At 39.6% G+C, this 230686-nt stretch carries 243 protein-coding genes, 1 pseudogene, 2 riboswitches and 2 other annotated features (2 of these 248 running past the window's edge); of the genes and pseudogenes, 200 read left to right on the top strand and 44 right to left on the bottom strand.

Features of this window, described 5'->3' with window-relative positions:
* On the bottom strand, positions 1-194 hold the start of the coding sequence (locus F7732_RS07490) for a Na/Pi symporter (protein WP_151573284.1). The gene continues 739 nt to the left of window position 1, outside the view; 194 of the gene's 933 nt are visible here — the first part of the coding sequence; the start codon lies at positions 192-194; its stop codon lies off the left edge, out of view.
* Between the two features lie 210 nt (positions 195-404).
* Here F7732_RS07490 and rpsU point away from each other — a divergent pair, with 210 nt between their 5' ends.
* From rpsU to F7732_RS07355, 27 genes are all read left to right on the top strand, one after another.
* Positions 405-578, top strand: a complete 174-nt coding sequence (gene rpsU / locus F7732_RS07485) for a 30S ribosomal protein S21 (protein ID WP_066201342.1) — start codon at positions 405-407, stop codon at positions 576-578.
* A gap of 15 nt (positions 579-593) precedes the next feature.
* Positions 594-1037: a GatB/YqeY domain-containing protein gene (locus tag F7732_RS07480; RefSeq protein ID WP_066443472.1), complete on the top strand. Its 444-nt coding sequence runs from the start codon at positions 594-596 to the stop codon at positions 1035-1037.
* A 173-nt stretch (positions 1038-1210) separates the two neighbouring features.
* A complete protein-coding gene (locus F7732_RS07475; protein ID WP_151573283.1) occupies positions 1211-2542 on the top strand; it encodes an NfeD family protein in 1332 nt (443 codons plus the stop codon).
* Between the two features lie 26 nt (positions 2543-2568).
* Positions 2569-3564: a flotillin-like protein FloA gene (gene floA / locus F7732_RS07470; RefSeq protein WP_151573685.1), complete on the top strand. Its 996-nt coding sequence runs from the start codon at positions 2569-2571 to the stop codon at positions 3562-3564.
* Positions 3565-3637: 73 nt separating this feature from the next.
* On the top strand, positions 3638-4108 hold the full coding sequence (locus tag F7732_RS07465) for a hypothetical protein (protein WP_151573282.1): 471 nt from the start codon (positions 3638-3640) through the stop codon (positions 4106-4108).
* A 76-nt stretch (positions 4109-4184) separates the two neighbouring features.
* The gene (gene yqfC, locus F7732_RS07460; RefSeq protein WP_066443482.1) at positions 4185-4469 is read left to right on the top strand and encodes a sporulation protein YqfC; all 285 of its coding nucleotides are present in this window, start codon (positions 4185-4187) and stop codon (positions 4467-4469) included.
* A 54-nt stretch (positions 4470-4523) separates the two neighbouring features.
* Positions 4524-5717, top strand: coding sequence for a sporulation protein YqfD (yqfD, locus tag F7732_RS07455; protein ID WP_151573281.1), 1194 nt, complete (start codon positions 4524-4526; stop codon positions 5715-5717).
* Positions 5714-6673: a PhoH family protein gene (locus F7732_RS07450; RefSeq protein WP_151573280.1), complete on the top strand. Its 960-nt coding sequence runs from the start codon at positions 5714-5716 to the stop codon at positions 6671-6673. The genes yqfD and F7732_RS07450 overlap by 4 nt, the downstream gene beginning before the upstream one ends.
* Before the next feature lie 285 nt (positions 6674-6958).
* A complete protein-coding gene (locus tag F7732_RS07445) occupies positions 6959-9154 on the top strand; it encodes an HD family phosphohydrolase (RefSeq protein WP_151573279.1) in 2196 nt (731 codons plus the stop codon).
* Positions 9151-9621, top strand: a complete 471-nt coding sequence (ybeY, locus tag F7732_RS07440; RefSeq protein WP_151573278.1) for an rRNA maturation RNase YbeY — start codon at positions 9151-9153, stop codon at positions 9619-9621. The genes F7732_RS07445 and ybeY overlap by 4 nt, the downstream gene beginning before the upstream one ends.
* Positions 9599-9997, top strand: coding sequence for a diacylglycerol kinase family protein (locus F7732_RS07435; protein ID WP_151573277.1), 399 nt, complete (start codon positions 9599-9601; stop codon positions 9995-9997). The genes ybeY and F7732_RS07435 overlap by 23 nt, the downstream gene beginning before the upstream one ends.
* 556 nt (positions 9998-10553) lie before the next feature.
* Positions 10554-10952: a cytidine deaminase gene (locus tag F7732_RS07430; protein WP_151573276.1), complete on the top strand. Its 399-nt coding sequence runs from the start codon at positions 10554-10556 to the stop codon at positions 10950-10952.
* Positions 10945-11856: a GTPase Era gene (gene era, locus F7732_RS07425; RefSeq protein WP_151573275.1), complete on the top strand. Its 912-nt coding sequence runs from the start codon at positions 10945-10947 to the stop codon at positions 11854-11856. Before F7732_RS07430 ends, era begins: the two co-directional genes overlap by 8 nt.
* Before the next feature lie 152 nt (positions 11857-12008).
* Complete coding sequence (locus tag F7732_RS07420) at positions 12009-12152, top strand: YqzL family protein (RefSeq protein WP_151573274.1); 144 nt, start codon at positions 12009-12011, stop codon at positions 12150-12152.
* A 30-nt stretch (positions 12153-12182) separates the two neighbouring features.
* Positions 12183-12938: a DNA repair protein RecO gene (gene recO / locus F7732_RS07415; RefSeq protein WP_151573273.1), complete on the top strand. Its 756-nt coding sequence runs from the start codon at positions 12183-12185 to the stop codon at positions 12936-12938.
* A gap of 317 nt (positions 12939-13255) precedes the next feature.
* Positions 13256-14137, top strand: a complete 882-nt coding sequence (gene glyQ / locus F7732_RS07410) for a glycine--tRNA ligase subunit alpha (protein WP_151573272.1) — start codon at positions 13256-13258, stop codon at positions 14135-14137.
* A 1-nt stretch (position 14138) separates the two neighbouring features.
* The gene (glyS, locus tag F7732_RS07405; protein ID WP_151573271.1) at positions 14139-16211 is read left to right on the top strand and encodes a glycine--tRNA ligase subunit beta; all 2073 of its coding nucleotides are present in this window, start codon (positions 14139-14141) and stop codon (positions 16209-16211) included.
* Positions 16212-16506: 295 nt separating this feature from the next.
* Positions 16507-17139: a transcriptional regulator CcpN gene (gene ccpN / locus F7732_RS07400; protein WP_192913003.1), complete on the top strand. Its 633-nt coding sequence runs from the start codon at positions 16507-16509 to the stop codon at positions 17137-17139.
* A 28-nt stretch (positions 17140-17167) separates the two neighbouring features.
* Positions 17168-17986 (top strand): pyruvate, water dikinase regulatory protein, encoded by an 819-nt coding sequence (locus F7732_RS07395; RefSeq protein WP_066443529.1) that lies wholly within the window; start codon positions 17168-17170, stop codon positions 17984-17986.
* A 329-nt stretch (positions 17987-18315) separates the two neighbouring features.
* Positions 18316-18753 (top strand): YaiI/YqxD family protein, encoded by a 438-nt coding sequence (locus F7732_RS07390; RefSeq protein ID WP_151573269.1) that lies wholly within the window; start codon positions 18316-18318, stop codon positions 18751-18753.
* Positions 18754-18794: 41 nt separating this feature from the next.
* Positions 18795-20618, top strand: coding sequence for a DNA primase (gene dnaG / locus F7732_RS07385; protein WP_151573268.1), 1824 nt, complete (start codon positions 18795-18797; stop codon positions 20616-20618).
* A 146-nt stretch (positions 20619-20764) separates the two neighbouring features.
* A complete protein-coding gene (gene rpoD / locus F7732_RS07380; RefSeq protein ID WP_080845016.1) occupies positions 20765-21889 on the top strand; it encodes an RNA polymerase sigma factor RpoD in 1125 nt (374 codons plus the stop codon).
* A gap of 131 nt (positions 21890-22020) precedes the next feature.
* Positions 22021-22548, top strand: coding sequence for a hypothetical protein (locus F7732_RS07375; RefSeq protein ID WP_151573267.1), 528 nt, complete (start codon positions 22021-22023; stop codon positions 22546-22548).
* 96 nt (positions 22549-22644) lie between these two features.
* On the top strand, positions 22645-23784 hold the full coding sequence (locus F7732_RS07370) for an acyl-CoA dehydrogenase family protein (protein WP_151573266.1): 1140 nt from the start codon (positions 22645-22647) through the stop codon (positions 23782-23784).
* A gap of 320 nt (positions 23785-24104) precedes the next feature.
* A complete protein-coding gene (cccA, locus tag F7732_RS07365) occupies positions 24105-24470 on the top strand; it encodes a cytochrome c550 (RefSeq protein ID WP_066443545.1) in 366 nt (121 codons plus the stop codon).
* A 217-nt stretch (positions 24471-24687) separates the two neighbouring features.
* Complete coding sequence (locus tag F7732_RS07360; RefSeq protein ID WP_151573265.1) at positions 24688-25395, top strand: tRNA (adenine(22)-N(1))-methyltransferase; 708 nt, start codon at positions 24688-24690, stop codon at positions 25393-25395.
* Positions 25392-26507: a Nif3-like dinuclear metal center hexameric protein gene (locus F7732_RS07355; RefSeq protein ID WP_151573264.1), complete on the top strand. Its 1116-nt coding sequence runs from the start codon at positions 25392-25394 to the stop codon at positions 26505-26507. Before F7732_RS07360 ends, F7732_RS07355 begins: the two co-directional genes overlap by 4 nt.
* Before the next feature lie 33 nt (positions 26508-26540).
* On the opposite strand, the gene F7732_RS07350 is transcribed toward F7732_RS07355, so the two are convergent.
* The gene (locus F7732_RS07350) at positions 26541-27485 is read right to left on the bottom strand and encodes a 4-hydroxy-3-methylbut-2-enyl diphosphate reductase (RefSeq protein WP_151573263.1); all 945 of its coding nucleotides are present in this window, start codon (positions 27483-27485) and stop codon (positions 26541-26543) included.
* Between the two features lie 190 nt (positions 27486-27675).
* A complete protein-coding gene (gene vrrA / locus F7732_RS07345) occupies positions 27676-28242 on the bottom strand; it encodes a VrrA/YqfQ family protein (protein WP_151573262.1) in 567 nt (188 codons plus the stop codon).
* Positions 28243-28710: 468 nt separating this feature from the next.
* On the opposite strand from vrrA, the gene F7732_RS07340 reads away from it, so the two are divergent.
* Positions 28711-30021 carry a DEAD/DEAH box helicase gene (locus F7732_RS07340; RefSeq protein WP_151573261.1) on the top strand — a complete coding sequence of 437 codons (1311 nt, stop codon included), beginning with the start codon at positions 28711-28713 and terminating at the stop codon, positions 30019-30021.
* Positions 30022-30038: 17 nt separating this feature from the next.
* Positions 30039-30932: a deoxyribonuclease IV gene (locus F7732_RS07335; RefSeq protein ID WP_151573260.1), complete on the top strand. Its 894-nt coding sequence runs from the start codon at positions 30039-30041 to the stop codon at positions 30930-30932.
* Between the two features lie 161 nt (positions 30933-31093).
* On the opposite strand, the gene F7732_RS07330 is transcribed toward F7732_RS07335, so the two are convergent.
* Positions 31094-31348 carry a DUF2624 domain-containing protein gene (locus F7732_RS07330; RefSeq protein ID WP_066443564.1) on the bottom strand — a complete coding sequence of 85 codons (255 nt, stop codon included), beginning with the start codon at positions 31346-31348 and terminating at the stop codon, positions 31094-31096.
* Between the two features lie 114 nt (positions 31349-31462).
* Here F7732_RS07330 and F7732_RS23220 point away from each other — a divergent pair, with 114 nt between their 5' ends.
* The 4 genes from F7732_RS23220 to F7732_RS07315 are packed head-to-tail and all read left to right on the top strand — an operon-like array spanning position 31463 to position 33702.
* Positions 31463-31594 carry a hypothetical protein gene (locus F7732_RS23220; RefSeq protein ID WP_275670915.1) on the top strand — a complete coding sequence of 44 codons (132 nt, stop codon included), beginning with the start codon at positions 31463-31465 and terminating at the stop codon, positions 31592-31594.
* Between the two features lie 12 nt (positions 31595-31606).
* Positions 31607-32404, top strand: a complete 798-nt coding sequence (locus F7732_RS07325; RefSeq protein ID WP_151573259.1) for a metal ABC transporter ATP-binding protein — start codon at positions 31607-31609, stop codon at positions 32402-32404.
* The gene (locus tag F7732_RS07320) at positions 32401-33243 is read left to right on the top strand and encodes a metal ABC transporter permease (protein ID WP_151573258.1); all 843 of its coding nucleotides are present in this window, start codon (positions 32401-32403) and stop codon (positions 33241-33243) included. Before F7732_RS07325 ends, F7732_RS07320 begins: the two co-directional genes overlap by 4 nt.
* Positions 33244-33291: 48 nt before the next feature.
* Complete coding sequence (locus F7732_RS07315) at positions 33292-33702, top strand: Fur family transcriptional regulator (RefSeq protein WP_151573257.1); 411 nt, start codon at positions 33292-33294, stop codon at positions 33700-33702.
* A 39-nt stretch (positions 33703-33741) separates the two neighbouring features.
* Here F7732_RS07315 and F7732_RS07310 read toward each other — a convergent pair whose 3' ends face one another.
* Entirely contained in the window at positions 33742-34323 is a 582-nt protein-coding gene (locus F7732_RS07310) for a 5' nucleotidase, NT5C type (RefSeq protein ID WP_151573256.1), read from the bottom strand.
* Positions 34324-34577: 254 nt separating this feature from the next.
* Here F7732_RS07310 and F7732_RS07305 point away from each other — a divergent pair, with 254 nt between their 5' ends.
* Positions 34578-34973 carry a hypothetical protein gene (locus F7732_RS07305; RefSeq protein WP_151573255.1) on the top strand — a complete coding sequence of 132 codons (396 nt, stop codon included), beginning with the start codon at positions 34578-34580 and terminating at the stop codon, positions 34971-34973.
* Positions 34974-35023: 50 nt separating this feature from the next.
* Here the strand turns inward: F7732_RS07305 and ispG are convergent, their stop codons facing one another.
* The 3 genes from ispG to F7732_RS07290 form a co-directional block, all read right to left on the bottom strand.
* The gene (gene ispG, locus F7732_RS07300; RefSeq protein ID WP_192913013.1) at positions 35024-36145 is read right to left on the bottom strand and encodes a flavodoxin-dependent (E)-4-hydroxy-3-methylbut-2-enyl-diphosphate synthase; all 1122 of its coding nucleotides are present in this window, start codon (positions 36143-36145) and stop codon (positions 35024-35026) included.
* A gap of 151 nt (positions 36146-36296) precedes the next feature.
* Entirely contained in the window at positions 36297-36620 is a 324-nt protein-coding gene (locus F7732_RS07295) for a hypothetical protein (RefSeq protein WP_151573253.1), read from the bottom strand.
* Positions 36621-36743: 123 nt separating this feature from the next.
* Positions 36744-37520: a DUF1189 domain-containing protein gene (locus tag F7732_RS07290; RefSeq protein WP_338024078.1), complete on the bottom strand. Its 777-nt coding sequence runs from the start codon at positions 37518-37520 to the stop codon at positions 36744-36746.
* Between the two features lie 245 nt (positions 37521-37765).
* Here F7732_RS07290 and F7732_RS07285 point away from each other — a divergent pair, with 245 nt between their 5' ends.
* Together F7732_RS07285 and F7732_RS07280 are read left to right on the top strand one after the other, a co-directional pair.
* Entirely contained in the window at positions 37766-39397 is a 1632-nt protein-coding gene (locus tag F7732_RS07285) for a Na/Pi cotransporter family protein (RefSeq protein ID WP_192913002.1), read from the top strand.
* A gap of 148 nt (positions 39398-39545) precedes the next feature.
* Positions 39546-40028: a DUF456 domain-containing protein gene (locus F7732_RS07280; protein WP_151573252.1), complete on the top strand. Its 483-nt coding sequence runs from the start codon at positions 39546-39548 to the stop codon at positions 40026-40028.
* A gap of 65 nt (positions 40029-40093) precedes the next feature.
* On the opposite strand, the gene F7732_RS07275 is transcribed toward F7732_RS07280, so the two are convergent.
* The gene (locus F7732_RS07275) at positions 40094-40789 is read right to left on the bottom strand and encodes a Crp/Fnr family transcriptional regulator (protein ID WP_151573251.1); all 696 of its coding nucleotides are present in this window, start codon (positions 40787-40789) and stop codon (positions 40094-40096) included.
* A 343-nt stretch (positions 40790-41132) separates the two neighbouring features.
* Here F7732_RS07275 and F7732_RS07270 point away from each other — a divergent pair, with 343 nt between their 5' ends.
* The 9 genes from F7732_RS07270 to phoU all read left to right on the top strand — a co-directional run bounded on the left by F7732_RS07270 (position 41133) and on the right by phoU (position 52220).
* Entirely contained in the window at positions 41133-41741 is a 609-nt protein-coding gene (locus tag F7732_RS07270) for a superoxide dismutase (RefSeq protein WP_151573250.1), read from the top strand.
* Between the two features lie 121 nt (positions 41742-41862).
* Positions 41863-43077: an MFS transporter gene (locus F7732_RS07265; protein ID WP_151573249.1), complete on the top strand. Its 1215-nt coding sequence runs from the start codon at positions 41863-41865 to the stop codon at positions 43075-43077.
* Between the two features lie 101 nt (positions 43078-43178).
* Positions 43179-45314, top strand: a complete 2136-nt coding sequence (locus F7732_RS07260) for a peptidoglycan D,D-transpeptidase FtsI family protein (protein WP_151573248.1) — start codon at positions 43179-43181, stop codon at positions 45312-45314.
* 249 nt (positions 45315-45563) lie between these two features.
* A complete protein-coding gene (locus F7732_RS07255; RefSeq protein ID WP_420837679.1) occupies positions 45564-47249 on the top strand; it encodes a methyl-accepting chemotaxis protein in 1686 nt (561 codons plus the stop codon).
* Between the two features lie 490 nt (positions 47250-47739).
* The gene (locus F7732_RS07250; RefSeq protein ID WP_151573246.1) at positions 47740-48756 is read left to right on the top strand and encodes a PstS family phosphate ABC transporter substrate-binding protein; all 1017 of its coding nucleotides are present in this window, start codon (positions 47740-47742) and stop codon (positions 48754-48756) included.
* Between the two features lie 159 nt (positions 48757-48915).
* Positions 48916-49821 (top strand): phosphate ABC transporter permease subunit PstC, encoded by a 906-nt coding sequence (gene pstC, locus F7732_RS07245; protein ID WP_151573682.1) that lies wholly within the window; start codon positions 48916-48918, stop codon positions 49819-49821.
* Position 49822: 1 nt separating this feature from the next.
* Positions 49823-50707, top strand: coding sequence for a phosphate ABC transporter permease PstA (gene pstA / locus F7732_RS07240; RefSeq protein ID WP_151573245.1), 885 nt, complete (start codon positions 49823-49825; stop codon positions 50705-50707).
* A gap of 19 nt (positions 50708-50726) precedes the next feature.
* A complete protein-coding gene (gene pstB, locus F7732_RS07235) occupies positions 50727-51548 on the top strand; it encodes a phosphate ABC transporter ATP-binding protein PstB (RefSeq protein ID WP_151573244.1) in 822 nt (273 codons plus the stop codon).
* 12 nt (positions 51549-51560) lie between these two features.
* Positions 51561-52220, top strand: a complete 660-nt coding sequence (phoU, locus tag F7732_RS07230; protein WP_151573243.1) for a phosphate signaling complex protein PhoU — start codon at positions 51561-51563, stop codon at positions 52218-52220.
* 26 nt (positions 52221-52246) lie between these two features.
* Here the strand turns inward: phoU and F7732_RS07225 are convergent, their stop codons facing one another.
* Together F7732_RS07225 and F7732_RS07220 are read right to left on the bottom strand one after the other, a co-directional pair.
* On the bottom strand, positions 52247-52753 hold the full coding sequence (locus F7732_RS07225; RefSeq protein WP_151573242.1) for an endolytic transglycosylase MltG: 507 nt from the start codon (positions 52751-52753) through the stop codon (positions 52247-52249).
* Positions 52746-53147: a hypothetical protein gene (locus F7732_RS07220; RefSeq protein ID WP_151573241.1), complete on the bottom strand. Its 402-nt coding sequence runs from the start codon at positions 53145-53147 to the stop codon at positions 52746-52748. Before F7732_RS07220 ends, F7732_RS07225 begins: the two co-directional genes overlap by 8 nt.
* A gap of 342 nt (positions 53148-53489) precedes the next feature.
* On the opposite strand from F7732_RS07220, the gene F7732_RS07215 reads away from it, so the two are divergent.
* The 7 genes from F7732_RS07215 to F7732_RS07185 all read left to right on the top strand — a co-directional run bounded on the left by F7732_RS07215 (position 53490) and on the right by F7732_RS07185 (position 59693).
* A complete protein-coding gene (locus tag F7732_RS07215; protein WP_151573240.1) occupies positions 53490-54125 on the top strand; it encodes a DUF4912 domain-containing protein in 636 nt (211 codons plus the stop codon).
* A 3-nt stretch (positions 54126-54128) separates the two neighbouring features.
* Positions 54129-56387, top strand: coding sequence for a glycosyltransferase (locus F7732_RS23000; RefSeq protein ID WP_240056559.1), 2259 nt, complete (start codon positions 54129-54131; stop codon positions 56385-56387).
* 19 nt (positions 56388-56406) lie between these two features.
* Positions 56407-57039, top strand: a complete 633-nt coding sequence (locus F7732_RS07205) for a hypothetical protein (RefSeq protein ID WP_151573238.1) — start codon at positions 56407-56409, stop codon at positions 57037-57039.
* 56 nt (positions 57040-57095) lie between these two features.
* Positions 57096-57245 carry a 50S ribosomal protein L33 gene (gene rpmG, locus F7732_RS07200; protein WP_066443624.1) on the top strand — a complete coding sequence of 50 codons (150 nt, stop codon included), beginning with the start codon at positions 57096-57098 and terminating at the stop codon, positions 57243-57245.
* Positions 57246-57333: 88 nt separating this feature from the next.
* On the top strand, positions 57334-57912 hold the full coding sequence (locus F7732_RS07195; RefSeq protein WP_240056558.1) for a 5-formyltetrahydrofolate cyclo-ligase: 579 nt from the start codon (positions 57334-57336) through the stop codon (positions 57910-57912).
* Positions 57905-58696, top strand: coding sequence for a DUF92 domain-containing protein (locus F7732_RS07190; protein ID WP_151573237.1), 792 nt, complete (start codon positions 57905-57907; stop codon positions 58694-58696). The genes F7732_RS07195 and F7732_RS07190 overlap by 8 nt, the downstream gene beginning before the upstream one ends.
* Before the next feature lie 43 nt (positions 58697-58739).
* A complete protein-coding gene (locus F7732_RS07185; protein WP_151573236.1) occupies positions 58740-59693 on the top strand; it encodes an L-lactate dehydrogenase in 954 nt (317 codons plus the stop codon).
* Positions 59694-59750: 57 nt separating this feature from the next.
* Here the strand turns inward: F7732_RS07185 and F7732_RS22825 are convergent, their stop codons facing one another.
* On the bottom strand, positions 59751-59927 hold the full coding sequence (locus F7732_RS22825) for a hypothetical protein (RefSeq protein WP_192913001.1): 177 nt from the start codon (positions 59925-59927) through the stop codon (positions 59751-59753).
* 310 nt (positions 59928-60237) lie between these two features.
* Between F7732_RS22825 and F7732_RS07180 the strand changes: the two genes are divergently transcribed.
* The 8 genes from F7732_RS07180 (at position 60238) to F7732_RS07145 (ending at position 69986) form a co-directional block, all read left to right on the top strand.
* Positions 60238-61779, top strand: coding sequence for a rhomboid family intramembrane serine protease (locus F7732_RS07180; protein ID WP_151573235.1), 1542 nt, complete (start codon positions 60238-60240; stop codon positions 61777-61779).
* 98 nt (positions 61780-61877) lie between these two features.
* Complete coding sequence (locus F7732_RS07175) at positions 61878-63368, top strand: spore germination protein (protein WP_420837678.1); 1491 nt, start codon at positions 61878-61880, stop codon at positions 63366-63368.
* 294 nt (positions 63369-63662) lie between these two features.
* Positions 63663-63875 (top strand): YqgQ family protein, encoded by a 213-nt coding sequence (locus F7732_RS07170; RefSeq protein WP_151573233.1) that lies wholly within the window; start codon positions 63663-63665, stop codon positions 63873-63875.
* 4 nt (positions 63876-63879) lie between these two features.
* Positions 63880-64845 carry an ROK family glucokinase gene (locus F7732_RS07165; protein WP_151573232.1) on the top strand — a complete coding sequence of 322 codons (966 nt, stop codon included), beginning with the start codon at positions 63880-63882 and terminating at the stop codon, positions 64843-64845.
* A gap of 257 nt (positions 64846-65102) precedes the next feature.
* Positions 65103-66959, top strand: coding sequence for an LTA synthase family protein (locus F7732_RS07160; protein ID WP_151573231.1), 1857 nt, complete (start codon positions 65103-65105; stop codon positions 66957-66959).
* A 116-nt stretch (positions 66960-67075) separates the two neighbouring features.
* Positions 67076-68263 (top strand): M14 family metallopeptidase, encoded by a 1188-nt coding sequence (locus tag F7732_RS07155; protein ID WP_151573230.1) that lies wholly within the window; start codon positions 67076-67078, stop codon positions 68261-68263.
* Positions 68264-68492: 229 nt separating this feature from the next.
* Positions 68493-69653, top strand: a complete 1161-nt coding sequence (locus tag F7732_RS07150) for a YqgU-like beta propeller domain-containing protein (protein WP_151573229.1) — start codon at positions 68493-68495, stop codon at positions 69651-69653.
* Positions 69654-69671: 18 nt separating this feature from the next.
* Positions 69672-69986: an MTH1187 family thiamine-binding protein gene (locus tag F7732_RS07145; protein WP_151573228.1), complete on the top strand. Its 315-nt coding sequence runs from the start codon at positions 69672-69674 to the stop codon at positions 69984-69986.
* Positions 69987-70031: 45 nt separating this feature from the next.
* On the opposite strand, the gene F7732_RS07140 is transcribed toward F7732_RS07145, so the two are convergent.
* Positions 70032-70205 (bottom strand): DUF2759 domain-containing protein, encoded by a 174-nt coding sequence (locus F7732_RS07140; protein ID WP_066443657.1) that lies wholly within the window; start codon positions 70203-70205, stop codon positions 70032-70034.
* Between the two features lie 415 nt (positions 70206-70620).
* Between F7732_RS07140 and F7732_RS07135 the strand changes: the two genes are divergently transcribed.
* Positions 70621-71256 carry an MBL fold metallo-hydrolase gene (locus F7732_RS07135; protein ID WP_151573227.1) on the top strand — a complete coding sequence of 212 codons (636 nt, stop codon included), beginning with the start codon at positions 70621-70623 and terminating at the stop codon, positions 71254-71256.
* A gap of 164 nt (positions 71257-71420) precedes the next feature.
* Here the strand turns inward: F7732_RS07135 and F7732_RS07130 are convergent, their stop codons facing one another.
* A complete protein-coding gene (locus F7732_RS07130) occupies positions 71421-71666 on the bottom strand; it encodes a DUF2626 domain-containing protein (protein WP_066443663.1) in 246 nt (81 codons plus the stop codon).
* Between the two features lie 82 nt (positions 71667-71748).
* Entirely contained in the window at positions 71749-72450 is a 702-nt protein-coding gene (locus tag F7732_RS07125) for a helix-turn-helix transcriptional regulator (protein ID WP_151573226.1), read from the bottom strand.
* A 203-nt stretch (positions 72451-72653) separates the two neighbouring features.
* On the opposite strand from F7732_RS07125, the gene comGA reads away from it, so the two are divergent.
* The 8 genes from comGA (at position 72654) to F7732_RS07090 (ending at position 76900) form a co-directional block, all read left to right on the top strand.
* The gene (comGA, locus tag F7732_RS07120; RefSeq protein WP_151573225.1) at positions 72654-73724 is read left to right on the top strand and encodes a competence type IV pilus ATPase ComGA; all 1071 of its coding nucleotides are present in this window, start codon (positions 72654-72656) and stop codon (positions 73722-73724) included.
* On the top strand, positions 73708-74742 hold the full coding sequence (gene comGB, locus F7732_RS07115; protein ID WP_240056557.1) for a competence type IV pilus assembly protein ComGB: 1035 nt from the start codon (positions 73708-73710) through the stop codon (positions 74740-74742). Before comGA ends, comGB begins: the two co-directional genes overlap by 17 nt.
* Positions 74742-75059, top strand: coding sequence for a competence type IV pilus major pilin ComGC (gene comGC / locus F7732_RS07110; protein ID WP_151573224.1), 318 nt, complete (start codon positions 74742-74744; stop codon positions 75057-75059). The genes comGB and comGC overlap by 1 nt, the downstream gene beginning before the upstream one ends.
* Positions 75056-75496 carry a competence type IV pilus minor pilin ComGD gene (gene comGD / locus F7732_RS07105; RefSeq protein WP_151573223.1) on the top strand — a complete coding sequence of 147 codons (441 nt, stop codon included), beginning with the start codon at positions 75056-75058 and terminating at the stop codon, positions 75494-75496. Before comGC ends, comGD begins: the two co-directional genes overlap by 4 nt.
* Complete coding sequence (locus F7732_RS22555) at positions 75480-75800, top strand: hypothetical protein (RefSeq protein ID WP_161598842.1); 321 nt, start codon at positions 75480-75482, stop codon at positions 75798-75800. Before comGD ends, F7732_RS22555 begins: the two co-directional genes overlap by 17 nt.
* Positions 75748-76224, top strand: a complete 477-nt coding sequence (comGF, locus tag F7732_RS07100; protein WP_240056582.1) for a competence type IV pilus minor pilin ComGF — start codon at positions 75748-75750, stop codon at positions 76222-76224. Before F7732_RS22555 ends, comGF begins: the two co-directional genes overlap by 53 nt.
* On the top strand, positions 76221-76601 hold the full coding sequence (comGG, locus tag F7732_RS07095) for a competence type IV pilus minor pilin ComGG (protein WP_151573221.1): 381 nt from the start codon (positions 76221-76223) through the stop codon (positions 76599-76601). The genes comGF and comGG overlap by 4 nt, the downstream gene beginning before the upstream one ends.
* Positions 76602-76714: 113 nt before the next feature.
* Positions 76715-76900 carry a YqzE family protein gene (locus F7732_RS07090; RefSeq protein WP_151573679.1) on the top strand — a complete coding sequence of 62 codons (186 nt, stop codon included), beginning with the start codon at positions 76715-76717 and terminating at the stop codon, positions 76898-76900.
* Between the two features lie 60 nt (positions 76901-76960).
* On the opposite strand, the gene F7732_RS07085 is transcribed toward F7732_RS07090, so the two are convergent.
* Complete coding sequence (locus F7732_RS07085) at positions 76961-77758, bottom strand: YqhG family protein (RefSeq protein WP_151573220.1); 798 nt, start codon at positions 77756-77758, stop codon at positions 76961-76963.
* Complete coding sequence (locus F7732_RS07080; protein WP_151573219.1) at positions 77745-79421, bottom strand: DEAD/DEAH box helicase; 1677 nt, start codon at positions 79419-79421, stop codon at positions 77745-77747. Before F7732_RS07080 ends, F7732_RS07085 begins: the two co-directional genes overlap by 14 nt.
* A 427-nt stretch (positions 79422-79848) precedes the next feature.
* Positions 79849-79941, top strand: a riboswitch (glycine riboswitch).
* A gap of 184 nt (positions 79942-80125) precedes the next feature.
* Here F7732_RS07080 and gcvT point away from each other — a divergent pair.
* Genes gcvT through gcvPB form a run of 3 tightly spaced genes read left to right on the top strand, consistent with a single transcriptional unit; the run spans position 80126 to position 84044 of the window.
* Entirely contained in the window at positions 80126-81229 is a 1104-nt protein-coding gene (gene gcvT / locus F7732_RS07075) for a glycine cleavage system aminomethyltransferase GcvT (RefSeq protein WP_151573218.1), read from the top strand.
* A 15-nt stretch (positions 81230-81244) separates the two neighbouring features.
* Positions 81245-82591 carry an aminomethyl-transferring glycine dehydrogenase subunit GcvPA gene (gene gcvPA, locus F7732_RS07070; protein WP_151573217.1) on the top strand — a complete coding sequence of 449 codons (1347 nt, stop codon included), beginning with the start codon at positions 81245-81247 and terminating at the stop codon, positions 82589-82591.
* Positions 82584-84044: an aminomethyl-transferring glycine dehydrogenase subunit GcvPB gene (gene gcvPB, locus F7732_RS07065; protein WP_151573216.1), complete on the top strand. Its 1461-nt coding sequence runs from the start codon at positions 82584-82586 to the stop codon at positions 84042-84044. The genes gcvPA and gcvPB overlap by 8 nt, the downstream gene beginning before the upstream one ends.
* 54 nt (positions 84045-84098) lie before the next feature.
* Here the strand turns inward: gcvPB and F7732_RS07060 are convergent, their stop codons facing one another.
* The gene (locus F7732_RS07060) at positions 84099-84536 is read right to left on the bottom strand and encodes a cell wall hydrolase (protein ID WP_151573215.1); all 438 of its coding nucleotides are present in this window, start codon (positions 84534-84536) and stop codon (positions 84099-84101) included.
* 181 nt (positions 84537-84717) lie between these two features.
* Positions 84718-85836 carry an acyltransferase gene (locus F7732_RS07055; protein WP_161598841.1) on the bottom strand — a complete coding sequence of 373 codons (1119 nt, stop codon included), beginning with the start codon at positions 85834-85836 and terminating at the stop codon, positions 84718-84720.
* A 310-nt stretch (positions 85837-86146) separates the two neighbouring features.
* On the opposite strand from F7732_RS07055, the gene F7732_RS07050 reads away from it, so the two are divergent.
* A complete protein-coding gene (locus tag F7732_RS07050) occupies positions 86147-86752 on the top strand; it encodes a YdcF family protein (RefSeq protein WP_151573213.1) in 606 nt (201 codons plus the stop codon).
* Between the two features lie 146 nt (positions 86753-86898).
* Positions 86899-87093 (top strand): hypothetical protein, encoded by a 195-nt coding sequence (locus F7732_RS07045; protein ID WP_151573212.1) that lies wholly within the window; start codon positions 86899-86901, stop codon positions 87091-87093.
* Here the strand turns inward: F7732_RS07045 and F7732_RS07040 are convergent.
* Together F7732_RS07040 and F7732_RS07035 are read right to left on the bottom strand one after the other, a co-directional pair.
* Entirely contained in the window at positions 87090-87866 is a 777-nt protein-coding gene (locus F7732_RS07040; protein WP_338024077.1) for a serine/threonine protein kinase, read from the bottom strand. The genes F7732_RS07045 and F7732_RS07040 overlap by 4 nt on opposite strands.
* A 197-nt stretch (positions 87867-88063) precedes the next feature.
* Entirely contained in the window at positions 88064-88444 is a 381-nt protein-coding gene (locus tag F7732_RS07035) for a rhodanese-like domain-containing protein (RefSeq protein ID WP_066443721.1), read from the bottom strand.
* A gap of 180 nt (positions 88445-88624) precedes the next feature.
* Between F7732_RS07035 and F7732_RS07030 the strand changes: the two genes are divergently transcribed.
* Both F7732_RS07030 and F7732_RS07025 read left to right on the top strand, forming a co-directional pair.
* Entirely contained in the window at positions 88625-89461 is an 837-nt protein-coding gene (locus tag F7732_RS07030) for a lipoate--protein ligase family protein (protein ID WP_151573210.1), read from the top strand.
* 200 nt (positions 89462-89661) lie between these two features.
* Entirely contained in the window at positions 89662-90546 is an 885-nt protein-coding gene (locus tag F7732_RS07025; RefSeq protein ID WP_151573209.1) for a patatin-like phospholipase family protein, read from the top strand.
* A 20-nt stretch (positions 90547-90566) separates the two neighbouring features.
* Here the strand turns inward: F7732_RS07025 and F7732_RS07020 are convergent, their stop codons facing one another.
* Complete coding sequence (locus tag F7732_RS07020; RefSeq protein ID WP_240056556.1) at positions 90567-90953, bottom strand: SA1362 family protein; 387 nt, start codon at positions 90951-90953, stop codon at positions 90567-90569.
* Positions 90954-91261: 308 nt separating this feature from the next.
* Here F7732_RS07020 and F7732_RS07015 point away from each other — a divergent pair, with 308 nt between their 5' ends.
* The 4 genes from F7732_RS07015 to efp all read left to right on the top strand — a co-directional run bounded on the left by F7732_RS07015 (position 91262) and on the right by efp (position 94139).
* Positions 91262-91786: a YqhR family membrane protein gene (locus F7732_RS07015; protein ID WP_151573207.1), complete on the top strand. Its 525-nt coding sequence runs from the start codon at positions 91262-91264 to the stop codon at positions 91784-91786.
* Between the two features lie 263 nt (positions 91787-92049).
* Positions 92050-92481 (top strand): type II 3-dehydroquinate dehydratase, encoded by a 432-nt coding sequence (gene aroQ, locus F7732_RS07010; RefSeq protein WP_151573206.1) that lies wholly within the window; start codon positions 92050-92052, stop codon positions 92479-92481.
* A 13-nt stretch (positions 92482-92494) separates the two neighbouring features.
* The gene (locus F7732_RS07005) at positions 92495-93559 is read left to right on the top strand and encodes a M24 family metallopeptidase (protein WP_151573205.1); all 1065 of its coding nucleotides are present in this window, start codon (positions 92495-92497) and stop codon (positions 93557-93559) included.
* A 22-nt stretch (positions 93560-93581) separates the two neighbouring features.
* On the top strand, positions 93582-94139 hold the full coding sequence (efp, locus tag F7732_RS07000; protein WP_151573204.1) for an elongation factor P: 558 nt from the start codon (positions 93582-93584) through the stop codon (positions 94137-94139).
* A 54-nt stretch (positions 94140-94193) separates the two neighbouring features.
* Here efp and F7732_RS06995 read toward each other — a convergent pair whose 3' ends face one another.
* Positions 94194-94862 carry an SIMPL domain-containing protein gene (locus F7732_RS06995; RefSeq protein ID WP_161598840.1) on the bottom strand — a complete coding sequence of 223 codons (669 nt, stop codon included), beginning with the start codon at positions 94860-94862 and terminating at the stop codon, positions 94194-94196.
* Between the two features lie 292 nt (positions 94863-95154).
* On the opposite strand from F7732_RS06995, the gene spoIIIAA reads away from it, so the two are divergent.
* The 21 genes and pseudogenes from spoIIIAA to spo0A all read left to right on the top strand — a co-directional run bounded on the left by spoIIIAA (position 95155) and on the right by spo0A (position 114244).
* On the top strand, positions 95155-96087 hold the full coding sequence (gene spoIIIAA / locus F7732_RS06990) for a stage III sporulation protein AA (RefSeq protein ID WP_151573202.1): 933 nt from the start codon (positions 95155-95157) through the stop codon (positions 96085-96087).
* Positions 96081-96596, top strand: coding sequence for a stage III sporulation protein SpoIIIAB (gene spoIIIAB, locus F7732_RS06985; RefSeq protein WP_066443755.1), 516 nt, complete (start codon positions 96081-96083; stop codon positions 96594-96596). Before spoIIIAA ends, spoIIIAB begins: the two co-directional genes overlap by 7 nt.
* A gap of 57 nt (positions 96597-96653) precedes the next feature.
* Positions 96654-96860 (top strand): stage III sporulation protein AC, encoded by a 207-nt coding sequence (gene spoIIIAC, locus F7732_RS06980; protein WP_009332905.1) that lies wholly within the window; start codon positions 96654-96656, stop codon positions 96858-96860.
* Between the two features lie 14 nt (positions 96861-96874).
* Positions 96875-97264 (top strand): stage III sporulation protein AD, encoded by a 390-nt coding sequence (gene spoIIIAD, locus F7732_RS06975; RefSeq protein WP_240056581.1) that lies wholly within the window; start codon positions 96875-96877, stop codon positions 97262-97264.
* Positions 97265-97324: 60 nt separating this feature from the next.
* Positions 97325-98524, top strand: a complete 1200-nt coding sequence (gene spoIIIAE, locus F7732_RS06970; RefSeq protein ID WP_151573201.1) for a stage III sporulation protein AE — start codon at positions 97325-97327, stop codon at positions 98522-98524.
* Positions 98525-98535: 11 nt separating this feature from the next.
* Positions 98536-99147: a stage III sporulation protein AF gene (spoIIIAF, locus tag F7732_RS06965; RefSeq protein ID WP_151573200.1), complete on the top strand. Its 612-nt coding sequence runs from the start codon at positions 98536-98538 to the stop codon at positions 99145-99147.
* Between the two features lie 6 nt (positions 99148-99153).
* Positions 99154-99810 (top strand): stage III sporulation protein AG, encoded by a 657-nt coding sequence (gene spoIIIAG, locus F7732_RS06960; protein ID WP_151573199.1) that lies wholly within the window; start codon positions 99154-99156, stop codon positions 99808-99810.
* Positions 99811-99825: 15 nt separating this feature from the next.
* Complete coding sequence (locus tag F7732_RS06955) at positions 99826-100395, top strand: SpoIIIAH-like family protein (protein WP_151573198.1); 570 nt, start codon at positions 99826-99828, stop codon at positions 100393-100395.
* Positions 100396-100663: 268 nt separating this feature from the next.
* Positions 100664-101167 carry an acetyl-CoA carboxylase biotin carboxyl carrier protein gene (accB, locus tag F7732_RS06950; RefSeq protein WP_151573197.1) on the top strand — a complete coding sequence of 168 codons (504 nt, stop codon included), beginning with the start codon at positions 100664-100666 and terminating at the stop codon, positions 101165-101167.
* 23 nt (positions 101168-101190) lie between these two features.
* Positions 101191-102549 (top strand): acetyl-CoA carboxylase biotin carboxylase subunit, encoded by a 1359-nt coding sequence (accC, locus tag F7732_RS06945; RefSeq protein ID WP_151573678.1) that lies wholly within the window; start codon positions 101191-101193, stop codon positions 102547-102549.
* Between the two features lie 16 nt (positions 102550-102565).
* The gene (locus tag F7732_RS06940; RefSeq protein WP_151573196.1) at positions 102566-102973 is read left to right on the top strand and encodes an Asp23/Gls24 family envelope stress response protein; all 408 of its coding nucleotides are present in this window, start codon (positions 102566-102568) and stop codon (positions 102971-102973) included.
* Positions 102974-103169: 196 nt separating this feature from the next.
* Positions 103170-103562: a transcription antitermination factor NusB gene (nusB, locus tag F7732_RS06935; RefSeq protein ID WP_151573195.1), complete on the top strand. Its 393-nt coding sequence runs from the start codon at positions 103170-103172 to the stop codon at positions 103560-103562.
* 116 nt (positions 103563-103678) lie between these two features.
* Positions 103679-105028 (top strand): exodeoxyribonuclease VII large subunit, encoded by a 1350-nt coding sequence (xseA, locus tag F7732_RS06930; protein WP_151573194.1) that lies wholly within the window; start codon positions 103679-103681, stop codon positions 105026-105028.
* The gene (locus F7732_RS06925; protein WP_066443781.1) at positions 105025-105258 is read left to right on the top strand and encodes an exodeoxyribonuclease VII small subunit; all 234 of its coding nucleotides are present in this window, start codon (positions 105025-105027) and stop codon (positions 105256-105258) included. Before xseA ends, F7732_RS06925 begins: the two co-directional genes overlap by 4 nt.
* A 4-nt stretch (positions 105259-105262) precedes the next feature.
* On the top strand, positions 105263-106153 hold the full coding sequence (locus tag F7732_RS06920) for a polyprenyl synthetase family protein (protein ID WP_151573193.1): 891 nt from the start codon (positions 105263-105265) through the stop codon (positions 106151-106153).
* A 163-nt stretch (positions 106154-106316) separates the two neighbouring features.
* Positions 106317-108216 (top strand): annotated as a pseudogene (gene dxs, locus F7732_RS06915) (1-deoxy-D-xylulose-5-phosphate synthase).
* Positions 108213-109058 (top strand): TlyA family RNA methyltransferase, encoded by an 846-nt coding sequence (locus F7732_RS06910; protein WP_151573192.1) that lies wholly within the window; start codon positions 108213-108215, stop codon positions 109056-109058. The pseudogene dxs and the gene F7732_RS06910 overlap by 4 nt, the downstream one beginning before the upstream one ends.
* Before the next feature lie 284 nt (positions 109059-109342).
* A complete protein-coding gene (ahrC, locus tag F7732_RS06905) occupies positions 109343-109792 on the top strand; it encodes a transcriptional regulator AhrC/ArgR (protein WP_066443788.1) in 450 nt (149 codons plus the stop codon).
* A gap of 16 nt (positions 109793-109808) precedes the next feature.
* Entirely contained in the window at positions 109809-111497 is a 1689-nt protein-coding gene (gene recN / locus F7732_RS06900; RefSeq protein WP_151573191.1) for a DNA repair protein RecN, read from the top strand.
* A gap of 122 nt (positions 111498-111619) precedes the next feature.
* Positions 111620-112909, top strand: coding sequence for a SpoIVB peptidase (gene spoIVB / locus F7732_RS06895; protein ID WP_151573190.1), 1290 nt, complete (start codon positions 111620-111622; stop codon positions 112907-112909).
* Between the two features lie 537 nt (positions 112910-113446).
* Positions 113447-114244: a sporulation transcription factor Spo0A gene (gene spo0A / locus F7732_RS06890; RefSeq protein WP_066443796.1), complete on the top strand. Its 798-nt coding sequence runs from the start codon at positions 113447-113449 to the stop codon at positions 114242-114244.
* Between the two features lie 137 nt (positions 114245-114381).
* Here spo0A and F7732_RS06885 read toward each other — a convergent pair whose 3' ends face one another.
* Positions 114382-114540 carry a YycC family protein gene (locus tag F7732_RS06885; RefSeq protein ID WP_066443799.1) on the bottom strand — a complete coding sequence of 53 codons (159 nt, stop codon included), beginning with the start codon at positions 114538-114540 and terminating at the stop codon, positions 114382-114384.
* On the bottom strand, positions 114537-114794 hold the full coding sequence (locus F7732_RS06880) for a DUF2627 domain-containing protein (protein WP_066443801.1): 258 nt from the start codon (positions 114792-114794) through the stop codon (positions 114537-114539). Before F7732_RS06880 ends, F7732_RS06885 begins: the two co-directional genes overlap by 4 nt.
* 159 nt (positions 114795-114953) lie before the next feature.
* On the opposite strand from F7732_RS06880, the gene F7732_RS06875 reads away from it, so the two are divergent.
* The 14 genes from F7732_RS06875 (at position 114954) to F7732_RS06810 (ending at position 130556) form a co-directional block, all read left to right on the top strand.
* Complete coding sequence (locus F7732_RS06875) at positions 114954-117023, top strand: sigma-54 interaction domain-containing protein (protein WP_066451518.1); 2070 nt, start codon at positions 114954-114956, stop codon at positions 117021-117023.
* 178 nt (positions 117024-117201) lie between these two features.
* Complete coding sequence (yqiS, locus tag F7732_RS06870; RefSeq protein ID WP_151573189.1) at positions 117202-118107, top strand: phosphate butyryltransferase; 906 nt, start codon at positions 117202-117204, stop codon at positions 118105-118107.
* An 88-nt stretch (positions 118108-118195) separates the two neighbouring features.
* The gene (bcd, locus tag F7732_RS06865; protein WP_151573188.1) at positions 118196-119290 is read left to right on the top strand and encodes a branched-chain amino acid dehydrogenase; all 1095 of its coding nucleotides are present in this window, start codon (positions 118196-118198) and stop codon (positions 119288-119290) included.
* A gap of 72 nt (positions 119291-119362) precedes the next feature.
* Positions 119363-120511, top strand: a complete 1149-nt coding sequence (buk, locus tag F7732_RS06860; protein WP_151573187.1) for a butyrate kinase — start codon at positions 119363-119365, stop codon at positions 120509-120511.
* Between the two features lie 11 nt (positions 120512-120522).
* The gene (gene lpdA / locus F7732_RS06855; RefSeq protein WP_151573186.1) at positions 120523-121941 is read left to right on the top strand and encodes a dihydrolipoyl dehydrogenase; all 1419 of its coding nucleotides are present in this window, start codon (positions 120523-120525) and stop codon (positions 121939-121941) included.
* A 33-nt stretch (positions 121942-121974) separates the two neighbouring features.
* On the top strand, positions 121975-122967 hold the full coding sequence (locus F7732_RS06850; RefSeq protein WP_151573185.1) for a thiamine pyrophosphate-dependent dehydrogenase E1 component subunit alpha: 993 nt from the start codon (positions 121975-121977) through the stop codon (positions 122965-122967).
* Between the two features lie 15 nt (positions 122968-122982).
* Positions 122983-123966, top strand: coding sequence for an alpha-ketoacid dehydrogenase subunit beta (locus tag F7732_RS06845; RefSeq protein WP_151573184.1), 984 nt, complete (start codon positions 122983-122985; stop codon positions 123964-123966).
* A 47-nt stretch (positions 123967-124013) separates the two neighbouring features.
* On the top strand, positions 124014-125330 hold the full coding sequence (locus F7732_RS06840; protein ID WP_151573183.1) for a dihydrolipoamide acetyltransferase family protein: 1317 nt from the start codon (positions 124014-124016) through the stop codon (positions 125328-125330).
* A 304-nt stretch (positions 125331-125634) separates the two neighbouring features.
* Positions 125635-126072: a BrxA/BrxB family bacilliredoxin gene (locus F7732_RS06835; protein ID WP_066443826.1), complete on the top strand. Its 438-nt coding sequence runs from the start codon at positions 125635-125637 to the stop codon at positions 126070-126072.
* A 366-nt stretch (positions 126073-126438) separates the two neighbouring features.
* A complete protein-coding gene (locus tag F7732_RS06830; RefSeq protein WP_151573182.1) occupies positions 126439-127227 on the top strand; it encodes a transporter substrate-binding domain-containing protein in 789 nt (262 codons plus the stop codon).
* A 190-nt stretch (positions 127228-127417) separates the two neighbouring features.
* Complete coding sequence (locus tag F7732_RS06825) at positions 127418-128077, top strand: amino acid ABC transporter permease (protein ID WP_066443831.1); 660 nt, start codon at positions 127418-127420, stop codon at positions 128075-128077.
* Positions 128070-128792: an amino acid ABC transporter ATP-binding protein gene (locus tag F7732_RS06820; RefSeq protein WP_151573181.1), complete on the top strand. Its 723-nt coding sequence runs from the start codon at positions 128070-128072 to the stop codon at positions 128790-128792. The genes F7732_RS06825 and F7732_RS06820 overlap by 8 nt, the downstream gene beginning before the upstream one ends.
* Positions 128793-129021: 229 nt before the next feature.
* The gene (locus tag F7732_RS06815) at positions 129022-130017 is read left to right on the top strand and encodes an aromatic acid exporter family protein (protein ID WP_151573180.1); all 996 of its coding nucleotides are present in this window, start codon (positions 129022-129024) and stop codon (positions 130015-130017) included.
* A gap of 26 nt (positions 130018-130043) precedes the next feature.
* Complete coding sequence (locus F7732_RS06810; RefSeq protein WP_066443837.1) at positions 130044-130556, top strand: L,D-transpeptidase; 513 nt, start codon at positions 130044-130046, stop codon at positions 130554-130556.
* Positions 130557-130653: 97 nt separating this feature from the next.
* Here the strand turns inward: F7732_RS06810 and F7732_RS06805 are convergent, their stop codons facing one another.
* From F7732_RS06805 to prli42, 3 genes are all read right to left on the bottom strand, one after another.
* Positions 130654-131046, bottom strand: coding sequence for a hypothetical protein (locus tag F7732_RS06805; protein WP_151573179.1), 393 nt, complete (start codon positions 131044-131046; stop codon positions 130654-130656).
* A 60-nt stretch (positions 131047-131106) separates the two neighbouring features.
* Positions 131107-131592, bottom strand: coding sequence for a hypothetical protein (locus F7732_RS06800; RefSeq protein WP_151573676.1), 486 nt, complete (start codon positions 131590-131592; stop codon positions 131107-131109).
* A gap of 110 nt (positions 131593-131702) precedes the next feature.
* The gene (gene prli42, locus F7732_RS06795; RefSeq protein ID WP_139785591.1) at positions 131703-131795 is read right to left on the bottom strand and encodes a stressosome-associated protein Prli42; all 93 of its coding nucleotides are present in this window, start codon (positions 131793-131795) and stop codon (positions 131703-131705) included.
* A 176-nt stretch (positions 131796-131971) separates the two neighbouring features.
* Between prli42 and mce the strand changes: the two genes are divergently transcribed.
* From mce to gndA, 7 genes are all read left to right on the top strand, one after another.
* Entirely contained in the window at positions 131972-132376 is a 405-nt protein-coding gene (gene mce / locus F7732_RS06790) for a methylmalonyl-CoA epimerase (RefSeq protein ID WP_151573178.1), read from the top strand.
* 9 nt (positions 132377-132385) lie between these two features.
* The gene (locus tag F7732_RS06785; RefSeq protein WP_151573177.1) at positions 132386-133936 is read left to right on the top strand and encodes an acyl-CoA carboxylase subunit beta; all 1551 of its coding nucleotides are present in this window, start codon (positions 132386-132388) and stop codon (positions 133934-133936) included.
* Between the two features lie 177 nt (positions 133937-134113).
* Positions 134114-135232 (top strand): M20/M25/M40 family metallo-hydrolase, encoded by a 1119-nt coding sequence (locus tag F7732_RS06780; protein WP_151573176.1) that lies wholly within the window; start codon positions 134114-134116, stop codon positions 135230-135232.
* 302 nt (positions 135233-135534) lie between these two features.
* The gene (locus F7732_RS06775; RefSeq protein ID WP_151573175.1) at positions 135535-136011 is read left to right on the top strand and encodes a chemotaxis protein CheW; all 477 of its coding nucleotides are present in this window, start codon (positions 135535-135537) and stop codon (positions 136009-136011) included.
* A 120-nt stretch (positions 136012-136131) separates the two neighbouring features.
* Positions 136132-137397: a DNA polymerase IV gene (locus F7732_RS06770; RefSeq protein ID WP_151573174.1), complete on the top strand. Its 1266-nt coding sequence runs from the start codon at positions 136132-136134 to the stop codon at positions 137395-137397.
* 143 nt (positions 137398-137540) lie between these two features.
* The gene (locus tag F7732_RS06765; RefSeq protein WP_151573173.1) at positions 137541-141374 is read left to right on the top strand and encodes a beta strand repeat-containing protein; all 3834 of its coding nucleotides are present in this window, start codon (positions 137541-137543) and stop codon (positions 141372-141374) included.
* A gap of 330 nt (positions 141375-141704) precedes the next feature.
* Complete coding sequence (gene gndA / locus F7732_RS06760; RefSeq protein ID WP_151573172.1) at positions 141705-143114, top strand: NADP-dependent phosphogluconate dehydrogenase; 1410 nt, start codon at positions 141705-141707, stop codon at positions 143112-143114.
* 133 nt (positions 143115-143247) lie between these two features.
* Here gndA and F7732_RS06755 read toward each other — a convergent pair whose 3' ends face one another.
* Both F7732_RS06755 and zwf read right to left on the bottom strand, forming a co-directional pair.
* On the bottom strand, positions 143248-143757 hold the full coding sequence (locus F7732_RS06755; RefSeq protein WP_151573171.1) for a type 1 glutamine amidotransferase domain-containing protein: 510 nt from the start codon (positions 143755-143757) through the stop codon (positions 143248-143250).
* Between the two features lie 153 nt (positions 143758-143910).
* Positions 143911-145413, bottom strand: a complete 1503-nt coding sequence (gene zwf / locus F7732_RS06750) for a glucose-6-phosphate dehydrogenase (RefSeq protein ID WP_151573170.1) — start codon at positions 145411-145413, stop codon at positions 143911-143913.
* 231 nt (positions 145414-145644) lie between these two features.
* Here zwf and rnz point away from each other — a divergent pair, with 231 nt between their 5' ends.
* From rnz to F7732_RS06720, 6 genes are all read left to right on the top strand, one after another.
* Positions 145645-146583 carry a ribonuclease Z gene (rnz, locus tag F7732_RS06745; RefSeq protein ID WP_151573169.1) on the top strand — a complete coding sequence of 313 codons (939 nt, stop codon included), beginning with the start codon at positions 145645-145647 and terminating at the stop codon, positions 146581-146583.
* Positions 146580-147128 carry a histidine phosphatase family protein gene (locus F7732_RS06740; RefSeq protein WP_151573168.1) on the top strand — a complete coding sequence of 183 codons (549 nt, stop codon included), beginning with the start codon at positions 146580-146582 and terminating at the stop codon, positions 147126-147128. Before rnz ends, F7732_RS06740 begins: the two co-directional genes overlap by 4 nt.
* A 51-nt stretch (positions 147129-147179) precedes the next feature.
* Complete coding sequence (locus tag F7732_RS06735; RefSeq protein ID WP_151573167.1) at positions 147180-147545, top strand: PH domain-containing protein; 366 nt, start codon at positions 147180-147182, stop codon at positions 147543-147545.
* 160 nt (positions 147546-147705) lie between these two features.
* Positions 147706-147932: a binding site (T-box leader), on the top strand.
* A 125-nt stretch (positions 147933-148057) separates the two neighbouring features.
* Entirely contained in the window at positions 148058-149401 is a 1344-nt protein-coding gene (locus F7732_RS06730) for a sodium-dependent transporter (protein WP_151573166.1), read from the top strand.
* A 185-nt stretch (positions 149402-149586) separates the two neighbouring features.
* Positions 149587-149892 (top strand): putative quinol monooxygenase, encoded by a 306-nt coding sequence (locus F7732_RS06725; protein ID WP_151573165.1) that lies wholly within the window; start codon positions 149587-149589, stop codon positions 149890-149892.
* Between the two features lie 104 nt (positions 149893-149996).
* The gene (locus F7732_RS06720) at positions 149997-150857 is read left to right on the top strand and encodes an aminoglycoside phosphotransferase family protein (RefSeq protein ID WP_151573164.1); all 861 of its coding nucleotides are present in this window, start codon (positions 149997-149999) and stop codon (positions 150855-150857) included.
* An 87-nt stretch (positions 150858-150944) separates the two neighbouring features.
* Here the strand turns inward: F7732_RS06720 and namA are convergent, their stop codons facing one another.
* Positions 150945-151964: an NADPH dehydrogenase NamA gene (namA, locus tag F7732_RS06715; RefSeq protein WP_151573163.1), complete on the bottom strand. Its 1020-nt coding sequence runs from the start codon at positions 151962-151964 to the stop codon at positions 150945-150947.
* 77 nt (positions 151965-152041) lie between these two features.
* Positions 152042-152872, bottom strand: a complete 831-nt coding sequence (gene proC / locus F7732_RS06710) for a pyrroline-5-carboxylate reductase (RefSeq protein WP_151573162.1) — start codon at positions 152870-152872, stop codon at positions 152042-152044.
* Positions 152873-152923: 51 nt separating this feature from the next.
* Positions 152924-153148: a binding site (T-box leader), on the bottom strand.
* A 365-nt stretch (positions 153149-153513) separates the two neighbouring features.
* Between proC and F7732_RS06705 the strand changes: the two genes are divergently transcribed.
* The 5 genes from F7732_RS06705 (at position 153514) to F7732_RS06685 (ending at position 157096) form a co-directional block, all read left to right on the top strand.
* On the top strand, positions 153514-154482 hold the full coding sequence (locus tag F7732_RS06705; RefSeq protein WP_151573161.1) for an MBL fold metallo-hydrolase: 969 nt from the start codon (positions 153514-153516) through the stop codon (positions 154480-154482).
* Positions 154483-154564: 82 nt separating this feature from the next.
* A complete protein-coding gene (locus tag F7732_RS06700; RefSeq protein WP_151573160.1) occupies positions 154565-155353 on the top strand; it encodes an SDR family NAD(P)-dependent oxidoreductase in 789 nt (262 codons plus the stop codon).
* A gap of 66 nt (positions 155354-155419) precedes the next feature.
* Entirely contained in the window at positions 155420-155539 is a 120-nt protein-coding gene (locus tag F7732_RS06695) for a DUF4023 domain-containing protein (RefSeq protein WP_151573159.1), read from the top strand.
* 153 nt (positions 155540-155692) lie between these two features.
* Positions 155693-156406, top strand: a complete 714-nt coding sequence (locus tag F7732_RS06690; protein ID WP_151573158.1) for a hypothetical protein — start codon at positions 155693-155695, stop codon at positions 156404-156406.
* 207 nt (positions 156407-156613) lie between these two features.
* A complete protein-coding gene (locus F7732_RS06685; RefSeq protein ID WP_240056554.1) occupies positions 156614-157096 on the top strand; it encodes a hypothetical protein in 483 nt (160 codons plus the stop codon).
* 80 nt (positions 157097-157176) lie between these two features.
* On the opposite strand, the gene F7732_RS06680 is transcribed toward F7732_RS06685, so the two are convergent.
* Positions 157177-157383 carry a YqzH family protein gene (locus tag F7732_RS06680; protein ID WP_151573157.1) on the bottom strand — a complete coding sequence of 69 codons (207 nt, stop codon included), beginning with the start codon at positions 157381-157383 and terminating at the stop codon, positions 157177-157179.
* 186 nt (positions 157384-157569) lie between these two features.
* Between F7732_RS06680 and F7732_RS06675 the strand changes: the two genes are divergently transcribed.
* Positions 157570-158829 carry a Y-family DNA polymerase gene (locus F7732_RS06675; RefSeq protein ID WP_151573156.1) on the top strand — a complete coding sequence of 420 codons (1260 nt, stop codon included), beginning with the start codon at positions 157570-157572 and terminating at the stop codon, positions 158827-158829.
* Between the two features lie 21 nt (positions 158830-158850).
* Positions 158851-159186 carry a YolD-like family protein gene (locus F7732_RS06670; RefSeq protein WP_151573155.1) on the top strand — a complete coding sequence of 112 codons (336 nt, stop codon included), beginning with the start codon at positions 158851-158853 and terminating at the stop codon, positions 159184-159186.
* A gap of 373 nt (positions 159187-159559) precedes the next feature.
* On the opposite strand, the gene F7732_RS06665 is transcribed toward F7732_RS06670, so the two are convergent.
* On the bottom strand, positions 159560-159778 hold the full coding sequence (locus F7732_RS06665) for a CDGSH iron-sulfur domain-containing protein (RefSeq protein WP_151573154.1): 219 nt from the start codon (positions 159776-159778) through the stop codon (positions 159560-159562).
* A 133-nt stretch (positions 159779-159911) separates the two neighbouring features.
* On the opposite strand from F7732_RS06665, the gene F7732_RS06660 reads away from it, so the two are divergent.
* Positions 159912-160250, top strand: a complete 339-nt coding sequence (locus F7732_RS06660) for an iron-sulfur cluster biosynthesis family protein (protein WP_151573153.1) — start codon at positions 159912-159914, stop codon at positions 160248-160250.
* Positions 160251-160391: 141 nt separating this feature from the next.
* Here the strand turns inward: F7732_RS06660 and F7732_RS06655 are convergent, their stop codons facing one another.
* From F7732_RS06655 to F7732_RS06650, 3 genes are all read right to left on the bottom strand, one after another.
* The gene (locus F7732_RS06655) at positions 160392-161339 is read right to left on the bottom strand and encodes an alpha/beta hydrolase (protein WP_151573152.1); all 948 of its coding nucleotides are present in this window, start codon (positions 161337-161339) and stop codon (positions 160392-160394) included.
* Positions 161340-161718: 379 nt separating this feature from the next.
* Complete coding sequence (locus tag F7732_RS23215) at positions 161719-161850, bottom strand: hypothetical protein (RefSeq protein WP_257297433.1); 132 nt, start codon at positions 161848-161850, stop codon at positions 161719-161721.
* 76 nt (positions 161851-161926) lie between these two features.
* Positions 161927-162826, bottom strand: coding sequence for a hydroxymethylglutaryl-CoA lyase (locus F7732_RS06650; RefSeq protein WP_151573151.1), 900 nt, complete (start codon positions 162824-162826; stop codon positions 161927-161929).
* Between the two features lie 250 nt (positions 162827-163076).
* Here F7732_RS06650 and F7732_RS06645 point away from each other — a divergent pair, with 250 nt between their 5' ends.
* The 3 genes from F7732_RS06645 (at position 163077) to F7732_RS06635 (ending at position 164770) form a co-directional block, all read left to right on the top strand.
* A complete protein-coding gene (locus tag F7732_RS06645) occupies positions 163077-163766 on the top strand; it encodes a CoA transferase subunit A (protein ID WP_151573150.1) in 690 nt (229 codons plus the stop codon).
* A gap of 19 nt (positions 163767-163785) precedes the next feature.
* The gene (locus F7732_RS06640; RefSeq protein ID WP_151573149.1) at positions 163786-164454 is read left to right on the top strand and encodes a CoA transferase subunit B; all 669 of its coding nucleotides are present in this window, start codon (positions 163786-163788) and stop codon (positions 164452-164454) included.
* 73 nt (positions 164455-164527) lie between these two features.
* Positions 164528-164770, top strand: coding sequence for a YqkE family protein (locus F7732_RS06635; RefSeq protein WP_151573148.1), 243 nt, complete (start codon positions 164528-164530; stop codon positions 164768-164770).
* A gap of 50 nt (positions 164771-164820) precedes the next feature.
* On the opposite strand, the gene F7732_RS06630 is transcribed toward F7732_RS06635, so the two are convergent.
* The gene (locus F7732_RS06630; protein WP_151573147.1) at positions 164821-165726 is read right to left on the bottom strand and encodes an aldo/keto reductase; all 906 of its coding nucleotides are present in this window, start codon (positions 165724-165726) and stop codon (positions 164821-164823) included.
* Positions 165727-166271: 545 nt separating this feature from the next.
* Here F7732_RS06630 and F7732_RS06625 point away from each other — a divergent pair.
* Both F7732_RS06625 and F7732_RS06620 read left to right on the top strand, forming a co-directional pair.
* Complete coding sequence (locus F7732_RS06625) at positions 166272-166829, top strand: NUDIX domain-containing protein (RefSeq protein WP_151573146.1); 558 nt, start codon at positions 166272-166274, stop codon at positions 166827-166829.
* On the top strand, positions 166826-167989 hold the full coding sequence (locus tag F7732_RS06620) for an endonuclease Q family protein (RefSeq protein WP_151573145.1): 1164 nt from the start codon (positions 166826-166828) through the stop codon (positions 167987-167989). The genes F7732_RS06625 and F7732_RS06620 overlap by 4 nt, the downstream gene beginning before the upstream one ends.
* 73 nt (positions 167990-168062) lie before the next feature.
* Here the strand turns inward: F7732_RS06620 and F7732_RS06615 are convergent, their stop codons facing one another.
* Positions 168063-168626: a GNAT family N-acetyltransferase gene (locus F7732_RS06615; protein ID WP_151573144.1), complete on the bottom strand. Its 564-nt coding sequence runs from the start codon at positions 168624-168626 to the stop codon at positions 168063-168065.
* 146 nt (positions 168627-168772) lie between these two features.
* On the opposite strand from F7732_RS06615, the gene spoIIM reads away from it, so the two are divergent.
* The 17 genes from spoIIM to F7732_RS06530 all read left to right on the top strand — a co-directional run bounded on the left by spoIIM (position 168773) and on the right by F7732_RS06530 (position 184809).
* Positions 168773-169414: a stage II sporulation protein M gene (spoIIM, locus tag F7732_RS06610; RefSeq protein WP_151573143.1), complete on the top strand. Its 642-nt coding sequence runs from the start codon at positions 168773-168775 to the stop codon at positions 169412-169414.
* Between the two features lie 215 nt (positions 169415-169629).
* Positions 169630-170100, top strand: a complete 471-nt coding sequence (gene fur, locus F7732_RS06605) for a ferric iron uptake transcriptional regulator (RefSeq protein WP_151573142.1) — start codon at positions 169630-169632, stop codon at positions 170098-170100.
* Positions 170101-170280: 180 nt separating this feature from the next.
* Positions 170281-170508 (top strand): YqzK family protein, encoded by a 228-nt coding sequence (locus tag F7732_RS06600; protein ID WP_066443968.1) that lies wholly within the window; start codon positions 170281-170283, stop codon positions 170506-170508.
* Between the two features lie 7 nt (positions 170509-170515).
* Complete coding sequence (gene xerD / locus F7732_RS06595; RefSeq protein WP_151573141.1) at positions 170516-171409, top strand: site-specific tyrosine recombinase XerD; 894 nt, start codon at positions 170516-170518, stop codon at positions 171407-171409.
* Between the two features lie 197 nt (positions 171410-171606).
* Entirely contained in the window at positions 171607-172791 is a 1185-nt protein-coding gene (gene deoB, locus F7732_RS06590) for a phosphopentomutase (RefSeq protein WP_151573140.1), read from the top strand.
* An 86-nt stretch (positions 172792-172877) separates the two neighbouring features.
* On the top strand, positions 172878-173696 hold the full coding sequence (locus tag F7732_RS06585; RefSeq protein WP_066443976.1) for a purine-nucleoside phosphorylase: 819 nt from the start codon (positions 172878-172880) through the stop codon (positions 173694-173696).
* Positions 173697-173774: 78 nt separating this feature from the next.
* On the top strand, positions 173775-175079 hold the full coding sequence (locus tag F7732_RS06580) for a pyrimidine-nucleoside phosphorylase (protein WP_151573139.1): 1305 nt from the start codon (positions 173775-173777) through the stop codon (positions 175077-175079).
* 871 nt (positions 175080-175950) lie between these two features.
* A complete protein-coding gene (locus F7732_RS06575; RefSeq protein WP_151573674.1) occupies positions 175951-177117 on the top strand; it encodes a D-alanyl-D-alanine carboxypeptidase family protein in 1167 nt (388 codons plus the stop codon).
* 214 nt (positions 177118-177331) lie between these two features.
* Positions 177332-177682 carry an anti-sigma F factor antagonist gene (gene spoIIAA, locus F7732_RS06570; protein ID WP_151573138.1) on the top strand — a complete coding sequence of 117 codons (351 nt, stop codon included), beginning with the start codon at positions 177332-177334 and terminating at the stop codon, positions 177680-177682.
* A gap of 2 nt (positions 177683-177684) precedes the next feature.
* On the top strand, positions 177685-178125 hold the full coding sequence (gene spoIIAB / locus F7732_RS06565; RefSeq protein ID WP_151573137.1) for an anti-sigma F factor: 441 nt from the start codon (positions 177685-177687) through the stop codon (positions 178123-178125).
* Between the two features lie 12 nt (positions 178126-178137).
* Positions 178138-178896 (top strand): RNA polymerase sporulation sigma factor SigF, encoded by a 759-nt coding sequence (gene sigF / locus F7732_RS06560; RefSeq protein WP_066443987.1) that lies wholly within the window; start codon positions 178138-178140, stop codon positions 178894-178896.
* Positions 178897-179299: 403 nt separating this feature from the next.
* Positions 179300-179920 (top strand): stage V sporulation protein AA, encoded by a 621-nt coding sequence (locus F7732_RS06555; protein ID WP_151573136.1) that lies wholly within the window; start codon positions 179300-179302, stop codon positions 179918-179920.
* Positions 179910-180332 (top strand): stage V sporulation protein AB, encoded by a 423-nt coding sequence (locus tag F7732_RS06550; RefSeq protein WP_066443990.1) that lies wholly within the window; start codon positions 179910-179912, stop codon positions 180330-180332. Before F7732_RS06555 ends, F7732_RS06550 begins: the two co-directional genes overlap by 11 nt.
* A 39-nt stretch (positions 180333-180371) precedes the next feature.
* Positions 180372-180956, top strand: coding sequence for a stage V sporulation protein SpoVABEA (gene spoVAEA / locus F7732_RS06545; RefSeq protein WP_151573673.1), 585 nt, complete (start codon positions 180372-180374; stop codon positions 180954-180956).
* Entirely contained in the window at positions 180934-182415 is a 1482-nt protein-coding gene (locus F7732_RS06540) for a spore germination protein (RefSeq protein WP_151573135.1), read from the top strand. Before spoVAEA ends, F7732_RS06540 begins: the two co-directional genes overlap by 23 nt.
* A 235-nt stretch (positions 182416-182650) precedes the next feature.
* A complete protein-coding gene (lysA, locus tag F7732_RS06535) occupies positions 182651-183970 on the top strand; it encodes a diaminopimelate decarboxylase (protein ID WP_151573134.1) in 1320 nt (439 codons plus the stop codon).
* 470 nt (positions 183971-184440) lie between these two features.
* Entirely contained in the window at positions 184441-184809 is a 369-nt protein-coding gene (locus F7732_RS06530; protein ID WP_151573133.1) for a GNAT family N-acetyltransferase, read from the top strand.
* A 79-nt stretch (positions 184810-184888) separates the two neighbouring features.
* Here F7732_RS06530 and F7732_RS06525 read toward each other — a convergent pair whose 3' ends face one another.
* Entirely contained in the window at positions 184889-185401 is a 513-nt protein-coding gene (locus F7732_RS06525; protein WP_151573132.1) for a DUF309 domain-containing protein, read from the bottom strand.
* 297 nt (positions 185402-185698) lie between these two features.
* On the opposite strand from F7732_RS06525, the gene F7732_RS06520 reads away from it, so the two are divergent.
* The 17 genes from F7732_RS06520 (at position 185699) to F7732_RS06440 (ending at position 202643) form a co-directional block, all read left to right on the top strand.
* Positions 185699-186466 (top strand): segregation/condensation protein A, encoded by a 768-nt coding sequence (locus tag F7732_RS06520; protein ID WP_151573672.1) that lies wholly within the window; start codon positions 185699-185701, stop codon positions 186464-186466.
* Positions 186453-187040, top strand: coding sequence for an SMC-Scp complex subunit ScpB (gene scpB, locus F7732_RS06515; protein ID WP_066444006.1), 588 nt, complete (start codon positions 186453-186455; stop codon positions 187038-187040). The genes F7732_RS06520 and scpB overlap by 14 nt, the downstream gene beginning before the upstream one ends.
* Positions 187041-187264: 224 nt before the next feature.
* The gene (locus tag F7732_RS06510) at positions 187265-187753 is read left to right on the top strand and encodes a YpuI family protein (RefSeq protein ID WP_151573131.1); all 489 of its coding nucleotides are present in this window, start codon (positions 187265-187267) and stop codon (positions 187751-187753) included.
* A gap of 301 nt (positions 187754-188054) precedes the next feature.
* Positions 188055-188948: a superoxide dismutase gene (locus F7732_RS06505; protein WP_151573130.1), complete on the top strand. Its 894-nt coding sequence runs from the start codon at positions 188055-188057 to the stop codon at positions 188946-188948.
* Positions 188949-189102: 154 nt separating this feature from the next.
* On the top strand, positions 189103-190254 hold the full coding sequence (locus F7732_RS06500; protein WP_151573129.1) for a D-alanyl-D-alanine carboxypeptidase family protein: 1152 nt from the start codon (positions 189103-189105) through the stop codon (positions 190252-190254).
* Positions 190247-190834: a nucleoside recognition domain-containing protein gene (locus F7732_RS06495; protein WP_151573128.1), complete on the top strand. Its 588-nt coding sequence runs from the start codon at positions 190247-190249 to the stop codon at positions 190832-190834. Before F7732_RS06500 ends, F7732_RS06495 begins: the two co-directional genes overlap by 8 nt.
* Positions 190835-190840: 6 nt before the next feature.
* Positions 190841-191371, top strand: coding sequence for a spore maturation protein (locus tag F7732_RS06490; RefSeq protein ID WP_151573127.1), 531 nt, complete (start codon positions 190841-190843; stop codon positions 191369-191371).
* 262 nt (positions 191372-191633) lie between these two features.
* Positions 191634-192362 (top strand): 23S rRNA pseudouridine(2605) synthase RluB, encoded by a 729-nt coding sequence (rluB, locus tag F7732_RS06485; protein ID WP_151573126.1) that lies wholly within the window; start codon positions 191634-191636, stop codon positions 192360-192362.
* Between the two features lie 173 nt (positions 192363-192535).
* Positions 192536-193057, top strand: coding sequence for a thiol-disulfide oxidoreductase ResA (gene resA, locus F7732_RS06480; protein ID WP_151573125.1), 522 nt, complete (start codon positions 192536-192538; stop codon positions 193055-193057).
* Positions 193058-193079: 22 nt separating this feature from the next.
* Positions 193080-194699: a cytochrome c biogenesis protein ResB gene (gene resB / locus F7732_RS06475; protein WP_151573124.1), complete on the top strand. Its 1620-nt coding sequence runs from the start codon at positions 193080-193082 to the stop codon at positions 194697-194699.
* An 18-nt stretch (positions 194700-194717) separates the two neighbouring features.
* Complete coding sequence (gene ccsB / locus F7732_RS06470) at positions 194718-195917, top strand: c-type cytochrome biogenesis protein CcsB (protein WP_151573123.1); 1200 nt, start codon at positions 194718-194720, stop codon at positions 195915-195917.
* A gap of 118 nt (positions 195918-196035) precedes the next feature.
* The gene (locus tag F7732_RS06465; protein WP_151573122.1) at positions 196036-196752 is read left to right on the top strand and encodes a response regulator transcription factor; all 717 of its coding nucleotides are present in this window, start codon (positions 196036-196038) and stop codon (positions 196750-196752) included.
* Positions 196749-198530, top strand: a complete 1782-nt coding sequence (locus F7732_RS06460; RefSeq protein WP_151573121.1) for an ATP-binding protein — start codon at positions 196749-196751, stop codon at positions 198528-198530. The genes F7732_RS06465 and F7732_RS06460 overlap by 4 nt, the downstream gene beginning before the upstream one ends.
* Before the next feature lie 176 nt (positions 198531-198706).
* The gene (sigX, locus tag F7732_RS06455) at positions 198707-199246 is read left to right on the top strand and encodes an RNA polymerase sigma factor SigX (RefSeq protein ID WP_151573120.1); all 540 of its coding nucleotides are present in this window, start codon (positions 198707-198709) and stop codon (positions 199244-199246) included.
* Positions 199233-200480 (top strand): hypothetical protein, encoded by a 1248-nt coding sequence (locus F7732_RS06450; RefSeq protein ID WP_151573119.1) that lies wholly within the window; start codon positions 199233-199235, stop codon positions 200478-200480. The genes sigX and F7732_RS06450 overlap by 14 nt, the downstream gene beginning before the upstream one ends.
* A gap of 265 nt (positions 200481-200745) precedes the next feature.
* Complete coding sequence (locus tag F7732_RS06445) at positions 200746-201702, top strand: M23 family metallopeptidase (RefSeq protein ID WP_151573118.1); 957 nt, start codon at positions 200746-200748, stop codon at positions 201700-201702.
* Between the two features lie 128 nt (positions 201703-201830).
* Positions 201831-202643, top strand: a complete 813-nt coding sequence (locus F7732_RS06440; protein ID WP_151573117.1) for a histidinol-phosphatase — start codon at positions 201831-201833, stop codon at positions 202641-202643.
* A gap of 93 nt (positions 202644-202736) precedes the next feature.
* On the opposite strand, the gene serA is transcribed toward F7732_RS06440, so the two are convergent.
* Positions 202737-204311 (bottom strand): phosphoglycerate dehydrogenase, encoded by a 1575-nt coding sequence (gene serA, locus F7732_RS06435; protein WP_151573116.1) that lies wholly within the window; start codon positions 204309-204311, stop codon positions 202737-202739.
* A 185-nt stretch (positions 204312-204496) separates the two neighbouring features.
* Positions 204497-204674, top strand: a riboswitch (FMN riboswitch).
* 154 nt (positions 204675-204828) lie between these two features.
* Between serA and F7732_RS06430 the strand changes: the two genes are divergently transcribed.
* A complete protein-coding gene (locus tag F7732_RS06430) occupies positions 204829-205419 on the top strand; it encodes an ECF transporter S component (RefSeq protein ID WP_151573115.1) in 591 nt (196 codons plus the stop codon).
* Between the two features lie 95 nt (positions 205420-205514).
* On the opposite strand, the gene F7732_RS06425 is transcribed toward F7732_RS06430, so the two are convergent.
* Positions 205515-205763, bottom strand: a complete 249-nt coding sequence (locus F7732_RS06425; RefSeq protein WP_066444059.1) for a ferredoxin — start codon at positions 205761-205763, stop codon at positions 205515-205517.
* 281 nt (positions 205764-206044) lie between these two features.
* On the opposite strand from F7732_RS06425, the gene F7732_RS06420 reads away from it, so the two are divergent.
* From F7732_RS06420 to F7732_RS06375, 10 genes are all read left to right on the top strand, one after another.
* The gene (locus F7732_RS06420; RefSeq protein WP_151573114.1) at positions 206045-207103 is read left to right on the top strand and encodes a YpbB family protein; all 1059 of its coding nucleotides are present in this window, start codon (positions 206045-206047) and stop codon (positions 207101-207103) included.
* Positions 207100-208614 (top strand): RecQ family ATP-dependent DNA helicase, encoded by a 1515-nt coding sequence (locus F7732_RS06415; protein WP_151573113.1) that lies wholly within the window; start codon positions 207100-207102, stop codon positions 208612-208614. The genes F7732_RS06420 and F7732_RS06415 overlap by 4 nt, the downstream gene beginning before the upstream one ends.
* Positions 208611-209201 (top strand): CPBP family intramembrane glutamic endopeptidase, encoded by a 591-nt coding sequence (locus F7732_RS06410; protein ID WP_151573112.1) that lies wholly within the window; start codon positions 208611-208613, stop codon positions 209199-209201. The genes F7732_RS06415 and F7732_RS06410 overlap by 4 nt, the downstream gene beginning before the upstream one ends.
* Positions 209202-209214: 13 nt before the next feature.
* The gene (locus F7732_RS06405) at positions 209215-209928 is read left to right on the top strand and encodes a LysM peptidoglycan-binding domain-containing protein (RefSeq protein WP_151573111.1); all 714 of its coding nucleotides are present in this window, start codon (positions 209215-209217) and stop codon (positions 209926-209928) included.
* 74 nt (positions 209929-210002) lie between these two features.
* Positions 210003-210461 (top strand): YpbF family protein, encoded by a 459-nt coding sequence (locus F7732_RS06400; RefSeq protein ID WP_151573110.1) that lies wholly within the window; start codon positions 210003-210005, stop codon positions 210459-210461.
* A gap of 353 nt (positions 210462-210814) precedes the next feature.
* Positions 210815-211447: a CBS domain-containing protein gene (locus tag F7732_RS06395; protein ID WP_151573109.1), complete on the top strand. Its 633-nt coding sequence runs from the start codon at positions 210815-210817 to the stop codon at positions 211445-211447.
* 402 nt (positions 211448-211849) lie between these two features.
* Complete coding sequence (locus F7732_RS06390; protein WP_151573108.1) at positions 211850-212626, top strand: metallophosphoesterase; 777 nt, start codon at positions 211850-211852, stop codon at positions 212624-212626.
* Positions 212627-212771: 145 nt separating this feature from the next.
* Entirely contained in the window at positions 212772-213356 is a 585-nt protein-coding gene (locus F7732_RS06385) for a genetic competence negative regulator (RefSeq protein WP_151573107.1), read from the top strand.
* A 336-nt stretch (positions 213357-213692) separates the two neighbouring features.
* Positions 213693-214970, top strand: coding sequence for a Glu/Leu/Phe/Val family dehydrogenase (locus F7732_RS06380; protein ID WP_151573106.1), 1278 nt, complete (start codon positions 213693-213695; stop codon positions 214968-214970).
* Between the two features lie 227 nt (positions 214971-215197).
* Positions 215198-216175: a YpdA family putative bacillithiol disulfide reductase gene (locus F7732_RS06375; RefSeq protein ID WP_151573105.1), complete on the top strand. Its 978-nt coding sequence runs from the start codon at positions 215198-215200 to the stop codon at positions 216173-216175.
* Between the two features lie 303 nt (positions 216176-216478).
* Here the strand turns inward: F7732_RS06375 and F7732_RS06370 are convergent, their stop codons facing one another.
* Positions 216479-217456 (bottom strand): asparaginase, encoded by a 978-nt coding sequence (locus F7732_RS06370; RefSeq protein ID WP_066444091.1) that lies wholly within the window; start codon positions 217454-217456, stop codon positions 216479-216481.
* 117 nt (positions 217457-217573) lie between these two features.
* Between F7732_RS06370 and prsW the strand changes: the two genes are divergently transcribed.
* The 9 genes from prsW to fni all read left to right on the top strand — a co-directional run bounded on the left by prsW (position 217574) and on the right by fni (position 225869).
* Entirely contained in the window at positions 217574-218263 is a 690-nt protein-coding gene (prsW, locus tag F7732_RS06365; protein ID WP_066444092.1) for a glutamic-type intramembrane protease PrsW, read from the top strand.
* A 285-nt stretch (positions 218264-218548) separates the two neighbouring features.
* On the top strand, positions 218549-219505 hold the full coding sequence (sleB, locus tag F7732_RS06360) for a spore cortex-lytic enzyme (RefSeq protein ID WP_151573104.1): 957 nt from the start codon (positions 218549-218551) through the stop codon (positions 219503-219505).
* Positions 219506-219516: 11 nt separating this feature from the next.
* Positions 219517-220866 carry a germination protein YpeB gene (gene ypeB, locus F7732_RS06355; protein WP_151573103.1) on the top strand — a complete coding sequence of 450 codons (1350 nt, stop codon included), beginning with the start codon at positions 219517-219519 and terminating at the stop codon, positions 220864-220866.
* A gap of 145 nt (positions 220867-221011) precedes the next feature.
* Positions 221012-221671, top strand: coding sequence for a flagellar brake protein (locus F7732_RS06350; RefSeq protein WP_151573102.1), 660 nt, complete (start codon positions 221012-221014; stop codon positions 221669-221671).
* A gap of 56 nt (positions 221672-221727) precedes the next feature.
* Positions 221728-221910, top strand: a complete 183-nt coding sequence (locus F7732_RS06345; protein ID WP_066444104.1) for a YpfB family protein — start codon at positions 221728-221730, stop codon at positions 221908-221910.
* 211 nt (positions 221911-222121) lie between these two features.
* Positions 222122-222790: a (d)CMP kinase gene (gene cmk / locus F7732_RS06340; RefSeq protein ID WP_151573101.1), complete on the top strand. Its 669-nt coding sequence runs from the start codon at positions 222122-222124 to the stop codon at positions 222788-222790.
* A 4-nt stretch (positions 222791-222794) separates the two neighbouring features.
* Complete coding sequence (locus F7732_RS06335) at positions 222795-223376, top strand: lysophospholipid acyltransferase family protein (protein WP_151573100.1); 582 nt, start codon at positions 222795-222797, stop codon at positions 223374-223376.
* Positions 223377-223658: 282 nt separating this feature from the next.
* Positions 223659-224798 (top strand): 30S ribosomal protein S1, encoded by a 1140-nt coding sequence (rpsA, locus tag F7732_RS06330; RefSeq protein WP_151573099.1) that lies wholly within the window; start codon positions 223659-223661, stop codon positions 224796-224798.
* A gap of 12 nt (positions 224799-224810) precedes the next feature.
* Entirely contained in the window at positions 224811-225869 is a 1059-nt protein-coding gene (gene fni / locus F7732_RS06325) for a type 2 isopentenyl-diphosphate Delta-isomerase (protein WP_151573098.1), read from the top strand.
* 548 nt (positions 225870-226417) lie between these two features.
* On the opposite strand, the gene F7732_RS06320 is transcribed toward fni, so the two are convergent.
* On the bottom strand, positions 226418-226567 hold the full coding sequence (locus tag F7732_RS06320) for a YpzI family protein (protein ID WP_151573097.1): 150 nt from the start codon (positions 226565-226567) through the stop codon (positions 226418-226420).
* Positions 226568-226672: 105 nt separating this feature from the next.
* Here F7732_RS06320 and F7732_RS06315 point away from each other — a divergent pair, with 105 nt between their 5' ends.
* From F7732_RS06315 to F7732_RS06295, 5 genes are all read left to right on the top strand, one after another.
* Positions 226673-227281: a YphA family membrane protein gene (locus F7732_RS06315; RefSeq protein WP_151573096.1), complete on the top strand. Its 609-nt coding sequence runs from the start codon at positions 226673-226675 to the stop codon at positions 227279-227281.
* Positions 227278-228165: a YIEGIA family protein gene (locus F7732_RS06310; protein ID WP_151573095.1), complete on the top strand. Its 888-nt coding sequence runs from the start codon at positions 227278-227280 to the stop codon at positions 228163-228165. Before F7732_RS06315 ends, F7732_RS06310 begins: the two co-directional genes overlap by 4 nt.
* A 3-nt stretch (positions 228166-228168) precedes the next feature.
* Entirely contained in the window at positions 228169-228354 is a 186-nt protein-coding gene (locus F7732_RS06305) for a capping complex subunit for YIEGIA (protein WP_066444128.1), read from the top strand.
* 322 nt (positions 228355-228676) lie between these two features.
* The gene (gene der, locus F7732_RS06300; protein WP_151573094.1) at positions 228677-229987 is read left to right on the top strand and encodes a ribosome biogenesis GTPase Der; all 1311 of its coding nucleotides are present in this window, start codon (positions 228677-228679) and stop codon (positions 229985-229987) included.
* A gap of 123 nt (positions 229988-230110) precedes the next feature.
* Positions 230111-230686: the 5' portion of an NAD(P)H-dependent glycerol-3-phosphate dehydrogenase gene (locus F7732_RS06295; RefSeq protein WP_151573093.1), read on the top strand. The gene runs 465 nt beyond the window's last position; the window shows 576 of its 1041 coding nt (coding positions 1-576); it begins with the start codon at positions 230111-230113; its stop codon lies beyond the right edge, outside the window.

Here is a 230686-nt window from a genome sequence, read left to right as displayed (position 1 = left end):
ATTAAAGTAGAACTGCTCTGCAGTACAGCCGTTAAAATAATGGCAGTGAGCATTCCTTTCCACGGTGAAGCCGTTAAGATGGTCAACACTTTATGAATAGAACTTCCGGAAAGATTAAATAAACCTGTTCTGAGGATCGTCATTCCAAAAATAAATAACCCGATAAGAAGTATAAATAATAGCAGCTGCAGCATAAAATCCCCCCTTAACACTCATCATATGGACATGTATTGAGGGACATGCCAGGAGGATAATAAATTATTTAGGGAAGAAATAAAAAAACAAACGGCAGCTAGTGCTAATTTCAGTTGACCTTCATACAGTGTTATATTATAATTGCAAGGTACATGGAATAAACCATGTTGTTGATGTAAGTGTGTTGTGCTCGGAGGGAGGGAAAGAGAATGTCTAAAACCGTCGTTCGTAAAAACGAATCGCTTGAAGATGCTCTTCGTCGCTTCAAACGTTCAGTTTCTAAAACTGGTACTTTGCAAGAAGCAAGAAAGCGCGAATTCTACGAAAAACCTAGTATCAAACGTAAGAAAAAGTCTGAGGCTGCAAGAAAGCGCAAGTTTTAAGAGAGGGTGAATGAAATGAGTCTTCTCGAGCGTTTAAATGAGGATATGAAACAAGCGATGAGGAATAAAGAAAAAGATAAGCTAACCGTTATCCGGATGATCAAAGCTTCCATTCAAAACGAAGCGATCAAGCTTGGCAGAGAGCTGTCCGGTGATGAGGAGCTTACTGTCCTCTCTCGCGAAGTAAAACAACGCAAGGATTCCCTCCATGAATTTGAAAAAGCAGGTCGTGAAGATCTTGTTGAAAAAATTCGTACTGAACTTCAGTATGTAGAATTATATATGCCTAAACAGCTGACTGAAGAAGAACTCTCTGAAATCGTTAAAGAAACGATTGAAGAAACAGGTGCTGCTTCTAAAGCCGATATGGGCAAAGTGATGGCCGCTATTATGCCAAAGGTTAAAGGCAAAGCAGACGGTTCAATCATTAATAAACTTGTACAACAACACCTTTCATAAAACGAGTTCAAAAGACCGGATGCTTAATGCTTCCGGTCTTTTTGGCTATTTAGCTAAGTTTTATAAATAGATGAGTTTTTCCTAAATAAAATTAAAATAATTGAAACCTTTTTGTATCCTAACCCGTATAACAACTAAGGATAAGATTATAAATGAGAAAGGAGGGAGGATTAATGAGATCCGTTTTTAAACATATCGCTGTGATATCATTCCTTTTTGCTTTTATTCTCATGCTTATTCCTGTCAATGGAACAAGTGCTAATAATGAAATCGTCTACACGGTTCCTGTGGAAGAAACGGTCGAAAAAGGATTATATGCCTTTTTAAGCAGAGCCGTTCATACAGCTGAGGAAGAAGGCGCTGATGCCATTATTTTTGAAATCAATACGCCAGGCGGTGCCGTGGATGCTGCTGGAGAAATTGGAAAGCTTTTAACCAGCACAGATATTAAAACGATTTCATTTGTTAATAAACAAGCATTATCAGCAGGTGCTTATATTGCATTAAATACCGATGAGATTTATATGGTGCCTGGTTCGACAATGGGATCAGCTGCCATCATCGATCAATCAGGCAACACAGCTGGAAAGAAGGCTGAGTCTTATTGGTTCTCTGCTATGGAGAGTGCTGCACAGCAATCAAATCGAGATCCAATCGTTGCACGGGCAATGGCAGACGAATCTATTGAAATACCTGAACTCGGACTTGGGAATGATGAACTGCTAACCTTAACACCAGATCAGGCATTAGAAGTGAACTATTCTGAAGCTACCGTTGCCAATATGGATGAATTAGTCCAGCAGCTTGGTTTTGAAAATGCTGAGATCAGAAGCATGGAAGAAAGTTTTTCAGAGAAATTGGCTCGTTTTTTAACAAACCCGGTCATTATCCCGATCTTGCTGTCTATTGGAAGTATTGGGCTTGTGGTGGAATTATATTCACCAGGGTTTGGAGTCCCAGGTTTTATGGGTCTGTCCGCCTTATTGTTATTCTTCTACGGACACCTTGTTGCCGGCCTTGCCGGATATGAAACCTTAATCCTCTTTGTGATTGGGATTGGCCTGTTAATCGCAGAGTTTTTCCTCCCGGGCGGCATTGCCGGACTGCTTGGAGCAGGGGCTATTATAGCCAGTCTGTTTATGGCATCTGGAAACGTTGTCCATATGGGAATTTCTATCTTGATAGCCATTTCGGCGGCAATTTTGGTTTCTATTTTATTGGTAAAGGTGTTTGGTAAAAAGATGAAATTCTTTCGAAAAATGATTTTAACTGACTCTACAAACACAGAAAAAGGATATGTGTCCAATAAAAATCGTACAGAATTAATTGGTACGGAGGGATATGCTTTGACTGCATTGCGTCCAGCAGGTACTGTTGTAATAAGCAATGAAAGAATAGATGTTGTAAGTGAAGGTGGATTTATTCAGAAAGATGCAAAGGTTCGGATCGTTAAAGCTGAGGGCTCGCGCATTGTAGTTAGGGAAGTAACTAATTTAGATAAATAGGAGGAACTTACATGTTTGAACTTGGAATGGTACTAGGAACTGGTGGTATTTTAACCATTGTGCTGATTGTACTTGCTGTCATTCTCTTGGCAGTTCTATTCACTTTCGTACCAGTCATGCTGTGGATTTCAGCATTAGCAGCTGGGGTGAAGGTAAGTATTTTTACTTTAATTGGGATGAGACTTCGCCGGGTTATTCCGAGCCGTGTCATCAATCCTTTGATTAAAGCGCATAAAGCAGGTTTAGATGTGACAACAAATCAGCTGGAAAGTCATTATCTTGCTGGTGGTAATGTAGACCGTGTTGTCAATGCGCTTATTGCAGCACATCGTGCAAATATTGAATTAAGTTTTGAAAGAAGTGCGGCTATTGATTTGGCTGGACGTGACGTTTTAGAAGCAGTACAGATGAGTGTAAACCCGAAAGTAATTGAAACACCATTTATTGCCGGTGTGGCAATGGACGGAATTGAAGTGAAAGCAAAAGCACGTATTACGGTTAGGGCCAATATTGATCGCCTTGTCGGTGGTGCTGGTGAAGATACAATTGTTGCCCGTGTAGGGGAAGGGATTGTCTCCACAATTGGTTCATCTGATAATCATAAAAAAGTTCTAGAAAATCCTGATATGATTTCACAAACTGTTCTTTCTAAAGGCTTAGATGCCGGTACTGCCTTTGAAATTCTATCGATTGATATTGCGGACGTTGATATCGGCAAAAACATCGGTGCCGAGCTTCAGACAGAGCAGGCGGAAGCTGATAAAAAGATCGCTCAAGCGAAGGCTGAAGAGCGTCGTGCAATGGCAGTAGCGCAAGAACAGGAAATGAAAGCGCGCGTCGAAGAAATGCGTGCGAAGGTTGTTGAGTCCGAATCGAAAGTTCCTCTTGCTATGTCAGAAGCATTGCGCAGCGGCAATATGGGTGTAATGGATTATTTAAACTTTAAGAACATTTCTGCAGATACAGATATGAGAGATTCGATTGGTAAAATATCTGAAGATCCGAACAATAAAAAAGATTAATGGTTCTTAGCGCTGCCCTTTTTGAGGGTGGCTGATGTAAAGAATTTCCCTTTTGGAAGGGAGGAATCGTTTTATGGAATTTATATTTGAAAATCCGCTTATACTTTTAGCGATAATTGGTTTTATTAGTTCTCTATTTACAAAAGGAAAAAAAGAAGAAGAGAAGCGCAGAAAACCAGCGCAGCGGCCTGTCAGCCGTCCGACTCAGCCACAGCAGCCGGCACAAGCATCTCCTATTGAACGAAAAAGAGAAGAGCTTGAAACGCGCGCAAAGCGGGCTGCCGCTCAAATGGAGCAGCAATATGCTGAAACAAGACAAAAGGCTGATGAAGAGCTGGAAGCTTTAAAGCAAAAGCAGCGGTATGCCGAACGGCGAACTGCAGCAATTAGAGAACGTATGCCTGCTCAGAATACAGCAAATACGAATACACAGGCGCAAGCTTTGGCTCCAGATAAACAAAAGCTAGCAGATGCGATTATTTGGTCTGAAATTTTAGGTCCTCCAAGAGCGATGAATCCTCATCGGTCAGTGAAAAGAAAATAACAGCGCTTGATTGGCGAAAAATGTGCTAGAACCTCCTTTCATTTCATACATATGAGATGAAAGGGGGTTCTTTTTTATGGCAAAAAAATGGGGGACCGTGCTGCGGAGCTGGATGACAAAAAATATGGAGCTTCCTCAAGATGTCATGATGGATTTACCCCGAATAACAATGATTGGACAAATCCATATATATATTGAAAATCACCGAGGTCTGCTTTCATTTTCAGATAAGGAAATTAGGCTTTTGCTTAAGCAGGGACAGTTATTAGTGAAAGGGAAGGCTTTTGTCATAAAGACAATAATGCCAGAAGAGATCATGCTTGAGGGGAAAATTGATCAAGTCACCTATCTCCCGGATTGAGAGGTGGCTTGAAGTCACCCTGTGGGCTGCAAATCATGAATCAGGAGGAGCGCTATGAAGAATCAATGGATTGAATTTTATAAAGGAGTAGTAACGGTAAAGGCATATGGAAAAGGAATTGAGCGTTTTATCAATTCTTTAACAAGAGATAAAATACATATCTGGAATGTCAGAAGTCACGGCACGAGTGCAATCACTTTTCAAATGAATCTGAGGGATGCAAAAAAGATTAGGAAGTATGCACGTGAAAGTGAATGTAAATTAGAGTTTCAGCAAAGAGAGGGTATTCCTTTCTTAGCGATTAGAATGCTCAGAAATAGCGGTTTTTTAATCGGAGCTTTTCTGTTTCTGGTGGTAATTACCCTGCTTTCCAATATGGTATGGGGCATCGAAATTAAAGGGGCAAATCCGGCAACTGAATATAAAATTCAGAAAGAGCTGGAGGCAATGGGTGTTAAAACAGGTAAGCTTCAATTTTTTATCGATAATGTGGAAGCCATTCAAAAAGGTCTGACAAATAACGTAAAAGAAATAACATGGGTTGGTGTGGAATTAAAAGGGACAACCTACCATCTTCAAGTCGTTGAAAAGAATGAGCCTGAAAAAATAGAAGCGCTCGGTCCGCAGCATCTAGTTGCAAAAAAGAAAGCCATTATTGAAAACATGTTCGTTGAAGAAGGACAGCCAGTCGTCAGTATTCATGATCGGGTCGTTCCAGGACAATTACTTGTTTCCGGTTTGGTTGGCAAAGAAGAAGAGCCAGAGGTCGTATCTGCTAAAGGAGAAGTTTTTGGCGAAACTTGGTACAAGTCTACGGTCACATTGCCAATCAACAGCACCTTCCAAGTCTTTAACGGCAATGAGAAGGAAAAACACTATCTTGAAATTGGCTCTTGGAAGATTCCTATATGGGGATTTGGCAAAACCGAATTTAAAGAGCACGAAAAAGAAGAGAATAAAAAGAGTCTCCGCTTTTTATCATGGGATTTACCGCTTTCTTATCAGAATGAGACATTCCGCGAGCGGCAGACAATCACTAGGACGTATACAAATAAAGAAGCCGTAGAAGTAGCAAAAGAAATGGCGCGGCAGGATATAAAATCACTGCTCGATGACAATGCTAAGATAAAAGGTGAAAAAGTTTTGCACCAATCTGCAGACAATGGTAAAGTTACACTATCAATACATTTCCAAATTATTGAGAATATTGCACAAGGACAACCATTTACCCAAGGAGATGCAGAATGACAGAAGATTTAAAAACAATGAATATGCATTTTGAAAATCCAAATGAAGCAATAGCACTGCTCGGCAACTCTGATAACAATATTAAATTAATTGAAGAAGAGTTTGAGGTTTCTGTGGTGACTCGCGGCGAATCGGTATATGTTTCAGGCACTGCCGAAAGTGTAGAGCTTGTAGGAAACATACTTGATAAGCTTCTGTATGTAATTCGCAAAGGAATTAACATCAGCGGGAGAGATGTCGTGTATGCCATTGAAATGGCAAAAAAGGGAACACTTGAATACTTCAGCGACTTATATGAAGAAGAAATTACAAAAAACGCAAAAGGCAAATCCATTCGTGTTAAAACGTTAGGACAGCGTCAATATATTAATGCAATCAGAAAGCATGATCTTGTCTTTGGTATTGGCCCAGCCGGTACAGGTAAGACATATCTTGCGGTTGTCATGGCTGTCAGTGCACTAAAAACGGGCCAGGTCAAACGCATTATTTTAACAAGACCAGCAGTTGAAGCTGGCGAAAGCCTTGGATTTTTGCCTGGTGACTTAAAGGAAAAGGTCGACCCATATTTGAGACCGCTTTACGATGCTCTGCATGATATCTTAGGAGCAGAGCATACTCAGAGGCTGATTGAAAGGGGAACGATTGAAATTGCTCCTCTAGCCTATATGAGGGGCCGTACCCTTGATGATGCATTTGTTATTTTAGATGAAGCACAAAATACAACACTTGCTCAAATGAAAATGTTCTTAACCCGCTTAGGTTTCGGATCAAAAATGGTCATAACAGGTGACAGAACACAGGTTGACCTGCCAAAAGGCGTTAAATCCGGACTAATCGCAGGGGAAGACATTTTAAAAGGTGTTCAGGGGATCTCGTTCATTCATTTAGAGCAAAGTGACGTTGTTCGTCATCCGCTTGTAGCCAAGATTATCCAGGCTTATGAAAAATCTGAATAATATTGAGTTAATGCCGCCAGGAGACTGGCGGTTGTTTTTTTGCTTCAATAAAAGCAAGAAGATAACGGCTCTCCAAGTTTAATGGATCATTGTCCTCTATTCCGAATTCAGATATCCTATTGGTATAATTTGCTATTACCTATCAGGATAGGTTACCCTAATAGTAACGAACTATGAAAACTTTCTGGCATTTTAATGAAATTTGTCTAAAAAGCTGATATTATTTTACATAATTATAGTTCTAGCGCAACCGTCATATTGTGGTATGGTAGGAGGGATCTTTTTTTGGAAAAGCTGCAGCGGAATATGGCTAAAATAAGAAATTTGCTTAATGTTAAACTATTTAAATTATTGCTGTTTGTTGTTTTAGGAATTGTTTTATACTTTTCAATGTTCGCGAATGTGAGACCAGAAATGCTAAATTTGAGTTTGTTTTCAGTCTCTGAGCAAACCATCCGATCTCCTATTACGGTTGAGGATAAAGAAAGCACTGAATTAAAGAAGAAAGAGGCGGAGAACCAAGTACAGGATGTTTATGTGGTCAAGAAGGAAATTGCTCAAAATCGAGTTGACCTTGTTACATCCATTTTTAGTTCTGCGACTGAAGTGAATGATGAGATTGAAGAAGATATGGCCGATAGGGAAAGAGCTCAAGAGGAATTGGCTGAAAGCACGGATGATGAAGCAGCTGAAATTGAAGAGCCTACAATTGATGAGAAGCTTTCCTTGATGAAAGAAAAGCTTACTGAGGGTGTAACAAAGGAAGTATCCGATCAATCTCTGCGCGCGCTTCTGCAGGCAGGGCAGGACGACTTAAGCATAGCTCAGGATTTAACGGTAACGACGATCAATAATGTGATGCAGTCACGTATTCCTGCTGATGAAGTCGAAAATGCAAAGAAAAGGCTTGAGGAAGAACTTAAGCTGACAAGTATGAGCACAGGATTAAAGACTGCAGCCATTGAGCTTGGGCGGTATGCTATTTATCAAAATGAATTTTATGACCCTGCAGCTACACAGGAAATGCGTCAGCAGGCAGTTGAAAGTGTAGAGCCTGTAAAAATACTGCAAGGCCAAATCCTGGTAGAGCAAAATCAGCTTATTAGCCGGGATGTTTATAGACAGCTGGAGCTTGTAGGACTGACAGATAATGAAAACTCGATTCAATCCTATATTGGATTATTGCTCATGATTCTCCTTATTTTAGGAGCTATCTACTATTATTTCCACGAGCATAATGTGAGTGAAGAAAAGAAGCAAAGCCAGCTATTGCTGTTTAGTTTGATTCTTATTCTATCCACATTGCTAATGAAAGCAATTAGCTTTTTTCATGATCTCGATTACTCTGAAATTGTATACATATTCCCTGCAGCAATGGGAGTCATGCTCATTAAGATATTGATTGATGAAAAGCTGGCAATCTTTTTTACCATTATAAGTACAGTGTGCGGCTGTATTATCTTTAATGAAGGCATCACAGGTACACTGCATGTCACAGCAGGAATTTACATTTTATGCAGTGGAATGGCAGGCATTCTTTTCTTAACGAATCATAATCATCGTTCGAAAATTTTGCAGGCTGGTTTGTTTGTATCGATTGTAAATATTATCGTGATTTTTTCATTGCTATTTTTGCGCAATGGCCAGTATGATCCGCTTGAATATGGTTTTTATTTTGCTGCTGCTCTGATTTCAGGCATTGCCTCAGCTGTCTTAACGATTGGGTTTCTTCCCTTCTTTGAGACCGGATTTGGCATGCTTTCAGCGATGAAACTGATTGAGCTTTCCAACCCGAACCATCCGCTTTTAAGGAAGATTTTAACAGAGGCGCCTGGGACCTACCACCATAGTGTAATGGTCGCTAATTTATCTGATTCTGCTTGTGAGGCAATTGGGGCAGACGGCCTTCTTGCACGGGTAGGCTGTTATTATCATGATATCGGCAAAACCAAGAGGCCGCAATTTTTTATTGAAAACCAGATGAATATAGAAAATCCTCATGATCGTCTGCCGCCGCAGACAAGCAAAAATATTATTATTGCACATGCAGCGGATGGTGCTGAATTGCTGAGAAAGCATAAAATGCCGAAAGAAATTGTTGATATTGCCGAACAGCATCACGGAACCACCTTGCTTAAATTTTTCTACTTTAAGGCGAAAGAGAAGGGCCTGGATGTGAAAGAGGAGGATTACCGTTACCCTGGACCAAAGGCGCAGACAAAGGAAGCCGCAGTTATTGGGATTGCTGATAGTGTCGAAGCAGCAGTAAGGTCCATGTCAAATCCTACACCAGAGCAAATTGAGGAACTGATTAAGAAAATTATTGCCGATCGTCTGCAGGACGGCCAGCTGAATGAATGTGATTTAACATTAAAAGAGCTTGAGATTGTGGCACAATCATTTAGTGAAACATTAAATGGAATATTCCATTCCCGTATAGAATATCCAGAAATGACGAAACAGAAGGTGAAGGAAGCATGAGTTTAAATATTGATTTTTTAGATGAAACAAATGAGATTTCTGCTCAGGATCAAGAGCAAATCGAAAGACTGTTAAATTTTGCAGCTGTTAAGGAACAGGTGGAAAATGAAACGGAAGTATCCGTTACATTTGTCACGAATGAAAGAATACAAGAAATAAACCGAGAATACCGAGACAAAGACAAGCCGACTGATGTGATTTCATTTGCTATGGAAGAACTGGGAGAAGGCGAAGTAGCTCTATTGGGTATTGAAATGCCCAGAGTGCTTGGGGATATTATTATCTCAGTTGAAAAAACGAAAGAGCAGGCAGAGGACTATGGCCACAGTTTTCAGAGGGAGTTAGGATTTCTTGCTCTGCACGGCTTTTTGCATCTGCTTGGCTATGATCATGAGACTGAAGAAGACGAAAAAACAATGTTTTCCCGTCAGAAGGTTTTGCTGGATGAATTCGGCCTCGAAAGATAAAAAACATAAATGGATTAAGGCTGTAGCCAAATCGTTTTCTTATGCTGCTGAGGGACTTGTTTCCTCAGCTAAAACAGAGCGTAACCTAAAAATCCATCTTGCCGTTATGCCGCTGATAGCTGCGTGCGGATTTATCTTTTCTATCAGCAAGGCTGAATGGCTCATTGTGATCATCGTCATCGGCGGCATGATCGCGCTTGAGCTTATGAATACCGCTGTTGAACGAGTGGTTGATCTGGTGACGGACCAGTACCATCCTTTGGCAAAGCAGGCAAAAGACATTGCAGCAGCGGCTGTTCTTGTCTATGCTATAACCGCTATTTTGATCGGTGTCATTATCTTTTTGCCGAAAATTATAGCTAGTATGGGGTTGTAGAGACTGTCATTTTTGGCAGTCTTTTTTTGGGGTGGATAAAGAAGGGAAAGCGAGGACGTGGTGTCGTGAAAAGAACCGAAACACACTCTTGATATCCAGATAATGGAGGATAGAGTCGTGATAAAAACCGAAACACACCCCTATTATCCAGAAACTAGTAAACCATGTTACAAAACAAACCAAAACAAGCCTCCATTGAGAAGATACTGGCATTCCGATCACAATTAAAGCCCGAACACCCCTCTCAAATAAAACCTTTAGTGGTTTCCGCTACCAAAATGAAATACATCCATCAAGCAAGTTGGTCAGTAAAATCCCCACGCCTTCCTATCCATTTGTTAAAGAACCGCAAAGATTTTGTAAACACCGCTACAACCTATTTGAAACCGTTGCCTAAATCGGCTAAAATAACAGAACAGCAAACAAATAGGGCTAATTCATTAACTGAATTTTCAATTTTTTTATTACAATTTGACAACAACCCATGTAATTGCTTTTGAAATGATGTAAAATAAGAGTAAGGCTTCGGTCTTGGCATTGAAAGGAAGAATGTATAGTGGAAATCACACAATTAATCGAAGAAGCAAAATTAGCAAGAGAAAAAGCATATGTACCTTATTCTAAATTTAAGGTTGGCGCCGCTCTCCTTACGGATGAAGGTACCGTTATACATGGCTGCAATATCGAAAACGCAGCATATAGTATGACCAATTGCGCAGAAAGAACAGCGCTTTTTAAGGCATACTCTGATGGAATTACTAAATTCAAAGCAATTGCAGTAGTAGCAGATACAGATGGGCCTGTCGCTCCTTGTGGTGCATGCCGCCAAGTAATCTCTGAACTATGCAGCAAAGATACAAAAGTCATACTAACAAATTTAAATGGAGCTATTAAAGAGCTTTCAGTAGAAGAGCTGTTGCCTGGCGCATTTTCACCGGAGGATTTACATGAATAACGAACAAACGCATAAATCAGGTTTTATTTCGATTATTGGCAGACCAAATGTCGGAAAGTCCACTTTCCTGAACAGAGTTATTGGTCAAAAGATTGCCATTATGAGCGATAAACCGCAGACAACAAGAAATAAAGTGCAGGGAGTTTTAACAACGGCGGATGCCCAGTTTATTTTTATCGATACACCGGGTATTCATAAACCAAAGCATAAATTGGGAGACTTCATGATGAAGGTAGCCCAGAATACGCTGAAAGGCGTGGATGTTGTGTTTTTTATGGTAAATGCCGAAGAAGGTTTTGGAAAAGGCGAAGAGTTTATTATCGAAAAATTCCAATCCGTTCAAACACCTATTTTTCTTGTTATCAATAAGATTGACCAAATTCACCCTGACCAGCTCTTATCGGTAATAGAGTCATACAAAGAAAAGTATGATTTTAAAGAAATTGTTCCGATTTCGGCCTTAGAAGGAAATAACGTTGATACACTATTGGAGCAGCTGAAGGAATATATGCCGGAAGGTCCGCAATACTATCCTGCTGACCAGGTTACCGATCATCCAGAGCATTTTATTGTTTCTGAGTTGATTAGGGAAAAAGCACTTCATCTGACACGTGAAGAAATTCCACATTCACTTGCAGTTGTGATCGACAAAATGAAAAAGAAAGATGACAAAGACATTGTTCATGTGATGGCTACCATCATTGTTGAGCGTGATTCGCAAAAAGGAATTGTCATCGGCAAGCAAGGGAAAATGCTGAAGGAGATCGGACAGCGGGCCCGACTGGATATTGAAAATCTGCTTGGATCTAAGGTGTTCTTGGAGCTCTGGGTTAAGGTGCAAAAAGATTGGCGCAATAAGATGACACAATTGCGCGACTTTGGTTTTAGAGAAGACGAATACTAATTCTCTTATCTACATTATTAATGTTATTCATAATCAATGAACGATTTTAATTTACAAATTTTTCGTCTTATGATTTTCAAAAGACAGGCTATGATAAGGTTAAGGAATCATAATTTGCATTGCTAGTTAAATACGGAAAGGTGGGGTTATCGATGATGGAATTTACCTGGAAGGTTTTCTCGCAAACAGGTAATATTGACACATATCTTCTTTTTAAGGAATTGCAAAAGGATACAAATGATATACCCGGAAATCAGGACGAAGAGCTAGCAGAGGTTGATTTTCCCATCTCATAGGATTGTCTAAATATAGGGATGGTGACGAATATGCTTGAAAAATGTGAAGGCATAGTCATTAGAACAGCGAATTATGGAGAAAGCAATAAAATCGTTACCTTATATACGCGCGAATGGGGAAAGGTTGGGATGATGGCACGCGGAGCGAAAAAGCCGAATAGCAGGCTCTCCGCCGTCACCCAGCCTTTTACATATGGATATTTTCTTATGCAAAGAGGGAGCGGGCTGGGCACGATGCAGCAAGGAGAAATGATTTCCTCAATGCGATCGATTAAGGAAGATATTTTCCTTACGGCTTATGCTGCGTATATTGTAGAACTCTTAGATAGAAGTGTTGAAGATCGAAAGCCAAATCCATTCTTGTTTGAGCTATTATTTCAATCGCTGAATCTGATTAATGAAGGCTATGATCCCGACATTATTATGAATATTTTCGAAATGAAAATGCTGAATACGCTCGGTTTATATCCGGTGCTGAATCAGTGTGCGGTTTGCGGAAGCACAGATGGGCACTTCTCTTTTTCAATTCGGGAGGGCGGTCTCATCTGCCATCGCTGCCTTGAAAAGGATCCGTACCATTACAAACTATCTCCTGCAGCGGTCCGGTTGTTAAGGGTGTTTTATTATTTTGATTTATCCAGACTCGGAGATATTTCAGTGAAAGAAGAAACAAAGGCAGAGCTGAAGAAAATCATTACAGCTTATTATGATGAAAACTCTGGCTTAAATTTAAAATCAAAAAAGTTTTTAAATCAAATGGAGAAATTCGATGGCTTCTTAAAGTAATATTTGACTTTAAAAATGATTTTCGCTATGATTCAAATATTAATAGTTGCGATGACGAAGAGGAGTACTTAATTCAGTCTATAAAAGCGAACCTAGGGTGGTGTGAGCTAGGTGATAGAAGGATTAAGGAAGGGCACTTTACGAGCGACATGACGTTGAAAGAGGCTGAAGCTTTTGCTTTGGCAAATAGGGTGGAACCGCGGGTTAACTCTCGTCCCTATGCCGTATTTAGGCATAGGGACGGGAGTTTTTTAGTTTTTTAACGATGAAGTCCCTGATGTCTAACATCAATTTTATAAAAAAGGGTGAGATGTGAGATGAATATTCAGAACATGATTCTGACATTGCAAAAGCATTGGTCAGAGCAAGGCTGTATTCTAATGCAGGCTTATGATGTGGAAAAAGGAGCGGGCACAATGAGTCCGTATACATTTTTAAGGGCAATTGGTCCGGAGCCTTGGAATGTAGCTTATGTCGAGCCTTCCCGCCGTCCGGCAGATGGACGCTACGGTGAAAATCCTAACCGCCTTTATCAGCACCATCAATTTCAGGTGATTATGAAGCCTTCTCCAGATAATATCCAGGAGCTGTACCTTGATTCACTTAAGGCATTAGGAATCGATCCGCTTAAGCATGACATTCGTTTTGTTGAAGATAACTGGGAAAATCCATCTCTTGGCTGCGCAGGTTTAGGCTGGGAAGTTTGGCTTGATGGCATGGAGATTACACAATTTACGTATTTCCAGCAGGTGGGCGGTCTAGAATGTAAACCGGTATCTGTTGAAATTACCTATGGGATTGAGCGTTTAGCCTCTTATATTCAAGATAAAGAAGATGTATTTGATTTGGAATGGACAAACGGCTTTACTGTAAGAGATATCTTCCTGCAGCCGGAATATGAGCATTCTAAATATACGTTTGAAACGAGCGACCCTGATATGCTGTTTAACTTATTTAATATTTATGAAAAAGAAGCACATCGTCAAATGGATGAAGGACTTGTGCATCCTGCTTATGATTATGTACTGAAATGCTCACATGTGTTCAATTTGTTAGACGCAAGAGGCTCCATTTCCGTCACAGAAAGAACGGGATATATTGGACGCTGCCGAAACTTAGCAAGAAAAATAGCAAAAACATTCTATGAAGAGCGTGAAAAGTTAGGATTCCCAATCCTGCAAGCAAAGGAGGAAAATTAAGATGTTTAAAAAAGATCTCCTTTTAGAAATTGGTCTTGAAGAAATGCCAGCTAGATTTGTTACAAATTCAATGAATCAGCTTTCTGATAAAATTCAAGCTTGGATGGTGGAAAAAAAGATTGATTTTGATCATGTGACTGCATTTTCAACACCTCGCCGACTTGCTGTAATGGTGGAAGGCATCAGTGAAGCACAAGAGGATGTACATGAAGAAGCAAAGGGTCCAGCTAAAAAAATCGCACAAGACGAAAATGGCGAGTGGACGAAGGCTGCCATTGGATTTTGCAGAGGGCAAGGAGCAACAGTCGAAGATATTTTCTATAAAGAAATTAATGGTGTTGAGTATGTTCATGTGAAAAAGTTTATACAAGGACAACAAACGATTTCGCTTTTACCAGAGCTGCAGCATGTCATTACGTCCTTGTCTTTCCCTAAAAATATGCGCTGGGCAGATGAAGAGCTCAAATATATCCGTCCGATAAAATGGATCATCGCATTATTTGGATCTGAAATTGTTCCATTTTCGATTGCTGGTGTACAGACATCCAATTGGACAATGGGTCACCGTTTCTTGGGTGAACGCACGGAAATTACCAGCCCAGATGCTTATGAGAAAACATTAATGTCTCAGTATGTGCTTGTTAATTCGGATGAACGAAAAGAAGGCATCCGCAATCAGCTAAAACAACTTGAGGAAGAGCATGACTGGGTCATTCCAGTCGATGAAGATCTACTTGAAGAAGTAAACAACCTGGTTGAATATCCAACTGCTCTTTTTGGAAAGTTTGAGGAAGAGTTTTTGCAGATCCCACAGGAAGTTCTTATTACATCAATGAAAGAACATCAGCGTTATTTTCCTGTTAAATCAAAAGATGGAGAGCTCCTTCCTTTCTTTGTTACGGTGAGAAATGGCGGGCATGAGCATCTTGAAAATGTGGCAAAAGGAAATGAAAAAGTATTAAGAGCAAGACTATCTGATGCAGCTTTCTTTTATAATGAAGATCAAAAAACAGCGATCAGTGATTCTCTGAAAAAGCTGGAATCCATTGTGTATCATGAGGAAATCGGAACGCTGTCACAAAAAACAGCAAGAGTGCGCAAGCTAACGAATAAGCTTTCAGGATTATTAACCTTTAATGAAAATGAAACTGTACAGGCAGATCGTGCAGCTGAAATTGCAAAGTTTGACCTTGTGACACATATGGTATATGAGTTCCCGGAACTGCAAGGGTTTATGGGTGAAAAATATGCTTTGCAAAAGGGTGAAGATCCTGCTGTGGCCCAAGCCATTAATGAGCATTATATGCCAAGAAATGCTGAAGACTCGACGCCAGAAAGCAATGTGGGGGCATTATTATCAATCGCTGAAAAGATCGATACGATTGCTGCCTGCTTTGCCATCGGTATTATCCCAAGCGGTTCACAGGATCCTTATGCTTTAAGAAGGCAAGCAACAGGCATTGTGCAAATTCTTTTAAATAAACAATGGGTACTGCCGCTTGAAACGATTATTGATCTTGCTTTAGAGCTTGTTCAGGAAGATAATATCGCGAAAAAAGCTTTAGAAGAGATACAAAAAGATCTTTTTGCATTCTTTAAACTGCGCATCAAGCATATCATGCAAGAGCGCGGCGTTCGATATGATCTCATTGATGCTGTTCTTGGCAATGAATTGGGTTCAATGCCTTCATTGGTTAAGCGAGCAGAAGTATTAGAAAATGAGAAACAAAACCCGGATTTCAAAGAAAACATGGAAGCGCTTGGCCGTGTATTAAACATCTCTTCAAAAGCAGTACATGTTGGGGAGGTAGAAGAGAATTTATTTGAGAATAACTATGAAAAAGAATTGTATAACAAATATGAGGAAGTTCGTAATCAGCTGCAGAACATTGCAGATGAGAAAAGTTTATACGACTTGCTTGTGTCATTAAAGCCTGCTATTGATGGTTACTTTGAGCATACAATGGTAATGGCAGAACAGGAAAACATCCGTTCAAACCGTTTAAGCCAAATGGCTAAGCTGGCGGAGATCATTCGTCAATTTGCGAATGTAAATGAGATTCTTGTGAAATAGAGATGCAGTTCCACTGTTTTGGCAGAATGCTCTTACTGAACAGAAAGATATTCTGGCTTCAGAGAATAGATCGATTGCAGAGAAGTGAAGAGTACCTCAAACTGTCTTTTGTGAAAAACCATGAAAAAAATTGTTGGATGAGCTTGTCTTAGCGGCAAGCTCTTTCATATTGCTGAATTGAACTGTTTTCTTCACATTTTAAAAGGAATCTATTCTGTTCATTTTGTGCAAATAGTATATAATGTTTCTATAATAGTATGTCTTATTGAATCGTATACACGTACATAGATAGGTGGTGAGTGAAATCGAACTGAATAAAAGACAGGAAAAAATTCTGGAAATCGTTAAGGAAAATGGCCCAATTACAGGAGAAAATATAGCGGAACAGCTAAATTTAACCAGAGCTACATTACGGCCGGACTTGGCGATTTTGACAATGGCTGGCTACCTCGACGCCAGACCCCGGGTGGGTTATTTCTATACAGGGAAAACGGGAGCGCAGCTTCTGACTGAAAACATGAAGAAGCTGTTTGTGAAGGACTATCAGTCAATCCCAGTGGTAGTTAAGGAAAATGTGTCCGTGTATGATGCCATTGTAACGATGTTCTTAGAGGATGTTGGAACATTGTTTGTTATAGATGAAAAATCACTGCTTGTGGGTGTTCTCTCAAGAAAGGATTTATTAAGAGCCAGCATAGGCAAACAGGAGCTATCGGCCATTCCGGTTAATATCATTATGACAAGAATGCCCAATATTACTGTATGCAAGAAAGATGATTTATTGCTCGATGTGGCTCAGAAGCTGATTGATAAGCAAATTGACTCCTTGCCGATCGTTAAAGAAACAGACGAAGGTCTTGAAGTATTAGGAAGAATTACAAAAACCAATTTGACAAAAGCATTTGTCGCACTTGCTGGAGAAAAGTAATTTTGGACAAAGGAGATGGGGATCAAGGATGGGGAAGATGCCAATAATTTATGTTGTTTCAGATTCTGTAGGTGAAACAGCGGAACTCGTAACAAAAGCAGCTACAAGTCAATTTAATGGCGGTGATGTCATTATAAAACGGTTTCCATATGTTGAGGAGCTAACACATATTGACGAAGTAATCTCACTTGCCAAACTGGATAATGGAATGATCGCTTATACCCTGGTAAAGCCAGAAATCCGCCAATATATGAATGTGTCAGCACAGGATGCAGGGATTTATGCCTGTGATATTATTGGGCCGCTTATGGACCAAATTCAGACATTTTGCGGGACTGAGCCTTTATACGAGCCAGGATTAGTACGAAAACTCGATGAGGATTATTTTAAAAAGATCGAAGCCATTGAATTTGCTGTTAAATATGATGATGGAAGAGATCCGCGAGGTATTTTAAAAGCAGATATTGTTCTTGTTGGCGTTTCACGAACTTCCAAGACACCACTGTCTCAATACTTGGCTCATAAAAGACTTAAGGTCGCCAATGTTCCGCTTGTGCCTGAAGTGGACCCGCCAGAAGAGTTATTTCTTGTTCAGCCCGAAAAATGCTACGGCTTAAAAATAAGTCCGGAAAAATTAAATAATATTAGAAGAGAACGACTCATTTCATTGGGGCTCAGTGATAATGCGAGCTATGCAAATATTGAAAGAATCAAAAATGAAATCAATTACTTTGAAAACATTGTAAACAGATTGCAGTGCCCTGTCATTGATGTAACAAATAAAGCCGTGGAAGAAACAGCCAATGTTATATTGAATCATTATCGTAAAAGATTTCCAGCTACTTAGCACATATTCAATATGTGCTCTTTTTAATGAAGTGACGTCAGTTTGAAAAAGCAAATCGTCTAAATAAAAAAAATGACGAAATTTGCAATTATCATCTATTTATTAATGGAAAAACCAGCAATTATGTACTATAATAAAAAATTGTGATAAAAATGTCTTCTAAATAGGTTTAGAGTTGAGAGTGAACGAATAAACTATTTAAAGGAAGATGTCAAGGAACCAGCCGAAAAAAAATTCGACAAATATCCCTTTTGAAAAATTGAGCCAGTAAGAAGGAAAATGCGGAGTGATGTAGAATTAATAAGTCATTAGGCACAACTGCCATCTTTGTGGATGCAGATTCTTGTCCAGTTAAAGATGAAATTGTCGAAATTGCAAAAGCTTTTTCAATTAAAGTTGTATTTGTTGCTTCATATGCTCACATGAAGAATGAAGTTCAGGAAGCAGAATGGAGGTTCGTTGATTGTGATCAGGAAGCAGCCGATCTCTACATAATGAACCATACATCATCTCGCGATATTGTCATTACTCAGGATATCGGGCTGGCTTCTACTTTGCTTCTTAAAAACATGTATGTGCTGTCTCCTAGAGGAACACTGTACGAAGAATCAAATATCCGGACGATGCTTGATATGAGATACCTCTCTGCTAAAGCACGCAAAAAAGGGATTTATGGGAAAGGCCCTAAACCTTTTACGAAACAAGATCGAATACATTTTATTAACACATTAACAAAAATTTTGTCGAAAGTTGAAGGGATTCCATAACTTTTATAGAATACCTCTTAGAACTAGTAGGAGTTGTTCTTATGGCAGATCTTATTGCATCAGAAAAAATTGATGAAATTCGCAGGTCTGTAGATATTGTTGATGTAGTTGGCGAATATGTCCAGCTCACCAAAAAGGGTCGCAATTACTTTGGATTATGTCCCTTTCACGGTGAAAATACACCATCATTTTCTGTATCAACAGACAAACAGATTTACAATTGCTTTGGCTGTCATGCAGCTGGGGATGCCTTCTCGTTTTTAATGGATATTGAAGGGTATTCCTTTCAGGAAGCTGCTGTTGAACTTGCTGAAAAAGGCAATGTGAAACTTGATATTGAAGCTCCAGCGGCGGCAGCTGCTAAGTCCATGTCACCTGACTTTCAGCAGATGGTTGAAGCACATCAGCTATTAAGTAAATTCTACCATCATTTGCTTGTAAACACAAAAGACGGTCAGCATGCCTTAGAGTACTTGCTGAATAGAGGCTTTACAAGAGAGTCGATTGATAAGTTTCAAATTGGCTACAGTCTAAACTCTTGGGACTTTGTTTATAAGTTTTTAACGAAAAGAAAGTTTCCTGAAGGGTTAATGGAACGAGCCGGACTAATCATTAAGAGGGAAAAAGATGGCACCTACTTCGATCGTTTTCGTGATCGAATCATGTTTCCGATTAATGATCGCAACGGAAATACGATTGCATTTTCTGGAAGAGCACTGGGGGACGATGATCCAAAATATTTAAATAGTCCAGAAACGCCAATCTTTAATAAAAGCAAAATATTATATAATTTTCAATCGGCAAGAGCTCACATGAAAAAAATGCAGAGAGCCGTTCTGTTTGAAGGGTTTGCAGATGTGATTGCAGCTGATCGTGCTGGAGTAGAAAACGGTGTTGCCACAATGGGAACATCTCTAACTGACGAGCACATTGCATTATTAAAAAAACAAGTACAATCCATCACTGTTTGTTATGATTCCGATAATGCCGGGAAGGAAGCTGCTTTTCGTGCTTCAACCATGCTATCTGACGCAGGATTTCAAATAAGAGTGGCAATGATGCCTGATGGATTAGATCCTGATGACTATATTCAGGCAAACGGTGCGGAAAAATTCAGAAACGAAGTAATTGATGGAAGCTTGACGCTCATGGCCTTTAAAATTCTTTATTTGCGCAGAGGGAAAAGGCTGCAGGATGAAGGAGATCGTCTTCTTTATATAGAAGAAGTATTAAAGGAGATTGCAAAGCTTGATAAAGCTGTAGAGAAAGATCTCTATATAAGGCAATTAGCAGAGGAATTTTCTGTTTCACTCGATGCACTAAAGGAACAGCTCGAGGGAATGGAAACGAAGCATTCCAGCAGCAAGAGCCAAAAAGAGCATGCTGGACGCTCGAATTCACCCATGATGATGAATCCACCGGCAGCTTCAACATCAAAAATTCGGCCTGCTTTTCATACTGCAGAAAGAAATCTCATTTCACATATGATGAAGGATGCAGACATTGCTTATAAGGTTCAGAGCCTTCTTGGCGAAAATACCTTTAATATCGATGAACACCAGGCGATTTTCACTTATTTATTAGGATACTTTGAAAGCGGTCATCCGCCAGATACTAGTGCATTTATACATTTTATTAACGATGATAAGCTTCGTAAGATTTGTGCTGAAATTGCTTTAGTGACTATTAATGATGAAGTCAGTGAACAAGAGCTGTCTGATTATATTAAGCAGGTGTTGAATTATCAAAAGATGTTAAAGATAAAAGAAAAAAAGGCTGAGGCAAAAGAAGCTGAAAGGCAAAAGGATTATGTCAAAGCTGCATTAATCAGCATGGAAATTATTCAGCTGCAAAAGTCATTATAATCAGCTGTTTAATATATATTTTATTAAATTACGGAAACACAGTAGAAGAAGTTTTGAGTGAAAGCTCATTTCTATATGGCATTAATGGTATGAAGACAATGCGGTTCTTCAATCGCGTTGTGTGATTTTTGGAAGGAGGGGGACAAATGGCTGAAAAATCGGCCCGTTCAAAAGAGGTTGATTCAGAATTGACCCTTGAACAAGCAAAAGAACAAGTGTTAGAGGTAGGAAAGAAGACTGGTGTTCTCGCCTATGATGATATAGCAGAAAGATTAGCCAACTTTGAGTTGGATTCACACCAAATGGATGAGTTTTATGAGTTCCTTGGAGATCAGGGAATTGAACTTGTCGGTGATAATGACGACGCTGATCCAAACATAAAAGAACTTGCAAAAGGTGAAGAGGAATTTGACCTCAATGATTTAAGTGTACCGCCTGGGGTGAAAATCAACGATCCAGTCCGCATGTATCTGAAAGAAATTGGCCGTGTTGACCTACTGACTGCAGAGGAAGAAATTTCATTGGCAAACCGCATTGAAGAAGGCGATGAAGAAGCAAAACGCCGTCTTGCAGAAGCCAACTTGCGACTAGTAGTTAGTATCGCCAAACGTTATGTCGGACGCGGTATGTTATTCCTGGACTTAATTCAGGAAGGAAATATGGGTCTTATTAAAGCTGTTGAAAAGTTTGATTATCGTAAAGGATTCAAATTCAGCACTTATGCTACTTGGTGGATTCGTCAGGCTATTACGCGTGCGATTGCAGACCAAGCAAGAACAATCAGGATTCCTGTGCATATGGTTGAGACGATTAACAAGTTAATTCGAGTACAGCGCCAGCTGCTTCAAGATCTTGGCCGTGAACCTTCTCCAGAAGAAATTGCGGAAGATATGGATTTAACACCTGAAAAGGTACGTGAAATCCTAAAGATTGCTCAAGAACCTGTTTCACTTGAAACGCCGATTGGCGAAGAGGATGACTCACATCTTGGCGACTTTATTGAAGATCAGGATGCAACTTCACCTTCAGAGCATGCTGCCTACGAATTATTAAAGGAACAGCTCGAAGACGTTCTTGATACATTAACGGATCGTGAAGAAAATGTGCTTAGACTTCGTTTTGGCCTTGACGACGGCCGTACACGAACGCTTGAAGAAGTCGGCAAAGTATTCGGGGTAACGCGTGAGCGTATCCGCCAAATTGAAGCAAAAGCACTTCGCAAACTTAGACATCCTAGTCGAAGCAAAAGACTTAAGGACTTCTTAGAATAGGAAATTGCACCTATTGATCCTAAAAAAATTATGATTGCCATAGAATAGTTTACTTCTTACAATAGAAGTAAACTATTTTTATTTTAAAGAAAATGTAGCAGTACAGCTAAAGTAGATAGGGTGTGTACATCATGCAGCATAAAAGGAAAAGCATCATTATTAACGAAATTAATTATTGGAAGAAGAACAGGCTCTTGCCTGAACAGTATTGTGATTATTTACTTGCCTTTTACAGTGAAGGGAATCAGCCGAAGGAAGACAGAAAAGACGTTAATGGGAAATTACTGAAAAGTGTTAACCTTCTTTTCTTGCTGCTTATTCCAATGTCTGTGTTTTTATTATATTTTACTGAATTATCTATCATTTTGCAAACTGCCTTTGCTATTTTATTTATTTTTTTAGGTGCAGCATTATTTTTTTATTTTTCTAGAAAAGAAATAATTTTACATATTCCCATTATTACTTCGGCATTGCTTTTGCTATTTTATTCTGTTGATCTAACGGCAGCATTTTTTTCGAATCAATCGCTGCCCCTTTATATTAACCTAATCTGCAATTGTCTTATTTGGATTCTAATTGGCTGGAAGTGGCGCCTTGTGTATTTGTCGATCTCTGGTGGTCTGGGGATTATAACCGTGCTTGTTTCTATCTTTATATAATATTCTATTTTTAAAAATTTTTAAATGTTGAGAAAATTAACCATTCCCCTATATAATAATAATGAAAGCGTATACAAAACACTGAGGGGGATGCAGATGAATTTTGATTTTACATCCGAACAAGAAATGATTTATAAAACGATAAAGGAGTTTTCAGAAGAAGAAGTGGCTCCTGGAGCACTTGAGCGGGACAAAACAAAAGCATTTCCCGAAGAAATATTTAAGAAATTGGCGGACTTAGGACTAATGGGGCTGCCTTTTCCAGAAGAGTATGGGGGAGCAGGAGCAGACACAATTAGCTTTGCCATCGTAACAGAGCAATTAAGCAAGGCTTGCGCTTCCACAGGGATTACATACTCTGCTCATATCTCGTTAGGTGGCGCTCCATTAAATTTGTTTGGCACTGAGGAGCAGAAGCAGAAATTTTTAGTCCCAATTTGTACAGGAGAATCATTTGGCGCATTCGGATTAACTGAGCCTAATGCTGGATCAGATGCTGGAGGAACAAGAACTTCAGCGATTGAAGTAGACGGCGAATATATCATCAATGGCAATAAGTGTTATATAACGAATGCTAGCTATGCAGATCATTTGGCACTTACTGCAGTAACTGGTGAACACAATGGAAGCAAGGAAATTAGTGCCATTATTGTCCCCACAAATGCTAAAGGGTTTAAAATTATCGATAATTACGAAAAAATGGGCCTGCATTCGTCTAACACAACCGAACTGGTGCTGGAAGATGTCCGGGTACCGACTGAGCAGTTGCTCGGGAAAAAAGGTGAAGGCTTTAAACAGTTTCTAATCACACTTGATGGCGGCAGAATTGGAATTGGGGCTATGGCTGTGGGCATTGCTCAGGCTGCATATGAAAAAGCCTTGCACTATGCTAAAGAGCGTCAGCAATTTGGCCGTTCCCTTTCACACTTTCAGGCGATTCAATTTAAACTAGCTGATATGGCCCTTAAAATTGAATTAGCACGAAATATGGTATATAAAGCTGCATGGCTGAAGGATCAGGGGAAGCCGTTTTCAAAGGAAGCTTCAATGTGTAAGCTTTATGCCTCAGAAATTAGCATGGAGGTTGCTGATCAAGCCGTTCAAATTCATGGCGGATATGGCTATATGAAGGAATATCATGTAGAACGCTATATGCGCGATGCGAAATTGACAGAAATCGGCGAGGGGACTTCTGAAATTCAAAGAATGGTAATAGCCCGTCAAATCGGCTGCTGAAACTTGTATATTTTTAGGGGAATTGAAAACTCTACTGGTAACGGTAGAGTTTTTTGTACGAACAGAAACATACATGAGCAGCAAAGATGAAAACTCGAGCGCAGTAGCTCATTCCAGGAATGTGGTACATGTGCAGCTAAGGCCTGGTGGTAAGCACTGCAGACTTTGCCATTAGGCAAGTTTTTTTGTCAAATTTATGAATAAGTAGTGACAACTTTCACTTTAGGTCTTTTCCTTCACGTCATTTTCAAGTAAAATAGAGTTTGTTTGTATGTGCTTAACTTTATTGAATGTGCTTCTTACATAAGGGGGGTTAAATGATGAACCGTAATCCAATTATTCCATTCGTCCTTATAATGGTCATTGGAATTGGTGCTATGTTCTTGCTTTCATTTAAAGGAATAGGTGACAATGAAGATCTTGCAGCGGAGCTTAGCGGCGAAGGTGGAGAAACAACCGAGGAGACTGCACAAGCAAATCCTGAGGAAATTTACCAGCAAAGCTGTATCGGCTGCCACGGTGATCAATATCAAGGTGGTGCAGGTCCTGCATTAACAGGTGTTGGTGATAGGCTGTCCCAAGATGAAATCGTTGACATTTTAACAAATGGTAAAGGCGCTATGCCTGGCGGGTTAGTTTCCGGAAATGAAACGGCCATGGCAGAGTGGCTTTCTGAATTGCAGTAAAACTAAGAATATCATTTGGACAGGCATTGTCTAGCATATCGGAATGTGTAATGTCTGTCTGCCCTGATACAAAATAAAAAGCCCTTTACTCGATGAAGGGCTTTTTTGGCGCTCCAAAGCGTTTGTAAGTGGCGGCGGGTTGACAAGAGAAGGGATCATTTATAGGATTGAAACAGGACTGCTTAGCAGACGAACTACATAGTAAAGTGGTGGCAAAATGAATACAGATAAGTTATCAAAGCGGCTTGAATCAGTTGCGAATTACATAAAAGAAGACTCGGCAATAGCGGATATTGGCTCAGATCATGCATATTTGCCTTGTTATGCGGTAAAAAAAGGTCTTGCTAAACGGGCGGTTGCCGGTGAAGTGGTAGAAGGGCCATTTCAATCAGCAAAGAAGCAGGTGCAGAGCGAAGGGCTGGGAGATAGGATTGCTGTGCGCAAAGGCAGCGGCTTAGAAGTAATTGAAGCTGGTGAAGTTGATTGCATCACCATTGCAGGCATGGGAGGTCCTTTAATTGCCTCTATATTAGAAGACGGCAAACATAAGCTTACAGGAAAAGAACGATTAGTTCTGCAGCCTAATATTAGTGCGATTGCCATTCGTGAATGGATGTTAAAGAATGGCTGGAAGCTTATAGCTGAAGAGATTTTAGAAGAAGATGGAAAGATCTATGAAATTCTTGTGGCTGAAAAAGGTGATCCTGAAGCACCATATCATCATTTAGAAAAGGAATTGCTGTTAGGGCCGTTTTTAATAAATGAAAAATCTCCTGCGTTTGTGAAGAAATGGGAAGGGGAATTAGTGAACTGGCGCAAAATTCTTGTGAATTTAGAAAAAGCTTCCGGCAGTGAAGAAAATGAAGAGAAAAAACTAGCACTCCAGAAAAAAATCCATTACACAGAGGAGGTAATACAGCAATGAAAAAAGTGAACGGACATGAAATCATTGGCCTATTTGAACAATTCTCTCCGAAATCTTATGCGATGGAAGGAGATAAAATCGGTCTGCAGCTTGGCAGTTTAAGCAGGACGGTGGAAAATGTTATGATTGCCTTAGATGTTGTCGAAGAGGTTGTGGATGAAGCAATCGCTAATAATGTACAGCTTATCATTGCTCATCACCCTCCGATTTTTAGACCGCTAAAAGCAATAAATATGGATACGCCTGCTGGCAGGCTGCTTGAAAAATTAATAAAGCATGATATTGCTGTGTATGCTGCTCATACGAACTTAGATGTGGCAGTCGGCGGTGTTAACGATCTGTTAGCTGAAGCGCTTGGTCTGCAAAATACAGAAGTGCTGTACCCTACATATGAAACTGTCTTAAAAAAGCTGGTTGTGTATGTGCCGGCTGAAGATGCGGATTCTTTAAGAAAAGCCTTGGGTGATGCTGGCGCTGGAGCAATCGGCAAATACAGCCACTGTACCTTCTCTTCCTCAGGAATGGGGCAATTTCTGCCGAATGAAGAGGCAAATCCTCATATCGGGAAAGTAGGCACTCTTGAATCTGTTGCTGAAGAACGCATTGAAACCATTTTTCCAGAGCACTTAGAAAAAAATATCTTGCGGGCCATGTTTAAAGCTCACCCTTATGAAGAGGTAGCTTATGATTTGTATGAACTAGACAATACAGGAGAAACACTGGGTCTTGGGCGGATTGGACAAATTGAAGAAATGACGTTAGAGCAGTTTGCGGAGTATGTGAAGAAGCATCTAGAGGTTAAAGGGATAAGAGTCGTTGGGAACCTAAACGATAAGGTTAAAAAGGTCGCAGTGCTCGGCGGTGACGGCAATAAGTACTACATGTCTGCGAAGCAAAAGGGGGCAGACGTATATGTGACAGGTGATATGTATTACCATGTTGCTCATGATGCGATGCTTGCAGGCTTAAATATCGTAGATCCTGGCCATAATGTTGAAAAAGTTATGAAACAAGGGATTTCACAAAAGCTTACTGAGATGGCTGAATTAAAAGGCTGGAATGTAAAAGTTTTTCCATCCGCTCTGAATACAGATCCATTCCAGTTTTTATAAAGTAAAAAGGTGCCCTGCTAAGGGGCACCTTTATTATTTTACTTGTTTAATTTTTGGCAGAATTTTGTTGAGCGGAACTTGTTTTTCTGTGACCCATGTAGACTCGTCAAGCGGATTAAATTGCTGAATAAAATTAATTACTTCTTTTGTAATAGGTGTAGGAGTAGAAGCACCAGATGTTACCCCTACAGTCTCAGCGTCTTTAATCCAGTCAATTTGAAGCTCTGAAAGATCAGCAATTCTATATGCCTTAGTGCCTGCAATTTCTTCAGATACTTGAGCGAGACGATTAGAGTTATTGCTCTTCGGATCTCCGACAACAATGACAACATCTGCATCTCCAGCCTGTTTAGCAACAGCTTCTTGGCGGACCTGTGTTGCCAGGCAGATTTCTTTATGAAATTCAGCGTGTGGGAATTTTTCTTTGATCTGGTCCATTACATGACCAACATCCCATTGGCTCATCGTTGTCTGATTGGTTACAAGCACTTTCTGCCCAAGCATATCCAGCTTGTTCACATCTTCAATGGTTTCAACAAGGTGAACAATGTCTGGTGCAACACCGATTGCACCTTCAGGTTCAGGGTGGCCTTTTTTACCGATATAAATGATTTGAAAGCCTTCGTCTTTTTTCTCTCGAATTAAATCATGTGTTCTAGTGACATCTGGACAAGTCGCATCTATCGTCACTAGTCCTTTTTCTTTCGCTCGTTTGCGAATTTGTGGAGAAACACCATGAGCTGTAAAGATGACGGTTCCCTTTTCAACCTTCTCTAGAATTTCTTCCCGGTCTTTTCCATCTAATGTAATAATCCCTTCTTCTTCAAAGGCATCTGTTACATGTTTATTGTGGACAATCATTCCCAGTATATATATAGGTCTCGGCAGCGTTTTATCTAGGGCTGCGTTGCGCGCAATCACCATTGCGTCAACAACTCCATAGCAATAGCCGCGTGGTGATATTTTAATAAGATTCATTTTATTTCCTCCCCAAGTGAAACGTTCTATCTCTCAGATCGCTGCTTCCAACCTGAAGATAATTGATACCGATCAATACTACACTATTATATAATAACTTACAGTGATATTTCAAAGATCGTCTATTTCAGCTTAGTGAAGGGTATATCTTTGAATAAAAATAAAAACCCGCCAAAAGCGGGTGATGCAATTAGATATATAATTTAGGTGAGGATGAACCTTTTTTTGCCTTTTTATCTGGAGTGAATTCAACAGATTCTTCACCTGCAAATTCAATATTTTGTGAAGTTTTCTTCTGTTTGCTTTTCACCGGTTTTTCTTTTGTTTCTTCCTCTGTATCATCTGCATCTGGCATATCTTTTAATCCGCGATAAAGCTTCCACATGGCGGGAAGATTTTTTACCATGGGTCCGTATTGCTGTACCATGGGTCCAATTTGATTAGCGGTATGAAGCACCTTCTGGGTGTTATTAAGGAATCCGCTAATGGCAGCAGGATTTGTCAATGTCTGCAAAAAGCCTCCGCTTGAAGCTGCACCAGCACCGCCAGCTGCTCTGCTTCCCAAAAGCCCGGCTGCTCCGCCAGCTTTATTGCCGCCACCGCCTAGAATTTTTGCAAGTAAACCACCGCCACCGCCGCCTTGGCCGCGCATTGGTGCTCTCATCATCTGCCCCATATGAGGCTGTCCGCCCATCGGTCCCATAAACGGACTGCGTGGCATACCTCCCTGAAAAGGACCGCGTTGTCCTGGAAACATTTCTTTTCCCCCTTTCAAAAACCAAAACTTTCTATTTGCAATTAGAGTGAATCGCCTATTGTGATAAATGACTGCTTTTTAATAAACTATGCGCCAATATGAGAATGGTTTAGGTTTCAGCGGAAAAAAAAGCTTTTCTTGTTAAAAAAACAAGAAATAGACCAACATAAATATTTATGCAATGAATAGGTGGTTATTTACACAAAACTTTATTATAATAACATGATGACCAGAAAAGCGGATGGCGCTTGCCCAGGGGCGACAAGCTTAAGGCAAGCCAGCTGGGAGGTCGTTCTTTGACCTTCAAGCTGGCTTGCCTTAAGACCTCGAGCCCCTAGCGCCAGGAGCTGGACAAAGAAAAGCGCTGATAGCCTTCTGAATTACATCTGAACGTAATTCAGAAGTTTCTATAGAGCCATTATATGTTGTTGAAGTGTTTTTGGAAGAATTGAACCTTAAGGAGTTTATATAATGTCAACAAAATTTGAACGTTTTCAATTTACACCGTTTATTAATGATGCTATAAAGGATTTGGGTTTTTATGAGCCAACGGAAATCCAGGAAAGGCTGATCCCATCCATATTAAAAGGGGAAAGTGCTATCGGGCAGTCTCAGACAGGAACAGGTAAGACACTTGCTTATGTGCTGCCAATGCTGCAAAAAATCGACCCTTCTAAAAAGGAGCTGCAGGCAATTATCACGGCTCCTACAAGGGAACTTGCCAACCAGATTTATCAGGAAGTCTTAAAAATCACGAAGCATTGTAAGGAAGACGAAGAAATTGCCGCGCGCTGCTATGTTGGCGGTACGGATAAGCAAAGAACGATCGAGAAGTTAAAAAACCAGCCTCATATTGTGATTGGAACACCTGGCAGAATCTCAGATTTGGTTAAAGAAAATGCGTTGTTCGTACACACAGCACATATGCTTGTGGTGGATGAAGCGGATCTAATGCTGGATATGGGCTTTATTGAAGATGTAGATGTGATCGCGGCAAGAATGCAGGAGAAGCTTCAGATGCTTGTCTTTTCAGCGACTATTCCAGAAAAATTAAAGCCATTTTTAAAGAAGTATATGGAAAATCCTAAATTTGTCCATGTTGAGCCGAAACAAATGGCTGCAAGCAAAATTGAACATATTTTGCTTCCTTCACGACACCGGAACAAGGTTAACCTTGTATATGAAGCTTTAAAGGCATATAACCCGTATTTAGCGATCGTTTTTACAAATACGAAGAAAAAAGCAGATGAAGTGGCAGATGGGCTCATGAGCAAGGGGTTAAAGGTCGGAAGAATTCATGGTGACCTGAATCCGCGTGAACGTAAAAAAATGATGAAACAAATAGTTGATTTAGAATTTCAATATATTGTGGCAACTGATTTAGCTGCCAGAGGAATTGATATTCAGGGAATTAGCCATGTCATTAACTATGAGCTTCCAACAGATCTTGATTTTTACATTCATCGTGTGGGACGTACGGGGAGAGCAGGCTTTTCAGGAATGGCTCTGACTGTCTATGAACCAGCCAATGAAGATGCATTAAATAAGCTGGAAAAAATGGGCATTACATTTAAACATGTTGATTTGCAAAATGGCAATTGGACTGAACTGGACGATCGCAATAAACGGAAAAATCGTCAAAGACAAACAGACGATACAGACAAAAAGGCACAGTCACTTGTCCAAAAGCCGAAAAAAGTAAAACCAGGCTATAAAAAGAAAATGAAGTGGGAAATGGATAAGATTAAAAAACGCGAAAGAAGAATTAAACGCAAGTAAGCTGGGGGGAGAAGATGATGCTTAAAATTGGTTCGCATGTTTCAATGAGCGGTAAAAAAATGCTGCTGGCAGCTAGTGAGGAAGCAGCATCCTATGGTGCAAATACCTTTATGATTTATACAGGAGCACCGCAAAACACACGCAGAAAAAAAATCGAAGACTTGAACATTGAAGAAGGTCTTAAGCATATGCAAGCTAACGGGATGGCTGATATTGTTGTTCATGCTCCGTATATCATCAATATCGGCAATACCACAAACCCTGCAACATTTGAGCTTGGTGTAAATTTCTTGCGATCAGAAATTGATCGCACAGAGGCATTAGGAGCGAGACAAATCGTTCTTCATCCAGGTGCCCATGTTGGTGCTGGAGCGGAAGAAGGGATTAAAAAGATTATTGAAGGTCTTAACGAAGTCCTAAATGGGGAAGAACACGTTCAGATTGCTTTGGAAACAATGGCCGGAAAAGGATCTGAGTGCGGAAGAAGCTTTGAGGAATTAGCGATGATTATGGAGGGTGTTACCCATAACGAGCATTTATCCGTTTGCTTTGATACTTGCCATACGCATGATGCTGGCTACAATATTGTCGAAGATTTTGATGGTGTGCTGGAAAGCTTTGATAAAATAGTCGGTTTAGATCGATTAAAAGTGCTTCATATTAATGACAGCAAAAACGAAAGAGGCGCTCGTAAAGACCGTCATGAAAATATTGGCTTTGGCCATATCGGTTTTAAAGCATTAAATTATATTGTTCATCACCCGCAGCTGTCTCATATTCCCAAAATATTGGAGACACCATTTGTCGGAGAAGATAAAAACAGCAAAAAGGCGCCTTATAAGCATGAAATCGCTATGCTGAGAGAACAGTCCTTTAATGAAAATCTGCTGATTGATATTCAGGGTTCATAATGAAAAAGAGGAGGCTGACTAAATTCGGCTTCCTCTTTTTTGATTTCTCGAAAGTAATTCAAGAACGGAGCATGATTGCTTCAAACATATGCTTAAATGGATTCAATGATCATCATTAACTGTATCAGACTGGCAAAATCCCTTTTATAGTAAGTATTGTTTTACTTGGAGAACATTAAAAATAATTTATTTACTTGTTTTGCCGTATCAGGACCAGCGATTTTGGCAATTTCCTTAATAACTTTTGCACGGTCAGTATCGTTAAATATATTAATTTTTTTACCCCGCAAATATTGTGCAATCTTCTCTGCATCTGCTTTCGCAACGGAAATCTGGAATTGATTCGCATATTTTAATAATTCGGCACCAGTAATATTGCTTAATTTATGATTAATAATATTTTCAAACAGTTTCAATGTCATCCCTCCCATTGTACTCTATGACGTAAAGCTAAAAATCGTGACATTTTTATAATGTATAGGTGTGGTAAACAGAAATAAGCAATTTGTAAGCTGACATGGTGGTTTAAGATGATCATTAAAATAAGACAAAAAAGCAGAGTTCTCTTTCAAGGACTGCTGTCATTCGGCAAGATTTCTTTACTTTTAAAAGAGCATGGGGTATACTACGGTTTGTTAAAAATCGTAATGATTCTTAAGTGATAGGTGATTTAGATGGGGAATAAACAATCCGTTATTCAAATAGATGATGTTTCATATCGTTATGAAAAAGAAAATGTGCTCGAAAATATTCAGCTGACAGTAGAGGCTGGCTCTTTTTTAGCAATAGTAGGTCCAAATGGCTCTGGTAAATCCACTTTATTAAAGCTTCTGCTGGGCCTTTTAAAATTGCAAAGCGGCAAAATCAAGCTGTTTGGCCAGGATATTGCCAAGTATAAGGAATGGCATAAAATTGGCTATGTCTCACAAAAGGCCAATTCGTTTAACACTGGCTTCCCTGCCACTGTATATGAAGTGGTTTCAAGCGGACTGACTACAAAGATCGGCCTTTTCCGTTTTATGAGAAAGTCTGAAGAAAAAAAAGTACTGCAGGCGATTGGCTCTGTCGGTTTGCTGGAATTTAAAGATCGTAATATAGGAGAACTTTCTGGGGGGCAGCAGCAGCGTGTGTTTATTGCGCGTGCACTGGTCAGCGACCCGCAAATCCTGATCTTAGATGAACCAACAGTCGGCGTAGATGCACAGAATGTAGAATCCTTTTATGCCATGCTGGAACATTTAAATAAAGAGCTTCAAATAACACTTTTATTGGTTACACATGATATTGGGGCTGTCTCTGATAAGGTTTCCCATGTTGCATGCATGAATAAAAAACTCCATTTTCATGGAGAAACCGAGGAGTTTGAACAATTAGATATGAAAGATATGTCATTATATTATGGACATGATGTTCAAATTCTTTCCCATGATCATGGTCATCATCATCACCATCATGGAGGTGGCCATGCATGATTGAAGGATTAATGCAGTATGAATTTCTGCAGAATGCTTTTCTAACAGGGATCATTATTGGGATTATAGCGCCTTTGTTAGGCGTATTTATTGTGGTGCGCAGGCTTTCTCTTATTGCGGATGCGCTTAGCCATGTCACGTTAGCAGGGATAGCAGCAAGTTTGCTGCTGGAAAAAAAGTTTCTTGGATTGTCCGGACTTAATCCACTATATATGGGAATGGTTTTTTCTGTTGGAGGATCTTTGTTTATTGAAAAGCTGCGCGGTGTCTACAAACATTATCAGGAGCTGGCGATTCCCATTATTTTATCTGGGGGCATTGGGCTGAGTGTAATTTTTATTTCAATGGCGGACGGCTTTAACACAGATATATTCAGTTATTTATTTGGCAGTGTCAGTGCTGTGAGCAGACTGGATTTATGGACCATTTTAGTTATTAGTGTGTTTGTGATCTTAATAGTTGTTCTTTTATATAAAGAGTTATTTCTGCTTTCATTTGATGAAGAACACGCAAAAGCATCCGGAATGTCAGTGAAAAGTCTTCATTTTATTTTTATTGTAATGGTTGCTCTTGTTATTGCTGCTTCTATGAGGATCGTGGGAATTTTATTAGTGTCTTCTTTAATGACCATTCCGGTTGCAGCGAGTATGAGAATTGCAAAAGGCTTTAAACAAACGATATTTTATTCTATACTATTTGGAGAGATATCCGTAATTGGCGGATTGGTTATTTCTTATTACGCAGATTTGGCACCAGGCGGAGTAATTGTTGTCATTGCTGTCTGTATTTTAATTTTAACAATCTTTTCAAAAAAAATAATGGCAGCACGGTCTGCTTAATATATGATAGATATAAATTATTGAAATGCTTTTTTAGAGGTGATTACAATGAATACACAAGAGGCACTTGATCTTTTAAAGGATAAAGGCTATAAGATCACTGGCAAAAGAGAAGAAATGCTAGAGCTTTTTGCTGCCAGTAATAAATATTTAACGGCTCGAGATGTGATTGAACATATGAAAGACAACTATCCGGGACTTAGCTTTGATACCATTTATCGAAATCTGTCCCTATTTGCAGAGCTGGAAATTTTTGAGATGACCGAGCTTTCAGGCGAAAAGCACTTCCGCTTCACTTGTTCACATCATCAGCATCATCATCATTTCATTTGCTTAGATTGCGGCAAGACGAAAGAGATTGGCACTTGTCCTATGGAAGGCTTGAGCGAAAACTTAAAAGGGTACGATATTTCGGGTCATAAGTTTGAGATATATGGAAAATGCCCGGAGTGCAGCTGAAAAACAGCATTAACCATTTTGGTTAATGCTGTTTTATTTTTATCGGGAAACTTTATCAGCAGCAAGCCAATTTTTCACCCAGTCCTCAGCTTCCTGCCAGCTGTATACACGGATTACTCCTTCTGGAATTGGGTCTCGATTGTATGGAGTATCAAAAAGCAGGACAGGAATTCCGCATTGCTCATGGATCATTACGGCGTTATCGTGTTTGTCCTCAAAAAAAATATCTACATTGTAATTTTTTGCTGCCGCGATTTTATCATGGCTTCCGATTAATTCAATATGGTGAAAGGTTAGTTCATTCTCCAAGAACCATTTCTTGGTTACCTCAAGCAGATGGCTCCCTCTAGCACTTATAAAATATAATTCATACTCATCCTTCCACTTTGTTAAGACTTCCCCGGCACCTTCTGCCATTGGGGATTCCTTGTAAATCACCGGTTCATTTGTGGTGAACCACTCTGCAAACTCTTCTTCGCTTACATTGACAAGCGGCATTAAGTCATATTGCTTAATATCCTCTAACGTTAAATTCAACTGAAAGGAGGAATTTAAAAACGGAATCATCGAGGCTGGACAGGTAACTGTGCCATCAATGTCAATCCCAAAACGTTTCTTCATTGTGTGCTGCTCCTTTTATATGTAGTTGAAACCCTTATAAGGTTATCTATTCATGACTAGAAATGACATCTTAAGACATGATTACCTCTCATATCTTAACAAATGATTTGTAAACGCGAAAGAACTCAGTTCAATTTGGCGCAAAAGTGGATAAACAGCCAGTATTTAGCATTGTAAAACGTTCAAAATTGGTCATAATAATAACTGCTTCACCTGATACACTTCAGCAGTGATAAGGAAAGCGAGGGATTTTGATGGCAGATCAAGATCAGAAATTCGATGGAAAAACAAATCATCGATATGGCACAGATATTGGAGAAGTTGGAGAAGTAAAGCAATATGGTGCCTATGGAGCGGGAGACTTTACCGAAGAAACATCAGCAGAGATTGCGGCTCCTGTCACAACTTATAACCGCAGCAGGTCAGAGGTTAAGGATCAGCCTCAAGCAGGCGAAGGAAAAGGTGTTGGCTATACAGCCCTAATCCTTTCAATTCTTTCCCTATTCATCTGGCCGGTTTTAATGGGAGCAGCGGGAATTGTTTTAGGCTTTGTTGCAAGCAGAAGGGGTTCTAAAACCCTCGGAGGATGGGCAATAGGAATTGGAGCAGTATCCATCATTATAGGTCTGTTCATATTGCCATTCTTTTAAACAACAGATAAAAAAAAGAGTCCGGCTTTGCAGCCGGGCTCTTTTCTTGATTATTGAGAAATGATTTCTTCTTTTTCAGCTTTTGCTTTTTCTTCGGCTTGTTTTGCGAAGTATTCTTCAGCAATTTTATCAATTTCTACTTTTAATTCTTCTACCATGGTTGCTTCAGGTACTTTACGAACAATTTCTCCTTTGCGGAAAAGCAAGCCTTCTCCACGGGCACCTGCAATGCCTATGTCAGCCTCACGAGCTTCACCAGGACCGTTAACAGCGCAGCCTAATACAGCTACTTTGATTGGAGCTTTGATTGTTGAGATATACTCTTCCACTTCGTTTGCGATTGAAATTAGATCAATTTCAATACGACCGCATGTAGGACAAGAAATAAGTGTTGCGGCATTAGAAGAAAGGCCAAATACTTTTAGCAGTTCCCTTGCTACCTTTACCTCTTCAACAGGATCAGCACTTAAAGAAATACGAAGGGTATTCCCGATTCCTTTACTTAAAATGGCTCCTAGGCCAGCAGCACTTTTTACAGTACCAGCAAAAAGGGTTCCTGACTCTGTGATGCCAAGGTGAAGCGGGTAATCAAAAGCCATAGATGCTTTTTCATAGGCTTCAATAGCCAAGTTTACATCTGAAGCCTTCATGGACACGATAATATCGTGGAAATCAAGATCCTCAAGAATTTTAATGTGATGCAAGGCACTTTCTACCATGCCGTCAGCTGTTGGATATCCATATTTTTCCAGAATTCTTTTTTCTAAAGAACCTGCGTTTACACCAATTCGAATTGGAATTCCTTTCGCTTTTGCCGCTTTTACAACAGCTTCTACTTTTTCGCGTCTGCCGATGTTACCAGGATTGATTCGGATTTTATCTGCTCCGCCTTCAATCGCTTTTAAAGCGAGCTTATAATCAAAGTGGATATCGACAACCAGTGGAATATTAATTCTCTTTTTAATTTCAGCAATCGCATTAGCCGCTCTTTCATCAGGGCATGCTACACGGACAACTTGGCAGCCTGCTTCTTCTAGACGTTTGATCTCTGCAACAGTTGCCTCAACGTCATGTGTCTTTGTTGTTGTCATGCTTTGTATAAATAATTCGTTGCTTCCGCCAATAGTTAAAGGACCAACTTTTACTGGTCTCGTTTTTGTACGATGTATCATCTCAGTCAATGGAGATTCGCTCCTTTTTTTATTCATAAATTTAAAAGAACTATGAAAAGAAAGTTCACTTTATTGTATCAATGAAAGACTGATGTTGACAAGAATGATGCAATGAAACTCTTATGTTTAACACTGCCTTAATATTATTTGTTTATTTATAAGAAGGGAATTTGTAAGTTTTCCCATTTTGTATTTGCTCAGGCTGTATGCCGCTATTTAAGGTTTGGAAATCATTCACAACCGTTTCGATAGCTACAGGAACTGGCCCGCCCAGCTCGGCTTCCATAATAGTTAAAACAGTTTCCCCTGGACCGACTTTCTTTTCAAAATATTCAAGGCCTGCTGATTGATGATTGGCTGCAGAGGCTTCTGCGGCTATCTCTTCTTTCTGATTTGGAAGTGTACCGTTTGTTAAGTCAAAGTAGATAGCGTAAATACAAAGAATGGATAGGATGAAAGCTGACAGTCTCTTCATATTGGCTGGCCCCCCAGGAATAATATTCGTGCTTATCCAATATGTATGCCCGTCCATTCCCATTTATTCATTAAATCGTTCAATAAAGAAAAAAACGCGCAATGCGCGTTTTTATCAAATATGTTAAGATTTTTTTGGCTGAGGGACCTCTTTAATTGCAAGCAGCAGCACAATAACTCCCACAAGCCAGCTGATCATTGCTCCGTTAGGCACAACGGTTTGCAGTGAAGCCATAACGGTAAAGAAAACAGTTGATAATGTTACACTGTATGCAGACATGCGCCAAGTGTGGCGATATTGGAGATTGCGGTTTAGCATGCGTTTGATTAAGAGGCCAATTAAAGCAAGAATGGATACCTCAATAAATCGCAGGCCAGCTGAGAACAGATAAATAAAAATAGCCATAATCGGCAGTACAATAACTAAGAAAGAATCCGCTGCTGCTAAATATTCTGTAACTTCTTGTTTAGAGAAGGTCATTCCAGTCAGCATGCTGTAATCATAGGTTTGTACTTGGCCGCCAGCAACAAAAACAAATTCATCTTGTAACAATGCAACCGTATTTTGGTCAGAACGAATATCTGCACTTGTTAGTGTTCCGGTGGAATCAAATTGGATGGTCATATCATCTGCAGGAATTGTTATTGGTTTGTTTTCATCCGAATGCAGCTCTCCATCTTCAATGTAAAAGTCCGGAAATTTATTCTCAATGCTGTTTTTAATTTCTTCAACACTATTCACAATCGAGGTGCTAAGAAAATAAATGGTCGGAATAACAGCGATAAAAGTGAGGAAAAATACATACAAAATGGTTTTCCCAATTCCTTGAAAGCGGAATAAACTAATATCTTTTGGAGAGTATAAGCTTTTAATAAACTGTTTAAAAATATTCATCTTCATTTAGTTGTAAACACACCCTTTTTCGTATTCACTGCCTATTCTAGCTTGTTCATTAATGATGTACAAGTAAATGGAAATGTCTAAATAATGAAACATTTGTAATTGTTTTGTAACATAAACACCGAATGTTAAGCTAATGTAAATTTAACTTAATAATTCTTTACTTTTGGTTGTACACCCATAATAATTGTAAGGGGTTTTGAAGAATATTGTCGATTGATTATTAAAAGTAGGGGTTGAAATTTTTGGAGCTAGATGTTCAGCAAATGATATTCCAATTTCTTGGAGGACTCGGGATTTTTCTTTATGGTATTAAAAGTATGGGGGATGGACTCCAAAAATCTGCTGGTGATCGATTAAGAGATTTACTTGACAGGTTTACGACAAATCCGTTAATGGGGGTATTAGCGGGTGTACTTGTTACGATTTTAATACAAAGCAGTTCGGCAACAACAGTTATTACCGTAGGTTTAGTAAGTGCAGGATTTATGACACTGCGTCAGGCGATTGGTGTCATTATGGGTGCAAATATTGGAACAACTGTTACAGCATTTATTATAGGAATTGATGTCGGTGAGTACTCATTGCCAATTCTTGCTTTAGGTGCAGTTCTTATATTCTTTATAAAAAATAAAAAGGTAAATAATATAGGGCAGATTTTATTTGGCTTTGGAGCGCTGTTTTATGGGTTAGAATTGATGAGTGGCGGAATGAAGCCATTGAGAACATTGGAAGCATTTCATGACTTAACTGTCAGCATGAGTTCAAATCCAATTCTTGGTGTTGTAGTAGGAACCGTCTTTACTGTTATTGTTCAGAGCTCCAGTGCAACAATCGGTATTCTGCAAGGTTTATTTGCAGAAGATCTGATCCGTTTGGACGCTGCCTTGCCTGTTTTATTTGGTGATAATATTGGAACAACCATTACAGCTGTTTTAGCTGCTATCGGTGCATCTGTTGCGGCAAGAAGAGCTGCAGCTGTCCATGTAATTTTTAACATCGTTGGAACGACCATTTTCATGATTTTATTAACACCATTTACTTATTTAATTGAAAGTTTACAATCTGCTCTGGGTCTGAATCCGCAAATGACGATTGCGTTCTCGCATGGTATTTTTAATGTATCAAATACCATTATTCAGCTTCCGTTTGTAGCTGTGCTGGCATATATCGTAACAAAGCTTATACCTGGTGAAGATTCAGCCATAGAATATAAAGCGAAGCATCTTGATCCTGTTTTCATTCAGCAGTCACCATCTATTGCCCTGGGACAGGCTAAGGAAGAAGTACTGAGAATGGGACAATTTTCTGTTAAGGGACTAGAGGAAACTCATGAATTCCTGATAAATGGACATCAAAAGCATTCTGAAAATGCCTATCAGCTTGAAGAAGCCATTAACAACCTGGACAGAAAGATTACAGATTACCTCGTATTGTTGTCTACAAGCTCACTGTCAGAACATGAATCTGAAGAACATACTATGCTGATGGATACAGTTCGTGATATTGAGCGGATCGGTGATCATTTTGAAAATATTATTGAACTGATTGAATTTAAGAAAGCAAATAAAGTGTCCATCACAGATAAGGCGATGAAGGACTTACAGGAGATGTTCGAGCTAACCATCTCTACCGTAAAAGAAGCGCTTCAGGCATTAGATCATAAAGACAAAGACGCTGCCATTGATGTCGTTAAAAAAGAAGAACAGATTGACCAGATGGAGAGAAAACTCCGCAAGCAGCATATCCAGCGCTTAAACGAAGGATTATGCACAGGTCAATCAGGGATCGTATATGTAGATATTGTCAGCAATCTCGAAAGAATTGGAGATCATGCCGTCAATATTGCTGAAGCAGTACTTGGTGAAGCAAAGTAATAAAGGTAAATATTACTCGAAAAGCAAGAGGAGGATCCTCTTGCTTTTTTTATGTGTTCTTTTTTTGCTCCTTACTTTTCAAGTGGTGGATGAAATAGTACAATAAGAAAGATTTTACAACGGATTTTATTGGCAGGGAGCTGATCAGATGGAGGCCATCAATTGGATTATTATTGGTGTCTTGTTTGTTATTGCATTTGTAGGACTTGTATATCCCATTATTCCAAGTGTTCTTTTTATAGCCGCAGGTTTTGTGCTTTATGGATTTTTATTTTCTTTTGAACCATTTAGCTGGCTGTTCTGGAGTATTCAGATTCTCTTTGTCATTCTGCTTTTTACCGCAGACTATGCAGCAAATTTAATTGGTGTTAAAAAATATGGCGGCAGCAAAGCCGGCATCTGGGGAAGTACAATTGGCTTATTAGTTGGACCGTTTGTTATTCCAGTTCTGGGAATATTAATTGGTCCATTTTTAGGTGCCGTTATTGCTGAAGTCGCTGTTCATAGAAAGAACTTGAAAGAGGCTGCGAAAGTCGGATTTGGGTCAGTTGTTGGCTTTGTCAGCAGTGTCGTGACAAAAGGAATTATTCAAGCGATTATGATTATTTATTTCTTTTTTGTCGTCTTGTAAATGTTAAAAACATGCAGGCTTCAGCTGTATGCTGACGCCTGCATGTTTTTTGCGTTTTAAAGTATTTAGTTAACGCCACAAATTTCTATTGGGCAGTGCTGACAGTCCACTTCTTTTTTCAAATGAGACATATCTTTTATAATAAATTTTTGATTTTCATAGGAGATAATTCCATCTTCACGTAATTCCTTCAGAAGTCTCTGCACAACCTCTCGAGTTCCGAATGTTAAGTTTGCCAGCTCCTGATGTGTAAGAATGAGGTCAATTAAGATTCCGTCTTCGGTTCGAACTCCATAGCTGTTAGCGAGACGGATCAGCATTGAGTATAGTCCGCCTTTTTTTCCATTAATAATTAAGTCTTGGCATTTCATTTGTGCTTTTAGATAACGGGTGCTGAGCCATGAGGTTAAACTTGCCAGGAGTTTCTTATCATTTAAGAGGTATTCCTCAAATTGTTCTCTCTTAATTTTAAGAAGTTCACAGTCGCTTAGCGTCTTGACGAAAAAATGATAGGAAGGATTATCTTTAAATAATTGGTACTCAATAATAATTTCTTCGTCCTTTAAGATTTTTAAAATAAATTCTTTGCCCTTAATATGGTGCCTGCCCAGTGCCAGGTTCCCGGACATAAGCAAGTAAATATAATCAACAGGATCTTTTTCTTGAAAAAGAATTGTATCCGCCTTGATATGCACGATTCTTTCATTTGCTATAAACTGCTGAATCAGCAGGCTGTAAAATGAGATATTAAAATCAGACATTTTGTCACTTCCTTATTGGATGCTATATCTCGATTTAAAGCAAAAGTTGTCATGGTGTCAATACAGTTAAGGTGCTGATTTACCTAGTTTATGAACGATTCTCTGCATAGAATATTGACGCAGAAACATTTAGGTCATATTTGACAATTTAGCGAAATTTGCTCATTTTCATGCTCTTAAGAGAATATTTGCGAAAAAAAGGGGTATTTTAACTTTGTCAGCAAAGCGTTTTGTTTGAAAGAACAGGCTATCTTTGGTAATCTAACTTTAAAGTTCTTAAAGTTTCTTAAAATAAAGTGGCTTTGAGACTGAAACTATTCATATACATAGGGAGGAATTTAAAATGGCTTTTGAATTACCGCAATTACCTTACGCATACGATGCTTTAGAACCTCATATTGACAAAGAAACAATGAATATCCATCACACAAAACACCACAACACATATGTGACAAACTTAAATAATGCGTTAGAAGGAAACGAGGAGCTTCTTTCTAAATCAGTAGAAGAAGTGATTTCTAACCTTGATGCAGTTCCTGAGTCAGCTCGTACTGCTGTGCGCAATAATGGCGGCGGCCATGCTAACCACACTCTTTTCTGGCAAGTAATTGCTCCAAATGCAGGCGGAGAGCCAACTGGTGAGCTTGCAGATGCAATCACTGGCAAGTTTGGCAGCTTTGATGCTTTCAAAGAAGAGTTTGCTAAAGCGGCAACTACTCGTTTCGGTTCTGGCTGGGCTTGGCTTGCTGTAAACAATGGTGAGTTAGAAGTGACTAGCACACCAAACCAAGATTCTCCATTAATGGAAGGCAAAACTCCAATCTTAGGATTGGATGTTTGGGAGCATGCTTACTACTTAAACTACCAAAACCGCCGTCCAGAGTATATCAATTCTTTCTGGAACGTTGTAAACTGGGATGAAGTTTCTAAACGCTATAGCGCTGCAAAATAAAATCGTTAAATCAAAAGCACAGCAGATTTTCTGCTGTGCTTTTTAAATTCTAAAGTGCATTTTTGCATAATGCATTGCTCTATGTTAAAAACTACCCTTAGAACCAAAGGGGAGTTTTTTTATGAGCAGATTTAAAAAGATACTAGGTGATATAGAAGTAACAAGGGATTTAACTTTATTGCTGCTGATTGGAGGATTGTATTCTTTAAGTATTGCCCTTTCCAATACATTTGTGAATATATTCCTTTGGAAACAATCAGGAGAATATTTCGACCTCGGTTTATACAATTTATCCATTGTTGTCTTACAGCTGATTACATTTACTATTGCAGGAAGATGGGCGAAAAAGATTGATCGTGTAATTGTTCTTCGAATCGGAGTTATTTTTCTTGGCACCTTTTATTTGGCAGTACTGATTGCAGGTGGAAATGCATCGGCGTATTTGCTTCTATTAGGCGCTTTGCTTGGAGTAGGCTATGGTTTTTATTGGCTTGCATTTAATGTTTTAACCTTTGAGATTACAGAACCCGAGAATCGTGACTTTTTTAATGGGTTTCTCGGTATTTTAAATTCTGTAGCAGGGATGGCTGGACCAATTGCTGCCGGATTCATTATTTCGAAAATGGAAAAGTTTACAGGATACTCTATAATATTCGGTATTTCACTCACCTTGTTTTTAGTGGCAGTCATTTTAAGCTTCTTCTTAAATAGGAGACCGGCAAGCGGAAGGTACTGGTTTAGCCGAATCCTCAAGGAGAGGAAAAATAGCTTTAATTGGCGTATGATTACGAATGCCCACTTTTTTCAGGGGCTGCGCGAAGGAACATTTGCCTTTCTCGTTTCAGTCTTCGTTTTTATCTCAACAGGAAGTGAACTTGCTCTCGGAACTTTTGGTCTTGTCAATTCGGGCATTTCTTTTGTTGCCTATTATATTGTCTCTAGAATGTTAAGGAAACATCAGAGGAAGAAAGCGATATTAATCGGCGGAATTCTGTTGTATGTGAGCATCTTTTTTATCTTGGCAAACATTACATTTCCAAAATTAATGATCTATGCAGCTATTATTGCAGTTGGATACCCGATCCTGTTTGTTCCTTACGTTTCTATGACTTATGATGTAATCGGCACTGCCTGGAAGGCTAGGGAGATGAGGATTGAGTATATTGTTGTAAGAGAGCTTTATTTAAATATAGGCAGAGTTGTTTCTGTGCTGGCATTTTTAGCTGGGATCGCCATTTTTAAACCCGAAAATAGCATTCCTGTCCTTATCATCATATTAGGAACAGGACATACGCTTATTTATTATTTTATTCATAAAGTAAACCTTGCTGCTTAATGGAAAACATTACATCGAAAAAGACTAGTTATTAATAGAATTTTTTTCTCACTTCTTATAAAATAAGACTAGAAACTTTTTAGGGGAAGTGTGGTTACATTTTGAACAGAAAGAATAAAAAGAAGAATCATGTTCCTTTTCGTCTGAATTTACTCTTCTTTGTTGTATTTGGTCTATTTTCTGTTTTAATTCTGCGGTTAGGATTTGTACAGATTGTTTATGGGGACGATTATAAACGGGAGATTGAACGGACTGAGGATGTTACAGTAAACAACCCTGTTCCGCGTGGGAAGATGTATGATCGAACAGGGCAAATTATTGTTGATAATACACCGCAAAATGCAATTACTTATACTAATAATGGTGCCAATCAGGAAGAGATGCTTGAAGTTGCCGAAAGATTGGCTAAGATGATTGACAAAGATACAGAAAAGGTAACGGAGAGGGATCAAAAGGATTATTGGATAATCAAAAATCCAGAGCGTGCGAAAGAAAAAGTGTCAGAGAAAGAATCAGATGCGTTAGCAGAAAAGTATGAGGGCACTGAACTCAATAATAAAGTGTACCAATTACAGTTAGATCGTATTACAGAAGGTGATCTTGCAGAATTATCACCAGAAGATATTGAAATTCTTGCGATATACCGTGATTTTTCAAGCGGCTATGCCCTTACACCGCAAATCGTTAAGAATAAAGATGTTACAGATGAAGAATTTGCGATTGTAAGTGAAAATCTGCAAATATTGCCTGGCGTTGATACTACAACGGATTGGGAAAGAGCTTACACTTATAACAACACATTAAAATCTGTGTTAGGAAAGGTTACTTCTTCTGATGAAGGAGTGCCTGCAGAACAGCTAGACTATTATTTGGCTAGAGATTATAGCCGTAATGACCGTGTTGGCAAAAGCTATATTGAGCTTCAGTATGAAGAGGTGCTTCACGGGCAAAAGGCAAAGGTTAAGAATGTAACGGACAAAGCCGGCAATGTACTGGAAACTATTCCGATCAGCGAGGGACAGCGAGGAAAAGATCTTGTTTTGAGTACAGATATGGAACTGCAGCTTGAAGTGGAAAAGATTATTGAAGAAGAACTTCGTGCAGCAAAAACATCACCTGGCACGACTTTGCTTGATCGTGCATATGTAGTCTTGATGGACCCTCACACAGGGGAAATCTTAACGATGGCCGGAAAAAGGCTTGTTAAAAACGAGAAAACAGGTAAAACAGAATTGCAGGATGATGCTTTAGGCAATATTACGACAACATATAATGTTGGATCTGCTGTCAAAGGTGCAACCATATTAACTGGATACAATGAGGGAGTCATAAGTCCAGGGACAGTCATTACAGACAGACCATTGCTTATTAAAAATACTCCTCCAAAAAAATCATGGAAAACATTTGGTCCGATTAGCGATGTAAATGCTTTAAAAGTATCTTCAAACGTTTATATGTTTGAAACAGCTATTCGAATTGGCGGAGGGAGATATCAGCCGAATCAGCCGCTTCCATTGAACACAGAAGAGGGCTTTAGTATTTTTCGTGATTCCTTTGCTCAATTTGGTCTAGGTGTCAGAACAGGCATCGACTTGCCTAACGAGCAAACAGGATTTAAGGGCGCTAGCAATCTGCCTGGTTTCATGCTTGACTTCTCCATAGGACAGTACGATACGTATTCGAACATGCAGCTTGCACAATATGTTTCGACGATTGCCAATGGAGGCAATCGTATGGAGCCTCATATGGTAAAGGAAATTCGTGAACCAGTTATGGAAGAAGACCAGCTTGGACCGCTTGTTCAAGAAATTTCTCCAGTTGTTTTAAATCGCATTGATGCCAAGCCTGAGTGGATGAAATTAGTCCAAGAAGGATTTAGACGAGTCATGCAAGAAAGAGATGGTACAGCATATTCCTTTTTTGGCAGTAAAGCATATAAACCCGCAGGAAAAACGGGTACTGCTGAAGCCTTCTATGATGGACCGTTGCGCAGCAATTATGGAAAAGAACCGCCAGAGGTTATGAATTTAAGTCTTGTGAGCTATGCTCCAGCCGAGAATCCTGAAGTGGCAATGGCAGTTCTGGTACCATGGGCCTATCAGGGGAGTGTGGATCATAGAGCTAATTTGAAAATTGGAAACCGTGTAATGGATGCGTACTTTGACTTGAAAGCAAATGATAAGAAAGCTTCTAATACAGAGGACACTGAAAATACTGAAGATGATACAGAAGAATAATAGAAAGAGCCGCTCCTGCCTATGGAGCGGTTTTTTTCTGTTTTATGGATTTTTTGGACTAAAAGAAAATAGGTCAAAGAGCCTGTGTTTATATAAAATTCACAATGAATTTACAATAACTTAATAAAAAGCTGTGATAATGGAAGGGGAACTTTAGCGAGAGGGCGTGTCTTTTTGCAACTTATTAAGCAGAAATTAGCACATTTGTACCAGGAGGCGAGAAACCAAAAATTTTCGATTCCATTCAAAATGACCATTCAAAGAAAAATTATTCTGACATTTTGTTTGGTACTGTTCATTTCAGGCGGTCTTGCCGCTTATTCCATTGTTAATACTGCTAAGTCTAATGAACTTGCGGAAGAATTAATACTGGCAGAATCTGTGGAATTGAACCTGATGCAAAATATTCGATTTAATATGTCCGAGCGGCTGCGCCTCGTGACGAATTATTTGCTCGAGGGTTCACCGCAATCGATTGAAGATTTTGAAGCAAACGCAGCAGATAGTGAAAAGGTTGAAACAGATCTTCTTCAGCGTATGGAAGGGAAGGATACCGAAGAAGAAATACATAAGCTGGTTAGCTATGGAGAACGCTGGACTGATATTATGCGAAGCAATGTCATTGGAGTTTATGATGATGGAGACCAGCGTAAGGCTTTATTAAATCTCGGAGCTGAACAGGAACAGGCTCAAAATACAATGACAAGCTTGAAACAGTTAGCAGATGAAAAGCAAAACAATGTATCTGAGCTGGGCAGTACAATAGTGGCAAATGGAAAAAAAGTTACCTATATGACAGTGGTGCTAACGGTTGTTATGGCGATTATTTCTATATTAGTTGGTATTTTACTTGCAAGGTCAATACATTTATCAGTTAAACGTATTTCTGAAAGAATTCAAACTATTACAGAGGGTGACTTGAGTCAGCCGGAGATTAAGATTTATTCAAAGGACGAGCTTGGAGATCTAACATCTTCAATTAATAGGATGGTGTCTGATATAAAACAGCTGATCCACCAGGCTACTTTAACAACTTCTCATGTGCTCGATTCTGCTGACGAATTGACAGCAAGCTCATCTGAAACAATGAAAGGCACAGAGCAAATTACAGGGTCTATCCAAGAAGTCGCCGCATCATCAAGCAAGCAGCTTAATACAGTGAATGAAATAATTGAGACAATTAAACACTTGCAAGAACGTCTGCAAATCTTAACCGCATCTGTCCAAACACTGGACTCTGTTGCATATCAGGTAGCTGACATGTCAAGACTTGGGAATGATGTAGTTGGAAATTCTATTTCAAAAATGCAGCAAATTAATGAATCAGTTCATAATGTTTCCTCTTATATAGATGAACTAGGGGAGAACTCTGTAAAGATAGGGACCATTACAGATGTGATTACGAATATATCAGAACAAACCAATTTATTAGCACTCAATGCAGCCATTGAAGCAGCAAGGGCTGGCGAGCATGGCAGAGGTTTTGCTGTAGTTGCTGATGAAGTAAGAAAGCTTGCTGTTCAATCTCGGGAGTCTAGCAATCAAATAACGGAACTGATTTCTCAGATTCAAAATGGAATACGAGTAACTTCTCTTGCTATGAAAAAAAGCACGGATGAAGTTCAGGATGGTACTAAAGCTGTTAATGAAGCTGGTGCCTCATTCCAGAATATTAGTCAGTCCATTACAGAAATGAACAAAACGATCTATTCCATGAATGATATGGCTGCTGAATTTTCGAATAGTACAGAAATGGTCGCTGAGAATGTGAATGTTTTGACCGAAATGGCCAAAATTAACTCCTCATACTCTGAGACTGTTGCAACATCAGCGGAAGAGCAGCTGGCATCTAGCGGCGAAATAACTAATTCCGCTAAAAAACTCAATGACATGGCAGCTCAGCTGCAAATTGTACTTAATAAATTCAAAATATAGTAAGACTGTTTATATTGGTCATGGATCAGCAAATGACCTCTGACGTCAGTGATAAAATTGCTTAAAGACCTCTATTCCTTAGCGGATTTCTTTAAAGGAGAATTCTGTCTAAGGAATAGAGGTCTTTTTTTCATCTGGGATACATGAGCTCTTGCATAAGCAGTATAAGCAGATAAAATGCGGAAATACATAAATTATTCAACTTGAAACAGTAAGAGCATTCAAATTGGATACTATTCTTGGATGTTTAAAATAAGGATTTGGTTCACTTCTAGTAACTACCTTTTATACTAAAAACTTTGCTAAAAGATCATTTTTCGACTTATCTTACTGCTTAAATTATATATTATTACCGGATTTCGACATATTTACACAACAATCAACGAAGTTTACAAAACATTTACATTTGATTAAAACGAGATTAACAGAACACCTTTATTCTATTACTTGTAGGACAAAACATTGATAACTCTTAGGGGGAATTAAGAAGATGAAAAGCTTGAAGAAACTTAGCATGTTACTATTGCTTGCAGCTGTAATGACAATCATTGCTGCTTGCGGTGGCGGAGACACAGAAGAACCTGCCGAAGATAACGCAGGCGGAACAGATGGCAACACTGAAGATCCAGCTCCTGCTGACGAAGAAACTGCACTAGAAGGTAGCGTAGTAATCGACGGATCTGGTACTGTTTATCCATTCATGGCTAAAATGGCTGAAAACTATATGACTAACGAGCAAGAAAACGTTTCTGTTGAAGTTAGCCGCGCAGGTACATCTGCTGGTTTTGAAAAATTCTTAATTGAAGACGGAACTGATTTCAATGACGCATCTCGTCCAATCAAAGACGAAGAGATTGCAAAAGCTGGAGAAGTTGGCTTTGAACCTTTAGAGTTAAAAGTTGCTTTAGATGGTTTAACAGTTGTGATCAACAAAGAAAATGACTGGGCTACTGAACTTACTGAGCAACAAGTTAAAGATATTTTCCTTGCAAGCTCAGGTGTTAAAAACTGGTCTGATCTTGACCCATCATTCCCAGATGAGCCAATCGTAACAATGGGACCAAACGAAAACCATGGTACTTACGAGTTCTTCTGGCAAGAAATTCTTGAAGAGCAAGATTTAGTTGAAGGCGTTAACCTTCAGCAAGATTACTCTACTTTAGTTGATCTAGTATCAAAAGATAAAAACGCTATCGCATTCTTTGGTTATGGTTACTATGAAAGCAATACTGATAAGTTAACTGCTGTATCTGTTGATTTCGGTAATGGCGCGGTTGCTCCAAGCTTAGAGACAATTGGTGAAAGCGAAGACTTCGCTTACTCTCCATTTACTCGTCCAGTATTCACTTACTTAAACCCAGAAATGGCTAAAGAAAAACCACAAGTTCTTGACTATGCAATCTACGCTATGGAAAATGCTGCAACTGTAGCATCTGAAACTGGATTCGCTCCAATTCCAGAAGAAGAGATCCAAGCTAACATTGAAGCTTTAGAAGGTTTACAATAATTAACATCTATTAAACAAAGGTGATAGGAAGATGGGGGCTCTTAAGTCTCATCTTCCTATCTGTTTGATTAAGTATGAAATACCAAATTGGATGAATGGTTTTGGTGAAGGGGGTTTCACAACTTGAATAACAAGTTAGAAAAAAATGCAGTGCGTGAAATGGTTGCGAAGAATAAGCAATCACGATCCGTTTCTGCTATTTTTGAAAAAATAATGCCTAAACTGCTATTAATTATCGCTGTGATTTCAATCTTAACAACAATAGGGATTGTGTTTACATTATTAAGCGAGACAATTGAATTCTTTAAAATTATACCATTCTTTGAATTTTTCACTGGCACTGTCTTAAAGCCATTGGGAGAAAATGCGGAATTCGGGGTACTCCCATTGCTAGCCGGTACAATTATTTCCTCTGCTATAGCTATGATCGTAGCTATTCCAATCGGTTTAATGACAGCTATTTACTTAAGTGAATATGCATCAGAAAGAGTAAGAAGAGCTTTAAAACCAATACTTGAAGTTCTTGCTGGTATTCCAACAATCGTATATGGTTTTTTTGCTTTTACTTTTGTCACTCCTCTATTGAGAGCAATTATTCCTTCTTTAGAGCCTACGAATATCCTCAGTCCGGGGATCGTGATGGGAATTATGATTATTCCAATGGTGGCATCATTATCAGAAGATGCAATGAGTTCAGTGCCATATTCAATGCGTGAAGGAGCCCTTGCACTTGGGGCAACGAAGTTAGAAGTAACATGGAGAGTTATTGTTCCAGCAGCCATGTCTGGAATCATTGCTTCCTTTGTATTAGGAATTTCAAGAGCAATTGGTGAAACGATGATTGTCACCATTGCAAGCGGAAGTAATAAAAACTTCACATTTGATGTTACACAGTCCATGCAAACAATGACAGCTTATATTGTTGAAGTTACTGGCGGGGATGCTCCTGCTGGCTCTACCCTTTACTACAGTTTATATGCTGTTGCCATGACATTATTTGTCTTTACGTTAATCATGAATTTAATCGCACAGTATATTTCCCGTAGATTTAGGGAGGAATATTAATATGAAGTATATCGATAATAAATTAGTTGAAAAGAAAATGGGAACAAGACTGACTACCAATACAGTTGCAAAAAACATCTTTTTAGCTGCGACGCTATTTGGGTTAGTTGTTTTAGTTATCTTAATATATCGTGTAGTTGCAGATAGTATTGGTTGGATTGACTTTGAGTTCTTAACGAACAAGCTGTCAACAGATGCTGAAAAAGCTGGAATTATGGGTGCGATTTCGGGTACATTTTGGCTGATGATTGTTGTTGCACCTGTTACGTTGATCCTCGGAGTCGGGACAGCTATTTATTTAGAAGAATATGCGAGAAAAGGGCGACTTCAAGCCTTTATACAAACAAATATTTCCAATCTTGCTGGTGTACCTTCCATTGTATTCGGAATTTTAGGTCTAACTGTATTTGCCCGTGCTCTTGGATTAGGTAATATAGTATTAGCAGGTGGTTTAACAATGAGTTTGCTTGTTTTACCTGTTGTGGTTGTTGCAAGCCAAGAAGCCATTCGTGCAGTGCCTCAATTTTTAAGAGAAGCATCCTATGGTATGGGAGCAACGAAATGGCAAACCATAAAAAATGTGGTTCTGCCAGCGGCACTTCCGGGTATATTAACTGGAGTCATCTTAGCACTTTCTCGTGCTATTGGTGAGACAGCGCCTTTAGTAGTTCTTGGGATTCCTGCATTGCTGATCCCGCTGCCAGACGGTATTTTTGACAAGTTCACTGTTATGCCTATGCAAATATATTACTGGACATTAGATTCTGCCCTTGTTGCAGAATATGCTAATCTTGCTGCTGCTACAATCGTTATTCTATTAATTGTGTTATTCATAATGAACTCGATAGCAGTGTTGATCAGAAATAAATTCCAGAGAAGATTCTAACGACGGGAGAGATTCAAACATGACAGTTTCAACTTTTACAGCTAATAGTGCTGCTAATACAGTGAAAGATAAAACAGAAAGTAAAAAGGGTATGGTATATAATACAAAGGATTTGAACCTTTGGTACGGAGAAACACATGCTCTTAAAAATATAAACCTTGAGATTCAGGAAAATGATGTAACAGCGATTATCGGTCCTTCAGGATGCGGAAAATCAACTTATATTAAAACATTAAATCGCATGGTTGAATTGACTCCGATTGTAAAGATTTCGGGTGATATTCAATATCGTGAAAAAAGTATTTTTAATAAAAACTTTAAAGTAGAAGATTTGCGTACACATGTAGGAATGGTATTCCAAAAGCCGAATCCATTTCCAAAGTCAATTTATGAAAATGTTGTGTATGGTCCTAAAATCCATGGCATTCGCGACAAGAAAGTCTTGGATCAGATTGTTGAGAAAAGTTTGCGTGGCGCAGCGATTTGGGATGAAGTTAAGGATCGCCTCCATGAAAATGCATATGGCTTATCTGGCGGTCAGCAGCAGCGTCTTTGTATTGCACGCTGTCTAGCAATTGAACCTGATGTTATTCTAATGGATGAACCAACATCCGCACTTGACCCAATTTCAACTTTAAAAGTTGAAGAGCTTGTACAAGAGCTTAAGAAGGATTTTAGTATTATTATCGTTACACATAATATGCAGCAGGCAGCAAGGATTTCAGATAAAACGGCTTTCTTCTTAAATGGTGAAGTAATTGAATATGCAGATACCGATGTGATCTTTTCGAATCCGACTGATAAGAGAACAGAAGACTACATTACTGGTAGATTTGGTTAATAGGAGGCCGCTATGTCTGTACGTGAAAAATTTGATGATGAATTAATCCGTCTTCAACAAAAACTAATTGAGCTTGGCGAATTTGCTGAGTCTGCTTTATCAAAATCAATTCTGGCCCTAGAAACAAAAAATATCGAATTGGCGATTGAAATTATGGAAGACGATATTAAAGCAGATGTGCTTTATGAAGAAATTAATGACTTTGCCATTCTTTTAATTGCGAAGCAGCAGCCTGTGGCTATTGATTTACGTCGTATTATTGTGGCTATTAAGATTGCAACAGATATTGAAAGAATCGCAGATTTTGCTGTGAATATCGCCAAATCAACGATTCGTATCGGTTCTGAGGAGCATGTTAAGCCAATTGTTCACATCAAAGAGATGTATTCAATTATGATCAAGATGCTCAAGCTATCTTTAGAAGCCTTTAATGAAGAAGATATTGTAAAGGCGAAAAAAGTGGCAGATATGGATGATAAGGTAGATGATCTTTATGGTGAAACCATTATGGATCTGATGAAAATCAGCGTCAGCATGCCAGATCGCCTTCCGCAAATCACTCAGCTTTCTTTTACTTCACGTTATTTAGAGAGAGCAGCTGACCATGTAACAAATATTGCGGAACATGTTTTCTACCTTGTTAAAGGACGTCAATATGATTTGAATTCGTAAATAAAAAAGCTAAAGGTCGCTGGCCTTTAGCTTTTTGTTATGGTTTTAGCAATTTCTTCAATACTCATCCCTTGTTTAATTTCAAATGTGCCAGGCTGGATTTTTGTGCTATATTTATTTTCCTCCATATATTGTGTGAACGCATACGCATCCTCTACTAAACCAACTTGAACTAATATTGATGCAATTTGGCCAAGATTCATCCCACTGCTAATCTCCAGTTCAAAGGAAGCATGAGGTTCCTCCGGAGCTGAATCTTCTCCCTGTGGCTGATCAGGATTACTGCCCGCCTCGTCGCCGTCGTTGCTTTCAGTGCTTTGCTGCTCTGTCTGTTTTTCAGAGGAGTCAATCGCATTATTCAATTCTTCCTCAGTAAAAACGGTGTAACCAGCCTCTTCTAGGTATGCTATGGCTCCATCTTCTGTATAGGCAGTTTCTTCATGTTCTGGATCTGCTATGAACGTGTAAATAGCAACAACCAGAACAGAGAAGAAGATGCCAAATGAAAAGGAACGTACATTTCTTTTATGCATAGTAATCACCTTTTAGCTTCATTGTCCGTAAGATGTTTTCTACTTCTTCTGCAGTCAATGAAGATTGCCTTGCAATTTGGTCGATGCTTAAGCCTTGTTTACTAAGAACAAGAACTTGATTTTTAATAATATCATGGATTTCTTTCTTTTCGGGTTTCGGGGCAGATGTCTGAGCTTTAACTGTGTTCAGTATTTGTGGCATGACTTGTTCATCCAATAAGAGCTCTTCTTCTAGTACCTTTAGCTTCTTTTTAACCACGTACATATCCTGTACCTGCTGCATGGTGAGCTGATCAATATCTTCTCTTAAGTTTTTATAGGGATCCTTTAAGAAAATGGACACGGTGAATAGCAATAAAGAAAAAACTAGTAAGGCAATTAAGACATATATCAATGTTTTTCAACTCACTCTCTGTTTTATAGACAAAAACATTCTATCATATGAAGACGACAATTTTCGAATGAAGTTAGAAAAAAGGGTGAATCTGTCGTTTTGAATAGCTGATCTAGTCGAAAGAACTTCTTTTTCCAACCTAATAGATTTTTGTTAAAAATATTTTTGTATATATAGTATGCCTTGAGTGCCTATCATACAATTCCCGACAAATTCCGTTCATTGCTGGTGTGCTTGTTGGATGATAACATTAACTTACAAAACAAAATTAATAGAAATCAAAATAAATTCAGTTTTTCATATAGTAAACATTCTAAGTGAGAATGAGAGTGAGGTGCAAAAATGATTGAAGACATTATTGCGTTAAAACGAAGCGGATTATCCTTCCGTAAAATTGCAAAAGAACTTAATACATCAGTTGGAAAGGTACAATATCAGTGGGTAAAGCTAATCAATCACAAAAAAGGTGAAAAGGATATAAAGATTGCAGACGATCAGCAGACATTTGAAAGTTATATAAATAATAACTATTTATCCATGTCCTTGATTTCGCCTCAGCAAGTGTTTTTATATTGGGATGTATGTGACAACACCAGAGAACTTGTAAAGCAGTATTTTTATTTAAACGACTTAAACCTTGTTATAAGGTTAAACGACGTCACCTGCATCATTTATGATGGTTCTAATGCCCACTCAACTACTGAGATTGGAATCACGGAGAAGGATTCCCATTGGATCATCTCTGAATTAAAGGCTAATCATTGTTATGTTGCTGAAATTGGCATAATGTTTTCAGATACATATTTCTTCCCTATTGTAAGGTCCAATTCTATTCATGCCCCAAGAAACAGTATGGAGCAGACTGGACACCTAGGTCATGATGTTCAGCAATTTCTGCTTAACTGTAAAGAAATGCCAAAATGGGTTGAGCATGTGAGCACATATAGCTATTACGAAAAGGAAACGAAGGTGAATTAAATGATGGACAAGCAGCCAATTATGATCATACTTCAGCCTGATGTTCATTATTATCCCAAGCAGGTGGAATACTGGGCGGACTTATATCCCTTCGTAAATAAGCTTCTGCGGCTGTTTCATCATTTGGAGAAAACTAAACACGTTGTAAGCGTCCAGATCGCTTTATCGTCTTCTTATTACCAGATTTTTGCGAGTCCTGAATTTCAAAAAGAAATGGACAGCTACTTAAAGCAAGATCAAGAGGTACTCCAGTATTGGCATGTTGTTGATAAAAATATTAATAAGCTCATATCAGCATTGCTGCTAGGAAAGAGCATACAAGTTTTAGCCACTTCAACAGGTATCCTTCCTTATACAACAACCTCTGTTGGAACACAGCTGCAGATTAGAGATAGTTTAACTTGTTTGCAGAAGCACTTGCAGATTAAACCAGAAGGATTTTGGTTTCCTTACGGAATGTATGCACCTGGACTAGATTTATTCTTAATGGACCATGGGTTTTCTCATACTTTTATAAGCTCTGAAACCATAAAATTTGCTGATCCCCCACCCATCCATGAGGGAAGAAGGATTGTAAAGTCACCTCATGGTTTAACGATACATCCTATTCATACTGATTTTTCAGAGCAATTCAGCAATCAAAAAATAGAGATGAAAGATTGGTTGGCTCAAACTTCTGCTTCTTCTGAAGAAGCAGTGATCTATTCCGATATTTCTACTCTCCTGGCACGATTGGATGAACTTGAAAAAAAGAATCTTATTTTACAAGAAAGTGAAAGAGAAAACCTCTCTCAAACCGAAGAGAATGTTCACTTGTGTCAATCGTTTCTGCCAGAAGTGACTCCGCATTCTCTATTTTCGAAAGATTTGGCATATTCGTGGACATATGTTCACAAAATGGAGCAATTGGTTGAGAGAAACTCCTTATACCATAAGGGAGAATCAATAATGGATGAGCTTATTGAAGAATGGCTTGACGCAACTGGAAGAATTTCAACAGGTCTCACTATAGATAAGAACTCTTACAAAAAGTTTTATCCTTTAAAAGATGAGCATTTGGAAAGGAAGGAACAAAAGAGAAAGGTTCTTCTGCTATCTTGGGAATATCCTCCTAATCTTGTTGGCGGTTTGGCAAGACATGTTGGTGCCCTGGCAGAAAACCTTGTAAAGATAGGTTTTGAGGTTCATGTCCTTACAGCTAATACAGGAGAACTTCCTGAAATAGAGGCAGTAAACGGAGTCTTTATTCACCGTGTAGAGCCATTAAATAGCAGAGATCCTGATTTTTTAAGATGGATTGGCGGTTTGAATCTGGCAATGGAAAGAAAAGCAAGAGAGTTACGCTTCATCCATTCCTTTTCATTAATACATGCGCATGATTGGCTGGTTGGAGCTTGTGCAATGAGTCTAAAAACGCTGCTGAATATTCCCCTTGTTACGACCATCCACGCAACGGAATCGGGCAGAAATGGCGGAATTTTTACGGAGATGCAAAGCTTTATACACAAAAAGGAAAAACAGTTGATTGAACACTCAGAGCACATCATTGTCTGCAGTGTATATATGAAAAATGAAGTTATTGATTTGTTTCAGTCTTCTGAAAATAAAATGACGATCATTCCAAACGGCGTAGAACATGTATCTCATCATCAGACAAAATACTCTACTATCGGAATGCCTTTTGTGCAGGAAAACGGAAGACTTATCTTTTCCATTGGAAGGATGGTACAGGAAAAGGGATTTGAAACGATTATTGATGCAGCGAATGAGCTTTGTGCAACTTTTAAGGATATTTATTTTGTTATTGCAGGCAGAGGTCCGCTATTAGAAGAATATCGCAGCAAAGTGAAAGAGTATAAACTGGAGAATCATTTTTATTTTCCTGGCTTTATCAGTGACCAGCAGCGTGCAGAGTTTTTCTCAATGTGTGAGATGGCTGTATTTCCAAGTAATTATGAACCTTTTGGGATTGTGGCTCTTGAAGCAATGGCTGCAGGAAAGCCAATTATCGCTTCAAATACAGGGGGATTAAAAGGGATCGTGCAGCATGGTACTACTGGTTTATTGATGAACCCAGGTGATCGGGACAGCCTGATAGACCAAGCATCTTTCCTTCTGGCGAATAAAGAAGAAGCCCGCACACTCGGAATAAATGGAAAGAGAGTAGCAGACAGCCTTTTCAGTTGGAATCGTACAGCTGAATTGACGAAGCGTGTATACGAAGAAATATTGATTGAAAGCAAAATGGTTATACAAAAATAAAGAAAATAGGTGTCCTGAAATGAATACAAATTCTCTTAGAATAACAGATCATGATCCTCTATTTGAAAGTGTTAATAGAAAACTGAGAATGTTGCCTGGCATTAGGGTCGATGGAGTCACCTATTGGCTAAACGGAGGGCTTCAGCAGACACTCCATGAGATCGGCTTATCGATTCATGTGAAAGAAGTGCACATTCACTCAAAGGTTCGCTATTACAAAGTGTATGTCACAAACCATTACCCTTTTTCAAGGAAAGTAAATGTATTGCTTCAATATAGACACGAAACTCATTCGAGAGAACATGTTTCTTTTGTTTCGCCTGTTGATAACCTTGTATACCATTTGGCTGATCAAACTGTTTACTTAGTTAACGGGTTTCTGGAGAATGAAAAAATGAGCGAATGTACTATCCAGCCTTATTGGAATATTCATACTGATAATATTTGGGCGGAATCAGCCAGCGGAAAATTAAAATATCTCCCGATGGTAAAAGGAAATGCAGTCAGTCTGTATACAAGAGAAATTGAATTTGACGGAAGGCAAACTTGTGAAGGCGAGTCTTGGATAATTAGCGGCGGCAGCAAAACTGAATTACAGAACTTAAATTCTGTACTTTTAAAAAACACACTAGCATTTCAAACTAAAAAGTGATATTATAGAAAAGTCGTATGAACGAACTAGTCATCTATAGTTTGGAGGGAAATTACATGCGTGTGAATATTACGTTAGCTTGCACAGAATGTGGAGATCGTAACTATATTTCTAAAAAAAATAAACGAAACAATCCAGATCGTCTTGAGCTTAAGAAATATTGCCCAAGAGATAAGCGTTCTGTTACACATCGTGAGACAAAATAAGCAGCGGGATCATTCCTGCTGCTTTTTTTGTATGTAAAAAAACACTAGAGCGTACAAATGAAATAGCAGATAAAAGGAGGACAGGAGGATGGAACTGGATCAGCAAAAAAAAGATTTACGCAAGTATATAAAAAATACTCTTGCCCAGTTAACAGAAGCTCAATATATGCAGCGTTCTGAAATCATTGCTCATAAACTCTTTCAGCAGCCGGCATGGGAGAAAGCATCAAGTATAGGCATTACCATTTCTCTTCAGCCAGAAGTCGATACATATGCAATAATCAAAAAAGCATGGGAGGAAGGAAAAACGGTCTCTGTTCCGAAATGTGAACCAAAAGAGCGAAAATTGATATTCCGTACCATTACAGATTTTAAACAGCTGGAACGAGTTTACTTTCAATTGTTAGAGCCCATTGAAGCACAGACAAAGGCAAAAAAAGCGGAAGAGATGGATTTATTAATTGTGCCTGGTCTTGCCTTTACTGCAAGCGGTGATCGCCTAGGTGTAGGGGGCGGATATTATGATCGCTTTCTGTCCTTTTATGGAGGTAAAACCATTGCGCTTGCATTTGATGAACAAATCGTGAGAACTTTGCCAGTCGATGTGTACGATCAGTCTGTTATGCAAATAATAACGGATGCGAAGGTTTATAATTCAAATGTCTAATGTATTTATTCTCATCTTCATCATTCTCGCCGCTTCACTCGGCGGGTATAGGTTAAAGGTTCTTTCTTTTTCAGGTAGCATATGTGCTGTTGTCGTAGGGATTAGTATTGGCTGCAGCTTTGGTTATAAAGGTTTGCTGATCCTTGGTTTGTTCTTTCTTTCATCTAGCATCTTGTCTCTTTTTAAGAAGCAAAAAAAAGCGGCGATAGAGGAAATTGTACAAAAAGGCTCCAATCGGGATTGGCAGCAGGTTGCCGCAAATGGCGGGGGTGCTGCCGCTGCCAGTCTGCTTTATTTGCAGAATTCTAATGAAGCATGGCTGATTGCTTTTTTAATTTGTATAGCAAGTGCCAATTCGGATACATGGTCATCAGAAATTGGTTCTCTCAGTAAGCAAGCACCTTTATCAATTAGAACATTCAAAAAGGCACAGGCAGGTACATCTGGAGCAGTTAGTGTTTTGGGTACACTTGCGGGTATTGCAGGTTCATTTGTCATTGGGTTAGCTGGTTTACTTTTATTTGATCTGGAGTTAGCTGGCTTCTGGCTTGTCTTTTTATTTGGATTTATAGGCAACATACTCGATACAGTAATGGGAGCCTATTTCCAAGCTGTTTATGTATGTAATGTTTGTGGAAAACAAATGGAAAAGACTGTGCATTGTCAGACAAAAACGCTACTGCAAAAAGGGTCTGCGTTTCTTAACAATGATTCAGTAAACTTTCTATCAGGATTTATTGCCGCTCTTCTAGGTTTAATATATTTTCAATTTACAAATAGTTAATAATAAACTGATACAATAATTGAAATAGTAAGGAGGAGATATCGTGTCAAAAAGAGTGAATCGGGTAGCATTAATTGGAACTGGATTTGTCGGATCCAGCTATGCTTTTGCGATGCTGAATCAAGGAGTAACAGAGGAGTTAGTGCTTATTGATCTGAATAAGGAGAAGTCAGAGGGAGATGCCATGGATTTAAATCACGGCCTGCCTTTTGCTCCTTCTCCTACAAATATTTGGTATGGAGATTATTCTGATTGCCGAGACGCAGATATTGTTGTGATTTGTGCTGGAGCCAATCAAAAACCTGGCGAAACCCGTTTGGATTTAGTAGAGAAAAATACGAAAATTTTTAAAAGTATTGTAGACCAAGTGATGAACAACGGCTTTGACGGCATTTTCCTTGTTGCAACCAATCCTGTTGATATTCTCACTTATGCGGTTTGGAAATATTCCGGATTGCCAAAGGAAAGAGTCATCGGATCAGGCACTATTCTGGACACTGCTCGTTTCCGCTACTTGCTTGGAGACTATTTTCAAGTGGACTCCCGAAATGTTCATGGCTATATCATAGGAGAGCATGGGGATACAGAGCTTCCGGTATGGAGCCATGCAGATATTGCCGGTAAAACGATCGCTGATTGGGTGAAAAAGAAAGAGCAATATAAGCAAGAGGATCTGGATCAGTTATTTTTAAATGTAAGGGATGCCGCCTATCATATCATAGAACGCAAAGGGGCAACCTACTATGGCATTGCTATGGGACTGGTTAGGTTAACAAAAGCTATTCTGCAAAATGAAAATTCTGTCTTGACGGTTTCCGCTTACTTGGACGGCAAATACGGACAAAGTGATGTGTACATTGGGGTTCCTGCTATTGTAAATAGAAAGGGAATACGTGATGTAATCGAACTTCACTTAGATCAAGATGAACAAGAGAAGTTTACACACTCTGCCGAAGTGCTTAAGAAAACGATGAAACCATTCTTTTCAAACAATTAATAATGATAGAAAAAAGAAAAAGGCCGCTCTGGCCTTTTTCTATTAGAAGATTACAATCTAACGGAAGACCGAATTCATCATGCGATCGCGCATTCCGGGCATATTTAGAAAAGACCCGACAACAAATCTGCGCAGCCATACATTGCTTAAGACAAAGTTTAATAATCGATAGCGATTTTGAAAAAATAAATAGCCGCTAAGACCAATAACAAAGATCGAAACCAATTTTCCCATGATCCAACCTCCTGTTTTTTTTATTAGTTTGAATGAAAGACAGCATTTTTATCCAAATTTCTTCCTGAATTTATAAAAAGACACATAAGGGTGATATTGCTTTACAATTCAAAGTGTTTTTTTCTATAGTTAAAGGATAAGTTATCCGTAAAGATACAAAATTAAATTAATGCAAACGCACACGCACACGAAGGCAGCATGCAGCCTGTTCTTTTAGAAGCTGTATCGAAAAGCTGGATCAAACCTATCTTACTAGCCTTGTCTAATGTGTGTTTTTTTCGAAAAGTTAATATAGAGTGGTGGAGATCTTATGCAAGAAGAGTATATGTTTTGGAGATTAGCATGGTATTTTATTTCAGATCATGATTTTCGCATTGTTCAGTTAGGGGAAGGCGATAAAGAACTGTGGCTTGAAAAAATGGAAAATAAACAGCTGCAGGTGATTCGATTGCTGCGGTATGATCTTGACTGGAGCAGCTGGATGGAAAGGGATATTGAACATACAGCTGCAAATGGTGAAAGAATTAGAAAGCAGCTGGCGAAAAAGCAATTAGGCATTTTAAATATTTATGTTTCCCCTTACCCTCCTGTTGATGATTATGAATATCGTTTGGAGGCACCGTTTCAACTCCAGGAAGGCAGTAAAACAGAAGTTACAACAATGATTATGGCTCCAGTTCTTTATGAAAAAGAAACAGCAAAGCTTAATAGCTTATTCTCTTCTCCATTTGACATTCCTGCAGAGATACATACCGAGCCTGAAGAAATAGAGAACCTTAAGCAAAAAACGCTGTCAGGAGCAGTTAAAAAGGAAAAGGAAGAACAAGCTGTTTTTCGGGCTGGAAAACCTCTGTTCACCTATGCTTTTATCGCTATTCAAGTTCTTATGTTTCTTTTACTCGAATGGAAAGGCGGCAGTACAAACACTTCCACTTTAATTCAATATGGTGCAAAGTTTAACCCGCTCATTCTTGAAGGGGAATGGTGGAGGTTTTTCACTCCCATTGTTCTGCATATTGGCTTGGTGCATTTATTAATGAATACACTTGCATTATTTTATTTAGGTGCTGCAGTGGAGAGAATTTTTGGCAGCATACGCTTTTTGCTGGTTTATTTGATTGCTGGTTTTTCCGGCACGCTGGCCAGCTTTATTTTTAGCGACGGTCTTTCTGCAGGAGCGAGTGGAGCCATTTTTGGCTGCTTTGGTGCATTGATTTATTTTGGCTTTATGTATAAAGAATTATTTTTTAGAACCATTGGGATGAATATCATTGTGGTATTGGGAATTAACCTTGTACTGGGATTTGTGATACCAGGAATTGATAACGCAGGCCATATTGGCGGTATGATTGGAGGCTTCCTCGCCGCAGCGATTGTCCATCTGCCTAAAAAGAAGAATTTGCGTTTGCAGGTGCCTGCATTGCTCTTAACAGCGATGCTCTTTGGTGCACTTTTATGGTACGGATTTAGCGATCATTCCAAAGTGGTCGATGAACAATCTTTAATGATTGCTGCAAGAGAATATATTGATGCGGGAGAACATGAAAAGGTCATAGAACTGTTAGAAGATCCTGCACAGTCAGAAGACGCATCAGCTAATGTGTTGTTCCAGCTGGCCTATGCTGAGATTCATACAGGAAAAATTACAGAAGCAAAAGAGCATCTTCAGGGTGTTATAGAGAAAAATGATCAATTTCATGAAGCGTATTATAATTTGGCTTTGATTTATTTAAACGAAAATAATGTTGCTGAAGCAAAGGAGCTTGTGACACGGGCGGTTGAATTGGAAAATGATGAAGAGTTATATACAAATCTCTTAGAGCAAATCAATCAATATGAAACCGGAAACTGATTACATTGCTAAAAAAAATCCTCATTTTATCTAATCATACCAGGAGATGGTATGATTTTTTTTCTGTATGTCAATGCTGATGAATATATGCATTGAAAATGCTGGAAAATCATATTGAGGTGGAGAATTTGGAAGAAACAAAGAAAAAACAAGTTTCTGCTAATCTTAAAGAAAACATCGCATATTTAAAAGAAGCTTTAGGAGTAGAGAAGAGCTTTGATATTATTCAGCTTGATGTGGAATATGCGGAAAGGGAAATGGCGCTTTATTTAGTGGATGGATTTGTGAAAGATGATATTCTCCATTATTTAATGAAAATGCTCTCTGGCCTTGATCCAAAACAGCTGGAAGGCGATACATTATCTAAATTAGTTAAAACGTATATCCCATATGTAGAAGTTGAGACAACAACAGATCTTGATGCAGCTATAAGTGCTGTACTTGCAGGGCCAACCGCACTCGTTGTCGATGGAGTTCCGGAAATTATTTTAATCGATGCTCGTACATATCCTGTAAGAGGGCCGCAGGAACCTGATACAGAAAGAGTGGTCAGGGGATCAAGAGATGGATTTGTTGAAACACTTGTATTTAACACAGCCTTAACAAGGAGAAGAATTCGAGACAAAACCTTGCGGATGGAATATATGCAGGTGGGCAGACGATCAAAAACTGATATCGTAGTTAGTTATATTGAGGATATAGCAGATCCTGCGATTGTAAAAGAAGTAAAGGATGCTTTAGCCAAAATTGATACAGATGGACTGCCAATGGCCGAAAAAACAATCGAGGAGTTTATATCTGGAAGGCATTGGAATCCCTATCCTCTCGTGCGTTATACGGAAAGACCTGATACGGCAGCCACCCATTTATACGAGGGACATGTCTGCATTATTGTCGATGGTTCACCAAGCGTCATCATTACACCAACTACGTACTGGCATCATTTACAGCATGCTGAAGAATACCGCAATAAGCCATTGGTTGGAGCCTATTTACGCGCTGTACGATTTTTAGCTGTATTTGCGTCCCTTTTTTTGCTGCCATTATGGTACTTACTTGCTGTAAAACCGGAGTTAATGCCAGCTGGACTTCTCTTTTTGGTCCCAGAGGATACAGGTCATCTACCATTGCTGCTGCAATTTCTGCTAATTGAAACAGGCCTTGATATGCTTAGGATGGCAGCAATTCATACCCCTTCCTCCCTGGCAACAGCACTGGGTTTAGTTGCAGCATTAATGATTGGTTCTGTTGCTGTTGATGTGGGTCTCTTAATTAATGAAGTGGTATTGTACTTAGCAATCGCAGCAATTGGAACATTTGCAACGCCAAGCTATGAGATGAGTCTTGCAAACCGGCTGATTAGAATAGGACTCTTGCTCATGACAAGCTTATTTCATGAATATGGATTCATAATCGCGATCGTACTGCTGATCATTATGCTCTCTAGAATGAAGTCATTTGGCGTACCTTATTTTTGGCCGTTTATTCCTTTCAACCTGCGAGCCTTCCGGGATGTCCTAATCCGCTCCCCTATTCCTTTAAAAAATAGAAGACCACGGATGATCCATCCAAAAGATCCTGACAGATAAATACAAGGATGAAAAAAACTTCTCTTTTAAATAGGAGAAGTTTTTTTACGTTTGTAAGGATAGAAAGGGCACCTTTACGTTGAAAAAAGTATATAGCAGCTGATTCTAACCCTTGAGAGGACAGTAGCTTTCGATTATACTTTAAGTTGGGCAGCAAAGGCGGAACTTGGCTTATTTAAGATCCTTCTGTCACGAAATGGCAAGATAACATTATTTTTATGTTTTTATTCAGATGAAGTTCTTTCAATTATGCAAATGTTTAAAGCGCTTCACTTTTCCAGTAAAGGAGCAACTATGAATACGATTTATGATGTTCAGCAGCTGCTGAAGAAATTTGGCATCTTTGTTTATATAGGAGATCGTGTCGCTGATTTGGAGTTAATGGAAGCAGAGATACAAGATTTATATGACTCCTTGCTAATAGAACCGCAGCAATACCAAAGTGCGATTTTGCTGTTAAGGCATGAAGCACAGCTATTAAAAGAGAAGCAGCAGAAGGGTGAGTAGGGTTATGGAGAGATGGTTGATTGGAGTAGATTTAGGAGGCACTTCTACCAAACTGGCACTGTTAAATACATATGGAGAAATTCAGCATAAGTGGGAAATTCCGACTGATAATAGTGAAGAAGGAAGAAACATTACCGTAAATATAGCTAAAAGTATTGATGAGAAGCTTGAAGAATGGAGTATTGAAAAAAGCCAGGTCCAAGGGATTGGGATGGGGGCACCAGGACCAGTTGATCTTGATGCAGGAATTGTATACCATTCTGTAAACTTAGGGTGGCAAGATAACTATCCGGTAAAAGACTTGCTTGAAGTTGAAACAGGTCTTTCTGTTGTGGTAGATAATGATGCAAACTGTGCAGCTCTGGGAGAGATGTGGAAGGGTGCAGGCAATGGCGGTAAGGATCTTGTTTGTGTTACGCTTGGCACCGGTGTTGGCGGCGGAGTTATTGCCAATGGGGATATTGTACAAGGTGTAGCAGGATCAGGGGGCGAAATTGGCCATATAACAGTTATCCCAGAAGGCGGTGCTCCATGTAACTGCGGCAAAACAGGCTGCCTTGAAACGATTGCATCTGCAACAGGAATTGTTCGACAGGCGACCGAAAAAATCAAAATCAATGAAAATATGGAAAGTGAGCTGCTCTCGATTTATCAGACTGCTGGAGCTATTACAGCAAAAGATGTATTTGATACAGCACGAAGCGGAGATAAGCTTTCATTGGAAGTGTTAAAGGAAACAGCCTTTCACCTTGGTTTTGTTCTCGCAAATATTGCGAATACCTTAAATCCTGAAAAGATTGTATTAGGAGGGGGAGTTTCGAAAGCAGGAGATATTTTATTAAAACCTGTTATTGAACACTTTCAAAAATACGCTTTTCCAGGAGTCAGAAATACAACAACAATTGATTTAGCCATTCTGGGAAATGACGCAGGTGTTATTGGTGCAGCTTGGCTGGCAAAAAATAAATAATATATAACAGAAAAGCGCCTTTTATCAAGGTGCTTTTTTTTGCAGGTCATTTTACTTCATATTGAACAGGAATGTATAAAAGCCTGGAGGTTCCTATTTATTTTAATAAATGATGTAATATTCGAAACTTTTCAAGGTCTCAAACGTCTATTAATTAAGCCTTTTTTTACATATTAATATTTGCGAAAAAACTGCACAGTATGGAAAAGCCATTAAATTATATGTGATCATTTTAAATGCAAGGAGGTCTGCATAATATGAGCAAAATAAAAATGCCTGCAATTTCGATTATCTCAATTGCAGTATTCTTACTTTGGATCAAAACATATATCGTTTATAAAACTAGTTTTGATATACAGATTGATAACTGGAAGCAGGAGTTAATCCTGTTTATAAATCCATTGAGTTTTTTGTTAATTGTTTTAGGTATTGGCTTGTTTTTTAAAGAGAGGACAAGAAATATTTATGTATTAGCATCAAGCTTCCTGATCTCAGTTGTTCTTTTTGCAAACGTTGTCTTTTACCGATTTTATAATGATTATATAACACTTCCTGTTTTGTTTCAGACAAGCAATATGAGTGACCTCGGCAGCAGTGTGAATGAACTCCTTCGTTTTAGTGATCTTCTTTATTTTACAGATGTTGTCCTAATAGTTCTTATCATTCTTTTAAAACCAAAATTTGCATTATATAAAAAGTATACGAAGATCAAAAGGGCAGCTTTTTTTATTGCAGCGGCAGCACTTGCTTTCTTTAATATTGGCCTGGCGGAATCACAATGGTCAGATCTTCTGACCCGCACCTTTGATCGAGAAGTGCTTGTGAAAAATATAGGAACATATAATTATCATGTATATGACTTGTTTTTGCAGACAAAGTCTTCTGCACAGCGTGCAATGGCTGATGGAAGTGAACTTGCGGATATCGATAATTATATACATGCTGGCTATGACCTCCCAAATGAACATTTATTTGGAGCAGCTAAGAATAAGAATGTTTATCTGATTGCGATGGAATCTGTCCAAAGTTTTGTGGTTAATCAGAAAGTTAAGGACCAGGAAATTACACCATTTTTAAATGATTTTATAAAAGAAAGTTACTATTTTGATCAGTTTTATCATCAGACCGCACAAGGCAAATCGTCTGACTCTGAGTTTTTAATTGATACATCATTGTACCCGCTGGATCGGGGTGCCGTCTTTTTTACACATTCAGGTAATCAATATGAAGCAATGCCTGAGATACTGAGAGATCATGGATATACAACAGCTGCTTTTCATGCTAATAATAAAAGCTTTTGGAACCGTGATATTATGTATAGCGCATTAGGATATGACCGATTTTATTCATTGCCATCTTATGAGGTGAATCAAGATAACTCTGTAGGCTGGGGGTTAAAAGATATTGAATTCTTTGAGCAATCTATTGAGCATATAAAAGAAATTCCATCACCATTTTTGGCTAAGTTTATTACTCTTACAAATCATTTCCCCTTTGAATTAAAAGAAAGTGATCAGCTGATTGAATCCTATGCATCAGGGGATAGTATTGTAGATAATTACTTTCAAACTGTCCGTTATACAGATGAAGCGGTTAAGACTTTTGTTCAAAAGCTGAAGGATGAAGGCTTATATGAAGATTCGATCATTGTGCTTTATGGTGATCATTACGGATTATCAGAGCACCATAATAGCACATTGAGTGGATTTTTAGGTAAAGAAGTTACTCCGCTCGTAAATATGGAGCTGCAGCGAGTACCGCTGGTCATTCATATTCCTGGCCAAGAGGGGAAAACGATCTCATCAGTTGCTGGTCAAATTGATGTAAAACCAACACTGCTCCATTTACTTGGGATTAATACGAAGAATGGCTTCAATTTTGGTTCCGATCTTTTTTCAGAAACTCGTTCTCAGTTTACGGTGCTGAGGGATGGCAGTTTTATATCCGAAAAATATGTCTATACGCGGAATACTTGTTATGATCAAACCACAGGAGAACAGGTTGGAGAAATAGAGTGTTCACCATTTATTGAAGAGGCCAAACGTGAGCTTGAATATTCAGATTCTATTATAAATGGTGATTTGCTTCGATTTTATCCAAATAAACAGAAATAGAAACCTATCCGCTTAAGGCACTTGACCTCATAAGCAGTGCCTGCACCAATGGTTGTTCATAGTCATTTTTCTTCTCTTTCTTTCATACAGTATGAATGATGAAAAGGGGGAGTAGAATGAAGATCATTGTTCGTTCAGGTGACTCATTATGGTACTATAGCCAGCTGTTTATGGTTCCGTTAAATTTAATTATTGATTCTAATCCGAATATAAATCCATCTGCTCTGCAAATAGGGCAGGAAATTCAAATCCCTGGTTTTTCGATAGAACGTTATACAGTCAAAAGAGGGGATACATTTTGGAAATTAAGTGCAGGACGGCATCTTTCTGCAGATGCATTATTATTGCTGAATCAAAATATCAATCCAAATCAGCTCGTTATTGGATCAGTAATTAATTTGCCTAAAAGAATGATCACTCCGTCGCTCAATCGGCGCATGAATTATACATTTGAATCCCTGCAGACGGATTTGACTTCCCTGAAAGAAGTTTTTCCTTTTATACAAATAAACACAATCGGAAATAGTGTTCTTGGGAAGCCTATACAAGAAATAAAAATAGGCACTGGTCCTAAGAAAGTGCAAATTAATGCTTCCTTCCATGCAAATGAATGGATTACAACGCCCATTTTAATGGCTTTAGTTAACAATTATTTACTTGCTCTCACCAACATGCGCCCGATTAGAGGATTAAATGTGCTGCCATATTATCAGAATGTCAGCTTATCCATTGTACCAATGGTTAATCCTGATGGTGTTAACCTAGTATTGAAAGGACCTCCTGCCGAGATGAGTGAACAGGTTCTGCAGATTAACAATGGCAGCACAGATTTCTCAGGCTGGAAAGCCAATATCCGTGGGGTAGACTTAAATAATCAATATCCAGCTAAATGGGAAGTGGAAAAAGAGCGCAAAGAAGAAAAATCGCCTGCTCCAAGAGACTTTCCAGGAACTGCACCATTAACAGAGCCTGAGGCTATAGCGATGGCAGAGTTTGCCCGTGAAAATCAATTTGACAGAATGCTTGCTTTTCATACACAAGGAGAAGAATTTTATTGGGGATACGAAGGGCTGGAACCCCCAGAATCTCAAGTCATTGCAGATGAATTTGAACGAGTCAGCGGATATACATCCGTACAGTATATTGACAGCTTTGCAGGGTATAAAGATTGGTTTATTCAAGAATTCCGCAAGCCAGGATTTACAATTGAGTTAGGAAAAGGCATTAATCCGCTGCCATTGTCCCAGTTTGATGAAATATATGAAGAGGTGCTGGGGATCTTTCTAGCTTCATTATATATGTAATTAACGCTTGTATTTTGGGGAGGAAGGACAGTATAATAGCTTGAAGTCCTTATTACTCTAGTCCAGTTAAGCAAATAAACAAGGGTATACGGACACAAAAACTATAATCGCAGTTAGTACAAAAAGCCGATTTCGGCTTTTTGTTGTTTTTTTAAAATATTTTTGAAATAATTGAAACATTTTTAACATATTTACGTACAAATTAATAGTGGATTAAGGGGGAAAGAAGATGAGCGGTAATCAGGGGCAAAAGGCGAGAGGCTTTTTAACATCTACATATCTGTATAAGGGCTTTTTTCTGATGCTGGCTTTTTCTCTTCTTCTTTTGGCAGGCTGTCAAAAAGACGATGACAGCGAATTTGAAAAAGATGGCGATGCAGCGCCGGAAAATACAGTAGAGTCTAAGCAAGAATTGGTTCCTATAGAGGTGAATGACGGGCAATTTTCAGGAATTAGCGGCTGGCTATCGAATGAAAAAGTTGTTTATACCGTATCAAAAGGCAACACTTCTGATATCTATGAATATAACATTTATTCAGGTGAGAAATCATTATTGTTCACATCAGAGCTGCCTATTGTAGATGTTTTAATCAGTCCAGACAAAAAGAACCTTATTATACACACATCCGTTTCTACGTATGAAGGACTGCTGACGGTTATTGATCTGCAAGGCATGGTCCTGAATACGCAATCTTTGACTGCTGCTGAACTAACCTATACATGGAATCCTTATGATACAAATATGATTCTCATTTCTGCTTTTTCAGAGGATTGGACTTTTACTCCTTATTTAATGAATATCGAAGAAGAAAGCTTAAGTGAATTGTCTTTAAATGAACCCTTTGTGCATTGGCTTAATAGCGAAGAGATAGTATATCTTGACTGGAGTTCAGAAAATCCAGCTCTTTTTGCACCCCTTGTTAAGCATTCAATTTTTAATGATCAAAATGAAACAATTCTTGATCGAATTTTTCAAGTAAAGAGATTTGATCAAGGAGTTATGACGATATCTGCTGAAAATGGTAAAATGGACGAAGCGGTCTATACGTTTATGACAGAACAATTTGAAGTATTATCCTCCTTTTCTGTCCCACAATTAACGAACTATTCAGATTGGCTAATTCCTTACTCTGACTTCATTGGGAATGAATCTTTCCTCTCTTTTCAGCCTTTACATAGCTCTGAGGCAGATTTATATCAGAATGGATTTCAGCTAATCAACACAAAATTGAGCAGCGGAGAAAAGGAAATCCTTCTCGAAAACGCAGATAATGAGCCGCTCAGCTGTTCACCTGATGGAAAAGCCTGTCTGTATGGTTATTATTTTGAGAAGCTGATCCACTTGGAGAGCGGTGAGATTATTTCTTTAATGAAAGAGGAAATTTTATAAAAAGGGGACGTAATGCATATGGCAATAGTTGATGTAACAGTCATTCCAATTGGAACGAAAACACCAAGTGTAAGCAAGTATGTGGCAGAAATACAAAAAATCCTTGCCTCCTACCAGGAAGCCGGGAAAATTCATTTTCAGCTGACACCAATGAATACCATTATTGAAGGGGATCTTCCAGTATTATTTGAAGTCATTCAAAAAATCCATGAAGCACCTTTTCAGCATAATATTGAACGGGTTGCTACTAATATTCGAATTGATGATCGTCGTGATGTTCAAAGGAAGATGGAGGATAAGGTAAAGAGAGTTCAGTCTTTATTGGAAGAATAAAAAGAAGAGGGTTGCCATTGTGGCAATCCTCTTCTTTTTAATGTCTTAGTGTACAGCAGGATACCCGCTATTGATTAAAGTCATAACCGCGAACCAGCCAAAAACAGCCAGTGTTCCTCCGCCAAAGACAATTCCAAGTAAATTTTTGTTTTTTAGTGCACTAATTGTTCCAAACAGTGCCAGCAGTGCTGTTAAAGCAAAAATGATTACAAGTCCCATTCAGTTAACCTCCTTTATGTTTTTGCAGCAGGCAAAAGCCTTGTACAGTTTTACTATGTACTCTTTTTGTGCCATGGCTAAACGTTTATAATTTCTTCCATGTATTCCAGTGAAGAAAGCGTAGATTAAACGTTTACAAAACGGCAATGGCTGACTGCATTTTTAAGAAGTATTTACCTTACTATCAATTTGCATTCGTTATTATTTTATAAGTTTTTCGAGAATTTGTCGAGGTCTAAAAATGACACTTATTTGTCTTTAGGGGCAATGCATTATGTCACTTTAAGAAGGATTTTAAGTTTTATTGGCATGTAAGGCTAATGAGGAGCATTAATTACTGCATGCTTCTCTTTAACATCTTGTATGATCTAGTGTAAAATGAAGGGAACAAACGGACTAGATGGAGGTAGAGAACATGAAATGGCATTGTATTCCTTTAGGTGCTTTACAGACAAATTGCTATGTCTTGGCTATAGACAATCAAAACTGTTTAATTGTAGATCCAGGCGGAGATGCTGAAAGGCTAATCAGCTTTGTGAATGAAAAAAAATATCAGCCACAGGCGATCTTACTGACACATGCTCATTTTGATCATATTGGTGCCCTTGATGAGGTGCGTGATTACTTTGATATTCCTGTCTATATACATGAACAAGAGGCCGGATGGCTCTTTGATCCATCTCTAAACGGCTCCCAATTTTTTCAAATTGGCACATTGATACGCATGAAGCCGGCAGATCATATTCTTACAGAAGAAAAACATATGCAAATTGGCGACTTTAAGTTCCAGTTACTTGAGACACCTGGACATTCACCTGGCAGTGTGACTTTTTATTTTCCAGAATCATCAATTGCTGTTTCAGGGGATGCTCTTTTTCAAGGAAGTATTGGAAGGACAGATTTGCCGGGCGGCAACCATGCACAACTGATAAAAAGTATTCATGATAAGCTTTTGGGACTGCCTGAAGAAACAATTGTACTATCAGGACATGGACCTGCTACGACGATCGGAGAAGAAATGGATTCTAATCCATTCTTAAATGGATTTTAATCGAGGTTAGCTTACTGCAAATAAAAAAACGATGAAATCATCATCGTTTTTTTATTTGTGCTTTTTAAATTAAAGAAGCTAGAACAAAAGCAATAACGCACGGTAATCATCGAAGCTATTAGTGCAGTTTGCCGATTACATTGCTGCGCACTAAGTCAATCTGATTAGTGGCCGCCTGAACCCGGGATCATCATAAATGTTGACCAGTACGTAAACCCAACGAAAAACACTGTTAAATAAGCTCCAAATACATAGATATACATACGTTCGGAAAGCTTTAAATAGCTTAGAAGCAGGAAAAATCCTGTTTGACCGAAAAAGATTAAGGACGTAGTATACATGTCGCCTACATAGAACATTATAGCGAATATGCCAGTCCAGAATCCCAGTACTCTGTACATACGATCCATATGTATCCCTCCTTTAAAACGCATACAATTGCATACGATCTTATTATAAGGTAAATGTTAGATAAAAGTAAATAACATGTTATCAGTTTGTCAAGACCGTCTGATAAGAGCAAAAATCACAGCCTTTAAGCATATTGGATTTTTCCATTAGCTCCACATCCGGAAAGACAGATGAAAACATTCCATTTAAGAATTCATAATGCATGTGACAGACTGACTCGGGATGTGCTGCAGCAATTTCCTTAAACGGACAATTGTAAACTTGAAAATAAACAGATGTTCCATCTTCATTGACTTCAAATTCAGGATGAAAGCCAGATATCGTTGCTGCGTTTTTAATCAAGTTCAACTTATGATCAAAACTGGATATGCTCATATTGCTGTGTGGACGCTGATTTTCCTGATCCATTAATCGCTGGCCAAACTTTTTGCCTGTCACATATAAGGCAGCTTTGCCTGCTTCTCCAAGGGACATTAGGGTTTCAAGTGCAATCTCTGAAAGGAGCTGGTAATCTCTGAAAGGGAATTGAAGCTGAATAACTTCATCAGATAGGCGATATAGTCGGCTTGGACGTCCGCCTTTTCCGGTTTTCTTTGTTTCAGAAATAATCATATTTACATCTTCGAGCTTTGATAAATGCAGTCTTGCTACGTTTGGATGAATGGAAAAATTGTCGGCAATCTCCTGAACCGTCACATCACGATGTTTTTCGGAGATATATTGATATATATAATAGCGGGTTGGATCAGATAATACATTCGTGATCTTTAATGTTTGTTCCACTAGAATTCACCTCAGACTGAGTATTTATTCCATTATAATACAGCCATTTGAGGTAAACACTGTTTTCACCATAAGTTTAGAAAATGTTCACATCTTCACGTTTTTTGGAGAATGTTGAAAAAAATTCAAGAAAAAAGAAGGGAAAGGCAGAAAACTGTCGAAATTTATTACCATCCTAAATAAGAAGGTGGTGTACAACAGCGGTGAGCAATATCGAAAGGCTCGCAGAAAGTATTATCCGTGATGCTGTCCAAAAACAGGCGACAGATATTCACATTCTTCCCCGCAAAAACGATACATTGATTCAGTTTCGCTTAGCCAGCAAACTGATTCCCAGATTTCATTTGCCAAGAGAGGATTGTGACCGTCTCATCTCTCATTTTAAATTCACTGCATCCATGGATATCGGTGAAAAGAGACGTCCGCAAAATGGAGCCAGCTCTTACACGATGAATGGTTATCAGATTGGCTTGCGCTTTTCCACTCTTCCTTCCCGTTTTTCAGAAAGCCTTGTTATCCGCATCCTTCCCGCACATCAGAATATTCCTTACTATCACATTTCATTATTCCCTGAGACGACAAGAAAAATGCTAGCACTATTAAAACATGCTCATGGACTGATTATTTTAACAGGTCCTACAGGCAGCGGCAAAACAACAACCTTATACTCACTCCTCAACGAAACCTCACATATTTACAATCGAAATGTAATCACATTAGAAGACCCAATAGAGAAAGAAAATGATCAGGTTATGCAAGTGCAGGTAAATGAAAAAGCAGGAGTTTCTTATGCCACCGGTTTAAAAGCCATTTTACGCCATGATCCGGATATTATTATGGTTGGAGAAATTAGGGATGCTGAAACTGCGCAAATAGCGGTGCGTGCTTCGTTGACGGGACATTTAGTATTAACAACGATGCATACAAGAGATGCACAGGGAGCGATTGTAAGACTGCAGGAGTTTGGGGTGAGTTTACTGGAAATTCAGCAAACCCTGATTGCTGTTACAGCTCAGCGGCTAGTGGAGCTGATTTGCCCTTATTGCGGCGGAGAGTGTTCTCCTTATTGCTTGAGTTATGGTCAGTTAAAACGTGCTACTATTTTTGAACTTTTAACAGGCAAAGCGCTGCATAGTGTCATCAATCATATGAATGATGGGGGAACATTTGTTGAATATCGGACATTGAAGGATCATATCCGCAAAGGAATTGCCCTTGGATTTGTTAAGGGATCGGAGTATGAACGGTGGGTGATGGATGATGCAAAAGAATAAATGGAGCCTTCAGGAACAGGGGCTGCTATTAAAATGGATTGGTGACCTCTTGAAAAGAGGTTATCCATTATCAGAGGCGATTGAGTCAGTCACTCTGCACCTGCCGCTTCACAAAAGGTCGGCAATGGAGCTATGTCTACAAGAATTACGTGAAGGTTATTCCTTATATAATGCCTTCTCAAAGCTTAAATTTAATGAAGATGTCATTGGGTATGTTTATTTTGCAGAGCAGCATGGCGGATTGGCAGAAGCGTTTAGAGATGGAAGTGAGATGATTTTAAAGCGGGATGAAAATTGGCAAAAACTCAAGAAGCTGCTTATGTATCCTATTTTTTTAATATTGGTTACGATTGTACTGTTTTTGTTTGTTATACAAATCTTGCTTCCTAAGTTTTCATCCTTGTTTCTGTCATTGGATTTGGAGGCTAATTTTTTCACAAATATTGTATCTGGATTCGGTAACTTATTTCCTATTATGCTGAGTGTGACCTTCCTTCTAGTCATTGTGCTCCTATGTTATTATTCCTTTCGCTTTAAACGTTTAACGTATTTAAAGCAAAAGACTATAATCTCCTCTATTCCAGTGTTCGGGGTATTTTTAAAACTATTCTATTCACATTATTTTTCAGTACAGCTTCATTATTTGCTGCAGGCAGGATTGTCTGTATTTGAGGCCCTGCAGCTATTCGAAAAAAATGAAAAGCAGCCACTTTATCAGGAGCTGGGTTATGAATTGCAGAGCGGCTTATTAAGAGGGGAAGCACTTGAAGTGTTAATTCAAAAGTATTTTATTTTTGACTTTGAGCTTTCCCGAATCATTGCACATGGACAGAAAAACGGAAAGCTGGCAGAGGAGCTTGCTTTTTTTGGCGAGCACTGCATGGAGAGATTGGAAGAAAAGGTGGAAAAGACAATTAAAACGATACAGCCGATCATTTATTCTTTTATTGGGTTTCTGCTTGTTTCTATGTATTTGGCGGTTTTATTACCAATGTTTCATTTAATGGAGGGATTTTAATGTTAAAAAATCAGCGTGGTTTTACTCTGATTGAAATGATGATTGTTCTGCTGGTGATATCTGTATTATTAATTATCACAGTACCGAATGTAACACAGCATAATTCAAAAATTAATTCTAAAGGCTGCGATGCTTTTGTTCAAATGGTGCAGGCTCAAGTCCAAGCATACGAATTGGATGAAAAGAAATTGCCGGCAACCATTCAAGAGCTTGCTGATAAAGAATACTTAAATGAAAATCAGCTAACATGTCAAAATGGTGATGAAATAATCATTTCCGCTGATGGAGAAGTATCATCCAAATCGCCTTCATCATGAAACTTCATACTGAGTCTGGTTTTACTTTAATCGAATCATTAATCGTATTCTCTATTGTATTAATTATCCTAACAGCTTCAGTTGTAAAAATCAGTCCAATGACATACACACTTTTAGAGAAGCAGTTCTTTTCTCAGCTAAAATCCGATCTCCTCTTCGCTCAAAGCTACGCTATTTCTCACCAAAAGCAAATCCGCGTGTATATTCAGCCTGAAAATCATATGTATTATGTAATAGAAAACAGTGAAGAAATTCTATTCAGCAGACAATATTCCAAAGATATTTCCATTCAAGAAGGGAGCATGGACTTGTATTTTTCCTTTTTGTCTGATGGGAATGTCAATCAATTTGGACAGTTCTATATTTTCTTCAATGAAAAGAGCTTTAAGATGACCTTTTTAATCGGGAGAGGACGATTTTATGTTGCGGAAATGTGATGGCTTTATTCTAACAGATTTGTTTTTGTCCCTCTCGGCTCTCTTTCTTATTGGTGCGCTATTAATGCCATTACTATCAAAAATTTATGAGTCACAGCAGAATGTTCAAATCCATCATATAGCTGTCAAGCTATTATATGAAAGTTTGATGGAAAGTGAGGCTGCAATGATGTCTCCTCGTTCGGAAACCTTTTTGAAAGATGGTGTGGTATACAGCCTCATTTTAAATAAGGGGGAGGTGTGTGTATTTTATGAAAGGAACGGCGAAGCTGCTGGGCAAGTATGTGAATCAATCGACCAATGAAAAAGGATTTACAATGCTTGATGCTCTATACGGTTTTACTGTTTTTCTGCTCATTATGAGCTTAATTCCCTTGACCATGAATCATATTATTCAAAGTTCCGAGACAAATAAGATCATTGCCAAAATGGAGTGGAATATCTTTATTCAGCAGCTGAAAAAAGAAGTGCGCTTATCAGAAGGAGGAATTGAGGTTGCAAATGGAAAATTGATTGTGAGAAAGAATCAGCAGCAAATCAGCTATGAAAAATACGGAAGCAATATTAGAAGGCGGGTTAATGGAACTGGACACGAAATTGTAATGCAAAATGTGAGAGATGTAACATACGAAGAACAAAGAAAAAGTTTGGTAATTAGAATGATAGATACAAAGGATGAAACACATACCAGTCTAATAACACCTTTTATTACAGGAGCATCTCAATGATCAGAAATAAGAACGGGTTTACGTATCCGCTTACGTTAGCGTTATTGCTGTTAGTGTCGTTTCTGCTTACATTGCTTTTAGAATTATATTTAAATGAAAAACGGATCATTGTAGAAGAAAACGCACTTCTGCAGCAGGAATATTATTATTTTCGTACTCTCCATCATGTTGAGGAATTATTGCAGACGGAGAATTACAATATGAATGGTGTTCTTGCTTTTAATCATGGACGAGTTGCCTATCATACAGAACAGATGAACGATAATCAGCTCAGAATAATATATGAACTGAATTTGGAGGATGAATATCAGCTTACAGCTTATAGTTTTTATGATCAGGATACAAAGCAGATGACAAGATGGATAGAGCGGAATTAGCCACTATTTCCCGGGAAAGATGGTTCAGCTGTTTAGAAAAATTGGACGTGGACATACTTGTTACTATATGGGGAACAATTTGCACTATTTATTTCTGCAAAGAAGGTGACAAAATGAAATCCAATGACTATGTGAAGTTTATGACAGAAACCTTTGTTAAATATATGGATCAGCCAAAAGATGAACGGAAGAAATATAGGCAGCAGAAGAAGGTTGAAAAAGAACCCTTTTTATTTCGCTGGTTTGGTGTCATTCCGTATGTGTTTTATTATGGATTGAAAACGAAACGGAAAGATTAGTATTAAAGATAGAATTTCATAAAAAAGCAAGAATGCCATAAACAGCATTCTTGCTTTTTCTTATGAAACTGCATGATCTGTTAAATAAAACAATCCTCCATTGACCATTGATATTGATATTTTTGGTTCGTATTGCTCCTGCAGTGCTTTTTTTTCAATTTCATAGCTGTCGGCTTTTTCTTCCTCATCCTCATAAAAATGTTCGAGCAGATCAAGATCCTTGCTCCACCGTTCTCTCGCTTCTTCTGCCCATGTATGGTCTTCTTGAAGAATGCTGTTTTGCAGGAAACCCGCGACTCTCGTCATTCCGCTTTTGGGCATGATGATAGGCGAAAGCGTGAAAGAATAGTCAGGGATTTTTGGTGTTAAGTTCATTGTTAGCAGCTTATCATGAAAGTTTTCAATCATTTGGCCATTAATAAGCTGCAGTCCAATGGATTTAAAGATATCTTTTTTACGGTCACATTGATACGAAATACGGACGTTCATCCCAAGCCATGGGCGCAGCGGTATTTGGGTCCCATTTTGATGCTGATGGTTTTCATATAGGCGGATATAGCCTGCTAAGCTTCTGGCTGATTGGAAAATTTGATGCAAGCGAGGGGAGCCAAAATGGATGACCTCGCCTTGCATATTTTCAGGTGCCAGCATTTTATTTGTGATTAATGTTAGCTGCATAGGATTTGGTATTCCGCCTGTTTTCTCAAGATAATGCCAATAAAACGGCCTGTTCATTAACTCTTTATCAAGCTCAATCGTCAGCTGTACTCGTAAAAAACCAGGACCCTGCTCAATTATTGCGCATTCATTGGCCTGAAAGTATTTAACGAGGAAACTATGTATTTCATGTTGCTGCATGTATATTCCCTTCCTTCATATCTTCTGCGAATTGGATCATGCTTGTGAGATTGTCCATTTTAATCTTCATCTCGCCTTCAGAAGAAGATTTTCCAAAGATATCAAGCAAATGATCTTCAATATTGCCAAACTCAAGTTTCGTCAGGATATCGTCCAGTTCGCCAACCACCTTCTCAAACAGGTGTATCTTTTCATGAAGAAGCTTTAGAATATGTTCCTCTACCGTATCTTTAATGGCAAAGTTATAGATCATAACATCCTTTTCCTGACCAAGGCGGTGAACACGGCCGATCCGCTGCTCAAGACGCATTGGATTCCAAGGAAGATCAAAATTGATCATATGATTACAGAATTGAAGGTTAATTCCTTCTCCGCCGGCTTCTGTCGCAATAAGGACTTGCGCATGTTTTTGAAAAAGCTCTCTCATCCAGTCTTTTTTGCCCCGTTTAAAGCCGCCTCTAAATGGAACTGATGTAATTCCATGCTGCTTGAGATACCATTGCAGGTAAAGCTGTGTTGAGCGATATTCGGTAAAAATAATGACTTTGTCGTTAATTTTTTGAATTAATTCAAGTGCTTTTTCTGCTTTTGAATTTTTATCAACCGCTTCGACGATGGAGACCAGCTTTTGTATGCTGCCTTGAAACTGAGCAGATGGATTTTCTTGTTTGGTCAGCATGTTTCTGAGGGTGTAATAGACAGCTTCTCTGCTGCTGCATGCCTCACGCTGCAAAGTCATGATAGAGAACTGGCTGGATGACATTGTTTCATCTGAGCGAATAGCGGATACAGCATCATATAAGGCTCTTTCTTTTTCCGAAAACTCAATGGGTATTGTTTCCACATGCCTTTTTGTCCATTCAATGCCTGTATCTGCTCTGCGGTTGCGGATCATGACTTTATTGACGAGTTCCTTCAAATGATCATGGTCATCCAGCGAACGTGCGTCCTTCTTATACTTCTCATAAAAGGCAGCTTCATTGCCTAAATGCCCTGGTTTCAAGAGTGAAACAAGATTAAAAATCTCGCTGATTCTATTTTGAATGGGTGTTGCTGTCAGCAGTAAACAAAATTTCTTCTTTAAGCCCTGTACAAATTCATAGTTCTTTGTTTTATTGTTTTTCAGTTTATGAGCTTCATCGATAATAATGAGATCATAATCAAGGTTATTAATAATATCCCGGTGGGGATTTCGTTTAGCTGTATCAATCGAGGAAACAACGACATCACATTGCTCCCAAACATAGCTTTTTTTCTGGGCAATAGCAGGAATGAAAAATTTACTGTTCAGCTCGATTGCCCATTGAGAAACAAGGGAAGCCGGGACTAGAATCAATACTTTCTTCACAAGCCCGCGAATCATATATTCTTTTAGTATTAACCCTGCTTCAATCGTTTTGCCCAAACCGACCTCATCAGCAAGAATTGCTTTGCCATTCATATTTTCTACAACCTGCTTGGCGACTTCCAGCTGATGGGGAAGCGGCGTTAAATTCGGAAGATGCTCAGGTGCCTGCAAGCCTTCAAATTCCGGAATGGTTGTATGATTCTCCACCTCAATTGCTAGTTTGTAAAGTTCCCAATTCCCCCAGGGTCCATCAGAATCAATTCTCTTAAAAAATTCTTCTTCCCATGATGAATCAAACTCAATTTGCACAGACATAAAAATGATTCTCTCCTTTCAGATGAAGCAAAGATGCAGAACATAAATATATGAGAGTATATTCGCGAATATTTAATTATGTTATGTATTAAATGTTCGTGTTTTGCTATTAATATTTGTTAGGATGTCTATAAATATGAATATAATTAAGAGATTACGGATGATTTTCTTATTTCTTCTGATAAAAATTGTTGCTCAATTTACATGGAGGTGTTAGGATGTAAATAGCTTTGAAAGTTTTGAAATTTGTCACATTATGAAAATGGCTGACATCTTTTTTTATGAAATCTTGATTGATTCCATTAACTTTTTAGTGACCGGTATGAATATTGAAATGCTAATGCAAGATGGCATGATGCGTTATTTCATACGAGACATTTTTGCTTATCTATCAGTATGACCATCTTGGAAAATTTTTATAATGCGAATGACAGCAAGGGGAGAGACTGCTATTTAAGCAGCGCCGAAGGAGCAAGCATTCACATGTGAATCTCTCAGGCAAAAGAACTCTTGCTTGACGCATCTCTGGAGAGAGTCCATAAAAGGGCCACCCAAGAGGACAGCCATGCATATGGTTAAACTTTCAGGTGAAAGGACAGAGGTCTTCTCAGATTATATGAGGGGATTTTCTGTCCTTTTTTGATGAATTTTGCTGTTCCTGAATTTTCTAAGTTTTCACTTTCAAATTAGAGGAGGACAAGTAAATGTCACAATTAAAGCGCACACCTTTGTTTGATGTATATAAGGAATACGGTGCGAAAACAATTGATTTTGGAGGCTGGGATCTTCCTGTCCAGTTTTCCAGCATTAAAGAAGAGCATGAAGCAGTAAGAACTAAAGCTGGATTATTCGATGTATCCCATATGGGAGAAATTGAAGTGAAAGGACCAGACAGCCTAAGCTATCTTCAAAAAATGATGACAAATGATGTTTCGCGTCTAAAAAATGCTGGTGCCTTATATACAGCCATGTGCTATGAAAACGGCGGAACAGTTGACGATTTACTTGTTTATAAATTAAAAGATGAACACTATTTGCTGGTAGTCAATGCAGCGAATATTGATAAAGATTACGATTGGCTGAAACAGCATGAAGAAGGAAATGTAGAGGTTATTAACTTATCAGAGCAATACGCACAGCTGGCACTGCAGGGACCGCTTGCAGAAACAGTTTTGCAAAAGCTGACAAGCGATGATTTATCTTCAATCGGATTTTTTAAATTTCAGGAAAATGTTGATGTAAATGGTAAACAAGCGCTTGTTTCACGCACAGGCTACACAGGTGAAGATGGATTTGAAATATATTGCAAAACAGAAGATGCAGCTGCTATCTGGAAAGATATTTTAGAGGCCGGAAAGGAAGATGGTGTTTTGCCATGCGGACTAGGATGCCGGGATACTTTGCGTTTTGAAGCCAATCTTGCACTTTACGGGCAAGAGCTCTCCGCAGATATTTCACCGCTTGAGGCAGGCATCGGTTTTGCTGTGAAACTGAATAAAGAAGCTGACTTTATTGGAAAAGCAGCTCTAGAAAGTCAAAAAGAAAACGGCATCCCGCGCAAGCTTGTTGGAATTGAAATGATTGAGAGGGGAATTCCCCGTCATGGCTACCCTGTTTACAAAGGCGATGAAAAAATCGGCGAAGTAACAACGGGTACACAATCACCAACATTAAAGAAAAATATCGGCTTAGCCTTATTAAAGACAGAACATGCTGTTGTAAATGAAGAAGTAGAAGTGGAAATTCGCGGAAAGCGTGTAAAAGCACAGGTTGCCGCTACACCTTTTTATAAAAGAGAGAAGAATTAATAGGGGGCCAAACACATGAAACATCGCTACTTACCGATGACAGAGTCAGATAAAAATGCCATGCTCGAAGCAATCGGCGTTCAATCAGTAGATGAGTTATTCAGTGATATTCCAGAAAGAGTTCGTTTTAAAGGTGAATACAATATTAAACCTGCAAAACCGGAAACTGCCTTAATGAAAGAACTGACATTACTGGCACAAAAAAACGCTGATCTTAAAACACATTCAAGTTTCCTTGGTGCTGGAGTTTACGATCACTATATGCCTGTCATCGTTGACCATGTATTGTCCAGGTCCGAATTTTACACAGCTTACACACCTTATCAGCCTGAAATTTCACAAGGAGAATTGCAGGCGATCTTTGAATTTCAAACGATGATTTGTGAGTTAACAGGGATGGATGTAGCAAACTCTTCTATGTATGACGGCGGAACAGCTTTAGCAGAGGCTGCCATGCTTTCAACAGGGCAAACTCGCCGCAAAAAGGTGCTCGTTTCAAGTGCTGTGCACCCAGAATCCAAGGAAGTTGTTAAATCATATGCAAAAGGCCAGTATGTTGAAGTAATTGAAATTCCTCATAAAGATGGTGTGACAAATCTTGAAGCATTAAGCGCTATGATGAATGATGAAATTGCAGCTGTTGTCGTGCAGTATCCGAACTTCTTTGGCCGGATTGAGCCGATGAAGGAGCTTGAGCAAATCATTCATGAACATAAAGCAATGTTTGTTGTATCGAGCAACCCTCTTGCGCTTGGTGCACTAAAGCCGCCTGGTGCCTTTGGAGCGGATATTGTAGCAGGAGATGCACAAGTATTTGGCATTCCTACTGCATTCGGAGGACCACACTGTGGATATTTTGCAGTCAGCAGCAAATTAATGCGTAAAGTTCCTGGACGTTTAGTTGGGCAGACAGTGGATGAGGAAGGCCGCCGCGGCTTTGTCTTAACATTGCAGGCACGTGAGCAGCATATCCGCCGCGATAAAGCTACATCGAATATTTGCTCTAATCAGGCATTAAATGCACTGGCAGCTTCAGTAGCCATGACGGCACTTGGGAAAAAAGGCGTAAAAGAGATGGCTGCAGCGAACATGCAAAAGGCTTTTTACGCAAGAAATCAATTCAAAAAAGCTGGATTTGAGATTGCTTTCGAAGGACCTTCTTTTAATGAATTTGTGGTTAAGCTAAATAAACCTGTTAAAGAAGCAAATGTTGAGTTATTGAAAAAAGGAATAATCGGCGGATATGATCTGCACAGAGATTATTCAGAGCTGGCTAATCACATGCTGGTTGCAGTGACAGAATTAAGAACAAAAGAAGAAATCGATACTTTTGTACAAGAATTGGGGGATTATCATGCATAAGGAAGATCAGCCGCTTATTTTTGAACTAACAAAGCCAGGACGTATTGGCTACAGCTTGCCGGAATTGGATATACCTGAGGTTGATATGAGCGAAATGCTGCCGGAAGAATACTTGCGCGTGGAAGAAGCCGATCTTCCGGAAGTTTCTGAGCTTGATATCATGCGCCACTATACGGCCTTATCAAAGCGGAATCATGGTGTAGATTCAGGTTTTTATCCTCTAGGTTCTTGTACAATGAAATACAATCCGAAAATCAATGAAAATGTTGCGCGCTTCAATGGCTTTGCACATGTTCATCCGCTTCAGGACGAAAGCTCTGTTCAAGGTGCTATGGAATTAATGTACGACCTGCAGGAGCACTTAAAGGAAATTACAGGGATGGATGAAGTAACACTTCAGCCTGCTGCCGGAGCACATGGCGAATGGACTGGGCTAATGATGATCCGTGCTTACCATGAAGCAAATGGCGATACAAATCGCACAAAAGTCATCGTGCCTGACTCAGCTCATGGAACAAACCCTGCTTCTGCAACCGTTGCAGGCTTTGAGACAGTTACTGTTAAATCCAATGAACATGGATTAGTGGATTTGGAAGATTTAAAGCGTGTAGTGGGAGATGACACAGCGGCACTCATGCTGACGAATCCTAATACTCTTGGATTGTTTGAAGAAAATATTCTTGAAATGGCTGAAATCATTCACGGTGCCGGCGGTAAGCTTTACTATGATGGAGCCAATTTAAATGCCGTTTTATCTAAAGCTCGCCCTGGAGATATGGGCTTTGATGTAGTTCACCTTAATCTTCATAAAACATTCACAGGCCCGCACGGCGGCGGCGGTCCAGGATCTGGTCCGGTTGGCGTTAAAGCAGATCTGATTCCTTATTTGCCAAAGCCAGTTCTTGTGAAAAAAGATGATGTATTTACTTTTGATTATGACAGACCAGATTCAATTGGCCGTGTAAAACCATACTATGGAAACTTTGGCATTAACGTACGTGCCTATACGTACATTCGCACAATGGGTCCAGATGGATTAAAGGCTGTTACGGAATATGCAGTATTAAATGCAAACTATATGATGAGAAGATTGTCTTCTGCCTACGATCTGCCATTTGACAGACATTGCAAGCATGAGTTCGTTCTAAGCGGAAAGAGACAGAAAAAGCTTGGGGTACGCACACTTGATATTGCCAAACGCCTGCTTGATTTTGGTTATCATCCGCCAACCATTTACTTCCCGCTTAATGTCGAGGAGTGCATCATGATTGAACCGACAGAAACAGAATCAAAAGAAACGCTCGACAGCTTTATTGATGCTATGCTGCAAATTGCAAGAGAAGCTGAGGAAAATCCAGAAATCGTTCAGGAGGCTCCTCATACAACGGTTATTGGCCGTCTAGATGAAACTCTGGCTGCCAGAAAGCCTGTATTGAAGTACGTAAAACAATAATATAAATAGAAAGGGATGCTGCATCAATGCGGCATCCTTTTCTTTAATGAATAATTATCTATAGGCGCTTTCGCATGTGTTGGCTTGCGGCTCGTAGTAACAATGCTGTTTAAACTGCCCGGCAAATGGCTGGCCATACCATGTTGGCGGACATGGCGCATAAGGATTAAAATACCAAAGAGCATATTTTGAAGGATGCTGCCGCCAATTTTTCACCACTCTGCGTGCCAGTTCTCTCTCAACCTCTCTTGCCGGGCTATAAAATAAATTGCCTTTTTGTACAGCTTCAAATGAATAATTGCCGCCTTGAACTTGAAAAATGACATCCCTTATCGTTCTTACATCCCTAAAATCTAAACAATCAGCTGCAGCTCGATTGACAATAACATTTCCAACCATCAGCATCCCAAGCTGTCCTTCACCCTCAGCTTCTGCTCTCATCATTCTTGCAATTAAATCAATATCTTTACTGGTATACCTTACTCTTGTCACGGCGATCACCTCTAAAATATTGTATGAAAAAACCGTTCATACATGTTAGCTTTTCGTAATTTTTCTTTGCTGAAAACCTTATGTAACAAGCTGTATATTACTTTGTATATAAATAAGCCCTGCTGAGATTTCTCTCAGTCAGGGCATTCTAATTGGGAACAAGCGAGCTGTCTCCGTTTAACTAAATTGATTCACTTGCTTGTTCACTTTTCTTAACCTTCCAAAATTGTTCCTGTTTTTTAGGCAGCTTTCCAAATAAGAAGCTAGCATAAGGCAGATATGAATGTGCCAGCCAGATGATTAAATAACACAAAATGACAGTAATTATATACTGTAAGGGAATCATAATATGAAAAGATAAACCTGTTCCCCTTGTAGGAAGTAGATTCATTACTTGATATAACACAAGTGGATGAAGCAAGTAAAAACCAAATGAATAGGATGCTACATTTTTAAATCTTTTTGTCGTGGTCTCACTAAATGCTGTACTGAACCTTTCTGACATGTAAAAGAAAAAGAAGCTTCCTCCTACATAAAAACCCATAACAAGTAATTTATAGACACTATCAGGAATGGCAATCTGTTCAATGAAAGAATTTTGGTAACGAATGTATATGACTGATATGCTACATGCTAAAAATAGAATGGCGAAGGTACACATTTTTTTCTTTGTCATTTTCGCTTTTATTTCGTCATAATGAAGACCAATCCAGCCCCCAAGTAAAAATGCACCTAACGAATTAACAAAACGGAAATTATCCCAGCCATAATTCATTCTCATCATAAAGAAAAAGAATTCGAGAATAATCCCAATGAGCCAAAGGTATTTTTTTAGGAGATGAGACTTTTTGACAATCATGATCATAAAAGGAAGCAGTAAATAAAATTGAACGACTAAATAAATAAAATGCAGTTGATACTTGCTGCCTCCGGATAAAATATTCTCCCATATATTAGGGATACTAAAAACCCTTGTTCCTAAATACAATTGTTCCATCTCGTAAATAAGAGACCAAATGATATAAGGCACCAATATAAAGATGACACGTTTTTTCCCATATTGATAAAGTTCCTTAGGGGTAAATGATTTGTTTCTATAAATATAGAAAAAAACAATTCCTACCAGCATAATAAAAATTCCAACTTCGACACGAACAAAGTTATTCATAAAATGATAAAACTGATGCTGAATCGAATCTACCGTAAATAAGTGCCGATATTGAGCAGTAGTGTGAACAAATACAACAAAAAGCATAGCGAATACTCTTAGATAGTATACGGATAAAATCTCTTTCTTCATAACCATGCCCCTTTTTATATAGTTTGTTAGTTATAAGTATGCATACCCATTAATTTAAAGTATTAGTATACTACTAGACTCCCTTTACATGCTATTTTTTGTAAAAGGTAATATAATCCAAGCTATATTAGTATAAATCTCAACCGAAAAAGGGATATTTTACGCAGGTATTCTTGAATGAAGCCATTAAGTGGATACATCTGCTGCCAATCTGTAACTGCAGTGGCGGCAAAAAGATGAAAGAAGGATTCCGGCAATGATTGTTGAAATTACTTAATATGTAAATTTTATAGAAAAATAGAGGTGGCAAATGCTCATTTCCGAATTAGATGCTGAAAAGCTGACAGATTTTCAAATGTCCAAATTGTTATTTTCGGGTATTGAAGATGATCAGAAAAATGGGGATTGTATATTTGTAGCAGGCAGCAGTAAGGCAATCCAGTACCGTCTGCCAAAAGCTGTTGATTTATATCGTGACGGAAGAGCGGATAAATTAATTTTTGCAGGCGGAGTAAAGTGGAATGGAAACAGTGATTCAGAGGCAGAATTGTTAAAAAAAGAAGCCATTAGATTAGGGATTCCAGAAAAAGATATTTTAGTGGAAGATGTGTCCTTACATACATTAGAGAATGTTCTTGCCTCACTTCTTTTATTAAATAGAGAATTTCACCTGTATAAAATGAAGCGGCTGCTAGTTGTCACTGCTTCTTGGCATATGAGAAGGCTGCATTTAACGTTAAAAACCTATATGCCTAACTGGATTGAATACACCCTGTGCTATGCTGAAGATCAGAATACAAGGGAAGATAACTGGTTTCTTAGCGATATTGGCAGACAACGTGTGAAGAGCGAATGTACAAAAATCATTCAATATGTAAAACAAGGGGCGTTGTTTGATCAGGAGATAGAGGTGTGACATGTACCGATCATCACAAAATGAAGAGTGAGTGTGCATATTATACCTAAAACTTGCCTAAAACCATGAAGTGACCTTAGACTGATTAGTATGTTAAGAAGTGAAAAAACACAAAGACTGCATTCAATCAGAAGAGGAGGGTACTTATGTTTAAAAAAATATTAAAGCAGATTACAAAGATGTCCCGTGACAGCAGTGATCGAAGACGCCATAATCGCCGCTACAGCAGCAGTGACCGGAAATACTATGGCCGGGGAAGCAGTAGCAGCAGTCGAGGCTACAAACGCAATCCGCTGGGCGGAAGCAAATATTATAAACGGAGAGGCAGAAGCAGCAGTTAATCGGGTTCCCTCTGTGCTTCTAATGCTAATTGAAGATCTGCTGAAATTTCAGCAATGTTTCCGTAGGGAGCCTGAATTTGCAAAAGCCTCTTTAACAAGATAGTTGTTTCTAATTTTATTGAAAGTTCTTCTGTCCATGGAAGAGCTTTTTTATGTTTAGATGTATAAGTGGTGTACAGTAAATATAACAGAATCTCTCCTAAATCATAATAATCCTGCAGCTTCATTTCCAGCTTGTCATCGTGATTTTTGGGTGACTGTGCTAATCCTAAATCAATTAAATAATACTCCTCTTTGTTGTGAATGACATTTGGGATTCGTATATCTTGATGGTAAATGTCTTTTTCGTGAAGATAGTTTATGAAATGAAGCAGATGAGTAAGGACGAGCAGGGATTCTTTTTCATTAAAGGTAGTTTTTTTACTAAATATGAGATCCTCTAAATTATCTCCTTCAATTAAGTTCATGACGTAAAACACAGTTCCATGACTTGCAAACGTATCATAAACCTTCGGGATATAAGGATGGTCTAGACTCCTTAAAATAGAAACCTCATTTTTAAATAGTTCTATTTCCTTTTTGTTCTGATATTTACTTGGACGAAGCTGTTTAATCACTTTTTTCTCGACCGTTAATCGGTCAATGCATAAGTACACAAGTCCATAACTTCCTGCACCTATTATATTCAATACTTCATAGTGCTGGTTAAGCACGGTTCCTTTGTGAATCGGTTTATCGGTAAAAAATTGATGGATTTTTCGAATGAAACGCACGATAGTATCCCCTTTAGGATTGTTCTCTGTTCTTGTTCAGAAGAGGAAATTTCAATATCAATGTTTTAAAAATAAAATAAACGCAAAAGAGGCTCCTTCACAGAAAAGGCAGCCTCTTGCTGTTTTATACTTTCAAAAAATAAAATTGCTGACAAGCAAAATTTCAAATATGAAGTATAAGTGCAAAGTGCACGAGTTTATTTTTTCTTAACCTTGCCGCTCCATTTTTTGAAGCCGCCCTGCAGATGACTAAGGTTTTTGTAGCCTTTTCTGTTTAAAAGTTGAGCCGCTCTGCCGCTTCTCATGCCGCTTTGGCAATATAGATAAACAGGCTTATCAGGACGCAGTTCCTGAAGTCTCGTTTTAAGCTGTGATAATGGGATGTTTCTTGCACCGAGAATATGTCCAGCTTCGTATTCGTTTGGCTCGCGGACATCAATCAGCTGTGCCTTGCGGTAGCCTTCCCGGAATTCTTCCTCTGTAAGTGTTTTAACGATTCTCTTCTGAATTAGCCAGTTAACGACAGAATAAACAACAATCGCACCAAGCATAATCAAAAGGAAATAAAGGATATCCAATGTGTCTTTCTCCTTTCACACATATGATAAGACAAGTATAATTATATAAGGCATCACTATATGAGTAAAGAAAAACAGATAAATTTTTATGTGAAACACAATTGCTTTTTTTCTAAATGGAAGTTTGCTAAACTTTGGATTGACAGCAAGTAAATAACAATTCGTAAAAGAGGGTTTAAAATGGCAAAGGAAGTATGGCGGTTTATTGATTCAGGAAATCATTCGGCAGCATTTAATATGGCGCTTGATGAAGCGCTTCTTGATTGGAACAGCGAAGGAAAAATCCCGCCGGTTATCCGTTTTTATGGATGGGAACCAGCGACATTATCAATTGGTTATTTTCAAAAAGTCGAGAAGGAAATAAATATGGACATGGTCAAACAGCATGGGCTTGGATTTGTGCGCCGCCCAACTGGTGGCCGAGGTGTCTTGCATGAGCATGAACTTACATATAGTGTTATTGTTTCAGAGGAACATCCTAAGATGCCTAAAACGGTTACGGAAGCTTACCGTGTTATTTCAGAAGGAATTTTAAAAGGATTCCACAATCTTGGAATGGATGCTTATTTTGCCGTTCCTAAAACAGAAGCAGACCGCGAATCCTTAAAAAACCCCCGTTCAGCTGTTTGTTTTGATGCACCAAGCTGGTATGAGCTAGTTGTAGAAGGACGTAAGGTAGCTGGAAGCGCACAAACGAGACAGAAAGGGGTCATCCTGCAGCATGGCTCGATTCTGCTGGATCTTGATGAAGACAAGCTCTTTAGTTTATTTAAATATCCCAATGAGCGCGTAAAAGAAAGAATGCAAAAAGCATTCAAAAGCAAAGCAGTGGCAATCAATGCAATTGCTAAAGAGAACGTAACCATTGAAATGGCAAAAAAAGCGTTCAAAGCAGGTTTTGAGGAAGGCCTGGATATTGAACTTGAGCCTTATGAGCTAACAGAAGAAGAATTGGCATACGTCTATAAAATTGCAAAAGAACGATATGAAAGCGATGAGTGGAATTTTAAAAGATAATATAGCAACCGAGAGAGGCTGGAGGATCGTCGTATCCCAGCCTCTCTCTTTTTCTTTAGGATTTCCTCACCCAAGCCACTGAACCAATTTATATCTTTATTTTAAATATCACTCCAATGCTGAATAAATAAAATCGTACTATTTTCCATTACCACTGCTTAAAGATGTAATAGGCGAGTTCTGCGCAGGGGGTGGCAAACATGTTTATTGATGGCGTGTTTTCAGGGGGAGGCATTAAAGGTTTTGCGTTAGTTGGTGCTTATGAAGTAGTGGAGAAGCGGGGCTTCCGCTTTAAAAGGGTAGCTGGAACAAGTGCCGGGTCAATTGTGGCAGCCTTAATTGCAGCTCAATATACAAGTGATGAAATCGCTGAATTAATGAAGGAACTGGATGTTAAGACATTTATGGATGATCGGAAAGCATTTATTCCGTTTGCTGTGACAAAGTGGATTTTCTTGTATTGGAGATTGGGGCTTTACAAAGGCGCAGAGCTTGAAAAGTGGATGGCAGAAAAGTTGGCAATTAGAGGAATTAAGACGTTCTCTGACTTGCCGCCACAGGCTCTTCGGGTGGTTGCGTCAGATTTAACGAACGGCAGACTTGTTGTTTTGCCAGATGACCTCCCGAATTATGGAATCGACCCAGGGTCATTTTCTGTTGCAAAAGCAATCCGAATGAGCTGCAGTCTTCCTTATTTTTTTGAACCTGTTAAATTGCATGCCCAGAATCAAACAAGTCTGATGGTAGATGGCGGTGTATTAAGCAATTTTCCAATGTGGCTTTTTGATAAAGAAAATGTAAAAAAAGTGCGGCCGGTACTTGGCGTTAAATTAAGCCACAATTTAAATGAGCGTGAGCCTAAGAAAATTAATAATGCTTTTAAGTTGTATGAAGCATTGTTTGAAACGATGAAAGATGCACATGATGCTCGTTATATCTCCAGGAAACATGCGCAAAATATTATTTTTATTCCGACAGATGGCGTACTGGCAACTGAATTCGAATTGACAGAGGAAAGAAGAAATGATCTGCTTGAACTGGGAAGACAGTGTGCTCAGGAGTTTTTTTCAAAATGGAGTTATTAAAAACATAAAAACGGGCTTCTTTATAAAGATGCCCGATTTTTTCTTTTGCTCTTTTTTCCTTCTATAACAGTGAGCTGTACAGATGATTTTTTCTTTGGTTTTTTGATAGAGGTTAGGGAAGCAGTTTTTGTTTTGCGGCTTGCACTTGAAGTCGCGTCCTTTTTCATAAACCGTTTTTTGGATTTTCTGGCAGCTTGTTTAAACGCATGGTTTTCTTTATTGCCAGTATTACTGGAGGTTACACGCGTAATCAGAAAATAGATTATTGCGATGACAATCGCAGCTATGGCGACTGTGCGCAAAACGCCAGCTGGATCAGAGAATACACTGACGGCAATTCCCAATACCCCCAAAATAATGAGTGCTGCAACAACATAAAATGAAACTCGATTCTTCAAGAATGCCACCTCCTTAGGTACTTGTTATTCAAAGAATTTTGCATAACAATTTCAGGCACGATATACTTCTATATATTTTTTCCATAAAAGACATTTTTAAACGATAAAAATGAAGGTTGTATTCGTTATTATAATAAATTCTCTTTTTCTGCGTCAAAACCTTTAGAAGAAATAAAAATATGTTTAAGAAAAGAGGTTTAATGCTCGTTTCATGTCATCCAATAATCATGCAGCACCAAACATATGCCTTATTAAATTCTATTGAACATGCAAAGGAATAATTGCAGCGGGACATACTAGGTGTGGAGGTGTTTATTTTGGCTGATAAAGATAACAAAAAACTGGAGCAAAATCAAAAAGAAAAGCCGATGTCATTTTTAATGATGACGGTTTTAACTGGCCTGGTAGGCGGGATACTCTGGAGTGGTGTAGGTTATATTGCACATGTTTTTAATTTTACAGAGATTCCTGCTAATACAATATTAGAGCCATGGACAATTGGAGATTGGAAAGATGGCTGGCTGGGGATCGTCATCTCAATTTTACTTATGGGAGCGATCTCCATTGTTGCTGCTCTCATTTATTATGCTCTATTAAGAAGATTCTACAGTATCTGGATCGGAATGGGGTACGGAATTGTCTTATTTTTATTAGTATTTTTGGTGCTGAATCCAATTTTCCCAGGGATTCCTCCGTTCGGGGAGCTGGAAAGAAATACAATAATAACTTCAGGTTGTTTATACATTTTATATGGAGTGTTTGTGGGTTATTCAATTTCTTATGAAAATAGCGAAATAAAGAAAATGGAACAAAAGGCAGAAGAAGCCGATGCGCGCAGTTAAAGGTCTTTTGGATGCAGATAAAAACCTGTTCTGAAGATCATTTCAGAGCAGGTCAGATCAGATCAAAATTATAGGCACGTTTTAAATCTGGAGCTAATGCTGTATTTCTTCACCTTTGGTCTCATGCCAACTGGTAGTCTTTCTATTAAAATTCATACCTGTTTTGAACATTCTTTCGTGTCTCAAACTTTCTTTTTTATTCAATTGCCATAATTGTGATAAAATAAGAGTGTTGTATAAATTGTTTGGCAGAGGTGTGGGGAATGAAAAAAATTCTGTTGCTGAATGGCCCGAATCTGAATATGCTCGGGAAAAGAGAACCTGGCATTTATGGTGCTGTCACTCTTTTGCAGATCGAAGAGCAAATGAAAGAAGCTGCAGCAAAGCATGGAGCCGAGCTTTCTGCATTTCAGTCCAATCATGAGGGAGCTTTAATTGATAAGCTGCAGGAAGCAAACGCCTCTGATTGTACAGGCATTATTTTTAACCCTGGTGCTTATACCCATTATAGCTATGCCCTTAGGGATGCTATTGCAGGAATACAAGTTCCTGTTATCGAAGTACATATATCAAATATCCATGCAAGAGAATCTTTTCGCCATACGTCTGTGCTTGCACCTGTTTGTAAGGGACAGATTACTGGCTTAGGGATAAAAGGCTATAAGCTGGCCCTTCTTGCATTATTGGATTTATAAAGGAGAGAGAAACATGGGGAAAAAAATTGAAAAATTGCGTTCAAAGTTTACTGAATTAGGCATTGATGGAATGCTGATTACGAGTTCGTATAATCGCCGTTACATGTCTGGTTTTACTGGAAGTGCTGGTGTGGTTTTAATAAGTGAGGAAAAATCACTTTTTATCACTGATTTCCGTTATGTTGAACAAGCAGGCAAGCAATGCGAGGGCTATGAAATTGTTCAGCATACTGGCGTGATTCCTGCTGAGGTAGAAGAACAGGTGAAAAAGCTGGGCATAACAAAGCTTGGATTTGAACAGGACTATGTATCATTTGCCAGCTTTAAAACGTATGAAAAAGCTGTTTCAGCCGAACTTGTACCGATTTCCGGTGTTATTGAAAAGTTGCGCTTGATTAAGGATGCATCTGAGATTAAGATATTAAAGGAAGCTGCGAAGATCGCGGATGATGCTTTTTCGCATATATTAAACTTCATTAAGCCAGGCAAAACGGAAATTGAGGTTTCGAATGAGCTGGAATTCTTTATGAGAAAAGCTGGTGCTACTTCTTCGTCATTTGATATTATTGTTGCGTCAGGATACCGTTCAGCTTATCCGCATGGTGTGGCAAGTGATAAAGTCATTGAAAGTGGTGATTTTGTCACAATGGATTTTGGTGCACTGTATAACGGTTATATTTCAGATATCACTCGTACAGTTGCTGTTGGACAGCCGTCAGATCAGCTTGCAGAAATCTATAACGTGGTTTTAGAAGCACAATTAAAAGGAATGAATGGAATTAAACCAGGTCTTACTGGAAAACAAGCTGATGCCTTAACTCGTGATCATATTACTGAAAAAGGCTTTGGCGAATACTTTGGACATTCAACAGGTCATGGAATCGGTCTTGAAGTGCATGAAGGCCCAGGGCTTTCCAGTAAATCAGAAGTTGTTCTAGAGCCAGGCATGGTCGTAACAGTAGAACCAGGAATTTACATTCCAGGCGTAGGCGGCGTTCGTATTGAAGATGATACGATTATTACAGCTGATCATAATGAATCGCTTACTCATTCTAAAAAAGAATTAATTATTTTGTAATGAAAATTGGAGGATTTTTTGCATGATTTCAGTAAATGACTTTCGTACAGGATTGACAATTGAAGTAGATAACGGCATTTGGCGCGTACTGGATTTCCAGCATGTTAAGCCAGGGAAAGGTGCTGCTTTTGTTCGTTCAAAGCTTAGAAACCTGCGTACAGGTGCAATCCAGGAAAAAACATTCCGTGGAGGAGAAAAAGTAGCAAAAGCGCAAATTGATAACCGTAAAATGCAATATTTATATGCAAATGGTGATCAGCATGTATTCATGGACAATGAATCATATGAGCAGATCGAACTTCCTGCAACTTCAATTGAGTACGAATTGAAGTTTTTGAAAGAGAACATGGAAATTCATATTATGTTGTTCCAAGGCGAATCTCTTGGAATTGAACTGCCAAATACAGTTGAGCTTGTTGTAACTGAAACAGAGCCGGGCATTAAAGGGGATACTGCTTCAGGCGGTACAAAGCCAGCAATTATGGAGACTGGTTTAAGTGTTCAAGTGCCATTCTTCATTAACGAAGGCGACAAACTGATCATTAATACGACTGATAGTTCTTACGTATCTCGTGCATAATCAATAGCATCAGACAAAAATCCCGAGGGTTATTTGCCCCTCGGGATTTTCTGTTTATGAATAATAAGAAAACTCTGCAATTATACTGCTTTTTATTGTTAGTTCTCCCGGCTGAATTGGAACTGCTTCCGCTTTAGCCATTAGAGCCGTACTGCTGAAAGGGGTTATTCCATCAGTATGAAATTGTTCTGAGACACGCAGCGGTGTTTTATTCAATTGAACACCCATGCTTCTGGCAATAGCTTCTGCTTTTTCAAGAGCATTAAATACGGCAATTGATAGTGCTTGCTGCTTATAGGCATTTGGGGGTGAAGAAGTAAACAGAATGCTGTTCACTAAATTTGCCCCATTCTGTACAGCTGTATCAACAACCTCTCCTGTTTTTTCTAATTCCTTTACTGTAATCTGCAGTAGATGTTCAACTTGATAGCCCCGCAGAACTTGTGTACCCTCATGATAGTCATAAACAGGGAACACTTGATAACTTGCCGTTTGAATCTGTTCCTCAGGAATGCCTTGTTCTCTTAGCCCTTTTATAATTCTTGTCACCTTAGATGTGCTGAGAGCTTGAGCCTCATTTAGTGTCTTCTGTTCCTCTCTCACGCCCAGCTGGATTTGCGCCTCGGTCGGCTGTATTTTCCATTCTCCCACGCCGACAACCGTTATTCGTTTCTTTGAAGCAGAATGTCCAGTTTCCCGATAAAATGATTGACCGTATACCATTCTCTCTCTCCTCCACTTGTGATTATTGTTGGTCTTATCTATTTTATTCAGGGAGATGTCTTCGTTTCCCTTTAATGAATATCTTCTAATTCGTAATATTTCTTCCTCTGCTTGAGTCACAGCATTGCTCATAAGAAGGAATGCCACGGTTAAAATTGCATGAACACTGCCTCTCCTTAATATCCACCTAAAAAAATTCAAACAAGGTCATAAAGTCCATTCCCAAGCATACATTTTAAGTAATGAAAGCTAGTCCAATAGCTGTTGAATTTTTAAAGGGAGGCACTGCGTTTTGGAAAACATTCTAGCCTATTTGCCAAATAACATTTCAGATCATTGCAAGCATATTCCTCCAGATCATCTATCACAGCTTGAAGAAATACGTGTTCGAATTCATCGTCCGCTGGAATTGACTTGGAAAGGTGAGACAAGCTTCTTGCCCTATATCGCTACACATGATGATGCTGTTCAGCTTTTAAATAAAATCAGTCACCATTCGATCTACACATTAGAAGAAGAGTTGAAGAGAGGCTTTATTACGATCGAAGGCGGTCATCGCATTGGTCTAGCCGGAAAAGTCATCCTTGAAGGAGGGAAGGTGAAAGCCATAAGAGATATTTCCTCTTTCAATATTCGAATTGCCAAAGAACAGCTTGGCATAGCAGAAAAATTAATTCCTTTTATTTATAACGGCGGCTGGCAGCATTCAATGATTATCGGTCCGCCGCAAACCGGAAAAACAACCCTGCTCCGTGATATTGCAAGGATCATTTCAAGCGGAGATCCTTCGGGGCGGTTTCAAGCTCAAAAAGTCGGGATTGTTGATGAAAGATCTGAGATTGCCGGGAGTGTAAACGGTATTCCAGAAATGACATTTGGACACCGTCTTGATGTTCTCGATGGCTGTCCAAAGGCCGAGGGTATGATGATGATGATCCGGTCCATGAGTCCAGACGTATTAATCGTGGATGAAATAGGATCTCATGAAGATAAAGAAGCGATCATGGAAGCTGTAAATGCTGGAATTAAGCTGATTATGACTACACATGGCACCTCTTTTAAAGAAATCAGGCAGCGTCCTACCTTAGCCCCGATCATAGAAGCAGGCATATTTGAGCGATTTATTGAACTGGATCGTAAGCATGGACCGGGCGGTATTAAGGCAATTAGAGATGGACAAGGTCTGCTTGTGACATCTGAAAAGCTGGCGATGACAAAATGGTAAAGGTCATCGGTGCCATTTTAATCATACTTGCTACCTCGTGGATCGGCTTTGAAGCCTCAAGGCATCTAAGTGAAAGGCCTCGGCAGCTGAGACAGCTAAAATCAGCTTTGCAGTCGCTGGATGCAGAAATCATGTATGGCCATACGCCTCTGCATGAAGCGGCAAGAAGGCTATCCGCGCAGCTATCTAATCCATTGGCTTCATTTTTCTCGTCATTTTCTAATAGGTTAACAGAGACAGAGACGACGGTTAGAGACGCGTGGGAGGATAGCTTAAAAGAGATCTGGAGCAAGACGGCATTAAAGCAAGGGGAATTTGAGATTATGAAACAGTTTGGTGAAACGCTGGGCAGACATGATCGCATTTCTCAGCAAAAGCAGATCATGCTTGCGCTTGCTCATTTGGAAAGAGAAGTCAATGATGCACATGAAAAACAGGCGAAATATGAAAGAATGGCCAAAAGCTTTGGATTTCTTTCTGGTCTGCTCATTATCATCTTATTAATATAATATTCTTCAAATCAATCTAAATGAACCAAGAGGGCGAGACCTTAGGAGGAGTAAATAATGGGCTTGGAAGTTGATATTATTTTTAAAATTGCTGGTGTAGGAATTGTCGTTGCCTTTCTTCATACTATTCTTGATCAAGTTGGCAAGAAGGAATATGCGCAGTGGGTTACATTATTTGGTTTTATCTATATTTTGTTTATGGTTGCCTCTATCGTCGATAACCTATTTCAAAAAATTAAATCGGTCTTTTTATTCCAGGGCTAAGGGAGGCGGCTGCCATTGAAATTCTTCAAATAGTCGGTCTCGGTCTTGTTGCAACGTTTTTAGTTCTGGTTGTAAAAGAGCAAAAGCCCAATTTTGCTTTTTTTATCGTTATGTTTGCCGGCTGCGCCATTTTTTTATTTTTAATCGACCAAGTACATGCCATCATCATGATGATTGAAAAGATTGCTGTAAATGCAAACGTTAATATGGTTTACCTGGAAACGATTTTAAAAATCATCGGCATTGCTTATATTGCAGAGTTTGCTTCACAAATGACAAAGGATGCCGGCCAGGGAGCGATCGCCAGCAAAATTGAACTGGCAGGAAAAATATTAATATTAGCCATGGCTATTCCGATTTTAACAGTCTTAATCGAAACAATTGTTCAGATGATCCCTAATTAGTTTGAAGCACTGCACCAATAGACGCAGCAATAGTCGTAATTCCTTTAAAGAGGTGTCCATATGAAGCACTATATCCGGAACGTGCTGATGTTAAGTATTTTTGCTTTTTTCCTATTCATTCCGAGTGTACAAGCCTCCCCGCAGACAGATAATGCCGAAGCAGCCATTCATGCTGAAGACTTGCTTGACAGCCAAATAGAATCCTTGAATCTTGATGAATTAAAGACCTTCTGGGAAGAAATCAGCACCACATACGGAGGCTTCCTGCCAGAAAGTCAAAAAGGAAGTTTATATGAATTTATTAAAGGGGACAAGCAGTTTTCCTTTCAGGAATGGGCTAAAGGGGCTCTAAAGTTTGCTTTTCATGAATTAATTGTCAATGGAAAGTTGCTCGGAACTTTAATTCTGTTAACGGTTTTTAGCATGTTTCTGCAATCTCTGCAGAACGCTTTTGAACAAAGTACGATCAGCAAGGTTGCTTATGCAATAGTGTTCATGGTTCTGATGATTATTGCGTTAAACAGCTTTCACGTTGCCATGCAATATACACAAGATGCCATTAGCACAATGATTTCATTCATAATGGCTCTGATTCCCTTGCTTTTGGCACTGATTGCTACATCAGGAGGAATTGTATCAGCCGCTTTTTTCCATCCCGTTATTCTCTTTCTAATGAATATAAGCGGATTGCTCATTCAGTATGTGATTTTGCCGCTTTTGTTATTATCAGCCATTTTAAGCATTGTCAGTGCTTTATCCAATCAATATAAAGTAACGCAGCTGGCTAATTTATTGCGTAATTGGAGCATTGGTCTGCTCGGTCTGTTTTTAACTGTTTTTTTAGGTGTTATTTCTGTACAGGGGGCATCTTCAGCAGTGACAGATGGCATTACGATCAAAACGGCCAAGTTTATCACTGGAAACTTTATCCCGGTTATTGGTCGGATGTTTACAGATGCAACAGATACAGTGATTAGTGCTTCTGTCCTTTTGAAAAATACAGTCGGTATTGCAGGAGTAGCGATTTTAATTATTATTGCAGCATTTCCGGCAATCAAAATTTTAATGATCGCCTTCATTTATAAATTTGCTGCAGCCATTCTCCAGCCCCTTGGCGGCGGACCAATCATCACTTGTCTGGATATTATCAGCAAAAGTGTCATTTATGTATTTGCAGCATTGGCGGTTGTTTCTTTAATGTTTTTCCTTAGTTTAACCGTTATCATTGCCGCAGGAAATTTAACGATGATGATCCGGTAAGGAGGCAGAAGATGGACTTTATTAAAGAGTGGATTACAAATATTATCCTATTTATTCTCATTGCAACAGTCATAGATATGCTGCTGCCGAATACAAAGCTGCAGAAATATACGAAGATGGTCACCGGATTGCTATTAATTGCGATAATTCTTACTCCAATCCTGCAATTTATATCAAAGGATTTTGAACAAGCATTTGCTGATGTGCCCTCCTTTCAGGCTGTAAATGAAAATAATATGGAAAATTCGATAGAAATGAAAAAAAAAGAAATACAAGCCTCACATGATGCATATATTTTAGAAAACATGGCTGTCCAACTGAAAATGGACGCAGAGGAGGAGTTGATGGCACAATACGGGCTGCAAATCGCTCATATCGAAATAATATCTGATGAAAAGGATGAAAACGACATTCCCGTCCTGCAGCAGCTGATTGTACAGCTGGAGCAGGCACAAGAGGAAAGCGAAGCAGTTGAAGCGGTAGAACCGGTTGATATCAATACCGGAAAACCACTGCCTTCACGTACGGAGAATCAAAACTCTGATCGTATTGCCTCACTCCTTTCCGAATCATGGGATGTAGATGGAAAAATAATCGAAGTATTGGTGGAAGGGGGGGCATAAACAGCAATGGACAAAGATAAAGGGCCCATATCGTTGTTGAAAAAATGGCTCTCAAAGGAAAATCAGCCTGATAAAAAGCCTGGGAAATACCATTATCTACTGCTTGTTCTCCTTTTTGGAGCTGCCATCATGCTGGTAAGCAATATGTTTTTCAGTGAAGAAGAGTCAACCTCAGAGCTTCCGGTGTTTAATAACAGTGAAGAAGATAGCAGCAAAGAAGATGTAGCCACATTTGGCCAGAAGCAGGGAGAAAGTACAGGCGCTATAACGGACTATGAAAAGATGTATGAATCACAAATAAAAGAAGCGCTGGACACCATTGCAGGAGTTGACGATGTATCAGTTGTCGTCAATGTGGATGCAACAGAGAAAAAAGTGCTTGAAAAAAATAGAACAAGCCAAACTCAAACAACAGACGAAACGGATCGTGAAGGCGGAAAGAGGGTTGTTGAAGATACTTCTAAAGAAGAACAGCTCGTCATCATCCGTGAAGGAGAAAAAGAGGTTCCTATTGTGATAGAAACGAAGAAACCAGCCATCAGAGGGGTCTTAATCGTTGCCAAAGGAGCTGAAAATATCCAAGTGAAAAAAATGATTATCGAAGCAGTAACAAGAGCACTTGATGTGCCTAGCCATAGAGTATCTGTAATGCCTAAAAAATAAGAGGAGGAATCATAGATGTTATTAAAAAAACAAACGGTTTGGTTATTAACAATGTTAAGTTTAGTGGTGGTATTATCGGTGTATTACATTACGTCTCCAGAACAAGGAAGCCAGGATTTAGCAGGAATTGAAGAAGCAGAAAATGCGGAAGAAAATGCAGAAGAAACAGGAACTGCTGAAGAAGAAGCTGAGATGCAGGAGGAAAATGCAGATGCAACTGTTTCAACAGTAGAATCAGATGAAATGTTTGTTCAGCTGCGCTTGGACTTAGATGACCAAAGAAGCAAAGAGAAAGAGGCATTAACAGCGGTAGTTGCTTCAAGTGAAGCTACAACTGCCCAAATCAGTGAAGCGAAGGATCAGATTGAGCAATTGAATGAAATTGCCACCAAAGAACACACATTAGAAATGCTAATCAAATCCATGAACTATGAAGATGTGCTCGTCCGTGCTGAGGGTGAAGAAGTAAGAATTACTGTAAAAGCTGAAGAACATTCTAAATCAGCAGCAAATGAAATTATCCGTGCAGCGAAGAATGAAATTGAAAATCTAGGAGCAGTAGCAGTTGAGTTTCAAGTAAAATAAAATGACTTAAAAGCAGCTGGCGGTCGCGTCAGCTGCTTTTTGTTTAAGAGAGAAAAGGCAAATTTAAACCGTATTCACCATAAATTAAGGAATTTACAAACACCAAAGGAATCATGATCGAAAATAGAGAAAATAATAAGAGAACAATAATACAGTTGAATTAACATAAGGTCTTATCGTATGATTATAGTAGCTAGTCATAAATTATGCACTTCTTCTTTAAGCTTTTGATTGAAGTGAAGTGCCAAGTGAACAAGGGGTGCATTAAATGTTAAAAGTAGAAGAAATTCGCGAATTAATTAAGCTTGTTGACGATTCAACGATTGATGAGTTTGTATATGAGCATGAAGGCTCCAAAATAAAAATGAAGAAAAATACATCCGAAACGATTGTGTCTGCCGAGTCTTTCAAACCAATTGCGCAAGCGCCGCAAGTACATACTCAGCCAACTGTACAGCCTGCAGCTGCTGTTGAAGCACAGCCTGCTAAAGAAGCTGAACAGCATAGCGCGTCAGCAGGCAATGAAGGAAACCTTCATAAAATCGTTTCTCCAATGGTTGGTACATTCTATCAATCCTCTTCACCAGAAGCTGGTCCATATGTAAGTGCCGGCAGCAAAGTGTATAAAGAAACGATTGTATGTATCGTTGAAGCAATGAAGTTATTTAATGAAATCGAAGCAGAAGTTAATGGTGAAATTGTTGAGATTCTTGTAAAAGACGGACAGTTAGTAGAATACGGTCAGCCATTATTTTTAGTGAAGCCTGAGTAAGGGGTGCTGACAGGATGAATACAATGATTAAAAAGTTATTAATTGCCAATAGAGGAGAAATTGCGGTTCGGATTATTCGCGCCTGCAGAGAAATGGGCATTGAGTCTGTTGCTGTATATTCAGAGGCAGATAAGGATGCATTGCATGTACAGCTTGCAGATGAAGCGTACTGTATTGGACCGACACTGTCTAAAGACAGCTATTTAAACTTTACAAATATTATCAGTGTGGCTAAGCTGACGGATTGTGACGCAATTCATCCGGGCTATGGATTTTTAGCAGAAAATGCCGACTTTGCTGAACTCTGCCGAGAGTGCAACATTATATTTGTAGGACCAACACCAGAAGCCATTTCAAAAATGGGCACAAAGGATATTGCCCGTGAAACGATGAAAGAAGCTGGGGTTCCTATTGTCCCGGGATCAAACGGGATCATTAAAGATGAAGAAGATGCGAAAGCCCTGGCTAATCAAATTGAATATCCAGTGATCATTAAGGCAACTGCCGGCGGCGGAGGAAAAGGGATTCGTGTCGCTAAAAATGAGCAGGAGCTTATTAAAGGAATTACGATCACCCAGCAGGAGGCACTCACAGCTTTCGGTAATCCTGGTGTTTATATTGAGAAATACATTGAGGACTTCCGTCATGTGGAGATCCAGGTGCTTGCTGACTCACATGGAAATACTGTTCACTTAGGAGAACGGGATTGCAGCATTCAGAGAAGGCTGCAAAAGCTGCTTGAAGAAACGCCTTCACCTGCATTAGATGGTGAAACCCGTGAAGAGATGGGGAATGCTGCAGTAAAAGCTGCACAGGCAGTTGATTATACTGGAGCGGGAACAATCGAGTTTATTTATGACTATAAAAATAGAAAATTCTATTTTATGGAGATGAATACGCGTATTCAAGTGGAGCATCCCGTAACTGAGATGGTAACAGGTGTGGATTTAATTAAAGAACAAATTAAAGTGGCATCAGGGGAAAAGCTGGCATTTAATCAGGAGGATATCACGTATTCCGGCTGGTCTATTGAATGCAGAATCAATGCAGAGAATCCGGAAAAGAACTTTATGCCTTCAGCTGGAAAAATAGACATGTATCTTCCGCCAGGCGGTTTAGGTGTTCGTGTAGATTCCGCTGCTTACCCTGGTTATGTGATTCCGCCATTTTATGACTCTATGATTGCAAAAGTGATCACTTACGGCGATACTAGAGAAGAGGCAATATCCCGAATGAAGAGAGCACTGAGTGAATTTATTATTGAAGGTGTTCACACAACCATTCCATTCCACTTAAAGCTTTTAAATCATGAACAATTTGTGGAAGGAAATTTTAATACGAAATTTTTGGACATTTATGATGTAATGGGTGGTAAAGAATAATTGGAGGTGCTTTAGATTGAGTGAAAATCAAATGCTGGAAATGAATCAAGAGCATACGGGTTTAGGCAAAGTAGAAATTGCACCAGAGGTGATTGAAGTAATTGCCGGGATTGCAGCAGCAGAGGTTGATGGAGTTGCGCAAATGCGTGGCAACTTTGCAACTGGTGTCGTTGAAAGACTGGGCAAGAAAAATCATGGCAAGGGTGTCAAAGTAGATTTGACTGAAGCTGGCATTAAGGTGGATATTTATTGTTTAATGAAGTTTGGCATATCCATTCCAAATGTCGCTCAAAAGATTCAAGATAACATTCGGCAAGCCCTCCTGAATATGACGGCACTTGAAGCGAGTGAAGTAAATATTCACGTTGTTGGTGTATTATTCGAAAACCAAAAGCAAGAGCCGGAATACGATCAGGAAATGTAAGCTCCCGAAAGCCAAGGACCAATTGTGTCTTTGGCTTTCATTATGTTATTAAACAAATAACGATATGCTAAAAATCATAATCATGGAGAAATTAAGTACATAAGTGCGCATAATGGTGACATATGCTATTATCTTGTTATGTGTTTTTTTCGATGACGCGTAAATTATGTGAAATAAAAGGGGTTAATGATAATAAATGAAAAGAAGAACAGCAAGGGAAAAAGCTTTACAAGCATTATTTCAAATAGATGTTAGCGAAACAGATATAAACGAAGCAATTGAACATGTACTTGATGGAGCCCCTCATGATCAATATTTAACGATGGTTGTTGAAGGAGTTACAAAGTATCGTGATGAAATTGATCAGATGATTCAGAAGCATCTTGAGAAATGGACGATTGAAAGGCTGGCAACTGTTGATCGCAACATTTTAAGAATAGCGATATTTGAATTCAAATATACGGAAGAAGCGGTTCCTGTTAATGTGGTACTTGATGAAGCCATTGAAGTGGCTAAATTATTTGGTGATGACAAATCACCTAAGTTTATTAATGGTGTCTTATCAAAAGTAAAAGCAGATATGCAGTGACACGTATTCTGATATTTGGGGTGTCAGCCATAATGTAAAATGATACTCCAAATATTTGCTTTTGTGGGCTGAATTTGTGCCAGGTGAGGAGATCATTTCTTATGCAGGAGGGTATGATGGGTACAGAGCGTTATTTAACTGTCATTGCATTAACAAGATATATTAAGAGAAAATTTGACAAGGATCCTCATCTCCAAGACGTGTTTGTAAAAGGTGAAATTTCAAATTTTAAACAGCACTCAAGCGGGCACATGTATTTTACGCTAAAGGATGAAAAAGCACGGATTCTAGCTGTCATGTTTTCCCGCTATAATCAAAATATGAAGTTTCAGCCTGAAAATGGGATGAAAGTTCTTATTAGGGGCGATCTGACGGTTTATGAGCAGAGCGGCCAATATCAAATTTACATAAAAGAAATGCAGCCGGACGGAATTGGAGAATTGTATTTAGCTTATGAACAGCTAAAAGAAAAGCTCGAAACAGAAGGCCTATTTTCTCCAAAAACGAAGCAGGATATTCCGAAGTACCCTGAATGTGTAGGAGTCATTACTTCACCTACAGGAGCGGCAGTAAGGGATATTATAACGACAATAAGAAGGCGCTATCCAATTGCAAAAATCATTGTGTATCCTGCCTTGGTTCAAGGAAATCAAGCTGCGCCCTCAATCGTTAACTGTATCAAACAGGCAAATGCAGACGGGCAAGCTGATGTGCTGATTGCTGGAAGAGGCGGCGGTTCGATTGAAGAGCTATGGGCTTTTAATGAGGAGATTGTGGCTCGTGCAATCTATAAGTCAGAGCTTCCGATTATCTCTGCAGTGGGGCATGAGACAGACTTTACCATTGCTGATTTTGTTGCTGATCTTCGGGCTCCAACACCGACAGGTGCAGCAGAATTAGCTGTTCCGCATATAGATGAGCTGGCTGAAAGAATATGGAATCGGCAATCAAGACTTATTAGAACGATGAGAGAAAGCATGTCGCGGCAAAATATCAGACTAACAAGGATTCGTAAATCCTATGCTTTCAGGAATCCTCAAAAATTGTACGAGCAAAAAATAGAGCAAGTTGATAAATATGCTGAACAGCTAAAACGCGGGGCGGAAAAACTGTTTCTTATAAAACAGGAAGAACAAAAGCTCCTCCTTAAAAGGCTAGATCGTGCCAGACCGCAAGAACTGCTGCAGGAAGCAAAACAGCACTATGAAAAATCAAACAAATACTTAACGAGAAATATACAATCGATTATGCAGTCTAAGCAGAAGGACTTTAAACATATCCTATCCTCTTTAGAGGCGATGAGCCCGCTGAAAATTATGGATAGAGGCTATAGTCTCGTGTATTCTGAAAACGGCGAGTTAGCAAAATCGGTAAAGGCAGTAAATGTGAATGACAAGGTGAAAATTCAATTTTCGGATGGGTCGGCAGAGTGTACTGTCGTTGATACGGAGGGGAAATCAATATGACAGCTGATAAAAAGGTAACATTTGAAGAAGCAATGGAACAGCTTGAGGAGATTGTCGAACAGCTTGAAGAAGGCGATGTTCCTCTAGAGGAAGCCATAGACATTTATAAAAAAGGCATGGAGCTTTCTAAGCTATGCCATGATAAGCTGAAAAATGTAGAAGCTCAAATAGCAGAAATGATTACCGAGGATGGGAAGAGAGAGCCATTTGCCATCGCTGAGGAGGAATAGTTTTATGGGGGCAACGTTTAAGGAGTTTTCTAATCAATATAAAGAATTGCTGGAGAGCAATCTTCGGGCAGAAATGCAAACACTGGAAACACCGCAAATTTTAAAGGATGCAATGATCTACTCTTTAGAAGCTGGAGGAAAAAGAATCCGTCCTCTTTTACTTTTTGCCACATTAGCTGCTTTTAATAAAGATCCTAAAATGGGTCTTGAGACAGCTTCAGCAATAGAGATGGTACACACTTATTCGCTTATTCATGATGATTTGCCAAGTATGGATGATGATGACTTGCGCAGAGGTAAGCCAACAAATCATAAAGTTTTCGGAGAAGCGGCCGCTATTCTGGCCGGTGATGCTTTATTAACATACAGCTTTCAGCTAATCTCTACAATTCAATCTGCGCAGACAACTGCAGACACGAAGCTTGCTTTAATTGCTGAATTTGCTAAAGCTGCTGGTGCAGAAGGCATGGTTGGCGGACAAGTTGCCGATATGCAGGGGGAAGAAAAGCAATTAAATCTTGAAGAACTTGAATATATTCATGTACACAAAACAGGGAAGCTGCTTGCTTATAGTGTAATTGCTGGCGCATTGCTTGCTGAAGCAGATGACAGTTTAATTGATAAGCTTAGAGCGTTTTCCTATCACTTAGGACTGGCTTTCCAAATCAGGGATGATATTCTTGATCTCGAAGGCACCGAAGAAATGATTGGGAAACCCGTTGGCAGTGATGAAGATAACCATAAAAGCACTTATCCTTCTCTTTTATCAATGGAAGGAGCAAAAAATGCCCTAGAGGAACACATTAGTGCAGCGAAAAAATATCTAAGAGAAACAGCTCTAAACACAGCTTATCTCGAAGACATTACCGACTTGATTGCTGTAAGAGACAACTAGTATAAAAGTTTCTATTTGGAAATTGAAGCGAAATCATGTAATCTAATGATACTGAATCTATATAAACACTCTGTGGAACTTGTTTATTCAACAAAATGAAAAATGTGAATAGCAGTAGCCCGGATACTGTATGAATAAGATGATGAAAGTGAGTGATCCATACATGGATCTTTTAGACATTAAAGACCCAAAATTCCTAAAAGAACTTTCTATTAAGGAACTCGAGGCGTTAAGCGCAGATATTCGTTCATTCCTTATTGAAAAGCTATCTGTAACAGGAGGGCATATTGGCCCCAACCTGGGAGTAGTTGAATTAACGATTGCCCTGCACAAGTGCTTTGACAGCCCTAAGGACAAATTTCTATGGGATGTTGGACATCAATCGTATGTTCATAAAATTCTTACTGGGCGTGCCGGTCAATTTGATACGTTAAGACAATATAAAGGATTGTGCGGTTTTCCGAAAATGGTTGAAAGTGAGCATGATGTTTGGGAAACAGGACATAGTTCAACTTCACTTTCTGCTGCAATGGGAATGGTCATTGCACGTGACCTGAAAAAGGAAGATTCACACATCATACCTGTCATTGGTGATGGAGCGCTAACAGGCGGAATGGCTCTGGAAGCATTAAATCATATTGGACATGAACAAAAGAATATGATTGTAATCCTAAATGATAATGAAATGTCCATTGCGCCAAACGTGGGAGCGCTTCACAATGTGCTTGGACGTCTGAGAACAGCCGGCAAGTATCATTGGGTTAAAGATGAGCTTGAAATGCTCCTTAAAAAAGTACCTGCTGTTGGCGGGAAATTAGCTTCCACAGCTGAAAGGCTAAAGGATAGCTTAAAATACTTGTTCGTTTCAGGCATGTTTTTTGAAGAGATGGGTTTTACTTATTTAGGTCCAATTGACGGGCATAATTATGAAGAACTGTTTGAAAACTTAAGATATGCCAAGAAAACGGAAGGGCCAGTCCTTTTGCATGTAATTACGAAAAAAGGGAAAGGCTATGACCCGGCTGAAAGTGATACGGTTGGAACATGGCATGGTACAGGTCCATATAAAATCGAGACAGGTGATTTTGTAAAGCCTGTAAATCCTCCTCCGGCATGGAGCAAGCTTGTCAGTGAAACGGTTAGGAAGCTTGCTCGCAAGGATGAAAGAATTGTAGCGATTACGCCTGCAATGCCTGTCGGTTCAAAGCTGGAAGGTTTCGCCAGTGAGTTTCCGGACAGAATGTTTGATGTAGGAATTGCAGAACAGCACGCTGCAACTGTAGCAGCTGGACTGGCTACGCAGAAAATGAAGCCATTTTTAGCGATATACTCAACATTCCTGCAGCGTGCTTATGATCAAGTGCTGCACGATATTTGCCGTCAGAAATTAAATGTATTTATTGGCATTGACCGTGCCGGCTTGGTTGGAGCTGATGGTGAAACACACCAAGGTGTATTTGATATAGCTTTCATGCGTCATTTGCCAAATATGGTATTGATGATGCCGAAAGATGAAAATGAAGGACAGCATATGGTTAATACAGCTCTTACCTATGAAGATGGGCCAATTGCAATGAGATTTCCCCGTGGAAACGGCATTGGAGTACCAATGGACGAAAACTTAAAGCAAATCCCAATTGGCTCTTGGGAAGTTTTAAAGGAGGGAAAAGATGCAGCCATCCTAACGTTTGGAACGACCATTCCGATGGCGATGGAAGCTGCAGTTCTTCTTGAGAAACAAGGCTATTCGATTAAAGTAGTGAATGCACGATTCATTAAGCCGCTTGATGAAAAAATGATGTCCGAGCTATTGGGCAGCAATATGCCTATATTAACTATAGAAGAAGCTGTCCTGCAGGGCGGATTTGGAAGTGCTGTGCTTGAATACGCACATGAACAAGGATTCCATCATGCTGAAATAGACCGTATTGGAATTCCGGATGAGTTCATTGAGCATGGAAGTGTAAATGAACTCTTAAAGGAAATTGGCATGACTACCGATGAAGTAGTGAAGAGATTAGTGATGCTTGCCGGAAAAAAACAAAAAAGGGCTTAACGGATGAAAAATAAAAAAGAGCGTTTAGATATACTTCTTGTGGAAAGAGGTCTTGCGGAAACAAGAGAAAAAGCCAAACGATCAGTAATGGCAGGTCTTGTTTTCAGTAATGAAACCCGGCTCGATAAACCTGGGGAAAAAGTGGACTCAGAGATCCCGCTGATGATTAAAGGCAAAGCGATGCCTTATGTCAGCCGCGGCGGATTAAAGCTTGAAAAAGCATTGCAAGTGTTTGATTTAGATGTGAAAGACAAAATTCTTTTGGATATTGGTGCTTCAACAGGCGGATTCACAGATTGTGCATTGCAAAATGGGGCGGTCATGTCTTATGCCTTGGATGTCGGTTATAACCAGCTCGCATGGAAGCTGCGGCAGGATGAACGGGTACATGTGATGGAGAGAACCAATTTCCGTTATGTGACCCCTGCTGACCTTCCAAAAGGAATGCCTAATTTTGCATCTATTGATGTTTCATTTATTTCTTTGGAACTCATTTTGCCTGTTCTTAAAACTCTCCTTGTTCAGGGCAGTGACGTTGTCGCGCTTATAAAGCCGCAATTTGAGGCTGGCCGTGATCAAGTGGGCAAAAAAGGCATAGTCCGGGATCCGAAAGTACACAATAGTGTCGTTGAAAAAATCATTCAGTTCTCCTTAAATATTGGGTATGATGTTAAGGAATTATCCTTTTCGCCTATAACGGGCGGAGATGGCAACATTGAATTCCTGCTTCATTTGTATTGGTCAGGTGAAAAAGAAGCTGGTCAAAATGACTTAATGACGAATGTAGAAGATGTAGTTAAAACTGCACATGAAGAACTGAAATCTAAGAAGAAGAGTGATGAAGGATAAGCCTTGAGGGGCTTATCCTTTTTCATGCTTTAAAAAATATTGCAAGTTGTAATTTCTAATTAGAGTTAAAGCAAAGAGAAGTTAAGTCTTTTTTCAACTTGCTGTTTGTCCAATCGGCCATTTTTTTATCTTGCAGTCTTGAATAGTTTCCCTTCTTGTTCTTTAATATTATTGTACAATATTGCTAAAATCGGCTAACATATGTAATAAAGGCAATGATCTTTACTTGTACACAATACAGTTTATATATAGAAAAATTTCAAGAATATTGAGGTGGTAGTTTCATGAATAAAGGACAGCGCCATATAAAAATACGGGAAATCATTACCATGAATGATATTGAAACACAGGATGATTTAGTGGATGAATTAAAGAATGCAGGGTATAACGTAACACAGGCAACTGTTTCAAGAGATATTAAAGAACTGCATCTTGTGAAAGTGCCATTGCTAGATGGACGATACAAGTACAGTCTGCCGGCTGATCAGCGCTTTAATCCGCTGCAAAAACTCAAAAGAAACCTAATGGATGCTTTTGTACGAATTGATATGGCAGGACACCTTCTGGTCATGAAAACATTACCGGGAAATGCCATGGCGATCGGTGCCTTAATTGATAATCTAGACTGGGATGAAATTCTCGGCACCATTTGTGGAGATGATACGTGTTTAATTATTTGTAGAACTCCTGAAGACACAGAAGCGATTTCGAATCGCTTTTTAGATATGCTGTAATTTGGGGTGAGGTTACATGTTAAATGAGCTTTGTATAAGAAATTTTGCTATTATTGAAGGCTTGGAAATTTCGTTTGAAAAAGGATTAACCGTTTTATCTGGAGAAACAGGAGCAGGTAAATCAATCATAATTGATGCTATTCACTTGCTGGTTGGAGGCAGGGGTTCGAGTGAATTTGTCAGACACGGGGAAGATAAAGCCGAAATTGAAGGACTCTTTCTCCTCGATGACAAAAATCATCCCAGCTACAAAAAAGCAGCCGAATTTGGGATTGACATTGACGATGGCATGGTTGTTTTGCGCCGTGATATATCTAAATCCGGCAAAAGTGTGTGCCGTGTAAACGGTAAGCTTGTGACGATTTCCACATTAAGAGAATTCGGAAGTGCATTAATTGATATACATGGACAGCATGAGCATCAGGAGCTTATGGACGAATCCTTGCATTTGAACTTGCTGGATCAATTTGGCGGAGAAAAAATCCGAGCAGCCATTCATGAATATGAGGACATCTACCACTCATATGAGGAAACAAATAAAAGACTAAAAAGTCTGAATGAAAATGAGCAGCAGATGGCCCATCGCCTGGATTTAATTCAATTTCAATTAGAAGAAATTCAATCAGCGAATTTAAAATTAAATGAAGATGAAGAATTGCTTGAAGAGAAAAGGAAACTGACCAATTTTGAAAGCATTTACGACGCCATGCAGACTGGCTACAATGCACTGCAGGGAGAACAAAGAGGAATTGACTGGCTGAGTCTTGCTGTCAGCAATTTGGAGACTGCTGCTGAACTGGAGCCGAAATACAAAGAGTTAGCAGAATCTGTTTCAAGCAGTTTTTATCAAATGGAAGATGCGGTCAGAACCATTCGCAATGAATTGGATTATCTGGAATTTGATCCGGGACGGCTCAATGAAATTGAGGAAAGATTAAATGAAATTCATCAACTAAAGAGGAAATATGGCAAAAGTGTCCTTGATATTTTAGAATATGCCTCTAAAATTGAAGAAGAAATTGAAACGCTCCTCAATAAAGAAACACATATTGATCAGCTCGAAAAACAAGCTGCCATGCTTAAAAAAGACCTCTTAGTGGAAGCGGAAGAACTAAGTAAACTGCGAAAAAATGCAGCTGTCCAGCTAACAAAATTAATTCATAAGGAATTAAAAGAGTTATATATGGAAAAGACTGTATTTGAGGTTGTTTTTTCAAGTGAAGAAGACCGATTTTATAAAAATGGCATAGATGAAGCTGAATTTTATATATCAACAAATCCTGGCGAGCCTTTAAAGCCGCTTTCGAAAATTGCTTCAGGCGGAGAACTTTCGCGGATTATGCTGGCATTAAAAAGCATCTTCTCCAAACATCAGGGCGTTACTTCGATCATTTTTGATGAGGTGGATACCGGTGTAAGCGGAAGGGTCGCTCAATCGATTGCAGAAAAGATCCATCATGTTGCAATTGGCTCACAGGTGCTCTGCATATCCCATCTTCCACAAGTGGCGGCGATGGCAGATACACATCTCTTTATTGCGAAAAATACAAAAAATGGACGAACCAAAACAACGGTAAAGCCTTTAACTGATGAAGAGAAGGTAAAAGAAATTGGAAGAATGATTTCAGGTGTTGAAATTACGGATTTAACGAAGGAACATGCCAAGGAATTACTGAAGCTGGCCCGTCAAATTAAAATACCATGAAAAGCTATCCAAAGGTGGGTAGCTTTTTTTATCGGCTTGGAGGTTATAAATGCAAGTGAAGCAGGCAAAATTATAGATGTAGCCATTTCGTGTTGGACTAGAAGCGAGGAGAGTGAATTAAATTGTCATATGATGTTTTGCGAAAAATAGTTGGTGGAATTCTCCTTGTTTCATTAATTGCAATTGGTTTCTCTAAACCCTTTCAGGAGTATATTCAAATTCCAAAAAGCATCACCATGTTTGAAGGAGATCAATTGGAATTTTCAAAAGCAAGACCTGTATCCGGAACATTGGCACAGCCAAAGAATAGTGTCTCCATTGAGCAGAGTACTGATTCAATCGCTATAAATGGGCTGGAAAACGGCAAAAATGAAATGCTGCTTGAACTTGCAGGCTTTCCGGTTAAAAAAGTTGATGTTAACGTCTTAAAGGATTTTAAAGTAATACCTGGCGGCCAATCCATCGGTGTCAAACTCAATACGGTAGGCGTATTAGTTGTCGGACATCACCAAGTTAACACAAGCAATGGCAAAACTTCTCCAGGCGAACTCGCAGGAATTAAGGTTGGAGATATTATCACTGAAATTAATGGCAAAACGATTGAAAAAATGGCTGATGTAGCTCCATTTGTTCAAGAAGCCGGTAAGTCGGGCAACCCTTTGCAGATCATTGTAACCAGAGAAGATGGTAAGGTAAAAACACAATTAACTCCTCTTAAAGAAGAAAATGAAGAATTGTATAAGCTGGGCCTTTATATAAGAGATTCAGCAGCAGGAATTGGAACAATGACATTCTTTCATCCTCAATCAAAAAAATATGGCGCACTTGGCCATGTCATATCAGATATGGATACGAAAAAGCCAATTGTAGTTGATGATGGCCAGATTGTTCGATCAACGGTCACATCCATTGAAAAAGGAAGCAATGGAAATCCTGGTGAAAAGCTGGCCAGATTTTCCTCAGATAAAGAAGTAATTGGTAACATTGTCAGAAATAGTCCATTTGGCATCTTTGGTGAACTGAATCGCGGCATTAAAAATGGCATTATGGATAAGCCGATGCCAATTGCTTTATCACACCAAGTAAAAGAAGGACCTGCTAAAATTCTGACGGTTGTTGAAAATGATGAAGTGAAACTTTTTGATATTGAGATCGTTAGCACCATTCCGCAGAAATTTCCAGCTACAAAGGGTATGGTCATTAAGGTTGTTGATGACGAACTCTTAAATAAGACAGGCGGAATTGTTCAAGGAATGAGCGGAAGTCCCATTATCCAAAATGATAAAGTAATCGGAGCGGTCACACACGTATTCGTTAATGACCCAACAAGCGGGTATGGTGTTCACATTGAGTGGATGTTAAATGAAGCAGGCATTAACATATACGAACAGCCTGAAGAAAAGGCTTCATAAAAATAACGGGGAATAATCCCCGTTATTTTTATTATTTCATTTATTAAATTTGTTGCTTTTAGGGAATATGCTGTTAGGTGGACGTGTGGACTTCAGTGAGAACATGGAACCGCAAAGGAGAATGGGGTATTTGATTTGAGGTTATATCAGCAGGCATCTATTCAATTTATTCCACCTATGCTATGATTAAATAAAGATTTTTCGACAAAGTGTTAATCGTTTTGAATTAAATAGCGAATAAGGTCGAAAATAAGAGAAAATAGAAGGAAATAAAAGATTTTATAGGTTTTTTAAGAAATATTAAAAAAACTAGAGGATTTTATGTTGCATTGTCGAAATTGTACTTTAGAATAAAATATATAAATAAAAAAACTTGCCGTCTGCTTTTTGCTTACTGCTCAAACAGTGGTGCAGGTTTAACTGCACTTTATACGAAAATAAATTAGCTACTTCCCAGTTTTGCTTCTGCGCTGCTAATCACAATATTTATAAAGTGTAAGAAAAGAGACCACAAATGGATCGAGGAGGAAACAAGTAGTGAAGAATATTAAAGTGTGCGTAGTTGACGACAACCGCGAGCTTGTCGCTTTATTAGAGGAGTATATGTCATCTCAGGAAGATATGGAAGTGGTAGGAGTAGCCCATAATGGCCAAGATTGTCTAAATATCATTGAAGATACAGAAATTGATGTTCTTGTTCTTGACATCATTATGCCTCATTTAGACGGATTAGCAGTTCTTGAAAAAATGCGTGAGCTGAATAAGCCGCTTCCCAATGTCATTATGCTGACAGCTTTCGGCCAAGAGGATGTAACAAAGAAAGCAGTTGATCTTGGAGCATCTTACTTTATATTAAAGCCTTTTGACATGGATTATCTTGCGAGTCATATCCGTCAGGTCAGCGGAAAAACAAGCCCTGTGATGAGAAAGCCTTCATCGTCATCAGTACTCCGTTCTTCACACCAGACAGAAGCAAAGCCAAAAAATCTTGATGCAAGCATTACAAGTATCATCCACGAAATTGGTGTCCCTGCTCATATTAAAGGATACTTATATCTACGTGAAGCCATTTCCATGGTTTACAATGATATTGAACTGCTTGGATCAATTACGAAAGTTCTTTATCCTGATATTGCAAAGAAATACAACACAACGGCTTCACGAGTGGAACGTGCGATCAGACACGCGATTGAAGTTGCATGGAGCCGCGGTAACATCGATTCTATTTCTTCCTTATTTGGCTATACAGTGTCAATGTCAAAAGCGAAACCAACGAATTCAGAATTTATTGCGATGGTCGCTGATAAGCTGCGCCTGGAGCATAAAGCTTCATGAGAGGGTAAGAATTAATCATACACAAAAATTGTCTTTATATTTTTATATGTACTAAAAAAGCATCATGCTCCATCTTCTGATGGAAGCATGATGCTTTTTATATCCTTTGAGTGAAAGTAAGCAGAAGAAACTTTATCTTACTCTTTCGGATCGATTTGTTCAGAGGCTTCTTTGTTTAATTCTGCCAGCTTTTGAATTAAGATATGCTGAGGCATATGCATAATTTGTTCGAGCGGCAGATTTAGCCTTTCTGCCAGCTTTAAGGCAGTACTCGGACTGATTTGCAGTGGTCTCATGAATTGCGCTCCCTTCCGCTAGGTCTTTGAAAGCGGGTTTGAACTTTATTTTTTTTGCGGTCACGATGCAGGATAAAACCTGCCACAAACCCAAGACCTAGTATAAAAAGGATGAGACCGGCAATAAACTGCATCCATAAATACGGAAATGGAGCTTGCAGGATTCCAAAAACCATATCCCGCATCAGTTTGATTCCATAGGCAGCTAACGCGCCAGGTATGAGCAGTACGATAAGTGCAATTATTCGGATCATATCGATATTCCCTCAATTATCATCTAGAATTTTTCTATATAGTAAAAATGATAAATCAATGCTGTCATTTGTCAAGTGCCTGCTAAAAGGATACAATATACTGTGAAAAGATTTGCGCAGCATCTTGAAAAAAATTTCAAGCTGGAGGATCGTGCATTTATGCAAAAGGTATTGATTGTAGGGGCCGGTAAAGGCGGAACAGCCATATTGAAATTGATTAAATCACTCAGTGTCCTTCAAGTCGTCGCAGTGATTGATAAGAATCATGATGCACCGGGTATTCTGCTGGCAAAAAGCGAAAATATTTCTACGGGTACAGATTGGAAAGCATATATTCATCAGGATATTGACATTATTGTAGAAGTGACTGGGGATGAAAAGGTGTTCACTGATTTGCGTGATGCCCGCAGCAGGAATACAGTATTGATCCCTGGTACGGTAGCTTTTCTCATTTCGCAGCTTTTGGAAGAAAAAGAAAGTTTAATTACAAGGCTGAAAAATCAAACACATAAATTTGATTTAATCTTCAACTCAACCGATAATGGGATGATTGTCATCAATAGAGACGAAGAAATCATTCTCTTTAATAAAAGTGCAGCCACTATGACTGAAGTTAAGCAAGACACCGTTATTGGCAAGAAAATAACGGATGTGATTAAAGAAAGTCGATTGCCATACATACTGAAAACTAGAAAAGCAGAAGTAAATCAGGAATTTACACTTAATAATGGGCAGAAAATTATCACAACCAGAATTCCGATTATTGGAGATGAACAAGAATTAATTGGTGCCATTGCTATTTTTAAAGATATTACCGAGATGGTTAGTCTGGCTGAAGAAATAACGGATCTAAAAGAAATAAAGACAATGCTCCAGGCGATTATTCAATCTAGCGATGAAGCCATATCTGTTGTTGATGAGAATGGAAAAGGGATGATGATTAATCCTGCCTATTCCCGAATAACGGGACTGTCAGAAACAGAGATCATTGGCAAACCTGCAACTGCCGACATATCTGAAGGAGAAAGTGTTCATATGAAAGTTCTCCAAACTAGAAGAGCAGTTAGAGGAGTTGCGATGCGGGTTGGACCGAAGGAAAAAGAAGTAGTTGTGAACGTGGCTCCAGTTATTGTTGATGGAGTTCTAAAGGGAAGTGTCGGTGTCCTTCATGATGTATCTGAAATGCAGAATCTTAATAGAGAGCTTTCAAGAGCAAGACAGCTGATTCGTACTCTGGAAGCCAAGTATTCGTTTCAGGATATTATTGGGAGCTCAGAGGAAATGACAATAGCGATTGAACAGGCAAAGCTAGGGGCGAAGACTCCGGCTACTGTTCTGCTCAGGGGAGAATCAGGAACAGGAAAAGAGTTATTTGCACATGCCATACATAACGCAAGTGATCGGAAATATAACAAATTTGTACGTGTAAATTGCGCGGCAATATCTGAGTCACTGCTGGAAAGTGAACTATTTGGGTATGAAGAAGGAGCATTTTCCGGTGCAAAAAGAGGCGGAAAGCGAGGCCTTTTTGAAGAAGCAGATAAAGGCAGTATCTTTCTGGATGAAATTGGCGAGTTAACAGCCAATACCCAAGCCAAACTATTGAGAGTACTGCAAGAGGGTGAAATTACTCGAGTAGGAAGTACAAAGCCTATTCAGATTAATGTTCGGATCATAGCCGCAACAAACGTTAATCTGGAAAAAGCCATTGCTAATGGAGCCTTTCGTGAGGACCTCTATTATCGGTTAAACAGAATGCCTATTCATATTCCTTCTTTAAGAAAGAGAAAAGAGGATATTCCGCAATTATGTGAACATTTGCTGCAAAAGATCAATCAGGAATATGGCCGCAATGTTGAAGGATTGACAGAGGGAGCCGTTGCTAAACTTATGGCTTATGATTGGCCAGGAAATGTGCGGGAGCTAGATAATATCCTGGGCAGAGCCATTATTTTCATGGGTTATCATGAAACCGAAATTGATGCTTCCCATATCCCCGTGCTGGTCAGCTTTTCTAAATCACAGGGCAAGGAAGTATATCATGAATCAATTGATCAAAAATTGACCTTATCACAGCTTGTAGAGGACTTTGAAGCCAAACAAATCAGGCTAACCCTTTTGAAGGCCAATGGCAATAAAACACTTGCCGCCAAAATGCTTGGTCTGTCAGTCCGTAATCTGTATTACAAGATGGAAAAGTATAATCTTGCAAATAATAGCATGCAATAATTTGCGTACCGTGCAAAAAACTTCATGGAATTTAAGTGGATATAAAGCGTTTTCACTGATTTTTAAGTTGGCACGCTTCTTGCATATTATTTAAATGGTGATAACAACCTCTCGTTTTTTCTCATAAGATATGCACAACAAAAACTGATACTTATTTTCATGTTAGGGGTTGAAGCAATTGAAATTGGATGTGCTTTTAACAAAGGCAGCCCAAATTGAAGGGAAAACTGTAGCTGTTGCTGCTGCAGAGGACCACGAAGTATTGCAGGCTGTTGCAGGTGCGCTTGAAAGGAACCTTGCTCATTTTTTGCTTTTTGGTAATCAAGTTAAGATCGCAAATATTCTCAGTCAAATAGACGACAGGCTGATTACGAATGACAAGGTGAAGATCATTCATGCTGATACACCTTCTATAGCATCAGATCTTGCTGTAAGGGCAGTAAGCCAAAAAGATGCAGATGTGCTTATGAAGGGTCATGTCAGTACAGCAGTTATTTTAAAGTCTGTATTAAACAAGGAGTTTGGTCTTAGAACAGGTAGTGTTCTTTCCCATGTAGCACTCTTTGAAGTGCCAGGGTTTCAATCTTTAAAAATTGTTACAGATGCTGCGATGAATCTTGCTCCAGATCTAAATCAGAAGGTGCAGATCACAAATAATGCTGTAAGTATTGCTAGAAGTATTGGAATTGAATTGCCTAAAGTGGCAGCCATTGCAGCAGTTGAAGTTGTCAACCCTGCTATGCAAGCAACACTTGATGCTGCAGCATTAACGCAAATGAATCAGCGCGGACAAATAAAAAATTGTCTGATTGATGGTCCGCTTGCACTCGATAATGCTGTTTCACTGCAGGCAGCCGAACAAAAGGGCATTCAAAGTGGTGTAGCTGGTCAGGCTGATATTTTGCTTGTACCGACCATTGAAGTTGGGAATACTCTTTATAAATCACTTATTTATTTTGCGCAGGCCAAGGTTGGCGCCATCATCGCAGGAGCAAAAGCTCCAATTGTTCTGACTTCAAGAGCAGATTCAGCTGAAAGCAAGCTCTATTCATTAGCTCTTGCCATTTGCTCTGTACAAAAATAAAATTTAAAATGCTTTGCTGAACATAAGGTTGATACACAATTTTTTGTTCTTAAATACTTAATAAAACTTCCTGGGGAGGATTTTACAAATGGAAATTTTCAAATATCTAGAAAAATATGATTATGAACAAGTCGTTTTTTGTCAGGATAAGCAATCAGGATTAAAAGCTATTATTGCTATACATGATACAACACTTGGTCCAGCACTTGGCGGAACGCGGATGTGGACATATGCATCCGAAGAAGATGCAATTGAAGATGCATTGCGTCTTGCAAAAGGAATGACTTATAAAAACGCTGCAGCTGGATTAAACCTTGGCGGAGGAAAAACAGTTATTATTGGAGACCCGCGCAAAGACAAGAATGAAGAAATGTTCCGTGCCTTTGGCCGCTACATTCAAGGACTGAATGGCCGCTATATTACGGCAGAAGATGTTGGAACAACAGTTGCAGATATGGATTTAATTCATGAAGAAACAGATTATGTAACAGGTATTTCTCCAGCTTTCGGTTCTTCAGGAAATCCTTCTCCTGTAACGGCATATGGCTGTTATGTAGGCATGAAGGCGGCCGCCAAAGAAGCATTTGGAACAGACTCATTAGAAGGAAAAGTTGTAGCTGTACAAGGCGTTGGAAACGTTGCTTATCATTTATGCAAGCATCTGCATGAAGAAGGGGCACAATTAATCGTAACAGATATTAATAAAGAAGCAGTTCAGCGAGCAGTAGATGATTTTGGTGCTAAAGCGGTTGAGCCAGATGAAATCTATGGTGTCGACTGTGATATTTATGCACCTTGTGCACTCGGTGCAACAATCAACGATGAAACGATTCCACAGCTGAAAGCGAAAGTGATTGCTGGTTCTGCCAATAACCAACTGAAAGAAGAACGCCATGGTGACATGATTCACGAAATGGGCATCGTTTATGCTCCAGATTATGTTATTAATGCTGGCGGAGTTATCAACGTTGCAGATGAGCTTTATGGCTACAACGCTGAGCGTGCCATGAAAAAAGTAGAAGGTCTTTATGACACGATCGCTAAGGTAATGGAAATTTCTAAACGTGATGGCATTCCAACGTATAAAGCTGCAGATCGCATGGCTGAAGAAAGAATTGAAAGAATGCGCAATTCCCGCAGTCAATTTCTGCAAAATGGCCACAATATCTTAAGCCGTCGCTAATAGGGCTTGCTTCAAGAAGAAAATACAAAGCGCTGAACTGAATTTCAGCGTCTTTGTCTTTTGAATAAATAAATGCGGATTTATTGCCGCGAATTCACTGGAGGTTTAACCGTGCAGGAGCATATAAATCGAATCCTCGTCATTAATCCGGGATCTACATCAACGAAAATTGGCGTTTTCGATAATGATCAATCTATTTTTGAAAAAACCATTCGGCATGATACAGAACAGATCAGTTCGTTTGAACAGATTATAGATCAATATGAATTTCGCAAAAATGCCATATTAGAATCCTTAGACAGCGAAGGAATGAATATTTCCAAGCTTAGCGCAGTATGCGGGCGCGGTGGATTATTGCGTCCAATTGAGGGCGGAACATATTCTGTTAACGACGAAATGTTAAAAGACCTGCGTGCAGGATTTGCGGGACAGCATGCCTCAAACCTTGGCGGAATTTTAGCATTTGAAATTGCTTCAGGTTTGAATATTCCATCATTTATCGTTGATCCGGTTGTAGTGGATGAATTAGAACCAATCGCAAAAATTTCAGGTTTTTCTCTGATTGAAAGAACAAGTATTTTTCATGCTCTGAACCAAAAAGCAGTTGCACGAAGAGTGGCGAAAGAGCTTGGGAAGCCTTATGAGCAGTTAAATTTAATTGTGACACATATGGGCGGCGGGATAACGGTTGGAGCACATAAAAACGGCAAGGTAATTGATGTAAATAACGGACTGCATGGAGATGGTCCATTTAGCCCTGAACGTGCCGGAACGGTGCCGGCTGGTGATCTTATCTCTTTATGCTATTCCGGAAGCTATTACCGCGAGGAAGTTATGAAAATGTTAGTAGGACAAGGCGGACTTGTGGGTTATTTAGGTACAAATGATGCCATTAAAGTTGAAGAAATGATTAAAAATGGCGATGAAAAGGCTAAGCTTGTATATAATGCCATGGCTTATCAGGTGGCGAAAGAAATTGGATCTGCCGGTGCGGTGCTCAGCGGCAAGGTTGACGCCATCATTATTACAGGCGGCTTAGCTTACGGCAAGGATTTTGTGAAAGAAATAAGCAATCGCATCAGCTGGATTGCAGACGTGATTGTTAAACCGGGAGAAAACGAACTGCAGGCTCTGGCAGAAGGAGCATTGCGGGTATTGCGCGGTGAAGAGAGAGCGAAAGATTATCCTGGTACAATATCAAGCAGAACGGCTGTAAAATAGGAGGAACGAACATGGCACAAGAATATGATCTTGTCATTCTTGGCGGAGGTACAGGCGGTTATGTAGCAGCGATCCGCGCATCTCAGCTTGGTTTAAAGACAGCGTTAGTTGAAAAAGGAAAGCTTGGCGGCACATGTCTGCATAATGGATGTATTCCGAGCAAGGCTTTGTTAAGAAGTGCTGAAGTATATGCAACGGCAAAGCGCAGCGATGAATATGGCGTTATGACAAGTGATGTAACAGTAGATTTCGGCAAAGTACAAGAGCGTAAAGGGAAAATCGTTGAGACTCTACATAAAGGGGTTCAGCATTTAATGAAGCAAGGGAAAATTGATGTGTATGAGGGTCTTGGCCGTATACTGGGACCATCGATCTTCTCACCCATGCCTGGGACCATTTCCGTAGAGATGAACAATGGCGAAGAAAATGAAATGCTGATTCCTAAGAACGTGATTGTCGCAACAGGTTCCCGCCCTCGCACATTGCCAGGATTAGAAATTGGCGGAAATGTTATGACATCTGATGAGGCGCTTAAGCTGGAGGAAATTCCTTCTTCTATTATCATCGTTGGCGGCGGTGTAATCGGGATAGAGTGGGCATCGATGTTATCGGATTTTGGTGCTGAAGTGACGGTCATTGAGTATGCAGACCGCATTATTCCGACAGAAGATAAAGAGATTTCAAAAGAAATGCAGCGTCTGATGAAGAAAAAAGGCGTTAAAATCGTAACAAATGCAAAAGTATTGCCTGAAACACTATCACAAGGTGATCAAGTAACCATCTCTGCTGAAGTAAAGGGCGAACAGAAACAATTTTCGGCTGAAAAACTGCTGGTTTCTGTCGGCAGACAGGCAAACACTGAGGGAATTGGCATTGAAAATACCGATATCCAGGTTGAAAAAGGCGCTATTCTTGTTAACGAATATTATCAAACAAAAGAATCACATATTTATGCGATTGGAGATGTTATCGGCGGCTTGCAGCTTGCACATGTTGCTTCACATGAAGGCATTACAGCAGTTGAACATATTGCCGGAAATAATCCTTCACCGCTGGATTACCGTTTGATTTCTAAATGTATTTATAGTTCACCGGAAGCGGCAAGTGTGGGCTATACAGAAGATGAAGCGAAGGAAAAGGGATACAAAGTCAAAACTGGCAAGTTCTCTTTCCGTGCGATTGGTAAAGCGCTCGTATATGGTGAATCAGATGGCTTTGTCAAAATCATTGCTGATGAAGAAACAAACGATCTTTTAGGCGTGCATATGATTGGGCCGCATGTGACAGATATGATTTCTGAAGCTGGACTTGCAATGGTATTAGATGCAACACCATGGGAGGTTGCACATACGATTCATCCTCATCCAACTTTATCAGAAGCAATCGGGGAAGCTGCTCTTGCTGTTGAAGGCAAGGCTATTCACGGCTAGTACCGACATTACATATATTTAGGAGGTTATATAATGGATAAAAACCGTCATAAAGCATTAGGGTTAAGTGATGAACAAGTTCTTGAAATGTATGAAACAATGCTGCTTGCTCGCCGAATCGACGAGCGGATGTGGCTTTTAAACCGTGCAGGTAAAATTCCTTTTGTTATTTCATGTCAGGGGCAGGAGGCTGCACAAGTTGGAGCCGCATTTGCCTTAGATCGTGAAAAAGATTATGCGCTTCCGTATTATCGCGATATGGGCGTGGTATTAGCTTTTGGCATGACTACAAGAGAGCTTATGCTTTCAGGTTTTGCAAAGGCGGAGGATCCGAACTCAGGCGGCCGCCAGATGCCAGGACACTTTGGGCAAAAGAAAAATCGAATTGTTACAGGATCTTCACCTGTTACAACTCAAGTTCCGCACGCAGTCGGAATCGCATTAGCAGGAAAAATGGAAGGCAAAGATCTTGTTACGTTTGTAACCTTTGGAGAAGGTTCTTCCAACCAGGGTGATTTCCACGAAGGCGCCAATTTTGCAGGTGTACACAAACTGCCTGTCATTTTTATGTGTGAAAATAACAAATATGCGATTTCAGTTCCAATTGAGAAGCAATTGGCATGTGAAAAAGTATCTGATCGTGCTATTGGCTATGGGATGCCAGGCGTTACGGTTGATGGAAATGATCCATTAGCGGTTTATGAAGCTGTAAAAGAAGCAGCTGACAGAGGACGCCGCGGAGAAGGGCCAACATTAGTTGAAACCGTTTCTTATCGTTTAACACCGCACTCTTCTGATGACGATGACCGCAGTTATCGCGCACCAGAAGAAGTAGCTGAAGCGAAAACAAAGGATTCTATCATTACTTTTGGTGCGTATTTAAAAGAAAATGGAATCATGGATGATGCAAAGGAAAAAGAAATCAATGACCGTATTATGGAACTGGTGAATGAAGCAACGGATTACGCGGAAAATGCGCCATATGCAAATCCAGAAGATGCATTAAAATACGTTTACGCTGAATAGCAGGGGGGAGAAAACATGGCTGTTATTTCTTATATTGATGCGGTTACAATGGCAATCCGCGAAGAAATGGAAAGAGATTCAAAGGTATTTGTATTAGGTGAAGATGTAGGGTTAAAAGGTGGAGTTTTTAAAGCGACACAAGGATTATATGATCAATTTGGCGAAGCGCGTGTAATTGATACGCCTTTGGCTGAATCTGCCATTGCAGGGGTTGGGATTGGCGCAGCAATGTATGGCATGCGTCCAATTGCCGAAATGCAGTTTGCTGACTTTATTATGCCTGCTGTTAACCAAATTATTTCGGAAGCTGCCAGAATTCGTTATCGTTCAAATAACGATTGGAGCTGTCCGATGGTTATCCGTGCTCCTTATGGAGGCGGCGTGCATGGTGCATTATATCATTCTCAATCCGTTGAAGCGGTTTTTGCTAACCAGCCTGGATTGAAAATTGTCATGCCTTCTACTCCTTACGATGTGAAAGGCTTGCTGAAGGCTGCGATTCGAGATGAAGATCCAGTTTTATTCTTTGAACATAAGCGTGCGTATCGTTTGATCAAAGGCGAAGTCCCAGCTGATGATTATGTATTGCCAATTGGGAAAGCAGACGTTAAGCGTGAAGGTGAAGACATAACGGTTATTACATATGGTTTATGTGTACACTTTGCACTGCAGGCGGCTGAAAGATTGGCAAAGGACGGCATTTCCGCTCATATTCTTGATTTAAGAACGATTTACCCGCTTGATAAAGAAGCGATCATCGAAGCTGCTTCGAAGACTGGGAAAGTGCTTCTTCTTACTGAGGATAATAAAGAAGGAAGCATTATGGGTGAAGTGGCTGCTATTATCGCAGAAAACTGCTTATTTGAACTGGATGCGCCGATTAAGCGATTAGCAGGTCCAGATGTACCGGCAATGCCATATGCTCCAACGATGGAAAAATACTTTATGGTAAACCCAGACAAAGTAGAAAAAGCAATGAGAGAGCTAGCTGAATTTTAAATAGATCGGATGCAGGTCAAATACAAGCGGCATAGGAGGTCAAAGCATTGGCAATCGAACAAATTAAAATGCCTCAATTAGGGGAAAGTGTAACCGAAGGAACAATCAGCAAGTGGCTGGTTGCTGTTGGGGACAAAGTAAATAAATATGATCCATTAGCAGAGGTTATGACAGATAAAGTAAATGCAGAGGTGCCTTCATCCTTTGCAGGAGTGATTAAAGAACTTATCGCAGAAGAAGGCGAAACATATGAAGTTGGAAAAGTAATTATGACGATTGAAACAGAATCTGGCGGAAGTTCAGATGCTTCTTCAAATCACTCAGAACCCGTAAAGGAAGAACCTAAAACGGAAGCGGCATCAGAGAAAGCGCCAGCTGTAAAGCAGGATCGTACTGCTGGAAGCAAGGTCCGTTATTCTCCAGCAGTTTTAAAGCTTTCACAGGAACATGGCATTGACTTAAATCAAGTATCCGGTACGGGTGCGGAAGGAAGGATTACAAGAAAAGATTTAATGAAAATCATTGAATCCGGTCAAATCCCAACTCAAACTGCAGCGAAAGAAGAAGTGAAAGAACAGCAGCAGGCTGCAGAAACGAAAGCAGAAACTCCTGCTCCGGCATCGAAAACACCAGCATCAGCAGCCAATGTCCCTGTTGTTCCAGGCGATATAGAGATCCCTGTTACTGGTGTCAGAAAAGCAATTGCAGCTAATATGCTGCGCAGCAAGCATGAAGCACCACACGCTTGGACAATGATGGAAGTGGATGTTACAAATCTTGTAGAATATAGAAACTCTATTAAAGATGAGTTCAAAAAGAAGGAAGGCTTTAATTTAACATTCTTTGCCTTCTTTGTAAAAGCAGTTTCACAAGCACTGAAGGAATATCCGCAAATGAATTCCATGTGGGCAGGCGACAAAATCATTCAAAAGAAAGACATCAATATTTCCATTGCCGTTGCCACAGAAGATGCTTTATTTGTGCCGGTTATTAAAAATGCCGATGAAAAAACGATTAAAGGAATCGGCCGCGAAATCGGTGAACTTGCAGGAAAGGTTAGATCCGGCAAGCTTACATCAGCTGAAATGCAAGGCGGCACATTTACAGTTAACAATACAGGTTCTTTTGGCTCTGTCCAATCAATGGGCATCATTAATTACCCTCAAGCTGCCATCTTACAGGTTGAGTCGATTGTCAAACGTCCAGTAGTCATGAACAATGGCATGATCGCTGTTCGTGACATGGTTAACCTATGTCTGTCACTTGATCACCGTGTACTAGATGGTCTTGTATGCGGAAGATTCTTACAGCGTGTGAAAGAAATTCTTGAAAACATTTCAAAAGAGAATACGTCTGTTTATTAATAGAAATGCCGCTGCTTTCTGCAGCGGTCTTTTATTATTCAAAGTAAAAAACCCCTTATTCATTTATCAGTCTTGTCAGTCTTAAGTTTCCTTAAATGCAAAAAAAGACCAGTGCCTCTGCAAGCACTGGTCAATCTAGGGAGTATTAGGGGTATGGATCTTGATGTACATATATACTTCCCCGATCAAGAGGATGTTAAACTTTTGTGGCAAAAAACTCTCTTCATTGTAAAAACAGTTGTTAAATTGGTATGATAGATAATGTAAATAAGCATATATATTTTATTAAAGGAGTGCTGGAGATATGAATATGGATTTTAACTTTTTAATGAATGACGTCGTTCAGCAGGCTCGCAAAGAAATTGCTGCTGCAGGATATACAGAATTAAAGACGCCTGAAGAAGTAAAAGAAGCGTTTGCTAAAGAGGGCACAACACTTGTTATGGTGAACTCTGTCTGCGGCTGCGCAGGCGGTATCGCACGTCCGGCTGCTGCTCATTCTGTGCACTTTGATCAGCGTCCTGATCATCTGGTAACTGTATTTGCGGGTCAGGATAAAGAAGCAACAGAGCTTGCGCGCACCTATTTTACAGGTTATCCGCCATCCTCACCATCATTTGCACTATTAAAGGATGGCAAGCTTTGCACAATGGTAGAGCGTCATGAGATCGAAGGCCACCAGCCAATGGAAGTTGTGCATAAACTGCAAAGTGCATTTGAAACACATTGCTCAGAACTTTAATATAGGTAAACAAAATAATCTCTGTATGGAGATTTTTTTGTTATTTCATTTATACAGAAAGCAGAAATCAGCAAACAGTAGAATATTCCTAGTAAACTGTTCAGTGATAAGAGACTATAGGCAATCTCTCTATTCTCAATTTCTCTCACTTTCCAATTAGATAAAAAGTTCTTAAGTCATGAAATTTAAACATATAAATAGAAAGGATTTTGCTTGCTATTATCTGAATGTTCAATTATTATTTATATTATTAAAATTATATTGCATAAATATAAACTTGTGTTAAAATACATTTAGATGAATATTTATTACATCTTTATGCATAAAAATTATTTTAATCATATAATATTTAGGGGGAAAATAAAAATGAAAAAGCTATCATCCTTAATGCTAATGTGTGTATTATTTGCAGGCATTTTAGCCGCATGCGGAACAGATGAAGGAGATTCAAGCAACGGTGCAGATGGCAATGATGCTGAAAAGAAAGAATTAGTTATGGGAACATCAGCTGACTATCCGCCGTTTGAGTATATTGACACAGCTGAAGGCGATGATATCATTGGCCTTGATGTAGATATTGCAAAGGCAGTGACCGAAAAGCTAGGTTATGAGTTTACAGTTAAAGATATGGACTTTGCTGGTCTAATTCAAGCATTGCAATCTGGACAGGTTGATTTTGTCCTTTCTGCCATGTCAGCAACAGATGAGCGTAAAGAAAGTGTTGATTTCAGTGAAATCTACTATACTTCTAAGCATATGATCGTTTCCCAAGCTGGAAGCGGCATAGAATCAGTAGAAGATTTAGCAGGGAAGACAGTTGGCGTACAGTTAGGTTCTATCCAGGAGAGCAAAGGGGATGAGCTGGCTGAAGAAGTTGATATGACGATTGAAAGCAGAAATCGTATCCCTGAACTTATTCAGGAAATTAAAGCGGGCCGCTTTGATGCTGCAATTATTGAAGATACTGTAGCACAAGGCTACTTTGAGGAAAATGAAGATCTTGATGGATTTACAGTAGAAGATGCAGATGGCGGTTATGCAATTGCTCTTCCAAAGGACAGTGAATTAACAGAAGAATTTAATGGTGCTCTTCAAGAAATGATCGATAACGGTGAACTTGATGAAATCATTAAAAAATGGTTTGAAGGGGAATAATAATCAGCAGCGTTCAGGAGAGTTTTCTCTTCTGAACGTTTTCCCTTGAAAGAAAGAATGCTGGTTTTGGGAATTCCTATATAAACAGTCCGGCTCAAATCCTATGCAAATTCGTATACAGCATTTATATAGGATTTGAGCTGTCATAGAATTTCTAATTACATTATTTCAATATGAGAGGATTATTAACATGACATTAGATTTTACATCTATCCTCCCATCCCTGCCGTTTATCTTAAAAGGTATTTTGGTCACACTTCAAATTGTCCTTTTGGCAGGAGTAATTGGGTTTATACTCGGTATTATTTTATCGTTATTTAAAATTAGTTCTATTAAAGTTCTTGGCGTTATCGCAGATATTTATACATCCATCTTTCGGGGTACACCATTAGTACTTCAGCTGATGATTATTTATTTTGGCTCGCCGCAAATATTCGGCTATCAAATTGAACCAGTTACTGCTGCAGTAGCTGCATTTGCACTGAATTCAGCTGCATATATCTCAGAGATTATTCGTGCAGGCATTCAAGCTGTGGACAAGGGACAAAGCGAAGCCGCAATGGCGCTTGGAGTGCCTTATCGTCCGATGATGCTGAATATTATCCTGCCGCAGGCTATGAAAAACATTTTACCTGCACTAATGAACGAGTTTATTACACTAACAAAAGAATCAGCTATTGTCACAACAATCGGTGTAATGGATATCATGCGCAGAGCGTATATTATTGGTGCTGATAAATTCAGATTTATTGAGCCGTTATTATTAGCTGGCTTGATTTATTATATTATGGTTATTACGTTAACCTTCCTCGGCAAACTCGTCGAAAGGAGAATGAAGCGCAGTGATTAAAATTGAAAATTTGCATAAAAGTTTTGGATCTCTGGATGTTTTAAAAGGGATTTCAACAACAATTAATGATGGAGAAGTTGTCGCGATTATCGGGCCATCTGGATCTGGGAAATCGACGTTTCTACGCTGCATTAATTTATTGGAAACACCAACAAGCGGAAACATTTGGATCAACGATCAGGATATTACAAACAAAAAAACTGATATTATGAAGGTACGTGAGAATGTAGGAATGGTATTTCAGCATTTTCACTTGTTCCCTCATAAAACAGTACTTGAAAACTTAACATATGCACCAATGAAGGTAAAAGGGAAGTCCAAGCAGGAAGCAGAAAAAAAAGGAATCCAGCTGCTGGAACAAGTTGGCTTGGCAGCAAAGGCAAATGAATATCCAAACCGTCTATCAGGCGGACAAAAGCAGAGGGTTGCCATTGCCCGGGCGCTTGCTATGGAGCCGGATTTCATGCTGTTTGATGAACCAACATCTGCACTTGATCCAGAGATGGTAAAAGAAGTGTTAGATGTAATGAAGTCACTTGCACATACAGGGATGACAATGGCCATTGTGACGCATGAAATGGGATTTGCGCGTGAAGTTGCAGACCGGGTTTTGTTTTTAGATGGAGGCAATCTTGTTGAAGATGCTCCACCTTCACAATTTTTCTCAAATCCTGCAACAAATCGTGCAAAAGATTTCTTGCAAAAAATGTTGTAATGGTTATATGCTTATAGTAAAAGATGGTCAGATGATGATCATCTTTTTGCTTTTTGTCGCAACAATGCAACCTTAATTGTAGGTTTTTAACTGACCAATAGGCTAATTTCTGTAATTAATCATAAAATACAGATAAGGTTATCCTTTGCAAAAAAAGTGTGGTCAAGACATTTGACTTCAGTTAAAAATACATAAATACATTCATTAATGAACATATGGGAGTTTTGCTATGAAGTTTCGAATTGGCTACAGAACGATTAAAACGGCTGTTGGCACATCAATTGCGATCATGATCGCGCAAATGTTTGGGTTAGAAAATTATGTATCAGCCGGCATTATAACCATTCTTTGCATTCAAGTGACGAAGAAAAAATCATTAATGGCTTCCTGGGCCAGATTTTTTGCATGCCTGATGTCAATGGTTTTTGCTTCCCTCTTTTTTGAATTGATCGCGTTTCATCCGCTAGTCATTGGACTGCTGCTGCTGTTTTTTATTCCTATTACGGTCATGATGAAAGTAAATGATGGGATTGTTACTAGTTCAGTTATTATTTTGCATATTTACAATGCGGGTGAAGTCTCAAGGGAACTGTTAATCAATGAACTAGGACTTATTACAATTGGTATTGGAGTTGCGTTGCTCGCAAACCTTTATATGCCAAGCTTGGATGGAAAGCTGATTGAGTATCAGCAGCAAATTGAAGAGAACTTCAAAATCATCTTTGAAGAAATTGTAAAATATTTACGGACAAATGAAAGCAATTGGGATGGAAGTGAACTGACCGAGACCTATGCCCTCATTGAAGAAGCTCGAGCACTAGCCAATAGAGACACAGAAAATCGGTTTATTCAGCAGGAGAATTTATATTATAGTTATTTTCGCATGAGGGAAAAACAATTTGAAATTATTGAACGGGTATTGCCAAGTATCACCTCCATTTCGCTTCAGCTTGAGCAGGGGGAAATGATCGCTGATTTCATTGAAGAGCTTTCAGAGCATATTCATCCAGGCAATACGGCGATTGTATATATCGAAAAGCTGCTGCGCATGAGACTGCAATTTCAGAATATGGAGCTTCCAAAAACACGTGAAGAATTTGAAGCACGTGCTGCCTTGCTTCATTTTACACAAGAAATGGAACAATATTTAATCATTAAAAGTAACTTTAAAGGGTTAAAAATGAAAAAGGAGCTGAATCAAAAACAGGTGAATGAAGCAAACTAGGAGAAAAATGGATGGAGTGAAAACGTATGATGAAATTCCTTACATCCTTGCTTCTATTAGGAGTAATTTCACCTCTATGGCCTCTTGGGCAGAATCCGCTTCCAGGCGATCCTTTTGTTATTGTTAATAAAGAAACGAATGAGGCAGCTTATATAAACGAAAATAAAGTCCAAACTGTATATCGTGCTGCCACAGGCAAAACAGAGGAATTAACACCCGAAGGTTTATTTACCATAACAGTTAAAGCCTCAGATCCTTACTACCGGAAAAAAGATATACCAGGCGGCGATCCGAACAATCCGCTTGGAACACGCTGGATTGGCTTTGACGCAGAAAATTCAGATGGGCGAACATACGGTATTCATGGCACAAATAATCCTTCGTCAATTGGGACCTATGCTTCTTTAGGCTGTATACGGCTGCAAAATGAACATGTTGAAGCACTTTATGATGTCGTGCCAATAGGAACAAAAGTGCTGGTACTTTCAACAGATCTAAGCTTCGAAGACATCGCGAAGGAATATGGAGCAATAGAATGATAGAGCAGATACTACACGAAAAAAACCGCTTGAGGCTCTAAGCGGTTTTTTATTTCTTTAGTTTATGTACCAAATGTCAGCTTTCACGAGAAAAGATTTACTCTTCTTGAACGTCCAGGTTTTTATAGAAGTCATTTACAATTGGAAATATATCTGGCTCTGTATAATAATAATGGTCATTTACTGAACTAAGCGAAAATATAAAAGGGGCCACTCCATCCTGATGCAGTGACAAAGAATACGTAAAACCACTTCGCTCTTCTTGGTTTTTATCAGGTATAAACGTAGTATCTTTAATCTCACTTAAAAACTCATCTATCAATTCTTTATCCTTTATGATTTTTTTATATCCCGTACTTCCATCAAGAATGTTAATTTGATTTACATCTTCCAGACTGTTCTCATAAAATTCGGAAAGCGTTTTTGTTTCTAATCCACATCCTGTAATGAAAGAGCAAAATATAAGCAAAAGAATAAATTTAATTTTCAAGAGTAACCCTCCCTTCTATATTATAGACGGAAAATCATGGGTTAAGTTACACTTTCTGAGCTACCATTGAAACCGATCTGGAACCCAAAAGGCAATATCATTTCCTGGTGCAGAAACAACAAGCCATAACTCCTCTTCATCTTCCACACCAGCCTGCCAGCATTCATACATATCATTACAGCCGTTTAAAAAGATCGTATAGCCGTTCTCTAGTGTAAGCAGCAAATGGAGAGCTGTTTCTCCTAATTGTACATTGGTCACTTTCTGCCTTCGGATCCGGTAAATCCTATTATATTGTTCAGCCTCTGTATAATCTTCTATTTCATTTTCATTAGCTGGATATTCTATAGGCGAATTCTCGAATAAGCTCCATTTTGTTTCATTATTCAAGTATAATTGGCCGCCGAAATCCTCAATCTCCTTGTAGTTTGTAAAATAAAGCTTAATTGCCGAAGAGGATAAGCCAAATTGTAATCCGTCCACCTGCGTCCCCATGAAAAGATGCTTTAATACTTGTTCAGCCTGAACTTTGTCCTTTGCATTCAACATAACAGCACTCCTTCACTTTAGAACAAAAATAAAGCGTGATTCAAATTTGAATACACGCTCCTTACATACGAATATTTTCATTTAGTTCCGGCAGTGAAATACCTTTATTAAAATAGCATCGATAATCCCATTAGTAATGTGGATGCGAGCATGATAAAGATCATAACGTAAACGATAATTTTTTGTGCTTTTTTAGACAACGGTCATCCTCCTATCATTTTGGATAATTATATTTTACTAGGTATTGAGAAAATCGCAAGAGTTGTGGGCAAAACTTATTCTGGTTATGCCCAGATGAATGATTTTGTCTATTTTGGTACATATTAACATCGTTAAAATAGACTTTTTCTCCAACCATCATAAGAGGTGACTGGACATGATTAAGAAGATCGATCATATTGGCATTACCGTATCATCACTTGAAAAAATATTACCTTTTTATATAGACATTATGAAGCTTGAGCTTTTGCATATCGAGGAAGTAGAGAGTGAAGGGGTAAGGATCGCATTTATCGCGGCTGGTGAAACAAAAATTGAGCTTTTAGAACCGATAAATGAAGAAAGTGCTGTAGCTCGTTATATTCGTAAATATGGTGAAGGAATGCATCATATTGCGTTTGCGGTAAATTCAATTGAAGAAAGAATAGAAGAAATAAATGAAAAAGGAATTAAAATGATCAGCAGCCAGCCGAAAACAGGAGCCGGGGGAGCGGCTATTGCGTTTATGCATCCGCAATCTACTGGCAGAGTATTGGTTGAGTTATGTGAGAGAAAGGAATGATATCGTCCATTGGCTGACATCTATGAAAAAATACGCGAACTAAACAAGCGCCGCCAAGAAACGGAGCTAGGCGGCGGTGAAGAACATTTGTCCCGCCAGCAGGCAAAAGGGAAGCTTACTGCCCGTGAGAGAATCAAGTTACTAGTAGATGCTGGCACATTAGTAGAGTTGAATCCATTTATGGAGCATCGGAGCCAGGAGTTTGGCTTAGATCAGCAGAAGATATCAGGTGATGGAGTAGTGACCGGATATGGAAAGGTAAATGGTCGCCCAATTTTTTTCTTTTCTCAGGATTTTACTTGTTTTGGCGGTGCTCTTGGAGAAATGCATGCCAAGAAAATCGCTCATGTAATGGATTTAGCTGCTGAAAACGGGGCACCGATTATTGGATTAAATGATTCAGGAGGAGCACGAATTCAAGAAGGAGTAATGGCGCTTGATGGCTACGGTCAGATTTTTAGAAGGAACGTCCTGTATTCTGGAGTCGTTCCGCAAATTTCTGTCATATTGGGGCCTTGTGCAGGAGGAGCCGTTTATTCGCCGGCTCTAACAGATTTTGTATTTATGGCAGAAAAGATCAGCCAAATGTTTATTACAGGTCCAAAGGTGATTGAAACCGTTACAGGGGAAAAAATTTCAGCAGACGACTTAGGCGGTGCGTATGTTCATAATTATATTAGCGGCAATGCGCATTTTTGTGGAGAAACAGAAGCAGAAGTCATTGGACAGGTGCGTTCTCTTTTAAGCTATTTGCCGCAAAATCATACGGAAAAGCCAGTAAAATTACCTTATCACGAATCTGATGAATACCGTAAGCAGCTGACAGAGATCATTCCTTCTGATTGTACAAGAACGTATGATGTCAAAACGGTGATTCAAGAAATAGTGGATGTTCAATCTTTTTTCGAAGTACAATGCGGTTTCGCCAAGAACTTAGTCATTGGCTTTGCACGGATTAAAGGGGAAACAGTGGGACTGGTTTGTAATCAGCCGAAAGTAATGGCTGGCGGCCTTGACATTGATTCCTCTGATAAAGCAGCAAGATTTATCCGTTTTTGTGATTCGTTTAATATTCCGATTATCACCCTTGAAGATGTAACAGGATTTTTTCCAGGAGTTAAACAGGAACACGCAGGCATTATTCGCCATGGCGCAAAAATTCTTTATGCTTATGCAGAGGCCACTGTTCCTAAAATAACGGTGATCCTGAGAAAAGCATATGGCGGAGCCTATGTAGCTTTAAATAGCAAGTCCATTGGTGCAGATTTGGTTTTTGCATGGCCAAATGCAGAGGTAGCTGTTATGGGTCCTCAAGGAGCGGCAAATATCATTTTCTCCAAAGAAATTAATGAAAGTAAATATCCATCAGAAACAAGAGAACAAAAAATTCAAGAATATCGGGAAACGTTTGCTAATCCATATATTGCAGCAAAAAGAGGAATGATTGATGACGTGATTGACCCTCGGGAAACGCGGATCAAGCTAATTCAGTCTTTGGAAATGCTTCAGCATAAGAAAATACAGAGACAAAATAAAAAGCATGGGAATATCCCATTATAAACTTTATTTCAAAAATTGTATGGGAACTGGAATTTTGTATAGCAGTTAAAAAGGGTTTTGCCTGTAAATCTATTTGCTGACATGTTTTGATAAGAGTATACTTAATAGATAAGAAGCTTGAATCTCTTTTTTTAGATTCATCTTTACATAATCATAAGCTTACTTGGAGGTTGGAGAATGATTAACGAGGAAAGATTGTTAAATGAATTTTTGGAGCTTGTTCAAATTGATTCAGAAACAAGATTTGAAACGCAAATAGCAAAGGAATTAAAGAAGAAGTTTCGTGACCTTGGGGTAGAAGTGTACGAAGATGATACAACGGATCAAACTGGTCATGGAGCAGGAAACTTAATTTGTACGCTTCAAGGAACAAAAGAAGGAGTAGACCCCATTTACTTCACTTCTCATATGGATACTGTTGTTCCTGGCAATGGGATCAAGCCTGCCATTAAGGACGGTTATGTGGTAACAGATGGTACCACAATCCTTGGAGCGGATGATAAGGCAGGACTTGCTGTTATGCTTGAGATTGTAAAAGTGCTGAAAGAGCAAAACATTGAGCATGGTACGATCCAATTCATTATAACTGTTGGGGAAGAATCTGGTTTAGTTGGTGCAAAAGTACTGGACCCAGCTTTATTAAAAGCGAAGTTTGGCTATGCGCTTGATAGCGATGGAAAAGTCGGCAATATCGTTGTTGCTGCTCCTACACAAGCAAAGGTAAAAGCTAGAATTATTGGGAAAACAGCACATGCTGGTGTTGCTCCTGAGAAAGGCATTTCTGCGATTACCATTGCGTCTAAAGCGATTGCAAGAATGCCGCTTGGCAGAATTGATGAAGAAACAACTGCAAACATTGGCCGCTTTGAAGGCGGACAGCAGACAAACATCGTATGTGACCGTGTCGATATTTTAGCGGAAGCTCGTTCCTTAATTGGTGAAAAGATGGAGCAGCAGGTTGCTAAGATGAAGGAAGCTTTTGAAAGTGCTGCTGAGGAAATGGGCGGAAAAGCCGAAGTGGAAATCGAGGTTATGTATCCTGGCTTTAAATTTGCTGCAGGAGATCATGTAGTTGAAGTGGCACGCAAAGCTGCAGAGAAGATCGGCAGAAGCTGTGACCTGCTTCATAGCGGCGGCGGAAGTGATGCCAATGTCATTGCAGGCTTTGGTGTTCCAACAGTGAATCTGGCAGTAGGCTATGAAGAAATTCATACAACAAATGAACGCATGCCAATTGAAGAATTAAACAAATTAGCAGAGATGGTCATTGCGATTATTGAAGAAGTATCCGCTTAAAAGATAAAGAGAATAAATGATTCATCCGATAAAAACCCGAACAATCAGCAGATATTGGACTATCTGTCTGATTGTTCGGGTTTTTTGATTTTTGGAGATGGTACTCGTCTTTTGCAGAGAAGTACAGGAAAGCTTCTTAGGCTGTGCAGTGTAAGAGAATTGAGATTATCTCATGAGAATGAGTTTTCTGATGGAAGTACTTTTTTAGGTCTTTTGACTCAAGAGTAACGACCCTATTTGTACTGTTTAGGTGTGAAATATGGTATATTGGAAGTAACATCATTCAAGCAGGGGGATACGAAATGGCTGAGAGCAAAAAAGTTGTTGTATTTCGAATTCAAGGGGAAGAGTATGCTATTCCTATTGAATTTGTCATATCTATTGAGAAAATAGCAGGGATTACGCCAATTCCCCATTTGCCTCATTATGTGAATGGAATTGCGAAGGTAAGAGACGAGCTAATCCCGGTCATTGACTTAAAGCAAGTTCTCTATCATCAAGGCACAAATCTTGAAGAAGCTTCTAGGAAAATAGTTCTGCAGACAGAGGAATTGTCAGTTGGGATCATTGTCGACGAGGCGAAAGAAATTATTGATATTCCAAATGAAGCTGTGAAACCATTAGGGCTTGCAGCCTACCAAAAAACATCCTATTTTTCAGGAGTGGCGAACCTAAACAGCAAGCTGATTACCTTGATTGATCCTTCTGTGCTCGTTGAATCATTGGAAGGAATTAAGGATATTAAGGAATATATGAAAAATCAAACACAAATGCAGTAAGGTAAAGAGGAGATCATTTGAAATCTCCTCTTTTTCTATTATTAAACGCGTCAGTTTGTATGTAATGAGGTCTGCTATTTGATAAAATAATGATAAACAAGGAAACGGGAAGTGTGATAGATGTATCCAAAAAACGGAAGGGTCATTTTGCATGTCGATATGAATAGTTTCTATGCCTCTGTTGAAATGGCTTTTGACCCTTCATTAAAGGGAAAGCCATTGGCGATTGCGGGCAATCCAGAGGAAAGGCGGGGCATTATAGTAACATGCAGCTATGAAGCTCGTAAATATGGCGTAAAAACGACGATGCCACTTTGGGAGGCTAAAAAACTTTGTCCGCAGCTTATCATTATGAGACCCAATTTTGAGCGTTATCGGGCGGCATCTATTGGCATGTTTGAAATTCTTGGACAATATTCTGATCTTGTAGAACCCGTATCCATTGATGAAGGCTATGTGGATATAACCGACAGTCAGGAATATGGAAGTCCTGTGCAGATTGCCGAAACCATTCAAAAGAGAATATTTGAACAGCTGGACTTGCCGTGCAGCATTGGAATCGCACCAAATAAGTTTTTGGCAAAGATGGCTTCGGATATGAAAAAACCGCTTGGTATTACGATTCTACGAAAACGGGATGTTCCGCGGATTTTATGGCCGCTTGAAGTAGAAGAGATGCATGGAGTCGGCAAGAAAACAGGTGAAAAGCTGCGCAGTTTTGGCATTCAGACAATCGGAGACCTCGCAAAGGCGGATTCCATACAGCTGAAGGCGAAATTAGGTATTAATGGGCCGAGGCTTAAGGAAAAGGCTAATGGGGTAGATAGACGGCGGGTAGATCCAGAAGCTGCAGCAGAATTTAAAAGTGTTGGGAACTCAACGACACTACCGAGAGATACAACCAATCAGCAGGAGCTATTTACCGTGTTTGCCGGTTTAGCTGAAAAAGTGTCAGTGCGGTTAAAAAGGAAGAAGGTATTAGCCACAAGCATCTCCATTATGATCCGATACAAGGACCGAAAAACGATTACAAGAAGCAAGCAGCTGGACCAGCCAATTGTACAAGTGGAGGATATCGCAGATCAGGCCAAAGCGTTATTCAGAAAGCATTGGAACGGCAACGCCGTCAGATTACTTGGAATAACTGGCGGAGATTTAGTAGAACAAGGTTCTGCGGTTATGCAGCTGGATTTATTTAATTTTGAAAAAGAAGCCAAGAAGGAGCCTCTCTTAAAAGCAATGGAGGAGCTTAAGCTTAAATTTGGAGCAGATATTATTGATCATGCAGGTGCAATCAATGAAATGAAAAATAAAAAAGATGATGTTGGAACAGCTACTAGTTTTAATAAAGATTTTTTGCAGATGAGAAAACATACTGAGAGATAGTGTAAATATTAAAGTATCCGGCTGAGATTAATACTCCTATGAAAAAGGGCGAGTGAATTGTACCTAATTCCCTCACTCTTTTTTTCTATTCTTAATAGCTTGATTATAAGCTTGCTTTTAAGAATGAGGAGAGATGCAATAAAATGCTGCGGTTTATATTAACTTTAATTGAAATCATTTTATCAGATGTTTTTGAAATAGTTGAAGAGGTCACGCAAATAAGAGGGCAAACAGGTCCAACAGGGGAACGGGGTCCGACGGGAGCCACAGGATTACCTGGTAGACCAGGTCCAAGAGGACTAAGGGGAGCGACCGGAGTAACCGGCCCAACGGGAGCGACGGGAATACCAGGAGTAACGGGTCCAACCGGAGCGACGGGAACACCAGGAGCAACCGGTCCAACGGGAGCGACGGGAACACCAGGAGTCACCGGTCCAACGGGAGAGACAGGAATACCAGGAGTGACGGGTCCAACCGGAGCGACGGGAATATCAGGTGCAACCGGTCCAACGGGAGCGACGGGAACACCAGGAATCACCGGTCCAACGGGAGCGACGGGAACACCAGGAGTCACCGGTTCAACAGGGGCAACGGGAACACCAGGAGTCACCGGCCCAATGGGAGCAACAGGAACACCAGGGGTCACTGGTCCAACAGGAGCAACAGGGACACCAGGAGTCACTGGACCAACAGGAGCGACGGGACTATCTGGAATGACAGGTCCAACCGGAGCGACGGGAACACCAGGAGTAAACGGTTCAACAGGGGCAACGGGAGCACCAGGAGTCACCGGCCCAACAGGAGCAACAGGACTACCAGGAGCAACCGGTCCAATAGGAGCGACGGGAACACCAGGACTAACGGGTCCAACAGGAACGACGGGAATACCAGGAGTAACGGGTCCAACGGGAGCGACGGGAATACCAGGAGTCACCGGCCCAACGGGAGCCACAGGACTACCAGGAGTGATAGGTCCAACGGGAGCGACGGGAATACCAGGAGTAACGGGTCCAACCGGAGCGACGGGAACACCAGGAGTAACGGGTCCAACAGGAGTGACGGGAATACCAGGAGCAACCGGTCCAACGGGAGCGATGGGAACACCAGGAATCACCGGTCCAACCGGAGCGACGGGAACACCAGGAGTAAACGGTTCAACAGGGGCAACGGGAGCACCAGGAGTCACCGGCCCAACAGGAGCAACAGGACTACCAGGAGCAACCGGTCCAATAGGAGCGACGGGAACACCAGGACTAACGGGTCCAACAGGAACGACGGGAATACCAGGAGTAACGGGTCCAACGGGAGCGACGGGAATACCAGGAGTCACCGGCCCAACGGGAGCCACAGGACTACCAGGAGTGATAGGTCCAACGGGAGCGACGGGAGCAGCAGGAGTAACCGGTCCAACGGGAGCGACGGGAACAGCAGGAGTAACGGGTCCAACGGGAGCGACGGGAATACCAGGAGTAACGGGTCCAACCGGAGCGACGGGAACACCAGGAGTAACGGGTCCAACAGGAGTGACGGGAATACCAGGAGCAACCGGTCCAACGGGAGCAACCGGTCCAACGGGAGCGACGGGACTACCAGGAGTGACGGGCCAAACAGGGGCAACCGGAACACCAGGAGTAACCGGTCCAACAGGAGCGACGGGAACAGCAGGAGTAACGGGTCCAACAGGAGCGACGGGAACACCAGGAGTAACGGGTCCAACAGGAGTGACGGGAATACCAGGAGCAACCGGTCCAACGGGAGCGACGGGACTACCAGGAGTGACGGGCCAAACAGGGGCAACCGGCACACCAGGAGTAACGGGTCCACCGGGAGCGACGGGACTACCAGGAGTGACGGGCCAAACAGGGGCAACCGGAACACCAGGAGTAACGGGTCCAACGGGAGCGACGGGACTACCAGGAGTGACGGGCCAAACAGGGGCAACCGGAACACCAGGAGTAACAGGTCCAACGGGAGCGACGGGAACAGCAGGAGTCACCGGTCCAACGGGAGCGACGGGAACACCTGGAGTCACCGGCCCAACGGGAGCAACCGGTACACCGGGAGTCACCGGCCCAACGGGAGCCACAGGACTACCAGGAGTGACGGGTCCAACGGGAGCGACGGGAACAGCAGGAGTCACCGGTCCAACGGGAGCAACCGGCACACCAGGAGTCACCGGCCCAACGGGAGCAACCGGCACACCGGGAGTAACCGGCCCAACGGGAGCCACAGGACTACCAGGAGTGACGGGTCCAACAGGAGCGACGGGAACAGCAGGAGTCACCGGTCCAACGGGAGCAACCGGCACACCGGGAGTAACCGGCCCAACGGGAGCCACAGGACTACCAGGAGTGACAGGTCCAACGGGAGCGACGGGACTACTAGGAGTGACTGGCCCAACAGGAGCGACGGGACTACCAGGAGTGACTGGCCCAACAGGAGCGACGGGAACGCCAGGAGTTACCGGTCCTACGGGAGTAACGGGTCCAACAGGAGCGACCGGAACGTCAGGAGTAACGGGACCAACGGGGGCAACGGGCCTACCAGGAGTAACGGGTCCAACAGGGGCAACGGGAACACCAGGAGTAACCGGTTCAACAGGGGCAACGGGAACAACGGGAACACCAGGAGTCACCGGCCCAACGGGAGCAACCGGAACAGCAGGAGTAACCGGTCCAACGGGAGCGACGGGACTACCAGGAGTAACGGGTCCAACAGGAACGACGGGAACAGCAGGAGTGACAGGTCCAACGGGAGCGACGGGAACAGCAGGAGTCACCGGTCCAACGGGAGCAACCGGCACACCAGGAGTCACCGGCCCAACGGGAGCAACAGGACTACCAGGAGTGTCAGGTCCAACGGGAGCGACGGGACTACCAGGAGTGACTGGCCCAACAGGAGCGACGGGAACGCCAGGAGTTACCGGTCCTACGGGAGTAACGGGTCCAACAGGAGCGACCGGGACGTCAGGAGTAACGGGACCAACGGGGGCAACGGGCCTACCAGGAGTAACGGGTCCAACAGGGGCAACGGGAACACCAGGAGTAACCGGTTCAACAGGGGCAACGGGAACAACGGGAACAACGGGAACAACGGGAACAACGGGAACACCAGGAGTCACCGGCCCAACAGGAGCAACCGGTCCAACAGGAGCGACGGGATTACAAGGAGTAACGGGTCCAACGGGAGCGACGGGAACGCCAGGAGCAACCGGTCCAACGGGAGTAACGGGAACACCAGGAGTAACCGGTCCAACGGGAGCGACGGGAACGCCAGGAATAACGGGTCCAACCGGAGCAACAGGACTACCAGGAGTGACGGGTCCAACAGGAGCGACGGGAACAGCAGGAGTAACCGGTCCAACGGGAGCAACCGGAACACCAGGAGTCACCGGCCCAACGGGAGCCACAGGACTACCAGGAGTGACGGGTCCAACAGGAGCGACGGGAACAGCAGGAGTAACCGGTCCAACGGGAGCGACGGGAACACCAGGAGTAACAGGTCCAACCGGTGCAACCGGAACACCAGGAGCAACGGGCCTAACAGGTCCAACCGGATCCCCTGGTGCTGGTTCCGTTTTAAATTTCACTCAAACAGCAACTTCAGCCCCAATTGCTCTTACACAAGGTACTGAAACAACTATACTGACTATTCCTATCACTGTTACAGCACCTTCAGAGAGGCTGAAAATTGATGTATCAACTCAAATTAATACAGTTACTACAGCAGGAAACCCTTCACTTAGATTTTTTATTCGAGTTTATAGAAATAACACTCTAATAGAGAATCTCGAAGTTTCAAGAACGTTTCAAGGGGGCACTTCAACCCAAATATTCCTGCCAGCTGCAACATATGTTGATCAGCCTGGTTCAGCAGGAACATATACGTATCAACTTAGAATTGCTCCACAAACCTTTGCAAATATAACATCTTTAACAGCGGAAACTCGAGCAATGAACATTATATCTTTTTTATAGGGCTAAAACGGTAAAACCTTTAAACTTGTTTTAGTTTAAAGGTTTTTTTATCCGATTTTGGTTTTAAACGGTTTCATAGATGTTTGCTAATATATAAAGAAATAATCCATTTAAAGGAGTTTTTCTTTATAAATTAGCAAACGTTAAGAAACGAGTATATAACTTTTTAAGATTGATTAAAGTAAAGTATTATATGTGTCCGCTTTCATATGCCGATTATTTAGAATGAATCCTGTTTCGCTCTTTTTTATTTGCACATTACATGTCTTATTGCTAAAGTAAAGTGGGATTAATATATTATTGATAATGTAAGAAGGGAAGATATAAAATATGGCAAAATCACAATTTGGTGTCATAGGTTTAGCTGTAATGGGAAAAAATCTCGCAATGAATATTGAAAGCAGAGGCTATACGGTTTCTGTTTATAACCGTTCATCAGAAAAAACAGATGAAATGCTGCGTGAAGTTGAAGGCAGACAGTTCACTGGTACATATTCAATGGAAGAATTTGTAGGTTCTCTTGAGAAGCCTCGTAAAATCATGCTAATGGTCAAAGCGGGCGGACCAACAGATGCAACAATTGAACAACTAAAACCTCTTTTAGATAAAGGAGATATCTTAATCGATGGCGGAAACACGTTTTTCGCAGATACACAGCGCCGTAATCAAGAGCTGAGCGAGCTTGGCATTCATTTTATCGGCACAGGTGTATCCGGCGGTGAAGAAGGAGCTTTAAAAGGTCCATCCATCATGCCTGGCGGTCAAAAGGAAGCATATGAACTTGTGGCTCCTATCTTCAAGGATATTTCTGCTAAAGTAAACGGAGAGCCTTGTACAACATACATCGGTCCAGATGGTGCAGGACACTATGTGAAAATGGTCCATAATGGGATCGAATATGGCGATATGCAGCTGATTTCTGAAGCTTATTTCCTTTTGAAAAATGTTCTTGGTCTAGATGCGGATGAATTGCATGAAGTATTTGCTGACTGGAATAAAGGCGAACTTGACAGCTATTTAATCGAAATTACAGCCGACATTTTTACGAAAAAAGATGAAGAAACAGGCAAGCCGCTTGTAGATGTTATTTTAGATACAGCTGGTCAAAAGGGAACAGGGAAATGGACAAGCCAAAGTGCTCTAGACCTTGGTGTACCGCTTCCGATCATTACAGAGTCTGTATTTGCCCGTTTCATTTCTGCTATGAAAGATGAACGTGTACATGCAAGCAAAATCCTCTCTGGTCCTCGGCAACAGGAATTTAAAGGTGATAAAAAAGCGTTCATCGAAGCAGTCAGAAAAGCACTTTACATGAGCAAAATCTGCTCATATGCACAAGGGTTTGCCCAGATGCGTGCAGCTTCTGAAGAATACAACTGGGATCTCCAGTATGGTGATATCGCGATGATCTTCCGCGGAGGCTGTATCATCCGTGCTCAATTCCTGCAAAAGATTAAGGATGCTTATGACCGTGATGCTGGCTTGAAAAATCTTCTTCTTGATCCTTACTTCAAGGAAATTGTAGAAGGCTATCAATCAGCAACTCGTGAGATCATTGGTGTTGCCATCCAAAATGGTATTCCAGTGCCAAGTTTCTCGGCTGCTCTAGCTTATTATGACAGCTACCGCACAGAAACATTGCCTGCAAACCTGCTTCAAGCACAGCGTGACTACTTTGGTGCACACACATATCAGCGTGTTGATAAAGAAGGAGTATTCCATACAAATTGGATGGAATAATCATTCAGACTCCCGATAATGAACATTTTATGTTCATTATCGGGGTTTTTTTATTCCTTTGAATGAATACACTATTTGCTGGATATTAAAAAGATACGCAAACCAATCTGCGTATCTCCTTTAGGTGTCTATATTATGATAACTTCGCTAAAATCTCGCGAATAAAAGCTGGTTCATCTTTGGGTGTGCGTGATGTTACGAAATTTTCGCTAACGACTACTTCTTCATCTCTGTAATCTGCTCCGGCAAGTTTTACATCATCGCGAATTCCGGTGTAGCATGTTGCAGCTTTTCCTTTTAGAACATCCGCGCTTATCATTACTTGTGGTCCATGGCAAATACCCGAAATTAACTTGCCTTGTTCATTCAATTCTTTCACAAAACGAACGACATTCTCATCGACCCGCAATGCTTCTGGTGCTGATCCGCCTGGGATGACAACACCGTCAAAGTCACTTGGGTCAGCTTCTGAAGAAGATAATTCAGCAGTATAGGAGACTGTCCCTTTTTTTCCTTCACAAACAGCGCCTTTTTCCAGGCCGATAATCATTGTTTCGTGACCTGCTTCTTTGATTGCTTCATAAGGGTTTTTCATTTCGGAATCTTCAAAACCGCCTGCTAAAAGAAATGCTACCTTTGCCATATGGATAATCCCTCCAAAAATAAATTTTTACAATGTAACTATAATAAACATATCTGTTTTATTTCAAATGGTTTGCTCCTGATAAAAATATTTGATAAAAAACAGCACGCTTCAGTAAATAAGCGTGCTGTTTCAATGGTGGAGATTAAAAATTTAACAATTTTCCACATCTAAATCTGTCACTGGCCACCAGAAGAACCCATCTTTTTCGAGAAGGAGATCCGCTCCGCGCGGGCCCATTGTGCCTGATTCATAATTCGGGAAGTTTTCTGCTTTTGTGTTTTCCCAAACCTCAGAAATGTTATCAACGAAGCTCCAGGAAAGGGCAACCTCGTTCCAATGTGTGAAGTTTGTGGCATCACCGCGCATACAGTCATAAAGAAGACGCTCATATGCCTCAGGTGTGTTCATGCCAGCAGTGCCTTTGTTCGCGAAGTTAAGCTTAACAGGTGTTGCTTCCATGTTTTGTCCTGATTTTTGTGCATTTAAATATAAAGTAATGCCTTCTTCAGGCTGAATATGAATGACAAGCAAATTTGGATTTAATGTTTGTTCTGTCCCGTAGTACAAATTCATTGGTATATCTTTAAACTGGATAACAATCTTTGTTGACTTGGCAGCCATTCTTTTTCCTGTTCGGATATAGAATGGGACGCCAGCCCAGCGGAAATTATCAATTAAGAGCTTGCCTGCTACAAATGTTTCTGTGTTAGACTCTGGGTTTACCATTGTCTCTTCACGGTAAGCAGGGACAGCATTTCCATCTATTTCTCCAGCTCCATATTGTCCGCGCACAAATGCATCCTTAACTTCGTCGCCCTTAATGGTGCGCATGGCTCTAAGCACCTTTACTTTTTCAGAACGGATTTCATCTGTATTGAGGCGAATTGGCGGCTCCATTGCCAGCAAGGCAACCATTTGCAGCATATGGTTTTGCACCATATCGCGGAGCGCTCCGCTTGTTTCATAATATCTGCCGCGTTCCTCTACTCCAAGCACTTCGCTTGATGTTACCTGGATATTGGAAATATAACGGTTATTCCAGAGCGGTTCAAAGATGGCGTTAGCAAATCGGATCACTTCAATATTTTGTACCATTTCTTTTCCTAAGTAATGGTCGATCCGATAAATCTCATCCTCAGAGAATGCCTTTCGAATACGCTCATTAAGCTCTTTGGCTGATTCTAAATCATGTCCAAACGGCTTCTCGATCACCAGTCTTTTAAAACCAGAAACGTCTGTTAGCCCATCTGTTTTTAAATGCTCAGCAATTGTCCCGAAAAATTCAGGGGCCATTGCCAAGTAAAAGATCCGATTTCCTTCTAAGGAATAGTGGCGATCTAAATCAGATGCGATTCCTTTTAATGTCTGGTAGGAACTTGAATCTGTCACATCATGTGAATGGTAATAAAAATGAGAGACAAAGTCATCGAGATCTTTGTGATCTTCTATTGCATTCTCTACTGATGTTTTGACGCTAGCTTGAAACTCCTCGTTCGTAAGCGGCCGGCGGGCAACACCAACGACTGCAAATTGCTCGGAGAGATTCCCTTTTTTATATAGCCTGTATAGTGAAGGAAACAGCTTTCGTTTCGCCAAGTCACCTGTTGCCCCGAAAATCATAATTAACCCGGCTGGTTTTTCCGTATGTTTCATTTAGGCCGTACCTCTTTTCATTAAAATTGGCTGTGGTATATGTATGACAATTTAGTAGCCTAAAATAATGTACCCACTCAAGTATAAAATTTTAGCCTTTTCTTGCAAAAACAGCAACCATTATGATCTTAGTTTTTGCATAATCTGATGAACTATCCGTGACACTGTCGTGAAATGGCTTTGCAATTATAGTATGATGAATATAAAGAAAGGTACAAGGGAGGAGTTTATTTGGACATTTTTTTCTTGGGTACTGGAGCAGGAGTCCCTGCAAAGCCCCGAAATGTGACGGCCATTGCCTTAAAGCTTCTCGAGGAAAGGGGAGCCATCTGGCTTTTTGACTGTGGAGAAGCGACACAGCATCAGATCTTGCATACAAGCATTAAGCCGCGGAGAATTGAAAAGATTTTCATCACGCATCTGCATGGTGATCATATATACGGCCTTCCTGGCCTGCTTTCGAGCAGATCTTTTCAAGGCGGAGAAACGGAAGTCGTTGTCTACGGTCCTAAGGGATTGAAGGAATACATACAAATATCACTTTCGATCAGTCAAACATATCTGAAATATCCGCTTTCCATTGTTGAAATCGAGCAGGGAACCGTGTTCGAAGATGAGGAGTTTAAGGTGGAAGCAGAGCTATTGGAACATGGAATACCCTCCTACGGTTACCGGGTAACAGAGAAGGATCGACCGGGCACATTGCTGGCGGATAAGCTGTTAGAGGACGGGATAAAGCCAGGACCGATTTATAAAAAAATTAAAGCAAAAGAGAGCGTTGAGCTGGAGGATGGCCGCCTTATTAATCCACATGACTATATTGGTCCTGATCAAAAAGGAAGAGTCATCGCCATCTTGGGTGATACAAGAAAATGCGATGCAGCAGTTCGGCTGGCGGAAAACGCAGATTTATTAATTCATGAAGCCACGTTTTCCGCTGGAGAAGAGCAGCTGGCATATGACTATTTCCATTCAACCACCACCCAGGCAGCCGAAATTGCCGGGCGTGCTAACGTCTCAATGTTATGTTTAACACATATTAGTTCCCGTTATGAACGGAGCGAATGGAGAACACTCGAAAAAGAAGCTCAGGAACTCTTCCCGAACACGGTCATTTCTGAAGATTTTAAGGAAATTCATATCGAGGCGAAAAAGGAGCAAATCCAATGAAAACCATTTATGTGATTAGACATGCTAAGGCGGAAGGTCAGCACTTTGATGCAAAGCTTACAGAAAGCGGAAAAGAACAGGCTCAATTATTAAAAAGTTTTTTCAAGGATAAACAGATTGAGGTCATTTACAGCAGTCCTTTTATACGTGCAATCGAAACGATTAAGCCGCTGGCACAAGATCGCGGATTGCAGATCGTAGAGGATGCGAGGCTGGGAGAGCGGGTCCTTAGTTCAGAAATGTTTCCGGATTGGCAGGACAAATTACAGAAAAGTTTTAATGATTTTGAGCTTGTGTATGAAGGGGGAGAATCACAAGCCTCTGGCATGAAAAGGGCTCAAGAGATGATTCAGCATATTTTACAACTGGATGAAAACAATATGGTGCTTGTCAGCCATGGCAATCTAACCACCCTGTTGCTTCGGTATTTTGACCAAAAAATTGGTTTTAAAGATCTAATGGAGATGAGCAATCCAGATGTCTTTGAAATTACTGTAGAGAATGAGAAAACGGCACTGCGCAGACTGTGGGAGGAACAGCAATAGTCAGTAAGGTATGCCGCCTAAATATGACAGTTACGGGAGTGATCTTGATTTATGGCAGAAATGAATACAATTATGGCTTGGACCTTTCATGAAGAAGTACCTGTGCCCGAAGATGTCCAGCATCTATTAGTTGAGGGTGAATATGCAGAGACGGCGTATAAAACCATCCGTGATGTTGCCGTTATCACAAACAAACGGCTGATTATTGCAGATCGCCAAGGAATCACAGGCAAGAAAACAGAGATTTATACCATTCCTTTTAAATCAATTGTGATGTACTCCACCGAAAACGCTGGCAGGCTCGACTTTAATGCAGAGCTTGAGCTGTGGACCAGAGCGGGCCATTTTAAATTGAATTTAAACAAAAAAGTAGATATTCGAAAGCTAGATAAGCTGATTGCCAAATATATTTTATAAAAAATGATTCTGAAATAACCTTTTATTGTATCTGTATTTATAAATGGGCATCAAGCTCGTTTGTATTTTTATTAAAAGAATCGAATATTTTCAAAATTTTATCATTGACTCTTACTGCACTCCATACTATAATCACATTTATACTTTAAAACATCATATGATTTAAGCGATGATAAGAATCCTATTAAGTCTTATTTCCCTGTTATAGAGAGCCGGCGTTTGGTGAGAGTCCGGCACATAAATAAGATGAATTTCACTCTTTGAGCTTTCCTTGTCGATTACACGCGTGTTTTTTCAGACAAGGCGGTTTTAACCGTTATATTTTCGAGTGGAAAGTCACATGCTTTCAAAAAGGGTGGTACCGCGTGCAATTTGCACGTCCCTTTCAGGATGCATTGTGGCTTTTTTGTGTTTTCAAAAGTATAAATACAACTAGGCCATTGGCATTGCCCTTTTAGGCTAGCCAGAGGCAGGTTTAAAAAAGATAGAGGAATAATCAAGGAGGAATACACATGCAGCAAAATGAGCAATGGTCATCAAGAATTGGATTTATTTTAGCTTCTGCAGGCTCAGCCATCGGGCTTGGAGCAATATGGAAGCTTCCGTATGTAACAGGAATGAGCGGTGGAGGCGCATTTATTCTTTTATTTGTATTATTTTCTGTTTTAATCGGTTTGCCGCTGCTGCTTGCAGAGTTTATCGTTGGACGAAGCACTGGCAAGGAAGCAATTTCAGCATATAAGCAAATTGCACCAAATACGAAATGGCATTGGATTGGCTATTTAGGAGTGTTTGCCTGTTTTCTTCTTTTGTCCTTTTATAGTGTAATTGGCGGCTGGATTATTCAATATTTGTATTATGCAGTGACCGGAGCGGGAAGCAGCTATGAAAATGGGTATGAGGAATTATTTAATCAAGCTGTTTCGAATCCATACACAGCGATCGGAGCTCAAGCTCTTTTTCTAATCTTAACCGTTCTTGTTATTTCAAGAGGAGTGCAAAATGGAATTGAAAAAATGAATAAAGTGTTTATGCCTGCTTTATTTCTTTTATTTGTCATTTTGATTGTACGCTCTTTAACATTAGAGAATGCAATGGAAGGTGTGTCTTTCTTTTTAAAGCCAGACTTTTCAAGTATTACGTCTGAAAGTGTTCTCTATGCAATGGGTCAATCATTCTTCTCGTTAAGTGTTGGGGTATCGGTTATGGTAACGTATAGTTCGTACTTATCGAAAAAAGAGAGTCTTGTGCAGCCGGCTGTTTCTGTAGTAGGGATGAATTTATTTATTTCAATTCTATCTGGTTTAGCGATTTTTCCAGCAGTCTTTTCGTTAGGCTTCGAACCGGAACAAGGTCCAGGACTATTGTTTATTGTTCTTCCATCTGTCTTTAATGAACTGATGTTTGGACAAGTATTTTTACTTTTATTCCTTCTATTATTTTTGTTTGCTACGCTTACCTCTGCGTTTTCCATGCTGGAAATTGTCGTCGCGGCGATCACAAGCAAGAATCCTGGCAAGTCGAGAGGGAAAATGGCATGGTTGATGGGAGCAGCAATTTTTATTGTCGGTATTCCGTCGGCGCTATCTTATAGTGTGTTATCAGACTTTATGATTTTTGGAAAAACCATTTTTGACGGTGCGGATTTCCTTGTCAGCAATATACTCATGCCAATTGGTGCTTTCCTTATCTCTATTTTTGTATCCTTTAAAATGAAGAAGGATCTTTTGACAAGCGAAGTCGTTCAAGGATCAAAATCTTTACATGGCCTGTTTAAGGTTTGGTTTATCCTTATTCGATATGTTGTTCCACTCGTTATTATTGTTGTATTTTTGGATGTGCTAGGAGTCATTTAAAACGTTTAACCTTATTAGGGCGTACCGATTCTGTAGAATTGGTGCGCTTTTTGATTTATCTGGTTTCCTGTGATGTACTAATTGGAATTTGAAGCGAAAAAGTTTACGAAAAATTAAAACTATTTAAAGGATATTTGATTTGTTTGGAGAAACAAACTGCGATAGTCAAAATAAGGAGGCCGATTATGAGCAAATACAGTTTGTTTGGCAAGTTTACTGTAAAAGAAGGCGAGCGTGACACGATGGTGGAAATTTTGCTGGAAGCAGCAGAGTCGATGAGGGATTTGGATGATTGCGAAATCTACCTAGTGAACACCGCTGACGGCGAACCTGATTGTGTATACGTGTATGAAGTGTGGAGCAGCGAAAACGCTCATCAAGCCTCTTTAAAGCTTGAAGCAACTCAAACGTTAATAAGCAAAGCGAAACCAATCATTTCCGGAATGGAGAGGATCAGCACGTTAAAGACAATGGGCGGCAAAGGAATCTGATTGTAGCCGGCTGTTATAGCTTTTGCGGCTGAGGTGCTGTTTCGAAACTTTTAAAAACAGAACCATATAGCATTACGCCTGTTGAGGGAATAGAGGTGATCTGAATGTTAGACAAAATAATCAGCCAATTTGGTGTGCAACTATTGTCTGTTAATGAGGTTGATGATTCTTTTAGTTCGGCCGTATATAAATGTACACTGCTTAATGGAGAGACTGTTTTTATAAAAATTCCTTATACCCAATTGAAATTTCAGCGGGAACTGGAGGCCTATGAAATTCTGAAAGGTCAAGTAGCTATTCCTGAAATGCTCGATTATTGGTCTGGAGATGAGGAATGTCCTGGCGCTTTTTTATTATCACAATTAAAAGGGAATGTATTAACTGCGCAAGCTTCACCGCAAGTTGCCTTTCAGGTGGGAGTCATTCATGCCAAAATGCATTCCGTACAGCCTCCCGCTGGGAAAGTGCTGACTGGTTTGAAAAATGAATTTTCAGACTGGCCGATTTTTATTGAAAAGCAATTTAATAGTTTTGCTGAGGATGTAAGAGAAGTGCTGGATAAGGATTTATACAATAAAGCTATATCAAAGTTTCTGAAGATGAAGAAGGAACTTCCTTCACCAGATGGACCAAGCTTTATACATATGGACTTTCGCCCAGCTAATATTATAGTAGATCATGATAAGGTTTCAGGCATACTCGATTTTGAAAGTGTACGATTTGGTTCCACCGAAATCGATTTTACTAAACTATACCGTGATTTTTTAAGTTTGGATTCTGCGAAATACAAAGCATATAAAGACGGCTACAATAGTGTCAGAACCTTGATTGATTTAGAGGCAGTATTGCCTTTTTATCGTTTTACAGATGCGTTTAATAGCATCGGCTGGTGCAAACGGCGCGGGATGAAGGCGAATGCTGCTTTTTATGAAGAAAACCTGGAAATCTTAAAAAAGCTACTGTAATACCATTTTTGTGAGATAAGATAAACGCACAGCAATGTTTTACTGTGCGTTTATCTATGCAATCATCTATTTTACTGATAAATTATTTTACAGCCACCCTCGTTCATACTGCTTCGGCGATTCAATCTCTGCGCCAAGTTCTTTGGCTGCTGTACGCGGCCAATAGGGGTTGCGCAGCAATTCCCGTGCAATAAAGATCATGTCTGCTCGTTCATTTTGCAGGATTTCTTCAGCTTGGATGCCAGTCGTGATTAGACCGACTGCTCCAGTTGCAATGTTTGCACCGTTTTTAACTGTTTCAGCAAATTTCACCTGATAACCTGGATAGCTATGTATCCTTGCAGGAACCACTGCACCTGAGCTGACATCAATTAGATCTGCACCTTGCTCTTTCAGCCATGTACAGAATGTGACATAATCTTCAGGTGTCAGCCCTTCCTCATGGTAATCAGAAGCGGAAATACGGACGAAGAGAGGTCCATCCCAGACTGTATTAACTGCTTCCATAATTTCTTTCAGGAATCGGTAGCGGTTTTCAGCACTGCCGCCATATTCATCTGTTCTTTTGTTGGATAGAGGTGAAAGGAACTGGTTAATTAAATATCCATGTGCTGCATGAATTTCAATCACATCAAATCCAGCATGCTTGGCGCGCTCTGCACCCTTGCGGAACGCGTCAACAGTTTCAACAATATCTTCTTTTGACATTTCCAGCGGCTGCTTCATTTGATCATTAAAGGCAAGCGGTGATGGGGCAATAATGTCCCCTTCAATGACAGCTTTTCTGCCTGCATGTGCTAGCTGAATGCCTGAAACAGCACCATTTTCCTTCATTAATGATGTTAGCTCCCGCAATCCTTCGACCTGTTCATCATTCCAGATGCCTAAATCCTGCTGAGAAATTCTGCCTTGCGCCGTTACGGCTGTTGCTTCAATAATGATTAAGCCAACCCCGCCGACTGCTCTCGTTGTATAGTGAGTACGGTGCCAGTTTTCTACCTTTCCGTCTTCATTATGGCTTGAATACATGCACATTGGCGCCATGACAATGCGGTTTTTCATCGTGATATTTTTAATTGTAATTGGTGAAAAAAGCTTTGTGCTCATTGCTTTGCCTCCTTTTTCATTCAATAATCCCAGTATAGCAGGAGGGCGTGCAATTGGAAAAAATTCAGCTCTGCGGTTTACACTTTTACTTTGCTGCTAAAGTTTTCACCAAGCTGCTTTGACCGCTCCGCAGCTGTTTTAATACAATTAATAACCGATTGCTGCACCTCATTTGCCTCGAGCACCTGTATCCCAGCTTCAGTTGTGCCTCCTGGACTTGTAACGGCTTTGCGTAATTCTGCTGGTGTTTTGTGGGATTTTGCCAGCATTTCGGCTGCACCGATCAGCGTTTGGACAATGAGTCCTTTTGCCATTTCATCATCAAGTCCAATTTCTTTTGCGCTTTTTTCCATCGCCTCAGCCAGATAATAAACATAAGCCGGGCCGCTTCCTGATAATCCTGTAACAGCATCCAGCTGTTCTTCTGCCACGATCGCAGTGAAGCCTATGGTTTCAAAGATTTTTTTGCATTTGTGCATTTGCTGTTCTGATACCCGTTCATTGATGGCCAATGCGCTTGCTGATTTTCCGATGGCTGCAGATGTGTTTGGCATGGTTCTTACAACAGCAAGCTCCTTCCCGGCCAGCTGCTCGATGCTGCTGATGGATACACCTGCTAAAACAGAGATAATCAGCGTATCAGAGGTTAAATGGTCTTTAATCGCACGAATTGCGTCTGCCGCATCCTTTGGTTTCATGGCTAACATGATGGCGTCAGCATCTGTAAAGATCTGCTGCATGTCATACCCTGTCTTTACATGATAGTTTGAACTCAATTCCTCTAACTTTTCCTGATTGCATTTATTCGTTACATAGATTTGCGAACTCTTTAAAAGGTTACTTTCCAAAATGCCCGCGATAATGGCTTCTGCCATTGATCCAGCACCTACAACAGCAAGCTTTTTCATAATTTTTGCTCCTTTCGTTTGCTTGATAAAAATAAAAAGTCCCTTCATCCTGTAAAGGACGAAAGGACTGATCTTCCGTGGTACCACCTTCATTTGCTTTTTACCATGCAGCATGTAAAAAGCATCTCAATTTCGTTAACGCCGAAGCACGGTAGCAGGTTTCCCTGACAGCTCATAAGCAGGTTCAATGGTCAAGGGGGCAATGAAGCCTTTCAGCCGGTGGGCTTCACTCTCTTTTGCGCTTTTCCATTTACTAGTCTTATTCATTGCTTTTGTTATTTAGTTTTAGGGTGTTTTCTGCAGGTATTCTTTATAGAAGTTCTTCAGAAGTTTTTTATATGGCTTCTGTTTTGGAGTGTTTAATTTTTATAATATTGTGGATTTTTACAGTGATTATCTAAGAAACGACTTAAGTTGTCAAGGGATAATTGGTTAATTAAATGTAAATGCTTATTTCATACCTTTTATTATTATGTGAAAATAATGACAATTGTTCGGAAGAAAGGTAAACTAATTTCATACATAAAATTTATAAGAGTAAATATGTTGTAATGTATTTGGACAGAAATGAAACATAGAGATTTTGCACAGGCGGTCTCCAAATGAATCAAATTATATAACCATAATAAAGGGTGATGATCGTGATAGGATGGAAAAATGGAGTGGCTAAACTTACAGTGCCGACACCTTTTCCTGTTGGTGATGTTCATGTTTATGCTATCAGGGGAGAGAGGATGACTTTAGTTGATGCCGGCCCAAAGACAGAAGAGGCATGGCAGGTTTTAAAAAGCCAGCTGTGGGAACTGGGTCTTACACCAGGTGATATTGAACAAGTGATACTGACACATCACCATCCTGATCATGCAGGTCTGCTTGATTATTTCCCTAAGGATCTTCCAGTCTATGGGCACTTTTTAAATGAAAGATGGCTTAATCGTACAGATGAATTTTTGCAGGCACATGATGAGTTTTATTTTAAATTATTTGCAGAGTTTGGGATTCCTGAGAAATATAAAATGATGATCCCTTTGTTAAAAAGGACATTGCGCTTTGCATGCAGCCGTTCTTTAACAGGCGTGCTGGAAGAGGGAGATTCCATTCCGGGACTTGAAGGCTGGACTGTCATTGAAACACCAGGCCATGCACAAAGCCATATTGGCTTAATCCGCGAAAAGGATGGAATTTTTATTGGCGGTGACCACTTGCTTGCACATATTTCAGCCAATCCATTGTTAGAGCCGCCGCTTCCAGGCAGTGATGAGCGTCCCAAGCCTCAGCTTCAGTTTAATGAATCTCTTGAAAAATTGAAGAAGCTGCCGATTTCATTGGTCTATCCTGGTCACGGTGAAGATATTGAAAATGTACATGAATTAGTTGATAAACGCCTAAGACGCCAGCATGAGCGTGCTATGACGGTAAAAGAGTGGCTTGAAGAGGAAGCGCTTACGATTTTTCAAGTGTGTAAACGGCTTTTTCCTTCTGTTTATGAAAGAGAGCTTGCCCTAACCCTTTCCGAAACCATTGCCCAGCTTGACTATTTGCAGGCATTAGGAGAAATTAGTATTAATAAAGAAGCAGCAGCATTTCTTTATACTTGTGTGAAAGGATAATTTAGCTGCACAAGGAAAAAAACTAAGCCTGTGTGGCTTTGCTGGCTTGTTTCTTTACTATGCTAATTGAGGTGATTTACTTTTGAGTTTAAAACATAAGCATATTGTCATAACAGGAGCTTCTGGCGGTATCGGCGCTAAAATGGCTGAGCTTTGTGCAGAGCAGGGAGCCCGTCTTGTTTTACTTGCCCGAACTGTCAGCAAGCTTGAGCAGATGAAGGCAGATTGGGAAGCGAAATATGGTGCAATTATATCTGTTTTTGCTTTAGATGTTTCCGATACAGATCAAGTTCAGGCGGTTTTTGAGCAAATACATAAGGATATTGGCCATGTAGACATTCTTGTAAACAATGCTGGATTTGGCGTTTTTCGCCATGCGCATGAAGTGCCGATGGATGAAGTAAAGAGTATGTTTGCTGTAAATGTCTTTGGACTGATCTCTTGCACAAACGCAGTGCTTCCTGGCATGCGGGCAAGGAGAAGCGGGCAAATTATCAATATTGCATCTCAGGCCGGCAAAATTGCGACACCAAAATCCAGTGTTTATTCTGCAACGAAACACGCAGTCTTAGGATTTACAAACAGTCTGCGGATGGAAGTAGCGGACTCTGGCATCCATGTCACAGCTGTTAATCCTGGACCAATTGCAACTGATTTTTTTGCAACAGCCGATACAGAGGGGACATATGTAAAAAATGTTCAAAGATATATGCTGAAGCCTGAGTATGTTGGACAAAGAGTTGTAGCCGCGATGGAACGGCCTGTCCGTGAAATTAATCTGCCAGGCTGGATGAATCTCGGCAGTAAAATATTTGCGCTCTTTCCGGGATTATTTGAAAAAGCCGGCAGGCGTGCCTTTAATAAAAAGTAATGCATCTGTATGAACTTCACTCATCAGGATACATTAAAAATGAATTCCGAAAAGGGGGACTTTCATATGGATAATACACACGAATTTGTTGAAAAATTGAACGAAAGACAGGAAAAAGCCAAAAAGAATGAAGAGCGTCAAAGTAAGAAGCACGCTAGCGAAAAGCTTCCGAATAAGCAGCACTAATCATGAAGGTAAATAAGATATCATAAACTCCAACTGAAAAGGCCGCATTTATATGCGGTCTTTTCATATTTATAATTATATAAAATTGGTATTTATAGTAAAATGATTATAAGGATTTTGACATGATATTTGGAATTTATAAGAGGTGAACTCGTGAAGAAAAAGGTGGTTTTAGCAAGTTTATTGCTTATTTTAATTTTGGTTATTTTCTTAAATGCTTTTCAATTTTTTACGCGCAGTGCAAATTCAGATTTATTGTCTGATTTAGAAGGGACGATTTACTTTACCGAAAGAGTAGATGGTATATTAACATTATTTAAATCGGATGCCTCTTTACAACACAAAACCTTAGTATATAGCCATAAGGGGAAAGGAAATGACGGTTACGGAGATTTTAATGATAATATTATCGATTTTTATTATGATCGTACAAGTGAAACTTTTACTTTTATTGCGATGAATAACGGCTCTTGGAGCTTGTTTTCCCTAAAAGCAGGAGAAAGCAATCCGACTGTACTCCAAGCAGATGTAATGGAAATGGGCACGGACTATCTGCAGAACGAGAATCAGGATCTTTCTGTTACTTCCAAAAAAGGCTCCCTTTATCTTTCTGAGAACGGAAACGAAAGCATACTAAAGAAATTTAACGGAATTTATGATGAAAAATTTACAGGCTATGACTCTATTGGATTTTCACCAAATGGAAACTATTTAGTCTATCGTTCAATGGAACATTTTACGCCGATCGGAACCATTTTAGAAGGGATCTTTGCTGACTCTGTGGGCAATACTTATATATTGGATCTATCGACAAGAGAGAGTACTAAATTTATAGATGCCCATCAAATTCAATGGGTTATGGATTAATGAAGAGTAGGATTTTAAAAAAAGTACTGCATACAAGCAGTGCTTTTTATCTTGCATAATTTTTATAGAAATGTGAATCGTTAATAGCTGCAGCTGAATGTTCGATATTTAATCAACATTCTGGGTTGGTGCTGCAAGTGGAGCTGCATGAAAAATAAGTGAAACTTTAAAAAGTAACAATCGTCAAATCAGTAAAGGAGGGATATATTGAGATTAAAAATGATTTTAGCATTATCTATCATTTTGATAATGGGTTGTTCAAATAGTGATGCAAATATAGGAACTGAAGATTTAAACAGTGAATTTCCTCCAACTATGACAGGGTTAATTATCATTAACGGGATAGAGCATCAGATGGAAGAGGGTGGTTATCACTGGGAAAGAAAAAAAGGTTTAGAAACAGAAGTAGTGGCAACAGATCACGCCTCGCCTTATCAAATAGCAGACCACATGAAACCAATTAGCGTTAACCCCAATGAAACAGTGGAGATTAAGATTGAGGAAAACCCAACTATTACAGTTTATTTATGGAACGAAAATGGAAGAGAAAAAGAAATCGAACAAGACGCTAATCAAATAATTGTTCCCTCAGGTAAAGGGAAGTATATCTATGAAGCCTTAGCAGAATGGGCTAATGGAACGGTTTCCTACACATTTGTTATAGACATTCAGGCAGACACAAAAAGATAAGTCCATATATGGAGGGGAAACCTTAATCTCGGTTTCCCTAATTTTGTTTAAACCCCACCCGCATTAAAATGCAGCAGATCTTAAAAATACGGCGAACCCGTCACATATCCATACACAATATCGCTGACAATATCATGCAAATTCGTTTCAGGTTCCTCTTTTTTTACGTTCATAACCTTCTCATAAATCTCCGCAAATTCTGTGCTTTCGCAGGGAATTGAATCCTTCTCCCAGTTATATTGTCCAAGGCAGCTTTGCACCATTTTATATACATACCGTCTTTCCACTTTTGTGTCACCTCTTGTCTATTATAACGGCTTTCTGTCTGGCAGCAGAGGGGGATATAAGAAATTCGTCGTAAAATTTCCATTGAAAACGAACGTATATTCGCTTATTATAATGGGTATATATAAATAGAACGCGTGTTCGTTTTTGATAAGTGTTGTATGTGTAAGCAAGGTGGAGGGACCTCTATGGTGGATTATCGTTCATTGCCGCAAGGGCAAATCTTATGCATTGATATGAAAAGCTTTTATGCAAGCTGTACGGCTGTCATGCTGGGGCTTGATCCGCTGAACTGCTATCTTGTCATTGCAGGCAACCATGAGCGCAAGGGAAGTGTTGTACTTGCAGCATCTCCAAAGGTCAAGAAGGAATTCGGCATCAAGACGGGTTCGAGACTTTTTGAAGTTCCGAACGATCCGCGCATCAGGATTGAAGAGCCGAAGATGGCGACGTACCTGCGGGTTTCGACTGAAATTACACGTGTATTTAACCGTTATGTGCCAAAGGAGGACATTCATACGTACAGTGTGGATGAAAGCTTTTTGAAGGTTGACAGCGTCTTGCATTTATGGGGAGACGCGATCACCATTGCGGAAAAGATCAAGGATGACATTGAACGGGAATTTCAGCTTCCGTCGGCAATTGGCATTGGTCCCAATATGCTGATGGCAAAGCTATGCCTTGATCTCGAAGCAAAAGGAAAAGGCATAGCAGAGTGGACGTACGATGATGTGCAAACGAAGCTTTGGAATGTCTCTCCATTAAGAGAAATGTGGGGAATTGGCCGCCAAGTAGAAAAAACACTGAACAGCATGGGGATTTTTTCGGTCGGACAGCTGGCTCGCTATGATTTGAAAAAGCTAGAGAAGAAATTTGGGATTATGGGCAATCAGCTTTATTTCCATGCATGGGGTGTGGATTTGTCTGAGATTGGGGCTCCAATTATGGAAGGGCAGATTAGCTTTGGCAAAGGTCAAATTTTATTAAGAGATTATAAAGAAGAGCATGAAATTAAAAATGTGATACTGGAAATGTGCGAAGAAGTAACAAGACGGGCACGTGCACACCGCAAAACAGCCCGGACGATCAGTTTTGGAGTTAGCTATAGCAAGGATGAACTGGGAGGAGGCTTTTATCGTTCAAAAACGATTGAGCGGCCGACAAATATCACGATGGATGTTTATCATGTTTGTCTGGAGTTATTTCAGCAGTTTTATGAAGGAAAAACGGTGCGGAAGATTACGATGTCACTAAGCAATATTGAAGATGATCATGAATTGCAGCTAAGCTTATTTGATTTGGATGAATGGCGCAGAAAAAAGCTTGGCTACACAATGGATGGAATCCGCAAGCGTTTTGGATCGGCTGCTCTTCTTCGGGCGGTTTCCTATACAGAGGCTGGCACAGCAAGGCATCGCGCCAAACTCGTAGGCGGGCATAAAATGTAACAAGGACAAGGGGTGTTTGACATGATTCGGGATCGGGGAAGAATTAAATGGACAGCCATGATGCTGCCAGAACATGTGAAGATGCTGCGTGACTGGGCAGCTGAGGATCAATACGAACAAAAGAAAGAGCTTGATGAACAGGAAGTGGAGAGGCTGAATGAAGTGCTGGCGGAAGCGATGGAATTTAACCGCAATGTGGTGATCACACATTATCGGCGCCAGAAGTATGAGCTGACGATGGGAACCATCCACTTCTGGGATGAAATGAACAAACGCCTTCACATTGTTGACCGATTTCATGAAATTCACCGCATCGATTTAAGCAGTGTAGTTGATGTGCGATTAGCGGATGACTAGAAAAGCGGAAGGCGCTTGCCCAGGGACGACAAGCTTAAGACAAGATGGCATAAAGGTTGTTCTTTAACCTTTAGGTCAGATTGGCTTAAGACCTCGAGTCCCTAGCGCCTGCAGCTGGACAAATAGAAAAGCGGAGGCGGCTTGCCCAGCCGCGACAAGCATAAGGCGAGCCGGGCGGAAGGTTGTTCTTTAACCTTCTGAACGGATTGACTTATGACCTCGAGCGGCTAGCCGACGGAGCTAGACACAAAGAAAAGCGGAAGGCGCTTGTCCAGGGACGACAAGCTTAAGACAAGATGGAAGCTGCCTGATCGTATGAAAAAAAATGCATATGCCCTCAGAAAGAATACTGAAAACATATGCATGTGGAATCTTATTCTTCTGCTCCCTCTGGCTTTGGTGCACGAACGGCAGATTCAAACTTGCCTTTATGGCTTCCGTCACAAAATGGAGCTTTTGCGCTTAACCCACAGCGGCAAAGCGAAAATGCTGGCTTTGTCTCAAACGGATTTCCTTCTGCGTCAATTAACTCCACGTCACCCGTAATGCGGAGCGAACCATTATCATTTACTTTAATTTGTACTTTTTGCATACTTTCTCATCCCCCTCGCAATAATGGTATAAGGAAGAGAGACAGAAAGCAACAGCCAAAAGCAAAATAGCAGAAGCAGCGACAAGAAATATGTTAAAATAACATATTCAGCCATGAAAGGAGAGAAGAATTCATGGAAATTAAAATTACAGAAACAGCAGCCGTTAAATTAAAAGAGCGACTAGAGGGTAAAGAAGGATTTTTGAAACTGAAATATGATACAGAGGGATGCGGCTGTGTTGTCAGCGGTGTGGCAGCATTATGGCTTGTAGACGAACTCGACAGCGATGATCTTGAGGTTGTGACTACTTCAGGCAGTATATATATTGAAAAGTCTAAAATTGTCTTTCTTGATGAAAAACTCATTATTGATTTTTCTGAAGCAGCGAACTGCTTTCAGCTGAAAAGTCCTAATCAGTATTTAAACCCGCGTATGAGTCTGATTGATCAAACGAAAAAAGCAAGTGTATAAAAAAACCGGCATGAAGAGCTTGTATGATAAGTGTCTTCATGCCGGTTTTTTTCAGCTTAGAACAGTGTGCAGCGCCTGGTCCCTCGAGGTCTTAAGCTTGTCGGGGCTGAGCAAAACGCTTGCGCTTTTGTGATAAGCGAACTACGAGCTGCTGGATAATGCTTCCATACGCTCATTTTTTGCACCGACATACTCATCCAAAAATTCATCAATAACACGCTCATAGTCTTCCTTATTTTCATTATACGATTGGGCATGAATGCCGTTTGTCGCCAAATAGAGCTTTTTTGGTCCTTGTTTGCGCTGAAAAAGTTCTTCGGTCATGGTTGGCAGGATAAAATCATCCAATTGGCTGTGAATAAAAAGAATAGGCTTTTGAATATTTTCAATCACCGATATTGGAGATACATCCTTTATTGAATACCGCTGGCGCACTCGTATAAATAAATCCGCAAGCGGAATGAACAATTTCGGAGGCAGCAGCTTCATTTCCGTTTTCAGTCTATGAGAAAGCTGTTCCTCAAAGTCGGAAAAAGGACAATCAGCGATATAAAAGTCTGCTCCGTCCTCAAGCATACCAGCGTATAGCAGCATAGTCGCAGCTCCCATCGATTCACCATGTATGCCAATTTGAACATCTGGGCCCTTCTCCGCTTTCAGCCACTGAACAACAGCCTGAAGGTCGAACTTTTCGTAATGTCCATAGCTCGTTGTTTTTCCTCCTGATTCACCGTGACGCCGATGGTCATAAATGACCGCATTATAGCCTCGCTTCAGAAAGATATTCATATATTTAACCGAGTTCATCTTATTTTCGGTTACTCCGTGTGCAATAATGATGTACTTTTTCCGGTCATGTGGTTCAGCAATAATCGTTTTTAATGGATAGCCAAAAGGGGAAGAGATGGAAACTTCTCTTTTAGGAAGATTTTCGAAGGCAAGGGGATCAAATCGGCCAGCCTCTTTTTCACGATTTAAAATAAAGTTTTCATCCTTCTTCTTCATATACATCAGGCGATTTGAAAAATAAACCCCCAGAGTAGTCAAAAAGAGAATGAAAGAAAGCAAAAAACGGAGAAGTCGTCTCATATTCATTTCTCCTTTATGTCTTTTTCTTTTATTTTACCATTAACAAGAAAAAATAAACTATCAATTAGCCTAAAAATGTAAAATTACACAATTTATTCAGACTGATAAAAGCATGTGATCTCTGCACATATAGTCTTATGCAGAGGGAAAACAGATATGTAGAAAAGGAGAAAACTTAACATAAATTTATGCTTGATAGGAAAATGAAAAATTTTGATAGGAACCAGGCTGAATATACTGGAAAGCAACTGAAGAAGTGCATAGGAGTTTCCGTATTTCACATAAAGAAAGCAAGGTTTAGAAGCAACGGTATATAGCCTTATAAATGATAAAAAAAGCCGTCTGCTAAAGCAGCGGCCCTAACTTTTCAAAGAACAAATCACTGTTGTGAATTTTGTCTTTTGGTGGGATGAATTGCTTTTTCTAATTCTTCAGCGGCTATTGTGTTATTGACTGTATCGCTGTTTGGTTTTCCTTTTTGGCTGTTTCCTTTATCGCGCTTTTGGCTCATTTCACAAGCTCCTTCCTAAAATAAGATCACTTTTAAGATGGATCAAATAGGAATGAGCTATTCACAAAAGAAAAAGTTAATACGAGTGCAATTGATAATACATGCTTTCAATCGGCCGAGTAAGATAGGGCTTAACGGCTTCAATAGCATGAAGCAGCTTATTTAAATCTATATTCGTTTGAATATTCATGCGCTCGAGCATGTAGACAACATCCTCGGTGGCTGCATTTCCAGAAGCGCCAGGTGCAAACGGGCAGCCGCCAAGACCGCCGGCGGATGTATCGAAGCGGCTGATGCCTGCCTGAAGGGCAGCGTAGATATTGGCGAGAGCCATTTTGCGGGTATCATGAAAATGAGCAGTCAATAATGTATTCGGAAATTCCTTGACCAGCATGGAAAAGAGCTGATAGGACTCTGAAGGCACAGCCATGCCGATTGTATCTGCCACACTCAGCTCGTCAGCGCCAGCTTCAGCAAATTGCCGGCAAAGCTTAAGCGTATCCTGAAAGTCGATCTTTCCCTCATATGGACAATAAAAGGCAGTAGAAATACAGGCGCGCACAAAATATCCCTTTTCCTTTAATTCAGCGATCAGCGGAACAAGTTCGGACATGCTTTGTTCTGTTGTTTTGTTTATATTTTTTTGATTAAACGAATTGCTGACCCCAACAAATACAGCAGCAGCCTTGCAGGATGTTTGATAGAGCCTGAGGATTCCCTTTGTATTTGGCACAAGGATGATCTCCCTTGTATGTTCTGTCAGACAGGAGAAGGCAATGTCATCAGCATCCTGCATTTGCGGCACCCATTTTGGAGAGACAAATGAAGTGATCTCCATTTCTGTAATGCCAGCCTTTTTTAATCTAGCAATAAATTCTTTTTTGACGTCTGTTGGAACAAATTCCTTTTCATTTTGCAAACCGTCCCGCGGGCCAACTTCAATAATTGTCACTTCGGCAGGAAGACTGTCCGTCATGTTTTCATCTCCTTTTTCATAAAGTAAAAAGTATAGTTTTTAACATAGAAAATAGCACATTTCTGTACGCTTTAAGAAAGCGTTTTCTTCATTGTAGGGCAGGCTTTTTGGTAAATGCAAGAATAATAGGAATCTTGACAAAATAAAAGGATTTTTGCGGATCTTCACGAAGTAATAAATAGCATTAAGCCTTTTCAAATGAGAAACAAAATGTAAGCGTTTCCTTAACTAGGGAGAAAGGAGCAGAAATATGAAAACTATCTATAGCTCGTTTAGTGAAGCAGTAGAAGAGATACACGATGGCGCTACCATTATGGTTGGAGGTTTCGGCTTATGCGGCATACCTGAAAATCTTATCCTTGCATTAATGGAGAAGGGTGTAAAAGATTTAACAGTAATCTCTAACAATTGCGGAGTTGATGATTGGGGACTTGGATTGCTGTTAAAAAACAATCAAATCAAAAAGATGATCGGTTCCTATGTGGGAGAAAACAAAGAGTTTGAAAGACAGGTGCTGTCTGGAGAATTGCAGGTAGAATTGCTGCCGCAAGGGACGCTTGCTGAAAAAATCAGAGCAGGAGGAGCAGGCATTCCCGCTTTTTATACACCGGCCGGCGTGGGCACACCGATAGCAGAAGGAAAAGAAACAAAGATCTTCAATGGCAAAGAATATTTACTCGAAGAGGCATTAAAAGCAGATTTCAGCTTTGTGCGGGCGTGGCAGGGAGATAAAATGGGCAACTTGATCTATCGGAAAACGGCACGCAATTTTAACCCAATGATAGCTGCCGCGGGGACAGTAACGATTGCGGAAGTCGAAGAGTTAAAGGAAATCGGTGAGCTGGATCCGAATAGCATTCACACACCTAGCATTTATGTACAGGGAATGATCCAAGGTACCCAAGAAAAACGGATTGAGCGTTTGACGGTAAGCAAGTAAAGTGAAAGGAGATGTACATATGAAGAACGATAAAGCAGCCATCCGTGAAAAAATTGCAAGAAGGGCAGAAAAGGAAATTAAAGACGGCTATTATGTAAACTTAGGAATCGGAATGCCGACATTAGTGGCAAATTATATCGGAGAAAATAAACAAGTGGTTCTTCAATCCGAGAATGGTTTACTTGGAATCGGTCCATATCCGCAAGCAGGCGGAGAGGATGCGGATCTAATCAATGCTGGTAAAGAAACCGTCACCGCAATCCCTGGGTCTTCTTATTTTGATAGTGCCGAATCATTTGCCATGATCCGCGGCGGACATGTCGATATTGCGATACTCGGCGGAATGGAGGTATCACAGGAAGGCGATCTTGCCAATTGGATGATCCCCGGAAAAATGATCAAAGGCATGGGCGGTGCGATGGATTTAGTGCATGGAGCCAATAACATCATTGTCATAATGGATCATGTGAATAAAAACGGAGAATCGAAAATCCTGAAAAAATGTACGCTGCCGCTGACGGGAAAGCAGGTCGTCAACCGAATTATCACCGAAATGGCCGTTATTGATGTGACTGAAACAGGCTTAAAACTCGCCGAAGTGGCAAAAGGCTATACAATTGAAGATGTTGTCCAGGCAACGGAAGCGGAGTTACATGTATGTGACTCTGTTAAAACCGAAGCTTTTTAATTCAGATTTTAACATCGCCAAGAGACAAGTTTTTTGCTATAATGAGCAAAAAATTAAGCGGAGGATTCAAGCAATGAAGAGAAAACAGCAGCCGGCCCGTAAACAAGAAGATAAGCCCGTTACGCTCGGAGATATGTTAAACGAAAGCTTAATGGATCAGCTGAAAAATAAAAAGCAGGAACTTAAAGCAGAAGCCGATCAAAAACGGGAAGAAGAAGAGCGCCGCAAAAAAGAAGAACGAAAACAGCGCGAAAAGAATAAAAGCTTTGAGGAGCTGCTTGGGGAAAGCAATATGAATTGGCGTGAATTTAAGTAAAAAATCTTATAAAAAAGGTCATCTTAATTTGCTAAGATGACCTTTTTCTATTACCTGTGTTCCGAATATCCGGCACTGCTTGTTAGTTGTTGAATCATTTTTAGTTCATCCATTGATAGGACCGGTTTTCGAACGGCTGCAGCATTTTGCTGAACTTGTTCAACCGAGCTGGCTCCAGCGATGACAGAAGCGACTGCATGCTGTGCCAGATTAAATTGCATAGCAATTTCACCTGGAGAGCGATTGGAAAGCTTCTCTTCAAGGCTTGGGATCAGCTGCTGCAAATCTTCATAGCAGTAGCTTAAATAGCCGTTTTTTTGTGCTTTGGCCAGATTGCCGTTTAAGATCCCTTTTGCAAGCGGGCCGCGTGTAACAGCGCTTATTTTTTTCTGCTCTAAAAGCGGAAACGCCTGCTCTTCTGGACGGCGGTCAAGCATGCTGTATTGCATCATAACCGAGACGATATTTGATTTTTCCGCATATTCGCGAATCACGTTTGGGCGAATGGAAGAGATGCCATAATAGCGGATATAGCCTTCAGTTACAAGCTCCTCAAATGCTTCAATCGTTTCCTCTATATTGTCTTCGATTGTACCGCCATGCAGCTGATACAAATCAATATAATCTGTCTGAAGCCTCTGCAGACTATGTTTGACTGCTTCCTTTATGTGTTTTTTGGAAGGATCCCAGCTCCAGCCATCTTTGTTTTCATTCCAGCGGTTGCCTGCTTTTGTCGCAATGATCACTTTGTCGCGAACCGGCTTTAAAGCTTGGCCGACGATTTTTTCATTTTCGCCAAAATCGTATAAATCTGCTGTATCAAAATAATTAACGCCGGCATCCAGAGCTGCATCAATTATGTTTTTCCCTATGTTCAGGTCTGTGCCCAGTGACATGCAGCCTAAACCTAACACACTCGCATGAAGCTCAGATGTGCCAATTTGTCTCTTTTCCATCATTCCACCACCAGTTTTTTCTTTTATTCTAACGGAGACAACCAAAGACGCCAAATCATAACACTTAACAAGAAAAGCGGAGGCGGCTCGTTCAGCTGCGACAAGCATAAGGCGAGCCAGCCAGAAGGTTGTTCTTTGACCTTTTGGGTGGATTGACTTATGACCTCGAGCAGCTAGCCGCCGGAGCTAGACAATAAGAAAAGCGAAAGGCGCTTGCTTAGGGACGACAAGCTTAAGCCAAGCTAGGCGTAAGGTCGTACTTTGACCTTTTGACTGGCTGGGCTTAAGACCTCGAGTCCCTAGCGCCTGTAGCTAGACAATAAGAAAAGCGGAGGCGGCTCGTTCTAATAAGGAACGCAGACTAAGTTCGCCACGTCCTGTAGCAACGTCTGCACAACTCACATCCTGTGGACCCCAAGTTTTAGACAAAATGAGCCGCTGCGTCGAACGTTCTTCTGCGTTACTCATTCATACTTTCTGATAGTATAAAAAAATGGGTATGATAAAATAGAGCAGGTAATGTACATAAAAGGGAGTGGCAGGAAATGAGCAGTCTTGAAGAAAAAACAATAAAAACAGAATCTATTTTTAATGGGAGAATCATCAGTCTGCAAGTTGATGATGTTGAACTTCCAAATGGAAAACAGGCAAAAAGAGAACTAATTAAGCACCCTGGTGCGGTTGCTGTTTTAGCAGTGACAGATGATCAGAAAATCATCATGGTTGAGCAATATCGCAAAGCACTTGAAAAAACGATTGTAGAAATTCCAGCAGGCAAGCTTGAACAGGGAGAAGATCCACAAGAATGCGCGAAAAGAGAACTGGAGGAAGAAACAGGATATGAAGCGGCGGAATGGTCCCTATTAACCTCTTTCTATACTTCACCGGGATTTGCGGATGAAATTGTTCATTTATACATAGCGAAAGGTCTTACCCAAAAAGAAAATAGTGCAGAATTAGATGAAGATGAATTTGTGAATCTAATGGAATTAACACTGGCCGAAGCAGAGCAGCTTGTGGATGAGCAGAGAATCTATGATGCCAAAACGGCTTATGCTGTATTATATTTAAAACTTCAAGAGGCGCTGAAAGCATCAAAATGAGAAATTACTATGCCGACTTGCATATTCACATCGGAAGAACCTATACAGGAAAGCCGGTCAAAATTACAGGCTCAAAATCGCTGACCTTTTCAAATATTATTGATCATGCCCGTGATGAAAAAGGGTTAAATATGATCGGTATTATTGATTGTCATTCACCGGAAGTCATTCAAGAGATGGAGATGCTGATTGCTGCTGGGGAGATGGCTGAAACAAGAGAGGGCGGATTAGATTATGGTGACTTAACCATCATTCCTGGCTCTGAAATAGAAATTTATGATGAAAACTGTAAAGGCCCTATTCATGTTCTATGTTATTTTCCTGGAATAATGGAAATGAAGAGTTTTTCGCATTGGTTATCACAGCATTTAAAGAATATTACACTCAGCTCTCAGAGAATTTACGCTGACGGAAAAGTACTGCAGCAAAAAGTAAAGGAGCTCGGCGGCTTATTTGTGCCAGCCCATGTGTTTACTCCTTTTAAAAGTCTGTTTGGAAAAGGAGTTCACAAAAGCTTAACAGACGTATTTGATCCGAATTTAATTGATGGAATTGAACTGGGGTTGAGTTCAAATACGCAAATGGCAGACCAAATAGGGGAATTGCATCGTTACTCCTTTTTAACGAACTCTGATGCTCATTCATTAAGTAAAATTGCACGCGAGTATCAAACCCTTTATCTGCAAAATCCATCTTTTCTAGAATTGAAAAAGGCTCTCCATAGGGAGGATGGGCGGAAAATTGCCGCTAACTACGGCTTGGATCCCCTGCTTGGAAAGTATCATGAAACTGTATGTGCTTCCTGTTCAACACGGTGGCAAAACGCACAGGATACTTGTTCAAATTGCGGGCACCATGGATTTGTAAAAGGTGTGGCCGAGCGGATTCGTGAACTGAAAACAGCCGAAGCGAGTATAGCAGACAGACCCCCATATATTCATCAGATCCCGCTTGAGTTTGTACCAGGCTTAGGGCCGAAAATGCTTGAAAAACTTTTAAATCATTTCGGAACAGAAATGAATGTGCTGCATCATGTTTCAGAGGAGCAGCTTGGGCAAGTCATCCCGGAAAAAATAGCAAACCTGATCGCAAAGGCACGGATTGGAAAACTGTCGCTTGCTGCAGGCGGCGGCGGAAAATACGGGAAAATCTCAGAATGAAAATTCCGGCGCGAGGAGCTGCCGGAATTTTTTTATTCATGTAAATTATTATTCCTCGCAAACTAGCAGTCTTTTACTCTTTTACCTTCGCAAACACACAAGTATCACGCAGTTGTGTCCCATCTGCACTCAGCGAGTCTTTGCGGAGAATGCCTTCAAGCGTAAAGCCGAGCCGTTCAGGAATTTTCCTGCTCGCTGTGTTAAGCGGGTCGCAGCGGATTTCCACCCGGTTTGCAAGAAGCTCCTCAAACGCAAAAGCGGTGAGTCCTTGTACGGCTTCAGTCAGATACCCCCTTTTGGTCCAGCGGGTGTCGCACCAATAGCCAATTTCAAATTTCCTGACTTCCCAAGATATGCGATGTAACCCAATTGATCCAATAAAAATTTGGTCGTCTTTTCTAAAAATATGGAGTCTAATATCCTCTCTCCTAATGAATTGAGCATAAGACATGCGAATGTTTTTTTCTGTCTCTTCAAGCGTTTGCTGTTTATGAGCGAACGGCAGCCATTGCTTCAACTGCTCTAATGAATGCTGTATTGCTTCATGGACGATCTGCCCATCTCCAGGGAGACACGGACGAATCAGCAGCCGTTCTGTTTCAATTTTTTCCGGAAAATCAAACAGTATTGGATTCATGGAGCATCCCTCCTAAGTAAATTGATAATATTATAGGCGCTATTGGGCTGATCTTCAATAACTTTCTGGAAATTAAATGAAATAGTCATGACACTGTAAGGACAGGCATACAATGGAGTAACTGAATATGTACAGGAGGATTAGCAATGAAGAAAAAAATGTACCAGAACGTCGCCGCAACCCATTTTCGTGAGCACTCCTCGATCTATTTATTTGTGATTGTCTTGTTTTTCATGGGCGTTATTTTTGGAGCTATTGTTGTCAATAGCTTAAGCTTTACTCAAAAGGAAGATTTATTTTATTATTTATCACAATTTTTCGGACAGGTTTCAGCCGAAGAAGTTGCTTCATCTAATGATTTGTTTAAACAAAGCTTGCTTCATAATGCTAAATATATAGGATTGATTTGGCTTTTGGGCATTTCAATTATCGGCTTGCCTGTTATTCTGGTTATGTTATTTATAAAGGGAATGGTTGTAGGCTTTACTGTTGGTTTCCTAGTCAATCAGATGGCATGGGACGGGTTCCTCTTGTCCTTTGTTTCCATCCTGCCGCAAAACTTAGTCATCATCCCTGTATTCATTATTGCTGCCACACTTGCCGTTGCTTTTTCATTAAAAATGATAAAAAAGCAATTTATGAAAAGAATGGGCGATCCCATGCTTCCTTTATTCGGACGGTATGTTGCAGCGTTTGCCATCGCTTTAGTTTTTATAGCAGCCGCAGCTGGAGTTGAAGCATTTATATCACCGCCGTTAATGAAATCAGTTATACAATCGATACAATAAAAATAATAGAAAGAAAAACCAAGATACAATTGTAATCTTGGTTTTTACCTTATCAGTACCTAAGGGAACTCTGACCTGCTGGACGATCATCCTTGTTTTGTTCACATATATTATATAATAATCATTCTAAAAAGTTATTTGTAATTATTTTATTTTGACAGTATGGAGTGATCTGTTATAATGAGAATGTTAGCGGCAAGGGAGGGACTTTTGGTATGGAAAGCAGAATTGATAGAATAAAAAAACAGTTGCATTCATCCAGTTATAAGCTTACTCCACAGCGTGAGGCTACTGTAAGTGTACTGCTGGAACATGAAGAGGATCATTTAAGTGCGGAAGATGTCTACCTCCTTGTAAAAGAGAAGTCGCCTGAAATTGGTTTAGCAACTGTATATAGAACACTTGAACTACTAACAGAATTAAAAATAGTGGACAAAATTAACTTTGGTGATGGCGTATCCAGATATGATTTGCGTCAAGAAGGAGCTGCGCATTTCCATCACCATTTAGTATGCATAGAATGTGGTGCAGTTGATGAAATTCAAGAGGATCTGCTTGAAGATGTAGAAGAAGTGGTCGAAAGACGCTGGAACTTTAAAATCAAAGATCATCGTTTAACATTTCATGGTATTTGCTATCGCTGTCAGGATAAGGACAGTGAAGATGAAACAAAAACAGAAGAATAATTCTAAAACCTTTTCTTCCTAAAGAAAGGGTTTTTTTATTGATTTTTTATTGTATCTCCCATTCTTCAATTCGTGAGGAACTTTTCTAAAATATATGAATGGAATTCCTTCCTTAGGTATATTTCTTGTCCAATTTGGCATATCTTTTACTAATATGCAACAGGGTTGGAGGATTTATATATGAGATCGGGATTAAAAATGATTTTTCAGACAACAAAAGTATTTGTGCTGTTTACAGGCTGCACAATTCTTTTCTATTACGGAATAATGTGGTTAAATGAAGAATATCAGGACTATCATCGCTATGATGAGCCCGATGGAGCGGCTGTTAAAGTTTCCGCAAGCGGAGAAAATCATGACAGCAATTTCTTGGATAGGTTATTTCTTTTCTATCTAAATGGGGAGTAATGAAAGAATGGAAGATCAGTTAAAGGACTTTGTGCACTATTTGACAGTGGAAAAGGGTCTTGCAGAAAATACGATTGTATCATATAAAAGAGACTTAAAGTTTTATATTCGCTTCTTAAAAGAAAGTGAAAATATGACTTCTTGGCATGATGTGCAGCGTGCACAAATTATCCAGTTTTTAGGTTCGCTGAAAAAAGAAGGAAAATCTTCTAAAACATTAGCACGGCATATTGCCTCGATTCGGGCATTTCATCAATTTTTGTTGCGTGAAAGAGCAGTGGAGCATGATCCGTCCGTTCATATTGAATCGCCGCAGCAGGAAAAGTCTCTGCCAAAGGTATTAAATATGGCAGATGTTGAAACACTTTTGGATTCGCCGAAAACAAACAACCATTATGGGCTGCGTGATAAGGCAATGCTGGAGCTTTTATATGCAACCGGAATCCGTGTCAGTGAATTAATTAATCTTAATCAGGAAGATGTTCATTTAACGATGGGATTTGTCAGATGTATCGGAAAAGGGAATAAAGAAAGAATTATTCCGCTCGGGCGTACTGCAGCTAAAGCACTTGATGACTATCTGCAAAAGGGAAGACCCGTCTTCCAATCCAAAAAGCATCGCGACGATGCCTTATTTTTAAATCATCATGGCAGGAGGCTGTCTAGACAAGGATTCTGGAAGATCTTAAAGGGATTGGCGCAAGAAGCCGGAATTCAGAAAGAGTTAACTCCTCATACACTAAGGCATTCGTTTGCAACCCACCTGTTAGAAAATGGAGCAGACCTTAGAGCAGTTCAGGAAATGCTTGGCCATGCGGACATATCTACAACGCAAATTTATACACATGTAACCAAAACAAGGCTAAAGGACGTATATAGCCAATTTCATCCAAGAGCTTAATAAAAGATTTACAAAGCTGCCCTGAAAAAAAGGCAGCTTTTTCTTGTTTTTTTATGATTATTCGTTACAATAGAGATGTCAGACTTCTGACGTATGTATATGTGTATTTCAAGCTGAAAAGGGTAATATAAGCAATAAAGATATACATTAATAGAATGGATTTTGTAAGGGTATTCAATTTTATAGGAGGAACATTAATGACAAATCATACATATAAAAGAATTTTTCTCGTTGTAATGGACTCAGTTGGTATTGGGGAAGCTCCTGATGCAGAGAGATTTGGCGATAAAGGTTCTGACACATTAGGCCATATTGCTGAAAAGATGGACGGCTTGAAGATGCCAAACATGGGGAAATTAGGACTGAGCAATATTCGTGAGATCCAAGGAATTCAGAAAGCGGAAAAACCGCTTGCTTATTATACGAAAATGCAAGAGGCATCCAATGGAAAAGACACGATGACAGGACACTGGGAGATTATGGGATTAAATATCCAAACACCTTTTAAAGTGTTTCCAGATGGTTTTCCGCCCGAACTTATTGCTGAACTGGAAGACCGCACAGGCAGAAAAGTGATCGGAAACAAACCGGCAAGCGGAACAGAAATACTGGATGAACTTGGCGAAGAGCATATGAAAACAGGCGCACTTATTGTCTATACTTCAGCAGACTCTGTTCTGCAGATTGCAGCACATGAAGAGATTATCCCTATTGAAGAACAATACAATATCTGTGAAATGGCAAGAGAATTAACATTAGATGAAAAGTATATGGTTGGACGTGTAATTGCACGCCCATTTATCGGTGAGCCTGGTGCATTTAAACGTACATCCAACCGTCATGATTATGCACTAAAGCCATTTGACCGAACAGTTATGAATGAGCTAAAAGACGGTGGATATGATGTCATTGCCATTGGAAAAATCTCAGATATTTATGATGGCGAAGGTGTTACTGAATCATTAAGAACCGTTTCCAACATGGATGGAATGGATAAGCTTGTTCAAACATTGGACATGGATTTTACAGGACTAAGCTTTTTAAACCTTGTCGATTTTGATGCACTATTTGGACATAGAAGAGATCCAATTGGCTATGGAGAAGCTTTAGAGGAATATGATGCCCGTTTAGATGAAGTATTTGCGAAGCTGAATGAGGATGACCTTCTAATTGTAACAGCTGACCATGGAAATGACCCTGTGCATTATGGTACAGATCATACAAGAGAATATGTGCCATTGCTTGTCTACTCAAAAGGGATGACAGAAGGAAAAGAATTGGCGATAAGAGAAACATTTGCCGACATTGGTGCAACTATTGCGGAAAATTTCAATGTGAAACTTCCGGCATTCGGGAAAAGCTTCCTGCAGGATTTAAAATAAAGAGTTTATTGAAGAACTGGCAGTTAAATGGAGGAGAGTTATTCCTCACAGGAGATTTTAAATCAAGAACCGAAGGAGATTAAATCATGGATGTAAACAAAATTGTAAACGCAGCCTCATTTTTAAAAGAAAAATACTCGAAGGTCCCTAAAATCGGATTAATTTTAGGCTCTGGTTTAGGAGTATTAGCAGACGAAATTATTGAACCAGTAAAAATCCCTTATAACGAAATTCCAGATTTTCCTGTATCAACGGTAGAAGGTCATGCAGGACAGCTTGTTTTCGGCGATCTAAATGGTGTGGATGTCGTTGCCATGCAAGGACGTTTTCATTATTATGAAGGCTATTCTTTTGATAAAGTAACATTTCCTGTGCGCGTGATGAAGGAGCTTGGAGTTGAGATCCTCATTGTTACAAATGCTGCTGGCGGTGTTAACGAATCCTTTACACCAGGCGATTTGATGCTGATTTCAGATCATATTAATAATATGGGAAGCAACCCGCTAATCGGACCGAATGATTCGAAGCTTGGCGTCAGGTTCCCTGATATGTCAGAAGCCTATGCAAAAGATCTTCGTAAAGCAGCAAAAGAGATTGCACAGCAGCTGAACATCAATGTAAAAGAAGGAGTTTACGTCGGCAATACTGGCCCTACATATGAAACACCTGCAGAGGTTAGATTGCTTCGGGTATTAGGCGGAGATGCAGTTGGTATGTCAACAGTACCAGAGGTTATTGTTGCTCGCCATGCCGGATTAAAGGTCCTTGGCATTTCCTGCATCAGCAACATGGCAGCTGGGATCTTAGATCAGCCGCTTAACCATGAAGAAGTAATTGAAACAACAGAAAAAGTGAAAAAGGATTTCCTTCAATATGTAAAAGCTTTAGTTAAAAATATGGCGTAAGCAAAGAAGGTTAAATTGCGTTATAGACAGACCTTGCAGAGGCGCTTGCACTTTAAGAATAGAAGGGCGGATTCCACAATGAGAATGGTTGACATAATTGAAAAAAAGCGTGACGGGATTGAATTAACAAAAGAAGAAATTCAGTTCTTTGTAAATGGGTACACAGATGGATCAATTCCAGATTATCAAGTGAGTGCTTTAACAATGGCGATTTTCTTCAAAGGAATGACAGAAAACGAACGTGCTGACTTAACGATGGCTATGGTTGAATCCGGGGATCAAATTGATCTGAAGAAAATTGAAGGCATTAAAGTAGATAAGCACTCCACAGGCGGTGTGGGTGATACAACGACACTTGTTTTAGGACCGCTTGTAGCGGCAGTTGGGGTGCCTGTTGCAAAAATGTCCGGGCGCGGATTAGGGCATACGGGCGGCACCATTGATAAATTGGAAGCTGTTGAAGGCTTTCATGTGGAAATTGAAAATGAAGAATTTATAAAGCTTGTGAATGAAAATAAAATTGCTGTAATCGGCCAAAGCGGAAACTTAACGCCTGCAGATAAAAAACTGTATGCATTGCGCGACGTTACGGCTACAGTGGATAGCATTCCGCTTATTGCCAGCAGCATTATGAGCAAAAAAATTGCCGCAGGTGCTGATGCGATCGTACTTGATGTAAAAACGGGCGCAGGTGCTTTTATGAAAACGCTGGAGGATTCCAAAGAATTAGCGAGCGCAATGGTTCGCATCGGAAACAATGTGGGCCGCAACACAATGGCTGTTATTTCAGACATGAGCCAGCCTCTTGGTTTTGCCATCGGAAATGCGCTTGAAGTGAAAGAAGCGATTGATACGCTAAAAGGGGAAGGTCCTGAGGATTTAACAGAGCTATGCCTAACACTTGGCAGCCATATGGTTGTTTTGGCGAAAAAAGCTGCATCTGCAGAGGAAGCACGTGAAAAGCTGCAGCAGGTGATTAATGACGGCAGTGCACTTGAAACCTTTAAAACATTCTTAAGCTCTCAAGGAGGAGATGCGACTGTTGTGGATCAGCCAGAGAAATTGCCTCAGGCAAAATATCAATTTGAACTTGAAGCAAAAGAAAATGGCTATGTGTCAGAAATTGTGGCTGATGAAATTGGAACAGCTGCCATGCTTCTAGGAGCAGGACGTGCAACAAAAGAATCAACCATCGACCTTGCAGTTGGATTAATGCTGCGTAAAAAAATTGGAGACGAAGTGAAAAAAGGAGATTCACTCGTAACCATCTATAGCAATTTTGAAGATGTCAGCGAAGTAAAAGAAAAATTATATACTAATATCGTGCTGACAAGCGAAAAAGTAAATGCACCAGTCTTAATTCATGGTGAAATCACGAATTGAAAATAAATTACTATATACGAAAGAGCTGCCGATATATATGGCAGCTTTTTTCATTTAATTATACCTTCGATACTATGGAATCTGGCTACTGGGCAAAGTGGACAGATCTTGGGTAATTAAAGTTTGCGGGAGAATAGGACTGGTTATACCGGTATATGGAAGTTGAGGCGTGTTTCTGCTGTAATCACGACAGGATAATCCAATAACTGGGTAACGGGGGTGTGTTTCGGAGCTAAACGCGACAGTGAAATCCTATATATGGAAAAAGGTGTCGTGTTTCTGGTCTAATCACGACATAATAATCCAATAACTGGATAATAGAGGTGTGTTTCGGAGCTAAACGCGACAGTAAAATCCTATATATGGAAAAAGGTGTCGTGTTTCTGGTCTAATCACGACAGAGTAATCCAATAACTGGATAATGGAGGTGTGTTTCGGAGCTAAACGCGACAGTAAAATCCTATATATGGAAAAAGGTGTCGTGTTTCTGGTCTAATCACGACAGAGTAATCCAATAACTGGATAATGGAGGTGTGTTTCATCCCTTAAGGTAACCCCCAATCCTATTATCTAAACTTAGAATCATTATCCCAGCTCTTACATAGTAAGTCCCCCTCTAAATTTAGAAACTCTAGTTTTAATCCTTCACCTAAACCTCTAATGCCGTTAATCACAGCCGCTCTCCTGCTATCTTAGTCTCGTTTGCCCCTTTATAGTCTATGTCTTTTCCTGTCAAGGTTTCTCATAACTGCTCTTCCACTTAATGAATATTTTCAACGAATGGTATAGATTTTCATCAAATGGAAATGATGGTAGCAAACGATACGTTCATCAGTCTATGCTGGTGTCATTATTTGGAGGGGTTTATATGATGAAGAAAATTGTCTCATTAATGATGCTTTCTTTTTTTATGCTTACAAGCTTCTTACCTTCAGCATTCGCTGAAGAGCAGAAAGCAGAGTTAGCTGAGGGAGCTAAATCAGCCATTTTGATAGAAAGAGATACAGGAACGATTTTATACGAAAACAATAGTAAAGAACAGCTGCCGCCAGCCAGCATGACAAAAGTGATGACAATGCTTCTGATTATGGAAGCAATTGATGAAGGCAAGCTTACATGGGATGAGAAGATTCGTACGAGTGAATATGCAGCCTCTATGGGAGGATCGCAGATTTTTCTTGAGCCTGGTGAAGAAATGACAACAAAGGAAATGCTTAAAGGCATTGCAATCGGATCTGGGAATGATGCATCCGTGGCAATGGCAGAGAGGCTTGCCGGTTCTGAGGATGAATTTGTTGAGATGATGAACAGTAAGGCAAAGGAGCTTGGTTTAAAAAATACATTCTTTAAAAATCCAACAGGTTTGCCGGAAGAGGGTCATTACAGTACAGCACATGATATGTCAGTAATGGCAAAAGAGCTGCTGAAATATGAAGATATAACAAGTTTTACGGGAACGTACGAATCCTACTTGCGTGAAGGTACAGATAAAAAATTCTGGCTTGTTAATACCAATAAACTTGTTCGTTTTTATCCTGGAGTTGATGGGTTAAAAACAGGGTTTACGAATGAAGCAAAATATTGTTTAACGGCAACCGCGGAAGTAGATGGAATGCGTGTGATTGCGGTAGTATTTGGAGCTCCAACTTCTAAGGACCGCAACGCGCAAGTAACGAAAATGCTCGATTATGCTTTTAGTCAATATAAGACACATTCAGTGTTTGAAAGAGATCATACATTAGGCAAGGTGAAGGTTAGCAAAGGCGAGCACAAATTTGTTGATGCAGTGACGAGTGAACCTATTTCTCTGTTAACAAAAAAGGGAGAAAGTATTGATAATGTTAAGCAGAAGATAGAGCTGTCTGAAGACATTAAGGCTCCGGTGAAAAAAGGAGATGAAGTCGGCAAGATCATTTTTGAAAAGGATGGCAAACCGATTGTAGAAAGCAAACTTGTCGCCAAAGAGGATAGTGCTGATGCAAGCTGGTGGACACTATTTAAACGGTCTATGGGTATGTTCACAAAATCTGGTGAATAAAGAAGGCAGGAATATGTCGAAGTGTTTCAAGCTTCCTTCTAATTTTGGCGAAAGCACACTAGTTTTGTCTTCTTGAAGGATATCGGAAGTGTAATATAGAAATTGACTCACTAAAGGCGGATAAAGGAGCCTGCTTCAATTTAAAGCACTCTGCATCCGAATGCTGCTGCGGTTTCATTTAGCGGCTTCATACCACATAAGGAGGCTATGAATAGTGAGTCTTAACATTAACCTGGAAGTGAAAAATGAAATTTTATGCATTCGATTAAGCGGGGAGCTTGATCACCATTCAGCAGACGAATTGCGTGAGCAAGCAACAGCCGCAATTGAGGAATTTCATATCCGTCATATCATTCTTAACCTTGAACATCTCTCATTTATGGATAGTTCGGGGCTGGGAGTCATACTTGGAAGATACAAACAAATAAAACAAGTACACGGAGAAATGGTTGTTTGTGCCATCTCCCCCGCTGTGCAAAGATTATTCGATATGTCCGGTTTATTCAAAATCATTCGTTTGGAACCGACAGAAGAATTTGCGCTGCAAAGATTGGGGGTTGCCTAAACATGAAAAATGAAATGCACATTCAATTCAGCGCTTTAAGCCAGAACGAGTCTTTTGCTCGTGTAACGGTGGCTGCTTTTATTGCTCAGCTTGATCCAACGATGGATGAGCTTACTGAAATTAAAACAGTTGTATCAGAAGCCGTTACGAATTCTATTATTCATGGCTACGAGAATGACCCGAAAGGTCTTGTGTACATTTCTGTCACGATAGAAGATGGATTGGTTGATCTATCGATTAGAGATGAAGGATTAGGCATTACCGATGTCGATGAAGCGAGACAGCCGCTTTATACGACAAAGCCAGAGCTTGAACGTTCTGGCATGGGCTTTACCATTATGGAGAATTTCATGGATGAAATAGCGGTTGTATCACACCCAGGGGAAGGCACAGAAATCCGCTTAAAAAAGCATTTATCAAATAGTAAAATGCTATGTAATTAAGGGAGTCTTGCTATGGATGTGGAAGTAAAATCAGGTAAGGGCCAAACGTATTTAAAGGATCATGAGGTCAAGGAACTAATTCAGCAAAGCCAGAGCGGTGATCAGAGTGCCCGGGATACAATTGTTCAAAAGAATATGAGGCTCGTCTGGTCTGTCGTGCAGCGTTTCTTAAATCGGGGCTATGAACCTGATGATTTATTCCAAATCGGGTGCATTGGATTGCTTAAGTCTGTAGATAAATTTGATTTGAGTTATGATGTAAAGTTCTCTACTTATGCTGTTCCAATGATTATTGGGGAGATTCAGCGTTTTATTCGTGATGATGGGACCGTTAAAGTAAGTCGATCCTTGAAGGAACTCGGAAATAAAATCAGAAAAGCGAAAGACGAACTATCGAAAACATTAGGACGAATCCCAACCGTATCGGAAATTTCAGAGTACCTGGATATTCCGTCTGAGGATGTCATTCTCGCACAGGAAGCAAGCCGGATTCCATCGTCTATTCATGAAACGGTTTATGAAAATGATGGAGATCCAATCACGCTGCTTGACCAAATAGATGATGGCAATGAGGGCAAATGGTTCGATAAGATTGCTTTAAAGGAAGCGATTAGAGAACTGGATGAACGTGAAAGGTTGATTGTGTATCTTCGTTATTATAAGGATCAAACTCAATCAGAAGTAGCCGAAAGACTCGGAATATCCCAAGTTCAAGTCTCCAGGCTGGAAAAGAAAATATTGCAGCAGATGAAGGACCGTATGGATTTATAAATCCATACGGTTTTTTTATTTTAACTCACAAAACTGTTTGGCGGATAAATGGCCTATTATTACGGATATATTAAAATTAACAGCGGATATTTTCCATCTAAGGCGAATATCACAAAGCCAGACTCAAAATTTATTGAAAATACACTTTGGCTTCATTTGAAAATATAGTTTTTAGAATATGCTCAATAGCCATATACCAAAAGTGACTTCTTAGCAAAAGCAGATTTCTCCCTCACAGAGCACACTAGCGAAAAACAGTCCCCGCTAAAATTCATTCAATATTCTTCAGAAAAATTCATGCAAAATACCTCATGGAAATTCATGAAATTATTGCCTTTCATGAAGATAATACTCACAACTCATACTATATGTAAGGAAATCACTACCGTGGGAAGTGAAAAGAATGGAACACACAGTGTATATTCGTTTGCGCCATCGGCTCCAAGTCAGGCCGAATACGGTGATTCACTTAGAGGACATCGCGCAGATCATTGCGGATGAAGAGTTATTTTCCGTATTGCGCAGATTAAAAATGCATCAGGTCATTAAAGAAGATAATAACATCATTATTATCGACATCATGAAGGTCATCAAACTAATAAAAAAACAATTTCAGATGCTTGAAATTCAAACAATTGGCCCTTCACAGGTGATTGTAGAAGTGGCCAGGAAAAAAAGAAAAACGTCCATGTCGTTATTTGTTTTAGTATGGCTCCTATTATTCTTTGGAGCTGCCTTAACGATCATGAATTTTCATGAGGATGTAAGTATGAGAGAAGTTCATCTGAAGATTTTCACCATCATTACTGGAATTGAAGACGAAAAGCCGCTCGTATTTCAAGTGCCGTATTCAATTGGCCTTGGAGCCGGGATGATTATCTTTTTTAATCATTTATTCAAGAAGCGTCTCAATGAGGAGCCAAGCCCGCTTGAAGTAGAGATGTTTAATTATCAGCTTGATTTGGATAACTATGTGGCTATGAATGAAAACAAGGAGAGCATGAAAAACATTGATGACGATTAAGATCATCGCGGTGATCTTTTTAGGAATTGCAAGCGGCTTGGCTGTAGGAGCAGGATTTGTGGCTTTTCTGACAGTGCTGGGAATCATACCTCGCCTGACACAGCTCACTAAAACAATGAAAATGATTCGTTACTATGAATGGTCCGTCGTATTAGGGGTTATTGCGGGTTCGGCTGCGACTCTTTGGGATATTGCTTTTGCTTTTCCGCCATGGTTATTAATCCCTCTCGGTGCATCATCAGGCATCTTTGTAGGCATGCTTGCTGCAGCTTTAACAGAGGTTCTGAACGTACTGCCTATTTTAGCTAAAAGAATTGGCATTGATGGCCAGATTGTTATTCTTTTGATGGCCCTTGTTTTCGGCAAAATAGCCGGCAGCCTCTATCAATGGTTTTATTTTATAGGAAAGTAGCAAAAAGATTGATGACAAAAGGAAGGATCGATTTTGGATATGAGTGAAAAGCGAAATGTCATTCTCATAACAGATGGAGATGTATACGCCCGTAAGGCGGTTGAACTTGCTGCACATGAAATTGGCTGCAGGTGTATAACTTCTTCTCAAGGAAATCCCTCTGTATTGAGCGGTCCTCAAATTGTAAAGCTCATTCATAAGGCAAAGTGTGATCCTGTGCTTGTCATGTTTGATGATAGCGGGTTTGTTGGTGAGGGGGCAGGTGAACATGCAATGAAATACGTGGCGAATCATGAAAGCATACAGGTATTAGGAGCCATTGCGGTTGCCTCTAAAACAAGGCATGAAGAATGGACACATGTTGATGTCTGTATTGATCGCTTTGGAGAACTTACACACTATGGTGTAGATAAATATGGCATTCCAGAGATGGAGGAAGGCAGAATCACAGGAGATACGGTATATTGCTTGGATGAATTGGATCTGCCAATTGTCGTTGGCATTGGAGATATAGGAAAGATGGGGAAAATGGATCACTTTAAAGTTGGTTCACCTATTACCATTAAAGCCATCAAGCTAATACTGGAAAGGAGCGGAAAATATGACAGCAGCAAAGAAGGATGAAATGAAACCCATCCCTATATCGGTAAATGAAATTGAAACTTATATGAAAAATAGAGTTGGGCTAGGTGAGAGTTTTGATCTGGGAGTTCGAAAATTAAAAGTTCTGCGCAAAGATGTTCATTTTTACTACGTTAATGGATTGACAGACACCCAATTTATCATTGAGATTGTTGAAGAGTTAGTGGCTATAAATGACCATGAGAAACTTTCAACCAAATTGTTCAGTGTCATTGAAAACCGCCTTGTTCATCAATCTGTGGATAAGATTAAGACGCTTGATGAACTTGTTGATCAGGTTCTTTCCGGATTAATTGTCGTTGTCATGGAAGGAGAAGACACAGCTTTAGTCGTTGATGTCAGAAGTTATCCTGGCCGCACACCGCAAGAACCAGACACAGAGAAAGTGGTGCGCGGTTCAAGGGATGGTTATGTAGAAAATATAATTATCAATACAGCATTAACGAGAAGAAGGATTCGAGACGAACGGCTTCGTTTTGAAATGCTTAAAGTAGGTGAACGCTCCAAAACGGATGTAGCCATTGGCTATATAAAAGATGTTGCGGATCAGGAGCTAGTTGATATTATTAGAAAAGAAATTGAAGCGATTGACATTGACGGGATTACAATGGCAGATAAAACCATTGAAGAATTCTTATTAAAGCAAGGATATAACCCGTTTCCGCTGGTTCGATATACAGAGCGTGCAGATGTATCAGCAACACATCTTCTGGAAGGGCATGTTGTCGTTTTTGTTGATACATCCCCAAGTGTCATTATTACACCAACAACATACTTTCACCATCTGCAGCATGCAGAGGAGTATAGACAGTCTCCAGCAGTTGGTACGTTTGTAAGATGGATTCGATTTTTAGGACTACTATCATCCCTTTTTTTATTGCCGCTTTGGTTCTTATTTGTATTAGAACCTTCACTATTGCCTGAAGCTATAGCTTTTATAGGACCAAACGAGAAAACAAATATTCCAGTCATCATTCAGCTCTTTATCGCAGATGTCGGAATTGAGTTTTTAAGAATTGCAGCCATTCATACGCCAACCCCTTTATCGACAGCAATGGGTTTAATAGCAGCTGTTTTAATCGGTCAGATTGCGATAGATGTTGGGTTATTTGTACCGGAAGTCATTCTTTATGTTGCTTTTGCAGCAATTGGCACATTTGCAACACCGAGTTATGAGCTAAGCATTGCCAATAAGTTAATCAGGCTTGGAATTTTGATTCTGGTTGCGATTTTCCATACCCCTGGATTAATAATAGGATCAACGGTCTTTATTATTTGGCTGGCGAGCATAAAATCTTTAAATGTTCCTTATTTATGGCCGTTTATACCATTTAACCCTGGTGCGTTTGTTCATATCCTTATTCGAAGAGCTGTTCCAGGTTCTAAGATCAGACCAAGTATTGTACATGCGAAAAATCGTTATAAGCAGCCTGTTAAATAGTGTGCCACCCATGCTCCGTTGCGGGATTGATTGAATTGTGTTAAAGTATTTTCAACTGAATAAAGCGTTAAAGGATACAGAATATTTTATTATGCTTATAAAAGAGTTCAACACCAGCGCTTAGTTTTCGCGTCAGTCATAAATGGATCTTTTCTAGAAAAAACAACCACGTTGCCATTTATGGTTGGATGGACTGAGCAGGTGCGTGCGCTTTTCTTTTGGGGGTATTGGGTGAATGTATTTTAATGGCACAGCACAGGTAAATGAAAAAGGGCATTTGCAAATTGGCGGAGTTGATACACTTGACTTAGTAAGTCAATTTGGAACGCCGCTTTATGTATATGATGTTGCATTAATCAGAGAACGGGCAAGAGGCTTTAAGGAAACGTTTGACAAGCTTGGCGTAAAAGCACAAGTCGCCTATGCAAGTAAAGCCTTTTCTACGATTGCGATGGTTCAGCTTGTAGAAGAAGAGGGATTATCACTTGATGTCGTTTCAGCAGGTGAACTATATACAGCTTTGGCTGCTGATTTTCCAGTGGAACGCATTCACTTCCATGGCAATAATAAGAGCCGTGAAGAGCTGGAAATGGCTCTGGATAAAGGAATCGGCTGTATTGTTGTTGATAACCTATATGAACTTCAATTATTAGAGCGTGTATGCGGAGAAAAAAATCAAAAGGCTAATATTTTATTGCGCGTTACGCCTGGGATTGAAGCACATACACACGATTATATTTTAACTGGCCAGGAAGATTCTAAGTTTGGCTTTGATCTGCAGAATGGACAAGCAGAAGCTGCTTTGCAGAATGCATTAAATTCTCAAGCGTTTGAAGTGCTTGGCATCCATTGTCATATCGGGTCACAGATTTTTGAAACAACCGGATTTATTTTAGCTGCCCAGAAAATCTTTGAAAAACTAAATGATTGGAAACAGCGTTTATCGTTTGAACCTGCTGTTTTAAATCTAGGCGGCGGATTTGGCATTCGTTATACGAATGAGGATGAGCCGATTGCTGCGTCACAATATGTGGAAGACATCATTACAGAAGTGAAAAATCTTGCGCAGCACTATGACATGAAAATGCCCGAAATTTGGATTGAACCTGGCCGCTCTCTTGTTGGAGATGCAGGGACAACTCTTTATAAAATTGGATCACGTAAAGAAGTGCCAGATGTAAGGAAGTATTTGGCGGTTGATGGAGGTATGAGCGATAACATCAGACCAGCTCTTTATCAGGCGAAGTATGAAGCAGTTTTGGCAGGAAGACCTCTGGAAAAGGCAAATGAGGTAGTTTCAATTGCCGGGAAATGCTGTGAATCCGGAGATATGCTCATTTGGGATTTACCTTTGCCTGAAAGTGATGACAATGATGTTCTTGCCGTTTTTTGTACAGGAGCTTATGGCTATTCAATGGCCAATAATTATAATCGTCTGCCTCGCCCGCCAGTTGTCTTTGTGGAAAACGGTGAAGCTCAGCTAGTCGTTCGCCGTGAAACATTAGATGACTTAATCCGTTTAGATTTATCCATACAAACGAAAATAAAGAATTAATTTTGTCTATAGTATGAAATGGGTCACATGAAACAAAAAATTAACAAAAGCTGCCATAACAGGCGGCTTTTGTTAATTTTTGTGAGACTTCAATTGTCTGGCTAAAAAGCACATGGAAAAATCAGAGCAGATGGTGTACAATGAATCATAGTTTCCATTCACTACAGATTTGCAGGAGTATGGTGTATATGAAAAAAAGCAATTGGATCCTTTTTACCGTCATTCTGATGTTTGGTCTGCTCTGGGGTTTATATTATTGGTTTTTTATCGTTCTTGGCTAAAAGTGCCATACTAAAGAACAATAGCACATAAGAAACATACAGACTATCTTACATATAATGATGCAAACAGTTTATAAAGCTGTTCAGATGGGGAAAATAGAATAATGGGTTTCATTCTGATACTTTAAATTTAATTTCTCCACTTGACTGATCAAGCCCGACTTTAAACAAATTTAATGAGGGATAATTATGTTAATTCGATATAAAAAAACATTTGAAAAGATTGCAATGGGCCTTTTATCTTTTATGCCTAATGAAAAAGATTTAAAAAAATTGCAGCAAACGATGAAGTTATATGAAACAGAGCGGCATATGCAGCTTTTTTTGTGGAAAGAAGAAGAGGATATTATTGGGCTTGTTGGTGTATCCTTTACTGAAGATACAATGGAACTGCTTCATGTATCTGTTAATCCATCACATAGGCAGCAGGGAATCGGAAAAGCAATGATCAAAGCTCTGCAGGACATGTATCCAGAGAAGATTATGACACCAGCTGAAGAAACGGAAGCTTTTTTGCATAGATGCCAAACGAATGAAACAGGAAAAGGCAGTGTATAATCACTGCCTTTTCTATGTTCATTTCTTTAAAATGTATCCACCAATTTCATCTATGACCGTTGCATAAACGAGCGGAGGTTTATCTTTTATTCTGTAAAGCGGCATCTCTTTCCGCAATTACTTCACTGCGATCTCTTCTTGAATGACGGTGAATTAAATCCAGATTTGTTAAATCACTTGCACAGCACCACGCTAATCCTAATGAAGTACACTCCTCTATCGCTCTCTGTATAAGAACAGGATCCTTAATAGGCATATTATAGCTTTCATACGGCTGTCTATTTTCAATCTCTGTATACTTCTTCTGTAAATCTGCAATAAAAACATTCGTTTGCAGACCAAGGTCAGTTAATTTTTCTCTCTTATTATAAAAAATATCAAGAGCTTTTTTTAATGTCCGCTCTGCGCCGTGATAGTTTAAACGGCGATGATGATAACAGGAAACGGCAAATAAAATGAAGCCGACCCAAATAGAGTTTTTATGGTAATCCTCTGTTTGTTTCCAGTATTCCTCTAAGATTTCATGACATTCAAAATAATCACGGTCTCCGTGAAAGTGAACGATAAATTTTATATATTCGAGTGGGTACATGTCATCACTCCTTCATAAATCATGACGTGTAATTTAAAACAGATTCGCTTTATTTGAATTATTTTATCATAAAAAGACAAATACATACCTAATTTTAGCATTGGATAACCGCAATGAATCCTATATACTTATATAGAAAATCTGTTTGTGACTGGGTACTGCTGTCAAAACGGTAAAGACATATCTGTTCATACCAAAGATATTAAAATACCCATTAGGACAATCATATGGCATAATGGATATTCATGCATAATAATTCTCTATTTGATTCTTGAAGAAATTTTGGTGGTACGAATGATGCAATATAATGTTAAGATAGATGCTTTTGAAGGTCCATTGGACTTGCTGCTGCACTTAATCAATCGATTGGAAATTGATATTTATGATATTCCAGTGTCAAAGATAACGGAACAATATTTACTATACATCCACACGATGAAGGAGCTGCAGCTTGATGTGGCAAGTGAATATTTAGTAATGGCTGCGACACTTCTGGCAATTAAGAGCAAAATGCTCTTGCCTAAACATGAAGAAGATGAGCTTGAGGATGAGTACGGACTGGAAATGGAAGATGATCCCCGGGATGAACTTGTTGAAAGATTAATAGAATATAAGAAGTATAAAGAAGCTGCCGAAGAGTTAAAAGAGATGGAACAGGAAAGAGGCATGATTTACACCAAGCCTCCGAGTGACCTAGCGTTATATGCGGAAAGCGAGCAGAATGATTTACAAGATCTAAACGTTTCTTTATATGACATGCTGGGAGCCTTTCAGAAGCTATTACGCAGAAAAAAACTGCAAAAGCCGCTCTCAACAAAGATTACCCGTCAGGAAATACCCATTGAAACAAGAATGGAAGAAATCATTTCATTTATTAAAAATTCTCGCGGCCGTACAACCTTCTACAGCTTATTCCCAAAAGAGGACAAAGAGCATCTTGTTGTTACCTTTTTAGCAGTATTAGAGCTAATGAAAAGGCAGGAGATTGCTGTAAGTCAAGCGGGGAATTTTTCTGAAATCTTTATAGAAGCAACGGAAGGAGAAGCAGTAAATGGAATTAATTAATTGGAAAGGCATCTTAGAAAGTCTTCTTTTTGCTGCAGGGGATGAAGGTTTATCGATTAAGCAAATTATGAACGTTCTTGAGATTGATGAATTGCAGGCAATTGAAACCGTTGAAAAGCTTAAGCAGGAATATGATGAGCAAACTTCAAGAGGTATTATGCTTGTTGAAATGGCAGGAACATATCAGCTCGCTACCAAAAAGGAGAATGCCGTATACTTAAAAAAACTGGTCGAATCTCCTTCAACCGCATCCCTCTCGCAGGCTGCTTTAGAAACATTAGCCATCATTGCTTATAAGCAGCCCATTACTAGAGCTGAGATAGAAGAAATCCGAGGAGTTAAGACAGAGCGCCCCCTGCAGACACTAACCTCTAAAGTGCTGATTAAAGAAGTAGGCAGAGCAGAAGGAACAGGACGTGCCTATTTGTATGGCACTACAAAAGAATTCCTGGATTATTTTGGCCTCAATCACATTGATGAGCTGCCTCAGCTGCCAGATGACGTTGAGGATGAATCATTGTTGGACGAAGCTGATTTATTTTTTGAAAAATTCCAGGAAACGATTGATAATTGACTTTTCTGAAACATTTAAAGCTTGTTTGTGGTAAAATTAAATAGGAAGTACGATCCTTCAGATCGAGATTGGGAGGGACCATCCTATTTAGTAAAATGTATAAAAGGACGAGCAGAAAAATCGTCAAGCGTGAAAATGCTCAGGACAATTACATGTCCGAAATTGGAAATTTGTCATAAGCTAATATAAAAAGTGTGCTGTTTGATCATTTGGAGGTGTAAGTATTGGGAAATGCCATTGTAAAGACGCAAATGGAGGATGTTAAAAATTTCCTAGGTAATACTGTATCTGTATTTGAAGATTTCCTGAACGAAACAACTGTTTCAGGGTTATTATCTGAAGAGCAAGGCAACAAGGATTATTATAAACAGGTTCTTTCTAATATTAGAAAGCTGCTCGTTTATTGTGAAGAAGGCTTAGATGCTTGTAATATCATTATTTTAGGTGAACCCTTCCAGAAGGGAGCTGCAGAAAAGACGCTTTATCGCATTTATCATCAATGTGTAGAAGAATTTTTCTCTCCTAAAAATGATACTTGGTTCGAGAACAGCCGATCTGCTTACACTGGAAAAAATTCAATCCGTTTTCATGAACCAGTGCCGCATAGTGTGCAAAACCTTTTCAAAGGACTTGAATCTGATTTTCAGCATATTAGAGAAGAACTAGAATACTATGAGACGGATTATAGAACAAAAATGATCCAATCAAGATAAATCCCGAATATAATCAAGACAATCAGCCGAAACACTCATATAAAGTTGTTTTGGCTTTTTTTCTGCCCAAAAATGTATGACCAAAATAAAGAATGGTGGTGCAGTGGATGAAAGTCAGAAAGAGAAAATCGCTTGTGTTTGTATGGGCGATGATAGGCGCTATTTTTGGAATTATAGCTTATCAAAATGGATGGCTAGGTTAATAGTCAGTTCTTTTGCTCATCAGAACATTTTCTCATTCTAGCGGCCAAGCAATCTTTCATACGATTGTAGGAGGTCATTGAAAAGAAAGGAAGGTTAGATGAGCAAGATGAATGAATATGTGCAGGATGTTTTTAAATGGAATGATGAAATGAAGAAATTTCTGGAATCTGAAAATGTGGATCGCAATAATGAGCTATGGCAAAAGCTGGACAGTTTTACTGAAGTTATGAACAGAATGAATCAGCCATTAAATGCGCAAGAAATCAACGGTATTCATGAACAGGTAGAGGGCTTGCAGGAGGATATGGAAAATTATTTTCGGGAGCGTTCAAGCTTAGGGAATATATTCTCAACTCAAGAGCCCTTTATTTCTGCAGGCAAACATGTCCTGCCTCCGCTGCCATATGCATATAACAGCCTAGAGCCCTATATCTCAGAAGAAATTATGAGATTGCATCATGATAAGCATCATCAATCTTATGTAGATGGCTTGAACAAAGCAGAAAAAGAATTAGAGAAGGCTAGAACAAAAAATGACTTTTCACTAATAAAGCATTGGTCTAGAGAGCTGGCCTTTCATGGATCTGGTCATTATTTGCATACGATATTCTGGAATAACATGTCTCCTAGTGGCGGAGGAAAGCCTGCTGGCTCACTCTTAAAAGAAATAGAAAAATACTTTGGCAGTTTTGATCAATTTAAAAAGCAATTCTCTGAAGCAGCAAAACAGGTAGAAGGCGTAGGCTGGGCGATCCTAGTGTGGTCACCGAGGTCCCGTCATTTAGAAATCCTTCAATCCGAGAGACATATGATTTTAACTCAATGGGACACAATTCCTTTGCTCGCCTTAGATGTTTGGGAACATGCTTATTATTTACAGTACAAAAATAAGAAAGCAGACTATGTAGATCAATGGTGGAATGTAGTCAACTGGAAAGACGTTGAAGACCGATACTTAAAAGCTTCTGAACTAAAGTGGAAGCCATATTAATAACAAAACGATGAAGCACAAGGAATGCAAACTGCAAATTCCTTGTGCTTTTTGTTTTTTAAAAGGATATGAAACATCTTGTTTCATTTCAAGGCATATCCAACTTCATTTTGCATAAACTTGTACAAACAATAATGTGAAACGGGGATTGGCAATGAAACTCTTTAAAAAGCTCGTCATTTTATCGATTACTTTGACATTTCTTTTGGTGAATGTCCCGCATAAAGCAGACGCTGCCATATCTGTCAGTGCCAGCAGCGCGATCTTAATGGAACAAGACTCTGGAAGGGTTCTATATGGAAAAGAGGCAAATACGAAACGAAGAATTGCCAGCATTACCAAAATAATGACGGCGATTCTTGCGGTAGAATCTGACAAGCTTGATGAAATGGTTAAGGTAAGCGGAAATGCGATTAGGGCAGAAGGTTCTTCCATCTATTTGCAGGAAGGTGAAAAGATAAAGCTTGAAGATTTAGTTTATGGGCTAATGCTTCGCTCCGGCAATGATGCAGCTGTTGCGATTGCTGAGCATATTGGCGGCAGTTTAGAAGGTTTTGTTTTTTTAATGAATCAGAAGGCAGAGGAAATTGGGATGATAAATACTCATTTTGAAAATCCTCATGGGCTCGATGATCATGAAAACCATTATTCAACAGCATTTGATATGGCAATCCTGACTCGATATGCAATGGAAAATGAAATGTATAAAAAGATCTCTGGAACAAAGGTACATAGAGCGCCAAATCCAAATGAAAGCTGGGACCGTGTCTGGAATAATAAAAATCGCTTATTAACACAACTGTACGATCATACAACTGGAGGGAAAACGGGCTATACGAAAAGAGCTAAACGGACTTTAGTGACTACAGCAGAGAAGGATGGACTAGAGCTTATTGCTGTTACGCTCAATGGTCCAGATGACTGGAATGACCATATACAAATGTATGAAACAGCCTTTAAAACATACGAATCGGTAGAAATATTATCGGAAGGAAGTATTGAAGAGGCAGATGAAGGAATATATAAAAATAAAATCTATTTAAAAGGTCATTATAGCTATCCAGTAACAGCAGAGGAAAAAGAGAATTTTAAGGTGGAGTATCAATTAATCACTCCTAAAGATGATTGGGAAGAAAGTGCTGACATACCCGATGTGGTCGGGAAAGCCATTGTCTATTTGAATAATGAACAAATAAAAACGATGCCCATTTATTTTGAAAAAGAGCAGGAATTAGAAGAAAAATCATTCTTTGATAAATTCCGCAGTATATTCTCTTTTATTGTAGGTGTGAAGCAAGATGGTTAATATCATTTGGGTTCTATTAACGTTGATTGGAATTGTGTTTGCGATGTTCAATGGAACAATAAGTGAAGTGAATGAAGCTGTCTTTAATGGAGCGAAAGAGGCAGTGACTTTATGTATTGGTTTGATCAGTATTCTCGTCTTCTGGCTCGGAATGATGAGAATTGCTGAGGATGCCGGTCTATTGAAGAAGCTGGCAAACTTGTTTAAACCGATTGTCAAAAGACTATTCCCAGAGGTACCTAACGATCATCCTGCAATGGGTTATATCTTATCCAATATGATGGCCAATTTATTCGGATTAGGCAATGCAGCTACACCGCTGGGGATAAAAGCGATGGAAGAATTAAAAAGGCTAAATGGCGGAAAAGATTATGCTAGCCGCTCGATGATTACTTTTTTAGCAATAAATACTTCGAGCATCACCCTCATTCCAACGACGGTCATTGCCATTCGAATGAATTATGATTCTGCCAATCCTACCGATATAGTCGGACCAACGCTGATTGCAACCTTTTGCTCTGCTGTTGGTGCTATTTTAATAGACCGCTATTTTTATTATAGAAGAACTCGAAAAGGATGAGGTTGTATGCAAATTGTCTCACTTATATCTTTGTGGTTTATACCCGTTTTAATTGGCATCATACTTATCTACGGTACGATAAAAAAAGTTCCGACCTATGAAAGTTTTACTGAAGGCGGTAAAGAAGGAATTAAAATCGCGGTATCAATTATTCCCTTTCTAGTTGGAATGCTTGTAGCGATATCTGTATTTAGAGCATCTGGCGCCCTAGAATATATGATGGGCTTTATCAAACCGGCATTAGAGGCAGTAGGAATTCCTGCTGAAATTGTACCTCTTGCCATCATTCGGCCGATTTCAGGAACGGCGGCACTGGGAATGACGAGTGATTTAATTGCTTCATATGGACCAGATTCCTTTATTGGAAGACTGGCATCCGTGCTGCAGGGGAGTACTGATACTACCTTTTATGTGCTGACGGTCTATTTTGGTGCTGTAGGGATTAAGAAAATGGGAGATGCATTAAAGGTTGGACTGCTGGCTGACCTTGTCGGCATTGGAGCAGCGATCATTGTTGTAACCCTTCTTTTTGCTTAAATGATTGTTACTATAATATATCAAACAAAAACCCGGTTCATTAGCAGGTGTTTAAATCTGTTTAATGGTTCGGTTTTTTTATTGTTTGTATATTATTTTAATAATAGTGAAATAAAGCGTAAATTAGCTTATTTTCATCGTCATTTGCTAATTTTCTGCGAGTTTTTACAGTTTATCGTATAGCTTACTTTGAAAAGAAGCTGGAATATGGCATAATTCATAAGGATAGAAAATGTATTGTCGAAATATATGAGGTGACAAAATGGAAAGATTGCAAAAAGTAATTGCCCATGCTGGCATTGCGTCAAGGCGCAAAGCAGAACAATTAATTAGCGAGGGGCACGTGAGAGTAAATGGTCAAGTCGTCAAAGAGCTGGGAGTTAAGGTTGGCTCTAATGATAAGGTAGAAGTTGATGGCATTCCGATTGAACGGGAACAGCCTGTTTATTTCTTATTTTATAAACCAAGAGGAGTTCTCTCCGCGGTATCAGATGATAAAGGCAGAAAAGTAGTAACGGATTATTTTCAGCAAATCGAACAGCGAATCTACCCTGTTGGTCGATTAGATTATGAAACTTCAGGTTTGCTGCTCTTAACGAATGATGGAGAATTCGCCAACTTGTTAATGCACCCAAGGAATGAGATAGAAAAGGTATATGTGGCAAAAGTGAAAGGCATTCCATCAAAAGAGAGTTTAAGAAGTCTGCAAAAAGGCGTCCGGCTTGAAGATGGAAAAACAGCACCAGCTAAAACAAAGCTATTATCAATGGATAAGAAAAAACAAACATCGATCATAGAATTAATTATTCATGAAGGAAAGAATCGTCAAGTGCGCAGAATGTTCGAAGCAATTGGCCATAATGTCCTGAAATTAAAAAGAGAACGATATGCAGCATTAACTCTAGAAGGACTTTCTCCTGGGGATGGAAGAGAGTTAACTGCTCATGAAGTGAAACAACTCAGAACATTAGCAAATCAAGGGAAAAAATAGAAAATATAGAAATGATTTTATGTAAATGTCACATTTACTTCACATTGTTAACAACGTCTATATGCTAAAAAATGTTATAATTATGTACAAATTGGTTTACTGAGTATTTGTGATCGGATACAAATTGTTTCCTTAAAGCTCTGTTTTTTTGTGTTGAATGGGGAGGGCAAACGATGAAGAAAAAACGGCTTGTGATACGAACGGTGATCCTGCTCCTGCTCGGAGCTGCCGTAGCGTATACATTGTATGCAAATTTCAGCAGTGATGATATTAGAAAAGTGGCTATTAATGAGAAGGCTCCTGATTTTGTATTAACAGATATGGATGGAAATAAGCATCAGCTCTCCGATTATGAGGGACAGGGGGTATTCCTCAACTTCTGGGGAACATGGTGCAAGCCTTGTGAAAAAGAAATGCCTTATATGAACAACCAATATAAGCAATTTAAGGAGCAAGGGGTACAGGTGCTTGCAGTGAATATCAACGAATCGGATTTTGCCGTCAATAAATTCACTTCAAGATATAATCTGGATTTTCCAATTGTAATTGATAAAGGGGAAGTAATGGAAGCTTACGGAATAGGTCCGCTGCCTACAACATTTTTAGTTGATAAGGATGGAATCGTTATCAAGAGACTTGAAAGCGGAATGACTGAGGCAATGATTAAAGGTTACATGGAAGAGATTAAACCATAAGGGTGTATGGGGAGTTTTTACAATGAAAGAAGTTATTTGTGAATGCGGTCACCACAATCCGCATGGTACTGTATTATGTGAATCATGCGGAAAAGTTCTAATTGAAAAAGATAAAGATAAAAAGCTGCTGGATATGCGGTATGAGGGAAGTGCAAGGCGTTCTCAAACCTACAATAAAACAATTATTGATAAAATCTGGAACTTCTTCTCTTCTGTCAAAGTGGGCGTATGGCTAATTGTCATCACATTGATTGCCTCAGCACTAGGAACAATATTTCCGCAAGAAATGTACATACCGCCAGTTATGCCTGCTTCAGAATATTATGAAGACCAATACGGCTGGTTAGGGCAACTATATTATACACTTGGCTTTCATAATTTATACAGTTCTTGGTGGTATCTGCTCTTAATAGCCTCTATTGGAATCTCTATCATTATTGCCAGCTTAGATAGAGGGATTCCTCTTTACAGGTCTTTAAAAACGCAGAGAGTAACAAGACATGAAGGGTTTTTAAAGAGACAGAGATTATTCAGTGTGTCAGAGGCAGGAAGCGAAGATCAAGCGTTCGAATCAGTTAAAGAAAAGCTAAAAGCAAAACGATATCGCATACGTGAAGAAGATGGAAATATCCTCGCTGAAAAAGGCAGATTTTCTAGATGGGGCCCATATGTGAACCATGTTGGCCTTATCATTTTCTTAATAGGCGGTATGCTTAGATTTGTTCCTGGAATGTATGTTGATGAAATTTTATGGGTGAGGGAAGGCGAAACAAAAGTAATTCCTGAAACGGATGGCCAATATTATCTTGAAAATCACGAATTTATTCTTGAGACATATGACAAAGAAAATTCAAAAGAAGAATTTGCTGCAGCCATTGATGATAAAGGAATGGTGGCGAAGAACTTCCAGTCAGATGTCACTTTGTATAAAACAAAGGGAGAAACAGTTCATGGACAAACACCACAACTGGAAAAAGTAAGAGATGACAGCATCCGTGTTAATCATCCACTTAAATTCGAAGATTTGGCCTTATATCAAGTGGACTATAAGCTTGATGAGCTGAATCAAATGACCTTTGCTTTATCCAACAAAGAAACAAATGAGGAATATGGTGATTTAACCATTGACTTGTATGATCCAAAGGACACCTATGATCTTGGTAATGGATATCAAGTAGAGATTGTTAGTTATTTCCCTGATTTTGAATTTGATGAAAACTCTGAGCCTATTACAAAATCAAGAATACCGAACAATCCAGCATTCGTATTTAAAATGTTTACACCAGACAAGCCTGAGGGAGAAGTGAGTTTTGTAGCAATACAGCAAACCATTGAACCTTTCACGGACAATGAATACAAAATGTCTTTTAAAGCGGTAGAAACGAAAGATGTTACAGCATTAACCGTCAGAAAAGACTTAACATTATGGGTGCTGGCACTGGGCGGATTCATTTTTATGATTGGCGTCGCGCAGGGATCCTACTGGAATCATCGCCGAATCTGGCTGCGAAAAGTCGATGGCGAAGTCTGGATGGCAGGGCATACAAATAAAAACTGGCATGGTCTTAAACGTGATATAGCTACTGTTATTGATGGAACAGGCTTGAACGAACCAGCAGATCAGCTTGATAAGAAAGAGTAAACATAGGGGGGAACTTAGGTGGATTTAGTAAGTTTGAGCGGCAATCTTCTTTTTATAGCCTTTTTGCTCTATTTAGTAGGTACGGTATTTTTTGCCGGATCTATTAAAGATAAACGTGCAAAAGAAAGAGAAAAAGGCACTGGCCCAAACAAATGGGCTAAGACTGGGATTGCCATTACCATTGCAGGTTTCATTTCACAGTTAGGATACTTTATTTTAAGATGGATTGCTGCTGGGCACGCTCCTGTCAGTAATCTATTTGAATTTACAACCTTCTTTGGAATGTCATTAGTTGGAGCATTTATTGTTATCTACTTTATATATAAAACGGCGGTATTAGGATTATTTACACTTCCGATTGCAATGCTTCTGATTGGCTATGCAGCTATGTTTCCTAGAGATATTGCACCGCTGGTACCTTCATTGCAGAGCCATTGGCTGCATATTCACGTAACAACAGCAGCGATGGGACAAGCAATCTTAGCCATCAGTTTTGCTGCCGGTCTTCTTTACCTGGTAAAAGTTATTGACCATACAAAAAAGTCAAAAGAAGGCTTTTGGCTTGAAACCGTGATGTTCGGTCTTGTATGTACATTAGGATTTATCCTTATTTCAACAGGATTCTCAGCTTCAGGGTATAAAGCTGATTTCAATTGGATAGATAACAATAATGTAGAGTCAATTGCCGAGTATCAGCTGCCTCCGCTTGTTGGTCCCAATCAGGGAGAGAGCTTGACTGAAGGGGCAATGGATCCCTTGGCTGAAATGCCGGGAATCATTAATGCAAAAAAATTAAATACTGTAATTTGGTCGGTCATGGCGGGAATTGTATTATATCTTCTATTAAGATTAATTCTGCGAAAACGTATTTCAGCAGCTCTTCAGCCATTGACAGCGAAGGTAAACGCAGATTTAGTTGATGAGATCGGCTATCGTTCCGTATTAATTGGATTCCCTGTATTTACACTAGGTGCACTTGTGTTTGCGATGATTTGGGCGCAAATTGCCTGGACGCGTTTCTGGGGCTGGGATCCAAAAGAAGTCTGGGCTCTTATCACCTTCTTATTTTATGCAGCCTATTTGCATCTGCGTCTCTCAAAAGGCTGGCATGGAAAGAAATCAGCGTGGCTTGGCGTAATTGGGTTTATCATTATTATGTTTAATCTAATTGTCGTGAACCTGGTTATTGCCGGATTACACTCATATGCAGGTTCCTAAGCTGTTCAGAATGGCTGAAAATGTAAAATGATTTATATCATAATCTCATAGCCTTCACTTTTAAAAGTGAAGGCTTTCTTTTAAAACAATTATTATTTTTAATAAGGAGATGAATATCATGGATCAAAATGCAAAAATATTAGTTGTAGATGATGAGGAAAGAATTCGCCGCTTATTAAAGATGTACCTGGAGAGAGAAGATTACATAATTGAAGAAGCAGAAGATGGGAATGAGGCATTAGAAAAAGCCCTTCATCAAGAGTATGATGTCATACTTCTCGACTTAATGATGCCAGGAAAAGACGGACTTGAAGTGTGCCGGGAAATTAGAGAAAAAAAAGCGACACCTATTATCATGCTGACAGCTAAGGGAGAAGAAGTAAACCGGGTACAAGGTTTTGAGGTTGGAACAGATGATTATATCGTAAAACCGTTTAGTCCCAGGGAAGTCGTTCTGCGTGTAAAAGCACTGCTCCGCCGTTCTTCTGCTTCAAGTTATGTGCAGGCAGAGCCATCAGCTAAAGATGTAATCGTTTTTCAGCATTTAACTATTGATAATGATGCACATAGAGTTTTAGCGGATGGAAAAGAAGTTAGTTTAACTCCGAAGGAATATGAACTGCTGTATTTTCTGGCGAAGTCTCCTGATAAGGTATTTGATCGGGAACAGCTTCTTAAAGAAGTTTGGCATTATGAGTTTTTCGGAGATTTAAGAACAGTTGATACTCATGTGAAACGATTGCGCGAGAAGCTGAATAAGGTTTCAGAACAGGCAGCTAGAATGATTGTGACTGTTTGGGGAGTGGGCTATAAGTTTGAGGTTATTAATGAATGATGCTTTGGCGAAGTGTAGTAGGCAAGCTGTGGATAACCATTATCCTGCTCGTTTCCTTTGTTTTATTTATTTTAACAGTCATGCTGTTAGAATTTTTTGAAAACTATCATATAGATGAAACCGATAAGGGACTAGAAGCCACAGCCATAAAGATTTCGAGGATTATAGAAGAACATGATCAGGATGTGGGCCTAGAGATTGCATGGGAATTGATTGATGAGGTTACAAAAGTCATCATCATTAAGGATGATGAATATTATTATTCTCCCAATCACCTGAATGATTCAGAGAAATTGCCTATTTCGTATTTAAGAGATGATGAAGAATTAAATCAAGTCTTTACGGATGATCATACTGTTCGAAAAATATCTTCCTATTTTTCAGCTAATCCAGAAGACGAAGACGAAGCAAGAGCATTAATAATTGGTGTTCCTCTTCCGGCTAATGAGAGTGAAGATGGAGCCGTCTTTATTTATCAATCAATTGAAGTCATGCAGGAAACAACGAAAACAACAACAAAATTTATACTTCTAGCGGCTGGTGTGGCAATCATTTTAACCACTATTTTTGCTTTCTTCTTATCAACAAGGATTACTGCGCCGCTCCGAAAAATGAGGGAAGCCGTTTCGGAGGCAGCTAAGGGAAAATTTGATACGAAGGTTCCATTTTTGTCTTATGACGAAATCGGAGAATTGGCTACCGCCTTTAACCAAATGGGAAGGCAGCTTAAATTTAATATGGATGCCCTGAGCCAGGAAAAAGAACAGCTTGCAAGTATTTTAAGCGGAATGGCAGATGGAGTTATTACCTTTAATCGCGATGGAACGATATTGATTACCAATCCACCTGCAGAGAGGTTTTTGCAAAGCTGGTATTTTGAAAAAGGCAATGAATATAATCATACTTCAGAAGCAGTTCCTTCAAAAGTAAGTGAGCTATTTCAGCTAGCAGTCAGTACTGAAAAGGAGCAGGTTGGCGAATTGTCCATCCAGGGCCGCTTCTGGGTCATGATCATTAGTCCTCTCTATAATCAGAAGAATATTCGCGGAGCCGTTGCTGTTATCCGTGATATGACCGAAGAAAGACAGCTGGATAAGCTGCGGAAAGACTTTATTGCCAATGTTTCTCATGAGTTAAGAACCCCAATCGCAATGATGCAGGGCTATAGTGAGGCAATTGTTGACAATATAGCTTCCACAGAGGAAGAAAAAAATGAGATGATTAAGGTCATTCACGATGAATCGCTGCGGATGGGACGCCTTGTAAATGAACTGCTAGATCTCGCAAGGATGGAAGCAGGGCATATTCAGTTAACAAAAGAGCAGGTTGATGTAACTCCTTTTATCCAAAAAATCATCCGTAAATTCCAAGGACTGGCCAAAGAAAAAGGCATCTTTTTGGGAGAGCAGCTGCAAGGAGATTATGTCTTTATGTTTGATCCGGATCGTATGGAGCAAGTTTTAACAAATTTAATTGATAATGCCATGAGGCACACGCCGGAGAGAGGTACAATTTCCGTTACCTCGAGTATGGATGAACGCGGTTTGTACATGGAGGTAGCCGATTCTGGATCAGGAATTCCGGAAGAAGATCTGCCGTTTATCTTCGAACGATTTTATAAAGAGGACAAGGCGAGAACACGAGGAAGATCCGGTACAGGTCTAGGCTTAGCTATTGCAAAGAATATTATTGATGCGCATAAAGGTCATATTACTGTGCAGAGCAGGCTTGGACATGGTACGACATTTTCTATATTTATTCCGCGAAATATTGAATAAATGCTAAAAAAATGCCGATTGTTCTTGATTCACAAGAAACAATCACATATGATGAATAGGAGAAAGGAAGGATATGGCATTGTGATCCTTCCTTTTTTCTATGATAAATATTATATTTAGAGTGTAACTTTTTATCCTCATTTTACGACTATATTATTGAACGGGGAGGGGAATCGATGAACTCCGTTTTTGATGACCTATACAATAAATATCATCATGACGTTTTTCAATTTTTATTTTATATGGTTAGAAACAAGGAACTGGCCGAGGATTTGGTCCAGGAAGTATATATTAGAGTACTGAAATCTTATGAGAAATTTGAGGGGAAAAGCAGTGAAAAAACCTGGCTTTTTTCGATTGCCCGAAACGTTGCAATCGACTCATTCCGCAAGCAAAAAGGATGGAAGCAAAAACTGATTGAAACCTTTGATTGGTCAACGCATCAAGTGAAGGATGATTTGCCTATTCCAGAAGATATCCTTATGCAGAAGGAAGAAGTGCGCGTAATGTATAAATGCCTAGGCTATTGTACTGTTGATCAGAGATCTGTCATTGTGATGAGATATATACAAGAATTAACAATTACTGAAACGGCTGAGGCGTTGAACTGGACGGAAAGCAAAGTTAAAACAACTCAGCATAGGGCACTAAAAGTGCTAAAGAAACATATGGAAGAATTAATGGTAAAGGAGGGTGTGGATCATGCGGAAGAATAATCATAGCGATAGGGATATCGAAGAATTATTGAAACAAATGCCAAAAGTGAAAGATCAGCGCGGAAAACGAGAAGTTTATCAAAATGTGACTATGAAAATGAACCGGCGCAAACGGCAGTCATGGCTCATTCCTACAGCAGCCGCCGCTGCCGCACTGCTTCTTTTGGTTATTCTTATCCCCGGTATGATGGGCGGGCAAGATTCAGCTGAAGAATTTTCAAGCGTTTCAGAAGATTCGGCGCAATATAGTACTGCTACCAATGAATCAGCTGATAGAGAAGAAAGTGCCCAGGAAGAAGATACGAGTACATCCGATGATGAATTTACAAGCTATGAAAATCCTAAGAATAATATAGATGCTTCTCAAGAAGCTGAATCCGAGACAAAAATAGAACAGGAAAATGTCTATACAACAGCTGTATATGAGGAGGAACTTCAGGATCAGGAAGTTCTCACATATCCCATACTGGATAATGAAGTCCAAAATATAGTTTTAGTCAGTGTTTTAGTTCCTAAAGAAGAGGGAAAATCAAAGTTTGATTTATATAAAGAAACAATGTCATCGTTGACTGAAGAAAAATGGGGATTATCTGATAATTATCCATTAGATGCTAATCTTGTTTATAATGAAGAGCAAAAAACGCTGACTGTTGACATGTTTGAAGATCATAGTTATAGCTATGGTCCTGCCAATAGTCTATTTATCAATACTGTGCTAAGCAATCTTTGGTCTGACTTTGATCTTGAAGAAATCACATTAATGACTGATGGAGAACCAGGCGTTCATTTTGAACACAATGAGCCAATGACAGAGTTTGTTCCTAATGATGTAACAGCATATCCAGGTTATTATTTGTTCTACCCGAACGAAACGGATGAACAGCCATTATTTGTTCCATACGTGCACCTTGAACAGCCAGAAACGATTCAGGAAGTATTTGACTTCATGAAACAAGATGTTGATACACATAATTTAAAGGCATCGATACCAGAAGATATTGTTTTTGAAGCGAATGTAGATGATGAAACAGTAGTAATCACATTTACCGATGAGTCAGTAATCGAAGATAATGAAGAAACAGCGCACATGATTGAAGCCTTATTATTAACAGCTAAGGAATTTCATTACGAGCATGTAAGAGTGGAAAATGCGGATGTTGATACAATTGGGAGATTTAATCTCAGTCAGGAGCTGGAACTTCCAATAGCACCAAATCAAAAAGAATTGCCTTAAAACGAGCCTACGTGCTCGTTTTTTTTTTTTAGAAAAAAATTGCATAATCACCCCATATAGGGACACATACTAAAAAACGTGTCTTTGCTGAGAGACTCTTAAATATTAAATGTTCTAATTATGTACATGCCTTCATAGGCTGTGAAAGAGACTTTTAGAATAAAAGGCTGCTGCACATTTGAAATAAATTTCTGCTTTATTTGGTTGGAAAATATGTGCTTAAAGCTTCGAAGATAAGCTGCAGTCAAAATTAGGAGGAAAAACATTGAAGGATTATATAAAGCGTTTATTAATCGCTGGGGGTTTAGCGCTTTGTGTTAGTTTGCTGTTTCTTGGTGGAAAGACGATAAAAGCTGAAACGTTCAATATTACGAGTGAAACAACACACTGGATATGGCCAGCTGATGGAGTTATTACAGATACTTTTGGGACAAGAAATGGAAAACATAAAGGGATTGATATAGCAGCAGAGTCGGGAACACCTGTTTACGCTGTTGATCAGGGTACGATCACGAGATCCTATTATTCTGGTTCTTACGGTCATGTTATTTTTGTCAAACATAAGAATGGCACTGAAACGGTTTATGCCCATTTACAAGAGCGCCTTGGAGAAGAAGGAAATGAAGTAGAACAAGGAGAGGTAATTGGCAGGATGGGCAGTACTGGAAACTCTTCAGGCGTACATTTGCATTTCGAAATACATAAACACGAATGGACATATAAAAAAGAGAATGCTCTTGATCCATTTTTAGCTTTTGGTCATGAATCACTGGGTGATTCAGTCGAAGTATTCGGAAGAGAGGAGTCCGCTGTTAACATAAGAACTGCAGCTGTACTCAATGAATTTGGTTCAAGAGGACAGAATTATGATCATGAATCAGAAGAAGAAAATGAAAAGAATAATGCAGAAAAGACAGAGGAAATTGAGCCAATTACCCATATTGTGCAGAGCGGTGAAACCCTATGGGATATTTCAGTTCAGTATAAAATGGATGTTATTTCCATTCAAGGGGCAAACAAGCTAGACTCAGATCATATTGTACCTGAACAAATTTTAACAATTCCCGACATAGATCCTGATAAGGTTTATTTGGTGAAAAGTGGGGATACCTTGTCTTCTATTGCTGAAGAGAAGAATCTTACAGTACAAGAGTTAAAAGATTTAAATATGTTAAATGACGATACAATTCAAATAAACGAAAGAATCAAGATCTCAAATTAACCTTTTTTCTCCTGCTCAACCGCTGTTTTTCAACAGAGCAGGAGTTTTTTAGTGAGGAAATTCAACTTGTCCATTGCCTGATTTTTCTGATAAGCGTATAATGATGTCTAAATTAAGGGGGAGATTACATGCTCACGGATTATCATAATCATTTGGAAAACGGGACGCTATCATTAGATTATTTAACAAAATTTACAGATAAGGCAAAAGAGCTTGGAATAGAAAGCTTTGGTATTTCAGAACATGCTTATCATTTTTACCAGACGGCTGATATATTACAGAATCCATGGGTAAATGAAAGACGCTATTACGATATGACAGACTATGAAGCTTTATTTCAGAAGGCTTGGAACCATGATATAGATGTCAAAATGTCAATAGAAATGGATTATACTCCAGGAAAGCATAAAGAAATGGAGCAATTTATCAAAAGCTATGATTTCGATTATGTGATTGGCTCCATTCATTGGGTAGGTGACTTCGGCATTGATTTAGCTGAGTACAGAAAAGAATGGGACAGAAGAGACGTTGCTCAAGTTTATAAGGCTTATTTTGACCAGGTTATAACATTGGCAGAGTCTAATTTATTTGATATCGTAGGACATCTTGATTTAGTGAAAATATTTAAATATGTACCAGATGATGAAGAGTTTTTACTAGAGCAATATGAACGGGCAACTGATGCATTAGCGAAGTCAAAAACTTGTGTAGAAATCAGCACGGCAGGGTTAAGAAAACCGGTTGGAGAACTATACCCAGATCCAAGACTGCTGCAAAAATGCTTCGAGAAAAACATACCGATTGTTTTATCATCAGATGCCCATTTTCCAGAGCATGTTGGTGCGAACTTTGACCAAGCTCTGAAACTTGCAAAAGAAATAGGTTATACATCAATTATGACATTTTCAAAGGGAGAAAGAAAAGAATACCCGATTGGCTAACGAGACGGATTGAGAAGAAAATAAAATAAAGCGCGCTGCAATTTGCAGTGCGCTTTTAGTTTTTGGGATACATTAGAATGTGATATGCATCCGCTAAAGCAAAATGGAATTAATGGATACAATGTCCTCTAATTTAGATAAAGCGGATAATGTTTGTTCCTCTATTGGATTATCAAATGATAAAACCATAATCGCTTCTCCACCGGCTTCTTTCCGGCCAACTTGCATTGTGGCAATATTGACTGATAAGTCGCCTAGTATTTTTCCTACGCGGCCAATGACCCCAGGGCGGTCCATATGCTGAATATATAGAAGGTTTCCATCTGGGAGAAAGTCAATATTAAAGCCATTTAAATAAACAATTCGAGGACCATAGTGATCAATGTATGTTCCTCTTACAGTGAAGGCCAAGTCTTCTCCTTTAGCTGTCACCGTAATGCAATTAGAATAGCCAAATGCGTCTACAGAAATTTTTTCACCAATTGTAATGCCGCGCTCTTTTGCTGTTAATAGGGCATTTACTTCATTTACATAAGCATCAATTCTGTTTTTGAAAAAGCCAGAAATTAGCGCTTTTGTTAAGTATGGTGTTTCTAAGTCTGTTGCCGAACCAGAATAGGTGATGCTCAATTCATGAATACCGGTTTTTACACATTGAGACAGAATCGCTCCCATTTGTTTAGCGAGCTGATGAAAGGGCTGCAGCTTAGCATATAAGTCTTTTGATATGGCAGGTAAATTGATTGAATTGGAAACAGGCATATCTTCAAGAAATAATCGGACTTCATGTGCAACTTGAGTAGCTACATTTAATTGAGCTTCTTTTGTTGATGCCCCGAGGTGAGGGGTGGCAATGACTTGATCAAATTTAAGAAGCGGGTGCTCTCCGGGCGGTTCTAATTCAAAAACATCAAGTGCTGCACCTGCCACATGTCCGCTCCCAATATAGTCAGCGAGAGCGAGTTCATCAATAATACCTCCGCGTGCACAATTTAGAAAATATACGCCTTTCTTGGTGAGTGATAAGCTTTTAGAATTAATAAGTCCTTTGGTTTCTGGAGTGAGTGGTGTATGTACGGTGATAATATCAGATGATTGAAGCAAATGCTCTAGTGATGCGGATTCAACGCCAAGTTTAGCTGCACGTTCCTTCGTTAAAAATGGATCAAAAACCGTGATCGTCATGCCAAAAGCCTTGGCGCGTTTAGCAAGCTCTGCTCCAATTCTGCCTAACCCAACAATTCCCAATGTTTTACCGTGAAGCTCCGTTCCAACAAATGTACTGCGTTTCCATTCTGTGTTTTTTACGCTTACATAAGCTTGTGGAATCCTTCTCATTAACGAAGCCATCATGGCAAAGGTATGCTCCGCCGTTGAGATTGTATTGCCGTCTGGTGCATTGACGACAACGATCCCTTTCTTAGTTGCAGCCGGAACATCAATATTGTCTACACCTACTCCTGCTCTGCCAATAATCTTCAAGTTAGGCATTTGCTCCAACAGCTCTTCAGTAACTTTAGTTGCACTCCTGACAAGCAAAGCATCAACGCTTTCAAGACGAACGGATGGATCATCACTTTTCCTCTGAATAATTTCTAAATTAGGCATGTCAAGAAGCGGTTTGAGTCCTTCAGCACTTATTGCATCTGAAACTAATACGGTATACATAAGATCCCCCTGGAGAGTGCGATTTTTTTGACTATTTTACAAGAACGCCAATAGTCTGTCAATTTAAATTATGCACTAATGTAAAAAGGAAACGCTTTAAAGAGTTAAAACACTTGGGCTGAGATTTATTTCTTCACAAAAGGATCATTCTTCAGTATAATGTATCTGTATGATAATTTAATATGGTCTATCTTCGGGGCAGGGTGAAATTCCCGACCGGCGGTGATAAGCGCAATGCTTTAAGCCCGCGAGCCTGATTGTATGGTGTGATGATGCACTTCACTCACATGCCATACGTTAAATTAAGCAGGATTTGGTGCGATTCCAAAGCCGACAGTACAGTCTGGATGGGAGAAGATGGAGGTTCCGCAAGCGTTCAAAAAATGCAGGATTTTGAGCGTTTATTAAAGCGTGCCTATTTCTCCCTCAAGTACATACTTGGGGGTTTTTTAATGCCGCTTACTTTGCTGAACCTTTCTTCTTTAGGAGAGATAGCCTAAAAAGGAGAGAGGAAAAAATGAAAAAATTGAATGTAAAAGCTTTTGTAGCAATTGGAATGCTGAGCAGTATCGCATATGTATTAATGCTGCTGAACTTCCCGATGCCGCCATTTCCTAATTTTCTAATGATTGATTTCAGTGATATTCCTGCACTAATCGCTGCATTAATCTTTGGACCGCTGGCCGGCATTTTGGTTGAATTATTTAAAAATATTCTGGATTATTTTATGACAGGAAGTGCTACTGGAGTTCCTGTAGGACATATATCTAATTTTCTGGCAGGAATCTTATTTGTTCTTCCCGTTTACTATATTTTCAATCGTCTTAAATCGAAAAAAGGAATGACAATTGGACTGATCTCGGGCTCAATCATCATGGCGATTATGATGAGTGTACTCAATTATATAGTGATTCTTCCTGCGTACACATTCTTTTTGAATTTTCCTGCGATGTCTGCTCCTGAAATGCGGACCATGGTTGTTACGGGGATCCTTCCTTTTAATATCATCAAAGGATTATTAATTGCAGCCGTATTTATGCTGATCTACTCTAAAATGAGTGTATGGATAACCAAACAAAGTCAAAATGCACTTAAAAGTGCCGTTTAAATGAAAAAGAGCAGCCTTAGAAGCTGCTCTTTTTATTTACGCATTAAAAGAAAAATCTCCTTTCAGGTGAAAGGAGATTTTAGAAGAAACCTTTTTTATTCGTATTTAAGCGGATCTCCCTCAAAGGAATCATCTGCCACTTTAATAGAATCAGTAGGACAGCCTTCAAAAGCATCCATCATATCGTCCATAAGAACATCAGGAACTTCAACCGTACCTTGGTTATCATCTAATGTAACAAAGGCAATGCCTTCATCATCATAATCATAAATATCTGGAGCAGCAGCTCCGCAAGCCCCGCATGCGATACATGTATCTTTGTCAACGATTGTATATTTAGCCATCTTAAAAAAACCTCCTGAATGAATTAAAAAAAGAAATATATCTTGTTCTTCTGCGCGCTGCAGAATCTCGTCCCTCATTCCTATTGTAAAACTGAAACTTCAACTTTTCAATAAAAAGATGTTGAGAATACTTATCACAGTAGGGTTTTCGTGTTTTGCAAACGAATAAAACGCTTACATTAAACAACCCTTTTTCTTTCATGATACAATGATCGTAACGGTTTAAAAGATAACTGTTCACTTTTTAATTTATACGAAATTTGATAAGGGGATACAATACAATGTTTGGGTGTTATAAAAAGAGCATTATCCTATATTGCCTCCAGCGAATAGCAGATGAACGCACCGTCTATTCTGTTTTCCATTTATTAAATGGCAAAAAATCCTCCCAAACTATCCAAGATGCTTTTCTTTTTCAGCTCACACCATTTTTTCGTGTATATCCTTCTATGACAAGGCTGGAATTTGATCAGCACCTGGCAGAAATGACAAAGGAAAAATGGATTTTAGAATATGAACCTTCTCAGTATCGTCTTACTGACCTGGGCAGAGAGGCATTAAAGGAACAATTAAAAAAGCAGCCGCTGCCTTTAAACTTAAACGGCTGGAAATATCATCAACTATCTGTTGTATTTTGGGAAAGGCTATCATTACTCGTACAGGTCATTTCAAACCTCATGCATAGCTATTCTAAATATTTGCCGATTCAGCGTAAAAAAGAAACACATTTATGGCTTAAACAATTTTTGCAGGACACGAAGATGGACAGACAAGATCTTGCCCAAAAAGTCTTTAATGAACTGGTCGACTGTCTTGAAAATAGCTCTAGTATACAGCCGGAATTCTTGATCAGCAGGCTGACTGGAGCGGAGACAATTGGTCTTACGAAAGAACAGGCAGCATTACAGTATTCAATGGACCAGGATTATTTTGAGCTGCAGTTTCAAAGTATTCTGCATACTATGCTCACGGTGATAAAAGAGAAACCTGTTCAATTGCCATTACTGAATAAAGTAACACAGTCTGCTGAAACTGAATTTACGATGACCATCTCTGCGCAAAGAACGGAAGAATTATTGCAGCAGGGGTTCACAATTGAAGAAATAGCAACTTTTAGAAAGCTAAAGAGAAACACAATAGAGGACCATATTGTCGAACTTGCACTCAACAAGCCTGATTTTGAAATAGGAAGATTTGTTTCGGATAAAAATGTGGCCGAAATAGCAGAAGCAGTAAAAAAAGTAACATCGAAACAGCTAAAACATATTAAAACGATTGTTCCGCATGCACAGTATTTTGAGATAAGGTTAGTACTTGCGGTATTTGGTGACTCATTATGATGATTGAAGAAGTATTAAAAGAACGTTTTGGCTATAGCCATTTCAGAAGCGGTCAAAGGGAAGTGATTACCGCTCTTTTAGCAGGGAAAAATACGCTGGCTATGCTTCCAACAGGTACAGGGAAATCACTCTGTTATCAGCTGCCAGGTTATATGCTAAATGGACAAGTAGTTATTGTATCCCCTTTGCTTTCTTTAATGCAGGATCAGGTTGATCAGCTGAAAGTAAATGGAGAAAAAAGTGTTATTGCCATTAATTCTTTTTTATCTTTTGATGAAAAGCTGAATGCTTTAAGACAATTAAATACATTTAAATTTATTTTTATCTCACCGGAAATGCTGGTGTCAGAAAATGTTCTAGCAAGAATGAAAAGTCTAAATATCTCCTTGTTTGTTATTGATGAAGCTCATTGTATATCACAATGGGGCCATGATTTCAGACCAGATTACTTAAAGCTTGGTTATATTCGCGAGAAGCTGGGACATCCCTTGACAGTTGCCCTGACAGCAACGGCAACAAGTGAAGTCCGTGCGGATATCATTCATTCACTCTCAATTCTGGATTGCGAACAAATTATTTATTCTGTTAACAGACCTAACATTACAATTGCTGTAGAGCACTTTCAGCATTATCGGGAAAAAAGGGATCGCTTAATCGAACTTGCCAAAAGATTGCAAGGACCCGGTATTGTTTATTTTTCAAGTAAAAAATTGGCAGAGCAAATAGCTGCTGATTTAAAACAGCAGGGAGTCGGAAATGTGATGCCTTACCATGGTGGTCTTGAGCAGGAGACAAGAATGCTCATTCAGCAGCAATTTCTGCATGGGCAGCTTGATCTTATATGTGCCACAAGTGCTTTCGGGATGGGAATCAATAAAGAAAATATTCGATATGTCATTCATTTTCATATGCCGATGCAATTTGAATCGTATGTGCAGGAAATTGGCCGAGCCGGGAGGGACGGTCATCCCTCTATTGCATATATGCTTTATAGTGCGGGAGATGAAATGCTTCAGCATCAGTTAATAGAAGGAGAGCTGCCGGATGAATCACAAATATCCCTTCTTGAAAACTGGCTGAACGAACAAAAACCAACCCTTCAGAATGTGACAGAGTTTGAAGAAGAATTATCATTGATTTGCGGATTCAATGAAATTCAACTTAGATTAACCCTTGATTACTTAAAGAATTGCCTGGCTAACGGTAATGAGTTCTCAGTGTTCAGTTCTAAATTTAAAACCTTTATTAAGGAACGACTGGATAGCAAGAAAAGAAAAATTGAAGAAATGGTCAATTGGATAAGTTCGGAAAAGTGCAGAAGACTTCAGCTGCTAGATTATTTTGAAGAGTCGGAGCAGCAGCAGATGAATGATTGCTGTGATCATTGCGGATTTTCGTTAGTGCCATTTGAGCGCATACAAGCAGCAAATACAAAAAGCATTTATAACGAGATCAACTGGAAAGAAAGATTGGCAGACATAATGCTGAAGAAACGAGAGGGAGAGCATTGAATAATCGCCGTAGTGATTTATTGGAGGAAATTTCTGATCGTGAGCTCGTATTTCACCTATATTTGACGCAAGTTATTCTACTTGCACTTTCAGCGTTATTAGCTTGGATATTTTTTGACCAATACAGTGAAATGTTCGCTCTGTTTAAATGGGATATTAAAGAAATCGTGTTAATTGGCGGCGGAGCGGGTATTCTTGTTGTTCTTTTTGATACTATAATGATGAAGATTCTGCCGAAATCTTATTATGATGATGGCGGATTGAATGCAAAAATTTTCAGCAAGCGTCCTGTATGGCACATCGCAGTGATTTCACTCGTTGTGGCCATAAGCGAAGAGATCCTCTTCCGCGGTATCATACAAACTCATTTCGGGCTTATCATCTCAAGTGCTGTTTTTGCACTTATTCATTTTCGATATTTATTTCACTGGTATTTATTTTTAAATATTGTGGCACTCAGTTTTTTTATTGGTTATATTTATGTTATAACAGAAAATTTATTTGTGACTATTTTCATGCATTTTTTGATTGATTTTATACTTGGGGTCATCATTAAGTATGGTAAAAACACGAATAATTCAGTATAGGCAGGGATGATTTATGAATAAAGAGGGTCCATATAGAGATCAAGCAGAAAGGCTGCGAAAAAAGATTACCAAAAAAGCTGCTGAGAAAACAGATGTGGTGAAAGAGGAGCTTCCTCCACGGAGCAGAATGCATAGAAACAAGAAGACGAAAAAAGGCATTAAAGTTAAATACCCTGTGATTCGGCTGCTTGCCCTATTCTTTATTTTGCTTCCAATTATTATTTTTACTGTGTACACGTATGCGAATTGGGGAGATAGTGAAACGACGACAGCTTCTTCAGGCTTTGAAACATTTGATTACGGGAAAAACAATGGGAATGAAAATGAAGTGATTTTTGAAATAGATGAACAAATGGACGAGAACAATGAAGAACAGCCAGAGGAGGACAAGCAGCAAACTGAGGATCAAGATCAGAAAGCTGATCCGGCTGAACAGCCCTCTGAACCAGATTCATCTAATAAACCTGAACAGAACAATCAAAAAGAACCAGCAGACGAGACCGATAAGCAGCAAGACGAAATTACAAATGAGAGCAATAAGCAAAATAGTGAACCAGCAGAAGGGAAAATCGTCTATCATACTGTGAAAGCAAGTGAAACATTGTTTCGGGTCAGCATGAACTATTATGGTTCTCCAGATGGTGTAGAAATCATTAAGCAGGCTAATGGCCTTTCAAGCAATGAAATTCAAGCGGGACAAGTCTTAAAAATCCCTTTAAATCAATAACCTTAACTACCCCTTATTGATCATATTTAAGCGTACAAGCTCATATGATGTACGGATAATAGGGAGGGGTAAGGATGGAAACAGCCATTATTGAACTGGATCACCGAACAGATCAGGCTACAAGGCAAATGCTGCAAAAAGTCGTGGATAAAAAGAGAAAATTTGATAAATTAAAGCTCGGGCATTTATATGTAATGTGGGCCGTGGTAATTGCTTCATTCTTATATCTTCTCTTATTATATAAGAATGTTATGGAACCATACTCTTATTCTTTTGAAGCCATGTTTTCAGCATTTGTTCATTTGCCATTTAATATGTATATGCTGGTCTTTATCGTTGCTTTATACGGCTTTATGAATGTCTTAAAAGAAAAACGCGAAAAAGCGGATAAAGAATTTAATGCTTTAAGATGTGAAATCATCGATAAGAGCAAGGATTTATGGAAGAAAGAAGAAGAATGGAAAAATCGCCACTTGGTATATGAAATGATGAAAAAAACATTTGATGTTAATTTATATCATGAAAATAAATAGTGAAGGAAAAAAGAAGCGCTGAGCTTCTTTTTTATTTTGAAATAACATTAAATCTTAAGAAATTTTTATTTAGGGATCTGTCTTATATGATTCATAAAAGAATTAGCAGAAGGAAAAGATTACTTTATTTTAATTTCTGCCGACACTCGGTTTACAGCATACAAAAGGGTAAAGAACCTAATATTTGGGTATCTGCCAGTTGAAAACTTATTCATTTAATATCAATTTTAAACTTTCTCTATAATTTATGAATTAAATGTGAAATTCAAGTTAGTTTAGCTCATAAAAGAGGTATTTTCATGGTTATGTGGAAATATACGTATATACTGAAAAGAATAGGTGAGGTGGTTTTAATGTTTGTAAAAAATAGCATGATTCCTAAGCATGGATGTATAACTATTCAGGAAGATGAAACTTTACAAGCTGCCTTGGAGAAGCTGGAGGAACACAAAATTGATGCGCTTCCAGTACTAAAAGGCGAACAATATGCTGGAATTGTTACGAGATATCATATTTATGAATCGTTTTTCTCAAAAGGCGGATCGAAAGAAGATTATTTAAATAATACGCTCGCAAAAGATATTGTTACTTTTGTAGACAAATACTTAGAAGGAAGCGAAGTATTTGAAAACACATTGCTGGAATTAAAAGATTTCCCGCTGTTAGCTGTAGTAGGACCAAATCAGAAGTTTCTGGGTATTGTGACTAGATTTGATGTCCTCGCACAGTTTCAATCTGCTTTCGGGACCAATCGACCTGGAGTAAGAATTGCTTTTACATCAGTTGAATCTGAGGGCAGAATTGCACGGCTTGCAGAAATTGCTCATCAATTCCATGAGCATATTATCTCCTTAGTAACCTTTGATGAGACAGATAAGCTTGTAAGGCGTATTGTAATGAAAGTAGAAAAGAATGAAAATATAGATAAGTTTACTAAAAAACTGGAAAGCTCAGGCTTTAGAATTATAAGCATTCAGGAGATGTAAGAGGCACTGGGATGGGGCATAAATAGTTAGTATATTATCCATCCGGATGATTAGAACATAACACTTTCTAATCATCCGTTTTTTATTATTGCTTTTTAAAAAATCTTCAATATTAATAAAATATAATAGATGAAAAAGCTGCAAGAAGAGAATTTCTTGACAGCAATTAAGCATGATAAGAAGAGCCCCACAGTTAAATTGTACAAGGTGCAAATTATATATTCTCCCCGGAACTTCCATCTTTCCCACTACATACACTAAATAGTCAATTACAAATAAGCTGGCCAACGATGGCGAGTTTTCTTTATACTTTTAAAAATTGTGTGATAAAATCATAACATTCGTCGCTTTTACGACAATTGAAAATGGATGACGCTCGTTGAGAGCTTTTTGGGGGTTCATATGATTTATTTTATCGTGCTGTTCGTATTATTAATGATTTTTCTGCTTCTATATATGGTAAAAGAGGCATTTGCCAATAGAATCCTGCATCAGGAATTAGTTTTTGATGATTTTCCTATCGGGTTCGGAGAAGTTAAGATTTTCTTTATATCGGATATCCATAAGAGAAAAATCCATGAGGATATTATTAACGAAGCTTCTGCTTCCAAGCCTGATATGGTGATTATCGGCGGAGACTTGCTGGAGAAAAAGGTTCCTTTGTCTAGAGTGAAAGAGAATCTGCAGAAATTAAAGAGTGCTGCGCCGGTATATTTCATTTGGGGAAATAATGATTATGAGGTTGATGTCAAAAAATTGAATGCATTGCTAATCGAATGCGGTGTAAAAATATTGGATAACTGTGCTGTTACCTTCAAGTCTGCGTTTAATGAATCTTATGCGCTATTAGGTATTAATGATATAAGCTTAAAAAAGGATCGTCTTGATTTAGCGATAAAAGATGCAGTAGACGCTGATTTTAGAATACTAGTAAGTCATGAACCAAGAGTTATGAGCAAACTGAAGAATGATCATCGTATTTCTTTAGTTCTAAGCGGACATACACACGGAGGGCAAATTCATTTTTTAGGATTTGGTTTGTATGAAAAGGGGAAGATAAAAAAGGCGGACACCGCTACCATTTTAATTAGTAATGGATATGGCACTACCGCGCTGCCTCTTCGGCTAGGAGCAAAAGCTGAGACTCATCTTCTCACAATAAAAAACTCAAATCTCTAATTTAAACTGATGTGTTAAAATGAGCATAAATCCCTGTTTGCCAACGTCAATGATGAAATGTTAAATATGACAGTATTGGACTAATCACCATCTCAGATTTCTTTCATACACTATCGCAAGAGTTGGTTCAGCAGGGGGCATAAATATGCGCTTAGAACGTTTGAATTATAACAAAATTAAAATTTTCCTTTCCTTGGACGATTTAATAGACAAAGGTTTGACAAAAGAGGATATTTGGAAAGATTCACTGAAATGGCATCAGTTATTTCATGAAATGCTAGAAGAAGCAAGTGAAACTTTTGGGTTTGAAATATATGGATCAGTTGCAGTGGAAATCTTTTCTGTGCAGGCACAAGGGATGATTATGATCGTTACGATGGAAGAGCATACTGAAGAAGAAGAACTGCTGCAAGAAGGCTTTGTTGAAATGCAAGTTACAATAGATAGCACAGAAGAGAGCGTCTATGAATTTAAAGAATTTGATGACATTATCCTGCTTGCAGGGACATTGTATAGAAATGGTTTTGATGAAGGAAGCATCTACTACTGGAACAACAAATATTTCTGTATATTAAAGGCTGATTCTTCACAAGCTGCAAAACAATTATTTGCCTTAACAGAAGAATACGGCAGTTTAAGTAGTCTTACCAGCCATTATTTGCTTGAATATGGAAAGCCGATAATCAAAGAAAAAGCGATCCAAAATATACATCATTACTTTCATGGGTGAGTGCTATCTTAGAAAGCAGCCCTTAATACTGGATAACAGTAAGCCTCCACTTGGCTGTTAGAGAGGAGGCTTATGATTATATTTGATCTCTCACAGTTGGAATTCAAAGTGGAATAAGACGAAGAAGAGAAGCCGCTAGTACTATCGGAAGCTGATGGTAGAATCATTGGAATATACTGAAAATTCCCTTGATGCATCAACGTTGGTAGCGTTTACATAAAATGATAGAAAAATGCGTAAAATAAGTTTTTTCTTCTTGCATAAATCAATCAAAAGTGTATACTATGTCATGAAAGCGGACAACTAAAGAAAGTGATTTTTCTAGGAGGTTTACAAATGGTAGCCGATAAAGGTACTGATCATAAAAACAATGAAGACAAACATGATGTTTTAAAATCAACTCAAACAGTTATCCATAAAGCATTGGAAAAGCTGGGTTATCCGGAAGAAGTATATGAGCTCTTAAAAGAGCCAATGCGACTAATGACGGTTAAGATACCAGTTCGAATGGATGATGGAACAGTTAAAGTCTTTACTGGCTACCGGGCGCAGCATAATGATTCCGTCGGCCCAACAAAAGGCGGTATACGTTTTCACCCTCACGTAACAGAAAAAGAAGTCAAAGCTCTATCCATTTGGATGAGTTTAAAGTGCGGTATTGTTGACTTGCCATACGGAGGAGGAAAAGGCGGGATTGTCTGTGATCCGCGTGATATGTCTTTCCGCGAACTTGAGCGGTTGAGCCGTGGTTATGTACGTGCAATTAGCCAAATTGTTGGACCTACTAAAGATATTCCTGCACCTGATGTATTTACAAACTCACAAATCATGGCATGGATGATGGATGAATACAGCCGAATAGATGAATATAACTCACCAGGCTTTATCACAGGAAAACCTTTAGTGCTTGGTGGATCTCATGGCCGTGAATCGGCTACTGCTAAAGGTGTAACGATTTGTATACATGAAGCTGCTAAGAAGAAAGGAATTGACCTTAAAGGTGCAAGAGTGGTTGTCCAAGGGTTCGGAAACGCAGGCAGCTTCCTTTCTAAATTTATGCATGATGCTGGTGCTAAAGTGGTTGGAATTTCAGATGCATATGGCGGGTTATATGACCCTGAAGGTCTTGATATAGATTATTTATTGGACCGCCGTGACAGCTTTGGAACTGTTACTAAATTATTCAATGATACGATTACAAATAAAGAGCTTCTTGAGTTGGATTGTGATATTTTAGTTCCCGCAGCGATCGAAAACCAAATTACTGAGGAAAATGCCCATAAAATCCGGGCGAGTATTGTAGTTGAAGCAGCCAATGGCCCAACAACACTTGAAGCAACGGAGATTTTAACAGAACGAGGCATCCTGCTTGTTCCTGATGTGCTTGCTTCTGCTGGCGGTGTTACAGTTTCTTACTTTGAATGGGTGCAAAACAACCAAGGATATTATTGGACTGAAGAAGAAGTGGAAGAGAAGCTTGAGAAAATATTGAGTAAATCGTTTAACAATATTTATGATCTTGCTCAAACTCGCCGAGTGAATATGCGTCTGGCTGCATATATGGTTGGTGTTAGAAAAATGGCTGAGGCATCACGGTTCCGCGGCTGGATTTAATTTTCCACAATTAATGTGAATTCATTGTATGTATTTAAAAAATCTCCTATCATATATGGATGGGAGATTTTTTCTATCTTTTAAGCACGTCGCTTTTGCGTATAGGGTATGTATACATTTGTAGAATTGAAGAAGGATAAAATGTGTTTCTTCATTCGCGTTGCGAGATCATAAAGCAATTCTACATACATAACAGAATTTAATAATAGATTGGGGAGCTGATTTTTTTGAATCAACAGGAAGCAATCATAATAGGCGGGGGACCGTGTGGCCTGGCGGCTGCCATTGCTCTTCAGGATGTCGGAATTAAACCGCTTGTTATTGAAAAAGGGAATATTGTCAATGCCATTTACCATTATCCAACACACCAGACATTCTTCAGTTCCAGCCAAAAGCTTGAAATTGGTGATGTGCCATTTATTACAGTGGAACATAAACCAACCCGGAATCAGGCATTAACGTATTATCGTGAAGTAGTTAAAAGAAAGAATTTGAACATTCATGCATATGAAAAGGTGTTATCTGTTACGAAAAAAGAAGATGGACAGTTTAAGGTTGTTAGTGACAAACAAACCTATAGAACACCAAACGTTATTATTGCGACTGGATATTATGATCAACCAAATTATATGGACATACCGGGAGAAGATTTACCGAAAGTGTTCCACTATTTTAAAGAAGCTCATCCTTATTTTGATAAAGATGTAGTGGTTATTGGCGGGAAAAATTCTAGTGTAGATGCTGCATTGGAATTGGTAAAAGCAGGTGCAAGAGTGACTGTTTTATACAGAGGAGAGTCTTATTCACCAAGCGTTAAGCCATGGATCCTTCCGGAATTTGATTCACTTGTCCGGTCGGGTGCGATTTCAATGATTTTTCAGTCCCATGTAGTAGAAATCAAAGAGGATGCACTAATTTATGAAGTAAATGGTGGGACACAAGAAATAGCGAATGATTTTGTCTTTGCAATGACAGGCTATCATCCGGATCATCAATTCTTGAAGAGTGTTGGAATAGGAATTGATGAAAGTACTGGAAGACCTTTATATACGGAGGAAACGAAGGAGACAAATGTAGAGGGTATTTATATAGCTGGTGTTATTGCTGCAGGCAATAATGCCAATGAAATTTTTATTGAAAATGGCAGGTTCCACGGAGCTGAAATCGCAGCTTCTATCGTTCAAAAACAAAAGGCTGATTCCTGAATGGAACAGCCTTTTGTTGCTCTCTGGGCTGATCAAGCGCCTTCCGCTTTTCTTATGTCCAGCTCCAGGCGCTAGGGGCTCGAGGTCATAAGTCAATCCGTCTAGAAGGTTAAAGAACAACCTTCCAGCCGGCTCGCCTTATGCTTGTCGCCCCTGAGCAAGCGCCTTCCGCTTTTCTACATGTCCAGCTCCGGCGGCTAGCCCCTCGAGGTCTTAAGCCAATCCAGCCAAAAGGTCAAAGAACGACCTTTCGGCTGGCTTGTCTTAAGCTTGTCGGGGCTGGTCAAGCCGCCTCCGCTTTTCTTATAACCCGAACATTTTTTCGATTTCGGGTTTGGTTTGTTGGTTGGCTAGGCCGATCATTAGTTTTAGGCGGGCTTTTTGGCCGTTTAGTCCGTTGGAGAAGATGACACCTAGTTCTTTTAAGTGTTTGCCTCCGCCTTCGTAACCATAGACATCCTGGGCGATACCGTTAAAGCACCGTGAAACAATGACAACGGGAATGTTGGCAGCTGTCATTTCTTTAATCCCATCAATTGCAGCAGGCGGGAGGTTTCCTTGACCGAGTGCCTCAATAACCACACCATCATAATTGAGTTCTTTAATGGCGTGCAGGAGGGTAGAATCCATTCCGGCGTGTGCTTTCAATAGTGCTACCTTTTGGTTTAAATCCTTAATTTCATAAAGCTCTTTTTTTGTTGGCATATGATGGAAAAGAATACCTCGTTTCGTTACAATACCAATTGGTCCATATTGCGGGCTTTGGAATGTAGAAACATTACTGGTATGCGTTTTTGTGACATTTTTGGCTGTATGTATTTCATCATTTAGAACAACCAGAACGCCTTTGTAATGAGCCTCTTCACTCATTGCAACCCTTATAGAGGAAATTAGATTATACAGTCCATCAGAGCCAATTTCATTGCTTGAACGCATGGCACCAGTTAGTACAACCGGCAGCTGCACATCAACTGTTAAATCCAGAAAATAGGCTGTTTCCTCCAATGTGTCAGTCCCATGTGTAATGACAACACCAGAAACATCTTTCCTTTTCACGTGATCTTCAATCAAGTTCTTTAATATGTTCATTTCTTTTACCGTAATATGAGGCGAAGGTAAATTAAAGGGCTCCTCTACTATAAGATCAGCAAGGGCATGCAATTCATTTGTTTTATCTGTTAATGGGTTTTTTTCATTTGTTGAGACTGCACCGGTTGAGCTGTCTTCACTCATAGATATGGTGCCTCCTGTATGTATAAGCAGAATTTTTTTTCGATTCAATGCTTTGTCCTCCCTAATTTGAAAAATATAGAATATAATTAAATATGCTGTAATGCATTTTCAATCCAATATGATCATGTTACGATTATAGAGACGATTTGAAAAGGAGGGTGGCTCATGTTTGGGATATTATCTGCGGGAATTGCCCCAGGATTAGCTTTATTAAGCTATTTTTACTTGAAAGATCAATATGAGTCAGAACCCTTTTCAATGGTGTTTAAAACGTTCATGTCAGGTGCAATGCTGGTGTTTCCCATCATGTTTATCCAGCATGTAATGGAAACGGAGCATATGATTGATTCCAGCTTCATTAGTGCATTTCTCTCATCTGGCATGCTGGAAGAGTTTTTCAAATGGTTTATTTTATTTTACACAGTCTATCAGCATGTGAATTTTGATGAGCCCTACGATGGTATTGTATATGGTGTGTCTGTCTCGTTAGGATTTGCAACAGTTGAAAACATATTATATTTATTTGCACTTGGCATTGAACATGCTGTAGGCAGAGCGCTTCTTCCTGTATCAAGTCATGCACTTTTTGGTGTAATCATGGGTTATTATATAGGAAAAGTGAAATTTTCAGCAACTTCTCGAGGAAAATGGCTTATATTATCCTTATTTGTGCCTTTTTTGCTGCACGGCACATACGATTACATTTTATTAACTTTCAAGTATTGGCCGTACTTCATGGTACCATTTATGATTTTCCTATGGTGGCTGGGTATGAGAAAGGTGAAAAAGGCGAGAGTTTTAACCATCCGGCAAAATCAGGACGCCTTCAAATTTGAACCCCCTTTAAACATGTAAAGAAAGATCTTATAGATGAAATGGTCTGTAATGAAAAAACACTGATAACCTAGATGTTATCAGTGTTTTTTTTATGCAATTAAATACTATTTGAACACCTGTTTGAAAGTAATTTAAAGGTGTGGCTATGTTATCTTATTTGTACTCTTTTCAGACTTGCCTCTTGAAAGATCTGTATTGGTAAAAAGCCCCACTTAATCAGATCCTAGTTTTTTGTATAAAAATCCAGACGCTACAGAAAATAGGGTTACTGTAATAAAGAATTACTTTTGGAGGTTATTATACATGAATAAAAAGTTGTTTCTATCCAAGATAATGATCATAATCTCCTTTCTTGTGCTGATGATTCCTTTGATTGGAAATGGCGAAAAAGCAGCCGCCTTCTCTGATCAGGTCATACAGCAAGGAGCTGTTGGAGATGATGTCATTGAGCTTCAATCAAGGCTGCAATACCTTGGTTTTTACAATGGGAAAATCGATGGTGTATTTGGCTGGGGAACCTATTGGGCATTAAGAAATTTTCAATATGAATTTGGCTTGCCTATTGATGGGCTTGCAGGTCAAAAAACGAAAGAAAAGTTAGCGAAAGCTTCAAACTATAATGAGCAATTTGTGAAAGAGCAAATTAACAAAGGGAATAAATTTACTCATTATGGCGGTGTAGATTTAAATAAGCAGAAAAAGCCAGCTCCTTCTGGCGGTGGAGCAAACCAAAAGAAACAGCCTGCTAAACAAGGACAGTCAGGTGGAGGTCAATCTGGCGGCGGTACTCAGTCGGGCGGAGGACAAACCGGCGGTAACCAAGGACAAACCGGCGGTGGTGGAGGAACGGCAAATCAGGCACCTGCTCAGCAAAAACCAACGGCAGCAAATATGCCAAATGGATATTCTGAAAATGATATACAATTAATGGCAAATGCGGTTTATGGTGAAGCACGTGGAGAGCCATATACTGGGCAGGTTGCTGTTGCAGCAGTTATTTTGAATCGGGTAGAAAGTGCAACATTTCCAAACACCGTTTCAGGCGTTATATTCGAACCTAGAGCTTTTACAGCTGTAGCTGATGGGCAAATTTGGCTCACGCCAAACGAAAAAGCCCGCGAAGCGGTATTAGATGCCATCAATGGCTGGGATCCTACTGGAAATGCTCTATACTATTTTAACCCAGACACGGCAACAAGCGGCTGGATTTGGACAAGGCCGCAAATTAAGAGAATCGGAAAACATATATTCTGTAAATAAGGGGTGAAAGCATGCTAAGAGGCGTTTTAATTGGTGTACTGACATTAGGGGTCGCAGGAACAGCCTTTTGGGGGTATCAGGAGCATAGAGAGAAAAATGCCATCCTGATCAACGCTGAAAATAACTATCAGAGAGCATTTCATGATTTAACCTATCAGATTGATTTGCTGCACGATAAAATCGGAACAACATTAGCAATGAATTCAAGAGAATCTTTGTCTCCAGCACTTGCTGAAGTTTGGAGGGTTACTTCAGAAGCACATACAGATGTCGGTCAGCTACCCCTTTCTTTGCTGCCATTCAATAAAACAGAAGAATTTCTGGCGAAGATAGGAGATTTCAGTTATCAGACTGCAGTCAGAGATTTAAATAAAGAGCCTTTATCAGACAAAGAATATGATTCACTAAAACAGTTATACACACAAGCCGCAGATGTTCAGAATGATTTGCGTGAAGTTCAGCATATGGTACTGGAAAATAACCTGCGCTGGATGGACGTAGAAATGGCATTGGCAGCTGGAGATGAAGCAGGAGATAATACAATCATTGACGGCTTTCAAACGGTTGAAAAGACTGTAGATGGATACGGGGAAACCGACTTTGGCCCTGCATTTGTAAACATGCAGAAGAAGGATGAAAACTTTAAGTACTTAGAAGGCAAGGAAATTACAGATAAGCAAGCAATAAAAGAAGCTAAAGAATATGCTGGATTAGGCAATGATGTGAATGTAAAAGTTACAGAAAATGGAGATGGCTCTGACTATGGCTTCTTCAGTGTGACTCTTCAAGATAAAAAATCAAAACAGGAAGCCAATATGGATATAACCAAAAAAGGCGGATATCCGATCTGGTACCTTATGTCAAGGGAAGTAACAGATCGAAAAATCAGTTTAAATGAAGCAAGCAACAAAGCGGTTGAGTTTTTAAAGAAGAACCAATTTGAAAATCTTGATCTATTTGAAAGTGCGCAATATGACAACATGGGAGTTTTCACTTTTGTTTCTACGCAAGATGGTGTGCGTGTATATCCAGATTCCATCAAAATGAAAATGGCTCTGGATAATGGCAAAATTTTAGGATTCTCTGCTGAAGATTATTTAAAAGCGCATCATGCAAGAGAAATTCCTGATCCAGGGATTACAGTTGATGAAGCTCGAGAAAAGATTAATCCAGCAGTAGAGGTTATGGAGAACCGGCTGGCAATCATCATCAATGATATAAGCGAAGAAGTACTTTGTTATGAGTTTATGGGAACTTTAGGGGAAGATACGTATCGAATTTATATTAATGCAGATACAGGCATGGAAGAAAAAGTGGATAAATTAAAGAATGCAGAGCCTGTATATGAAGATGTATTGTAGGAAAAGCGAACTAAGCTTTTCCTTTTTTTTCTATAAACTATACCTTATTTCCTGTGCATTTCATAAAATGGTCTTGCAACATATATGAGTCACATGTCATAATTAACTGACAAGTTTATCCTTTCGGACAGGGGAAGTGCGGTAATTGATTAAGATAGGGGACACCATTATATTAGAGACGAAATACTCTGAAAGCGGGGAGAAGTATCAAAGCAAAGTAATTGATCAATCAGAACATTATATATACATAGATTACCCCAAAAACATGGAAACAGATAAAACGGCCTTCTTATTGGATGGCACACAATTAAAAGCTTCTTTTGTTGCTGCTGCAGGTGCAGTTTACCTATTTGACAGTGAGGTTGCCGGCAAGGTCAAACGCAATGTTCCGATGATCATGCTTACATACCCGGGAGATGAACAGCTGATGAAAATTCAGCGCCGTCAATATGTACGAGTAGAAACGGCTGTTGATGCAGCTATGCATTCTCCGGATGAGAATTTTCCTCCCTTAGTTTGTGTTACAGAGGATATAAGTGCAGGAGGAGCCTCTTTTTCAACAAAATCACAGATTCAAGTAGAACCAGAAATGAATGTAAATCTATGGCTTGTTCTCCTGATGCATAGCGGCGAATACCATTATTTAAACTTAAAGAGCAAGATTGTCCGTATTTTAAATATGAAGGAGAATACCCGAAAAATCTCAGTTCAGTTTTCAAATATTACTCCGAATGAACGGCAATTATTATTGCGTTATTGCTTTGATCGTCAGCTGGCCTATAAAAAACGCGGAATTGAAGCATAAAATCATCAAAACTTCTCCATACTTGGAATATCAGACAAGTATCGAGAGGTTTGGCTATGAAAACGTTTGAACGTATTCTTTTAAAAATAATCGTTGTGCAGTTTCTTTTCTTGCTGTGTTCTCAGCTTTTTTTTCACAAATGGAATGTATTTCCCGAGATCAAACAGCTAACTCAATATGAAGGAGTCACAGATCAGAACTTTACTGAACTGCTCGAAACCTTTAACTCTAAAAAGTAAGCAGATTTTTGCTTGCTTTTTTTATATTTTTTAGCAAGCTTTTAATTCTTTTTGGAAATGATATCTGAACACCTTAAACAGATAGAACAATAAGTCATATTTTTAAAAATAGGGAATGCTACATTTTGAGAGATTATCACACGAAATGAACACCGATTCTCTTATTTCTGTGTTAAAATAAATTCGATATTATTGTTTTACAGGAGGAACTATGAAGAAAATCTCAATAGCTATTGATGGTCCTGCTGCTGCTGGTAAAAGTACAGTAGCAAAGATCGTTGCTGAAAAACTATCTTACATATATATAGATACAGGTGCCATGTATAGAGCGCTCACATATAAAGCGATCCAAAATCACGTGAATCTGGAAAATGAGGAAGAGTTACTTGCTGTCCTGCAAAAAACGAGTATAGAACTTATGCCCGGTGAAGAGGGACAAATTATTATTCTTGATGGTGAAAACGTTACAAATGATATACGTTCAGCTGAAGTCACAAATTCGGTATCGGCTGTAGCAAAACATCGTTCTATTCGGGCAGAAATGGTTGCCAGACAGCAGGAATTCGGGGCTGAAGGCGGTGTTGTGATGGATGGCAGGGATATCGGCACACATGTATTGCCAAATGCTGAGGTAAAAGTTTTTCTGCTCGCATCTGTAGATGAGCGTGCAGCAAGGCGTCATGCTGAAAATCAATCGAAGGGATTCCCAACTGATCTAGAACAGCTAAAGAAAGAAATTGCAACAAGGGACAAGCTGGATTCCGAGCGGGAAGTTGCGCCACTGAGAAAGGCAGAAGACGCTGAAGAAATCGACACTACATCTATGTCTATTACAGAAGTAGCGGATCGTATTTTAGCTTTAGCTGCTGAAAGGAATTAATTATATGACATTATATGGATTTGCAAGGTCTGCTGTAAATGCAGTATTAAAACCGATCTACCGATATGAAGTGATTGGAAGGGAAAATTTCCCAAAAGAAGGCGGCGTTTTGCTCTGTGCCAATCATATAGATAATTTAGATCCGCCTGTAGTGGGTATTACGGCGCCCCGCCCGGTATACTTTATGGCAAAAGAAGAGCTGTTCAATGTGCCTGTGCTGGGGAAGTTGCTGCCAAAAATTCATGCCTTTCCGGTAAAAAGGGGAATGAGTGACAGGGAAGCTTTAAGAAATGGTCTCAAAATTATTAAAGAGGGCAATGTTTTAGGTCTGTTTCCAGAGGGAACTAGAAGTAAAAATGGTGAGCTGGGAAAAGGCTTGGCAGGAGCTGGATTTTTTGCTCTCCGCTCAAGTGCAGAAGTCGTCCCATGTGCTATAATTGGCCCGTATAAACCCTTTAGAAAAATTAAAGTTGTTTATGGAAAGCCAATCAACATCCAGGAATTGCGCGATAGAAAGGCATCCGCAGAAGAAACAACGGATATGATTATGAATGAAATTCGCACTCTGATCGATGCATATCGCTAAGTCTTCTTGCTTGACAAAAACAGCCATTTGTAAGAAGTTTAATAAAAGGCGTTTTTTGTATTGCATTTAAATACAATGTTTTCTGAAAATAGTCTTTAATCATATTTTAGGCTATAGCTGCAGTAGCTGTGCAGTGATCAATCGCTGCATTGAGTATACGGCACAAACTAAGCGGTGCGTGTCATAAGATCATAACCATTTTGCTTCAATTTACAATTAAATGTTGCGGATGGATTTCCAGCATAAAATCTGAAGCAGCCATTGGATTAAGGAGGATTACATATGTCAGAAGAAATGAATGATGTAGAAGTGAAAACCTTTGAAGTTGGAGAAAAAGTTACTGGCCAAGTGACAAAAGTTGAGGAAAAACAAGTAATTGTGCATATTTCAGACAGCAAGCTGGACGGGATTATCCCAATCAGCGAGCTTTCAAGCCTGCATATCGAAAAAGCCAGTGATGCTGTAGCTGAAGGAGAAGAACTTGAGCTAGAAGTATTAAAAGTTGAAGAAGAAGCGCTAATTTTATCAAAAAGAAAAGTTGACGCAGAAAAATCCTGGGAAGACCTTGAAAAAAGATACAATGATGGTGAAGTTTTCGAAGCAGAAATTAAGGATGTTGTAAAAGGCGGTCTTGTCGTTGATCTAGGCGTACGCGGCTTTGTCCCGGCTTCTTTAGTTGAAGCATTCTTTGTTGAAGATTTCTCTGATTATAAAGGCAAGACAATGACTTTTAAAATTGTTGAGCTGGATAAAGAAAAAAATCGTTTAATTTTATCTCACAAAGCAGTTGTTGAAGAAGAAAAAGGAAAGCAAAAAAACGAATTGCTTGACTCTTTAAAAGCTGGTGAAGTGCTGGATGGTACTGTACAAAGAATTACAGACTTCGGTGCATTTGTAGATATCGGCGGGGTTGACGGATTAGTTCATATTTCTCAGCTTTCCTATGAACATGTTGAGAAGCCATCTGATGTAGTGGCAGAGGGCCAGCAAGTCAAAGTGAAAGTGCTTAGTGTTGATCGCGACAATGAGCGAATTTCTCTTTCTATTAAAGAAACACTTCCTGGACCATGGGATCAAATCGGCGAAAAAGCGCCTAAAGGCACTGTTTTAGAAGGAACTGTTAGAAGGCTTGTTTCTTATGGTGCATTTGTTGAAGTATTCCCTGGTGTTGAAGGGCTTGTTCATATCTCTCAAATAGCTCACAAACACATCGGCACTCCACATGAAGTGCTGAAAGAAGGCGAACAAGTTAAAGTAAAAGTGCTTGAAGCAAATGAAGAAGAACAAAGATTATCCCTGAGCATTAAAGACCTGCTGGAAAAAGAGGAAGAAATTCCAACAGATTACGAACTGCCAGAAGAATCTAAAGGTTTCCAGCTTGGTGAAATGATTGGCGACCAATTAAAGAATTTAAATAAATAATGGTGATAAATAGTGTCTAGAGCAAAAAGGAAATGGGACCATATTCAAAACGCGCTATCAACCGGGCAAAAGTCACTAACCGGTTTTCAAGACGTTACTTTTATCCATCAAAGCCTGCCAGACACAAGTCTAGATCACATATCATTAGCATCAGAAATTGGCGAACTATTATTAAGTTCGCCAATTTTTATCAATGCAATGACTGGAGGCGGAGGAGAGAAAACCTACCAGATTAATCGTGATCTAGCCATCGCTGCCAGGGAGACTGGTGTATCAATTGCGGTAGGTTCACAAATGTCGGCTTTAAAAGATCAGAACGAAGCAGAATCTTATCGAGTAGTTCGGAAAGAAAACCCTAATGGCATTCTGTTTGCCAACTTGGGCAGTGAAGCCACTCTTGACCAGGCAAAAGCAGCTGTCGATATGATTGAGGCAAACGCTCTTCAGATTCACTTGAATGTAGTTCAGGAGTTGGTTATGCCTGAAGGTGATCGTGACTTTACTGGTGCTTTAAAAAGAATTGAAAACATTGTACATAATTTGGAAGTTCCGGTCATAGTCAAAGAAGTTGGATTTGGGATTAGCAAAGAAACGATTTGGAAACTAAAAGAAGCAGGAGTAGCTATTGTAGATGTTGGCGGATTTGGCGGCACCAATTTTTCAAGAATTGAAAACGAACGGAGACAAAGACATATCCCATTTTTTGATTCATGGGGCATTCCGACAGCCGTTTCAATAGCCGAAACGTCAGCGCACAAAGGTAATATAACCATCCTAGCATCTGGAGGCATCCAAACGAGCACAGAGGCTGCCAAATCCATAGCACTGGGGGCTAATGCTGTAGGCATGGCAGGTGCCCTCTTAAAGGTACTTATTAAAGGGGATTTAGAAAATCTCATCGATGAAATCGGTCTCCTGCATCAAGAGTTAAAAATGATTATGACAGCATTAGGGGCGAAGACGATCAAACAACTGCAGCAAACTCCTCTACTTCTAAGCGGTGATGTACACCATTGGTTACAGCAAAGAGGTGTAAACACGGAAATTTACAGCCAGAGATCTATCAAGTAATAGAGATTCAAATCATATAAAAAAGCAAGCAGAGAAATTTACATATTCTCAGCTTGCTTTTTTTGTGTGTAAAAAAATAATATTAACCTTTGTTATTTGTAAGAACGGACTTAGCGTGCCTGGCTTGTCTTAAGCTTGTCGTCCCTGATCAAGCGCCTTCCGCTTTTCGTATTGTCTAGCTCCGGCGGCTAGCTGCTCGAGGTCATAAGTCAATCCAGTCAAAAGGTCAAAGAACGACCTTCTGCCTGTCTCGCCTTATGCTTGTCGCAGCTGAACGAGCCGCCTCCGCTTTTCGTATTGTCTAGCTCCGGCGGCTAGCTGCTCGAGGTCATAAGTCAATCCAGTCCAAAGGTCAAAGAACGACCTTCTGCCTGTCTCGCCTTATGCTTGTCGCAGCTGAACGAGCCGCCTCCGCATTTCGTATTGTCTAGCTCCAGGCGCTAGGGACTCGAGGTCTTAAGCCAATCCAGGCAAAAGGTCAAAGAACGACCTTCTGCCTGGCTTGTCTTAAGCTTGTCGTCCCTGATCAAGCGCCTTCCGCTTTTCTGTTAATGCTGGGTTTTCATGTTGTCGTTTAAGGCTCTTGCTTCTTCTGGGCTTTGTAATTTTGTTGCTCCAGGATAATGAAGTGCCTGATCTCGATCAGATTCTACTCTTCCGCTGTTTTTAAGCTTCTTTTCTTGACGATCTCTTCCCATATTACACACCTCCTATTTTTAAGATGAAGCTTTCCTGAAAGTTTATACTGTAAAGATTAAAATACATAGGATTTAGTCATAATGGTAATGATAGGAGGTGTCGGGTTGGACGGAATAATATTTTATTTTACTGCATGGGGAATTTGGATTCTTTCCAGCTTTTTAATAGATAAGAAACAGCGTTATAGGCTAGTGTTTTCAGCATGGATACTGCTGCTCATTATTTTTTCAGGTTATTACTTTACTATTGATGCTGTTTCTGTTTCTTTTTCGGCTATTTTAGTCGTTCTGACCGTTTATTCATTATTGGCTAAATATAAGAACAAAAAACTTTTTTATTTTTGGGTGTGCCAGTTAATTGGAGTTTTAGCATATGTTAGTTTTCATTTATTTGAAATGTTTGATCCTGTATGGGTCATCATGGACAGAGAATGGATGCTTTCTGTCATGATGGTGCTTATATCTTTAATTTTAATGAAAACAAGATTCGAACGGATATTGCTGCTTGCATCAGCTGGCATACATGGAGAAGTGGTTAATGGAATTATTTTTCATTCATTTTCTTTTCCCTATACAATAGGGTCCTTTGTTTATTTAGATATTCTGGCACTGGCTGCTCTGATCCTGCTTTTATGGAATGGAGTAGAGTATATTACTGCTTATTTAGGGGCTTACTTTAACCAGCTTGAAAAAGAGAGGGGAAAAACATCATGAGTGAATATACATATCCCATTTTGTTTGGTTTGATTATTGGTACTGCAACAAGAATGTACATGCTGCGTACAGATTATCGGCAATACCCTACCTATCTGCATGGTAAAATTATTCATGTAGCGCTCGGGTTTATCGCAGCGGGATTGGGGACAGTAGCAATCCCATCAATCATGGAAGAGGATTTTACGGCCATTACGTTTTTAACGTTAGCAGCATCTCAATTTCGTGAGGTTCGCAATATGGAAAGGAACACCTTGACTGAGCTGGACAGCTACGAAATGGTTCCAAGAGGTAAGACTTATATTGAAGGAATCGCCATTGCTTTTGAGAGCAGAAATTATCTTGTCATCTTTACTTCATTAGTAAGTACACTAGTCTATTTATTAATAAATGTATGGGCTGCCCTGATCGCCGCTATTATTTGTGTACTAATCGCTAAAGTTCTAATGTCTGGCGGGCGTTTAAAGGATATTGTTGAGATTGAGTATATAGAGCCCCGTTTTGATGGTCCTGGACTTTACGTTGACAATATTTATATTATGAATATCGGTCTTCCTCAGCGTCAAGAAGAAGTATTGCGGTATGGAATGGGCTTCATTTTAAAGCCGAAAAACTTTAATTCCAGATCTACAATTGCTAATCTGGGCCAGCGTCAAGCAATATTACATGATGTTTCAACTGCTCTTGGTGTTTATAGAGATTCGGGCACACCAGCGCTCGTTCCGCTTGCTAAGCGTGATTTGGATGATGGTCGTGTTGGGGTGTTCGTTCTGCCCCAAGAAAAGGATATAAAACGGGCAATTAAAATAATTGGAGCTGTTCCAACCCTTGAAAATGCGATTAGGATGCCAAGCGAACGTCATGTAGAAGGCGAGGGGAAATAAAGAATGGTATTAGAAAAATATATATTGGCAGCCATTACAACCAATTCTTCCAAAATACCTGGCGGGACTGCCGTATTTTATTGCGACAGCAAACAGGAAATGGAGACGATCGCAGCAAATCTGGAAGCGATATTAGATGGTATCGCCCATATGTTAACAGAGGAATTATATGTTATTGTTAAGCACTAATTATATAATTTGCAGAAGAGTATCGCTCAAAACTTATCCAAATGTTGCCTCTATGAAGAAGCTCTGATAAAATAGTGAAGTTAGACCCTTCTTTTTTATAGAAGGGTTATTTTTGAGATATGAATGATTTTCATTGTTTATTACAGATAACTCGTCATATTGCTCTTAAATAAAACATGCTGATTGGCAAGCCTGAAAGGCAAAGCCAGAGGCTTAGTTGCACTTATACCTTATTCCAGATTAGCAACTGCGTCGAATGATCTCCAGCGCGATAACCTATACGATTTTAAAGTATAAATAAAAACCTTGAAGGGGTGATGTTATGGCAAAACCAGTAGTGGCTATTGTCGGACGTCCGAATGTTGGTAAATCAACTATTTTTAACAGAATTGTAGGAGAGAGAATATCCATTGTCGAAGATATTCCCGGTGTAACGAGGGACCGTATATACAGCTCTGCAGAATGGCTTACACATGATTTTAACATTATCGATACAGGCGGTATTGATATAGGGGACGAGCCTTTCTTAGAGCAAATTAGGCAGCAGGCAGAGATTGCCATAGAAGAAGCAGATGTTATTGTATTTCTTGTTAACGGCCGTGAAGGTGTTACTAGTGCGGACGAAGAAGTAGCCAAAATATTATATAAGGCAAAGAAACCTGTTGTGCTTGGTGTGAATAAAATTGATAATCCAGAAATGCGTGACCAGATTTATGACTTTTACGCATTAGGCTTTGGAGAACCTTTCCCAATCTCCGGTTCACATGGACTTGGTTTAGGAGACCTTTTGGATGAGGCAGCTAAGCATTTTCCAAAACATGGCGGAAATGAATATGCTGATGATGTGATTAAATTCTCTTTAATCGGCAGACCAAATGTCGGCAAATCGTCTCTAGTAAATGCCATTTTAGGAGAAGATCGTGTAATCGTCAGTAATGTGGCAGGAACAACAAGAGATGCAATTGACTCCCAGCTGACTTACAACGGTGAGAAATATGTCATCATTGATACAGCTGGCATGAGGAAAAAAGGAAAGGTCTACGAAACAACTGAAAAATACAGTGTTTTAAGAGCCCTTCGTGCAATTGAACGTTCTGACGTTGTTCTTGTTGTCATAGACGGAGAAGAAGGAATTATCGAACAGGATAAACGTATTGCAGGCTATGCACATGAAGCAGGCCGTGCAGTGGTAATAGTTGTGAATAAATGGGATGCTGTAGAAAAAGATGAAAAAACGATGAAAGCGTTCGAAACGAATATTAGAGAGCACTTTTTGTTCCTCGACTATGCACCAATTGTCTTTTTATCTGCTAAAACGAAAAAACGGATTCATACTCTGATCCCAATGATTAATACTGCGAGTGAAAATCATGCATTGCGTGTTGAAACGAGCATCTTGAATGATGTGATCATGGATGCGGTTGCTATGAACCCAACACCAACAGATAAAGGAAAACGACTGCGCATTTACTTTGCAACACAAGTAGCAGTTAAACCGCCTACTTTTGTTATTTTCGTAAATGACCCTGAACTCATGCATTTCTCTTACGAACGCTTCTTAGAAAATCGAATCAGAGATGCTTTTGGCTTTGAAGGCACACCGATTAAGATTTTCTCTCGCGAAAGAAAATAAAATCTATAAAAGCACTGTACATTAGGACAGGCTTTATAGGTTCAGATCTGTGATAAAGGCTCTGTAAGGCGATTAGCGTAAATCTTTGAAGCAGGACAATAAGTTAAAAAGCGGTGATGATATATGAAAAGTGTTGAATCAATTGCCGTCATTGGCGCTGGAAGCTGGGGCACTGCCCTTGCCATGGTTTTAGCTGATAACGGACATGATGTAAGGCTTTGGGGTCATAAACCAGAACAAATTGATGAAATTAATACACATCATACAAACCAAAAATATTTACCTGATATAACTTTGCCTAAAAATATTATTGGTCATGTATCCCTCGGAGAAGCTATAGGAGGCGCAGAGGTGCTTGTTCTTGCTGTCCCAACCAAAGCGATCCGTGAAGTCGTCAACAAAATTGCTGTAATTAGAAAAGGCCCGATGACAATTGTGCATGTAAGTAAAGGGATAGAGCCGAATAGCTTAATGCGCATCTCAGAGATGATTGAAGAGGAGACTCCCTCCCATCTTTTAAAAAGTGTAGTGGTCCTTTCTGGCCCAAGCCACGCTGAAGAGGTCAGTTTAAGACAGCCAACAACAGTTACTGTCTCTTCAAAAGAATTAGAGGAAGCAGAGAGAATTCAAGATCTATTTATTAATCAGCATTTTCGTGTCTACACCAACCCTGATATTATTGGCGTTGAAATAGGCGGT

The sequence above is a fragment of the Bacillus mesophilum genome, from assembly GCF_008923265.1.
Lineage (GTDB): Bacteria > Bacillota > Bacilli > Bacillales > Cytobacillaceae > Cytobacillus > Cytobacillus mesophilum.
The sequence above is the reverse complement of the archived record's forward strand: the minus strand, read 5'-3'. Positions and strand labels throughout refer to the sequence as shown.

Bases quoted from the DNA above. Each gene is read 5' to 3' on its own strand.
- rpsU (WP_066201342.1), top strand. From the start codon at position 405: ATGTCTAAAACCGTCGTTCGTAAAAACGAATCGCTTGAAGATGCTCTT.
- F7732_RS07480 (WP_066443472.1), top strand. From the start codon at position 594: ATGAGTCTTCTCGAGCGTTTAAATGAGGATATGAAACAAGCGATGAGG.
- F7732_RS07475 (WP_151573283.1), top strand. From the start codon at position 1,211: ATGAGATCCGTTTTTAAACATATCGCTGTGATATCATTCCTTTTTGCT.
- floA (WP_151573685.1), top strand. From the start codon at position 2,569: ATGGTACTAGGAACTGGTGGTATTTTAACCATTGTGCTGATTGTACTT.
- F7732_RS07465 (WP_151573282.1), top strand. From the start codon at position 3,638: ATGGAATTTATATTTGAAAATCCGCTTATACTTTTAGCGATAATTGGT.
- yqfC (WP_066443482.1), top strand. From the start codon at position 4,185: ATGGCAAAAAAATGGGGGACCGTGCTGCGGAGCTGGATGACAAAAAAT.
- yqfD (WP_151573281.1), top strand. From the start codon at position 4,524: ATGAAGAATCAATGGATTGAATTTTATAAAGGAGTAGTAACGGTAAAG.
- F7732_RS07450 (WP_151573280.1), top strand. From the start codon at position 5,714: ATGACAGAAGATTTAAAAACAATGAATATGCATTTTGAAAATCCAAAT.
- ybeY (WP_151573278.1), top strand. From the start codon at position 9,151: ATGAGTTTAAATATTGATTTTTTAGATGAAACAAATGAGATTTCTGCT.
- F7732_RS07435 (WP_151573277.1), top strand. From the start codon at position 9,599: ATGAATTCGGCCTCGAAAGATAAAAAACATAAATGGATTAAGGCTGTA.
- era (WP_151573275.1), top strand. From the start codon at position 10,945: ATGAATAACGAACAAACGCATAAATCAGGTTTTATTTCGATTATTGGC.
- F7732_RS07420 (WP_151573274.1), top strand. From the start codon at position 12,009: ATGATGGAATTTACCTGGAAGGTTTTCTCGCAAACAGGTAATATTGAC.
- recO (WP_151573273.1), top strand. From the start codon at position 12,183: ATGCTTGAAAAATGTGAAGGCATAGTCATTAGAACAGCGAATTATGGA.
- glyQ (WP_151573272.1), top strand. From the start codon at position 13,256: ATGAATATTCAGAACATGATTCTGACATTGCAAAAGCATTGGTCAGAG.
- glyS (WP_151573271.1), top strand. From the start codon at position 14,139: ATGTTTAAAAAAGATCTCCTTTTAGAAATTGGTCTTGAAGAAATGCCA.
- F7732_RS07395 (WP_066443529.1), top strand. From the start codon at position 17,168: ATGGGGAAGATGCCAATAATTTATGTTGTTTCAGATTCTGTAGGTGAA.
- dnaG (WP_151573268.1), top strand. From the start codon at position 18,795: ATGGCAGATCTTATTGCATCAGAAAAAATTGATGAAATTCGCAGGTCT.
- rpoD (WP_080845016.1), top strand. From the start codon at position 20,765: ATGGCTGAAAAATCGGCCCGTTCAAAAGAGGTTGATTCAGAATTGACC.
- F7732_RS07375 (WP_151573267.1), top strand. From the start codon at position 22,021: ATGCAGCATAAAAGGAAAAGCATCATTATTAACGAAATTAATTATTGG.
- F7732_RS07370 (WP_151573266.1), top strand. From the start codon at position 22,645: ATGAATTTTGATTTTACATCCGAACAAGAAATGATTTATAAAACGATA.
- cccA (WP_066443545.1), top strand. From the start codon at position 24,105: ATGAACCGTAATCCAATTATTCCATTCGTCCTTATAATGGTCATTGGA.
- F7732_RS07360 (WP_151573265.1), top strand. From the start codon at position 24,688: ATGAATACAGATAAGTTATCAAAGCGGCTTGAATCAGTTGCGAATTAC.
- F7732_RS07355 (WP_151573264.1), top strand. From the start codon at position 25,392: ATGAAAAAAGTGAACGGACATGAAATCATTGGCCTATTTGAACAATTC.
- F7732_RS07350 (WP_151573263.1), bottom strand. From the start codon at position 27,485: ATGAATCTTATTAAAATATCACCACGCGGCTATTGCTATGGAGTTGTT.
- vrrA (WP_151573262.1), bottom strand. From the start codon at position 28,242: ATGTTTCCAGGACAACGCGGTCCTTTTCAGGGAGGTATGCCACGCAGT.
- F7732_RS07335 (WP_151573260.1), top strand. From the start codon at position 30,039: ATGCTTAAAATTGGTTCGCATGTTTCAATGAGCGGTAAAAAAATGCTG.
- F7732_RS23220 (WP_275670915.1), top strand. From the start codon at position 31,463: ATGATCATTAAAATAAGACAAAAAAGCAGAGTTCTCTTTCAAGGACTG.
- F7732_RS07325 (WP_151573259.1), top strand. From the start codon at position 31,607: ATGGGGAATAAACAATCCGTTATTCAAATAGATGATGTTTCATATCGT.
- F7732_RS07320 (WP_151573258.1), top strand. From the start codon at position 32,401: ATGATTGAAGGATTAATGCAGTATGAATTTCTGCAGAATGCTTTTCTA.
- F7732_RS07315 (WP_151573257.1), top strand. From the start codon at position 33,292: ATGAATACACAAGAGGCACTTGATCTTTTAAAGGATAAAGGCTATAAG.
- F7732_RS07310 (WP_151573256.1), bottom strand. From the start codon at position 34,323: ATGAAGAAACGTTTTGGGATTGACATTGATGGCACAGTTACCTGTCCA.
- F7732_RS07305 (WP_151573255.1), top strand. From the start codon at position 34,578: ATGGCAGATCAAGATCAGAAATTCGATGGAAAAACAAATCATCGATAT.
- ispG (WP_192913013.1), bottom strand. From the start codon at position 36,145: ATGATACATCGTACAAAAACGAGACCAGTAAAAGTTGGTCCTTTAACT.
- F7732_RS07295 (WP_151573253.1), bottom strand. From the start codon at position 36,620: ATGAAGAGACTGTCAGCTTTCATCCTATCCATTCTTTGTATTTACGCT.
- F7732_RS07290 (WP_338024078.1), bottom strand. From the start codon at position 37,520: ATGAAGATGAATATTTTTAAACAGTTTATTAAAAGCTTATACTCTCCA.
- F7732_RS07280 (WP_151573252.1), top strand. From the start codon at position 39,546: ATGGAGGCCATCAATTGGATTATTATTGGTGTCTTGTTTGTTATTGCA.
- F7732_RS07275 (WP_151573251.1), bottom strand. From the start codon at position 40,789: ATGTCTGATTTTAATATCTCATTTTACAGCCTGCTGATTCAGCAGTTT.
- F7732_RS07270 (WP_151573250.1), top strand. From the start codon at position 41,133: ATGGCTTTTGAATTACCGCAATTACCTTACGCATACGATGCTTTAGAA.
- F7732_RS07265 (WP_151573249.1), top strand. From the start codon at position 41,863: ATGAGCAGATTTAAAAAGATACTAGGTGATATAGAAGTAACAAGGGAT.
- F7732_RS07255 (WP_420837679.1), top strand. From the start codon at position 45,564: ATGACCATTCAAAGAAAAATTATTCTGACATTTTGTTTGGTACTGTTC.
- F7732_RS07250 (WP_151573246.1), top strand. From the start codon at position 47,740: ATGAAAAGCTTGAAGAAACTTAGCATGTTACTATTGCTTGCAGCTGTA.
- pstC (WP_151573682.1), top strand. From the start codon at position 48,916: ATGGTTGCGAAGAATAAGCAATCACGATCCGTTTCTGCTATTTTTGAA.
- pstA (WP_151573245.1), top strand. From the start codon at position 49,823: ATGAAGTATATCGATAATAAATTAGTTGAAAAGAAAATGGGAACAAGA.
- pstB (WP_151573244.1), top strand. From the start codon at position 50,727: ATGACAGTTTCAACTTTTACAGCTAATAGTGCTGCTAATACAGTGAAA.
- phoU (WP_151573243.1), top strand. From the start codon at position 51,561: ATGTCTGTACGTGAAAAATTTGATGATGAATTAATCCGTCTTCAACAA.
- F7732_RS07225 (WP_151573242.1), bottom strand. From the start codon at position 52,753: ATGCATAAAAGAAATGTACGTTCCTTTTCATTTGGCATCTTCTTCTCT.
- F7732_RS07215 (WP_151573240.1), top strand. From the start codon at position 53,490: ATGATTGAAGACATTATTGCGTTAAAACGAAGCGGATTATCCTTCCGT.
- F7732_RS23000 (WP_240056559.1), top strand. From the start codon at position 54,129: ATGGACAAGCAGCCAATTATGATCATACTTCAGCCTGATGTTCATTAT.
- F7732_RS07205 (WP_151573238.1), top strand. From the start codon at position 56,407: ATGAATACAAATTCTCTTAGAATAACAGATCATGATCCTCTATTTGAA.
- rpmG (WP_066443624.1), top strand. From the start codon at position 57,096: ATGCGTGTGAATATTACGTTAGCTTGCACAGAATGTGGAGATCGTAAC.
- F7732_RS07195 (WP_240056558.1), top strand. From the start codon at position 57,334: ATGGAACTGGATCAGCAAAAAAAAGATTTACGCAAGTATATAAAAAAT.
- F7732_RS07190 (WP_151573237.1), top strand. From the start codon at position 57,905: ATGTCTAATGTATTTATTCTCATCTTCATCATTCTCGCCGCTTCACTC.
- F7732_RS22825 (WP_192913001.1), bottom strand. From the start codon at position 59,927: ATGGGAAAATTGGTTTCGATCTTTGTTATTGGTCTTAGCGGCTATTTA.
- F7732_RS07180 (WP_151573235.1), top strand. From the start codon at position 60,238: ATGCAAGAAGAGTATATGTTTTGGAGATTAGCATGGTATTTTATTTCA.
- F7732_RS07175 (WP_420837678.1), top strand. From the start codon at position 61,878: ATGCTGGAAAATCATATTGAGGTGGAGAATTTGGAAGAAACAAAGAAA.
- F7732_RS07170 (WP_151573233.1), top strand. From the start codon at position 63,663: ATGAATACGATTTATGATGTTCAGCAGCTGCTGAAGAAATTTGGCATC.
- F7732_RS07165 (WP_151573232.1), top strand. From the start codon at position 63,880: ATGGAGAGATGGTTGATTGGAGTAGATTTAGGAGGCACTTCTACCAAA.
- F7732_RS07160 (WP_151573231.1), top strand. From the start codon at position 65,103: ATGAGCAAAATAAAAATGCCTGCAATTTCGATTATCTCAATTGCAGTA.
- F7732_RS07155 (WP_151573230.1), top strand. From the start codon at position 67,076: ATGAAGATCATTGTTCGTTCAGGTGACTCATTATGGTACTATAGCCAG.
- F7732_RS07150 (WP_151573229.1), top strand. From the start codon at position 68,493: ATGAGCGGTAATCAGGGGCAAAAGGCGAGAGGCTTTTTAACATCTACA.
- F7732_RS07145 (WP_151573228.1), top strand. From the start codon at position 69,672: ATGGCAATAGTTGATGTAACAGTCATTCCAATTGGAACGAAAACACCA.
- F7732_RS07140 (WP_066443657.1), bottom strand. From the start codon at position 70,205: ATGGGACTTGTAATCATTTTTGCTTTAACAGCACTGCTGGCACTGTTT.
- F7732_RS07135 (WP_151573227.1), top strand. From the start codon at position 70,621: ATGAAATGGCATTGTATTCCTTTAGGTGCTTTACAGACAAATTGCTAT.
- F7732_RS07130 (WP_066443663.1), bottom strand. From the start codon at position 71,666: ATGGATCGTATGTACAGAGTACTGGGATTCTGGACTGGCATATTCGCT.
- comGB (WP_240056557.1), top strand. From the start codon at position 73,708: ATGATGCAAAAGAATAAATGGAGCCTTCAGGAACAGGGGCTGCTATTA.
- comGC (WP_151573224.1), top strand. From the start codon at position 74,742: ATGTTAAAAAATCAGCGTGGTTTTACTCTGATTGAAATGATGATTGTT.
- comGD (WP_151573223.1), top strand. From the start codon at position 75,056: ATGAAACTTCATACTGAGTCTGGTTTTACTTTAATCGAATCATTAATC.
- F7732_RS22555 (WP_161598842.1), top strand. From the start codon at position 75,480: ATGTTGCGGAAATGTGATGGCTTTATTCTAACAGATTTGTTTTTGTCC.
- comGF (WP_240056582.1), top strand. From the start codon at position 75,748: ATGAAAGGAACGGCGAAGCTGCTGGGCAAGTATGTGAATCAATCGACC.
- comGG (WP_151573221.1), top strand. From the start codon at position 76,221: ATGATCAGAAATAAGAACGGGTTTACGTATCCGCTTACGTTAGCGTTA.
- F7732_RS07090 (WP_151573679.1), top strand. From the start codon at position 76,715: ATGAAATCCAATGACTATGTGAAGTTTATGACAGAAACCTTTGTTAAA.
- F7732_RS07085 (WP_151573220.1), bottom strand. From the start codon at position 77,758: ATGCAGCAACATGAAATACATAGTTTCCTCGTTAAATACTTTCAGGCC.
- F7732_RS07080 (WP_151573219.1), bottom strand. From the start codon at position 79,421: ATGTCTGTGCAAATTGAGTTTGATTCATCATGGGAAGAAGAATTTTTT.
- gcvT (WP_151573218.1), top strand. From the start codon at position 80,126: ATGTCACAATTAAAGCGCACACCTTTGTTTGATGTATATAAGGAATAC.
- gcvPA (WP_151573217.1), top strand. From the start codon at position 81,245: ATGAAACATCGCTACTTACCGATGACAGAGTCAGATAAAAATGCCATG.
- gcvPB (WP_151573216.1), top strand. From the start codon at position 82,584: ATGCATAAGGAAGATCAGCCGCTTATTTTTGAACTAACAAAGCCAGGA.
- F7732_RS07055 (WP_161598841.1), bottom strand. From the start codon at position 85,836: ATGAAGAAAGAGATTTTATCCGTATACTATCTAAGAGTATTCGCTATG.
- F7732_RS07050 (WP_151573213.1), top strand. From the start codon at position 86,147: ATGCTCATTTCCGAATTAGATGCTGAAAAGCTGACAGATTTTCAAATG.
- F7732_RS07045 (WP_151573212.1), top strand. From the start codon at position 86,899: ATGTTTAAAAAAATATTAAAGCAGATTACAAAGATGTCCCGTGACAGC.
- F7732_RS07030 (WP_151573210.1), top strand. From the start codon at position 88,625: ATGGCAAAGGAAGTATGGCGGTTTATTGATTCAGGAAATCATTCGGCA.
- F7732_RS07025 (WP_151573209.1), top strand. From the start codon at position 89,662: ATGTTTATTGATGGCGTGTTTTCAGGGGGAGGCATTAAAGGTTTTGCG.
- aroQ (WP_151573206.1), top strand. From the start codon at position 92,050: ATGAAAAAAATTCTGTTGCTGAATGGCCCGAATCTGAATATGCTCGGG.
- F7732_RS07005 (WP_151573205.1), top strand. From the start codon at position 92,495: ATGGGGAAAAAAATTGAAAAATTGCGTTCAAAGTTTACTGAATTAGGC.
- efp (WP_151573204.1), top strand. From the start codon at position 93,582: ATGATTTCAGTAAATGACTTTCGTACAGGATTGACAATTGAAGTAGAT.
- F7732_RS06995 (WP_161598840.1), bottom strand. From the start codon at position 94,862: ATGGTATACGGTCAATCATTTTATCGGGAAACTGGACATTCTGCTTCA.
- spoIIIAB (WP_066443755.1), top strand. From the start codon at position 96,081: ATGGTAAAGGTCATCGGTGCCATTTTAATCATACTTGCTACCTCGTGG.
- spoIIIAC (WP_009332905.1), top strand. From the start codon at position 96,654: ATGGGCTTGGAAGTTGATATTATTTTTAAAATTGCTGGTGTAGGAATT.
- spoIIIAE (WP_151573201.1), top strand. From the start codon at position 97,325: ATGAAGCACTATATCCGGAACGTGCTGATGTTAAGTATTTTTGCTTTT.
- spoIIIAF (WP_151573200.1), top strand. From the start codon at position 98,536: ATGGACTTTATTAAAGAGTGGATTACAAATATTATCCTATTTATTCTC.
- spoIIIAG (WP_151573199.1), top strand. From the start codon at position 99,154: ATGGACAAAGATAAAGGGCCCATATCGTTGTTGAAAAAATGGCTCTCA.
- F7732_RS06955 (WP_151573198.1), top strand. From the start codon at position 99,826: ATGTTATTAAAAAAACAAACGGTTTGGTTATTAACAATGTTAAGTTTA.
- accB (WP_151573197.1), top strand. From the start codon at position 100,664: ATGTTAAAAGTAGAAGAAATTCGCGAATTAATTAAGCTTGTTGACGAT.
- accC (WP_151573678.1), top strand. From the start codon at position 101,191: ATGATTAAAAAGTTATTAATTGCCAATAGAGGAGAAATTGCGGTTCGG.
- nusB (WP_151573195.1), top strand. From the start codon at position 103,170: ATGAAAAGAAGAACAGCAAGGGAAAAAGCTTTACAAGCATTATTTCAA.
- xseA (WP_151573194.1), top strand. From the start codon at position 103,679: ATGGGTACAGAGCGTTATTTAACTGTCATTGCATTAACAAGATATATT.
- F7732_RS06925 (WP_066443781.1), top strand. From the start codon at position 105,025: ATGACAGCTGATAAAAAGGTAACATTTGAAGAAGCAATGGAACAGCTT.
- F7732_RS06920 (WP_151573193.1), top strand. From the start codon at position 105,263: ATGGGGGCAACGTTTAAGGAGTTTTCTAATCAATATAAAGAATTGCTG.
- F7732_RS06910 (WP_151573192.1), top strand. From the start codon at position 108,213: ATGAAAAATAAAAAAGAGCGTTTAGATATACTTCTTGTGGAAAGAGGT.
- ahrC (WP_066443788.1), top strand. From the start codon at position 109,343: ATGAATAAAGGACAGCGCCATATAAAAATACGGGAAATCATTACCATG.
- recN (WP_151573191.1), top strand. From the start codon at position 109,809: ATGTTAAATGAGCTTTGTATAAGAAATTTTGCTATTATTGAAGGCTTG.
- F7732_RS06885 (WP_066443799.1), bottom strand. From the start codon at position 114,540: ATGAGACCACTGCAAATCAGTCCGAGTACTGCCTTAAAGCTGGCAGAA.
- F7732_RS06880 (WP_066443801.1), bottom strand. From the start codon at position 114,794: ATGATCCGAATAATTGCACTTATCGTACTGCTCATACCTGGCGCGTTA.
- F7732_RS06875 (WP_066451518.1), top strand. From the start codon at position 114,954: ATGCAAAAGGTATTGATTGTAGGGGCCGGTAAAGGCGGAACAGCCATA.
- bcd (WP_151573188.1), top strand. From the start codon at position 118,196: ATGGAAATTTTCAAATATCTAGAAAAATATGATTATGAACAAGTCGTT.
- buk (WP_151573187.1), top strand. From the start codon at position 119,363: ATGCGGATTTATTGCCGCGAATTCACTGGAGGTTTAACCGTGCAGGAG.
- lpdA (WP_151573186.1), top strand. From the start codon at position 120,523: ATGGCACAAGAATATGATCTTGTCATTCTTGGCGGAGGTACAGGCGGT.
- F7732_RS06850 (WP_151573185.1), top strand. From the start codon at position 121,975: ATGGATAAAAACCGTCATAAAGCATTAGGGTTAAGTGATGAACAAGTT.
- F7732_RS06845 (WP_151573184.1), top strand. From the start codon at position 122,983: ATGGCTGTTATTTCTTATATTGATGCGGTTACAATGGCAATCCGCGAA.
- F7732_RS06835 (WP_066443826.1), top strand. From the start codon at position 125,635: ATGAATATGGATTTTAACTTTTTAATGAATGACGTCGTTCAGCAGGCT.
- F7732_RS06830 (WP_151573182.1), top strand. From the start codon at position 126,439: ATGAAAAAGCTATCATCCTTAATGCTAATGTGTGTATTATTTGCAGGC.
- F7732_RS06825 (WP_066443831.1), top strand. From the start codon at position 127,418: ATGACATTAGATTTTACATCTATCCTCCCATCCCTGCCGTTTATCTTA.
- F7732_RS06815 (WP_151573180.1), top strand. From the start codon at position 129,022: ATGAAGTTTCGAATTGGCTACAGAACGATTAAAACGGCTGTTGGCACA.
- F7732_RS06810 (WP_066443837.1), top strand. From the start codon at position 130,044: ATGATGAAATTCCTTACATCCTTGCTTCTATTAGGAGTAATTTCACCT.
- mce (WP_151573178.1), top strand. From the start codon at position 131,972: ATGATTAAGAAGATCGATCATATTGGCATTACCGTATCATCACTTGAA.
- F7732_RS06780 (WP_151573176.1), top strand. From the start codon at position 134,114: ATGATTAACGAGGAAAGATTGTTAAATGAATTTTTGGAGCTTGTTCAA.
- F7732_RS06775 (WP_151573175.1), top strand. From the start codon at position 135,535: ATGGCTGAGAGCAAAAAAGTTGTTGTATTTCGAATTCAAGGGGAAGAG.
- F7732_RS06770 (WP_151573174.1), top strand. From the start codon at position 136,132: ATGTATCCAAAAAACGGAAGGGTCATTTTGCATGTCGATATGAATAGT.
- F7732_RS06765 (WP_151573173.1), top strand. From the start codon at position 137,541: ATGCTGCGGTTTATATTAACTTTAATTGAAATCATTTTATCAGATGTT.
- gndA (WP_151573172.1), top strand. From the start codon at position 141,705: ATGGCAAAATCACAATTTGGTGTCATAGGTTTAGCTGTAATGGGAAAA.
- F7732_RS06755 (WP_151573171.1), bottom strand. From the start codon at position 143,757: ATGGCAAAGGTAGCATTTCTTTTAGCAGGCGGTTTTGAAGATTCCGAA.
- zwf (WP_151573170.1), bottom strand. From the start codon at position 145,413: ATGAAACATACGGAAAAACCAGCCGGGTTAATTATGATTTTCGGGGCA.
- F7732_RS06740 (WP_151573168.1), top strand. From the start codon at position 146,580: ATGAAAACCATTTATGTGATTAGACATGCTAAGGCGGAAGGTCAGCAC.
- F7732_RS06735 (WP_151573167.1), top strand. From the start codon at position 147,180: ATGGCAGAAATGAATACAATTATGGCTTGGACCTTTCATGAAGAAGTA.
- F7732_RS06730 (WP_151573166.1), top strand. From the start codon at position 148,058: ATGCAGCAAAATGAGCAATGGTCATCAAGAATTGGATTTATTTTAGCT.
- F7732_RS06725 (WP_151573165.1), top strand. From the start codon at position 149,587: ATGAGCAAATACAGTTTGTTTGGCAAGTTTACTGTAAAAGAAGGCGAG.
- F7732_RS06720 (WP_151573164.1), top strand. From the start codon at position 149,997: ATGTTAGACAAAATAATCAGCCAATTTGGTGTGCAACTATTGTCTGTT.
- namA (WP_151573163.1), bottom strand. From the start codon at position 151,964: ATGAGCACAAAGCTTTTTTCACCAATTACAATTAAAAATATCACGATG.
- proC (WP_151573162.1), bottom strand. From the start codon at position 152,872: ATGAAAAAGCTTGCTGTTGTAGGTGCTGGATCAATGGCAGAAGCCATT.
- F7732_RS06695 (WP_151573159.1), top strand. From the start codon at position 155,420: ATGGATAATACACACGAATTTGTTGAAAAATTGAACGAAAGACAGGAA.
- F7732_RS06675 (WP_151573156.1), top strand. From the start codon at position 157,570: ATGGTGGATTATCGTTCATTGCCGCAAGGGCAAATCTTATGCATTGAT.
- F7732_RS06670 (WP_151573155.1), top strand. From the start codon at position 158,851: ATGATTCGGGATCGGGGAAGAATTAAATGGACAGCCATGATGCTGCCA.
- F7732_RS06665 (WP_151573154.1), bottom strand. From the start codon at position 159,778: ATGCAAAAAGTACAAATTAAAGTAAATGATAATGGTTCGCTCCGCATT.
- F7732_RS06660 (WP_151573153.1), top strand. From the start codon at position 159,912: ATGGAAATTAAAATTACAGAAACAGCAGCCGTTAAATTAAAAGAGCGA.
- F7732_RS06655 (WP_151573152.1), bottom strand. From the start codon at position 161,339: ATGAGACGACTTCTCCGTTTTTTGCTTTCTTTCATTCTCTTTTTGACT.
- F7732_RS23215 (WP_257297433.1), bottom strand. From the start codon at position 161,850: ATGAGCCAAAAGCGCGATAAAGGAAACAGCCAAAAAGGAAAACCAAAC.
- F7732_RS06650 (WP_151573151.1), bottom strand. From the start codon at position 162,826: ATGACGGACAGTCTTCCTGCCGAAGTGACAATTATTGAAGTTGGCCCG.
- F7732_RS06645 (WP_151573150.1), top strand. From the start codon at position 163,077: ATGAAAACTATCTATAGCTCGTTTAGTGAAGCAGTAGAAGAGATACAC.
- F7732_RS06640 (WP_151573149.1), top strand. From the start codon at position 163,786: ATGAAGAACGATAAAGCAGCCATCCGTGAAAAAATTGCAAGAAGGGCA.
- F7732_RS06635 (WP_151573148.1), top strand. From the start codon at position 164,528: ATGAAGAGAAAACAGCAGCCGGCCCGTAAACAAGAAGATAAGCCCGTT.
- F7732_RS06630 (WP_151573147.1), bottom strand. From the start codon at position 165,726: ATGGAAAAGAGACAAATTGGCACATCTGAGCTTCATGCGAGTGTGTTA.
- F7732_RS06625 (WP_151573146.1), top strand. From the start codon at position 166,272: ATGAGCAGTCTTGAAGAAAAAACAATAAAAACAGAATCTATTTTTAAT.
- F7732_RS06620 (WP_151573145.1), top strand. From the start codon at position 166,826: ATGAGAAATTACTATGCCGACTTGCATATTCACATCGGAAGAACCTAT.
- F7732_RS06615 (WP_151573144.1), bottom strand. From the start codon at position 168,626: ATGAATCCAATACTGTTTGATTTTCCGGAAAAAATTGAAACAGAACGG.
- spoIIM (WP_151573143.1), top strand. From the start codon at position 168,773: ATGAAGAAAAAAATGTACCAGAACGTCGCCGCAACCCATTTTCGTGAG.
- fur (WP_151573142.1), top strand. From the start codon at position 169,630: ATGGAAAGCAGAATTGATAGAATAAAAAAACAGTTGCATTCATCCAGT.
- F7732_RS06600 (WP_066443968.1), top strand. From the start codon at position 170,281: ATGAGATCGGGATTAAAAATGATTTTTCAGACAACAAAAGTATTTGTG.
- xerD (WP_151573141.1), top strand. From the start codon at position 170,516: ATGGAAGATCAGTTAAAGGACTTTGTGCACTATTTGACAGTGGAAAAG.
- deoB (WP_151573140.1), top strand. From the start codon at position 171,607: ATGACAAATCATACATATAAAAGAATTTTTCTCGTTGTAATGGACTCA.
- F7732_RS06585 (WP_066443976.1), top strand. From the start codon at position 172,878: ATGGATGTAAACAAAATTGTAAACGCAGCCTCATTTTTAAAAGAAAAA.
- F7732_RS06580 (WP_151573139.1), top strand. From the start codon at position 173,775: ATGAGAATGGTTGACATAATTGAAAAAAAGCGTGACGGGATTGAATTA.
- F7732_RS06575 (WP_151573674.1), top strand. From the start codon at position 175,951: ATGAAGAAAATTGTCTCATTAATGATGCTTTCTTTTTTTATGCTTACA.
- spoIIAB (WP_151573137.1), top strand. From the start codon at position 177,685: ATGAAAAATGAAATGCACATTCAATTCAGCGCTTTAAGCCAGAACGAG.
- sigF (WP_066443987.1), top strand. From the start codon at position 178,138: ATGGATGTGGAAGTAAAATCAGGTAAGGGCCAAACGTATTTAAAGGAT.
- F7732_RS06555 (WP_151573136.1), top strand. From the start codon at position 179,300: ATGGAACACACAGTGTATATTCGTTTGCGCCATCGGCTCCAAGTCAGG.
- F7732_RS06550 (WP_066443990.1), top strand. From the start codon at position 179,910: ATGACGATTAAGATCATCGCGGTGATCTTTTTAGGAATTGCAAGCGGC.
- spoVAEA (WP_151573673.1), top strand. From the start codon at position 180,372: ATGAGTGAAAAGCGAAATGTCATTCTCATAACAGATGGAGATGTATAC.
- F7732_RS06540 (WP_151573135.1), top strand. From the start codon at position 180,934: ATGACAGCAGCAAAGAAGGATGAAATGAAACCCATCCCTATATCGGTA.
- lysA (WP_151573134.1), top strand. From the start codon at position 182,651: ATGTATTTTAATGGCACAGCACAGGTAAATGAAAAAGGGCATTTGCAA.
- F7732_RS06530 (WP_151573133.1), top strand. From the start codon at position 184,441: ATGTTAATTCGATATAAAAAAACATTTGAAAAGATTGCAATGGGCCTT.
- F7732_RS06525 (WP_151573132.1), bottom strand. From the start codon at position 185,401: ATGTACCCACTCGAATATATAAAATTTATCGTTCACTTTCACGGAGAC.
- F7732_RS06520 (WP_151573672.1), top strand. From the start codon at position 185,699: ATGCAATATAATGTTAAGATAGATGCTTTTGAAGGTCCATTGGACTTG.
- scpB (WP_066444006.1), top strand. From the start codon at position 186,453: ATGGAATTAATTAATTGGAAAGGCATCTTAGAAAGTCTTCTTTTTGCT.
- F7732_RS06505 (WP_151573130.1), top strand. From the start codon at position 188,055: ATGAGCAAGATGAATGAATATGTGCAGGATGTTTTTAAATGGAATGAT.
- F7732_RS06500 (WP_151573129.1), top strand. From the start codon at position 189,103: ATGAAACTCTTTAAAAAGCTCGTCATTTTATCGATTACTTTGACATTT.
- F7732_RS06495 (WP_151573128.1), top strand. From the start codon at position 190,247: ATGGTTAATATCATTTGGGTTCTATTAACGTTGATTGGAATTGTGTTT.
- F7732_RS06490 (WP_151573127.1), top strand. From the start codon at position 190,841: ATGCAAATTGTCTCACTTATATCTTTGTGGTTTATACCCGTTTTAATT.
- rluB (WP_151573126.1), top strand. From the start codon at position 191,634: ATGGAAAGATTGCAAAAAGTAATTGCCCATGCTGGCATTGCGTCAAGG.
- resA (WP_151573125.1), top strand. From the start codon at position 192,536: ATGAAGAAAAAACGGCTTGTGATACGAACGGTGATCCTGCTCCTGCTC.
- resB (WP_151573124.1), top strand. From the start codon at position 193,080: ATGAAAGAAGTTATTTGTGAATGCGGTCACCACAATCCGCATGGTACT.
- F7732_RS06465 (WP_151573122.1), top strand. From the start codon at position 196,036: ATGGATCAAAATGCAAAAATATTAGTTGTAGATGATGAGGAAAGAATT.
- F7732_RS06460 (WP_151573121.1), top strand. From the start codon at position 196,749: ATGATGCTTTGGCGAAGTGTAGTAGGCAAGCTGTGGATAACCATTATC.
- sigX (WP_151573120.1), top strand. From the start codon at position 198,707: ATGAACTCCGTTTTTGATGACCTATACAATAAATATCATCATGACGTT.
- F7732_RS06450 (WP_151573119.1), top strand. From the start codon at position 199,233: ATGCGGAAGAATAATCATAGCGATAGGGATATCGAAGAATTATTGAAA.
- F7732_RS06440 (WP_151573117.1), top strand. From the start codon at position 201,831: ATGCTCACGGATTATCATAATCATTTGGAAAACGGGACGCTATCATTA.
- serA (WP_151573116.1), bottom strand. From the start codon at position 204,311: ATGTATACCGTATTAGTTTCAGATGCAATAAGTGCTGAAGGACTCAAA.
- F7732_RS06430 (WP_151573115.1), top strand. From the start codon at position 204,829: ATGAAAAAATTGAATGTAAAAGCTTTTGTAGCAATTGGAATGCTGAGC.
- F7732_RS06425 (WP_066444059.1), bottom strand. From the start codon at position 205,763: ATGGCTAAATATACAATCGTTGACAAAGATACATGTATCGCATGCGGG.
- F7732_RS06420 (WP_151573114.1), top strand. From the start codon at position 206,045: ATGTTTGGGTGTTATAAAAAGAGCATTATCCTATATTGCCTCCAGCGA.
- F7732_RS06415 (WP_151573113.1), top strand. From the start codon at position 207,100: ATGATGATTGAAGAAGTATTAAAAGAACGTTTTGGCTATAGCCATTTC.
- F7732_RS06405 (WP_151573111.1), top strand. From the start codon at position 209,215: ATGAATAAAGAGGGTCCATATAGAGATCAAGCAGAAAGGCTGCGAAAA.
- F7732_RS06400 (WP_151573110.1), top strand. From the start codon at position 210,003: ATGGAAACAGCCATTATTGAACTGGATCACCGAACAGATCAGGCTACA.
- F7732_RS06395 (WP_151573109.1), top strand. From the start codon at position 210,815: ATGTTTGTAAAAAATAGCATGATTCCTAAGCATGGATGTATAACTATT.
- F7732_RS06390 (WP_151573108.1), top strand. From the start codon at position 211,850: ATGATTTATTTTATCGTGCTGTTCGTATTATTAATGATTTTTCTGCTT.
- F7732_RS06385 (WP_151573107.1), top strand. From the start codon at position 212,772: ATGCGCTTAGAACGTTTGAATTATAACAAAATTAAAATTTTCCTTTCC.
- F7732_RS06380 (WP_151573106.1), top strand. From the start codon at position 213,693: ATGGTAGCCGATAAAGGTACTGATCATAAAAACAATGAAGACAAACAT.
- prsW (WP_066444092.1), top strand. From the start codon at position 217,574: ATGTTTGGGATATTATCTGCGGGAATTGCCCCAGGATTAGCTTTATTA.
- sleB (WP_151573104.1), top strand. From the start codon at position 218,549: ATGAATAAAAAGTTGTTTCTATCCAAGATAATGATCATAATCTCCTTT.
- ypeB (WP_151573103.1), top strand. From the start codon at position 219,517: ATGCTAAGAGGCGTTTTAATTGGTGTACTGACATTAGGGGTCGCAGGA.
- F7732_RS06345 (WP_066444104.1), top strand. From the start codon at position 221,728: ATGAAAACGTTTGAACGTATTCTTTTAAAAATAATCGTTGTGCAGTTT.
- cmk (WP_151573101.1), top strand. From the start codon at position 222,122: ATGAAGAAAATCTCAATAGCTATTGATGGTCCTGCTGCTGCTGGTAAA.
- F7732_RS06335 (WP_151573100.1), top strand. From the start codon at position 222,795: ATGACATTATATGGATTTGCAAGGTCTGCTGTAAATGCAGTATTAAAA.
- rpsA (WP_151573099.1), top strand. From the start codon at position 223,659: ATGTCAGAAGAAATGAATGATGTAGAAGTGAAAACCTTTGAAGTTGGA.
- F7732_RS06320 (WP_151573097.1), bottom strand. From the start codon at position 226,567: ATGGGAAGAGATCGTCAAGAAAAGAAGCTTAAAAACAGCGGAAGAGTA.
- F7732_RS06310 (WP_151573095.1), top strand. From the start codon at position 227,278: ATGAGTGAATATACATATCCCATTTTGTTTGGTTTGATTATTGGTACT.
- F7732_RS06305 (WP_066444128.1), top strand. From the start codon at position 228,169: ATGGTATTAGAAAAATATATATTGGCAGCCATTACAACCAATTCTTCC.
- der (WP_151573094.1), top strand. From the start codon at position 228,677: ATGGCAAAACCAGTAGTGGCTATTGTCGGACGTCCGAATGTTGGTAAA.